184 protein-coding genes, 4 tRNA genes and 62 pseudogenes (2 of these 250 only partly in view) are annotated in these 230,686 nt (G+C 32.9%); 139 read left to right on the top strand and 111 right to left on the bottom strand.

Translation table 11 applies throughout. The features are described from left to right. Positions 1–2,771, top strand: partial view of a T9SS type A sorting domain-containing protein gene (locus ACZZ95_RS06390; RefSeq protein ID WP_463468432.1) — the 3' portion only. The gene continues 703 nt to the left of window position 1, outside the view; the window shows 2,771 of its 3,474 coding nt (coding positions 704–3,474); the start codon falls outside the window, past its left edge; the stop codon is at positions 2,769–2,771. Positions 2,772–2,844: 73 nt separating this feature from the next. Here the strand turns inward: ACZZ95_RS06390 and ACZZ95_RS06385 are convergent. Then, positions 2,845–3,703 (bottom strand): annotated as a pseudogene (locus tag ACZZ95_RS06385) (MBL fold metallo-hydrolase). A gap of 71 nt (positions 3,704–3,774) precedes the next feature. Next, positions 3,775–4,689 carry a hypothetical protein gene (locus ACZZ95_RS06380; protein WP_463468431.1) on the bottom strand — a complete coding sequence of 305 codons (915 nt, stop codon included), beginning with the start codon at positions 4,687–4,689 and terminating at the stop codon, positions 3,775–3,777. Positions 4,690–5,031: 342 nt separating this feature from the next. Here ACZZ95_RS06380 and ACZZ95_RS06375 point away from each other — a divergent pair, with 342 nt between their 5' ends. The 6 genes and pseudogenes from ACZZ95_RS06375 (at position 5,032) to sufD (ending at position 9,998) form a co-directional block, all read left to right on the top strand. After that, the gene (locus ACZZ95_RS06375) at positions 5,032–5,361 is read left to right on the top strand and encodes a HesB/IscA family protein (protein WP_055097560.1); all 330 of its coding nucleotides are present in this window, start codon (positions 5,032–5,034) and stop codon (positions 5,359–5,361) included. A gap of 87 nt (positions 5,362–5,448) precedes the next feature. Then, positions 5,449–6,898: pseudogene (gene sufB / locus ACZZ95_RS06370) on the top strand (Fe-S cluster assembly protein SufB). 7 nt (positions 6,899–6,905) lie between these two features. Further along, on the top strand, positions 6,906–7,394 hold the full coding sequence (locus ACZZ95_RS06365; RefSeq protein WP_042564755.1) for a flavodoxin family protein: 489 nt from the start codon (positions 6,906–6,908) through the stop codon (positions 7,392–7,394). Positions 7,395–7,407: 13 nt separating this feature from the next. Then, entirely contained in the window at positions 7,408–8,154 is a 747-nt protein-coding gene (gene sufC / locus ACZZ95_RS06360) for a Fe-S cluster assembly ATPase SufC (protein WP_463468430.1), read from the top strand. Positions 8,155–8,195: 41 nt separating this feature from the next. After that, positions 8,196–8,564, top strand: a complete 369-nt coding sequence (locus ACZZ95_RS06355; RefSeq protein WP_074662453.1) for a four helix bundle protein — start codon at positions 8,196–8,198, stop codon at positions 8,562–8,564. Between the two features lie 117 nt (positions 8,565–8,681). After that, the gene (sufD, locus tag ACZZ95_RS06350) at positions 8,682–9,998 is read left to right on the top strand and encodes a Fe-S cluster assembly protein SufD (RefSeq protein WP_463468429.1); all 1,317 of its coding nucleotides are present in this window, start codon (positions 8,682–8,684) and stop codon (positions 9,996–9,998) included. Between the two features lie 106 nt (positions 9,999–10,104). On the opposite strand, the gene ACZZ95_RS06345 is transcribed toward sufD, so the two are convergent. After that, positions 10,105–11,454, bottom strand: coding sequence for a serine hydrolase domain-containing protein (locus tag ACZZ95_RS06345; RefSeq protein ID WP_463468428.1), 1,350 nt, complete (start codon positions 11,452–11,454; stop codon positions 10,105–10,107). A gap of 219 nt (positions 11,455–11,673) precedes the next feature. On the opposite strand from ACZZ95_RS06345, the pseudogene ACZZ95_RS06340 reads away from it, so the two are divergent. From ACZZ95_RS06340 to ACZZ95_RS06310, 7 genes and pseudogenes are all read left to right on the top strand, one after another. Beyond that, positions 11,674–12,889: pseudogene (locus ACZZ95_RS06340) on the top strand (aminotransferase class V-fold PLP-dependent enzyme). Between the two features lie 86 nt (positions 12,890–12,975). After that, the gene (locus ACZZ95_RS06335) at positions 12,976–13,329 is read left to right on the top strand and encodes a hypothetical protein (RefSeq protein ID WP_463468427.1); all 354 of its coding nucleotides are present in this window, start codon (positions 12,976–12,978) and stop codon (positions 13,327–13,329) included. Positions 13,330–13,331: 2 nt separating this feature from the next. Beyond that, complete coding sequence (locus ACZZ95_RS06330; RefSeq protein WP_463468426.1) at positions 13,332–13,757, top strand: SufE family protein; 426 nt, start codon at positions 13,332–13,334, stop codon at positions 13,755–13,757. A gap of 124 nt (positions 13,758–13,881) precedes the next feature. Beyond that, positions 13,882–14,178 carry a GxxExxY protein gene (locus ACZZ95_RS06325; RefSeq protein WP_463468425.1) on the top strand — a complete coding sequence of 99 codons (297 nt, stop codon included), beginning with the start codon at positions 13,882–13,884 and terminating at the stop codon, positions 14,176–14,178. Between the two features lie 202 nt (positions 14,179–14,380). Continuing rightward, positions 14,381–14,704, top strand: a complete 324-nt coding sequence (locus ACZZ95_RS06320) for an SUF system Fe-S cluster assembly protein (RefSeq protein WP_025570977.1) — start codon at positions 14,381–14,383, stop codon at positions 14,702–14,704. A gap of 72 nt (positions 14,705–14,776) precedes the next feature. Then, on the top strand, positions 14,777–15,286 hold the full coding sequence (locus tag ACZZ95_RS06315; protein ID WP_463468424.1) for a DUF2480 family protein: 510 nt from the start codon (positions 14,777–14,779) through the stop codon (positions 15,284–15,286). Positions 15,287–15,363: 77 nt separating this feature from the next. Continuing rightward, positions 15,364–16,314: a DUF3078 domain-containing protein gene (locus ACZZ95_RS06310; RefSeq protein ID WP_095953736.1), complete on the top strand. Its 951-nt coding sequence runs from the start codon at positions 15,364–15,366 to the stop codon at positions 16,312–16,314. A gap of 165 nt (positions 16,315–16,479) precedes the next feature. On the opposite strand, the gene hflX is transcribed toward ACZZ95_RS06310, so the two are convergent. The 12 genes and pseudogenes from hflX to ACZZ95_RS06250 all read right to left on the bottom strand — a co-directional run bounded on the left by hflX (position 16,480) and on the right by ACZZ95_RS06250 (position 28,600). Continuing rightward, positions 16,480–17,721, bottom strand: coding sequence for a GTPase HflX (hflX, locus tag ACZZ95_RS06305; RefSeq protein WP_463468422.1), 1,242 nt, complete (start codon positions 17,719–17,721; stop codon positions 16,480–16,482). Positions 17,722–17,892: 171 nt separating this feature from the next. Continuing rightward, positions 17,893–18,753 carry a hypothetical protein gene (locus ACZZ95_RS06300; RefSeq protein WP_463468421.1) on the bottom strand — a complete coding sequence of 287 codons (861 nt, stop codon included), beginning with the start codon at positions 18,751–18,753 and terminating at the stop codon, positions 17,893–17,895. 136 nt (positions 18,754–18,889) lie between these two features. Beyond that, a complete protein-coding gene (locus tag ACZZ95_RS06295) occupies positions 18,890–20,239 on the bottom strand; it encodes a DUF5689 domain-containing protein (protein ID WP_463468420.1) in 1,350 nt (449 codons plus the stop codon). 17 nt (positions 20,240–20,256) lie between these two features. Continuing rightward, positions 20,257–20,715: a hypothetical protein gene (locus ACZZ95_RS06290; protein WP_463468419.1), complete on the bottom strand. Its 459-nt coding sequence runs from the start codon at positions 20,713–20,715 to the stop codon at positions 20,257–20,259. A 79-nt stretch (positions 20,716–20,794) separates the two neighbouring features. Beyond that, positions 20,795–21,367, bottom strand: a complete 573-nt coding sequence (locus tag ACZZ95_RS06285; protein WP_463468418.1) for a TonB-dependent receptor domain-containing protein — start codon at positions 21,365–21,367, stop codon at positions 20,795–20,797. A 73-nt stretch (positions 21,368–21,440) separates the two neighbouring features. After that, positions 21,441–22,691, bottom strand: a complete 1,251-nt coding sequence (locus ACZZ95_RS06280) for a hypothetical protein (RefSeq protein WP_463468417.1) — start codon at positions 22,689–22,691, stop codon at positions 21,441–21,443. 103 nt (positions 22,692–22,794) lie between these two features. Continuing rightward, positions 22,795–23,082, bottom strand: a complete 288-nt coding sequence (locus ACZZ95_RS06275) for a carboxypeptidase-like regulatory domain-containing protein (RefSeq protein ID WP_463468416.1) — start codon at positions 23,080–23,082, stop codon at positions 22,795–22,797. A 211-nt stretch (positions 23,083–23,293) separates the two neighbouring features. Beyond that, on the bottom strand, positions 23,294–24,514 hold the full coding sequence (locus ACZZ95_RS06270) for an MFS transporter (RefSeq protein WP_463468415.1): 1,221 nt from the start codon (positions 24,512–24,514) through the stop codon (positions 23,294–23,296). A 563-nt stretch (positions 24,515–25,077) separates the two neighbouring features. Continuing rightward, positions 25,078–26,122 (bottom strand): annotated as a pseudogene (locus ACZZ95_RS06265) (Gfo/Idh/MocA family oxidoreductase). Between the two features lie 180 nt (positions 26,123–26,302). Continuing rightward, a complete protein-coding gene (locus ACZZ95_RS06260; RefSeq protein WP_463468414.1) occupies positions 26,303–27,373 on the bottom strand; it encodes an NADH:flavin oxidoreductase/NADH oxidase in 1,071 nt (356 codons plus the stop codon). Positions 27,374–27,509: 136 nt separating this feature from the next. Continuing rightward, the gene (locus ACZZ95_RS06255; RefSeq protein WP_463468413.1) at positions 27,510–28,148 is read right to left on the bottom strand and encodes an ATP-binding cassette domain-containing protein; all 639 of its coding nucleotides are present in this window, start codon (positions 28,146–28,148) and stop codon (positions 27,510–27,512) included. Continuing rightward, complete coding sequence (locus tag ACZZ95_RS06250) at positions 28,142–28,600, bottom strand: hypothetical protein (protein ID WP_463468412.1); 459 nt, start codon at positions 28,598–28,600, stop codon at positions 28,142–28,144. The genes ACZZ95_RS06255 and ACZZ95_RS06250 overlap by 7 nt, the downstream gene beginning before the upstream one ends. A 705-nt stretch (positions 28,601–29,305) precedes the next feature. On the opposite strand from ACZZ95_RS06250, the pseudogene rseP reads away from it, so the two are divergent. The 6 genes and pseudogenes from rseP (at position 29,306) to ACZZ95_RS06220 (ending at position 32,353) form a co-directional block, all read left to right on the top strand. Next, positions 29,306–30,650 (top strand): annotated as a pseudogene (gene rseP, locus ACZZ95_RS06245) (RIP metalloprotease RseP). An 83-nt stretch (positions 30,651–30,733) separates the two neighbouring features. Then, positions 30,734–30,807, top strand: a tRNA-Asn gene (locus ACZZ95_RS06240). A 38-nt stretch (positions 30,808–30,845) separates the two neighbouring features. Then, positions 30,846–30,919: transfer RNA gene (locus tag ACZZ95_RS06235), tRNA-Asn, on the top strand. A 52-nt stretch (positions 30,920–30,971) separates the two neighbouring features. Next, positions 30,972–31,265 (top strand): GIY-YIG nuclease family protein, encoded by a 294-nt coding sequence (locus tag ACZZ95_RS06230; protein WP_463468411.1) that lies wholly within the window; start codon positions 30,972–30,974, stop codon positions 31,263–31,265. A gap of 340 nt (positions 31,266–31,605) precedes the next feature. Beyond that, positions 31,606–31,770 (top strand): hypothetical protein, encoded by a 165-nt coding sequence (locus ACZZ95_RS06225; protein ID WP_172426694.1) that lies wholly within the window; start codon positions 31,606–31,608, stop codon positions 31,768–31,770. Further along, positions 31,763–32,353 carry a zeta toxin family protein gene (locus ACZZ95_RS06220; protein ID WP_463468410.1) on the top strand — a complete coding sequence of 197 codons (591 nt, stop codon included), beginning with the start codon at positions 31,763–31,765 and terminating at the stop codon, positions 32,351–32,353. The genes ACZZ95_RS06225 and ACZZ95_RS06220 overlap by 8 nt, the downstream gene beginning before the upstream one ends. A 141-nt stretch (positions 32,354–32,494) precedes the next feature. Here the strand turns inward: ACZZ95_RS06220 and ACZZ95_RS06215 are convergent, their stop codons facing one another. Both ACZZ95_RS06215 and ACZZ95_RS06210 read right to left on the bottom strand, forming a co-directional pair. Then, complete coding sequence (locus ACZZ95_RS06215) at positions 32,495–32,977, bottom strand: hypothetical protein (RefSeq protein WP_463468409.1); 483 nt, start codon at positions 32,975–32,977, stop codon at positions 32,495–32,497. 620 nt (positions 32,978–33,597) lie between these two features. Continuing rightward, positions 33,598–34,796, bottom strand: a pseudogene (locus ACZZ95_RS06210) (C1 family peptidase). Between the two features lie 233 nt (positions 34,797–35,029). On the opposite strand from ACZZ95_RS06210, the gene ACZZ95_RS06205 reads away from it, so the two are divergent. The 4 genes from ACZZ95_RS06205 to ACZZ95_RS06190 all read left to right on the top strand — a co-directional run bounded on the left by ACZZ95_RS06205 (position 35,030) and on the right by ACZZ95_RS06190 (position 36,767). Further along, positions 35,030–35,530 carry a hypothetical protein gene (locus tag ACZZ95_RS06205; RefSeq protein ID WP_463468408.1) on the top strand — a complete coding sequence of 167 codons (501 nt, stop codon included), beginning with the start codon at positions 35,030–35,032 and terminating at the stop codon, positions 35,528–35,530. Further along, positions 35,497–35,829 carry a helix-turn-helix transcriptional regulator gene (locus tag ACZZ95_RS06200; RefSeq protein ID WP_463468407.1) on the top strand — a complete coding sequence of 111 codons (333 nt, stop codon included), beginning with the start codon at positions 35,497–35,499 and terminating at the stop codon, positions 35,827–35,829. The genes ACZZ95_RS06205 and ACZZ95_RS06200 overlap by 34 nt, the downstream gene beginning before the upstream one ends. Positions 35,830–35,905: 76 nt before the next feature. Next, positions 35,906–36,511 carry a lysostaphin resistance A-like protein gene (locus ACZZ95_RS06195; protein ID WP_463468406.1) on the top strand — a complete coding sequence of 202 codons (606 nt, stop codon included), beginning with the start codon at positions 35,906–35,908 and terminating at the stop codon, positions 36,509–36,511. Next, entirely contained in the window at positions 36,486–36,767 is a 282-nt protein-coding gene (locus tag ACZZ95_RS06190) for a hypothetical protein (protein WP_463468405.1), read from the top strand. Before ACZZ95_RS06195 ends, ACZZ95_RS06190 begins: the two co-directional genes overlap by 26 nt. Positions 36,768–36,852: 85 nt before the next feature. On the opposite strand, the gene ACZZ95_RS06185 is transcribed toward ACZZ95_RS06190, so the two are convergent. The 19 genes and pseudogenes from ACZZ95_RS06185 to ACZZ95_RS06095 all read right to left on the bottom strand — a co-directional run bounded on the left by ACZZ95_RS06185 (position 36,853) and on the right by ACZZ95_RS06095 (position 53,747). Then, complete coding sequence (locus ACZZ95_RS06185) at positions 36,853–37,392, bottom strand: alpha-ketoglutarate-dependent dioxygenase AlkB (RefSeq protein WP_463468404.1); 540 nt, start codon at positions 37,390–37,392, stop codon at positions 36,853–36,855. Positions 37,393–37,488: 96 nt separating this feature from the next. Next, on the bottom strand, positions 37,489–38,025 hold the full coding sequence (locus ACZZ95_RS06180) for a BamA/TamA family outer membrane protein (RefSeq protein ID WP_463468403.1): 537 nt from the start codon (positions 38,023–38,025) through the stop codon (positions 37,489–37,491). A 22-nt stretch (positions 38,026–38,047) separates the two neighbouring features. After that, positions 38,048–38,650, bottom strand: coding sequence for a hypothetical protein (locus ACZZ95_RS06175; protein ID WP_463468402.1), 603 nt, complete (start codon positions 38,648–38,650; stop codon positions 38,048–38,050). A gap of 55 nt (positions 38,651–38,705) precedes the next feature. After that, positions 38,706–39,680: a SphA family protein gene (locus tag ACZZ95_RS06170; RefSeq protein WP_463468401.1), complete on the bottom strand. Its 975-nt coding sequence runs from the start codon at positions 39,678–39,680 to the stop codon at positions 38,706–38,708. Between the two features lie 64 nt (positions 39,681–39,744). Beyond that, positions 39,745–40,674, bottom strand: coding sequence for a helix-turn-helix domain-containing protein (locus ACZZ95_RS06165; protein WP_463468400.1), 930 nt, complete (start codon positions 40,672–40,674; stop codon positions 39,745–39,747). 383 nt (positions 40,675–41,057) lie between these two features. Then, on the bottom strand, positions 41,058–41,636 hold the full coding sequence (locus tag ACZZ95_RS06160) for a DUF4136 domain-containing protein (protein WP_463468399.1): 579 nt from the start codon (positions 41,634–41,636) through the stop codon (positions 41,058–41,060). 245 nt (positions 41,637–41,881) lie between these two features. Next, entirely contained in the window at positions 41,882–42,202 is a 321-nt protein-coding gene (locus ACZZ95_RS06155; RefSeq protein ID WP_463468398.1) for a DUF6515 family protein, read from the bottom strand. A 22-nt stretch (positions 42,203–42,224) separates the two neighbouring features. Beyond that, on the bottom strand, positions 42,225–42,662 hold the full coding sequence (locus ACZZ95_RS06150; protein ID WP_463468397.1) for a DUF6515 family protein: 438 nt from the start codon (positions 42,660–42,662) through the stop codon (positions 42,225–42,227). 20 nt (positions 42,663–42,682) lie between these two features. Then, on the bottom strand, positions 42,683–43,423 hold the full coding sequence (locus tag ACZZ95_RS06145) for a DUF2092 domain-containing protein (RefSeq protein ID WP_463468396.1): 741 nt from the start codon (positions 43,421–43,423) through the stop codon (positions 42,683–42,685). Positions 43,424–43,449: 26 nt separating this feature from the next. After that, positions 43,450–44,400 (bottom strand): DUF2252 domain-containing protein, encoded by a 951-nt coding sequence (locus ACZZ95_RS06140; protein ID WP_463471630.1) that lies wholly within the window; start codon positions 44,398–44,400, stop codon positions 43,450–43,452. Continuing rightward, positions 44,372–44,631 (bottom strand): annotated as a pseudogene (locus ACZZ95_RS06135) (DUF2252 family protein). The gene ACZZ95_RS06140 and the pseudogene ACZZ95_RS06135 overlap by 29 nt, the downstream one beginning before the upstream one ends. 534 nt (positions 44,632–45,165) lie before the next feature. Then, complete coding sequence (locus ACZZ95_RS06130; RefSeq protein ID WP_463468395.1) at positions 45,166–45,768, bottom strand: hypothetical protein; 603 nt, start codon at positions 45,766–45,768, stop codon at positions 45,166–45,168. Between the two features lie 93 nt (positions 45,769–45,861). Next, complete coding sequence (locus ACZZ95_RS06125) at positions 45,862–46,875, bottom strand: HAD family hydrolase (RefSeq protein WP_463468394.1); 1,014 nt, start codon at positions 46,873–46,875, stop codon at positions 45,862–45,864. 107 nt (positions 46,876–46,982) lie between these two features. Then, entirely contained in the window at positions 46,983–48,620 is a 1,638-nt protein-coding gene (locus tag ACZZ95_RS06120) for an arylsulfatase (RefSeq protein ID WP_463468393.1), read from the bottom strand. A gap of 594 nt (positions 48,621–49,214) precedes the next feature. Beyond that, a pseudogene (pyk, locus tag ACZZ95_RS06115) lies at positions 49,215–50,649 on the bottom strand (pyruvate kinase). Then, positions 50,597–51,142: an IPExxxVDY family protein gene (locus ACZZ95_RS06110; RefSeq protein ID WP_463468392.1), complete on the bottom strand. Its 546-nt coding sequence runs from the start codon at positions 51,140–51,142 to the stop codon at positions 50,597–50,599. The pseudogene pyk and the gene ACZZ95_RS06110 overlap by 53 nt, the downstream one beginning before the upstream one ends. Before the next feature lie 126 nt (positions 51,143–51,268). Beyond that, positions 51,269–52,010: pseudogene (gene rnc / locus ACZZ95_RS06105) on the bottom strand (ribonuclease III). A 9-nt stretch (positions 52,011–52,019) separates the two neighbouring features. Continuing rightward, positions 52,020–53,272 (bottom strand): annotated as a pseudogene (gene fabF, locus ACZZ95_RS06100) (beta-ketoacyl-ACP synthase II). Between the two features lie 238 nt (positions 53,273–53,510). Then, positions 53,511–53,747 (bottom strand): acyl carrier protein, encoded by a 237-nt coding sequence (locus tag ACZZ95_RS06095; protein WP_007137004.1) that lies wholly within the window; start codon positions 53,745–53,747, stop codon positions 53,511–53,513. A 175-nt stretch (positions 53,748–53,922) separates the two neighbouring features. Here ACZZ95_RS06095 and purN point away from each other — a divergent pair, with 175 nt between their 5' ends. Together purN and rnhA are read left to right on the top strand one after the other, a co-directional pair. Beyond that, positions 53,923–54,501: a phosphoribosylglycinamide formyltransferase gene (purN, locus tag ACZZ95_RS06090; protein WP_463468391.1), complete on the top strand. Its 579-nt coding sequence runs from the start codon at positions 53,923–53,925 to the stop codon at positions 54,499–54,501. 62 nt (positions 54,502–54,563) lie between these two features. After that, positions 54,564–55,039: pseudogene (rnhA, locus tag ACZZ95_RS06085) on the top strand (ribonuclease HI). A gap of 52 nt (positions 55,040–55,091) precedes the next feature. Here rnhA and ACZZ95_RS06080 read toward each other — a convergent pair. Further along, positions 55,092–55,439, bottom strand: a complete 348-nt coding sequence (locus ACZZ95_RS06080) for a DUF6249 domain-containing protein (RefSeq protein ID WP_095953778.1) — start codon at positions 55,437–55,439, stop codon at positions 55,092–55,094. Positions 55,440–55,912: 473 nt separating this feature from the next. On the opposite strand from ACZZ95_RS06080, the pseudogene ACZZ95_RS06075 reads away from it, so the two are divergent. The 7 genes and pseudogenes from ACZZ95_RS06075 to ACZZ95_RS06045 all read left to right on the top strand — a co-directional run bounded on the left by ACZZ95_RS06075 (position 55,913) and on the right by ACZZ95_RS06045 (position 60,959). Next, positions 55,913–56,501, top strand: a pseudogene (locus tag ACZZ95_RS06075) (RNA polymerase sigma factor). Continuing rightward, positions 56,485–56,889, top strand: coding sequence for a hypothetical protein (locus tag ACZZ95_RS06070; protein WP_463468390.1), 405 nt, complete (start codon positions 56,485–56,487; stop codon positions 56,887–56,889). The pseudogene ACZZ95_RS06075 and the gene ACZZ95_RS06070 overlap by 17 nt, the downstream one beginning before the upstream one ends. A gap of 8 nt (positions 56,890–56,897) precedes the next feature. Further along, positions 56,898–57,155: a hypothetical protein gene (locus tag ACZZ95_RS06065; protein WP_463468389.1), complete on the top strand. Its 258-nt coding sequence runs from the start codon at positions 56,898–56,900 to the stop codon at positions 57,153–57,155. Further along, positions 57,100–57,369: an alpha/beta hydrolase family protein gene (locus ACZZ95_RS06060; protein WP_463468388.1), complete on the top strand. Its 270-nt coding sequence runs from the start codon at positions 57,100–57,102 to the stop codon at positions 57,367–57,369. Before ACZZ95_RS06065 ends, ACZZ95_RS06060 begins: the two co-directional genes overlap by 56 nt. A 13-nt stretch (positions 57,370–57,382) precedes the next feature. Next, complete coding sequence (locus tag ACZZ95_RS06055; RefSeq protein ID WP_463468387.1) at positions 57,383–57,670, top strand: hypothetical protein; 288 nt, start codon at positions 57,383–57,385, stop codon at positions 57,668–57,670. 384 nt (positions 57,671–58,054) lie between these two features. Then, a pseudogene (locus ACZZ95_RS06050) lies at positions 58,055–58,978 on the top strand (PfkB family carbohydrate kinase). Positions 58,979–59,060: 82 nt separating this feature from the next. Continuing rightward, on the top strand, positions 59,061–60,959 hold the full coding sequence (locus tag ACZZ95_RS06045) for an amidophosphoribosyltransferase (protein WP_463468386.1): 1,899 nt from the start codon (positions 59,061–59,063) through the stop codon (positions 60,957–60,959). A 909-nt stretch (positions 60,960–61,868) separates the two neighbouring features. On the opposite strand, the pseudogene ACZZ95_RS06040 reads toward ACZZ95_RS06045, so the two are convergent. The 4 genes and pseudogenes from ACZZ95_RS06040 to ACZZ95_RS06025 form a co-directional block, all read right to left on the bottom strand. Continuing rightward, a pseudogene (locus ACZZ95_RS06040) lies at positions 61,869–62,481 on the bottom strand (superoxide dismutase). A 139-nt stretch (positions 62,482–62,620) separates the two neighbouring features. Next, positions 62,621–63,295, bottom strand: coding sequence for an aminoacyl-tRNA hydrolase (pth, locus tag ACZZ95_RS06035; RefSeq protein WP_095953785.1), 675 nt, complete (start codon positions 63,293–63,295; stop codon positions 62,621–62,623). 591 nt (positions 63,296–63,886) lie between these two features. Beyond that, a pseudogene (locus ACZZ95_RS06030) lies at positions 63,887–64,500 on the bottom strand (50S ribosomal protein L25/general stress protein Ctc). Between the two features lie 127 nt (positions 64,501–64,627). After that, positions 64,628–65,570 (bottom strand): annotated as a pseudogene (locus ACZZ95_RS06025) (ribose-phosphate pyrophosphokinase). Positions 65,571–65,860: 290 nt separating this feature from the next. On the opposite strand from ACZZ95_RS06025, the gene ACZZ95_RS06020 reads away from it, so the two are divergent. Beyond that, positions 65,861–65,940: transfer RNA gene (locus tag ACZZ95_RS06020), tRNA-Leu, on the top strand. A gap of 68 nt (positions 65,941–66,008) precedes the next feature. Here the strand turns inward: ACZZ95_RS06020 and ACZZ95_RS06015 are convergent. The 7 genes and pseudogenes from ACZZ95_RS06015 to ACZZ95_RS05985 form a co-directional block, all read right to left on the bottom strand. Further along, positions 66,009–67,229 (bottom strand): acyltransferase family protein, encoded by a 1,221-nt coding sequence (locus tag ACZZ95_RS06015; protein ID WP_463468385.1) that lies wholly within the window; start codon positions 67,227–67,229, stop codon positions 66,009–66,011. 85 nt (positions 67,230–67,314) lie between these two features. After that, positions 67,315–67,782, bottom strand: coding sequence for an OsmC family protein (locus tag ACZZ95_RS06010; protein ID WP_463468384.1), 468 nt, complete (start codon positions 67,780–67,782; stop codon positions 67,315–67,317). 219 nt (positions 67,783–68,001) lie between these two features. Next, a complete protein-coding gene (locus ACZZ95_RS06005; protein WP_463468383.1) occupies positions 68,002–69,186 on the bottom strand; it encodes an aldose epimerase family protein in 1,185 nt (394 codons plus the stop codon). 107 nt (positions 69,187–69,293) lie between these two features. Further along, positions 69,294–70,802, bottom strand: a complete 1,509-nt coding sequence (gene araA / locus ACZZ95_RS06000) for an L-arabinose isomerase (RefSeq protein ID WP_463468382.1) — start codon at positions 70,800–70,802, stop codon at positions 69,294–69,296. Positions 70,803–70,939: 137 nt separating this feature from the next. Continuing rightward, a pseudogene (locus ACZZ95_RS05995) lies at positions 70,940–71,642 on the bottom strand (L-ribulose-5-phosphate 4-epimerase). Next, positions 71,626–73,319: pseudogene (locus ACZZ95_RS05990) on the bottom strand (ribulokinase). Before ACZZ95_RS05990 ends, ACZZ95_RS05995 begins: the two co-directional pseudogenes overlap by 17 nt. A gap of 230 nt (positions 73,320–73,549) precedes the next feature. Then, a pseudogene (locus ACZZ95_RS05985) lies at positions 73,550–75,095 on the bottom strand (alpha-N-arabinofuranosidase). Positions 75,096–75,641: 546 nt separating this feature from the next. Between ACZZ95_RS05985 and ACZZ95_RS05980 the strand changes: the two are divergent. After that, positions 75,642–76,334: pseudogene (locus ACZZ95_RS05980) on the top strand (NUDIX hydrolase). Between the two features lie 99 nt (positions 76,335–76,433). Here ACZZ95_RS05980 and ACZZ95_RS05975 read toward each other — a convergent pair. Beyond that, on the bottom strand, positions 76,434–77,432 hold the full coding sequence (locus ACZZ95_RS05975; protein ID WP_463468381.1) for a GntR family transcriptional regulator: 999 nt from the start codon (positions 77,430–77,432) through the stop codon (positions 76,434–76,436). 101 nt (positions 77,433–77,533) lie between these two features. Here ACZZ95_RS05975 and ACZZ95_RS05970 point away from each other — a divergent pair, with 101 nt between their 5' ends. From ACZZ95_RS05970 to ACZZ95_RS05940, 7 genes and pseudogenes are all read left to right on the top strand, one after another. Further along, the gene (locus ACZZ95_RS05970) at positions 77,534–77,986 is read left to right on the top strand and encodes an aldose epimerase family protein (RefSeq protein WP_463468380.1); all 453 of its coding nucleotides are present in this window, start codon (positions 77,534–77,536) and stop codon (positions 77,984–77,986) included. Further along, complete coding sequence (locus ACZZ95_RS05965; RefSeq protein WP_463468379.1) at positions 77,937–78,185, top strand: aldose epimerase family protein; 249 nt, start codon at positions 77,937–77,939, stop codon at positions 78,183–78,185. The genes ACZZ95_RS05970 and ACZZ95_RS05965 overlap by 50 nt, the downstream gene beginning before the upstream one ends. Position 78,186: 1 nt before the next feature. After that, on the top strand, positions 78,187–78,588 hold the full coding sequence (locus ACZZ95_RS05960; protein ID WP_463468378.1) for an aldose epimerase family protein: 402 nt from the start codon (positions 78,187–78,189) through the stop codon (positions 78,586–78,588). A 237-nt stretch (positions 78,589–78,825) separates the two neighbouring features. Next, positions 78,826–79,986, top strand: a pseudogene (gene galK, locus ACZZ95_RS05955) (galactokinase). A gap of 17 nt (positions 79,987–80,003) precedes the next feature. Then, positions 80,004–81,064, top strand: a pseudogene (locus ACZZ95_RS05950) (UDP-glucose--hexose-1-phosphate uridylyltransferase). Positions 81,065–81,317: 253 nt separating this feature from the next. Then, positions 81,318–83,005: pseudogene (locus ACZZ95_RS05945) on the top strand (sodium/sugar symporter). A gap of 202 nt (positions 83,006–83,207) precedes the next feature. Further along, entirely contained in the window at positions 83,208–83,987 is a 780-nt protein-coding gene (locus tag ACZZ95_RS05940) for an L-fucose dehydrogenase (protein WP_463468377.1), read from the top strand. 92 nt (positions 83,988–84,079) lie between these two features. On the opposite strand, the gene ACZZ95_RS05935 is transcribed toward ACZZ95_RS05940, so the two are convergent. After that, complete coding sequence (locus ACZZ95_RS05935; RefSeq protein ID WP_463468376.1) at positions 84,080–84,949, bottom strand: AraC family transcriptional regulator; 870 nt, start codon at positions 84,947–84,949, stop codon at positions 84,080–84,082. A 169-nt stretch (positions 84,950–85,118) separates the two neighbouring features. Here ACZZ95_RS05935 and ACZZ95_RS05930 point away from each other — a divergent pair. The 5 genes and pseudogenes from ACZZ95_RS05930 (at position 85,119) to ACZZ95_RS05910 (ending at position 89,632) form a co-directional block, all read left to right on the top strand. Beyond that, positions 85,119–86,776 (top strand): annotated as a pseudogene (locus ACZZ95_RS05930) (UxaA family hydrolase). 37 nt (positions 86,777–86,813) lie between these two features. Beyond that, a complete protein-coding gene (locus tag ACZZ95_RS05925) occupies positions 86,814–87,578 on the top strand; it encodes an SDR family NAD(P)-dependent oxidoreductase (protein ID WP_463468375.1) in 765 nt (254 codons plus the stop codon). A gap of 101 nt (positions 87,579–87,679) precedes the next feature. Beyond that, on the top strand, positions 87,680–88,537 hold the full coding sequence (locus ACZZ95_RS05920; RefSeq protein WP_463468374.1) for a fumarylacetoacetate hydrolase family protein: 858 nt from the start codon (positions 87,680–87,682) through the stop codon (positions 88,535–88,537). 4 nt (positions 88,538–88,541) lie between these two features. Beyond that, positions 88,542–88,877 carry an L-rhamnose mutarotase gene (locus tag ACZZ95_RS05915; RefSeq protein WP_463468373.1) on the top strand — a complete coding sequence of 112 codons (336 nt, stop codon included), beginning with the start codon at positions 88,542–88,544 and terminating at the stop codon, positions 88,875–88,877. 149 nt (positions 88,878–89,026) lie between these two features. Continuing rightward, positions 89,027–89,632, top strand: coding sequence for a hypothetical protein (locus ACZZ95_RS05910; protein ID WP_463468372.1), 606 nt, complete (start codon positions 89,027–89,029; stop codon positions 89,630–89,632). A gap of 223 nt (positions 89,633–89,855) precedes the next feature. Here ACZZ95_RS05910 and ACZZ95_RS05905 read toward each other — a convergent pair whose 3' ends face one another. Then, positions 89,856–91,109, bottom strand: a complete 1,254-nt coding sequence (locus ACZZ95_RS05905) for an NAD(P)/FAD-dependent oxidoreductase (RefSeq protein WP_463468371.1) — start codon at positions 91,107–91,109, stop codon at positions 89,856–89,858. A 101-nt stretch (positions 91,110–91,210) separates the two neighbouring features. On the opposite strand from ACZZ95_RS05905, the gene flxA reads away from it, so the two are divergent. The 37 genes and pseudogenes from flxA to dusB all read left to right on the top strand — a co-directional run bounded on the left by flxA (position 91,211) and on the right by dusB (position 125,844). Continuing rightward, complete coding sequence (gene flxA / locus ACZZ95_RS05900; RefSeq protein WP_463468370.1) at positions 91,211–92,731, top strand: flexirubin biosynthesis tyrosine ammonia-lyase FlxA; 1,521 nt, start codon at positions 91,211–91,213, stop codon at positions 92,729–92,731. 96 nt (positions 92,732–92,827) lie between these two features. Next, the gene (locus tag ACZZ95_RS05895) at positions 92,828–93,988 is read left to right on the top strand and encodes a WG repeat-containing protein (protein WP_463468369.1); all 1,161 of its coding nucleotides are present in this window, start codon (positions 92,828–92,830) and stop codon (positions 93,986–93,988) included. A 95-nt stretch (positions 93,989–94,083) separates the two neighbouring features. After that, positions 94,084–94,815, top strand: coding sequence for a flexirubin biosynthesis SDR family reductase FlxB (gene flxB / locus ACZZ95_RS05890; protein WP_463468368.1), 732 nt, complete (start codon positions 94,084–94,086; stop codon positions 94,813–94,815). Between the two features lie 239 nt (positions 94,816–95,054). After that, positions 95,055–96,290, top strand: coding sequence for a beta-ketoacyl-[acyl-carrier-protein] synthase family protein (locus ACZZ95_RS05885; RefSeq protein WP_463468367.1), 1,236 nt, complete (start codon positions 95,055–95,057; stop codon positions 96,288–96,290). Continuing rightward, a complete protein-coding gene (locus ACZZ95_RS05880) occupies positions 96,283–96,537 on the top strand; it encodes an acyl carrier protein (protein WP_095952768.1) in 255 nt (84 codons plus the stop codon). Before ACZZ95_RS05885 ends, ACZZ95_RS05880 begins: the two co-directional genes overlap by 8 nt. After that, a pseudogene (locus ACZZ95_RS05875) lies at positions 96,538–97,421 on the top strand (LpxL/LpxP family acyltransferase). A 172-nt stretch (positions 97,422–97,593) separates the two neighbouring features. After that, positions 97,594–98,498 (top strand): annotated as a pseudogene (locus ACZZ95_RS05870) (NADPH-dependent FMN reductase family protein). A gap of 17 nt (positions 98,499–98,515) precedes the next feature. After that, complete coding sequence (gene darB / locus ACZZ95_RS05865) at positions 98,516–99,649, top strand: dialkylresorcinol biosynthesis protein DarB (RefSeq protein ID WP_463468366.1); 1,134 nt, start codon at positions 98,516–98,518, stop codon at positions 99,647–99,649. Beyond that, a pseudogene (locus ACZZ95_RS05860) lies at positions 99,649–100,078 on the top strand (hypothetical protein). The gene darB and the pseudogene ACZZ95_RS05860 overlap by 1 nt, the downstream one beginning before the upstream one ends. A 1-nt stretch (position 100,079) precedes the next feature. After that, a pseudogene (locus ACZZ95_RS05855) lies at positions 100,080–100,548 on the top strand (ABC transporter permease). After that, entirely contained in the window at positions 100,541–100,861 is a 321-nt protein-coding gene (locus tag ACZZ95_RS05850) for a hypothetical protein (protein WP_463468365.1), read from the top strand. The pseudogene ACZZ95_RS05855 and the gene ACZZ95_RS05850 overlap by 8 nt, the downstream one beginning before the upstream one ends. Positions 100,862–100,870: 9 nt before the next feature. Continuing rightward, positions 100,871–101,274: pseudogene (gene DarG, locus ACZZ95_RS05845) on the top strand (flexirubin biosynthesis protein DarG). Next, positions 101,274–102,272: a BtrH-related acyltransferase DarH gene (gene darH, locus ACZZ95_RS05840; protein ID WP_463468364.1), complete on the top strand. Its 999-nt coding sequence runs from the start codon at positions 101,274–101,276 to the stop codon at positions 102,270–102,272. Before DarG ends, darH begins: the two are co-directional and overlap by 1 nt. Positions 102,273–102,278: 6 nt before the next feature. Beyond that, positions 102,279–103,031: an ABC transporter ATP-binding protein gene (locus tag ACZZ95_RS05835; RefSeq protein WP_463468363.1), complete on the top strand. Its 753-nt coding sequence runs from the start codon at positions 102,279–102,281 to the stop codon at positions 103,029–103,031. After that, a pseudogene (locus tag ACZZ95_RS05830) lies at positions 103,021–104,323 on the top strand (ABC transporter permease). The gene ACZZ95_RS05835 and the pseudogene ACZZ95_RS05830 overlap by 11 nt, the downstream one beginning before the upstream one ends. A gap of 14 nt (positions 104,324–104,337) precedes the next feature. Then, positions 104,338–104,730: an acyl-CoA thioesterase gene (locus tag ACZZ95_RS05825; protein ID WP_463471629.1), complete on the top strand. Its 393-nt coding sequence runs from the start codon at positions 104,338–104,340 to the stop codon at positions 104,728–104,730. Positions 104,731–105,020: 290 nt separating this feature from the next. Further along, a complete protein-coding gene (locus ACZZ95_RS05820; protein WP_463468362.1) occupies positions 105,021–106,160 on the top strand; it encodes a beta-ketoacyl synthase N-terminal-like domain-containing protein in 1,140 nt (379 codons plus the stop codon). Position 106,161: 1 nt separating this feature from the next. Continuing rightward, entirely contained in the window at positions 106,162–107,163 is a 1,002-nt protein-coding gene (locus ACZZ95_RS05815) for a virulence RhuM family protein (RefSeq protein WP_463468361.1), read from the top strand. Between the two features lie 26 nt (positions 107,164–107,189). Next, positions 107,190–107,729, top strand: a complete 540-nt coding sequence (locus ACZZ95_RS05810) for a hypothetical protein (RefSeq protein WP_463468360.1) — start codon at positions 107,190–107,192, stop codon at positions 107,727–107,729. A 7-nt stretch (positions 107,730–107,736) separates the two neighbouring features. Beyond that, positions 107,737–108,354, top strand: a complete 618-nt coding sequence (locus ACZZ95_RS05805) for a 3-oxoacyl-ACP synthase (protein WP_463468359.1) — start codon at positions 107,737–107,739, stop codon at positions 108,352–108,354. Positions 108,355–108,356: 2 nt separating this feature from the next. Next, entirely contained in the window at positions 108,357–108,614 is a 258-nt protein-coding gene (locus ACZZ95_RS05800; RefSeq protein WP_463468358.1) for a phosphopantetheine-binding protein, read from the top strand. Positions 108,615–108,701: 87 nt separating this feature from the next. Beyond that, positions 108,702–109,905: pseudogene (locus ACZZ95_RS05795) on the top strand (beta-ketoacyl-[acyl-carrier-protein] synthase family protein). A 1-nt stretch (position 109,906) separates the two neighbouring features. After that, positions 109,907–110,968, top strand: a pseudogene (locus tag ACZZ95_RS05790) (beta-ketoacyl synthase N-terminal-like domain-containing protein). Then, positions 110,965–111,747 carry a polysaccharide deacetylase family protein gene (locus tag ACZZ95_RS05785; protein WP_463468357.1) on the top strand — a complete coding sequence of 261 codons (783 nt, stop codon included), beginning with the start codon at positions 110,965–110,967 and terminating at the stop codon, positions 111,745–111,747. The pseudogene ACZZ95_RS05790 and the gene ACZZ95_RS05785 overlap by 4 nt, the downstream one beginning before the upstream one ends. Positions 111,748–111,825: 78 nt before the next feature. Continuing rightward, a complete protein-coding gene (gene lolA2, locus ACZZ95_RS05780; protein WP_463468356.1) occupies positions 111,826–112,452 on the top strand; it encodes a flexirubin biosynthesis/transport protein LolA2 in 627 nt (208 codons plus the stop codon). Further along, positions 112,418–113,053: a flexirubin biosynthesis protein LolB2 gene (gene lolB2 / locus ACZZ95_RS05775; protein ID WP_463468355.1), complete on the top strand. Its 636-nt coding sequence runs from the start codon at positions 112,418–112,420 to the stop codon at positions 113,051–113,053. Before lolA2 ends, lolB2 begins: the two co-directional genes overlap by 35 nt. Before the next feature lie 37 nt (positions 113,054–113,090). Further along, positions 113,091–113,691: pseudogene (locus ACZZ95_RS05770) on the top strand (porin family protein). Next, positions 113,688–114,306: pseudogene (locus ACZZ95_RS05765) on the top strand (outer membrane beta-barrel protein). Before ACZZ95_RS05770 ends, ACZZ95_RS05765 begins: the two co-directional pseudogenes overlap by 4 nt. A 5-nt stretch (positions 114,307–114,311) precedes the next feature. After that, complete coding sequence (locus tag ACZZ95_RS05760) at positions 114,312–114,683, top strand: 3-hydroxyacyl-ACP dehydratase (protein ID WP_463468354.1); 372 nt, start codon at positions 114,312–114,314, stop codon at positions 114,681–114,683. A gap of 2 nt (positions 114,684–114,685) precedes the next feature. After that, positions 114,686–115,171: a hypothetical protein gene (locus ACZZ95_RS05755; protein ID WP_463468353.1), complete on the top strand. Its 486-nt coding sequence runs from the start codon at positions 114,686–114,688 to the stop codon at positions 115,169–115,171. 4 nt (positions 115,172–115,175) lie between these two features. Continuing rightward, positions 115,176–116,348 (top strand): annotated as a pseudogene (locus tag ACZZ95_RS05750) (DUF2062 domain-containing protein). Between the two features lie 192 nt (positions 116,349–116,540). After that, positions 116,541–118,103, top strand: coding sequence for an MMPL family transporter (locus tag ACZZ95_RS05745; RefSeq protein ID WP_463468352.1), 1,563 nt, complete (start codon positions 116,541–116,543; stop codon positions 118,101–118,103). Continuing rightward, a complete protein-coding gene (locus ACZZ95_RS05740; RefSeq protein ID WP_463468351.1) occupies positions 118,012–120,222 on the top strand; it encodes a 1-acyl-sn-glycerol-3-phosphate acyltransferase in 2,211 nt (736 codons plus the stop codon). The genes ACZZ95_RS05745 and ACZZ95_RS05740 overlap by 92 nt, the downstream gene beginning before the upstream one ends. After that, positions 120,222–121,737 (top strand): annotated as a pseudogene (locus tag ACZZ95_RS05735) (phytoene desaturase family protein). Before ACZZ95_RS05740 ends, ACZZ95_RS05735 begins: the two are co-directional and overlap by 1 nt. Before the next feature lie 7 nt (positions 121,738–121,744). Next, positions 121,745–123,409 (top strand): C45 family autoproteolytic acyltransferase/hydolase, encoded by a 1,665-nt coding sequence (locus ACZZ95_RS05730; protein WP_463468350.1) that lies wholly within the window; start codon positions 121,745–121,747, stop codon positions 123,407–123,409. Continuing rightward, a pseudogene (flxY, locus tag ACZZ95_RS05725) lies at positions 123,406–124,692 on the top strand (flexirubin biosynthesis putative acyl-CoA ligase FlxY). Before ACZZ95_RS05730 ends, flxY begins: the two are co-directional and overlap by 4 nt. Positions 124,693–124,851: 159 nt before the next feature. Next, complete coding sequence (gene dusB / locus ACZZ95_RS05720) at positions 124,852–125,844, top strand: tRNA dihydrouridine synthase DusB (RefSeq protein ID WP_463468349.1); 993 nt, start codon at positions 124,852–124,854, stop codon at positions 125,842–125,844. Positions 125,845–125,935: 91 nt separating this feature from the next. Here the strand turns inward: dusB and ACZZ95_RS05715 are convergent, their stop codons facing one another. From ACZZ95_RS05715 to rbfA, 5 genes and pseudogenes are all read right to left on the bottom strand, one after another. Further along, the gene (locus tag ACZZ95_RS05715) at positions 125,936–126,538 is read right to left on the bottom strand and encodes an N-acetylmuramoyl-L-alanine amidase family protein (protein WP_095952795.1); all 603 of its coding nucleotides are present in this window, start codon (positions 126,536–126,538) and stop codon (positions 125,936–125,938) included. Positions 126,539–126,770: 232 nt separating this feature from the next. Beyond that, positions 126,771–127,637, bottom strand: coding sequence for a leucine-rich repeat domain-containing protein (locus ACZZ95_RS05710; protein WP_463468348.1), 867 nt, complete (start codon positions 127,635–127,637; stop codon positions 126,771–126,773). A gap of 108 nt (positions 127,638–127,745) precedes the next feature. Further along, positions 127,746–129,174, bottom strand: a pseudogene (locus ACZZ95_RS05705) (MATE family efflux transporter). Between the two features lie 171 nt (positions 129,175–129,345). After that, positions 129,346–130,547 (bottom strand): annotated as a pseudogene (locus ACZZ95_RS05700) (ABC transporter permease). Beyond that, a complete protein-coding gene (gene rbfA, locus ACZZ95_RS05695; RefSeq protein ID WP_095952798.1) occupies positions 130,548–130,940 on the bottom strand; it encodes a 30S ribosome-binding factor RbfA in 393 nt (130 codons plus the stop codon). 494 nt (positions 130,941–131,434) lie between these two features. On the opposite strand from rbfA, the gene ACZZ95_RS05690 reads away from it, so the two are divergent. Genes ACZZ95_RS05690 through ACZZ95_RS05670 form a run of 5 tightly spaced genes read left to right on the top strand, consistent with a single transcriptional unit; the run spans position 131,435 to position 136,027 of the window. Beyond that, the gene (locus tag ACZZ95_RS05690) at positions 131,435–131,659 is read left to right on the top strand and encodes a carboxypeptidase-like regulatory domain-containing protein (RefSeq protein ID WP_463468347.1); all 225 of its coding nucleotides are present in this window, start codon (positions 131,435–131,437) and stop codon (positions 131,657–131,659) included. After that, complete coding sequence (locus tag ACZZ95_RS05685) at positions 131,634–134,426, top strand: SusC/RagA family TonB-linked outer membrane protein (RefSeq protein ID WP_463471628.1); 2,793 nt, start codon at positions 131,634–131,636, stop codon at positions 134,424–134,426. The genes ACZZ95_RS05690 and ACZZ95_RS05685 overlap by 26 nt, the downstream gene beginning before the upstream one ends. A gap of 18 nt (positions 134,427–134,444) precedes the next feature. Continuing rightward, the gene (locus tag ACZZ95_RS05680) at positions 134,445–134,921 is read left to right on the top strand and encodes a hypothetical protein (protein ID WP_463468346.1); all 477 of its coding nucleotides are present in this window, start codon (positions 134,445–134,447) and stop codon (positions 134,919–134,921) included. Then, complete coding sequence (locus tag ACZZ95_RS05675; protein WP_463468345.1) at positions 134,896–135,099, top strand: hypothetical protein; 204 nt, start codon at positions 134,896–134,898, stop codon at positions 135,097–135,099. The genes ACZZ95_RS05680 and ACZZ95_RS05675 overlap by 26 nt, the downstream gene beginning before the upstream one ends. Continuing rightward, a complete protein-coding gene (locus ACZZ95_RS05670; RefSeq protein ID WP_463468344.1) occupies positions 135,041–136,027 on the top strand; it encodes a RagB/SusD family nutrient uptake outer membrane protein in 987 nt (328 codons plus the stop codon). The genes ACZZ95_RS05675 and ACZZ95_RS05670 overlap by 59 nt, the downstream gene beginning before the upstream one ends. A gap of 68 nt (positions 136,028–136,095) precedes the next feature. Here the strand turns inward: ACZZ95_RS05670 and ACZZ95_RS05665 are convergent. From ACZZ95_RS05665 to ACZZ95_RS05565, 21 genes and pseudogenes are all read right to left on the bottom strand, one after another. After that, a pseudogene (locus ACZZ95_RS05665) lies at positions 136,096–137,349 on the bottom strand (murein hydrolase activator EnvC family protein). Positions 137,350–137,372: 23 nt separating this feature from the next. Continuing rightward, a pseudogene (lolB1, locus tag ACZZ95_RS05660) lies at positions 137,373–138,153 on the bottom strand (lipoprotein insertase outer membrane protein LolB1). Beyond that, positions 138,150–139,517, bottom strand: coding sequence for a tetratricopeptide repeat protein (locus ACZZ95_RS05655; RefSeq protein ID WP_463468343.1), 1,368 nt, complete (start codon positions 139,515–139,517; stop codon positions 138,150–138,152). The pseudogene lolB1 and the gene ACZZ95_RS05655 overlap by 4 nt, the downstream one beginning before the upstream one ends. 47 nt (positions 139,518–139,564) lie before the next feature. Then, positions 139,565–140,581 (bottom strand): sugar phosphate nucleotidyltransferase, encoded by a 1,017-nt coding sequence (locus ACZZ95_RS05650; RefSeq protein ID WP_463468342.1) that lies wholly within the window; start codon positions 140,579–140,581, stop codon positions 139,565–139,567. A gap of 82 nt (positions 140,582–140,663) precedes the next feature. Then, a pseudogene (gene dut / locus ACZZ95_RS05645) lies at positions 140,664–141,100 on the bottom strand (dUTP diphosphatase). 28 nt (positions 141,101–141,128) lie between these two features. Beyond that, entirely contained in the window at positions 141,129–142,589 is a 1,461-nt protein-coding gene (locus tag ACZZ95_RS05640) for a lipopolysaccharide biosynthesis protein (RefSeq protein ID WP_095952806.1), read from the bottom strand. Positions 142,590–142,684: 95 nt separating this feature from the next. After that, positions 142,685–143,132, bottom strand: a pseudogene (locus tag ACZZ95_RS05635) (GNAT family N-acetyltransferase). 567 nt (positions 143,133–143,699) lie between these two features. Then, positions 143,700–144,562 (bottom strand): annotated as a pseudogene (atpG, locus tag ACZZ95_RS05630) (ATP synthase F1 subunit gamma). Positions 144,563–144,652: 90 nt separating this feature from the next. Then, positions 144,653–146,232: pseudogene (gene atpA, locus ACZZ95_RS05625) on the bottom strand (F0F1 ATP synthase subunit alpha). A 39-nt stretch (positions 146,233–146,271) separates the two neighbouring features. After that, positions 146,272–146,807: pseudogene (gene atpH / locus ACZZ95_RS05620) on the bottom strand (ATP synthase F1 subunit delta). A 4-nt stretch (positions 146,808–146,811) separates the two neighbouring features. Then, positions 146,812–147,313 (bottom strand): annotated as a pseudogene (locus ACZZ95_RS05615) (F0F1 ATP synthase subunit B). Positions 147,314–147,403: 90 nt separating this feature from the next. Further along, the gene (gene atpE, locus ACZZ95_RS05610) at positions 147,404–147,604 is read right to left on the bottom strand and encodes an ATP synthase F0 subunit C (RefSeq protein ID WP_463468341.1); all 201 of its coding nucleotides are present in this window, start codon (positions 147,602–147,604) and stop codon (positions 147,404–147,406) included. Positions 147,605–147,637: 33 nt separating this feature from the next. Next, positions 147,638–148,816, bottom strand: a pseudogene (gene atpB, locus ACZZ95_RS05605) (F0F1 ATP synthase subunit A). Positions 148,817–148,934: 118 nt separating this feature from the next. Continuing rightward, positions 148,935–149,327: a hypothetical protein gene (locus ACZZ95_RS05600; protein ID WP_463468340.1), complete on the bottom strand. Its 393-nt coding sequence runs from the start codon at positions 149,325–149,327 to the stop codon at positions 148,935–148,937. Positions 149,328–149,385: 58 nt separating this feature from the next. Continuing rightward, a complete protein-coding gene (locus ACZZ95_RS05595; protein WP_095952813.1) occupies positions 149,386–149,613 on the bottom strand; it encodes an AtpZ/AtpI family protein in 228 nt (75 codons plus the stop codon). Next, positions 149,594–149,992 carry a bactofilin family protein gene (locus ACZZ95_RS05590; protein WP_463468339.1) on the bottom strand — a complete coding sequence of 133 codons (399 nt, stop codon included), beginning with the start codon at positions 149,990–149,992 and terminating at the stop codon, positions 149,594–149,596. Before ACZZ95_RS05590 ends, ACZZ95_RS05595 begins: the two co-directional genes overlap by 20 nt. A gap of 2 nt (positions 149,993–149,994) precedes the next feature. Further along, positions 149,995–150,738: a hypothetical protein gene (locus tag ACZZ95_RS05585; RefSeq protein ID WP_463468338.1), complete on the bottom strand. Its 744-nt coding sequence runs from the start codon at positions 150,736–150,738 to the stop codon at positions 149,995–149,997. Next, positions 150,731–151,555, bottom strand: coding sequence for a hypothetical protein (locus tag ACZZ95_RS05580; protein ID WP_463468337.1), 825 nt, complete (start codon positions 151,553–151,555; stop codon positions 150,731–150,733). The genes ACZZ95_RS05585 and ACZZ95_RS05580 overlap by 8 nt, the downstream gene beginning before the upstream one ends. After that, positions 151,500–152,525, bottom strand: coding sequence for a type IX secretion system periplasmic lipoprotein PorW/SprE (gene porW, locus ACZZ95_RS05575; RefSeq protein WP_463468336.1), 1,026 nt, complete (start codon positions 152,523–152,525; stop codon positions 151,500–151,502). Before porW ends, ACZZ95_RS05580 begins: the two co-directional genes overlap by 56 nt. 173 nt (positions 152,526–152,698) lie before the next feature. Continuing rightward, positions 152,699–153,395, bottom strand: a pseudogene (locus ACZZ95_RS05570) (ABC transporter ATP-binding protein). A 114-nt stretch (positions 153,396–153,509) separates the two neighbouring features. Then, complete coding sequence (locus tag ACZZ95_RS05565) at positions 153,510–154,970, bottom strand: DUF5687 family protein (protein ID WP_463468335.1); 1,461 nt, start codon at positions 154,968–154,970, stop codon at positions 153,510–153,512. A 128-nt stretch (positions 154,971–155,098) separates the two neighbouring features. Between ACZZ95_RS05565 and ACZZ95_RS05560 the strand changes: the two are divergent. Together ACZZ95_RS05560 and ACZZ95_RS05555 are read left to right on the top strand one after the other, a co-directional pair. Beyond that, positions 155,099–156,152: pseudogene (locus ACZZ95_RS05560) on the top strand (2Fe-2S iron-sulfur cluster-binding protein). Between the two features lie 140 nt (positions 156,153–156,292). After that, complete coding sequence (locus ACZZ95_RS05555) at positions 156,293–156,604, top strand: hypothetical protein (RefSeq protein ID WP_095952819.1); 312 nt, start codon at positions 156,293–156,295, stop codon at positions 156,602–156,604. Between the two features lie 163 nt (positions 156,605–156,767). On the opposite strand, the gene ACZZ95_RS05550 is transcribed toward ACZZ95_RS05555, so the two are convergent. Both ACZZ95_RS05550 and ACZZ95_RS05545 read right to left on the bottom strand, forming a co-directional pair. Further along, on the bottom strand, positions 156,768–157,778 hold the full coding sequence (locus ACZZ95_RS05550; protein WP_463468334.1) for a glycosyltransferase family 9 protein: 1,011 nt from the start codon (positions 157,776–157,778) through the stop codon (positions 156,768–156,770). A gap of 40 nt (positions 157,779–157,818) precedes the next feature. Continuing rightward, positions 157,819–158,425, bottom strand: a pseudogene (locus tag ACZZ95_RS05545) (DUF4254 domain-containing protein). A 110-nt stretch (positions 158,426–158,535) separates the two neighbouring features. On the opposite strand from ACZZ95_RS05545, the gene upp reads away from it, so the two are divergent. Beyond that, the gene (gene upp, locus ACZZ95_RS05540) at positions 158,536–159,189 is read left to right on the top strand and encodes a uracil phosphoribosyltransferase (RefSeq protein WP_463468333.1); all 654 of its coding nucleotides are present in this window, start codon (positions 158,536–158,538) and stop codon (positions 159,187–159,189) included. On the opposite strand, the gene ACZZ95_RS05535 is transcribed toward upp, so the two are convergent. After that, positions 159,184–160,113 carry a DUF6427 family protein gene (locus ACZZ95_RS05535; RefSeq protein ID WP_463468332.1) on the bottom strand — a complete coding sequence of 310 codons (930 nt, stop codon included), beginning with the start codon at positions 160,111–160,113 and terminating at the stop codon, positions 159,184–159,186. The genes upp and ACZZ95_RS05535 overlap by 6 nt on opposite strands. A 142-nt stretch (positions 160,114–160,255) precedes the next feature. Here ACZZ95_RS05535 and ACZZ95_RS05530 point away from each other — a divergent pair, with 142 nt between their 5' ends. Beyond that, the gene (locus ACZZ95_RS05530; RefSeq protein WP_029271378.1) at positions 160,256–160,486 is read left to right on the top strand and encodes a DUF6341 family protein; all 231 of its coding nucleotides are present in this window, start codon (positions 160,256–160,258) and stop codon (positions 160,484–160,486) included. Positions 160,487–160,526: 40 nt separating this feature from the next. Here the strand turns inward: ACZZ95_RS05530 and purD are convergent, their stop codons facing one another. After that, positions 160,527–161,801 carry a phosphoribosylamine--glycine ligase gene (gene purD / locus ACZZ95_RS05525; protein ID WP_463468331.1) on the bottom strand — a complete coding sequence of 425 codons (1,275 nt, stop codon included), beginning with the start codon at positions 161,799–161,801 and terminating at the stop codon, positions 160,527–160,529. Positions 161,802–161,897: 96 nt separating this feature from the next. Between purD and ACZZ95_RS05520 the strand changes: the two genes are divergently transcribed. The 4 genes and pseudogenes from ACZZ95_RS05520 to ACZZ95_RS05505 all read left to right on the top strand — a co-directional run bounded on the left by ACZZ95_RS05520 (position 161,898) and on the right by ACZZ95_RS05505 (position 164,368). Continuing rightward, positions 161,898–162,179 carry a type II toxin-antitoxin system RelE/ParE family toxin gene (locus ACZZ95_RS05520; RefSeq protein WP_463468330.1) on the top strand — a complete coding sequence of 94 codons (282 nt, stop codon included), beginning with the start codon at positions 161,898–161,900 and terminating at the stop codon, positions 162,177–162,179. Between the two features lie 9 nt (positions 162,180–162,188). Further along, a complete protein-coding gene (locus ACZZ95_RS05515; protein ID WP_095952826.1) occupies positions 162,189–162,491 on the top strand; it encodes a HigA family addiction module antitoxin in 303 nt (100 codons plus the stop codon). Then, positions 162,491–163,802, top strand: a pseudogene (locus tag ACZZ95_RS05510) (phenylacetate--CoA ligase family protein). Before ACZZ95_RS05515 ends, ACZZ95_RS05510 begins: the two are co-directional and overlap by 1 nt. A 35-nt stretch (positions 163,803–163,837) precedes the next feature. Then, on the top strand, positions 163,838–164,368 hold the full coding sequence (locus ACZZ95_RS05505) for an ORF6N domain-containing protein (RefSeq protein WP_463468329.1): 531 nt from the start codon (positions 163,838–163,840) through the stop codon (positions 164,366–164,368). Between the two features lie 70 nt (positions 164,369–164,438). Here the strand turns inward: ACZZ95_RS05505 and ACZZ95_RS05500 are convergent, their stop codons facing one another. The 6 genes and pseudogenes from ACZZ95_RS05500 to ACZZ95_RS05475 all read right to left on the bottom strand — a co-directional run bounded on the left by ACZZ95_RS05500 (position 164,439) and on the right by ACZZ95_RS05475 (position 168,345). Then, positions 164,439–164,774 (bottom strand): hypothetical protein, encoded by a 336-nt coding sequence (locus ACZZ95_RS05500; protein ID WP_463468328.1) that lies wholly within the window; start codon positions 164,772–164,774, stop codon positions 164,439–164,441. An 11-nt stretch (positions 164,775–164,785) separates the two neighbouring features. Continuing rightward, positions 164,786–165,208: a glycosyltransferase family 2 protein gene (locus ACZZ95_RS05495; RefSeq protein WP_463468327.1), complete on the bottom strand. Its 423-nt coding sequence runs from the start codon at positions 165,206–165,208 to the stop codon at positions 164,786–164,788. Positions 165,209–165,237: 29 nt separating this feature from the next. Further along, positions 165,238–166,222: pseudogene (locus ACZZ95_RS05490) on the bottom strand (UDP-glucuronic acid decarboxylase family protein). 70 nt (positions 166,223–166,292) lie between these two features. After that, positions 166,293–167,195, bottom strand: coding sequence for a glycosyltransferase (locus ACZZ95_RS05485; RefSeq protein ID WP_463468326.1), 903 nt, complete (start codon positions 167,193–167,195; stop codon positions 166,293–166,295). Then, positions 167,171–167,407 carry a hypothetical protein gene (locus tag ACZZ95_RS05480; protein ID WP_463468325.1) on the bottom strand — a complete coding sequence of 79 codons (237 nt, stop codon included), beginning with the start codon at positions 167,405–167,407 and terminating at the stop codon, positions 167,171–167,173. Before ACZZ95_RS05480 ends, ACZZ95_RS05485 begins: the two co-directional genes overlap by 25 nt. A 2-nt stretch (positions 167,408–167,409) precedes the next feature. Next, complete coding sequence (locus tag ACZZ95_RS05475) at positions 167,410–168,345, bottom strand: glycosyltransferase (protein WP_463468324.1); 936 nt, start codon at positions 168,343–168,345, stop codon at positions 167,410–167,412. A 190-nt stretch (positions 168,346–168,535) separates the two neighbouring features. Between ACZZ95_RS05475 and ACZZ95_RS05470 the strand changes: the two genes are divergently transcribed. Together ACZZ95_RS05470 and ACZZ95_RS05465 are read left to right on the top strand one after the other, a co-directional pair. Continuing rightward, positions 168,536–169,777, top strand: coding sequence for an oligosaccharide flippase family protein (locus ACZZ95_RS05470; RefSeq protein WP_463468323.1), 1,242 nt, complete (start codon positions 168,536–168,538; stop codon positions 169,775–169,777). 229 nt (positions 169,778–170,006) lie between these two features. Next, positions 170,007–170,987, top strand: a complete 981-nt coding sequence (locus ACZZ95_RS05465) for an O-antigen ligase family protein (protein WP_463468322.1) — start codon at positions 170,007–170,009, stop codon at positions 170,985–170,987. A gap of 25 nt (positions 170,988–171,012) precedes the next feature. Here ACZZ95_RS05465 and ACZZ95_RS05460 read toward each other — a convergent pair whose 3' ends face one another. The 7 genes from ACZZ95_RS05460 to ACZZ95_RS05430 all read right to left on the bottom strand — a co-directional run bounded on the left by ACZZ95_RS05460 (position 171,013) and on the right by ACZZ95_RS05430 (position 178,158). Next, the gene (locus tag ACZZ95_RS05460) at positions 171,013–171,945 is read right to left on the bottom strand and encodes a hypothetical protein (protein ID WP_463468321.1); all 933 of its coding nucleotides are present in this window, start codon (positions 171,943–171,945) and stop codon (positions 171,013–171,015) included. Between the two features lie 205 nt (positions 171,946–172,150). Further along, on the bottom strand, positions 172,151–172,666 hold the full coding sequence (locus ACZZ95_RS05455; RefSeq protein ID WP_463468320.1) for a hypothetical protein: 516 nt from the start codon (positions 172,664–172,666) through the stop codon (positions 172,151–172,153). A gap of 201 nt (positions 172,667–172,867) precedes the next feature. Further along, entirely contained in the window at positions 172,868–173,677 is an 810-nt protein-coding gene (locus ACZZ95_RS05450; RefSeq protein ID WP_463468319.1) for a hypothetical protein, read from the bottom strand. Continuing rightward, on the bottom strand, positions 173,678–175,366 hold the full coding sequence (locus tag ACZZ95_RS05445) for a DUF6909 family protein (RefSeq protein WP_463468318.1): 1,689 nt from the start codon (positions 175,364–175,366) through the stop codon (positions 173,678–173,680). A gap of 129 nt (positions 175,367–175,495) precedes the next feature. Further along, positions 175,496–176,080 carry a transposase gene (locus ACZZ95_RS05440; protein WP_463468317.1) on the bottom strand — a complete coding sequence of 195 codons (585 nt, stop codon included), beginning with the start codon at positions 176,078–176,080 and terminating at the stop codon, positions 175,496–175,498. Between the two features lie 74 nt (positions 176,081–176,154). Further along, entirely contained in the window at positions 176,155–177,639 is a 1,485-nt protein-coding gene (locus ACZZ95_RS05435) for a GH3 auxin-responsive promoter family protein (RefSeq protein WP_463468316.1), read from the bottom strand. Positions 177,640–177,660: 21 nt separating this feature from the next. Then, positions 177,661–178,158: a peptidase gene (locus tag ACZZ95_RS05430; RefSeq protein ID WP_463468315.1), complete on the bottom strand. Its 498-nt coding sequence runs from the start codon at positions 178,156–178,158 to the stop codon at positions 177,661–177,663. 212 nt (positions 178,159–178,370) lie between these two features. Between ACZZ95_RS05430 and ACZZ95_RS05425 the strand changes: the two genes are divergently transcribed. Continuing rightward, complete coding sequence (locus ACZZ95_RS05425; protein WP_057115473.1) at positions 178,371–178,547, top strand: Sec-independent protein translocase subunit TatA/TatB; 177 nt, start codon at positions 178,371–178,373, stop codon at positions 178,545–178,547. 117 nt (positions 178,548–178,664) lie between these two features. Then, positions 178,665–180,062 (top strand): glycosyl hydrolase family 8, encoded by a 1,398-nt coding sequence (locus ACZZ95_RS05420; RefSeq protein WP_463468314.1) that lies wholly within the window; start codon positions 178,665–178,667, stop codon positions 180,060–180,062. A gap of 92 nt (positions 180,063–180,154) precedes the next feature. On the opposite strand, the pseudogene ACZZ95_RS05415 reads toward ACZZ95_RS05420, so the two are convergent. Then, positions 180,155–182,277, bottom strand: a pseudogene (locus tag ACZZ95_RS05415) (Tex family protein). Positions 182,278–182,336: 59 nt separating this feature from the next. Next, positions 182,337–183,635, bottom strand: coding sequence for a Fic family protein (locus ACZZ95_RS05410; RefSeq protein ID WP_463468313.1), 1,299 nt, complete (start codon positions 183,633–183,635; stop codon positions 182,337–182,339). 176 nt (positions 183,636–183,811) lie between these two features. Here ACZZ95_RS05410 and ACZZ95_RS05405 point away from each other — a divergent pair, with 176 nt between their 5' ends. After that, positions 183,812–184,081: a DUF1294 domain-containing protein gene (locus ACZZ95_RS05405; RefSeq protein ID WP_463468312.1), complete on the top strand. Its 270-nt coding sequence runs from the start codon at positions 183,812–183,814 to the stop codon at positions 184,079–184,081. A 145-nt stretch (positions 184,082–184,226) separates the two neighbouring features. Here the strand turns inward: ACZZ95_RS05405 and ACZZ95_RS05400 are convergent, their stop codons facing one another. Continuing rightward, positions 184,227–184,658 (bottom strand): RpiB/LacA/LacB family sugar-phosphate isomerase, encoded by a 432-nt coding sequence (locus tag ACZZ95_RS05400; protein ID WP_463468311.1) that lies wholly within the window; start codon positions 184,656–184,658, stop codon positions 184,227–184,229. Between the two features lie 792 nt (positions 184,659–185,450). Beyond that, positions 185,451–185,685: pseudogene (locus ACZZ95_RS05395) on the bottom strand (putative signal transducing protein). Between the two features lie 110 nt (positions 185,686–185,795). On the opposite strand from ACZZ95_RS05395, the gene rnr reads away from it, so the two are divergent. The 3 genes and pseudogenes from rnr (at position 185,796) to ACZZ95_RS05380 (ending at position 189,362) form a co-directional block, all read left to right on the top strand. After that, the gene (gene rnr / locus ACZZ95_RS05390) at positions 185,796–187,976 is read left to right on the top strand and encodes a ribonuclease R (protein WP_463468310.1); all 2,181 of its coding nucleotides are present in this window, start codon (positions 185,796–185,798) and stop codon (positions 187,974–187,976) included. Between the two features lie 24 nt (positions 187,977–188,000). Continuing rightward, positions 188,001–188,670 (top strand): annotated as a pseudogene (locus ACZZ95_RS05385) (head GIN domain-containing protein). 14 nt (positions 188,671–188,684) lie between these two features. Continuing rightward, positions 188,685–189,362, top strand: coding sequence for a LysE family translocator (locus ACZZ95_RS05380; protein ID WP_463468309.1), 678 nt, complete (start codon positions 188,685–188,687; stop codon positions 189,360–189,362). Positions 189,363–190,292: 930 nt separating this feature from the next. Here ACZZ95_RS05380 and ACZZ95_RS05375 read toward each other — a convergent pair. The 4 genes from ACZZ95_RS05375 to ACZZ95_RS05360 form a co-directional block, all read right to left on the bottom strand. Further along, positions 190,293–190,363, bottom strand: a tRNA-Cys gene (locus ACZZ95_RS05375). A 94-nt stretch (positions 190,364–190,457) separates the two neighbouring features. Continuing rightward, the gene (gene folB, locus ACZZ95_RS05370) at positions 190,458–190,817 is read right to left on the bottom strand and encodes a dihydroneopterin aldolase (RefSeq protein ID WP_463468308.1); all 360 of its coding nucleotides are present in this window, start codon (positions 190,815–190,817) and stop codon (positions 190,458–190,460) included. Between the two features lie 101 nt (positions 190,818–190,918). Continuing rightward, positions 190,919–191,074, bottom strand: a complete 156-nt coding sequence (locus ACZZ95_RS05365; RefSeq protein ID WP_463468307.1) for a hypothetical protein — start codon at positions 191,072–191,074, stop codon at positions 190,919–190,921. 45 nt (positions 191,075–191,119) lie between these two features. Next, on the bottom strand, positions 191,120–191,335 hold the full coding sequence (locus ACZZ95_RS05360) for a hypothetical protein (protein WP_463468306.1): 216 nt from the start codon (positions 191,333–191,335) through the stop codon (positions 191,120–191,122). 133 nt (positions 191,336–191,468) lie between these two features. Here ACZZ95_RS05360 and ACZZ95_RS05355 point away from each other — a divergent pair, with 133 nt between their 5' ends. From ACZZ95_RS05355 to ACZZ95_RS05335, 5 genes and pseudogenes are all read left to right on the top strand, one after another. Beyond that, positions 191,469–193,586: a glutamine--tRNA ligase/YqeY domain fusion protein gene (locus ACZZ95_RS05355; protein ID WP_463468305.1), complete on the top strand. Its 2,118-nt coding sequence runs from the start codon at positions 191,469–191,471 to the stop codon at positions 193,584–193,586. A 1,069-nt stretch (positions 193,587–194,655) separates the two neighbouring features. Next, entirely contained in the window at positions 194,656–194,973 is a 318-nt protein-coding gene (locus ACZZ95_RS05350) for a hypothetical protein (RefSeq protein ID WP_463468304.1), read from the top strand. A 241-nt stretch (positions 194,974–195,214) separates the two neighbouring features. Further along, the gene (locus ACZZ95_RS05345; protein WP_463468303.1) at positions 195,215–195,541 is read left to right on the top strand and encodes a YtxH domain-containing protein; all 327 of its coding nucleotides are present in this window, start codon (positions 195,215–195,217) and stop codon (positions 195,539–195,541) included. 85 nt (positions 195,542–195,626) lie between these two features. Continuing rightward, positions 195,627–195,979: pseudogene (locus ACZZ95_RS05340) on the top strand (competence protein). 5 nt (positions 195,980–195,984) lie between these two features. Next, positions 195,985–196,239: a DUF6327 family protein gene (locus ACZZ95_RS05335; RefSeq protein ID WP_463468302.1), complete on the top strand. Its 255-nt coding sequence runs from the start codon at positions 195,985–195,987 to the stop codon at positions 196,237–196,239. A 16-nt stretch (positions 196,240–196,255) separates the two neighbouring features. Here the strand turns inward: ACZZ95_RS05335 and ACZZ95_RS05330 are convergent. Beyond that, positions 196,256–197,240 (bottom strand): annotated as a pseudogene (locus ACZZ95_RS05330) (SPFH domain-containing protein). A 165-nt stretch (positions 197,241–197,405) separates the two neighbouring features. Further along, the gene (gene gltX / locus ACZZ95_RS05325) at positions 197,406–198,911 is read right to left on the bottom strand and encodes a glutamate--tRNA ligase (RefSeq protein WP_463468301.1); all 1,506 of its coding nucleotides are present in this window, start codon (positions 198,909–198,911) and stop codon (positions 197,406–197,408) included. Positions 198,912–199,076: 165 nt separating this feature from the next. Here gltX and ACZZ95_RS05320 point away from each other — a divergent pair, with 165 nt between their 5' ends. From ACZZ95_RS05320 to ACZZ95_RS05285, 8 genes and pseudogenes are all read left to right on the top strand, one after another. Next, a complete protein-coding gene (locus tag ACZZ95_RS05320; protein ID WP_463468300.1) occupies positions 199,077–202,475 on the top strand; it encodes a coiled-coil domain-containing protein in 3,399 nt (1,132 codons plus the stop codon). Beyond that, positions 202,472–202,891: an rRNA maturation RNase YbeY gene (gene ybeY, locus ACZZ95_RS05315; RefSeq protein ID WP_463468299.1), complete on the top strand. Its 420-nt coding sequence runs from the start codon at positions 202,472–202,474 to the stop codon at positions 202,889–202,891. Before ACZZ95_RS05320 ends, ybeY begins: the two co-directional genes overlap by 4 nt. A gap of 490 nt (positions 202,892–203,381) precedes the next feature. Beyond that, a pseudogene (gene mnmG / locus ACZZ95_RS05310) lies at positions 203,382–205,254 on the top strand (tRNA uridine-5-carboxymethylaminomethyl(34) synthesis enzyme MnmG). A gap of 708 nt (positions 205,255–205,962) precedes the next feature. After that, the gene (locus ACZZ95_RS05305; RefSeq protein WP_463468298.1) at positions 205,963–206,811 is read left to right on the top strand and encodes a class I SAM-dependent methyltransferase; all 849 of its coding nucleotides are present in this window, start codon (positions 205,963–205,965) and stop codon (positions 206,809–206,811) included. A gap of 234 nt (positions 206,812–207,045) precedes the next feature. Beyond that, a pseudogene (locus ACZZ95_RS05300) lies at positions 207,046–207,631 on the top strand (OmpH/Skp family outer membrane protein). Positions 207,632–207,742: 111 nt separating this feature from the next. Next, positions 207,743–210,021 (top strand): annotated as a pseudogene (locus tag ACZZ95_RS05295) (helix-turn-helix domain-containing protein). A 127-nt stretch (positions 210,022–210,148) separates the two neighbouring features. Then, positions 210,149–210,523 carry a hypothetical protein gene (locus tag ACZZ95_RS05290; protein WP_463468297.1) on the top strand — a complete coding sequence of 125 codons (375 nt, stop codon included), beginning with the start codon at positions 210,149–210,151 and terminating at the stop codon, positions 210,521–210,523. 74 nt (positions 210,524–210,597) lie between these two features. Continuing rightward, positions 210,598–210,858, top strand: a complete 261-nt coding sequence (locus tag ACZZ95_RS05285) for a hypothetical protein (protein WP_463468296.1) — start codon at positions 210,598–210,600, stop codon at positions 210,856–210,858. Positions 210,859–210,902: 44 nt separating this feature from the next. Here ACZZ95_RS05285 and ACZZ95_RS05280 read toward each other — a convergent pair whose 3' ends face one another. Then, positions 210,903–211,343: a hypothetical protein gene (locus tag ACZZ95_RS05280; protein WP_463468295.1), complete on the bottom strand. Its 441-nt coding sequence runs from the start codon at positions 211,341–211,343 to the stop codon at positions 210,903–210,905. Between the two features lie 122 nt (positions 211,344–211,465). Next, positions 211,466–212,437 carry an HU domain-containing protein gene (locus ACZZ95_RS05275; protein WP_463468294.1) on the bottom strand — a complete coding sequence of 324 codons (972 nt, stop codon included), beginning with the start codon at positions 212,435–212,437 and terminating at the stop codon, positions 211,466–211,468. Between the two features lie 237 nt (positions 212,438–212,674). Here ACZZ95_RS05275 and dprA point away from each other — a divergent pair, with 237 nt between their 5' ends. Further along, positions 212,675–213,775 (top strand): DNA-processing protein DprA, encoded by a 1,101-nt coding sequence (dprA, locus tag ACZZ95_RS05270; protein ID WP_463468293.1) that lies wholly within the window; start codon positions 212,675–212,677, stop codon positions 213,773–213,775. A gap of 264 nt (positions 213,776–214,039) precedes the next feature. Here the strand turns inward: dprA and trpS are convergent. After that, positions 214,040–215,017, bottom strand: a pseudogene (trpS, locus tag ACZZ95_RS05265) (tryptophan--tRNA ligase). A gap of 260 nt (positions 215,018–215,277) precedes the next feature. Here trpS and ACZZ95_RS05260 point away from each other — a divergent pair. Together ACZZ95_RS05260 and ACZZ95_RS05255 are read left to right on the top strand one after the other, a co-directional pair. Then, the gene (locus tag ACZZ95_RS05260) at positions 215,278–215,571 is read left to right on the top strand and encodes a GxxExxY protein (RefSeq protein ID WP_463468292.1); all 294 of its coding nucleotides are present in this window, start codon (positions 215,278–215,280) and stop codon (positions 215,569–215,571) included. A gap of 240 nt (positions 215,572–215,811) precedes the next feature. Then, positions 215,812–216,561, top strand: coding sequence for a lysophospholipid acyltransferase family protein (locus tag ACZZ95_RS05255; RefSeq protein ID WP_463468291.1), 750 nt, complete (start codon positions 215,812–215,814; stop codon positions 216,559–216,561). Positions 216,562–217,106: 545 nt separating this feature from the next. Here ACZZ95_RS05255 and recA read toward each other — a convergent pair. The 4 genes from recA to ACZZ95_RS05235 all read right to left on the bottom strand — a co-directional run bounded on the left by recA (position 217,107) and on the right by ACZZ95_RS05235 (position 220,425). Then, a complete protein-coding gene (recA, locus tag ACZZ95_RS05250) occupies positions 217,107–218,114 on the bottom strand; it encodes a recombinase RecA (RefSeq protein ID WP_463468290.1) in 1,008 nt (335 codons plus the stop codon). A gap of 160 nt (positions 218,115–218,274) precedes the next feature. Continuing rightward, positions 218,275–218,784 carry an acyl-CoA thioesterase gene (locus ACZZ95_RS05245; protein ID WP_095952872.1) on the bottom strand — a complete coding sequence of 170 codons (510 nt, stop codon included), beginning with the start codon at positions 218,782–218,784 and terminating at the stop codon, positions 218,275–218,277. 101 nt (positions 218,785–218,885) lie between these two features. Further along, on the bottom strand, positions 218,886–219,269 hold the full coding sequence (locus tag ACZZ95_RS05240; protein ID WP_463468289.1) for a DoxX family protein: 384 nt from the start codon (positions 219,267–219,269) through the stop codon (positions 218,886–218,888). A gap of 7 nt (positions 219,270–219,276) precedes the next feature. Beyond that, positions 219,277–220,425: a DNA polymerase III subunit gene (locus ACZZ95_RS05235; RefSeq protein ID WP_463468288.1), complete on the bottom strand. Its 1,149-nt coding sequence runs from the start codon at positions 220,423–220,425 to the stop codon at positions 219,277–219,279. A gap of 435 nt (positions 220,426–220,860) precedes the next feature. Here ACZZ95_RS05235 and ACZZ95_RS05230 point away from each other — a divergent pair, with 435 nt between their 5' ends. The 18 genes from ACZZ95_RS05230 to ACZZ95_RS05145 form a co-directional block, all read left to right on the top strand. After that, a complete protein-coding gene (locus ACZZ95_RS05230; protein WP_463468287.1) occupies positions 220,861–221,313 on the top strand; it encodes a hypothetical protein in 453 nt (150 codons plus the stop codon). Between the two features lie 191 nt (positions 221,314–221,504). Continuing rightward, positions 221,505–222,797, top strand: a complete 1,293-nt coding sequence (locus tag ACZZ95_RS05225) for a hypothetical protein (RefSeq protein WP_463468286.1) — start codon at positions 221,505–221,507, stop codon at positions 222,795–222,797. Between the two features lie 101 nt (positions 222,798–222,898). Beyond that, on the top strand, positions 222,899–223,066 hold the full coding sequence (locus ACZZ95_RS05220) for a hypothetical protein (RefSeq protein WP_463468285.1): 168 nt from the start codon (positions 222,899–222,901) through the stop codon (positions 223,064–223,066). Continuing rightward, entirely contained in the window at positions 223,053–223,295 is a 243-nt protein-coding gene (locus tag ACZZ95_RS05215) for a hypothetical protein (protein ID WP_463468284.1), read from the top strand. Before ACZZ95_RS05220 ends, ACZZ95_RS05215 begins: the two co-directional genes overlap by 14 nt. After that, positions 223,292–223,489 carry a hypothetical protein gene (locus ACZZ95_RS05210; RefSeq protein WP_463468283.1) on the top strand — a complete coding sequence of 66 codons (198 nt, stop codon included), beginning with the start codon at positions 223,292–223,294 and terminating at the stop codon, positions 223,487–223,489. Before ACZZ95_RS05215 ends, ACZZ95_RS05210 begins: the two co-directional genes overlap by 4 nt. Then, on the top strand, positions 223,467–224,750 hold the full coding sequence (locus tag ACZZ95_RS05205; RefSeq protein WP_463468282.1) for a gliding motility protein SprC: 1,284 nt from the start codon (positions 223,467–223,469) through the stop codon (positions 224,748–224,750). The genes ACZZ95_RS05210 and ACZZ95_RS05205 overlap by 23 nt, the downstream gene beginning before the upstream one ends. Position 224,751: 1 nt before the next feature. After that, positions 224,752–225,771 carry a PorP/SprF family type IX secretion system membrane protein gene (locus tag ACZZ95_RS05200; RefSeq protein WP_463468281.1) on the top strand — a complete coding sequence of 340 codons (1,020 nt, stop codon included), beginning with the start codon at positions 224,752–224,754 and terminating at the stop codon, positions 225,769–225,771. A 98-nt stretch (positions 225,772–225,869) separates the two neighbouring features. Continuing rightward, positions 225,870–226,220 carry a hypothetical protein gene (locus ACZZ95_RS05195; protein WP_463468280.1) on the top strand — a complete coding sequence of 117 codons (351 nt, stop codon included), beginning with the start codon at positions 225,870–225,872 and terminating at the stop codon, positions 226,218–226,220. Further along, positions 226,132–226,398: a hypothetical protein gene (locus ACZZ95_RS05190; protein ID WP_463468279.1), complete on the top strand. Its 267-nt coding sequence runs from the start codon at positions 226,132–226,134 to the stop codon at positions 226,396–226,398. Before ACZZ95_RS05195 ends, ACZZ95_RS05190 begins: the two co-directional genes overlap by 89 nt. A 36-nt stretch (positions 226,399–226,434) precedes the next feature. Beyond that, a complete protein-coding gene (locus ACZZ95_RS05185) occupies positions 226,435–226,632 on the top strand; it encodes a hypothetical protein (protein ID WP_463468278.1) in 198 nt (65 codons plus the stop codon). A gap of 31 nt (positions 226,633–226,663) precedes the next feature. Further along, a complete protein-coding gene (locus ACZZ95_RS05180; protein ID WP_463468277.1) occupies positions 226,664–226,852 on the top strand; it encodes a hypothetical protein in 189 nt (62 codons plus the stop codon). 343 nt (positions 226,853–227,195) lie between these two features. Beyond that, entirely contained in the window at positions 227,196–227,561 is a 366-nt protein-coding gene (locus ACZZ95_RS05175) for a hypothetical protein (RefSeq protein ID WP_463468276.1), read from the top strand. 92 nt (positions 227,562–227,653) lie between these two features. Further along, positions 227,654–227,830, top strand: coding sequence for a hypothetical protein (locus ACZZ95_RS05170; RefSeq protein WP_463468275.1), 177 nt, complete (start codon positions 227,654–227,656; stop codon positions 227,828–227,830). Positions 227,831–228,076: 246 nt separating this feature from the next. Next, positions 228,077–228,844: a hypothetical protein gene (locus tag ACZZ95_RS05165; RefSeq protein ID WP_463468274.1), complete on the top strand. Its 768-nt coding sequence runs from the start codon at positions 228,077–228,079 to the stop codon at positions 228,842–228,844. A gap of 38 nt (positions 228,845–228,882) precedes the next feature. Beyond that, positions 228,883–229,194, top strand: a complete 312-nt coding sequence (locus tag ACZZ95_RS05160) for a hypothetical protein (protein WP_463468273.1) — start codon at positions 228,883–228,885, stop codon at positions 229,192–229,194. Positions 229,195–229,324: 130 nt separating this feature from the next. Next, on the top strand, positions 229,325–229,696 hold the full coding sequence (locus ACZZ95_RS05155; RefSeq protein ID WP_463468272.1) for a hypothetical protein: 372 nt from the start codon (positions 229,325–229,327) through the stop codon (positions 229,694–229,696). Between the two features lies 1 nt (position 229,697). Next, a complete protein-coding gene (locus ACZZ95_RS05150; RefSeq protein ID WP_463468271.1) occupies positions 229,698–230,141 on the top strand; it encodes a hypothetical protein in 444 nt (147 codons plus the stop codon). Continuing rightward, on the top strand, positions 230,119–230,686 hold the beginning of the coding sequence (locus ACZZ95_RS05145) for a hypothetical protein (RefSeq protein ID WP_463468270.1). Its footprint extends 1,568 nt past the window's final position; 568 of the gene's 2,136 nt are visible here — the first part of the coding sequence; it begins with the start codon at positions 230,119–230,121; its stop codon lies off the right edge, out of view. Before ACZZ95_RS05150 ends, ACZZ95_RS05145 begins: the two co-directional genes overlap by 23 nt.

Genomic DNA, 230,686 nt, shown 5'->3' with positions numbered 1-230,686 from the left:
CTATAAATATTGATAAAAATACAGAATTAGATGATTTTCGTTGTGGAAACAATCAGTTAACAAGTTTAAATGTCAAAAACAATAAAAAACTACTCAATCTAAATTTTCAAATAAACAAGATTACTAGCTTAGATATTTCAACCAATACTTTACTAGATCAATTAATCTGCTACGAAAATGAACTAACTAGTTTGGATATTTCTCACAATTTAGATTTAAGTCTGTTAGCTTGCCAAGACAATAAGATTACAAGTATTGATATATCTAAACATCCTAAAATTTACGAAGTAGTTTGTAATAATAACAATCTGACATATCTGAATTTAAAAAATGGAAACAATATCAAATTTGAAACATTCTACACCACCTTTACAGGCAACCCAAACCTTAAGTGTATAATTGTAGACGATGCCGCATACTCTAACAATAATTGGGCAAACAAAAAAGACGCTGTCGCTTCTTATTCTAATGAACCTTGTCTAAGTTATACTTTAATTCCAGATATTAATTTCGAAAATACACTTATTGTCGCTGGTATCGATTCTGGAGTTGCAGATGGAAAAGTATTAACATCCAAAATCAACACCATAACTTCATTATTTATATACTCAAAAAATATTTCTGATCTTACTGGAATACAAGATTTCAAAGCTCTTCAACAACTTGATTGTGCTTCTAATAAACTAACAACAATTGATGTTTCAAATAATGTTAATCTTACATATTTAAGAGTTGAAAACAATCTCCTTACAACACTAGATATTTCCAAAAACATTAAATTAACCCAGTTAGGCTGTTATACTAATAAACTTACTTCTTTAGATTTAAGTTTTACTCCCTTGATAACAGAGCTTACAGTTAATAACAACCTTTTTACTTCTTTGGATGTAAGCAACTTAAAACTATTACGTTACCTGAACATTTCAAACTGTGAGCTACCGTCAATAGACTTAACCAATAATAAAGATTTAATTTCCTTTCAAGCCTCATCAAATAGATTCACTACACTAAATCTTTCTCAAAATAAAGAATTAATTTACTTAGGATTTAGTTTTAACCTACAGCTTCCATCTATAGATTTAAGTGCAAATACTAAATTAGAGTATTTAATTTCATCTTATACACTAGTTACTAAATTAGACTTAAGCACAAATGTCAATTTAAAAGCATTGACAATTAACAGCAGTCAAATAAGCGAACTGGATCTTAGAAGTAATAAACTTTTAATTGGTTTGTACCTTCAAAATAATTCGCAATTAAAAAAATTAGATTTAAGAAATGGAAAAAACAGTAACTTACTTGCTAATTATACCTTTATGTCTGGCACTAATGGTTCTCCTTCAACCACAACTTTTAAGGGTAATACGAAATTAACTTGTATAATGGTTGACGATGTTGCTTATTCTGATGCAAATTGGAGCACTTATAAAGATGCAAAAACTAACTTTAGCCTAGACTGTGTAGTATACACTTTAATACCTGACTCCAATTTTGAAGATAAATTAATTGCTCTACAAATTGATAAAGATGGTAAAAATGGAAAAGTAGCCACAGAAAGTATTGCATCAATTACATCACTAGATGTATCATCAAGTTCTATTAAAGATCTTACCGGAATACAGGATTTTACTTCTTTAAAAGTATTAAACTGCGCTGCAAACCAATTGACATCTTTAACTCCAGCAAACAATCCTTTATTAACAGATTTGAACTGTTCTTATAATTTACTAACAGTTCTGGATCTTAGCAAAAATCCTTCATTGACAGCATTAAATGTTTCAACCAATACTTTAAACACTCTTAATGTAAAAAATGGATTCAATACAAATATGGATTGGTTTAGTGTTAATTTTACTCGAAACGCCTCTTTAACTTGTATTCAGGTTGATAATGCAAAATACTCTAACGATACTTGGAACGGAAAATTAGACAAAACTTCATATTTTACAGAAGATTGTAACACTTTCACACTAATTCCTGACAGCAATTTTGAAGATGAATTAATTGCATTAAAAATTGATATTGATGGTAAAAATGGAAAAGTTTTAACTTCCACAATTGCAACTGTAAAAGATTTAAATGTACAGCTTAGCGACATTAAAGACTTAACTGGAATTCAAGACTTTACAGCTCTTGAGTTTTTAAACTGTCAATTCAATCTTTTAACTACATTAAATGTATCGAAAAATTTAAAGTTAATCGAATTGTACACCCATGGAAATGACCTGACAACTTTGAATTTATCAGCAAATACAGCTCTAACAACTTTGCAGGCCAACAAAAACAAACTGACTGATTTGGACTTGACTAAAAACAGCAAGTTGACTTATGTAAATGTGATGGAAAATTCTCTAAAAACTTTAAACCTTAAAAATGGTAACAACATCAACTTTACAGGGGCATTGCTAACTAAAAACAGTACTTTAACTTGTATTTTGGTTGATAATCCTTCATTAGCCGCTTCAAGCGACGTGTTTTTTAAAGATGCAACAGCGTCTTATTCTTCAACATGTTCTTTAGGCCTTGAAGATTCTATTTTCAATAAAGTTGCAATGTATCCAAATCCAACAAAAGGTGAAGTTTACATTAGTAATGTTTCATTAGACAAAGCAACAGTTTACAATTCATTAGGACAACTGGTAAAATCGTTTATTTTGGATGCATCAAATACAGATAATACAATTAATTTATCTGGTCTTCCAAGAGGAATTTATTATGTGTACTTAATTAATGGAGACGTCGCTTCTGCTAAAAAAATAATTGTAGAATAATTATAATTTGTTAAACTAAAAATCCCGTTTTCAGAAATGTTGAAAACGGGATTTTTTATTTTGAATTATTTGATTAAAAAATTTCTTCGCAGGTAAAAATATCTTTTAAACGAACACCTTTTTCGGTATGTTCTACCGTTATAATTTGATTGTGTGCATCGTGTTCCAAAAACAAATAATGATTATGATCTCGTCGCTGTATTCAAAAATTTTGACTTTTCCGGCATTGTCAGCAAAGGTCGCGTGTCGTAACCCATAACATACGGCGACGGAATATGCCCAGCTGTAGCCAATAAATCGGCACAAAAAACAATTGTTTTATCTTGGTATTTTATGTACGGAATCATTTGTTTTTCGGTGTGGCCGTCAACGTAGTAAATGTCAAAATTCAATTCTTTTGAGAAACCAAAATCAGTTTCGGGTCTTTCAATAAAATTTAATTGTCCGCTTTCCTGCATTGGCAAAATATTTTCAGACAAAAAAGACGCTTTTTCACGTGCGTTGGGTTGAGTTGCCCATTTCCAATGATTTTCATTTGTCCAAAATTTGGCATTTTTAAAAGCAGGCTCGTAACCTGTTTTATCCGAATTCCATTGAACACTTCCGCCGCAATGATCAAAATGAAGATGCGTCATAAAAACATCCGTAATATCATCTCTATTAAAACCATATTTCGCAAGAGATTTATCGATAGAATGCGATCCCCAAAGCGAATAATAACCAAAGAATTTTTCTGATTGTTTATCACCCATTCCGGTATCAATTAAAATAAGACGATTTCCATCTTCAATTAATAAACAGCGCGCGACAATATCAATTAAATTATTAGAATCGGCAGGATTTGTTTTGTTCCAAATTGTTTTCGGAACAACACCAAACATAGCACCACCGTCTAATTTAAAATTTCCAGATTCGATTGGATAAAGTTTCATGAGTTTGATTTTCTAAAAGAACAAAGCTAGCAAATACAAATTCCTTTGCTTGCAATTTATTTTAAAAAAAGCTATTCCAGTGTTATCGAAGTACTTCCCATTATTTCCTGTTTGTCGAAGAAATTCACAAAATAGGTTCCTTTTTTAAATTGATCATTTAGAATTCCGTACACATTTGCCGACTTACCTTGAAAATCTGTGCTCACAATAAAACTGTAAACCAGAGCTTTGTCATTTCCAAATTCAATCAATTTATTATCACCCAAAACATTATTTTTTTGATCTAATACTTGAATATAAAAGATTCTTTTTCCTGTTTTTGCAACAGCATTTCCGTTAACAGTAAAAATAGCTTTAAGCTTTTTAGTGTTTTTTGCTTTTGTCGTTTCTAATTCTGCTCCAGAGTTTTTTTCACGAAGTGCAATTACCTTAAAATTGCTCAGAGAAAGTTTTGATGCATCTTTTAAAGTAGTTTCTAATTGCTTTTGTTTCGAAATAAGAGTATCATTTTGTGCCTTTTGCTGATACATTACAACATTCTGACTTTCAATTTCTGTCAATAAATTTTTATTCTGAGATTTCAGTTTCTTAATTTCGGACACTTTACCTTCCAATGAAGAATTCAAATCTGAAAGTTGGTTTCTAAAAATTTTAATCTGCGGCGCAGATGGATTTTGAGAAGCCTTTATAATTTCCATCAAATTCTCAACATTCTTACGTTCCAGTTCCAGTTCTTGAGAGAGTGTCGTTTTTTCTAAAATAGCAATATCGTAAGCCACTTTTAGTGTACTTAAAGAGTCTAAAATATTTTTCTGCTCGCTGTTTTCCTTATTAACAAACGGAATTTTAGACACATTATCTTTTTTGACTTCATTTTCGTGTGTATCAGATTCATTGCTAAAAACCAAGAACGCGACACCTACTCCAAAAACAAAGAATATTGCAAAAAAGATTTTCAGCCAATTATTATTATGTTGTTTCTTCATAATTACTCACAATTTTTTGCAAAAATACCAATTAAACAGCAGTTAGGATTAAGTATAAATACTTGTTTTTGAACATAACTAAATGATATATTCAATTTAAAATCAAAAAAATGATTTATTCGGATTTTATCTTGCTTTTTTCAAGTTCATTTTATCAAAATAACTAATATCTATTTTAACATTTGTTATAATAATGTGAAGCGTTATGGAAAAAGGTTTTTAAGTCGTATCTTTGCAGACAATTTCATTTGAACATTGAAAGACAGCACTTTAAAATGTAATAATTTCATTACTATTTTAATTGTCAATTATTAATGTAAGAAGAATAAATACCATAAAACAATGATAAAAGTTTCTGATACAGCCAAAAAGAAAATCATCGACTTGATGAAAGATGATGGTTTTGATGCCGCTAGCGACTACGTACGTGTGGGCGTAAAAAGCGGTGGATGCTCTGGTTTGTCATATGATTTAAAATTTGATAAAACCAAAGGCGACGACGATAAAATATTTGTAGACAACGACATAACGATTGCAGTTGAAAAAAAATCATTCCTATATTTAGCCGGAACAATTCTGGAATTTTCAGGCGGATTAAACGGAAAAGGATTTGTATTCAATAATCCTAACGCAAGCAGAACTTGTGGTTGCGGAGAATCATTCTCTTTATAGTCAAAAGCCAAAAGTCATAAAGTCTTTAAAGACTTGCAATTGACTTTCAAACTTTAGACTTTAATACTTTAAGACAACATTAAAATAATGAGTAAATACACCGAAGACGATTTAAAAATCGAACTGGAAACAAAAGAATATGAGTACGGATTTTATACCAATATAGAATCTGAGACTTTCCCTATTGGCTTAAACGAAGATATCGTAAGAGCTATTTCTCTTAAAAAGGAAGAACCAGAATGGATGACCGATTGGCGTATTGAGGCTTTTCGTGCGTGGAAAGAAATGATCGAACCGGAATGGGCAAATGTTCATTACGAAAAACCGGACTTTCAAGCTATATCCTATTATTCTGCTCCAAAACAAGTGGATCCTACTAAAACTTTGGACGATGTTGATCCAGAACTTTTAGAGATGTACAAAAAGCTTGGAATTTCTGTTGACGAACAAAAAATGATGAACAATGTCGCTATGGATATTGTGGTCGATTCTGTTTCTGTAGCAACGACTTTCAAAAAAACATTGGGAGAAAAAGGAATTATTTTCTGTCCAATTTCAGAAGCAATTAAAGAACATCCTGAATTAGTAAAGAAATATTTAGGAACTGTTGTACCTCAAAAAGACAACTTCTACGCAAGCATTAAACTCAGCCGTTTTCTCTGACGGAAGTTTTTGTTATATTCCAAAAGGCGTTCGTTGCCCAATGGAACTTTCAACTTATTTCAGAATCAATCAGGCAGGAACAGGACAATTCGAAAGAACTTTGGTTATTGCAGATGCGGGAAGTTACGTTTCTTACCTTGAAGGTTGTACTGCTCCAAGTCGTGACGAAAACCAATTGCACGTCGCTGTAGTTGAACTAATCGCATTGGATGATGCTGAAATTAAATATTCTACTGTTCAAAACTGGTTCCCAGGAAACAAAGAAGGAAAAGGCGGGGTTTATAACTTCGTTACCAAAAGAGGTTTATGCGAAACAAACGCTAAAATTTCATGGACACAAGTAGAAACAGGTTCTGCTGTAACCTGGAAATATCCTTCTTGTGTATTAAAAGGAGATAATTCGGTAGGAGAATTTTATTCAATTGCCGTTACCAATAATTACCAACAAGCAGATACTGGAACTAAAATGATCCATTTAGGAAAAAATACTAAATCGACTATTATTTCTAAAGGTATTTCGGCTGGTAAATCACAAAACAGTTACCGTGGATTAGTGCAGATTAGCCCTAGAGCTGAGAATGCAAGAAACTTTTCGCAATGTGATTCTCTTTTAATGGGGAATAATTGCGGCGCTCATACTTTCCCTTATATCGAAAGTAAAAATCCATCGGCAAAAATTGAGCACGAAGCAACAACAAGTAAAATTGGAGAAGATCAGGTTTTTTATTGCAACCAAAGAGGTATTCCGACTGAAAAAGCGATTGCCTTAATTGTAAATGGTTTCAGTAAAGATGTCTTGAACAAATTACCAATGGAATTTGCTGTTGAAGCTCAAAAATTATTAGAGATTTCTTTAGAAGGATCTGTTGGATAATTGCAAGATGGGAAATAAAACAGTCATCATTTTAGGTTCTTCCCGAAAAAACGGAAATACAACAAAAATTGTAGACGAAATTTCTAAAGAACACGGAATAGAGGTAATTAATTTAAGTGATTTTAATATTTCCTATTACGATTACGAAAGCAAAAACAGAGAAGATGATTTTTTCCCTTTAATAAAAGGTATCATCGAAAATTATGACACTTTAATTTTTGCAACGCCAATATATTGGTACAATATGAGTGGAATTATGAAGGTTTTCTTTGATCGTTTTTCGGATTTAATCCGAATTGAAAAAGAAACCGGACGAAAGCTTAGAGGAAAGAAAATTGGCGTGATCTCAAATTCGCACGACGATGAAATTGAAGAAAGCTTTTACATTCCGTTCAAAAAATCAGCCGATTATTTAGGCATGGAATATTTAGGACATGCGCATTTTAATGCCAACATCCTAAACCAAACAACAAAAATAGAATTGACATTTATATAAAATAAAAAAAACAATGTTATCAATAAAAAACCTTCACGCCTCAATTGGTGATAAAGAAATCCTGAAAGGAATTAATATAGAAATTAAAGCGGGCGAAGTACACGCTATCATGGGACCAAACGGTTCTGGAAAAAGTACACTTTCTGCAGTTATCGCAGGAAATGAAAATTATGAAGTTACAGATGGTGAAGTTATCCTTGACGGAGAAGACCTTGCTGATCTTGCTCCAGAAGAAAGAGCACATAAAGGAGTTTTCCTTTCGTTTCAATATCCTGTAGAAATTCCTGGAGTAAGCGTAACTAACTTCATGAAAACGGCTATCAACGAAACTCGTAAAGCAAACGGTCAGGAAGAAATGCCGGCGAACGAAATGCTAAAAGTAATTCGTGAGAAATCTGAATTATTAGAAATCGATCGTAAATTTTTATCTCGTTCATTAAACGAAGGTTTTTCTGGAGGAGAGAAAAAAAGAAACGAGATTTTTCAAATGGCAATGTTAGAACCAAAATTAGCTATCCTTGATGAAACCGATTCTGGTCTTGATATCGATGCTTTAAGAATTGTGGCTAACGGAGTTAACAAATTAAAAAGCGACAAAAACGCTATTATCGTAATTACTCACTACCAACGTTTGTTAGATTATATCGTTCCGGATTTCGTTCACGTTCTTTACAACGGAAGAATCGTAAAATCTGGTGGAAAAGAATTGGCTTACGAATTGGAAGAAAAAGGATACGACTGGATTAAAGCGGAGAATTAATACAGTCTGAAAGTCTAAAGTCATAAAGTCAAAAGTTGGACATGAGCAAATTTAGATCTTTTGAGGAAATAAATTCGTGGCAGAAATCCAGAATCTTCAATAAGAAAATATATTTAGTTACTGAAAATTCTAATTTCAAAAAAGACTTTGATTTCGTTAGACAAATAAGACGCGCATCACTTTCTATATCATCAAATATAGCAGAAGGTTTTGAGAGAAATACAGATAAAGAGTTTGTTTATTTTTTATATGTGGCCAAAGCATCGGCAGGAGAAGTAAGATCTCAATTATATTTAGCGTTTGATTTAGAATATATAATTAAAGAAGAATTTGAAATGCTTTTAGAATCGATAACTGAAATATCGAAATTATTAAGCGGTTTCATTAAATATTTGAGTCAAAAGTCATAAAGTCAAAAGTTGTAAAGTCTGTTTAGACTCAACTAAGTTTATGATTTTTTCACAAAAATAGTCGACAATCTAAAGTCTTTTGACTTTCGACTTTCGACTTTAAGACTAACAAGAACAATGGATTTAAAAGAAAAATTAGTATCGTCTTTTATGGCTTTTGAAGAGCGTGTCGATGTACATTCAGATTTGCATGACATTCGCACAAATGCCTTAAAAAACTTCGAAAATAAAGGTTTCCCAACCAAAAAAGAAGAAGCTTGGAAATATACATCGTTAAACGCCATCTTAAAAAATGACTTTACGGTTTTTCCAAAAGAAGAAAATGCAATCGAATTTAATCAGGTAAAAAAATACTTTTTACACGAAATAGATACTTATAAATTAGTATTTATTGATGGTGTTTTCAGTTCGCATTTGTCTTCTACAACACACGACGGAATCGATGTTTGTTTGATGTCATCGGCATTGACCAAACCAAAATATAAAATGGTTATTGATAACTACTTCAATCAAATTGCAAGTAAAGATGACAGCTTGACTTCATTAAATACTGCTTTTGCAAGTGAAGGTGCTTTTATCAATATTCCGCAAAAGAAAGTTGCTGACAAACCAATTGAGATTATGTATTTCTCTACAGGAAATGAAGTCGCTTTAATGGTTCAGCCAAGAAATTTGGTTATTGTGGGCGAAAATTCACATGTTCAAATTATCGAGCGTCACCAAAGTTTGAATGAAAATCCGGTTTTAACCAATTCGGTTACTGAAATTTTTGCTCAAAAACGTGCGATTGTTGATTATTACAAAATTCAAAATGATAATAGCGAAGCTAATTTAGTTGACAATACTTATGTTTCGCGACAACAAGAAAGTCACGCTGCTGTACATACTTTTTCATTTGGAGGAAATCTTACGCGTAACAACTTAAACTTTTATCACTTTGGTGAAAGACTGACAAGTACGCTTAACGGAATCACAATCCTTAGCGATAAACAACACGTTGATCATTATACTTTGGTAAACCACGCAACGCCAAATTGTGAAAGTTTCCAGGATTATAAAGGAATTTTCTCTGATCGCTCGACAGGCGTTTTCAACGGAAAAGTTTTGGTAGAAAAAGAAGCTCAAAAAACAAATGCTTTCCAAAAAAGCAACAACATTTTATTGAGTGATAAAGCAACTATCAACGCAAAGCCACAATTAGAGATTTTCGCAGATGACGTAAAATGTTCTCACGGTTGTACCGTTGGACAATTAGACGAAACTGCCATGTTCTACATGCAATCTCGTGGTATTCCTAAAAAAGAAGCTAAAGCATTATTGATGTACGCATTCTCAAATGCCGTTATCGAAAGCATTAAAATACCAGAATTAAAACAAAGAATTACTAAAATCATTGCCATGAAATTGGGTGTGAATTTAGGATTTGATTTATAGAAAGCTTAACCGCAAGGTTCGCTAAGATTTACGCAAAGTTCGCAAGGTTTTAATATAAAGCTTTGCGAACTTTGCGCTTTTTACTTGGCGTCTTTGCGGTAAAATTTCATTTTTTTACAGAAGAAATGACATCTTTCAAAAACCCATTAAAATCAAACCCTTTATCACCTTCTCTAACTCCCATTCTCACAATAACCATATCCATTGATGGAATAATCGCTACCATTTGACCTTGATATCCACTGCAATAAAACATATCACGAGGCACATCTGGAAACTTTCCTCCAGCGTTTAGCCAGAACTGCGCGCCATATTTCCCTTCGGATGTATTTGTTGGAGTTGAAGTATATTTTACCCAGCTTTCATCTAGGATTTGTTCGCCATTCCAATTTCCTTTTCTCAGATATAATAATCCAAATTTTGACCAATCTCTTGGCGTTGCCCATCCGTACGACGAACCTACAAAAGTTCCTGACATATCCTGTTCTACAATCATCGAGTTCATTCCGATTTTATCGATAATAGCGCTGTACCAAAAATCAAGATATTCTTGCTGTGTTTTAAATTGTCTTCTTAAAATAAGAGACAATAAATTGGTTGTTCCAGAAGAATAATTCCAATGTGTGTTTGGTTTAAATTGGGCCGGTTTATCCATTTGTACTTTTCCCATATCTTCGGCCTGAAAAAGCATTTTTGTAGCATCGCAAATCGTACTGTAATTCTCTTCCCATTCTAAACCCGAATTCATGTGAAGCAAATCATTTATCGTGATTATTTTACGCTCATCATTTTGCCATTCTGCAATTGGAGCTGGTTTATAAATATCAATTTTTCCTTGTTTCGCCAGAACGCCAAATGCCGAACTTGTGATACTTTTTGTCATCGACCAACCTAAAATTTTACTGTCTTTATTAAATCCTTTATCGTATTTTTCGCCTATCAATTTATCTTTATATAAAACCACAACGGCGCGAGTACGTTTTGCTTTTCCATCGTTTTTATCGAAAGCATTTTCAACCGCATTCTTAAGTTTCGAATAATCTACATTGGCAAATAAAGTATCTTTTGGTTCATTATTCCCGTAAGGAAAAGGAAGGTTATTTTCCAACTTTGTTCTCTTTGGAAGTAAATAAGGTTTTGACACATCAAAATCATCATTAATCAAAGTTGCTCCCAAACCTTCTCTATAAATCGCTTTTCTTTCCTTTAAACCGTAAACTGTTGCAGTCGCAAATTTTCCAGCTTCGTCAATGGAGTTTGTAGCTAAATCTATCATTTTGATATCATTGTCTGTTTTCTGAATTAAATCCAAAGGACGGTTATCTATAAAATGTCCAGAAGCAACACTTTTAGCCGAGAATCCAGAAATTAAATCAAGCTTGGGATAAGTTGTAAATCCGAAATATAAAAAAGCAAGAACCACTACAAGCAAAAGTACTTTGAAAAATTTTTTCATGATGATATCAGTATTTTTAATGCAATATAAATAATTTATGTTCACGATTTTAGACTCAAATTATAAATCTGATTGGGATTATTCAGAAAATCGAATTGATTTTTACGGAATCAGCATTTACACCTTGTAACAATGATGCCATAAAAGGAAATTATAGAATTGCTGTATAAACAAATTTAGTTTTAGTACTTTTGTAAATAGATTTTTTCTAAATAAGACATGCTAGATATTCAAAAAATAAGAGCTGATTTTCCGATACTTTCACAAACTGTAAACGGAAAACCATTAGTATATTTCGACAACGGAGCTACTTCGCAAAAACCACAAATTGTGATTGATGCTGAAGTGAAATATTATCAGGAAATCAACGCCAACATTCACCGCGGCGTTCACACTTTAAGCCAGTTAGCCACTGACGCTTACGAGGTTTCTCGTGGAAAAGTCAAAGAACATATAAATGCCAAACATGCTCACGAAGTACTTTTTACTTCTGGAACAACATTCGGAATCAACTTAGTAACCAATGGTTTTGCTTCTATTTTAAAACCAGGCGATGAAGTAATTGTTTCGTCATTGGAACATCACAGTAACATTGTGCCTTGGCAGATGTTATGCGAAAGAACTGGTCGTCGCTTTAAAAGTTATTCCAATCAATGAAAATGGAGAATTGATCATCGAAGAATTTGATGCTCTTCTTTCAGAAAAAACAAAAGTGGTTACGGTTAATCATATTTCAAATGCACTTGGAATTATTAATCCTATAAAATATATTATTGATAAAGCTCATGCTGTTGGCGCCGCAGTTTTAATTGACGGTGCGCAGGCAGTTCCGCATTTAAAACCAGATGTTCAGGAATTAGATTGTGATTTTTATGCTTTTTCAGGACATAAAATGTGTGGCCCAACTGGAACTGGGATTTTATACGGAAAAGAAGAATGGTTAAATAAATTGCCTCCTTACCAAGGCGGAGGGGAAATGATCAAGGAAGTTACTTTCGAAAAAACTACTTACGCAGATCTTCCTCATAAATTTGAAGCAGGAACGCCAAACATTGCCGGCGGAATTGTTTTAGGAACTGCAATTGATTATTTAAACAGCGTTGGTTTCGAAAATATTAAAGAATACGAAAACGAACTTTTAGATTATGCTACAAAACGTTTATTAGAAATCGAAGGTTTAAGAATCTATGGAACAGGAAAAAATAAAGCTTCTGTGGTTTCGTTTAATATTGATGGAATTCATCCATACGATATTGGTTCGATTATAGATAAATTAGGAATTGCAGTAAGAACAGGACATCATTGTGCACAGCCAATTATGAGTTTCTTCTGTATTCCGGGAACAATTCGTGCCTCTTTCTCTTTTTATAATACTAAAGAGGAAATTGATTTAATGGTCGATGCCGTCAAAAAAGCACAAACAATGCTAAGCTAAAAAAGAAAAACATATGAGAATACTATCATTATTGCTCTTAACCCTTTTTATTGCAACAGGATGCTGCAGACCAAAAAAAAGTAGATATGACATCAACACAAATTGAATATTCTGCACATTCACGAGGCTATTTCAAAAGCATTCTAGTAGAGAATAAATCGGTTTCTGTTACTAACAAACGTGATGCTTCACCTGTAAAAAGTAATATTGACGATGCAAAATGGAATAAAATTGTTGATGCGTTTTCAAAAGTTAATTTAGACAGCCTTTCTACTTTAAAAGCACCAACAGACAAGCGTACTTATGATGGTGCCGCAATTGGAAATTTAAAAATAATACAAAATCAAAAAACATACGAAACTCAAGGTTTCGATAATGGCTTCCCTCCAAAGGAAATAGAAAAACTAGTAAATTTATTAGTTGATTTTGCTAAAGAATAATTATGACAATAAAAGAAATACAAAACGAAATAATAGATGAATTCTCAATGTTCGACGACTGGATGCGCCGTTATGAATACATCATCGAATTAGGAAAAACTCTTCCTTTAATTAAAGAGGAATATAAAACCGACGAGAATTTAATCAAAGGATGCCAGTCAAAAGTTTGGTTGCAAGGCGAACAGCAAGACGATAAAATTGTTTTCACAGCAGACAGCGATGCTATTTTGACTAAAGGTATAATCGCAATTTTAATTCGTGCTTTCTCGAATCAAAAAGCAAAAGATATTCTAGAAGCTGATGTAGATTTTATTGATGAAATAGGTTTAAAAGAGCATTTATCAGCAACAAGAGCAAATGGCTTGGTTTCGATGATAAAAAATATCAAAATGTACGCTTTGGCATTTGACGCAAAGAACAAAAATTAAAAAAAATTAAACCATATAAGTGATATAAGAAAATTTAAGCTTTTCTTTTTATAGTTATATTTTAAACATAGAATAATAAGTTTTTTCTTTCTTTTTTAATTGTTGTTATTGCGAAAAAAGCAATATGATAACAAAGAAATATTTGACTGATTTAATTTATCAGGTTAACGGGGCGACAATTGAAGTTCATAAAAGTATTGGAACGGGACTTTTAGAAAGTATCTATCATCAATGTATGATTAAGGAATTATCTTTAAGAGGAATTAATTTCAAATCTGAATTAATAATTCCTGTAGAATATAAAGGTTTGATATTAGAGTCCGATTTAAGATGTGATTTATTTATTGAAAACTGTCTAGTTTTGGAGCTAAAATCAGTTGATCAAATTATACCAATCCATATTGCAAAACTCATGTCTTAATGAAACTTTTAAAGTCACCGATAGGACTAATGATAAACTTTAATGTAACAAATATTTATCACGAAGGTCAAAAAACATATGTCAACGATCTGTATCGTTGGCTAGAAGATTAAAAACATAAAAACAAAAACATCTATATTATATAAGCGCTCTATTTTAAATGAACTTACATAACTTATATGGTGGAAAAATAAAAATAAAAATGGAACAAGAAATAGACACAAACGAATTAGGAGAATCAATCGTAAGAATTTTAAAAGGTATTTACGATCCTGAGATTCCTGTTGATATTTATGAGTTAGGATTAATTTATGACGTAATGGTAAATACTGATTACGAAGTAAAAATCTTAATGACATTAACATCTCCAAACTGTCCAGTTGCGGAAAGTTTACCAAGAGAAGTTGAAGAGAAAGTAAAAACAATCGAACACATCAAAGATGTTGAAGTAGAAATTACTTTCGATCCGCCTTGGAGTAAAGATTTAATGAGCGAAGAAGCAAAATTAGAATTAGGAATGCTTTAATAAGTATACAGTTTGCAGTCTCAGTTTACAGTTTTCACTGTGACTGAGAACTGCTACTGAAAACTAAAGAAAATGGAAGAAATTATCAATAAAGTTGCCAATAGTGCTTTAGAAGTTTTTGATTTAGAGGATTATTATCCAAAAGGAATACGAGTGCAGATTGACATTTCGCAGTGGCTTTTGGAAGGATTTTTATTGAAAGAAAAAGACTTTAGAGAGCACCTAAAACATCACGATTGGTCACAATACCAAGATCAATATGTGGCGGTAAATTGCAGTACAGATGCTATAGTTCCCGCTTGGGCATTAATTTTAGTAAGCGTTCATTTAGCTCCATTTGCAAAAAAAGTAGTCAACGGAACTATTGAGGATATGGATGCTAGTTTATACGAAGAAATCCTGAGTAAAATTGATTACTCTGTCTACCAGAGTAAACCTGTAATTGTAAAAGGCTGTTCTAAGAAACCAGTTCCTATGCGTGCTTATATTTTAGCCACGAATTATTTACAGCCATTTGCCCGCGACATTATGTATGGCGAAGCGTGTTCTGCAGTACCTCTATACAAGGAATCTAAGAAATAACCTGCAATTGCACGTGATTATCGTTTAGTTTCAATTGGTTTTTAGTATATTTGATAATACACTTAAACTAAACAACCATGAGAAAGCTGGCGTTATTACTATGCATTTTAGCGAACTTTGCTATTGTTCAGGCACAGAATTCAGAAAAAGAATTAATTCAGAATACCGAAAAAGCGGTAAAAAAAATAAACGATACGATTGAGGGAGAAGGCTGGAAAGCAAAGGGAACTGTATCTCTTTTACTAAACCAATCGAGCTTCAATAACTGGATCGCAGGTGGCGAAGATAGTTTCTCCGGAACTTTAGGCATCAATTATGACTTCAATTATAAAAAAGACGATGTAACGTGGGATAATAAAATCCTTGCTTCTTACGGGCTTCTACAAACTAAAAACACCGATTTCGGAAAAAAGACTGATGACCGTCTGGAGTTTAATTCAATTGTCGGAAAAAGAGCTTTTGGACAATGGTACTATTCTTATTTCCTAAATTTCAGAACACAATTTACAACAGGTTATATTTATGGTCAGGATCCCAACGGAAAAGAAATTAGAACGGAACAAACCAAATTTATGTCTCCTGGATATCTTACTACTGGACCTGGTATTTATTGGACAAAAGATGATAATCTTAAAATAAATTTTGCACCTCTTACTTCAAAATTCACTTTTGTAGACAATGCGTATACAAGCGGCATTGATAGATTTACAGGTTTACCTTATGTAGACGGCGCTTATTTTGGTGTTGACGAAGGCAAAACCATGCGTTATGAACTAGGTTTTTATGCTTCGGTTTATTATAAACTGGCAATTATGACCAATGTAACGGCAGAAAACACACTGAATTTATACTCTAATTATCTAGAAGATCCTCAAAATGTTGATATCAATTACTCTTTGAACATCATCATGAAAATAAATAAATTCTTGTCGGCAAATTTTGCTTTCCAAGCTATATATGATGACAATGCTTTTAGAGGACTTCAAACGAGACAGGTATTTGGTTTAGGAGTTAATTTTGGATTTTAATCTATAAAGCCATAATATTTTACCGCAAAGAGCGCAAAGTTTTTTAAAAGCTAAATTTTATAAAAATAAAAGTTCGCAAAGCTTGATGTTAATTTAGCTTTGCGAACTTTTTCATTTATTATAATATAATAAAAATCTTAGCGCTCTTTGCGGTAAAATTTTCTATTACTCCTCATCGTTTTCTTCTTCCTTCTCAATCGCATCTTTATAATCGGGATATAAGAATTTATTATAAGGAAAACGAGTTATATGAATTTGTCGAACAGCTTCATAAACCGTTTCTCTAAACTCTTCAAAATTCTCTTTATTTGAAGCCGAAATAAATAATGCTTTTCCCTCTCCAACATTACTCATCCAAGTTTGTTTCCATTCGTCGAGAGAATAATGTTTACGGGTTCTTTCCGTAATCAAATCATCTTCATCAATTGTAAGATGACGATAAGCATCGATTTTGTTGAAAACCATTATTGTTGGCTTGTCGTTGCTTTTAATTTCCAGAAGCGTCTTGTTTACAGATTCGATATGATCTTCAAAATCTGGATGTGAAATATCTACTACGTGCAAAAGTAAATCTGCTTCGCGAACCTCATCCAATGTACTTTTAAAAGAATCAACCAATTGAGTTGGCAGTTTTCGAATGAAACCAACTGTGTCAGAAAGCAAAAATGGCAGATTCTTGATCACCACTTTTCGAACCGTTGTATCTAGAGTTGCAAACAATTTGTTCTCTACAAAAACATCACTTTTACCAATTGCATTCATCAAAGTCGATTTTCCAACATTGGTATATCCAACCAAAGCCACACGAACCATTGCACCGCGATTGTCGCGCTGAATGCTCATTTGTTTATCAATCGTTTTGATTTTATCTTTCAATAATGAAATCCTGTCGCGTACAATACGTCTATCGGTTTCGATCTCTGTTTCTCCAGGTCCACGCATACCAATACCCCCTTTTTGACGTTCAAGGTGCGTCCATAAACCAGAAAGTCTTGGTAATAAATAAATACATTGCGCCAATTCTACCTGCGTTCTTGCATATGAAGTCTCAGCTCTTTGTGCAAAAATATCCAGAATTAAGTTTGTTCGATCCAGAATTTTGCAATCTATAATTCTTGAAATATTCTTTTGCTGAGATGGTGTTAATTCATCATCAAAAATTACTGTAGATATTTTATTTTCTTTTACATAGAGATTGATGTCATCAATTTTTCCCGTTCCTACGAAAGTCTTCGGATTTGGGCGCTCCATTTTCTGCGAAAAGCGTTTAATAACTTCACCTCCAGCGGTAAATGTCAAAAACTCCAATTCGTCTAAATATTCATTTAGTTTTTCTTCACTTTGATTTTGAGTAACAATTCCAACAATTACTGTTCTCTCAAAATTTATAACTTCTTTTTCTAACATAGTCTTGAATAAGTTGCAAATTTAATCATTTGTAAGCTACAATCAATTACACAATTTCGATTTTAAATTTATATCTAAATCTTAATTTGCATTGAAACTAAAAAAATGGAATTATGTTAAGATTTACCTCAACAAAATTCCATTTTTAAATAGTTTATAAATCTGAAATGTTTATTCGTAAATAAACGTTTTTTCTGTTTTTACAATTCCATTTTCTTCAATTTGAGAACACGAAATCGGGAAGTTTAATTTGTTGTATTTGTATTTTCTGCTTACCGCCACTAAAGCAGTAGAGGAAGGACTGAAATTCATTTCATTATTGTATGAAATAGATTCAAAAGGAAATTCGTCTTCATGATAAGAAATCATCGGTACAATTACTTTATAATTGTCTCCAAAAAGACTTTGAACAATCAATTGATCAACCGATTTTTTATCATCGTAAGTATAAGTTTTAGAGATTTTATCTCCAACCAATCCCCTATGTTTAGAAACATTATCGTTTACATAAACATATTCAAGTTTTCCAATAATCTGTTTATTTCTATCACGAGAAGTACGTCTTACAATGATTCCGTTTTCAACAAGATACTCTATATCATCTACTAAATTTTGATGATTCGTGCTCTTTTTTGTTGTTACTTTTACCCTTGCTCCTTCATAGACAAAAGAAACCACTTTGGTTATATAATTTGGTCCTTCCTGATATTTTTTTACAAATTTGGTAATGTTGTTATCAGCATCATAAGAGTAGTTTACCACTTCTTTCCAGTCGCTTCCTACTTTGTCTTTTACTGTCATATCCAGCAGTGCATTTTTATTATAGAAAAAATGCTGTACAACATCTGAAGTTGTTATACTCTGGATTTTACCATCTTTAAAAACGAATGTTTTATTGACAATTTCACCGTCTTTAGAGTTTTGGTAATTTGTCTTTACAATATTAATTTGCTTTAACTTTACAAGAGCATCCTGACTATGCATTAAACATGGAAAAACCATCATTAAGATGGCAATAAAGTAGGTTTTCATGAGGTATTTGTATTGATTTGGGATGACCAAAATACAAAATTCAATTAAACTTTAAGAATTTGAAATACAAAAACTACAAACTTTTAAACAAAGTCTTAAAAACCAACACTTTAATTTCGGTTTTAAAAATTTCGTCTTACTTTTCTCCAAATATCTTAATATCATCGACCATAAAAGCACCGTTTAAAGTTTTATCTTTTCCTGATCCTATGTACTTAAATGCAATATGAATATTTCCAGAATACGCCGAAAGATCGATTCCTCCAGAACTTACAAACTCTCGTGAAGGTGTTGAAAGCGAAGGAACTTTAGCTTCCAATTTTGTCCATTTTGCTTTAGTAATACTAGAACCGTCAAAATTAGTTGAAACATATACTTCCAAAGTATTTAATGGCGAATCCATTTTTAAATCATCTCGCGCACTTCTAAAAGAAAGTACAGCATTTTTATAACCCGTTAAATTTATTTTAGGAGAAACCAGCCATGCAATGTTTTCTGTCGCCGTTGTACTTGTTGTATTAAATTCTGCATAGCCATTTCCAGCATACACCATACTTTTCCATAATTTGGTCGCTTTTTCAACAATATTGCTCCAGCCCGGCAAGGCAAAATTGACGTTATTTTTAACCGTTTGAAAATCTTCCGCAAAAAACGGAACATTTCTTTTTCCATTCATGACAATATCACTTTCAGATCGAACCATCAATTGATAATCTGTACCAAATTTGGTTAAGATTCCTCGAACCGTTCCACTTCCTTCTGGTAAAAAATGATCTGCAAATTTTGCATAACTGCTCGTTCTAAAAATAATTTGATTGCCTGTTTTATCACGCAGATTCCAATTGGTTGACCCTCCCACATTATTTGATTCTTCAAAATAATGTCTTCCAAGAGCGGCTTCTGTAAATTCAACGTCACGAAGTTCGATGAGTGTATTTAACTTACTTTCAGCAAGTGCTTCTTCTACTGAAAGTGACTGCACCAATTGATTTTCATCAATAATAGTGCACGATGCATTTAATACATTTTTATATTCATTTTGAGAAATCCTCCCAATTGTTGGATCGCCTGCGTTACTAACGTACAGACTTCCTATTCGTAAACCGCCATAATACAAATCTGTAAATTGATTTTTAAGTTTTACATACACTTTGTTTCCTACTCGGTAATCGATGTAAGTATTTGAAGCGTCGATTGGCACACTAAAACCTATTGCAGGAATCTTTTCTGAAGCTTTGGTCTGTAAAGAAATCGTTTTAAAAAAGTTACCGCCTTCATCACTTGAAACCACATATGCTTCTATAATGTCATCATAAAGATATTGTTTGGCGACATTTCCAGATAATTCATATACTTTTTCGACCGTTTTATTTACAGTAAAATCTGGCTGGGTACATTCTAATTTTGGAGTTTCAGCTTCCGTACTGCAACTGCTTACACATAATAGTGAAATTCCAAAAATTGAATTTAAAAAAATGTTTTTCATGACAAATAAATTTTGATTTACAAACCAATTGTGAGGTTTAAAAAATAAGTTCTTCCGTAACCGTAATAATATTTTGGTCCAAATGATGGTGTTCCGCTGGAAACATCTTGATTTAAAGCTCTAAAATTGGCATTTCGAGCTTGTTCAAAACCGCCTGTTTTATACACAAGCCCCAAGGCATTATTTACGCTGGCAAAAAGTCCGACATATTTCTTTTTAATACGCCAAGATTTTCCGCCGCTAATATTCAATAAGGCGACAGGATCAAATTTTTCTTGTTTCAATAATTCATTTCCTCTTTCAGATGTTGCTTCAGGAAAAGGAAATCCATTTGCAGGATTGATGTAGAATTGTGATGTTCTTGAAATTGGCGAAACATCAATATAATTATCAGTCAAATAATTGATATTGGCGCCAATCCACCAAAATTTCGGATCTCTGTATTCTAATCCTAATGAAAAAGCATTTTGAGGCATTCCAGCTTGTTTATAATTTTTAAGATAAGCCGAACCAAAATCAAATGTAGTCTGAGCACCATCTTTTGTCGCGTTTGCATCATTTGTAATTAATACATTTGGATTGCTGTTGTAGGTGTAATTGCCGTAAGCGAGCAGAGAAAGTGGCTTTTAGTGTTTGAGAAATTTGATATTCAAAACTTAATTCTGCTCCTGTATTTTTCTTGTCTAACTGCGTTAAAGTCTGACTCACAAAAGCGTCTGTCGCATCATAACCAGCGCCATTATCAAAAATTCCTTCGGCATAAAAAAAAGACGTTTTAGAACTGTTTTTAATTAAAGTATAATAGGCTGTTAATCGCAGTTTTAGTTTAGGCGAACGGTAAACATAGTCGCCTTCGGCACTGCTTATGTTTTCACTTTCAATTCCATTTACTACAGTATTATTTAAGCGTGAATTCGAAAATGTGTTTCGTAGCGAGGGCGCTCTTGTTAAATGGGCACCATTAAAAAACAACGATTGTTTACCCGATATTTTATAGGTAAATCCGCCTTTGAAACCGAAATTTTCAAAACTTACTTTCTCACTTTTTCCTAAAGAAGTCATGGCGTAAATTCCGTTTTGATACAATCCTTCGCGTTGATAATTGGACATTGAGTACGATTGTGCCAAATAAAATTCGGTTTTACTATAAGAGAATCTAAACTGCGTAAAAGCATCAATTGTATTGGCTAGAAAATTATAATTATAACCATAAATATCTCCTTCTTTTACTTGTCGATTCGGATGCTCGCAAGTCAGACTGCGCGAGATTTCCTTTGTAAAACGGATCAATATCTTCGAAATATTTCCCTCCTAAAAGATCTAGCAAATATTGAAAATTATGTGATTTCAAATTCCGATATGTCACTCCTCCGTCAAAAAAAATGTTCGCAGTAATCTGTTTATTTAAATTTGAATTTACAGCAAAAGTTTTGTCATCTGTTCTGTCTTCATATACTACATAATGGCTTTGCGCTGGTTCATATCCATTTTGACTTATTTTTTGATTGGCCATATACATCGCGTTCCAATCTAATTGCGGATTCTCCAGTAGATTTATCCTGCTGTTTTCTGCATTTTCATAATCTGGAGTAAATTCACCTGAAAATTCACCATGATCTTTCGCAAACAGTGAACTAAAATAACTTGGCATTTTTTTGTAATAAACAGGATCTGGGCTGTCTGCATTTTGATAATCGATCGTACTGTTACCCACTTTTCCAAATTGATACATTACGCTGGAATTCAGGTTTGTTTTATCATCAATTTTAAAATAATGATTCAACATCAATAAAGGCTCTTCTACATTTTTTATTCTTGCATTTCGCTTTTTTCCATTCTGAAATCCCCAGTACGAATTGTATTTTTCGCCCATTAAACTTGTTACTTCATTTGTATTTGGAGAGTTTTTACCACGAGAATTTGGCGTGTAAAATCCGGTAAAATTGAGCGAATTTTTATTGTTTAATTTCTTTTCAACACTAATAAAAAAAGAATCTGCGTTAAAATTTGTTCCTTCAAAATAACCTTGATCTGCCCATCTTTTTCCTGCTGAAACCACATAAGCCCAGCCAGAAGCATTCATTCCAGATGCATAAGTCCCGATTCCACGCCAGGTATAGGTTGTATTACTTCCTGAAAATGTAAGTGAAGTTCCTTTTCTGTATAAAGAAGCTCGTGTAAAAATCTGCTGTGTTCCTAAAACGCCTCCAAAAGTATAATTTGAAGCGACCGTTCCAACTGAAAATTCCTGATTACGAAGTACATTATTTAATCCACCCCAATTGTTCCACTGCGGTCTTCCGTCGTAGATTTTGTTCATGGTCATTCCGTTAAGCATCATCGTTCCGTTTTCACTGTCTAAACCGCGAATCCTAAATCGGGCCTGACCCCAATTAAATGCGTACGCCTGCATAAAAGCATCTCTAGAAGATTGCAAAAGACCAGAAGTCATTTCAGATGAACTATTATCATCTGAAAAATCATTATCTGATAATGTGATTAATGCCGCAGGAACTTCATCTGAATAAGTATCTTCTAGTTGGAGTATTCCTAGATTAATATTTTCTTTTTAGAGAAGATTTGACCTTTAAAAGGTAATCTTTGTAGCCTTGGCTTCTCAGTAAAAGTAACTGCTCTTTTTGCGGAAATATATGAAGTTCAAATTTCCCTGCTTTTGATGTGAGTCGCATTACAGCTGTATTCTGTATGGTCACAACAACATTTTCCAACGGATTTTGCGTTCGAGCATCAATAACAATTCCTGAAACCGTTATTTCTTGCCGCTGTGGAAACGCAAAACCAAAAGACATTAAAATAAAAAACGTTAAGTACTTCTTTACCATTCAAATCCAATTTACTTTTTAAATTATTTCGGAAATCAATCCTTTATTCAAAAGATAAAATTGGTTTTTGGAAAAAGACAATTAAATTTTAAGCGGTTAGTCTTTAAATTCAAAAATAGACAAAATATTTAAATATAAGTAAATTCTCTCAAATTTATTTTGATTTAATGAAAAGCAGACGAAAAGTAATTATTTCTAAAATTCAGTTGAATTAAACTGTTGTTCTAATTTTAGAAACCATGAAGGCAATTAAAACACCAAAAATTCCGATGAAGGCAAAAGAAAATTGAAGTCCAAAACTCTGTGCAATGTGTCCAATTACCGGAGGCCCCATTAAGAAACCTAAGAAACTCACACTCGAAACAATCGTTAAGGCTTCTCCCGCTGGTACAGTTGGATTTTTCCCTGCAATACTATAAACGGTTGGAACGATAGTGGCAACGCCTAAACCAACGAACATAAAAGCAATGGTGCACGGAATTATATAAGGAAGAAAAACTGCTGTGAAAAGTCCCGCCGAGATCATTACTCCGCTAATTTGCATAACACGCTCGCGACCAAATTTATTGATTAATCCATCGCCAAGAAATCGTCCGCCGGCCATCATAATCATAAACGAAGTGTAGCCTAAAACCACCAATGCTCCAGGCGCTTTTACAATATCTTTAAAATATACACCGCTCCAATCGAACATAACTCCTTCGCTGGCCATACTGCAAAATCCGATTACACCCAGCCAAAGTAAAGCTGTATCTGGTTTTACAAACATTTTTTTACCTTCTGGTTTTGCTTTAACTTTTTCTTTGGCTCTGACCAAAAATTTAAAATTAAAAGCGACCATAAGCAAAACGATTCCGCCCACAATTAAAAAATGATGCAACGGATTTAATTTTAAGGCAAGCATTCCTAAACCAACTAATGCTCCTGTAAATCCGGCAAAACTCCACATTCCGTGAAATGCAGACATGATTGTTTTTTTGAACAAAACTTCCGTGTAAACGCCTTGTGTATTTACTGCAATATTGGCTAGATTTCCAAATAATCCAAACAAAAATAAACCGAGGGATAATTGTAATGCTGTTGTTGCTAAGCCTAAATTAACTAAGCAGAAAACGTACATTATTAAAGAGAAAATTAGAATACGATGACTCCCGAATTTGGTTACCATTTTCCCCGAAAAGGGCATAATAATTAACTGCCCAACTGGAAGCGCAAAAAGTATAGAACCCAAATCGCCTTCGGTTAAATGCAAAGCAGTTTTAATATCTGGAATCCTGCTCGCCCATGTGGCAAAACTTAAACCCATTCCGAAATAAAACATTCCAACGGCAAAACGAATTCGATTTAAATAAGACGCTTTTGCTTCTCTAAATACTTTCTTGATTTTACCTTTGGTCTGAAAAAGAGCTAATGGATTAAAATTTATCAGCATATTTAATTTTTAATGAATGAGATCTTTCAAAAATACTAAAAACGTGTGTTAATGTGCATATAACCTAGTGTTACACACAATTTACAACGTTATTGTTTATAAATTCGACAGTTTTCAGTTGAAATCTTCTTATTAAAATTACAACTTTTCAGCTTTAGTAAAAATATAATTCCTATTTTTTATATAAATGAATTCCATAGGGACAAAATGTTATAGACTATTCCATCTTCGGATATAAAAAAAAAACCTCACCGAGGCGAAATATAAATGCTACGAAATACAAAAAACATATCGCTCTTCTAGAGCTTTTTTACGTCTGATAATTTTATTGGCTATAAATATTTCACTCCTCTGGAGCTCTAATTTTAAATTGAAAAGAAAAGGTCGCCTCTAAACTTTTGGGTGCAGTCTACTTTTTGAGCCAGCCTTTTTTTTGTTTCTTGTTCAGTATTAATATTTTTCATCGGTAGAAAATTATCGATGTTTTATTATTTTATGTTCCTACAGAAGGTAAATGTGTCTGGAAATTATTATCTGCCAACGAAACATTCTTACCAAATATCTTATCCTATACTTATCACCTTTTGCTGTGCATTACTTGCAATTGCGACTTCTATAACCTGCATTACTTTTACACCATCATCTGCTGTAACTGGTTCTTTTTGATTGTTGGCAATCGAATCGTAAACGCCATCAAAAAAACTGAAATAATTACCTTGAAGTGTCGGGATTTTTTCTCTTACTATTTTACCATCAATTTCGGTATGTAAGATTCCCTGCAGGTTTTCATCTTCAGTTCCCCAAGTTTCCAGATTTGGCTTTTTACCAATTTTCAAATCGTCTTCCTGAACATCGCCTCGCGGTTTTAAAAAAGAGCCTTTTTTTCCGTGAATCGTATACGCTGGATTGGCTTCTCGCACAAAAAAACCTGCTTTTAATCTTACTCTGAAATTAGAATAAAACAAGGTCAAATCGATCCAGTCGTCTACAACAGAATTTTCTCTGGTTACTCGAATATCGCCAAATACAGATTTTGGACAACCAAACAAACTTACTGCCTGATCTATTAAATGCGGTCCTAAATCTTTTAGAACTCCCGCGCCGTCATTTGCCGTTTCTTTATGTGCTTTTGGACTCAACAACGGATTATATCGGTCAAAATGAAATTCTGCTTCAATCAAATCGCCCAAAACGCCATCGTCAATAACTTTCTTAATGGTTTTAAAATCGCTGTCCCATCTTCTATTTTGAAAAACGGCTAATTTTAATCCTTTTTCTTTTGCGATTGCTCGCCAATTCTTTTGCTTCGGCAACTGTTGTAGTAAAAGCTTTTTCGACAACAGCATGTTTACCTGCCAAAAGTACTTTTTTAGCATATTCGTAATGTGTTCCAACTGGTGTGTTTACAATTACGAGATCAACATCATCGCTTAATAATTCGTCTATAGACGCATAACTTTTAACGTATGGATAATCTTCCTGAATTAATTTTTTGCTTCTTTCCCAAGAACCCAATAATTCAAATCCTTGGTGAATATCTAAAAACGGAGCGTGAAAAACTTTTCCCGACATTCCGTATGATAATAGTGCTGTTTTTATTTTTTGCATGTGCTCTGTTTTTTTTTCCACAGATTAAAAGGATTAGAAAGGATTTTTTTGTTTGCCACGAATTGCACTAATTTCCACTAATTTGTTTAAGTTTTTAAACGCAGGGATTTGTGAAAATTTGTGCAATTAGCTAGCAATAGAAAATCATTTTTAATCTTTGCAATCTGTGGCTATAAATTTTTAAATCTTAGCTCTTTCGTATTGTTTTGGCCATTGAATATCGCTGTCTAATTCTTTAGCGAAATCCAAAGGTAAGTTCGGCTTTCTTAATGATTCTCTGGCGAATAAAATTAAATCGGCTTGACCTTTACTTAAAATTTCTTCAGCTTGTTTAGCTTCTGTAATTAAACCTACAGCGCCGGTTGCAATATTGGCTTCTTTTTTTACTTTTTCTGCAAAAGGAACTTGATATCCTGGACCAAGTGTAATTTTTTGATGTGAAACCAATCCGCCTGAAGAGACATCTATTAAATCTACTCCTTTTTCTTTTAGGATTTTCGAAAGCTCTACAGATTCTTCTGGATTCCATCCGTTTTCTGCCCAGTCAGTTGCTGAGATTCTAACGAATAACGGCAGATCTGACGGCCACTCGGTTTGAACTGCTTCTACAATTTCAAGTGTAAAACGAATTCGGTTTTCAAAACTTCCTCCGTATTCATCTGTTCTCACATTTGTTAATGGAGATAAAAACTGATGCGACAAATATCCGTGTGCTCCGTGAATTTCTAAAACCTGATATCCTGCTTCAACCACTCTTTTTGTTGTCGCTTTAAAATCAGAAATCACTTTTTGGATTCCGTTTTTATCCAATGCTTCTGGAAGAAATGGTTCGTCATCGTGATACGGAATCGCACTTGCAGAAACTGTCTGCCATCCGCCTTGAGCGAAATCTAACTTTTTATTTCCGAGCCAGGGAGCCGAAACACTTGCTTTTCGGCCCGCATGCGCCAATTGAATGCCAGGAATCGAATTTTGAGAAACAATAAATTTATTGATTTGTTTTAGCTTTTCGATATGTTCATCTTTCCAAATCCCAAGATCTGAAGGAGAAATTCTGGCTTCTGGAGAAACAGCAGTTGCTTCCTGAATAATCAGCCCCGCGCCTCCGCTTGCTCGGCTTCCTAAATGAACGAGATGCCAATCGTTTGCAAAACCGTCAACAGCAGAATACTGGCACATTGGAGAAATGACAATTCTATTTTTTAGAGTGATATTTTTTATAGTAAATGGAGAAAATAATTGTGAAGCCATAATGTAACTTTTAATGGTTTGTGCTGTCAATTGAAAATGACAACCGTTTAAAAAGTAAAGTTACGGCATCTTGCTAAAACGAGAAATTGAAATGTTTATTAATTAACAAACATTTAAAGTAAATGCTGTCTGGTAATTATTTATTTGAAAATAATTCTTTCTCAATTTCTGAATACTGACTTTTTTCAAACGCACTAATACTTTTATTTTTAAGCAGAAAAATTTTAGCACAGTCTCTATATAGAATTTCTAAAATATGCGAGGAAATAAAAATAATACTAGTTTTTGAAATCTCCCGAATATAATTCATCAATACATAATTGGATTCTAAATCAAGTCCGTTAAAAGGTTCGTCTAAAATATAGATTGGAAATTCTTTTTGAAAAACGGCATTGAGATAGGTCTTCTTTTTCATCCCCGTAGAAAACTCTCGTATTAATTGATTATTCGGAACATCAAACAATCGATTTGTACTTTTTTGCGTAACATCTACTAAATGAGCATAAAAATCATAAAATTCGAAAGCCGTAAGCTCATCATAAATTAGCGGATCTGTGGGAACCCAGCCAGCATTTTGCAATACAACTTTTTCTTCATTAATAGAACAGTTTCCCTCAAACTTCTCTAAACTCAAAATGCATTTAAAAAGAGTTGTTTTACCTTGACCATTTTTACCAATAATACCATAAATTCCAGCTTGATCAATAGAAATGTTGATGTTTTCTAATATCGATTTGTCTTTGTACTTTTTCTGATCAATTACAATTTTCAACATGTTTTTAAATCGTTTAAGGTTTTAATGGCTTTTTTATACATAAAAGGCGTCACTGCGAATGGAATTACAAATAAAAAAATACTTGTCGCTACAAAAATGGTAAAGAAAATCTGCTGTAAAAAACTGTTATTGAAATAAATATACTTTAGCAGAATATTAAAAAGGGGAACAATAAATATAAATATCAAGAATATCATTTTTTCCCATTGCAACAAGAAGCACAATGTTATTGCTACTGGAAATACCAAATAAGCCATATTTAAAATTGAATTTTTGAACTGAAACAACAAATATTTTTCGGCATCAAAAGGATTTTGTTTCATTTCTTCTATTGTTTCTCTTTCAAAAGACGGAATGCACGCTATAAAAGACAAACCTAAAAATACCGCATACAAAAGGTTTTCATTTTTACTATTTACCGCCATAACAATAACGGTAATCAATAACGGCAAGCATATAAATAAGCTTGTATTTTCTAAAAGCGATATGCCAGTGGATATTAAATGTATCAAAAGGATATTTAATAATTTTTAGATTCAATCTAGGCAAGTTTATTAATAGTACTTTAAACAAAATTACGCAGGTAATAAAAAAGAAATTCTTTCTTTAGTAAAAGCACTACATAAAATGGAAACGAATAAATAAGATATTCTGCAAGTATTATTGCCTTGTAATTTCTTTTCATTTTTAGAAGTTCCAGATCGGATCTTTGTAAATGATAAACTACTACCTCTAGAAAAAGAAAAGGAACGTAATTTCTAAAAGTTTCAAAATTTTTATAAATCAAAAATGCGCGCCAAAATACAGAAGTACAATAAGAAATATTGCCAGATTGTCATCTTTAGAAACTAATTTTCTAAAACGGACTAAAAACAAATAACGTAAGATTGTTCTCAATATTTTTTTTCGCAATTTAGTATTTATTATAATATCTGCTTATTTAAAATGAAATAGAAATAAGCTTATGTTACAGTAATGCCAGCTCTACATTTGTAACATTACAATCAAAAATGTTACTAATAAGTGAACAATATTTAATTTATTAAAAGTAAGCGTGATTATTAACAAACATTTAAAACCTTAAACATTATCTTGCGGTCTTAAATTAAATAAGAAAACGCTACTTTTGTGCGTTAAATACGAATTAAAAACATAAAATGGATATAGTTATCAAACTCTCTCAATTTCTATTGAGTTTATCTTTACTTATTATTCTTCATGAATTAGGGCATTTTATCCCTGCAAAATTGTTTAAAACAAGAGTCGAAAAGTTTTACTTATTTTTTGATGTTAAATATTCACTTTTCAAAAAGAAAATCGGAGAAACAGAATATGGTATCGGGTGGTTGCCGCTTGGAGGTTATGTAAAAATTTCTGGAATGATCGACGAGAGCATGGACAAAGACCAAATGGCTCTGCCTCCACAGCCTTGGGAATTTCGTACTAAACCAGCTTGGCAGCTGTTTAATTATTATGCTTGGCGGTGTTACTGTAAATTTTATTCTGGCTTTTATTATTTATATCGGAATGGCTTTTGCCTACGGAGATACATATATCGCTAACTCTGACTTGAAAGATGGTATAGCAATTGAAAATGCCGCGATGCTTAAAGCTGGGTTTAAAACTGGTGATAAAATTATTTCTATTGATGGAAAAACTGTAGAGAATTACGACAGCGACATGAATATGAATGTCATCATGGCAAAACAAGTTTTGATCGAAAGAAACGGAAAACAGCAGACTATTACAATGCCTACTGATTTTGTTGACCAGCTTTCTAAAACAGAAAAAGGACTTCTTATTGGTATTCGCAGACCATTTGCGATTGCAAAAGTGGCTGAAGAATCTCCAAACCAAAATCTAAAACCAAAAGATTTGATTCTTTCTCTTAACGGACAAAAAATTAAATATTTTGATGAAGCAAAAACAATTTTAGAAGCAAACAAAGGAAAACAGATTCCTGCTGTTGTTTTACGCGATTTAAAAGAAACATCTATTACTTTGAAAGTTTCTTCAACAGGAACTTTAGGAGTTGTTGCTGGTGGTTTAGACTTGAAATCTCTAGAGAAATTAGGTTACTATAAAATCAGTACTAAAGAATACGGTTTCTTCGAATCGATTCCGGTTGGTCTTGAAAAAGGTAAAGATCAATTAGTAGGTTATGGAAAACAATTGAAAATGATTTTTAATCCAGAAACCAAAGCTTACAAACAAGTTGGTGGTTTTGCTACCATTTTTAATATTTTTCCTACTTCTTGGAGTTGGGAAGTATTCTGGTCAATCACGGCTTTATTGTCAATTATGCTTGGAGTTATGAATTTATTGCCAATTCCGGCACTTGATGGTGGCCATGTTATGTTTTTATTATATGAAATGATTAGTGGCAAAAAACCAAGCGATAAATTCCTAGAGAATGCGCAAATGGTTGGTTTTGTTTTACTTATTTCACTATTACTATTTGCTAACGGAAACGACATTTACAAAGCAATTGTAGGCAAGTAAAAATATTTAATAAAAAGAGTGAAAATGTTTTTGAGAAACTAAAAATAGTTTTATATTTGCACTCGCTAAAAAGAGCAACAACTTCCTCCTTAGCTCAGTTGGTTAGAGCATCTGACTGTTAATCAGAGGGTCCTTGGTTCGAGCCCAAGAGGGGGAGCAACTTTTTTTAGCAAACATATTTACCTTTAAGGTGATTCCTCCTTAGCTCAGTTGGTTAGAGCATCTGACTGTTAATCAGAGGGTCCTTGGTTCGAGCCCAAGAGGGGGAGCTTAATAAATACCACTTACAGATGTAAGTGGTATTTTTTTTGTCTCAATACCATGAATAATATTGTTTATATTCTGCATTCCAAAAAACTTAATCGTTATTATATTGGCTATACGAATGATTTTGACGTAAGGTTAGAATTCCACAAGAATTCGCCTTCAAACAAATTTACAGCAAATGCAAAGGACTGGACTTTGTTCCTTAGCTTTAAATGTGATAATAAAACTCAGGCGCTTTCAATAGAGAAACATATTAAAAACATGAAGAGCAAAACATATATTGAAAATTTAATTAAGTATCCGGAAATAATCGATAAACTTCTGATAAAATACAAAGTCGAATGTTAATCAGAGCCCCGAAAGCTTTCGGGGTTGGTTCGAGCCCAAGAGGGGGAGCTTAAAAAAAAGACGATCAAATTGATCGTCTTTTTTTTTTGGAAAAATTTCAAAGTTTAAAAAATTCCAAATTCCAATATTATTTAACCGCAAAAGCCTCCAATCTTGTCATTTCGACCGAAGGGAGAAATCACACAAAAAACTCCAAAATCTAAATCACCAATCTTTGCTGACAAACAAGATCTAGAAATAATCAATAAACTTCTGAGAAAATACAAATTCGAGTGGTATTTATTTTGTTTTAATACTGGTTTATATTTTGAGTTTATATTTTTTGTAAATTTGCTTCATTATGATAGACATTTCAAACACTGCCGAAAGAATTCAGTTTGCTTTAAAGCAAATGGAAAAAGCTATGCCTGTTGTTAAAAAACAAATAGCTGTGTATGAAAAAAATGTTTCTTTAGGAAAAGATCAAAAAAAACCGCCGATAGCCCCACAGTTTAAGAATGCCTAAACCTCTTTTAGTTGTTATCGCAGGATGTAATGGATCTGGAAAGTCAACCTTTTCCAAACTCCTATCTCCTGAAAGCTTTATTCCTTTTGATTATGATATTGAATTTTTAAGATTTTACAATTCTTTAATAGATTCAGATATAAGAGACAGAATGGCTCACTCAATGGCTTTTAATGAACTGGAAAATCAGATTAAAAAAGCAATTGACAACAAGCGCAGTTTTTGTTACGAAACTAATTTCAACTCCACTCCTCTTCATTGGCCAGAATTATTTAAAAAAAATGGATATGATTTACATTTGATTTTCTTATGCCTTGATTCAGTTGAAGAAGCTAAAAAAAGAGTTGCTATTCGCGTAGAAAATGGAGGACATTTTGTTCCAGATAGTGAAATACAAAAACGTTATTTTGATGGATATAATAATTTAAATTCTTTTTTTAACTATTTTGATTACGTCGATTTATATGACACCTCTAGATATTCAGAAAAACCATCTCATATTTTGTCAATTGAGTCAGGAAAGGTTTTACACATAACACATATACCAAATTATTTAAATATTTTAATTCCAAGTGTAATTTAAAGAAAATTTTTAATCTATTTCGCAACCAAAGTCTCACTTTTAAATCTTTTCATTAAAATGTCGGCTTTTTCTATTTGATTGATTGCTTTTAAAGACTGCGCGTATCTGAAGTAATAAATAACATCTGGGTCTTTCACCAAATCAAACAATTTCTCGTAATAACCTGCGAGCAGTATTAAGGTTTCCGTCGAAGTAAAGACGGTCTGCCACTTTCTGAAGCATTTCTGGTGATTTATAGCCTTTTTCAAGCACTTTCTCATAAGTTCCTGCTATATCTACTTTGACATATTTTACAGGCTCCGCAGGATCTGGTTCTTCAACAATAACTGGTTCAGAAGAAGCTGTTATATTTTCCATAGAAAGCTCTGGCTGTGTTAAACTTACTTTTACTTTTTGTTTTCGCTTTACATATCTCGGAATTATAGTCCTGGTATTATTTGGTCCCAAATCGTTCGTGTAAACCATATCTAATTTTGTAACCTCATAAGTGGTAATTCTGCCTCCAAAAAGTTTATTGATTCTTTCTTCTACATAATATGATTTTATCACATAATCGTTGTCAGAAGAAAGTTTGTCTGTCAAAAGCACGGTAGTTCCAGATGTCGAAGCAGAAAGACTTGCCATGCGCGCGCAAAACAACCGAAAGAACATAATATTAAAAATGCACATAAAAGCGCTTTGCCGTTTTTCATAATAATTCAATAAAATTACTGGTTTATCTTAAAATTTTATTAAATATATACCATTCAGACGGTTACGGTTTAAAATCTCTGCAAACAACTGGAAAAAACGTTTAATTACCCCTTTTATCTTAAGCGTTCCTGATTACGGAAAAAGCTTCCTCAATTTCTTTGTCCGAAAATGGTTCAAGAGTTTTTACGAGCTTTTTACTAGTTTTAATTGATCAGGCAAATCAACTTTCTCAAAGCTTTTTTCTCTTGACAGTTTTACTTCTTTTTTGAATAATATTTACCAAGAACAATGTCTATTAATATTCCGTAGGAATATCTCATCGGTAAAACAAAAGCAGTATAATTAGTGTTAGTGTCCCGTAAGGACATCTGTTTTTAGCGAAATAAAACATCTGCCAATTAATCAAACGTTCCTACGGAACGTATAACCCTAATTTACTTTTACTTCTACCAAGCAGACATTCCTACGGAATGAATTGTTTTTTATAAAAAAAAAGCGCCGTAATCCCAAAGATCACGGCGCTTTCTATTTTATTTAAAAACTTAGAGTAATTAAACCCCTAATTTCTTAGCAATCTCAGTTGGAATTCCTCCCTTGTTTACTAGTAATGCTGTAGTTTTATATTTTACGAAGTTCTTAGTTACAAACAAGAAACCTTTGTAGTCGTTTGTTTCTCCCCAAGAATTTTTTACGATATAATATTCTTTTCCAGTTTGGTCTTTTGCTAAACCAATAATGTGCATTCCGTGGTCGTCTGTTGTAGCATAGTTATCAAACGCGACTTGACGCATTTCTGGAGTAATTTCTGGTTCTGCTTTTGGTCCGTTAAACATGTCTGCTTTTTCTTCTGCAGTCATATCGTCGAATTTTTTGCTTGGAACGTAAGCTACACCATTTTTTCCAGCTGAAACTTTTCTCGCTAACATCTGTTGCCCAAGCTACAGTATAACCTTTTTTCAAAGCATTGTCGATAACATCTGTCATGTCGTTTACTTTTACGTTGTAAACTTGATCCAATGACCAGTTGTCTGGCACCATCATTGTCGTTTTTTGGTAGTATGGCGTATTTGTAAAAGATGATAATTCTACATACTCATCTGGATTAATTCCTACTACTTCTTTAGCGAAAGATTGCGGTGTATAGTTTTTTCCTTTGTAAGTAAAGTTTTCTGGTGCTTTTCCTAAATAAGAATCAATAACTGCCGCGTAAGCTTTCTGCCAGTTTGGTGTTAATTCTCCGTTTGGATTTTTAACAACTGCTGTCAAAACTCCTTCAATAAGAGCTACCATTTCGCCAAATTTATTTTTATCTGTTCCGTAGTTTAGTCCTGTGTAAACTTCTCTAGGTACAGTTCCGTATTTTTTGTACATATTAATTACATCGTGCAAAGCTCCACCATCTCCAAGTGTAATTGCTCCGTGCATACGAACGTAGTTAATACCTTTCTCAACATATACATTTCTTGCAGAATAAATTTGAGATAACTCAACCGGCTGTTTTCCTAAACGAATCATTTCTGACTCTAAGAATGAATTTGTTGAGTAACTCCAGCAAGTTCCAGATGAACCTTGAGTTTTTACCGATGTTGTTCCTAAGTTAATTACTTCTGTAAATTTGAAGTTCTCTTTACTTTTGTCGCTCGCGTTTAGTTTAAGTGAATTTACTAAAACGTCTTGCGCAAAACAGCCTGCTGTTCCAGCCAAGAATACTGATGCCTGCAAACACTGATTTGAATGAAAATGTATTCATAATTGATGTTTAAGGTTTAACAAAATTAGTCTCTAGTGTTTCTAATTTGTTACAAAACAATTAAATTTTTTGTAATTTGTTGCTATTGTGCGGTTAATTTTTTCACAATCTTTTAATTAAGGTGTATAAGATTACAAATTATGCAAAACTAACAATCGGTTTAGAATCAAAATACAGTTCTAATAAAATAAGTAGTAATTTGGTTTCGGAAAATTGCGAAAACCAAACTCGAAATGTACGAACTGGAAAAAGAAAAATATCTGGGCAAGACCAAAAACATTTTCAATACCGATCAAGGAATTGCAGTTGTAGAAACCGAGTATCAAAATAAGGTTTATGAGGGCTGGCATTCGCATAATAATGCACATATTACACTTTTTCTAAAAGGAGGCACAACCGAAAAACGCAAGAATTCTACGGAAACGGTCGGCTCTGGTTCTTTGTTATTTTATCACAGCGACGAATTGCATTTGAACCAAGATACGCTTTTTCCATCCCGAAATATTAATATCGAAATTGAAGAAGGACTTTTAAAAGAACTTCAAATTAATGAAGCAATAATCGAAAAATCGATTCAGAACAGCACATTTACCAAATTTTTGATCTTGAAAATTTTTAAAGAAACGCAGACAGCTGATACTTTTTCTAACGATACTATAAAAATGCTATTCTCGCAAACTGGCGAGCAACGAATAATTATTTGGAACGATACGAAAAGAGTCCGTTTTGGGTAAAAAGTCTAAATGAATTATTAAATGACTGCTGGAACGAAAACCCGAATTTACAGGATTTGGCGCAGGTTTTAAATTTAAATCCGATTACCATCTCCAAGCATTTTCCGAAATATTTTGGCTGTACTTTGGGCGAATACATGCGGAGAATTAAAATTAACCGTTCGCTTTCGCTGATACAATCTCAAGAAAGTAATTTGACCGAAATTAGTTTCCAATGCGGTTTTGCCGACCAAAGCCACTTTATCCGAACTTTTAAAAACCAGACTGGATTTTTACCCAAACAATTTCAAAAATTATAAAGAAGGCAAATTTCATTCTATTTTTTGATTTTGATGCCAATTACTTTTGCTTCATCAAATCATATAAATCAAACCAATGGAAACGCTTACTTTAAAACAAAAAACTTTTAATTCTCCTATAACCAAAATTATTCTTGCCTTACTTACTTTTATGGCAGTTGTAATTATCGGACAGCAAATTGCCGCAAAATTACTGGCATTGACTTCGCTGGAAAAAGATTACAGAAATCTTTTAAAAGGACTTTTTGTTTCGACTGCAACTGTTTTGAGTTATATTCTTTTCTTCAAAAATTACGATAAAAGATCAGTGACAGAATTTGCTTCAAAAGGGATTTTAAAAAATCTTAGTGCTGGTATTTTGTTTGGTTTTCTTCTTCAATCACTTACCATTTTAGTAATTTACCTCAACGGAAGTTATAGTGTTGTGTCTGTAAATCCAATTTCGTTTATCTTGATTCCGCTGGCAATTATGTTTACTGTTGCCATTATTGAAGAAATATTAGTTCGCGGTATTGTATTTAGAATTATCGAAGAAAAACTGGGAAGTTATATTTCACTGCTAATTTCTGGAGTTATATTCGGAGCTTTGCATCTTGTGAATCCTCACAGTAGTTTTCTTTCCACTTTATGTATTACGCTGGCAGGATTTTTATTGGGTGTCGCTTTTTATTTACAGCCGTAATTTATGGTTTCCAATAGCTGTGCATTTTGCTTGGAATTTTACACAATCGGGTATTTTTGGAGCAATTACTTCTGGAAATGAAAAAACACCTAGTTTATTAACCGCCAAAATACAAGGTTCAGAATTAATTACCGGAGGTGAATTTGGTCCCGAAGGGAGCATTCAGGCAAGCGTAATTTGTCTTATAGGAACGATAATATTATTGTTATTGAGTCACAAAGAAAATAAGATTGTTAAACCGTATTGGAATAAATAAAAGTTTTTTTCGCCACGAATTTCACTAATTAACACAAATTATATCAAAAGTTCGCGATAGCAATTATCGGGAACTTTTGATATAATTAAACTGTAAGCTTTCTAAATGTCAAACTTATTCTTTCCGAGTTATCATTATCTTTATCTGGTAAAATGGCATGCGACCAAAATTCTTGCACTTCTTTACTCATATAAAATAAACTATTAGGATGTAACTCGATATCATGAATGATTTCTTTGTTTAGTTTATTTTTAAATCTCATTACTCGTTTATTTCCTAATGAAACAATTGCGATTCCAGTGTCTTCGAACAAAATATCTGTTTGATCAGAATGAAATCCCATTTTCGATTTTCCATCAGTATAATAATTTATAAGGCAGTTATTAGGCACAAATTTGATCGCATTTTTTATGATAGATATAACGTCATCAATATAATCAGGAAGTGGTAAAAATTGATATTCCATTTCTGAATAATTATAAGGAGTACCATAACTAACTGTTTTTCTTGCCTTTATTGAAGTGTCCCAATTTGAATCTCTTTTGACTTTTTCAAACAGAATATCATGATTATTTAAAATATTATTTTCTATTATTATTTGATCTAACAATTGATCCAGATTCATTACTTATTTATTTTAGGATGCAAATGTAAGAAAAATTACCACTATTTAATTTAAACAATGAGATCGTCAACTCAGAATTTTTAATTTAAAAAAAAACTATCTCAGCCAATTACTTCCAAAAACAATATAATAAGCCCAATCTTCTGGGCCTCTGGCAACATCGACTCCCATTCTAAGTTTGAATTTTCGAGCTAGTAAATATCTAAAACCCGTTCCGTAGCTGTAGACAACAGGTTTTGCAAAAGCTTTGTCCCAATCGTTAAAAGCGCTGGCAAGACCGCCATATCCCATAAGACTCCATCTTCTGTACACATCCCATCTTAATTCGGCTTCGGTTACAATACTTGTTTTTCCCTGATATCTTGCCGCAGGAATTCCCCTTAAATTGATTCCCGGTCTTAAATAAAAAGGCGGGTTCCCAAACGCCTGTTCCCCTTCAATCCTCAGCCCGCCAATTAATTTTTTAGTTAAGGGATAATAGCCTATTGCAGATAAATTGACGCGCCAGGCATCATAATCACTTCCCAAAATATTATCTGACCAAAAGAAATCTGATTGTAGCCTGATTCCTTTATCTGGTGTAAATATATTGTCGCGTCCGTCAAATTGTAATGCTCCTCCAAGCTGGCTCACTGTACTTTTAATATCTTTTGGCTCAACAAACGGCGCATGGGAGATTTACATCGGGCAGGTTTATTTTAGAATTTAAAAAAAGAAATTGAGGTCCCGCGCTCCATTTTGGATTGTTAAATTGTTTGAGCCATTGGGTATAAAAAATAGTAGACTTAAAATTGAGTTTGAATTCCTCATCCGCCAGATTTGGACGATTGTTGGCATAAAACGATAAATTCATATCGCCGTAACCCGCCATGACACGATATAATATTTTGGGTTTAATAAGTGTTCCCGAACGAAAAGCGCCTACCATCCAGCTTTTGTTTCCGGTATACATTCCGATTCCTCCAGTTATATCTGGATTTATAAAACGTTTTTTTCCGTTTTCATCTACAACTGGTGCGTGCTTTTTTAGGAAAACGGGCACGATTGCACCTCCAATTCCTCCCAGAGCGGGTTCTGTAATTACGGTTGGCACAACAATAAAGCCATGTGCATAAATAATGTAATCGCTTAAATCGAATGCGCCGTCGAGAGAATCTTTAACACTTATATGCGGTTTTTGTGCATTTATAACATTAAACGACAAGAGAAACCAAAGCGAGAACAAGATAATTTTTTGTGTTGTTTTTTTGTTTTTCATATAAGAATCTAAATCGTTTTACATTTAAAAATCACCTTATATTCTTCGATCTCATCTATTCCTTTTTCTTGAAGCTGAAAACATGTGCCAGAGTGATAAAGAAAGTATTTCCTTGAAATCTGTTTATGGCATTTACTTCTCCAATCCATCTAAAACCAGCCGAAGTCATACAGCCAATATGCAAGTAATTAATCTCGGCGCCAATTCCGCCAACGTGATCTTTATCTGGTTCCAGAAGCAGGGTTCCAACTGGAATTTTATCATCAGAGACTTTGTATTGCAGGTAGTAAATTAATCCTGCATTTAATATTCCTTTTGGCGCTGTTTTTTCTGCATTCATACAATAAAAAGTCTTTCCTAAACCGCCTTCAATACTTAAAATATCACCAGTTTTTATATCAGTACCTTTTTTCTTTCCGTTGATTTCATAAGTCGCTAATGCAGAAAAATGAAATGTTTTTTTGTCATTAAAGAACAAAGTGGTTCCTGCCGAAATCTCATTCATAAACATCCCTAAACCACTATTTTCACTGCCTCCAAATTCATATTTTCCTGTTGGAAGATACATTTGATAACTGAATACAAAATCGGCTCTTTTATTATGCCATCCTAACTGAATGGGCTGTACATACATATCTGTAAAAGCAAAATCGCTCTTTGAATCGACGTAACTCCCTTGAATAGTATTGGATGCTCCCGCCAATAAAATCGCCGCACCGTAATTGGCGCCTAAAATTTTAAAATCGCTTATGTAAGAAGCTCCGGCACCGGTTATAAACATGGTTAAATCTGGATTTCCCATTTTATCGCCATCACTATTTCGCAGAGAAGATGCGGTGTAAATGTAACCTGGAACATATACACTTAAAGTATTTTCTGGAGCCTGAGTTCCCGATTGAAGTCCCATAGCGCCCAAAATATGTCCGCCTTTTAACTGTGCATTGGTATAAAAAGAAACCAATAATAGCATTATTGCTAGAATTGATTTAATTGATTTAATTGATTTTGAAGTATTAATTTTTGTTTTCATGCTGAAACGTTTTAAATTAATCAAGACTTTACTACAGCTTTACAACTGATTTAGAAATAATTTTTTATTTAAAGTAGTACGCACTTGCACGATCAGGATTTATTCTAATGGTTTTAAAATATTCTGACGGCGATTTTCCGGTATGTTTTATAAATGCTCTAAAGCAGGTTGTTCTGGATTTAAAACCAGAGCCCCAAGCCATTCCTTCGAGCGATAAATCTTTCCACTCTGGATCGTTTATTTTGTCTTTGAAATATTCAATTCTTTTGAGATTGACATAATCCTGAAAATGAAGTCCAAATTCAGAATTGATTAAATTGGATAAATGATGAACAGATATTCCTGTTTCTTCAGATAGGTCTCGGATAACGAAATCTTTCTTTAAAAAGAGTTTATTAGCATTTAAAACGTAATCCAGTTTTAAGAGATAATCTTCTTTTTTCTCCATTGTGAGTTCGTGTGCGATTGGCAGAGAGGTTTTAATTTCTTTAGATTTAACTGCAATACTAATGTCACTGACAAAATCGAAAGTTTCCTCTTCGTCGTGAAAAATCTGAGGTTTGAAATAAAGCCAGCCAACCGTAAAAAACAGAACAGAAGAAATTAAGAAATAGCAGGAAAGATCTACAACACCTATTTTTCCTTGTAGAAAATGATGAACAAAAAGTGCAGAAAATAAAAACAAAATCATAAGGTTGTAAACCCTGATCCAATTGATAACTTTAATTTGATGAAATTCGTTTCCTTTAAATTTTTTCAGATCATAGTTTAAAATCAACATGGTTTGAAAAAAGACATAGGAAAGCCAAATCGTCAAGGTTAAAATAGAAAATGGACTTTTGATTTTGACAGCAATATAATCTACAATTTTTAAGTCTGTAAAACTTCCAATATATACAAAAAGTGTGAGGGTAAAATAAATAACAAAAGGCGCAAAATGAAGCCAGTCATACTTTCTAATTTTTTTTACCCTGAGATAAAATATTTCGGACATACAAAAAAGAACATGGAGCTACTAAAAAGATAAACGATTTTGTGATTGTAAATAATTCTGGAAACTCTTTGAATATGTTTGCCGATAGATAAAAATTATAAATACTCACCACAGCAAGACTCAATAAAAACAGTCCCAAAAAGAAACTTTTTGAATAATTTTTTCTGGAAAAAATAACCCTAATCGAAGTAGCAAGACCTGCAATTACGGCTATAAAAAAGAATAGCGAGAGTAAAATATCGATCATTTTTTAAGTTTAAATTTGTTTGTTGGACTTCTTAAAAAAGAATTTCGAAAGAGGGGACTTTCATTTTAGGAAACAAATGTGCTTATTGGCGGATTAGACCAAGCACATTTGCTTTTGTTTTAGATCTATTTCTAGATTATTTTTGCTCTGCTCCCGGAGGAAAACCAGCTAATATTTTTTTGATAGAAGCATTGATAAATTCCTCTGGATTATCTGGTTTACTGTCAATTTCAGCATTTCCGATACCCTGCCAAAGCAGTTTTTGCGTTTTGGTCGATACAATATCAATTACCAGCGAGCCATCTACATAATCATAAGTATTAAATGTAGTATTGGCACCACCCATCATGGCACCGCCGCCCCAATATCCGTAAGGGCGATACATTCCCCCATATCCATAGAAGTCCGTATTGGCACTAACAGAAGTTTTATTTTTTAAAATGGAAACGGCATTTACTTTTAAATCTGGATTGTCAGATTCTGTAAATCCTTTGGCAAGCATTTCATTTCGAATGGCTTTTGTCACACGATCGACATTTAACTGATTAACCTGACCCTGTCGCGCTTTCAAATCGTATACCGCAAAAGTTTTGTATTCGCCGAAATTGGCAGAATGGTCATAGTCTGATGTGACTTTTACAGTTGGAGAGCAACTGTAAATTAATCCCAAAAATAATATTGGGAGTATACGAAGATTTGTTCTTTTAATATTCATGTTGTAGTATTTAAATTGTTAATTAAATCAGTTTAACTCGAATGTATTAAAATCTTAAAAATCTTGAATTGAAAGGCGTAGAATGAATATAGAATTATTAAAATCGCACAAGTAACTATTTAGCAATTACTTAGCTCATTCTCAAAGATAAATCATTTTATTTAATTAATATTAAAAAAATAAATAAAATCTTACTATATTTTTTTTCTTCAATTTCCCTTCAATTTCCCTGCAGATTTTCAAAATTATTTACCTTGTACAACTACATAACTGTCCTGCCCATCTTTTGAAATTGGCTGATAATAGACATTATTATAGATCATATATTTTTGTCCGTCGATGGTTTTTTCTTCGGCACCTTCTGGTAAGTGCGAAACTACTGCTCCAACTGGCGGCGTTACGACCTTATATTTTGAGGTGTCTTTTATGTAATAAGTTCCTCCGTAATAATAGTATTCTGCTCCAGAAACTGTAATAGTCGTATACCCTTTAGGTAATTCAGGAATGGTTGCTCCCAACGGTGCAGGAACTACTTTGTAACCATTAGAGTCTTTTACATAATACACGCCGTCATCATAATTGTAGCTATTATTTTCTACAGAAATAACTATTGCAAGCAGTTGTTAATGTGGTTAAAAAGAACCCTACAGGATACCAAGTTGGCCCCCAGTAATAAGGTACAAATGGATGATAGATGTATGGAAACGGCACCGGATAAGGATGAAACGGAGGCGGTGGCGGCAATGGTCTCGGATACGGATATGGATGCGGCGGTATTGGGCGCGGTCCTGGAGGGATTGGTCTTGGTCCCGGCGGAATTGGCCTTGGTCCAGGTCCAGGAGGAATCGGTCTTGGCGCTGGATGAGGCATTGGTTCTGGATGAGGCATTGGCATAGGCCGAGGCATTACAGCGTGAGGTCTAAAATGCCCAAAACGTTGTGCGGTAACAGATTCTGGCATTAGCATCAGTATAAATACTACTGCAAGAATTCCTGTTTTTATATTTTTAAGTATCTCTAATTTCATGACAAAGAATTTATAAATGATTATTTTTTATCTTCTCTAGACTGTAATTTTACTTTAGCTACTTTTGGAGGTGCCGAAAATTCAAACATATATTCTGAAAAATCAGGATTGATGATCCAGTCTTTATAAACTGCTTCATACTGCGGTTTGTCTTGATCATTGGTGTAAACAATTACCATTTTCATTGGGAGATAATTATCGTCGTTTGCAATCCAGAATTGAAAACTTTTGTTTTTGTCTTTTCCTGCAATGTGAAAACATTCTTTATCGTCGATAATTGTTTTCCCTAGAAACAGTAAAGTTCCCTGCTCTGATTTTAAATCTTCTAATAATGTTTCATAAAAGAAATCTGCTGCTGGAAACTCTATTCCAAATTTTTTACTGGCTTCGTCAATAGTTTCAATAACCGATTTTGGTGCTGTTGTAACGGCATACGTATTATTATCAAAAGAATAATAGGTTAGGTTTTTACCATTGTACAATAAGCTTCGGTTTCCTTTATCTCCTGTAGAAGTAATTTTCATTTTATCGGGAAATTTAATTGAGACCTTTTCATGGACAGCATGTTTCACTAAGCCGAGGCTTTCGTTAAAAATGTCGTAGGTTAAAACTGCCTTGAAACTACATGATTTTATATATTGTAATGATTCTGTCGTTCTATTTAAAATATAAACAGCCGAAGAATCAATTCGCTGGGTTTGAGCTTTAATTATACTGGTCATCATTACAAAGCCCATTAAAAACAAAAACTTCTTATTCATACTTATAATTATTTAATTAATAAAAATTATACTTCTGCGACTATCGGTAATCTGCCTTCTTTGACAGCTTTGATCATTTTATGATAATCAGATTCGTTTTGATCTGCATACAACATCGAAAACTTTGAAATAGCATGGGCAAATTCATCGCTGTTTCCTATATATCCAGACAATATCGAAGGATCTCCAGAACGTGCGTGCGCTCTTGCAAGTGCCCATCCGCAGGCTTTGGCATAATCTGCCATATTTGTTTCTTTCATTATTTCCAGAACGGGTTTCACTTTTGCATCTCGAAGCTGACGGATGTAAAAAAATCGGCCTTTGTCATCATTTGTCCATCCTAAAAACATATCTGAAGCGGACTGCATTAATTTTTGCCCCATCACAATTCGTTCGCCTTGATGACTGTATCTGCTTTGAGTTTTTACATGCTGTTCTAATACGCTTTGCCTAGCTTCTTTAAATTGTAAAAAAATAGGTTCTCCTGTAGCCGACATTAATAAACTAATACCGCAGAGTGTTCCCACACTTCCTACACCCACCACTTTTATAGCAACGTCGTGCAAAGAATATCTGCTTAACAAAATTTGTTTATCGTGAGACAGTGATTTCATATATCGTTTATGAATGGTCTCGGCTTCTTTTAAAATTTCTTTTTCTTCACTTTCTGTGGGATGATAGATTAATGGAGGTTCATCTTTAATTTTGGCGCGAACCCCGTCTTGATACGTCATTTTTGCAAATTCTTTTTCGTGCGCCGTATATTCTGTCGCTTTTTTAATTCGTTTATGATGAAACTCTTTTAGCTCTTTATCGTGTCCGAGTTCAATAAGTTCAGCCAGATCAATATCGGCGTACCAAATCTGCGCCGCCGATAATTTACTGTATTCCAGCATGTGTCTTTTGTAACTGTCTGCAACATGCCAAGCAAATTCTTTACAGCTTTTATTAGAAAATTTTCTCCATTTTCCTGCAATGACAAAACTTGTCTGCTAAACGTTTTAAATCCCATTCCCACGGACCTTGAAAGGTTTCATCAAAATCATTTATATCAAAAACCAGTTTGCGTTCTGGTGTTGCAAAACCTCCAAAATTCATTAAATGGCAATCACCGCAAAGCTGTAAATTTATTCCTGTATTGGATGTTGATTTTAAATCTGTCGCCATAATTGTCACGCTCCTCTAAAAAATGCAAAAGGACTTTCCATCATTCTGCTGTATCGAATGGGCAGTAAACTTTCTATTCTTCCAATACTGGTTTTAATCAAAATTTCTATTGGATCTTCCCGATTTTCTGCAGGCGAATATTCCTCATGAGAAGAACGCGGCACACTTTTTCTAATGGCTGTACCTTTATCGTAACGCTCCGCTTTTGATGCTAATGGATCAAATGAAATTTCGATATTTTCCAGTTTTTCAGCCATGAAATCATTCTTTAACTTTACCCTACATCTGACAAAATCAGTAATTAAGAAATTTTTTACCTCAGAGGTATTTATTTTAATTATATAGAAATTTAAGAACCTGGAAATACAAAAGCCACAACCGCTCTCAATCCCCAATCTGGTCTTATATCTGAATGACCTACAATTGGTATTAAAGGCATAACAGCAAACTGCATCGTTTGACCACCTAATTTTGTAATGGCTCCAACATTTGGACTAAGGGTAATTAGTGTCGTATTTCCTTCCCAGTTTTGTGTAATCTCTGAAGTAATTCCTAAACTTGCACCACTTTTGTAACTATGGGTTAAAAATATCTGGGTATAAAATTGATTGAAATCGGCTCTGTTTTCGTTTCCTGCTACGGACCATATCTGATTTGCAATGAATCCTATAGAAAGTCCCTTTCCCTGATGCATGACCAAAACGCTTGGTCCGACTCCAAATTTTTTCTGTCCCGAGGAATTTTTCTGTGGCCGTTGGTACTAAAAAAGCAGGACCAACTCCTAAAATAATTCCCTTTGTTTTAGGGGCAAAAAATGCTGTAACGGTTGCATCGCTTAAACCAAACTCATGGCTGTTTTCTGCAATAACATCCTGCTGATCTACAACCGGAAGAATATATCGTGTAATTAAATTTAGATTTTCACTCAATTTAAAAGGAATTACTGGCTGAATATTTATTTGGTATTTTGATCCATTGTACGGACCAATTCCATACGTTAAATTATTCTGTAAAGGCACACTTATAAGACTTGCTACAGGATTTGCTAATTTATCTGCCAGTTCCTGTGCACTTGCTCCAGCTTTTGGCTCTTCTTGTGCAAAAATTGAAAAACCAGTAAGGAAATAAACTACACTCAAAAAGTACTTCCTGTTTTTATAAGAGCCGCTCTGTTTCATAATACTTGATTTAAAATTTGTTTTGAAAATCAAAATGAAACAATTTTTAATACTAAAAACTGTTTCATCTCAATACTAACTAATTCAAATTATTTATTTTGGAAAAATTGTTTTCCAATCGTCTTTCATACTGATTACGTGATATTTGTATTTGGCGACTGTACTTAGAGATAAATTATCTTTTTCCTGATAATTGTATTCTCTGATAGAATCGTTATGATTTACGATCATTTGAAAAGAAGGATATTTACTTCCCGAAGAATATCTTAACATGGCAAGATCACCGGCTCCGCCTTCATTTCCACAGGCAAAAACGGGTCTTTGACCAATATGCAATTGTATACCGACTGGTTTTCCTGCTTTATCATCTAAAAGATCTAAAGCTGGCAGTCTTTTTAGGCTGTTTGTTGCATCATCAAAAACATATTTAAAAGATGTTCCTACTACTTGTTCTTTTGGAATACCATAAAAATCGGATGAAATAGCACGCACCAGTTCAATCGTACCTCCAGTAACAATAAAGGTTTTGAATCCATTTGCGCGTAGGTAATTCAAAAGCTCTAATTGAGGCTGGTATCTAATTTGTTTTAATGCTGTATTTTTTCCAGGATATTTGGCACCTGTGAAGAACTCTTTTGTAGAAGCTTCAAATTCATCTTCGGTCATGCCTGTGTGTGTTGCGACAACTAATTCGATAAGAGCTTTATCGCCGCCCTTTTCAAAAAAAGTTTTGTCTTTTTCAACAACAGCTTTAAAAGGCTGTTTTTGTGCCAGAGCAGGATTTGCTTCAACCATTTTTTTTACTCTATAAAAAGCAAATAATTCCTGAACATAAGGTTTTTCAGCCCATAGGGTTCCGTCATTATCAAAAGTGGCTATTCTATTTTCTATCGGAATAAAATCGGGACTTCCTGCTTTAGTAATTTTTGTAACATAATCTATAATGTCTTTTTTTAAGGCACCATCATTCCAGCTTGGTAGAGGATCTCCAGTTGTAACTGTAGTTGCTGTACTATCTTTAGTACTTGTAGCTGTAACCGTATCTGATTTTTTGCACGAACCTAATAACAATAAAAATAGGGGTACAATATATAATTTTCTATACATGATCTTGATTTTTAAGTTATTGAAAAGCTTGAGTTATGGGGTAACTCAAGCTTTATTACTTCTATTTTTATTTTTTCTTTTTGGATTCTGTTTCGTCCTCTTTTAATTTAGGCGAAGACATTTTTTTCAATATATTTTTGTGCTTTAATATCTTTCATAGCTTCTTCCATAATAGTGTAAGCTGAGAAACTTGGCGGAATTGATCTCGGTGGATATTCTTTAAATGTTTCTGCAAATACAACTACATCTTGTATTGCTCCATACATAAGCTGTACGTGATTCATTTGCCAATCCCAAAAAGTATTTGAAGTTATATCTGCTCTTTCAAAAGGATCCTGATATAAATTGAATATTTTTTGTAAACGTAGTTTGGTAAAAGGTTCTGCCCAAACTCCCATTGTTCCGCCTAAACGTTGTTCGGCAAAAACATATTTATAATCTCCTTCTCTTAAACCTACTAAAAGACCATCGTCATCTGTATAAAAGAATTTATCTCTGGCACTTTTTGGTGATGTACCTCGCAAAAATTTACTTTGGTCAAAACCGTCTAGATGTACTTTATAGTTTTTTCCGTTTGCGCTGTACCCTTTTAAAAGTTTATTCACAAGATCTGGTTCACCTGCAATAGAAGCAAATGTTGGTATCCAGTCGTTATGGCTCATTAATTCAGTAGTAACACCTGGTTTGATAACACCTGGCCAGCGTACAATACATGGTACACGGTAAGCTCCTTCCCAGTTGGTATTTTTCTCTGAACGGAATGGTGTCATTGCACCATCTGGCCATGTATTCATGTGAGGACCATTATCTGAAGAATAAACTACAATAGTGTTATCAGCAATTCCTAATTCATCTAATGCTTTCAAAATACTTCCTATAGTTTCATCGTGTTCAATCATACCATCAATATACTCACTGTCGCCATGCGTATATCTGCCTCTGTGTTCTGCTCTTACGTGTGTGCGAAGGTGCATACGAGTCGCATTGAACCAGCAGAAAAATGGTTTTCCGGCAGCATTTTGTCTTTTAATAAAATCAATTGCCGCTGCAGAAGTTTCATCATCTACAGTTTCCATTCTTTTTTTAGTAAGTGGTCCTGTATCTTCAATTCTTTGTTTTCCAACTCTACCAAAACGAGGATCTGTAGTCGCATCATCAACATTTGTTGCTGTACATTTTAAAACGCCGCGTGGTCCAAATTTTTTCAAATATTCTGGATCTTTTGGATAATCAGGTAATTCTGGTTCTTCTTCTGCATTTAAGTGGTACAGATTTCCAAAGAATTCATCAAAACCGTTTACAGTTGGCAAACTTTCATTACGATCTCCTACGTGATTTTTTCCAAATTGACCTGTTACATAGCCCAGACTTTTCATAATTCCTCCTACAGAAGGATCTAACTGACTCATACCCATAGGTGCTCCTGGGAAACCTACTTTTGTAAGTCCGGTTCTAAGACCGTGTTGCCCTGTTAAAAAAGCAAGACGTCCAGCTGTACAGCTTTGTTCTCCATAATAATGTAAAAATCGTAAACCTTCATTTGCTAGACGGTCAAGGTTAGGAGTTGTATAGCCCATTAATCCATCACTATAGGCACTAATATTAGAAATTCCGATGTCGTCTCCCCAAAGCACCAAAATATTTGGCTTTTTATTTTGCGCTAGAACTGAAACTCCAGAAAAAAATAATAATGCAAATACCATTATGGCATTTGTAAATCTGCATTCTAATTTGATTTGTTTCATGATAAAAAAATTCGTTAATGATCTTGTTATTTATATGAGTTTTGTAAATCCAAAAAAATAATGGGAGAAAAATGCAATTTCAAAAAACACTTTTGCCAGATACGACTGTATTCTTTTAAGATTTTTCAGACTTATTTTTAAATGAAGAATCTGAAATGTTTTTTAACTTTTTTTTAAGCTTCTCAAAATTAAGTAATTAATAAGCCAAGAATCGCATTTATATGACATGAGCTTGTTTCATATTATAAAATGAAACAACAAAATTTAGGAATTTGAAACAATACGTTTCATTTTATAAAATGAAACAGAGAAAAGTGATGGGAATTTACAAGAAAATGGCTTTCTGCATAAATAAGAAAAGATTGATGTTCCTTTAAAGGAAGAGTAAAAATTATTACTACAACATAATAGTTTTCTATAAATGAAATTTTTTTTTTTCGTTTCACACTAGAAAAGTATTTTTTGAGGGAAATGAAATAAAAAATTACCCTCAAAAAACATAAAGTTTTATGAGGGACAAAAAAATAGTTAATAGTGTAAACAAAAAAAGCCGTTTACAATGTAAACGGCTTTTAGAAAATTTTATAAAAATAATTATTCGATTTCAGATACTCTCATCGTGTTAACCATTCCTTTATCTTTAATTGGCATCGCAAACAAGATTAATTAAATAATCTCCTTTTTGTGCATATCCTTTTTCAACTGCAATTTGATTTACATCTGTTACAGTATCATCTGTACTTTCGTCATTATCATAATAGAAAGATTTAACTCCCCATAATAAATTCAATTGTGTTAAGATTCTTCTGTTTGAAGTAAATACTAAAATATGAGCTGTTGATGGTCTCCAAGCCGAAATTTGGAAAGCTGTATAACCGCTGTTTGTTAAAGTACAAATTGCTTTAGCTTCAATTTCGTTCGCTAATAAAGTCGCTTGGTGGCAAACTGTTTTAGTTACAAAACGTTTTGTTTTAATTTGAGGTGTATTTTGTGGAACCTGAATAAGAGGAGAATTCTCTACTGCTTCACAAATTTGAGTCATTCTTTGAATTACTTGTACTGGATAGTTTCCTGTAGCAGTTTCTCCAGACAACATTACAGCATCTGCACCGTCCATTACTGAGTTAGCAACGTCATTTACTTCTGCTCTTGTTGGCGTTAAACTTGTAATCATTGTTTCCATCATTTGTGTAGCAACGATAACAGGAATTCTAGCCGTTTTTGCTCTGCGGATCAAATCTTTTTGAACCAACGGTACTTCGTGAGCAGGAAGTTCAACTCCAAGATCTCCACGAGCTACCATTAAACCATCGCAATATGCTACAATTTTATCCATGTTCTCAAGAGCTTCCGGCATTTCAATTTTAGCAATAATTGGAATTTTAACTTCTGAATGCTTAGCAATTAATTCTTGTAAATCTTGTAAATCGCGTGGTGTTTTTACAAACGAAAGTGCGATCCAGTCTACTTTTTGCTCAATTGCAAAAATAGCATCAGCAATATCTTTTTCAGTTAAAGCTGGTAAAGAAATCTTTGTGTTTGGAAGATTAACTCCTTTTTTAGATTTTAATTCTCCACCTTGAATAACTTTAGCAACAACTTCTGTTTTTTTATCTGTTGAAACAATATCAAAAATAAGTTTACCATCATCAAGCAAAATGCGCTCTCCTGGGTTAACATCATTTGGGAAGTTTTGATATTTCATGAACACTTTTTGAGCCGTTCCGATAACATCTTCTGCAGTTGTAAAAGTGATTTCATCACCGTCGTGTACTACAGTACCTTCTTCCATTACACCAACTCTAAGTTTTGGTCCCTGTAAATCTCCTAAGATCGCAGTAGTATAACCAAACTCTTCGTTTAAGCCTCTAATAATATTAATCTTTTCTTTTACTCCTTCGTAATCTGCATGCGAAAAATTGATTCTAAACACATTAACCCCTGCGTCGATCATATCTTTAATGATCTCTCTTGTACTACAAGCCGGGCCAAGTGTAGCAACAATTTTGGTTTTCTTGTTTGTTAACATTTTTTTTAAAAATTAGATTGTTTTTTGATTTTATTTTATCTGTATCTACAGCGTAAATAGCCGCAATACTTTCTATGGTATTTAATTTTTGTTGAATTTCTGAAAAATTAAGCGCCTCTTCGCTATTGTCTATTTTCAGGAAAAAATCGACTTTTTTAAATTCAGGAAGTAAATGAATTGTTGTAGAAACCTCACTTGTTTCATTAGAAAACAAATTCTGAAAATCATTCGTACTCACAGAAATGATTTCATTTTTATTCTGAATTAAATTCCAGGAAACAGCTTTTTCTTCATCATAATAATAGAATCTAGAAAAATTTGCTTCTCCTTCCTTAGTTTGAGCATGGATCTCGTTTTTGCTCTTACTTAAGTTTATCGGAAGGATTTTATTTATAAAATAAGCTAATCTATAATCTTCTAATGAAGTATGAATTGCCATTAAATAATAATCAATTTCGTCAAATTCGTCTAAATCCAATCTATGAATAGCCATGTCTTGAAAAATCAAGTTGTAAATATACTATTTCTAAACGGAGCTTCAACAGTTATGACATGCTTGTTTTGTTAAATTATAAACGAAAACGTTATAGCATTGTGATACTTACAACATTTTTGCAGACTATTTCTTGTCAATTTTCTCTTGAAATGCAAAGTAAGCTCTTTGAGATGCTTTCTCTTCGGCTTTCTTTTTTGAAGTTGCTCTCGCTCTTGCAACCACTTTGTCATCAATACTTAATTTAACACCAAATAAGCGCTGGCCGTCTATGCCGTTATCTTCAAAAATGTCATAATGAAAAACTCTTTTTTCTTTCTGGCACCATTCGATAACAAGACTTTTATAACTTATAACTTTTCCCTCAAGCCGTGCAATATCGACATAAGGTGTTACTACTCTTTTCTGGATAAATTTTTCGCAGAAAGGATAGCCTCTATCTAAATAAATAGCTCCAATAAGAGATTCAAAAATATTACCATGAATATTTTCTCCAAAATGCTGAATCGGCACTTTACTCTCTACAAACTGTACTAAATTTAAATCTTTGCCTAATTCATTCAAATGCTCGCGACTCACAATTTTTGAACGCATTTTGGTTAAATAACCTTCATCGCCATTTGGTGCTTTGTTAAATAAATGTGCGACGAATTACGGCACTTAACATCGCGTCTCCTAAAAATTCCAAGCGTTCGTAATTGATAGGATGCCCATTCTGATCTAGCTTATTAGAAGAGCGATGCGTAAAGGCTCTTCTATAGAAATCAATATTGGCAGGCTGAAAACCAAGAATTTTCTGAATAGTGTCAAAAAAAATCCCGTCTTCTAGAGAACGGGATTTAGAAAATATTTTTTTGATAATATTCATATACAGAAATTAGTCAGCTAGTTTTTTAAACAATACACAAGCATTGTGTCCACCAAAACCAAATGTGTTACTCATAGCAACATTTACCTCTCTTTTTTGAGGCTTGTTTAAAGTAAGATTCAATGATGGATCAATATTTTCGTCAACAACTGTATGGTTAATCGTTGGAGGAACAATACTGTGTTTCATTGCTAAGATAGAAGCAATTGCTTCAATAGCTCCGGCGACACCAAGTAAATGTCCTGTCATTGATTTTGTTGAGTTGATGTTGATGTTTTTAGCATGTTCTCCAAAAACTTTACTGATCGCTTTTAACTCAGCAACGTCTCCTAATGGAGTAGAAGTTCCGTGAGTATTAATGTGATCTACATCTTCTGGGTTCATTCCAGCGTCTCTCAAAGTATTTTCCATTACGGCAATTACTCCAATTCCTTCTGGATGTGGTGCAGTTAAGTGATAAGCATCAGACGACATTCCGCCTCCGCCAATTTCACAATAGATTTTTGCACCTCTTGCTTTAGCATGTTCGTAATCTTCGAGAACCAAAGCTCCTGCTCCTTCTCCTAAAACGAAACCATCTCTGGTTGCATCAAAAGGCCTTGAAGCTGTTTCTGGACTTTCGTTTCTTGTAGATAAAGCGTGCATAGAACTAAAACCTCCCATACCTGCAATTGTAACTGCCGCTTCAGAACCACCAGAAACAATAACATCACACATTCCTAAACGAATGTAGTTGAAAGCATCGATTAAAGCATTTGCAGAAGATGCACATGCAGAAACCGTAGTATAATTTGGTCCCATATACCCGTTACGCATAGAAATGTGCGCAGGAGCGATATCGGCAATCATTTTAGGGATAAAGAACGGATTGAACTTTGGAGTTCCATCACCTTTAGCATAATACATTACTTCGTCTTGGAAAGTTTCTAAACCTCCAATTCCTGCTCCCCAGATAACACCAACTCTTTGTTTGTTTACGTTATCATTTGTAATTCCAGCATCTTTAATAGCTTCATCACTGGCGCAATTGCATATTGTGCAAATTTATCTAATCTACGAGATTCTTTGCGGTCCATGTAATCTTCAATGTTGAAGTTTTTTACTTCGCAGGCAAATTTCGTTTTATGCTTTTCTGTATCATAATATGTTATAGGAGTCGCTCCGCTAACCCCATTCAAAAGTGCATCCCAGTATTCCTGGATATTATTCCCGATAGGAGTAAGTGCACCTAATCCTGTTACAACAACTCGCCTTAATTCCATAAATATGTATTTTGTACTTTAAACAAATAAAACCCATGCTTTCTTAACATATATGTTACTTAAGAGCCATGGGAATTACAATATAAATATATCTTTTTGATTGAAAATCAATCGAAATTTAAATTTAAAAAAATAATAACACCCGATTTTTATAAATTCCAATTTTTTAAAAAACAAATTCCAATTTTGGAATTTGGATATTCAATTTTGGAATTTTTAAAATTCGGGTGTGGTATTATTATTTTTTAGCTTCCTCGATATAAGAAATAGCTTGACCAACAGTAGCAATGTTTTCTGCTTGATCGTCTGGAATTTGAATATCAAATTCTTTTTCGAATTCCATAATAAGCTCAACAGTGTCTAATGAGTCAGCTCCTAAATCATTAGTGAAGCTTGCTTCTGTTACAACTTCGTTTTCGTCAACACCTAATTTGTCTACGATAATCGCTTTTACTCTTGATGCAATGTCTGACATAATCTTTAATTTTAGAATTTAATTTGTTGGCAAAAATAAAAAACTTTATTTTAAAACAACTATTTAGTTTATAAATGTGACACTAATTTATAAAATTAATTTCAAGAAAGGTCTTTTAAAGCTATTTATTTTCGATTTTTATTCCGTTTTTTGCATTCTCAAAATAAATTCTATTATGAAAAAAATTATCGTTTTTGCCTCAGGATCAGGAACTAACGCAGAGAACATTATAAAATATTTTTCGAACATTGAAATTGCCAAAGTGGTTTCGATTTTTACAAATAATGCTTCCGCAAAAGTTATTGACAGAGCAAAAAATCATCAAATTCCAGTCGAAATCTTCTCAAAAAACGAACTTTTAGAGAGAAACATACTACAAAAAATACAAAAAATCGACCCGGATTTAATCGTTCTTGCTGGTTTCTTATTGAAATTCCCCGAAAACATAATTGAGCAGTATCCAAACAAAATAATAAATATCCATCCAGCACTTTTACCTAAATATGGAGGCAAAGGAATGTATGGAATGCATATACACAGAGCAATAGTAAATAATAAAGAGAAAGAAACTGGAATCTCTATTCATTATGTAAACGAAAATTATGACGAAGGGGGTATTATTTTTCAAGCCAATGTAGTCTTAACAGACGAAGATACACCAGAAACTGTTGCAGAAAAGATTCATGAATTAGAGCAAACCCATTTTCCTGAGATCATTCATAAAATTCTGGAAGATTCAAATTCCAAAAATTAAATTCCAAATTCCAATTTTTAGGCCGCAGAAATCTGCAATCTAAAATCTAAAATCTAAAATAAATGGCTCACGAAGTACATATATATACCGATGGTGCCGCAAAAGGAAATCCTGGAAACGGAGGTTACGGCGTAGTAATGGAATTGGTTGGAACACCGCATAAAAAAGAATTTTACGAAGGTTTTCGTCTTACTACTAATAATAGAATGGAACTTCTGGCTGTAATTGTTGGTTTAGAAAAACTGAAAAACCCAAATATGAAAGTCTTGGTAATTTCAGATTCTAAATATGTTGTGGATTCTGTTGAAAAGAAATGGGTCTTAGGCTGGGAAAAAAAGAAATTTGCCGGCAGAAAAATCCAGATTTATGGAAACGTTTTTTAATCGTTTACCGAAAACATCAAGTTGATTTTAAATGGATAAAAGGCCACAACAATCATCCGCAAAACGAACGCTGTGATCAGCTTGCCGTTATGGCATCTCTTCAGCCTAAACTTTCTGTAGATGTTTATTACGAAACCATAGGATCTAAAGAATAAAAAAAACGCATCAATAATTGATGCGTTTTTTTGTACTAACTTAAATGCTTACTTATTCCTTATCTAAATCTTTTGCAGTTTTAAAACCTGTTAAAAGTCCTATACCGGCCATTATGAAAATAATTGAGGGGTAAACCGCTCCATCATTTAAAGAAGTGTAAGTTGTAATTAACAAGGCAATAAAAATACCTACGCCGCTTCCTATTAATAAGAAAGCCAGATTTACAACAAAGATTTTCCAGGCTGGAACACCATTTCCTTTTCCCTGCATAAAGATACTGGCATCTACACCTTTTTCTATAAGTGCCAAACGCTCTCTATTTCTCGTTGAATAAATTAAATAAACGATCCCGAAGATCATTAGAAAAAAACTGATTGGGATTAAAATTTTCTCATCCATAATATTTTGTTTTTAATTGATTGATACTTCATAAGACGAGGCTTTTTTTATTTAGGTTACAAGAATTTGGAAAAATTCTTAAAAAAGAAATTCCGAATTTCAAAAACCACTGATTATCAGCTAATTTTGAGTTTTATAATTCCTTTTAATAATAGAAATCTTTATCGAATTTTAAAACAACAAAGTTATTGCCGGCATTTTTGTTGTCGAAATAACAGTATTATGATTAAGCTTTGTCAAAGTTTGAAACTTTGACAAAGTTCGGGAAGATTGGAATTTGGAATTTGGAATTTCATTATTGGAGTTTCATTATTGGAGTTTCATTATTGGAGTTTCATTATTGGAGTTTCATTATTGGAATTTCATTATTGGAATTTCATTATTTGGAATTTCATTATTTGGAATTTTAAAAATTTAGAATTTATTTTAAAATTTCTGTAACCTAAACAAACAAACTGTCGTCCTATATAAATATGAGTACAATAAATGATCAACATTATATAGACAAAGTGTCTGCAGGGCGATACAAATGCCTTTGCTGTACTTGTTGATCGTTATAAGGACATGATCTTTAGTTTGGCGCTCAAAATGGTAAAGAACAGAGAAGAAGCAGAAGAAGTTGCGCAAGATACCTTTATCAAAATTTATAGTTCACTGAATAAATTTAAAGGCGATTCTAAATTTTCAACCTGGATTTATAAAATCGCTTATAATACTTGTCTGGACAGATTAAAGAAAAACAAAAAAGAAGACCTGAATATTTCGATAGATGAATTTTCATCTCATTTAATTAAAACAATGGACAATGCTTTAAGCGCTTTGGAAGAAAAAGAAAGAAAGCAGACGATTCAAAAATGTTTAAATTTATTACCCAGTGACGAAAATTTCCTTTTGACTTTATTTTATTTTGATGATCAGAATTTAGAGGAAATCGGAAAAATTATGAATATATCGGCTAACAATGCGAAAGTGAAATTATTTAGAAGCAGACAAAAATTAGCCGTAATTTTGAGACAGCAGTTAGAACCAGAAATAATAGATTGTTATGAAAGAGAGCGATAAAAATATAGAACAACTTATTGATAAAATGATGGCTGAAGAGAAACTACAGTCTCCATCATTTGATTTTACTTCTAAAATAATGGCTGAAGTTCATGTAATAGAAGAGAAAAAACTCAAAGCTTATAAACCTTTAATTTCGAAACCAATCTGGATTTCAATTGGAATCGCTTTGGCTTTATTGGTGATTTATGTTTCGCTTTTTTCAGTTTCTGAAAGCAATATTGAAATCGAACAAGTTGGAAAATTATATTCTGATAGAATGTCAACAGCATTTTCAGGAATTCATTTTTCTAAAAATATCTTGTATGCGATTTTGATTCTGCCAGTTATGATTTTGGTTCAGGTTGGAATTTTGAAGAATTATTTTGATAAAAAGTACCAAATATAAATTTAAAAATGAAAAATAAAACGGCTTTATATTCGCTCTTAGTGTTATTGTTGGTTGTTACTAATTATGCATCAGCAATTCCACCAAATTTTACTACTAAGGAAATAAAATTTGTTAGTGAAGGAATTTCACTAGCCGGAACTGTTTTTACACCTAAAAAAGTACAGGCAAGCAGTTGTCATAGTTCATGGATCTGGACAAGAAAAAAGAATGGCAAACTTTGCCGCAATACTCGCCAGCAATGGAATTGCCGTTTTAACGTATGATAAACGCGGCGTTGGAGAATCAGCCGGCGTATATGCCGGACCTGAAGTAGGAACTAACAACGTTGATTTCTCTAATCTAAATCTTTTGTCTTTAGATGCGAGTGTCGCCGTAAATACTTTATTTAAATACTTATCAAATAACCAAATTCCGATAGGTTTGATAGGCGGCAGTCAAGCGGGATGGATAATTCCATTGACTGCAGAAAAAAAATAAGAAAGTCAAATTTATGACAATATTTAGCGACGCTCTTATAAAGGTTAAAGAACAATTGAGATTCCAATTTTATACAAATGGAGATCAAAAGTTTTGGGATACACACTCCGAAGAAGAGGCAAGAAAACATGTATTCAATGACCCTGATAAATACGAGTTTGTTGACACCGATCCCAAAGGTATTCTTGCTAAATTATCAATTCCAGGAATCTGGATTTTTGGAGGCAAAGACATTCAAGTGCCCGTTAAGCTATCAATCGAATATCTTGATCTCTTAAAATCTAAAGGAAAAAAATTATGAATATAAATTGTTTCCAGACTTGGGGCACAACACAGCATTTTCAGACTCTGAAGAGCCTATGAAAGATGCGATCAATTGGATTAAAAGCATAAAATAATTTAAGAATTATATGCAACAAATTCTTCCCGTTTTTAATTGAAAAAGAAAAACTACTTCTTTTAAAAAACTCAGATAAAAATTTAGACAAATTTCCAAAATAAAACTTGGAATTTAAAACCAGAAAACATATTTTAAGCACTCCGCAAAACAAAATATAATTCATTCATTTACAATAGAATTAGACCCGAAATCGATATTGTTTTTTTAAGAAAATTTTGAGAACCTAAACCGTTGCAAGATTGTAACTTATGAAGTATCTTTGCACCCTAATTCGAAATTCATAAAATGAATAAACTATTGATTGTTGGAACAGTTGCTTTCGACGCGATTGAAACTCCTTTCGGAAAAACAGATAAAATATTAGGTGGTGCCGCAACGTACATTGGTTTATCAGCATCATTTTTTAACTTGCAATCGGCCATTGTTTCTGTAGTTGGCGACGATTTCCCTCAAGAACATTTAGATCTTTTAACTTCAAAAAATATTGATATCTCTGGTATCGAAATTGTAAAAGGAGGAAAGACTTTTTTCTGGAGTGGTTTATACCACAACGATTTAAACTCTAGAGACACTTTAGTTACTGAATTGAACGTTTTAGCTGATTTTCAGCCAAAAGTTCCTCAAGACTATAAAGATGCTGATGTTGTGATGTTAGGAAACTTACATCCTTTAGTACAAAGCAGTGTTTTAGATCAAATGGAGAAAAAACCAAAATTAGTAGTTTTAGATACTATGAATTTTTGGATGGACTGCGCTCTTCCAGAATTATTAGACGTTATCAAACGTGTAGATGTTATTACAATTAATGACGAAGAAGCAAGACAACTTTCTGGTGAATATTCATTAGTAAAAGCGTAGACTAAAATCCAAGATATGGGACCAAAATATGTGGTGATCAAAAAAGGAGAACACGGAGCGCTTTTATTCCACAATAGAGAAGTATTCTTTGCACCGGCTTTACCATTAGAAGAAGTTTTTGATCCAACAGGCGCTGGAGACACTTTTGCAGGTGGTTTCTCTGGATTTATTGCGCAAAGCGAAAACATTTCTTTTGGAAACATGAAAAATGCAATTATTTACGGTTCAAATTTAGCTTCGTTCTGCGTCGAGAAATTTGGAACCGAAAGGATGGAAAATTTAAGCAAAGCAGAAGTAGCGATTCGATTACAGCAATTTAAATCGTTAACTCAGTTTGACATAGAAATATAATGCCTAAGAGCCTCGATAAAACGGGGCTTTTTTATTACGTTAATACACACAACTTAGAACAACACACAAAATACAAAAAACAATGAGCGACGCTTTAAAACACGAATGTGGTATAGCCTTAGTTAGGCTACTTAAACCGCTTGAATACTATAAAGAAAAATACGGGACTGCTTTCTACGGAATTCAGAAAATGTATCTAATGATGGAAAAACAGCACAACCGCGGACAAGACGGTGCTGGTTTTGCTAGCATTAAATTGGATGTTGAACCTGGACAGCGCTACATTAGCAGAGTTCGTTCGAATCATTCACAACCTATCCAAGATGTTTTCAAACAAATCAATGAGCGCGTTAGCGAAGAACTAAAAGCACATCCTGAATTGGGAGACAACATGACAGAACTAAAAGCAAACATTCCCTATGTAGGTGAATTGTTTTTAGGTCACGTTCGCTACGGAACTTTTGGAAAAAACAGCATCGAAAGCGTTCATCCATTTTTACGTCAAAGTAACTGGATGCACCGTAATTTAATTTTGGCTGGAAACTTTAATATGACAAATGTTAAGGAACTTTTCGAAAATCTAGTTGAACTTGGACAGCATCCAAAAGAAATGGCGGATACGGTTACGGTAATGGAAAAAATTGGTCATTTCTTAGATAAAGAAGTAATGCAATTGTACCAAGATTGTAAAGCTGAAGGATATTCTAAAAGAGAAGCTTCTCCAGTAATTGCAGAGCGTTTAGATATCGCTAAAATATTAGGGCGTTCGGCTAAAAACTTAGATGGAGGTTACGCAATGGCGGGATTATTAGGTCATGGTGATGCATTTGTTTTTAGAGATCCAGCCGGAATTCGTCCTGCTTATTTTTACCAAGATGATGAAGTAGTAGTTGTAGCTTCTGAAAGACCTGTTATTCAAACAGTATTTAATGTACCTTTTGAAAGCGTTCAGGAAATTGATCCAGGTCATGCCTTAATTATCAAGAAAAGCGGCAAGGTTTCGATGCAACAAATCTTGGAACCAACAGTTAAAAAAGCTTGTTCGTTTGAAAGAATTTATTTCTCAAGAGGAAGTGACGCTGAAATCTATCAGGAACGTAAAAACTTAGGTAAATTAATTTTACCTGCAGTTCTTAAAGCCATTGATAGTGACACAGACAATACTGTTTTCTCCTACATTCCAAATACAGCAGAAACTTCATTTTATGGTTTAGTTGAAGCCGCACAGGATTTCTTAAATCAGAGAAAAAACAATTACATTTTAGAAAATAGAAATACGCTTACCGCAGAAACGCTTCAGGAACTTTTAGCTGTAAAAATACGTACAGAGAAAGTAGCTATTAAAGATGCTAAACTTAGAACCTTTATTACTGAAGACAGCGACCGTGATGATTTAGTTGCACACGTTTACGACGTTACTTACGGCGTGATTAAACCGGAAGACAACTTAGTTATCATTGACGACAGTATTGTTCGTGGTACGACTCTTAAAATGAGTATCATCAAGATGATGGATCGTTTGAATCCAAAACGTATTGTTATTGTTTCATCTGCTCCGCAAATTCGTTACCCAGATTGTTACGGAATCGATATGGCTAAACTTGAAGGTCTTGTTGCTTTTAGAGCCGCATTGACTTTATTAAAAGAAAGAAACTTATATCATATCGTTGACGAAGTTTATGCTAAATGTAAAGCTCAAGAAAATTTTGACGATAAGGATGTTGTAAATTATGTAACGGCAATTTACGATCAATTTACTCCAGAAGAGATCTCAGATAAAATTGCAGAAATGTTAAGCTCTCCGGAAATTAATGCCGAAGTAAAAATCATTTTCCAAAAAGTGGAAGATTTACATATTGCCTGTCCTAAAAATTTAGGTGACTGGTATTTTACAGGAGACTATCCTACCCCAGGAGGAAACCGAGTTGTAAATCGTGCATTCATGAATTTTTATGAAGGAAAAGACGCTCGAGCTTATTAAAAAAGTATTAACAAAAGGTTAAATAGTGCATTTCATCGGTTTTTTTTGCCGTTCATCCTGTTTGTTTGGTGAAATTGAAAAGCTACAATACTTTTGAGAAACCATAACATTAGTAGGTTAAGTTTATGGTAGATTTGGGGCAAAAAGGGTGGAAGAAATTCCACCTTTTTTATTGGAATAAACTCAAATATTTCTAAAACAACAATTTATATTCTCTTCATCGGATTTCTCTACCTTTCATCTAAAAAGTTTTTTTTACAAAAATACCTGCCATACATTTATCAAACCAGAACATTAGTAGGTTAAGTTTATGGTAGATTTGGGGCAAAAAAGGTGGAATCTCTTCCACCTTTTTTATTGCAATAAACTCACGAATTTCTAAAACAGCCGTTTTATTCCATTTATCGGATATACTTACCTTTTATCTGAAAAGTTTCTTTTACAAAAATACCTGTCATACATTTACTATACCATAACATTAGTAGGTAAGTTTATGGTAGATTTGGGGCAAAAAAGGCGGAAGAGATTCCGCCTTTTTTATTGCAATAAACTTAATGATTTATAAAACAGCTAATTATAGCCATTTATCGGATTTACTTACCTTTTATCTGAAAAGTTTTTTTCGCAAAAATACCTGTCTTACTTTTACTAAACCATAACATTAGTAGGTTAAGTTTATGGTAGATTTGGGGCAAAAAAGGCGGAAGAGATTCCGCCTTTTTTATTTTAGCTATAGAAGAAAGAAAATAGAGCAAAGAATAAAAATTATTGAACCTAGTTTTAATATTTAAATAAGAACAAAAAAAGAGCAAAGAATATAGATTACTGAATAAAGACAAAAAAAAATAGATGAACAATCTTTCGATCATTCATCTATTCTCTATATTCTTTATTCTATTCTCTCTTAGACTATTTGTCTAAAGCAAATCTTCTTGCTACTTCTGTCCAGTTAATTACACTGAAGAAAGCTTCAATATAATCTGGTCTTCTGTTTTGGTAGTTTAAGTAGTAAGCATGTTCCCAAACATCCATTCCTAAGATTGGAGTTCCACCATTACCAGCAACATCTGGCATTAATGGATTATCTTGGTTTGGAGTACCTACAACTTCTAATTTTCCTCCTTTTTGAACAGTTAACCAAGCCCATCCAGAACCGAATTGTGTAGCACCAGCTTTAGCAAATTTTGCTTTAAATTCATCAAAAGATCCGAAAGAAGACTCAATCGCCGCTAATAAATCACCTGTTGGTAATCCGCCTCCGTTTGGAGCCATTACTGTCCAGAATAAATTGTGGTTGTAGAAACCACCGCCATTATTACGAACTGCTCGCGTTTGATTTATCTAAGTTGATTAAGATATTTTCGATAGTTTTCCCCTCTAAATCTGTTCCAGCGATAGCTGCGTTAAGATTTGTAGTATATGCATTGTGATGTTTAGAATGGTGGATTTCCATTGTACGAGCATCAATATGTGGTTCTAATGCATCATATGCATATGGTAATTGTGGTAATTCAAAAGCCATGATATTAGGATTTTTATGGTTTATAATAATTTATTCCAAATTTAGACATTTAACTTTGGAATTGAAAATACTATTTCGTTATAATTCAATTTAAATAGTTGATAAATCCATTTTTTAAAGATTAAATACCTGTAAATCTTTATTTTCCGTTAAAAGTGGTCATAGTATTTTCTAATCCGGCTGTTCCAAAAGTTCTGATAATTTCTGCAGAAGTTTCCAAACGCTCGGGTAATTTTGCATCTTCATCCGCATTCCATTCTCCTAAAACGTAATCTATCTGCTGTCCTTTTTTAAATTCATCACTGATTCCGAATCTAAAACGGGTATATTGCTGTGTGTTTAAAACTAAATTTATGTTTTTAAGTCCGTTGTGACCGCCGTCGCTTCCTTTTGGCTTGATTCTGATGGTACCGAATGACAGGTTTAAATCGTCTGTAATGACCAAAATATTCTCTAATGGAATGTTTTCTTTATCCATCCAATATTTTACGGCTTTACCGCTTAAATTCATATAAGTGTTTGGTTTAAGAAGCAAAAATGTTCTTCCTTTAAACTTATATTCCGCCAAAGATCCAAGTTTTACGGTTTCGAATGAAAGCCCTTCTTTTCTGGCTAAAAAATCCAGGACTTTAAATCCGATATTATGTCTTGTATTTACGTATTCGGCTCCGATGTTTCCTAATCCTACGATTAAATATTTTTTACTCACGCTTTTTATATTGTTTTTTGGGTGTTCGTGAACCTCCAGTTTCATATTGTCTATGTTCTCTTCTTTTGGTGTTGATGAAAACAGTTTTGTTATCCATTTTATCATGATGCAAAAATAAACTTAATTAGGGAATGTGCCAATTGGTTCATTAGATAATTATTTTTAACCGCAAAGGTCACAAAGGTTTTTCGCTAAGTTCGTTAAGAAAATGCTACGTAAATTTTAAGATTTGAGCCGATTTTGGTTATCGCTTTTGTCAGACTGAGCGAAGTCGAAGTCCCGCAAAGTACTGCACTTTAGATTGTCGAGTTTTGTGAGGGGCTTCGACTTCGCTCAGCTTGACATAAAAAAACAAACTTAGCAACTTAGAACCTCAGCATCTCAGTATCTTAGAAACTTATGAAAACAAAACCTCTGGCTAGCCCTGACAGAAGCGGTATCCTTTTTCCTGCTTCTTTAGCAGGGAAAAGATATAGCGGATGGCAGGAATGTCGCGTCTTTTGAAAACGAAGACTTTCTGCTTCTAAAAAAATAATTTGATAATTAAGAGGATATGGCAATTAGATAATTGCTCGTAAAGAGCTTCGACCTCGCTCAGCCTGACAGAAGAAAACTTAGAACCTCAGCATCTTAGAACCTCAAAAAAAAAAGCCCCAATCGAAAGATTGAGGCTTTTTGTATTGAATTTGAAAAAAATTATTTTTTCTTTCCTTTTGCAGGAGCTTTTGCAGCTTTTTGCGACTTCTTGAGCAGACTTTCATAGCAAGACGAGAAATTCTTACTTGAGCAACTACTGTATTCTCTGGGTGCATAATTTTGTATTCTGGAGCACCAACTTTAGTAACGTATAATTTGTTACCCATTTCAAGTGGAGTAATGTCAGCTTCAACAAAATCAGGAAGATTTTTAGGTAAAGCTTTAACTTTTAATTTACGAGTGTTTAAACGTAAAACACCTCCAGCAAGAACACCTTTAGATGTACCAACAACTTTTACTGGAACTTCCATAGTGATTTCTTTGTCATCAAATAATTGAAAGAAATCAATGTGTAAAATTTTGTCAGATACCGGGTGAACCTGAATGTCTTGCAAAATTGCATTGAATGATTTTCCTTTTCCAAGTTCGATCACAACTGTGTGAGCGTTTGGAGTGTAAACCAAGTTTTTGAACGCGCAGCTGTCTGCTGAGAAATGTACTGCTTGATTTCCTCCGTATAACACGCAAGGAACCGCTCCAGCATTACGTAAGGCTTTAGTTGACACTTTGCCCACGCTTTCTCTTTCTGATCCTTTAATTGTAATCGATTTCATTGTAAAAAAATATAGTTATTAATAAATATTCTTATTTGCTTTAAGCTTTAGGCCGTAGGCTTTATGCTTTTTGTTTAATGTATTTTAGGAAATGCTTAAAGCTTACTGCCTAAAGCCTATTGCTAAATTACATTATGAATTTTCCACTAATGGAATTATTGTGGTGAACCATCTGCATAACTTCTGCAAATAAAGGTGCACAGCTTACCACTTTTATTTTATTAGATTCTTTCTTTAATGGGATAGAATCTGTCACGATTAACTCGGTTAATTTTGAGTTTTCGATTTTCTCATACGCACCGCCAGATAATATAGCGTGTGTACAAATTGCTCTTACACTTAGTGCTCCTTTTTCGATCATAAGGTCGGCAGACTTTTGCTAGAGTTCCTCCTGTATCGATCATGTCGTCTACTAAGATTACGTTACGTCCTTTTACTTCACCAATTAGCTCCATAGTATCTATAACGTTTGTCGCTTTTCTTTGTTTGTAACAGATTACTACATCTGATTCTAAAAACTTAGAGTAAGCATATGCTCTTTTTGAACCTCCCATATCTGGAGATGCAATTGTTAGATTTTCTAATTTTAAACTTTCTACGTATGGTAAAAAGATCGTAGATGCAAATAAATGATCTACTGGTTTTTCAAAGAATCCTTGAATTTGATCTGCATGCAGATCCATTGTCATGATTCTTGTTGCTCCTGCAACTGTTAGTAAATTAGCTACTAACTTAGCTCCAATTGGAACTCTTGGTTTGTCTTTTCTGTCTTGTCTTGCCCAACCAAAATAAGGCATAACAGCTGTAATGTGTCTTGCAGATGCACGTTTTGCCGCATCGATCATTAACAACAATTCCATCAGATTATCTGCACTTGGGAAAGTCGAACATACGATAAATACTCGTAAACCTCTTATTGACTCTTCGTAAGATGGCTGAAATTCTCCATCGCTATACGTTGACATCGTTACTTTTCCTAACGGAATTCCGTACTCTTTTGCAATTTTTTCTGCAAGATAAACACTTTGTGAACAAGCAAAAATTTTAGCTTCTGGTTCTAGGTGCGACATTATAATTGTTGTTTTTGCTCCGCCGCTTTTAGTATAATTTAGCCTTATCTTTTTAGTTAAAGCAAAACATATATAAATGCCTCGGGTGTAGTTAGTTGTGTGTGCTTCGTTTTAACGAGGTGCAAATTTATAAAATTTATTGGACACTGAAAGGAAAAATTTAAGTATTTTTAGTAGTTGATTTAATTTTATTTTTTACATTTGCACCGTGTTAAAGGAATGACGCCATTTATGACTTCATTCTATTGCGTTAAAATAAGTCGTTTAAGATTTATTTTTTCGTCTGCTAAGCCCGGATGGCGGAATTGGTAGACGCGCTGGTCTCAAACACCTGTGGGAAACCGTGCCGGTTCGACTCCGGCTCTGGGTACAAAAACCTCTTCGGAAGAAGAGGTTTTTTTGTGCCTTATCTTTTCTTGTTTAATTCCGTTTATTACTTCATTTTTTTAATGTAACTCTCTTTGAGATTTCCATAAACGGCTTTTCTATAAACCGATAACCTGCAAAGCTAATAAGTACGACTAAGGGTGTAATTGCAAAAATAACTCCGCAATATTCTAAAGCGTTTAATTTTTTTGCATTTTCAAGTCCAAATCCGAAATAAAGGACAACGAAAAGAATGATTCCATGAAGTAGATAGGTACTATAGGAAATCTCCCCCAACAACTTTAATGTTGAACTTTTCAATATACCAAATACTGTATTGCCAGATGATATTAAAACAAAAACAACAGTAATTAAAATCTTGCAAGGCATATTATTTGAGTTCTCAAATTGAAAAATCAAAACAAAACATATCAGAATTAAAACACTGAGAAGATTATTGTACTTATTTGGAATAAGTTTATATTTTACCACCACTGCCGCTACAGCCCCTCCAAAAAAGGAAAGAAAATGTTGAACATGAACTGCATGTAAATAAAAATAACCTCCGAGAAAAATAGAGCTGATTATAAGATAAATCAAAGGAGGTCTTTTCTTTAGAATTAGTATGGAAATTATAGGAAGACTAAAATAAAACAACCATTCAAAAGACAACGACCAAACTACGCCAGCATTAATCAAATAAGTTAGACTATAATTATTAATGCCTGAATCCCTTATTATTGCAAACGTTGCCCAATGAAACATCTCGTGTAAAAATTGAAATATACCTAGTTTTAATTCCCAATTACTAATAATCATTATCACTAAAAGTATTATAGCAATCGAAAAATAATACATTGGCACTAATCTAAAAAATCTTGAAATAAAAAATGACTTCCAATTAAAACCCTTTTCACTTGAATTTAAAAGTTTTGAAATAAATAAAAAACTTGAAATCATAAAAAAGAAAGCAACACTAGCTGAACCAAGTTGCGAATACAGATAAGATTTAGAAATCCACTGACCTACATGAATATATTGATACCATATACTCGCATGTGCAATAAAGACACTAATTGCTAAAAAGCCTCTAAGACCATCAACAGATTCATATCTTGAAGACAAATTATTTACCTTATATTTTAAGTTAATTACATAGGCGGTAGAATATGCAATTATGAAAAGAACAATAGCAAATAGCGGATTTAAATTATTCATTAAAATAGGTTTAATTATTTTCTCAAATCCTATTTGAAAATCAAAGATGTTTTTTACTCTTATCTTCTTATTCAAATAAAATTAGTTCGACAAAGAAACAATAATTATTAATTTTAAAATTGTCTTAAATAATTTTAATAAAGCTTGATTTTAGAAAAACCTATCTAATAATTACATCACAACTCGCTTCATGCAAAACCGGAAAATTGCAAGAGTTCGCAATAAAACACAATTGATTTGCTTTTGTATGAAGTTCTAAAGCCAATTCAATTTGATCCGGATTTGATATTTTTACTTTTGGAAATAATTTTGCCTCAACAAAACGCCCGCTCCCATCTGGACTTACTTCCAGTGTTGCTTCCGCATTGTCTGAATATTCGAGGACTTCTATTTCGTTTTGAGAGCATACGTATAAATAGGACATCATGTGGCAGGAAACCAAACTGCTCAATAATAAATGTTCGGGATTATATAATTCCGGATCACCTTTAAAAGCTTTTGCGGCAGAAACATTTAAAACTGGTTTGCCTTCGATTTTAATTTGATGGTTTTTAGTTGATCTTGAAGTTGTTTCTTCTTGACTTTTGTTGGAACTCCAATTTAACGTCGCTTGAAATAGATGTTTCATTTTAGTTTTTTTGCTATTGCTAAGTTATGATTTTTACACATACTGGTGAATTAATCTCGCAAAGTCGCAGAGTCGCAAAGTTTTTATAAGCTTGTTCATAAACTTTGCGACTCTGCGACTTTGCGAGCAATTTCTCTGCAATTTCCGCATAAAAAAACCTCAAAAGCATAACTTTCGAGGTTTTCTAGAGAATTGAACTAATTAACAAATTCTAAAAAATTATTTTTGCACTGAAAACTTAAAAGTAGTTTTAGTTTTATAATTTTCTCCCGGGTTTAAAACCGTTGTTGGGAAGTTTTTCTGGTTTGGAGAATCTGGATAATGTTCTGTTTCTAAACAAAGTCCGGTTCTGTGAGCGTATGTTTTTCCATCGCGAGTTGGCAATGTTCCGTCAAGGAAATTTCCAGAGTAAAACTGAATTCCAGGTTCGTCAGTTGTCATTTCCAAAACTCTTCCGCTGGCCGCGTGATATACTTTTGCAATAATTGTTTTTCCTTTTTCAGGATTGTTCAATACCCAGCAGTGATCGTACCCTTTTCCTCTTTCTAATTGTTCGTTTTTAGCTTCGATGTCTTTTCCAATTAATTTTGGTTTTCTGAAATCGAAAGGCGTATTGGCAACATCTTCTAATTTTCCTGTTGGAATTAAAGTAGCATCCACCGGAACTAATTTATCTGCATTTAAAGTCAATTCGTGATCTAAAATTGTTTTAGAAAAATCTCCTGATAAATTGAAATAAGAATGTCGCGTTAAATTCACAACCGTTTTCTTATCAGTCGTTGCCTCGTATAAAACTTCTAGCTGATTGTCATTAGTCAATGTATAGGTTACAAAAACCTGAAGATTTCCAGGATAACCTTCTTCCATATCTTTACTTAAATAAGATAATTTTAAAGAAGCTGTTTCACCAGATTTTACCTCATCGGCTTTCCAAACGACATTAAAATATCCTTGTGGTCCGCCATGCAAAGCATTTGGAGCATTATTGACTGCCAATTGATATTCTTTCTCGTCTAAAGTGAATTTTCCTTTAGCAATTCGATTTCCGTATCTTCCGATCAAAGCTCCAAAAAATGGATTTTCTTTTTCGTATTGTGCCAAAGAAGTAAAACCAATTACTACATTTTCAGAAACTCCTTCTTTATTAGGTACTTTCAAATCTGTAATTCTGCCGCCAAAAGTGATGATGTCAACTTCCATCCCATTTTGGTTTTTCAATTTATAACTGTCGACTTGTTCTCCTTTAGCTGTTTTTCCGTAAGATGATTTTTCAATTGTAACCGAATCTTTTTTATCTGAAGCAACTGTTTCTGTATCTGCTTTTTTATCGCTTTTACATTGAACAGAAACCGCGACCAAACTCAAAAGGCTTAGACCGAAAACACAACGTTTTAATATATTCATACGTGGTTATTTTTTAGTTAGTAAAGTCTTAAAGTCAAAAATCATAAAGTCTTTTCTTCAAAGTAACTAAAACTTTATGACTTTATGACTTTCGACTTTTGACTAATTTATAGTCCGTGTTGAAACAAATGATAATAAGCTTCATTTGCATTAATCTTATCTTTAAAGTCTCTTACGGTCGTTTTTTCATCAATTACCAATAATTCGATTCCTGCGATATCTGCAAAATCTTCCATATACTCTGTTGTCAATGACTGGCTGTAAACTGTATGATGTGCTCCACCAGCTAAAATCCAAGCCGTTGCGCCGATATCAAGATTTGGTTTACAATCCCATAAAACTCTTGCAACTGGTAATTTTGGTAATTCAGCCATTGGTTTGATAGCTTCCACTTCGTTTACAATTAAACGGAAACGAGTTCCCATATCTACCAAAGAAACATTAATTGCATCTCCGGCAGGCGAATTAAATACCAAACGAGCTGGATCCTCTTTTCCTCCAATTCCTAAAGGATGTACTTCGCAAGAAGGTTTTCCATCAGCAATAGACGGACAAATTTCTAACATATGTGATCCTAAAACGTATGATTTTTGAGGTGTAAAGTGGTAGGTATAATCTTCCATGAAAGAAGTTCCGCCTTCAAGACCAATATTCATTACTTTTAAAGCTCTTACCATTGCGGCTGTTTTCCAATCTCCTTCTCCACCAAAACCATAACCGTCGGCCATTAATCTTTGTGTTGCGATTCCTGGTAATTGTTTCCAAGCACCAAGGTTTTCAAACGTATCTGTAAAAGCGCCAAAACCTCCTTCTTCAAGAAAAGCTCTTAATCCTAATTCGATTTTTGCCGCTTCAACTAATGAACTTCTTTGTGCTCCGCCTTCTTTTAAAGAATCGGTTAAAGTGTATGATTGTTCGTAAACTGCCAATAAATCGTTTAATTCTTTTTCTGTTACTTTTTCAATATGCTTAGTAACATCTGAAGAATCGTATCCGTTTACCGAAACTCCAAAACGAATTTGAGCCTCCACTTTATCTCCTTCTGTAACGGCAACTTCACGCATATTGTCTCCAATACGAGCTACTTTTAAATTTTGAAGTTCATCCCATCCTAAAACGACTCTTGACCAGATTCCTAATTTTTTCTGAACTCTTTCATCTTCCCAATGTCCTACAACAACTTTACGTTTTTTACGCATTCTTGACATGATAAAACCAAATTCACGATCTCCGTGAGCCGATTGATTTAAGTTCATGAAATCCATATCGATAGATCCCCACGGAATTTCAGCATTGTATTGTGTATGTAAGTGACATAATGGTTTTTTCAGAATACTCAATCCGCCAATCCACATTTTTGCTGGCGAGAAAGTGTGCATCCAAGCGATAATTCCGATACAGTTTTTAGCCGAATTTGCCGCCAAACAAACATCTAAAATCTGCGAAGGAGATTTTACCACATCTTTGTAAACCACTTTTACGGGAATATTAGATGATGCATCTAATCCTTTTGCTATAATCTGAGAATGTTCTGCTACTTTTCTTAGTGTTTCTTCACCGTATAATTCCTGGCTTCCTACTACAAACCATACTTCTTTTTGAGATATATCTATCATTTTGTTTAATCGTTTATTTGTTTAATCGTCAAATCGTTTTTCTTTATCTAAAAATTCACGATTACCGAAAATCTTTTCTCTTTGTTCTTTATTCTATTTTCTATAATCTAAAATCTACATTCTAAAATCTAAAATCATTACTGTCCGTAATACGAATCTTTTCCGTGTTTGCGGTTGTAATGTTTCTTTATTAGTGAATCTTTTAATCTTGGTGCATTTGGATTTATTTGTAAAGTCAGATATGCCATTTCTGCCACTACTTCTAAAACTTTACTATTGTAAACCGCTTTTGCAAGCATTTTTTCCCCACGCAAACGGACCGTGATTTCCAATCAAAATCATCTCTACTTCTTCGTAAGAAAGATTTTTTTCTTTGAAACAATCCAAAATCTGAATTCCGGTATTGTGTTCGTAGTTCCCTTCAATCAGCGAATCTGCCATTGGCAGCGCGCACGGAATATCTGCGGTTAAATGATCTGCATGCGTAGTTCCAAAAATTGGAATATCCTGTTGCGATTGCGCCCAAGCCACAGAATAGGTTGCATGCGTATGCGCAACGCCTCCAATATTTGGCCAATTTTTATATAAATAGGCATGAGTCTTCGTGTCAGATGACGGACGCATAGTTCCTTCTATTATATTGTTATCAAAATCGACAATTACAATATCTTCTGGTTTTAAATCTTCGTAAGGAACGTCGCTTGGTTTAATGGCAAAAACGCCATTTTTTCGGTCCACAGCACTTACATTTCCAAAAGTATACACTACCAAATTCAATGCATTTAACTGCATATTCGCTTCGTAGCATTCTTGTTTTAAATCTTTATAAAGAGAGCTCATGTTGCGATATTTTAATGTTCGGATCTGCAAAAGCACTTAATTGTTCGTATGCCAAAAGCAGTTTATGGTAAGCTTCTACTTTGTCTGTTTGAGGGAAATATTCTCCGTCAAAGTCACTTCCTATTTTTTGACTTGCTTCGATCACGTTTGGATAAATTCCAGTCGCAACGGCGCTGTAAATTGCTCGCACCTAAAGCTGGAGTTTGGTCTGAAGCTGCAATTTTAATTGGCTTGTTTAAAACATTTGCCAAAGTCTGCATGATAAAAGGAGATTTACGAGCAACGCCGCCAATTCCGATTACGCTGTCGATTTTTACACCTTCTTCTTCAAAACGGTTTACAATTTTGTTCGCTCCAAAACAGATTGCATTTACTAAAGCTTTAAAAATATGAGGCGCTTTTGTTCCTAAAGAAAGGTTTGAAATCGCACTTTTTAATTCTTGGTTTGCATCTGGAGTTCTACGTCCGTTGATCCAGTCTAAAGCAATTGGAAGACTTTCAGAAACTGGAATTTTCTCTGCTTCTTTCGTTAATTCAACAATTAATTTATCGCTGAATTCTTCTTTTAATTTTTCTTTTTGTTCTTCATTTAATAAGGAAGAGGAACTTAATAAATGTTCTGTCGGCCACATTAATAATTCTTTGTACCAAGCCAATAAATCTCCAAAAGCAGATTGTCCAGCCTCTAAACCAATAAATCCTGGAATTACAGATCCATCAACTTGTCCGCAGATACCGCGAACGGTTTTTGTTCCAACTTCATCATAAGAACCTACCAAAATATCGCAGGTTGAAGTTCCCATAACGCGAACCAAAGTATTTTCTCCAATTTTTGCTCCAACCGCTCCAGAATGCGCGTCGAAAGTTCCAACAGCCACAATTGTTTCTGTTGAAAGTCCTAAACGATCTGCCCATTCTTGGCTTAAATTTCCAGCAACTAAATCTGATGTATACGTTTCATCATATAAATTTCCACGAAGTGTTGCTAAATACGGATGAAGTTTTTCTAAGAATTCAACCGGTGGAAGTCCTTTCCAGTCTTCGTGCCACATGGCTTTGTGACCCGCAGCCGCGCTGACTTCTTTTAAATGTTTTTAAATCTTTGTCTTCAATCAATAAATAAGTCATTAAATCGCAGTGCTCCATCCAAGTGTGCGCCGCATTTTGAACAGCTTCATCTTCTCTTGCGATGTGCAGGATTTTTGCCCAAAACCATTCAGAAGAATAAATTCCTCCTACGTATTTTGTAACGTCTTCTCCGCCCCAGCTTACTGCCAGTTCATTGATTTCGTTCGCTTCATTTATTGAAGTATGATCTTTCCACAAAACCATCATTGCATTTGGGTTTTCTTCAAAACCTTTTGTCAAAGCCAAAGGAATTCCATCTTTAGTAACTGGAACTGGAGAAGATCCAGTGGTATCAATACAGATACCGCGAACCAATTTTGGATCTACTTTACTTTCTTTTATAACGGTTTGAATCGTAATTTCTAATCCTTCGATATGATCCAAAGGATGCTGACGAAATTGATTTATGGAAGCATCACAATATTGTTTATTTTTCCATCTTTTGTAATGAGAAACATTCGATGCCAGCTCCTGTCCATTTTCAGTGTCAATTAGCACCGCGCGAACAGAATCTGTTCCGTAGTCCAATCCTATTACATAATTTTTCATTCTAATTTTATTTTTAAAATATTGACAAATATAGATATAATTATTTTATAAGTGTATAAAAAACACTTAATTGAAATTGCATAATTAATTTTTGCTAAAAATGCATTGAAACAGCATTTTAGCTTTCAAACAAAAAATAAATGTTAACAATACATTTATAGCGTCACGATTATTTCAACTTTAAAATAAAAACTATAACTTTTTGAAAATGCATTTATATTAATTTCCTCTTATTTCCCTTCCAAAACTAAAACTGAAAAAGGAGGAATTGTAATTTCCAGCTTTCCTTTTTTATTTTCAAAACCTTTAAAAGCAACAGGAACAATTTTATTCGGGTTTTCGAAAGAATTATAATCCTGCAGTTTTGAAGCCGTAATTATAGTTCCAGTAAAATTTTTCACGCCAAGATCTTTAACATCAATTTCGATTTTGTTCTTATTTACCGCATCAACATTTACAAGTGAAATATGCACAGCACCGCTTTGATCTTTGGAAACAGATGCAGATACAGCCGGAATTGTTTGTCCGTTATAAGTATATAAAGGAGATTTAAAATCTATTGGCAATAATTTTGCGTCTTGATGTACGTTGTACATTTTCATTACATGATACGTTGGAGTTGTAATCATTTTGGCTTTATCAGTTAGGATCACGGCTTGAAGTACATTAACACATTGTGCCAAGTTTGCCATACGAACACGGTCTGCATGATTATTAAAAATATTTAAAGTTGCTCCAGCCAAAACAGCATCTCGCATTGTATTTTGCTGATATAAAAATCCTGGATTTGTCCCTTTTTGAACCTCGTACCAACCTCCCCATTCATCAACAATCATAGCCACTTTTTTCTCTGGATCATATTTGTCCATAATTGCAAGCATGTTTAGTCACCAATTCTTCCATTTTTAAAGCAGACTGCATAGTCAGAAAATATTCTTTTTCTGTAAAATCAACATCTCCGCCTTTTTTATCCCAATTAATTACGGCATAATGATGAACACCTAATCCGCCTAACATTTTTAACGGAATATTTTTCATCAATACTTCTGTCCAATTATAATCAGAACTATTCGATCCAGAAGCAATTCTTGTTATACCGCCTGTGTTACCCCAATCTGACATAAAAGTGGCAAATTTTCGGTATTCATTGGCGTAATAATCGGCTGTCATATTACCGCCGCAACCCCAAGCTTCGTTACCAATTCCCCAATATTTTACTTTCCACGGCTGTGTTCTTCCGTTTTTCTTACGAAGATCACTCATCGGACTTTCTCCTGCAAAATTGGTATATTGAACCCAGTCTGCTAATTCTTGAACTGTTCCGCTTCCCACATTTCCAGACAAATAAGGTTCTGCTCCTAATAATTCACACATATTTAAAAAATCATGTGTCCCGAAACTATTGTCTTCTGTTACTCCTCCCCACCATTGATTTACAATTGTCGGACGCTGTTCTTTTGGACCAATTCCATCTTTCCAATGATAAGTATCTGCAAAACAACCGCCTGGCCATCTTAAATTAGGAATTTTTAAATCTTTTAATGCTTTAATAATGTCATTTCGAACTCCATTTGTGTTTGGAATTTTTGAAGTATCGCCAACAAAAAACCCACCGTAAATACAGTGGCCTAAGTGTTCAGCAAAATGACCATAAATATCTCTATTGATAGTTGGTGCAGATGCATCGTTTTTAATCGAAATAACAACAGATTCTTTTTGGGCAGAAATGGCTTGGATAAAAAATATCGCAAACAATACGAAAAATGGTTTCTTCATAAATTGTGGTTTTTTGATAATTAGAAAAATATTGTGGTTATATATTTTCTAATAATCTTGGTTATTCAGTTTAATAAGTGTTTGTTTAACATTTGTAAATTTAAACAAAAAAAGTTCGCATAAAAAAATAAAAATCGCAGAACAACTGGTTGTAAAAAACAGATTTGATAATTTAGTTCGGAAAATCGTTAGAAATAAAGGCGTAACACGAGATTTTGAAACTCAAACAAAAAGTTAATAATCTGAAAAATCGACAAAAAAACTCAAAAATTGCTTATTTTATAACAACATTCCAATTTTTTAAATTCTGATTATCAAATAATATTCTTCCTTTTAATTCCCTTTTAAAAATGTTTCTACCTTTAGATCATTATTTTGATTTAAAATTGTGAAGATTGAGATAAATAGACATCTTTATTTTCAACAATAAACATCAAGTAATTTAGCTTCTTAATTTACTATTGTTTTAACATAAGTGTAAAATCAACATTAATAAATTATGATACGTTTTAAGAAGTTTATATCTTTACAACCAAAATATTATATATGCTAAATAGTTATAGCTCTGCTGATAAAGTTTTACTGGCGGTTGACTGCATCATTTTCGGATTCGATAATGAGGGTCTGAAAATACTTTTAATTCAAAGAGATTTTGAACCCGAAAAAGGAAAATGGTCTTTGATTGGAGGATTTTTAAAGCGTGACGAAGTTTTAGATGTCAGCAACTTATTCGAATACTAAATACTTATACGGGTCTTAACGATATTTATATGGAGCAGTTATATGCTTACAGCGAAATCGATCGTGATCCTGTCGAAAGAACAATCTCAGTTTCTTATTTTGCTTTGATTAATATCGAAAACCATAATGCTGAATTGATTAAAAATTATCACGCAGAATGGTTTCCTATTAATGATGCGCCAAACTTAATTTTTGACCACAACGAAATGGTTCAAAACGCCATTAAGAGACTTCGCTACAAAACTTCTGTTAAACCAATTGGTTTTGAATTACTTCCAGAAAAAGTTCACCATGCGTCAGCTTTTAGAGTTATATGAAGCAATTTTGAGCAAAGAATTGGACAAAAGAAACTTCATTAGTAAAATCAATTCTTTGGAAATCTTAAATAAATTGGACGAAAAAGATATGCAGTCTTCTCGAAAAGGTTCTTATTTATATACCTTTAATAAAGAGAAATACGAAGAAAAATTACTTAATGATTTTGTGCTTAATTTGTAATTTAAAGAATTGAGTGAAAATTATTTCAAACACATAAAAGCATCGTTTTAGAACTTCAAAAAGGCGTTTCACTTGCTTAAATGCACATAGCAAAACATCTTACAAAGAATGCCGCAATATAAGAGCAGATTTGTTTTCAATCTGCTCTTTTGTTCCTTTTAAAACCATATCGGCCAAAATTTTTCCCATCAATTCAAAATTGGTTGAAATGGTTGTAATTCCGTTTGCCGCAATCTTCTTTAGTGCTGTTTCATTATAAGAAATAATTCCAAAATCTTCTCCTAATTTTAGGTTTCTTCCCATTGCATTTTCTATAACTAAAAGCAAATCGCGGTCATGAGGAATCACATATAAGTCTCCCAATGCGATGGATTGATTGCTGAAATCAGAAATAATTTCATAATCATAATTATATTGCTGGCAAAAAGACTCAAAACCCAATTTCATTCCCGGCGGTTCTCTAAAACCAGGGAAAATTAAAATCAGTTTTTTATATTTCTCCAATCTTTTTTTACCTTTTAGTAACCCTTCAAAAATATCTTTTTGGTGATTTTGATAAATGGCAGGAAACATTTTTAACTCTGGATTGGTCTGATCCAAAATAATCACGTCGTTTACTGGTAGGGTTTTTATAGAATTGACGATATCGTTTAAGTTCGTCGGCATGATTATATATTTTGTATAATTTCCGTTACTGTCGTTTATCAGTTTTTTGAAAACCTGAACATTAAAATGATGAAAAAAAATATCAACCTGAACATTCTTACCAATATTTTTGAGGAACGAATTATAAATATCTTCTTTAAAAATATTAAGCTCGTCAAAAAGCAGGAAAACCTTCTGAGTAATAGTGATTTCAACACTTTTGACGTAATATCCTTTTCCAAGAATAGCATAAATAATTCCTCTTTTCTTTAATTCGTCATACGCTAAAAGCACCGTATCGCGAGATAATGAAAAGCCCAAACACACTTTATTTACTGATGGAAGACGGTCGCCTTTTTTCAAATTACCCTCTTCAATAGCTTTTTCTATTGAAAGAATAATCTGCTTATATTTTGGAAGGCCAATATTATTTTGAATTGAAATAATGTTCACAATAAAGTCATTTTGACTATTAATATTAAAAACTGGTAGGTACTGGTATGCAAAGATAAAGAATGTTTCTATTTTTGGATTTCATTTTTGGTAAAAATAATATGGAAATAAAACACATATCGCATTTAAAGGAGGTTCATAATTGTAAATTATTCGGTTTAATGCCCAATAAAGAAGAAATTTATTCTTTTGAATTGTCAAATAAAAACGGAATGAAAGTCCAGATCATCAATTATGGTGCGACAGTAACTTCCATCCAAATTCCTGTAAATGGAAAATTGACAGATGTTGTTTTAGGTTTCGATAATTTAGAATCTTATTTAGAATCTTATAATTTACCAAGCGCTCCTTATTTTGGAACTACAGTTGGGCGTTATGCTGGACGTATTCATAATGGGACTTTTAGTATAGATGATAAAAAATTTCAGCTTGACGGAAATAATAATGGCAACACACTTCACGGCGGAGATATGGGATTTGGACGAAAAGTCTGGAGCGTAACCAATGCCGCAGACTGGAGAAAATCCTTCGATTACTTTTGGTCTTTTAAGTGAAGATTTAGATGAAAATTTCCCTGGCGAAATGACCGTTTATTTGACTTATATCTTAACGGAAGAAAACGAATTAAAATTAGAATACAAAGCTTCATCAACAGAAGATACGGTGATCAATTTGACACATCACAGTTATTTTAACCTTGACGGACATGATGGAAATGTTTTAGAGCAAGCAAATGTTTATCAAATCGGATAAAATGCTTGAAACCAATTCAGACAATATTCCAACTGGAAATTATACCGATTTAACGAATCATGATTTTGATTTCAGAAACACTAAAAACTGTCCGTTTCCAATTGACAATTCTTTTGTAGTGAATTCAAAAACTGAAATCGTAGCGCAGTTAATCAGCCTAAAAAATAAACTTAGAATGGATGTGTATACGGATCAGCCAAGTGTACATATATATGTAGGAGGCAGTTGTTTTGGAAAACTAAAAGGAAAAGAAAACATCGCATACAATGCACAAAGCGGTATTTGTTTTGAAACCCAAAATTTTCCAGATGCTCCAAATCATTCTCATTTTCCAAATTCAGTTTTGAAAAAAGGCGAAGAATACACGCAGAAAACACTTTATAAATTTGAAAGTTTAGATTAATATAATAACCGTTGGAAGAGATAAAATAAAATAGTTTCATCCAACAAGTAAAATCTAATTGAATCTGCTGAAATCTGTATAAATCTGCGTGAAATACTTTTACCAAGATTTTTTCACGCAGATTTATACAGATTAAAGAAGATTAACGCAGATTTAAATTTAAGTGAAAGAGTAAAATTTAAAAAAAATCACTCACAATAATAAATCTTAAAAAACCACAATACAACTAACCATATAATGAATGATATTTTAATACAAAACACCGTCGCTTTTTTTGAGAAATCTTTCGGGTCTTCTCCTCAAAAAACGGTACTTTCTCCAGGAAGAATTAATATTATTGGAGAACATATTGACTACAATGACGGTTATGTTCTGCCTGCCGCAATTGACAAAGTTATCTGTTTTGCTTTTGAAAAAAACAATACTAAAACTTCTAAAATAATTGCGATTGATTTAAATGAAGAATTTGAAATCGATTTGACGCAGGACGTAACTTTGAGCGATGTTGTTTGGACAAATTATATTAGAGGCGTAATCAAACAATTGCAGGATAACGGATTTTCTTTCGACGGTTTCAATTGTGTTTTCAGCAGTAATATTCCCGTTGGTTCAGGATTATCTTCTTCTGCGACTTTAGAATGCGGTATGATTTTCGGTATCAAAGTGCTTTTTGATTTAACAATTGAGAAAGTTGATATTTCTTTATTAGGCCAAAAAGCAGAACACTGGGTGGGTATTAACTGCAGATAATGGACCAGTTTTCAAGCGTTCATGGTGTTGAAAATAAGGTAATCAAATTAGACTGCAACACTTTAGATTTTGAATATCACAATGCCGATTTCAAAGATTATTCCTTGATTTTATTGGATTCTAATGTAAAGCACTCACTTTTTACATCAGAATATAATACGAGAAGAATTGAATGTGAAGAAGGATTGTCTATTATTAAAAGTCATTTTCCAGAAGTAAAAAGTTTTAGAGACGCTTCAGAAGAACAGGTTTTGAGTCTTAAAGATAAAATGACTGAAAAAGTTTTCAGCAGAGTTCATTTTGTAGTAAAAGAAATTAACCGCGTCATAAAAGCCTGCGAAGCTTTAGATAAAGGAAATATTGAACTTTTAGGAGAATTGCTTTTTGAAACACATTATGGCCTATCAAAAGAATATGAAGTAAGTCTGCGAAGAATTAGATTTCCTTGTAGATACTGCAAAAGAAGACAATTCTATTATCGGTTCAAGGCTTATGGGAGGCGGTTTTGGAGGTTGTACAATTAATTTAGTTAAAAAAGGTCAGGAAAATGAGGTAAAACGTAAGTTTTCAAATCTTTATTTAGATAAATTTGGAATTGAATTAAAATTCTATGATGTAAAAATCTCAAACGGAACACAACTCGTTTAATACCACAACACACTGCAATGAAAAATTTTGACATTAACGAAGATCCGCACAGACGCTTCAACCCGCTAATTAACGAATGGGTCTTGGTTTCACCTCATCGTTCAAAACGCCCTTGGCAGGGACAAAACGAAACTATTTCAACAGAAGAACTTCCAAAGTACGATCCAACTTGTTATTTGTGTCCAGGAAATGTTCGTGCTAATGGAGTAAATAATCCAGCATACGAAAGCAGTTTTGTTTTTGAAAATGATTTTGTCGCAATGAAACAGGATGAAATTATTTTTGAAGATGATATTAAACATACTTTCTTTAAAGCAAAACCAGAACAGGGAATTTCGAGAGTGGTTTGCTTTTCGCCAAGACACGATCTTACTTTACCAGAAATGGAAATTGCGGATATTGAAAATATCATCAAAACCTGGCAGAAAGAATATACCGATTTAGGAAACATAAAATATATTAACCACGTTCAGATTTTTGAAAACAAAGGAAGTGTAATGGGTCACAGAGAACCCGCATCCGCATGGGCAAATCTGGGCGCAGTCTTCGTTACCAACTCAGGTTGAAAAAACGCATCACAGCTTAAAATCCTATTACGATAAAAATAAAAGAACATTGTTGGAAGATTATGTTCAAGCCGAATTGAAAGTTGGAGAGCGAATTGTCATTGAGAACGATGACTTTGTAGCATTGGTTCCGTTTTGGGCAATCTGGCCTTACGAAACTATGATTGTAAGCAAAAGAGCCGTAAACAAAATCACAGATTTTACCGCTGAAGAAAGCACGGCATTTGCTAAAATTTTAAAGCAGTTAACGACGAAGTACGACAATTTATTTAATACTTCTTTCCCTTATTCTTCAGGAATCCATCAATCGCCAACAGACGGTTTTGATCATCCGGAATGGCATTTTCATATGCATTTTTATCCGCCTTTGTTAAGATCGGCAACTGTAAAGAAATTTATGGTAGGATATGAAATGCTGGGCGAATCGCGACTGTGATATAACACCTGAAAAAAGTGCCGAAATTTTGAGACAGCTTTCAGATGTGCATTATAAGAGTTTAGTAAAAGTGTAATAATTCTAGATAGAGTTAAGTGCAAAATGAGAAAATTTAACACAAAAACCCCATTATAAATGTAAAAAACACATTTGCTGATGGTTCATTTATAAATTTTTATTCTACATTTGACTTTGGCTTTTATTTTCATAAAAAAACTACGGAAATAAAACACATCTTGCAATTTTAACAAGATTACACAACACAAAAACTAATTTAAAACTAAATAAAATTTAACCCTGTATAATAATTATTTAAAATACTACTAACAATGAACCAAAACCTCGCTTTCGCAGATTATGCGGTTTTTATTATCTATTTTATCGTAGTCTCTGTCTACGGTTACACCGTTTATCGCAAACGTAAACAAGACGAACAAGATGCTAAAGCTTACTTTTTGGCTGAAGGAAATTTAACTTGGTGGGCAATTGGAGCTTCTTTAATTGCTTCTAATATTTCTGCAGAACAATTCATCGGAATGAGTGGTGAAGGTTTCTTTTTAGGAATCGCTGTTGTCGCTTACGAATGGCTTGCTCGCTGTTGCACTTATTATTGTGGCTGTATGGTTTATTCCGGTATATCTTAAAAACAAGATTTACACAATGCCGCAATTCTTAAAAACACGTTACAACGAATCGACTGCTTTGATTATGGCGGTTTTCTGGTTGTTTTTGTATGTTTTTGTAAACTTAACTTCTATTTTATATTTAGGAGCAGTCGCTATTAATGGTCTTGCTGGAGGAGAATATCTTCATGTAATCATGGTAGGATTGGCTGTATTTGCTTTGTTTATTTCTCTTGGAGGAATGAAAGTTGTGGCTTACACAGACGTTATTCAGGTTGCTGTATTGATTATTGGAGGTTTGGTAACTTCTTATATTGCATTGACAACTGTTGGACAAGCTTTTGGCGTAGGCGAAAATGCAATCGCAGGTTTCAAAGTTTTAATGAAAGAAGCGCCGGAGCATTTCAAAATGATTATTCCAAAACCAACTGCGACTTCATCTCAATTGGAAATCGATAAATATTTAACTTTCCCTGGTTTGATGTCTTACCTTGCTGGTATCTGGATTATCAATTTAAACTACTGGGGTTGTAACCAATACATTACGCAAAGAGCACTTGGAGCAGATTTACAAACCGCTCGTACAGGAATCTTATTTGCTGGTATGTTAAAATTATTAATGCCGCTTATCGTAATGTTACCAGGTATTGTCGCTTACGTTTTATATACAAACGGACAATTACCTCAATTAGTTGGAGGAAAAGATGGAGCTTATTCTGCTATTTTAACATTCCTTCCAACTGGATTAAAAGGACTTTCTGTTGCCGCTTTAACAGTCGCGATTGTAGCTTCTTTAGCTGGAAAAGTAAACAGTATTTCTACTATTTACACATTAGATATTCATAAAAAATACATTCAAAAAGAAGCTGGCGAAAAACAGCAGGTAAACATTGGTAGAATTGCCGTTTTTGCCGCAATGCTTTTAGCAGTATTATTTACATGGAATGATGTTTTAGGAATCGGTGGTGTTGGAGGATTTACATATATCCAAAAATACACTGGATTCATCAGCCCTGGAGTTTTTGCTATGTTCTTCTTAGGTATGTTCTGGAAAAGAACTACTGGAACTGCAGCTGATCGTGGGTGTACTTTTAGGATTCTTATTATCTGTGTTATTCAACGAATATGCTCCTGCTTTATTCGGAAACGAAACACTTTTATACACGGCTTACCCTAACGGAAAAGGAGCTTTCGAAATTCCATTTCATATTTGTATGGGATTATCATTCTTCTTTACAATGTTAGCAATGATCGGAATTAGTTTTGCAGGACCTAAAGTAAATCCTAAAGCATTTGAAATTGATTCTGAAATGTTTAAAGTTAAACCGCAGACAACAGTCTTAATCGTAATTACGTTATTGATTATTGTTGCGCTTTATGTTAAGTTCTGGTAATAAATTATCAGTTCTATTCTCTCTATTTTTACAGCTGTTGTTTGTCATGAACAACAGCTGTAAATTTTTAAAAAAAGTTCTAAAACATAGAAATAAAAGCCACGAATTACACTAATTTCCACGAATTAATTTTATCAATAAAAAATTCGAGAAAATTGGTGGAATTCGTGGAAAAAAATCACAATAAATTATAATAAAAATCATGCAGTTATCATTAACCCAAAAAATCATTATCGTTACTGGAGGCGCAAAAGGAATTGGTTTAGGAATCGTTAAAGTCCTAGCCGAAGAAAATGCCATTCCGTTTATCGTTGGACGTAACGAAAATGATAACATCAAAGCCTTAGAAGAATTAAAAGCCATTGGAAAGGAAGCCTATCAAGTTGTCGCCGATCTAACAAAACCTGAAGACTGTAAGAAAGCTGTTGAAGCAGTAATCGCAAAATTTGGCAGAATTGACGGACTTGTAAACAATGCCGGCGTTAATGACGGCGTTGGATTAGAGAACGGAAATTATGAAGATTTTGCGACTTCTCTTCACAAAAATTTAGTGCACTATTATTTAATGGCACAGCACGCTCTTCCATATTTGAAAGAATCAAAAGGAGCAATTGTAAACATTGGTTCTAAAACGGCCGAAACAGGTCAAGGCGACACCTCAGCTTATGCCGCTTCAAACGGAGGAAGAAATGCGCTAACCAGAGAATGGGCGGTTGAATTATTAAAATACAGCATTCGTGTAAACGCCGTAATTGTGGCTGAATGTTACACACCGCTTTACGAAACCTGGATCAATACTTTTGAAAACAGAGAAGAAAAATTGGTCGCCATTACAAAAAATATTCCTTTAGAAAATAGAATGACGACTGCCGAAGAAATTGCTAATATGGTTGTTTTTCTTCTTTCGGAAAAATCAAGCCATACCACCGGACAGATTATTTATGTTGATGGTGGTTATACGCATTTAGATCGATCTATTTAATTTTTTTTGCCACGAATTACACGAATTAACTCGAATTTTATTTACAAAATTAATTAGTGGAAATTAGTGTAATTCGTGGCAACTTTTAAATATTAATTCACCTTCGCATTATTCTTAAAATCTGAAGGCGTTATTCCTTTAAATTTCTTGAAGAGTTTATTAAAATTTGATGCCGTCTTATACCCGCATTCGTATGCAATCTCAGACATGCTTTTATCCGTTTCCAACAATAATTTACAGGCGTTTGAAATTCGGATTTCATGAAGATAATCGACAAAATTTTTCTTCGTTTTTACTTTGAACATTCTACAGAAAGACGTCCGAGTCATATTCGCGACAGCGACAATTTCTTCCAATGAAATATTCTTTTTGTAATTTTTATTTACATATTGAAAAACCTCCGAAAGACGATCTTCTTTCGAATCTTTCTGCATCAAAGAATAAATTTCGTCGTTAATGTAAATCTTATCCTGACTTTCAGAAAGAATAGACAAAATCTCAAAAAGTCCGACAATGACCTCAAAATCTTTTTTAGAAACTAACTTCTCCAGTTTCTTCGCAATCTGCTTATTTGTTTTTCCGATAATGGAAATTCCTTTTCCTGCCTGAAAAAAGAGTTCGTTTATTTTTTGAGTTTCTTTTAATTCATAAAAAGTAGGTCCGAAAATATCTTTATGAAAATATACGACAATCGAATTGGCTTTTAAATCTTCAATTCCCTGATAATATTTTTCGTCGTTCAGCCAGACATGCGGAATATCGGAACCTAAAAAAACCATATCACCGGGCTCAAAAGGCATTACCGAATTTCCGATAATTCTCTTTCCAAAACTCTCTTTAACATAGACCAATTCTAATTCTGGATGCGAATGAAACGGCGCCTGAAAAAAAGGTTCAATGCGATTGAGCACCGAAACTTTTGTATTGAGATAAGAGGCTATTTTAGTTTGTTCCAATTTCATTTTACAAAGGTAATTAAAGATTATACACGGATAATATCAGACTACTAACAAAGGGCTAAAAAAACTAATTTTATTTTTCGTTTACTGCCCAATTTTTAGTGAAAATAAAGTGCTTAACTTATTTACTAACAACAGCAGACGACAACACAAAAAAAAAAAAAACAAAACAATGCTAGACAATACAACTAAAAAATTAGTCGTAAAACTGCATCCGGACGATAATGTCCTGGTTGCTTTAACCGACTTACAAAAAGGAGAAACTATTCTTTTTGAAAACGAAACTTATGTTTTACAAGACCTCATCAAAGCAAAACATAAATTCTACATGCAGGACATGAAGCAGGGAGAAGAAGTAAATATGTATGGCGTTTTGGTTGGAAAAGTACAGAACGACTTGACAAAAGGAAGTTTGATGACTACCGAAAACTTAAAACATGCCGCAGATCCATATGCGTACAGAAATGCTTCGTACGAATGGAACGCGCCTGATGTTTCTAAATTTGAAAACAGAACTTTTAAAGGTTACAAAAGAAAAGACGGACGCGTTGGAACGGCAAATTACTGGCTTTTTGTTCCGACGGTTTTTTGTGAAAACAGAAATCTTGACGTTATCAAAGAGGCGTTGCACAAGCAATTGGGCTATGCTGTAACAGACAAATACAATCAATTTACGCACGAATTACTAGAGGGTTATTTGAACGGAAATGACATTAACGATATTAATATTGAATTAAATCCGACTCCAAAAAACAAACGTGTTTTTGAAAATGTGGACGGAATTAAATTCTTAAATCACCAAGGCGGTTGCGGCGGAACACGTCAGGATGCTTCGACTTTGAGTGCTTTATTGGCTTCTTACGCCAATCATCCAAACGTTGGAGGTATCACACTTTTGAGTTTAGGATGCCAGCATTTACAAGTTCAGGATTTTGTAAATGATGTAAAAAGACAAAACCCAGAGTTCGACAAACCGTTGTTTATTTTTGAACAGCGACAAACAGAAAGCGAAGAAGTTCTGATTACAAATGCCATCAAAAAAACTTTTGAAGGTTTAATTGAAATCAACAAATACGAAAGAACTGATGCGCCTTTAAGCGATTTATGTATTGGTGTAAAATGTGGTGGAAGCGACGGTTTCAGCGGTGTTTCTGCAAATCCTGCTGTTGGTTATACTTCAGACTTAGTAGTAGCTTTAGGCGGAAAAATTCTTTTGGCAGAATTTCCAGAATTATGCGGTGCTGAGCAGAATTTAATCGACAGATGCGTTACAGAAGAGAAAGCTAAAAAATTCATTAATTTAATGGAATCTTACGATGAACTTGCGCATAAAGTAGGTTCAGGTTTTCATATGAATCCGTCACCAGGAAATATAAAAGACGGTTTAATTACAGACGCGATAAAAAGTGCTGGAGCAGACTAAAAAAGGCGGTACTTCTCCTGTAATTGATGTTTTAGATTATACCGAATTGGTTACAAAACCAGGGTTAAGTTTGGTTTGTACTCCCGGAAACGATGTCGAAGCTACAACTGGAAAAGCGGCTTCTGGTGCAACTTTAATTTTATTTACAACTGGATTAGGAACACCGACCGGAAACCCAGTTTGTCCAGTAATTAAAGTAGCAACAAATTCTGTTCTGGCAACAAGAATGAAAGATATTATCGATATTGACTGCGGACCAATCATTAGCGGTGAAAAATCTATTGAAGAAATGGGCGAAGAAATTTTAGAATATTGTATCAAAGCGTGCAAGCGACGAAATTATTCCAAAAGCAGTACAATTAAACCAAGATGATTTTATTCCGTGGAAACGCGGCGTATCTTTGTAAAAGACTATTAAAAACAACTCATAAAAATTTATATCAAATGTTTTCATTACAAAATAAAAAAGCAATTATCACTGGCGGTGGAAGCGGAATTGGAAGAGCGATTTCGGTTTTATTTGCTAAACAAGGAGCTGAAGTTCATATTTTAGAACTGACTGAAGAAAGCGCAAAAGAAACAATTGAAGAAATAAAATCAAACGGCGACAATGTTTTTGCTCATGCTTGTGACGTTTCAAACCACGAACAAGTTAATTCGACTTTTGAAAAAATTGGAAATATTCACATTCTAGTAAACAATGCTGGAATTGCACACGTTGGAAAAGTTGATACAACATCTGAATCTGATTTTGACCGTATCATGAATGTAAATGTGAAAGGGGTTTACAACTGTCTTCACGCTTCGATTCCAGCGCTTAGAAGTTCTGGCGGAGGTGTAATTTTGAATTTAGCTTCTATTGCATGCTGGGTTGGTATTCCGGACCGTTTTGCTTATTCTACTGCAAAAGGTGCGGTTATGGCAATGACTTTATCTGTAGCAAAAGATTATTTAAATGATAAAATCAGATGTAATTCTATTTCTCCTGCGAGAGTTCATACGCCTTTTGTAGACGGATTTATTGCTAAAAATTATCCTGGAAAAGAAGAAGAAATCTTCGAAAAATTATCGCAGTCGCGACCAATCGGCCGTATGGGAAAACCTGAAGAAATTGCAACGCTTGCTTTGTTTTTATGCGGCGACGAATCTTCTTTCATCACAGGTTCAGACTACCCAATTGACGGTGGTTTTATCAAATTAAACAACTAAAATATTTAAACAAAATATAGCCACGAATTACACGAATTTCCGCAAATTTTTAATTCGAGAAAATTCGTGTAATTCGTGGCAAAGAAACTAAAAATTAAACTATGAAACTTATAAGATTCGGAGAAGAAGGAAAGGAAAAACCAGGTGTTTTATTAAATGATAAAAGATATGATGTTTCGTCTATCGTAACAGATTACAACGAAGCTTTTTTTGAAAATGACGGTTTAGCAAAATTAGAAGAAGCTTTAAAAAATAACACTTCTTTACCAGAAGTAAGTGATTCAGTTCGTTTGGGTTCGCCTGTTGCACGCCCTTCAAAAATTATCTGCATCGGATTAAATTATGTAGATCACTGCGAAGAAACTGGCGCCGCAATTCCAGAAGAACCAATTATTTTCTTCAAATCAACCACTTCTTTATGCGGACCAAATGACAATTTGATTATCCCAAAAAACAGTGAAAAAACAGACTGGGAAGTAGAATTGGCTTTTGTTGTAGGTAAAAAAGCAAGCTATGTTTCTGAAGAAGATGCACCAAATTATATTGCAGGATACTGCCTTTTGAATGATTACAGCGAAAGAGCATTTCAAATCGAACGCGGCGGACAATGGGCAAAAGGAAAAGGTTCTGATACCTTTGCTCCTCTTGGACCAATTATGGCAACTCCAGACGAAGTTGGCGATGTAAATAACTTAAAAATGTGGCTTACTGTAAATGGAAAAACATTCCAGAACAGTAACACTTCAAACTTGATTTTTAAAATTCCATTTTTAGTTCATTATTTAAGTCAGTTTATGACATTGCTTCCTGGCGATGTTATCAGTACAGGAACTCCTCCGGGAGTTGGATTAGGAATCAAACCAGATCCAATTTACATTAAAGCAGGAGACGTAATCGAATTAGGAATCGAAGGTTTAGGCACAAGTAAGCAAACTGCCGTAGCTTACCAACAAAAATAAAATTATGGCGACTCAAAAATTTTGTCTGGCATTAGACTTAAAAGATGATGCCAATTTAATTGCAGAATACAAACAACTGCACGAAAATATCTGGCCAGAAATTAAAAAAAGTATTCAAGATGCTGGAATTTTGGTATTAGATATTTATTGCACAGGAAATAGATTATTCATGATTATCGAAGGAGATGAAAATTTCTCTTTTGAGAAAAAAGACAAAGCCGACGCTGCCAACGAAAAAGTACAGGAATGGGAAACTTTAATGTGGAAATTCCAACAAGCTTTACCGTGGGCAAAACCTGGACAAAAATGGATTTTAATGGATAAGATATTTGAATTGTAAAATTCTATTCTTAAAAGACAAAAAGAGGATTCCAATATGGAATCCTCTTTTTGTTTGGAGCATAGTTATATTTTAAAATGAAATAAATTATTTATTTAATCCTTTTAATTACTTTTAGTCGCAAAAAATAATCTCAATTAACCAAAAAAATGAAAAAACTAATTATTGCATGCTTCTTTATTTCAGGAGCTTTGTCTGCACAGGACATGAATATTGTTCATGGAAACTTCGATTTTCTAAAAGATCAAAAAGAAATTAACACTGAATTTGATTATAGTAATTTTACTATGATGAAAGAAAACAAACCTGAATCACAATATGTTGAAGAGCATAAAGCTGATTTAGATAAAAAAGCAAAAGGAAACGGAAATCTTTGGGAGAAGAGATGGATTGTTGCCAAAGAACAAATTTGGACTCCTAAATTTTTAGAAATTGGAAACATTGTAATGACAAAAGCCCATAAAGAAGTGAATTTTCAGGAAGGCTTAAATACACCGTATACTTTGATTGTACAAACCGTTTGGATTTATCCAGGATGGGATGCAGGAATTATGAAACAGCCCGCAAAAGTTACTACAAATTTAAAGTTTGTTGAAACGGCAAATAAATCAAATGTATTACTGGAAATCACTAGTGTTGATGCTCCTGGAGATCAGTGGGGAAGCAACTTTAACAATGAAACCAGAATAGGCGAAGGATTTGCAAAAACAGCAAAATCGTTATCTAAGCTTCTATTAAAAAAAGCATTTAAATAATAATATTGAATATTCCGTAGGAATATCTCATAGGTAGAAAAAAATATTGTCGTTTTGCATTAATGTTCTGTAGGGACATCTGATTTACGGAAATAATATACCTAAATCAATTAATCAAACGTTCCTACGGAACGTTCAACCATAATTCAAATTTAATTTCTACCGACGAGACATTCCTACGGAATGAATCTAGAAAATGAACTATCTTTCTATAAAAAAAGCCCTAATTATTAGGGCTTTGTTCTTTTTGCATATTCAATAAATACGCCATATTGGCTATAACATGATCGTGCTTTTTGACAAACGGATTCTCTTCATTCCAAACATAACCTGCCAGAACAGAACAAATTTTTTCTTTTACATCTGGATTTTCAGGCTGATGGAAAAACAAAGTCTGTAGATTTCCAGTGTACCATTCTTTCACGTAAGTGGTAAAAACAGCTATACCGCTTTTCATGTATTGCGTAAATTCAACTTCCCAGTCAACAGGAATTCCCTGTGCTTCTTTTAAGTATAATTTGGTCGCCAGCATTCCAGATTCGGTTGCAAAGGCAACTCCAGAAGAAAATACTGGATCTAGAAATTCAGAGCTGTTTCCCGTAAGGGCAAAACCATCTCCGTACATTCTTTTTACGGCTCTTGAATAATTTTCTAATTTAACTGGTTCGAATAAAAACTCCGTTCCTTTAAATCGTTTAATATAATAATCAGACTTTTGAATAGCATTTTTCAAAGCCTCAGCATTATCTTTATTTTCAGAAAGTGAATTGATAAAATCTGTCGGACCCACAACTCCCAAACTCGTATTTCCATTTGAAAACGGAATTACCCAAAGCCAGACTTCCGTTTCCAGAATATCAAATGAAATTTGAGTTCCTTCTTCGCCTTCTGGTCTGTTAATATCTTTTACGTGTGTAAATATCGAAGAATGCGGATCTAATTGTGACGGCGTATCCAAATCTAAAAGTCTTGGCGAGACACGACCGTATCCACTCGAATCGATAATAAATTTAGCGTGAATTTCTTTTAGATTTCCTGTCGCATCTTTTACGATTGTTTTTGAATTTTTCCCTTCAAAAGAAACTTCCAAAACCTCAGTTTCAAATTCTAAGTCAATTCCTTTTCGCACAATTTCCTGTGCCATTGTATTATCAAAATCTGCTCGGGGAACCTGCCAAGTCCAATCCCAGCCCTCGCCAAATTTTTTACTAAAATCAAAAACACACATTTCTTCGCCTCTAATAAAACGAGCGCCTAATTTTTTTTCAAAGTTCATTGCATCAAGTGCTTCAAACAATTCTGCTTCAGCAAAATGATCCATAACCCGAGGAATAAGGCTTTCACCTACCACCAGTCTCGGAAACTTTGTTTTTTCTACAACTTTAACCTTAACATTGTTTTTATAAAGATAGGATGCCGAAACACAACCAGATGGCCCTGCACCAATCACTAAAACATCAACAAACTCCTTTGTCATATTAGAATTATTATCATTAATTAGCCTACATTTGCCTACATCAAAATAACTACATTTATTTTGATAAATAAAATTAAATTAGCACAACCAAAAACGATTTAATGAATACAATTAATGAATATTTAAGTTTAACAGAATTCGAATCCATAATCTTTGGAAATCAAAAAGTTAAAATTAGCGATGTAGTTCTAAACCGAGTTAATGAAAGTTTTAATTTCTTGAAAGAGTTCTCAGGAAATAAAGTTATATACGGCGTAAATACAGGCTTTGGTCCAATGGCTCAATATAGAATTAAAGAGTCTGATCAAATTCAACTGCAATATAATTTAATTAGAAGCCACTCTTCTGGAACAGGAAAACCTTTAAATCCAGAGTGTGCAAAAGCGACTATTTTAGCAAGATTAAATACGCTTTCTTTAGGAAACTCAGGAGTTCATCCTTCTGTAATTCATTTAATGGCAGAATTAATCAATAGAGATATTACGCCTTTAATTTTTGAGCACGGTGGTGTTGGCGCCAGCGGTGACTTGGTACAATTATCACATTTAGCTCTAGTTTTAATTGGCGAAGGCGAAGTTTTTTATAAAGGCGAAAGACGTCCGACCCCGGAAGTTTTCGAAATCGAAGGTTTAAAACCAATTCAGGTAGAAATTAGAGAAGGTCTGGCATTAATCAACGGAACTTCTGTAATGACAGGAATTGGAGTTGTGAATGTGCATTATGCTACAAAATTATTAGACTGGTCACTAAAAGCTTCTTGTGCAATTAACGAATTAGTACAGGCGTATGATGATCATTTTTCAGAAGAATTAAATCAAACCAAACGTCACAAAGGACAACAAGAAGTAGCGCAAAGAATGAGACAAAATCTTTCTGACAGTACTTTGATCCGCAAAAGAGAAGACCATTTATATTCTGGTGAAAACACCGAAGAAATCTTCAAAGAAAAAGTTCAGGAATATTATTCATTAAGATGTGTGCCTCAAATTTTGGGACCTGTTTTAGAAACAATTAATAATGTTGCTTCTATTCTGGAAGACGAATTTAACTCGGCAAACGACAACCCAATTATAGACGTAAAAAACAAACACGTTTACCACGGAGGAAATTTCCACGGAGATTATATTTCCCTTGAAATGGATAAACTAAAAATCGTTATTACCAAATTAACGATGCTGGCAGAACGTCAATTGAATTATTTATTGAATTCGAAAATCAACGAAATTCTTCCTCCATTTGTAAACTTAGGAACATTAGGATTTAATTTCGGAATGCAGGGCGTTCAGTTCGTTGCCACTTCTACAACTGCCGAAAGCCAAATGTTATCCAATCCAATGTACGTTCACAGTATTCCAAACAACAATGACAATCAAGACATTGTAAGTATGGGAACAAATGCGACCGTAATTACATCAAAAGTTATTGAGAATTCTTTTGAAGTTTTAGCTATCGAATTAATCACAATAGTTCAGGCAATTGACTATTTAGGACAAAAAGATAAAATTTCGTCTGTTACTAGAAAATGGTATGACGATGTTCGCAGTATAATTCCAGAATTTAAAGAGGATCAGGTAATGTATCCTTTTGTTCAAAAAGTAAAAGATTATTTGATAAACAGTTAAATCTGTATTTCACATTATTAATATTGAATTTTAAATCATGAAAAAATCACTTATTTTTTATTGCTGTGTCGCATTCAATTTGTTAATAGTCAAGAATTGGCATTAGTTAAAAAGAATTCTAAAATTGGATATCTTTCTAAAGACGGATCTTTTAAAATCGAGCCTCAATACAAATCTGCCAGAAGTTTTTCTGAGGGATTGGTCGCTGTAGAAAATGGAGGCAAATGGGGTTTTATCGATACAAAAGGAACTTGGATAATTCCAGCCGATTTTAAAGATGCTAAAGATTTTAACAATGGAATAGCAGTTGTACAAAAAGATAAGGATTGGGTTTATATTAATACAAAAGGTGAAATCCAGAAAGCGCCCGCTTCAGACAAAGTATTTGATTTTAATGACGGAGTTGCTTTTATCAGACAAAACAATAAAGTGGGTTTGATCAATAATAAAATGGCGGTTGTTTTAGAACCAAAATACGATCAAATCAAACCTTTTGAAAATGGTTTTGCAAGAGTGGAACTCAACAAAAGTTGGGGAATTATAAATGCTGACGGAAAAGAATTGGTAGAACCAGTCTATGCTGAAATTGGTAATTATTTTAAAAACACAACTTGGGCGAGAAAAGACAAAACTTTCGGATTGGTAAGCGGCGGGAAATTTATTCCTGTTGATGGAGCTGAAAAGATCTGGGATTTTGAAACGCAAGATTTAACTTTTGCTAAAAAGAACGGAAAAATTGGATACATCGATTTAAAAGGAAATTGGGCTATTCTTCCTATTTATGATAAAGGAAAAGCTTTCTCCAAAAATCTAGCGCCAGTTCTAGTTGGAAAAAAATGGGGATTCATTAATCCAGAAGGAAAATTTGTTATTGAACCAACTTACAGCGATGCAGAAGTTTTCAGTACAAATGGTTTGGCTCCGGTAAAAGAAAGTAATTGGGGATTCATCAACGAATCTGGAAAACTGGTAATTCCAACACAATATGGCATTACAACAAATGCAATTATTGCAATGTTTACGCAACAAGATAAAGGATTTATCGATGGTGTTGCCCGTGTAAAAAACGAAGGAAAATGGGGATTTCTAAAACCTGACGGAACAGTATTAGCGAACCAATGGTTTGAAAATGCTGAGCTGTTTTCTAAAAGTGCAGAAAAACCACAGCCAGTTGCGGCTCCTGCTGAAAAATCAAAACAAGAAACTAAGCCAGCGGCAAAATCTGCAGACAAAGCCAGCGACGAAAAAAAGAAATAATAATTATCTCCAATAAATTATAAAATTTGCATAAATAAAATTGCTCTTTAGAAAAGCGATTTCATATATGGCGAATCAAAATAAAACCTACATAAATGAAGTGTGTATTAGTAACAGGCGGTTCTAGAGGAATTGGAAGTGCGATTTGTAAAAAATTAGCCGTAGAATCCGATTATCATATTCTGATTAATTATCATTCGAATAAAACAGTTGCTGAAGAGACATTACAAGAAATACAAAAATTAGGTGCAACAGGAGAAATTTTAGGTTTCGATGTTTCTAATTTTGAACAAGTGCAAACTGTTCTTACGCAATGGCAGGAAGCAAATCCTGAAAAATTGGTTGAAGCAATTGTAAACAATGCTGGAATTACAAAAGACGGTCTTTTTATGTGGATGACTCCAGAAGACTGGAATGGTGTTTTGAATACAAGCGTGAATGGTTTTTTTAATGTTACGCAATTTTTCATTCAAAAAATGTTACGCAATAAATATGGCCGAATTGTAAATATGGTTTCGGTTTCTGGAGTAAAAGGAACTGCAGGACAAACCAATTATTCGGTCGCAAAAGGCGCAATTGTTGCGGCTACAAAAGCTTTGGCACAAGAAGTTGCAAAACGAAATATTACTGTAAATGCCGTTGCACCAGGTTTTATCAGAACAGATATGACGAGTGAATTGGACGAAAAAGAATTATTAAAACTTATTCCAGTAAATCGTTTTGGCGAAGCCGAAGAAGTTGCAGATTTGGTAAGCTTTTTGATTTCTAAAAAATCAAGTTATATTACCGGAGAAATTATCAACATCAACGGAGGAATATATTCTTAGAAATATTATATTTCTCCCATTGTTTACCAAGTTATTTTAAGTTTTTTCCTTTAACACCGAAAATTGCTCGCAAAGGCGCTAAGTCGCAAAGTTTTATTAAAAAAACTTAAATAAAGAAAACCCTTTGCGACTTAGCGTCTTTGCGAGATTAAAAAAATTAAAGAATAGATTAAAAAAAACTTTGGTGACTTTGTTTAAAAAATATACTTAAGGATTAAAAAATTACTTATAAAAAGACCATGAATAAGAGAGTTGTAATTACCGGAATGGGAATTTATTCCTGTATAGGTACTTCTTTAGATGAAGTAAAGGAGTCTTTATATAACGGAAAATCTGGTATTCAGTTTGATTCTGAAAGAAAAGAATTTGGTTTTCAGTCAGCCCTAACGGGTATGGTGCCTAAAACCGATTTAAAATCTTTATTGACCAGAAGACAACGTATGAGTATTGGTGAAGAAACCGAATATGCGTACATGGCTACCATCGAAGCACTAAAAAATGCCAATATTGATGATGCTTTTTTTGATGATCGCGAAGTGGGTATTATGTACGGAAATGATAGTGTCTCAAAAGCCATTATCGATGCTACAGATATTGTTCGTGAGAAAAAAGATACAGCCCTGATTGGTTCTGGTGCAATTTTTAAATCGATGAATTCTACGGTAACGATGAATTTATCTACGATTTTTAAACTTCGTGGTATTAATCTTACCATAAGTGCCGCTTGTGCAAGTGGTTCCCATTCTATTGGACTGGCTTATTTTTTAATAAAAAGCGGTTTTCAAGACATTGTAATTACTGGCGGTGCTCAAGAAATTAATAAATATGCCATGAGCAGTTTTGACGGATTAGGTGTTTTTTCTAACCGAGAAAGCGATCCTCAAAAAGCTTCAAGACCTTTTGACAAAGATCGCGACGGATTAATTCCAAGCGGTGGCGGTGCTACTTTAATTCTAGAAAGTTACGAATCTGCAATTGCACGCGGCGCCACAATTATTGCAGAAATTGGCGGTTATGGGTTTTCTTCAAACGGAGGACATATTTCTACTCCAAATGTCGATGGACCAGCAACAGCTATGAAACGCGCACTCGATGATGCAAAAATAAAAGCTTCGGATGTTGAATATATAAATGCCCACGCAACCTCAACTCCAGTTGGTGATGCAAACGAAGCAAAAGCTATCTTCGAAGTTTTTGGTGAAAGAAATCCGTATATAAGTTCAACAAAATCAATGACAGGCCACGAATGCTGGATGGCGGGAGCCAGCGAAATAATCTATTCTATCCTAATGATGCAGTACGATTTTATCGCTCCAAACATCAATTTGGAAAATCCAGATGAAGATGCATCAAAATTAAATTTAGTTAAAACTACGTTAAACAAAAAATTTGACATATTTTTGTCCAATTCTTTCGGTTTCGGAGGAACCAACTCTGCGTTGGTGGTTAAAAAGTTTAAATTGAACGATGAATAAAGAAGAGATTATAGCAAGAATAAATGGTTTTTTAGTTGATGAATTTGAAGTAGACAATGACGATATTGAACCAAATGCTAATTTAAAAGATACACTTGGGTTAGATAGTCTGGATTATGTAGACTTGGTTGTTTCAATTGAAGCAAACTTTGGTGTAAAACTGGTTGAAGCAGATTTTGTTGGAATTTCTGATTTTCAAAGTTTCTACGACCTTATTGAAACCAAAATAAAAGCCAAATCAGCTTAAATGAGTCAATGGGATGGTAAGTCCAAAGGAACTGTTTTAGGTTATAGGATATTCGTTTTTTTGATTCAAAAAGCGGGTGTTAAATCTGCTTATGTTTTACTTTATTTTGTCGCTTCGTATTATTTCTTATTTCTAAGAAAAAGCAACAGATCCATTTTCTATTATTTTAAAGAAAGGCTTCAATACTCCTATTTCAAATCTAAAAAATGGTTTTCAAAAGTTATTACACTTTTGGGCAGACCATTATTGATAAAATTTCTATTTCTGCTGGTCTTCGAAATAAATTCACTTATGAATTTGACGGAATCGAAACGCTTAAAAAATTACTAGCCGAGAAAAAAGGCGGTGTTTTAATAAGCGCGCACGTGGGAAATTTTGAAATCGCCGAACATTTTCTGGGCGATATCGATCTTAATTTCCAGATTAATTTAGTTACTACAGATTTAGAGCATTCTGCAATAAAAAATTATTTAGAAAGCGTTACTCAAAAACCAACCGTAAAATTTATTATTATCAAAGAAGATTTGTCTCATATTTTTGAGATCAATGCGGCGCTGGCCAATAACGAATTGGTTTGTTTTACTGGCGATCGTTATTTTGAAGGCACTAAATCTCTATCAGAAAATATATTGGGGAAAGAAGCAAACTTTCCTGCCGGACCATTTTTAATCGCTTCAAGATTAAAAGTTCCTGTCGTTTTTGTATATGTAATGAAAGAACCCAATCTTCATTATCATTTATACGCAAGAGAAGCCGAAGTAAAACACAGAGACGAAAAAGCACTTTTAAAAGAATACGTTAAAAGTGTAGAAAGCATTCTTAAAAAATACCCGCTTCAATGGTTTAATTATTTCGATTTTTGGAATGCCTTTAAGGGTTCATAGATGCAAAGGCTCAAAGGTTAAAAGGTTTTTTCGAAAAAATAGTCTGCATTAATCATTTAATCTGTGGCAAAAAAAATCTTGCAATTTCGTCGCGAAACCTAATTCGTTAAACAAGGAAATTCGTTTAAATAAATTTGCCTATTTTTGCTAACCACCAAAGCCAAAAACCTAAATGAAAAATGTTTTAATAATTTATTATTCTCAGTCGGGACAACTGGAATCTATTGCAAGAAACATTGCAAAACCATTTCTAAACTCAGAGGAAATAAATCTCACTTTTCACGAAATACAATTAGAAAAACCATTCCCTTTTCCATGGAATAAAGATTCTTTTTTTAATGCTTTTCCAGAATCTTTTTTACAGATTCCGACTGCATTAAAACCTGTTCCAGCAGAAATTTTAAATACAAAGTTTGACTTAGTTCTTTTTCATTATCAAGTTTGGTATTTGTCTCCTTCCATTCCGATTAATTCATTTTTGAAAAGTGACGATGCGAAGAAAATTTTGAATAATACGCCTGTTGTAACCATAAGCGGTTCTAGAAACATGTGGATTATGGCGCAGGAAAAAAAATTAAAGTGCTTTTGAAAGAAGCAAACGCAGATTTGGTTGGAAACGTAGCTTTGGTAGACCGCGTTGGAAATTTAATCAGCGTTATAACAATTGTAGAATGGATGTTTTCTGGTGTGAAGAAAAAATACTTAGGTATTTTTCCGCTTCCGGGAGTTTCAGAAAAAGATATACAAGAATCGAGTAAGTTTGGAGAAATCATACTGGATTCCTTTAACAAGAATAATTTAGTCGCTTTACAGCCAAAATTAGTCGAAGCTGGAGCTGTAAAAATAAGTTCGTATTTAGTAACTGTTGACAAAACGGCCAATAAAATTTTCAATAAATGGTCAAATATCATTTATAAAAATCAAAAAAACCGAAAACAGCTTCTTAAAGTATTTAATGTTTATTTATTCCTTGCGATATGGTTAATTTCACCAATAGTGTATATATTGCACCTTATTACCTACCCGCTTAAGTTTAAAAATATAAAAAAGCAAACTCAATATTATCAAGGAGTTTAGAAGACGAAATTTAGATTATGTTTGAAGTATATATTACAAAAGCCGCAAAGTATTTGCCAAATGAAGCTGTTTCTAACGATGAAATGGAAGCCTATTTAGGACTTATCAACGATACTGCCTCAAAAGCAAGACGTATTATTTTGCGCAATAATAAAATTACAAGCCGATATTACGCTGTTGACCAAACTGGAAAAAGCACGCATAGCAATGCCGAATTAACGCGAAATGCTATTTTGCCGTTATTCGACGAGAATTTTACGCCTCAGGATCTAGAAGTACTTTCATGCGGAACCTCAACTCCAGACATTTTCCTGCCTTCGCACGGCGCGATGGTTCATGGTCTGCTAAAAAACAAATCGGTAGAATTAAACTCTTCAACTGGAGTTTGCTGTGCGGGAATGAACTCTCTTAAATTTGGTTTTCTTTCCGTACGCTCTGGAAATTCAAAAAATGCAATCTGCACAGGATCAGAAAAAGTTTCGACCTGGCTGAATGCCCAAAAATACAATCACGAAGCAGACAATTTAAAGGTTCTTGAAGAACAGCCGATTATTGCTTTCAAAAAAGATTTTTTACGCTGGATGCTTTCTGACGGTGCTGGAGCTTTTTTATTAGAAAACCAGCCAAGAGGACCAATCTCTCTTAAAATAGAATGGATGGAAGCTTTTTCGTATGCGTACGAATTAGAAACCTGCATGTACGCCGGAGGTGACAAATTAGAAAACGGAGAAATAAAATCATGGAGCGATTACGCACCTGAACAATGGTTAAACGAATCTGTTTTTTCTATCAAACAAGACGTAAAATTGCTGGATGAATTTATTCTTTCAAAAGGTGCCGAAAGCATGAAAGATGCAATGGTCAAAAACAATGTTACATCAGACGATATTACCTATTTCATTCCTCACGTTTCTTCTAACTTTTTTGTGGAAGGATTGAAGAAAGGATTAACAGAAAAAGGAATCGGAATGAGCGATGATAAATGGTTCATGAATCTCTCTAGAGTAGGAAATGTTGGTTCTGCCTCTATTTATCTAGCTTTAGAGGAATTAATGAATTCAGGGAATTTGAAAAAAGGAGACAAAATTCTTTTATCAGTTCCAGAAAGCGGAAGATTCTCTTTTGCGTATGCGTATTTAACGGTTTGCTAATGGAAACAATGGCGCTTTTAGAAAAAGAAACTGTAGAAAATTTATTGCCGCAAAAGTTCCCTTTTGTAATGGTTGATGCTATGCATTCTTATACCGAAACTTCTTTGGTTTCTGGTTTAAAAATTCAGCCTGATAATATTTTTGTACAAAACAATACTTTTCTGGAAGCAGGTTTAATTGAGCACATGGCACAGTCTGTTGCGCTTCATACGGGTTATCAGTTTTTTAAAAAACGAAATTGCGCCAACTGGATACATTGGTTCAATTAAGGAAGTTGAAATAAAAAAACTGCCGGAATTAAACGACACTATTCAATCTGAAGTAACTATTCTGCAGGAATTTGCAGGAATAACTTTGGTGAATATCGTGACTACATTGAATAACGAAGAAATTGCAAACGGGCAAATGAAAACCGTTTTAGCTAAATAATATGATTTTGAAAACCGGCGTTGACATACAAAATTATTTACCGCACCGAGCACCAATGCTTATGGTCGATTTAATTTTGGATATTGATGCCAACTTCGTAGAAACCATTTTTTTGATCAAAGAAGACAATATTTTTATACAGAACAATGTTTTTATTGAAGCAGGTTTAATTGAAAATACAGCACAGACCTGTTCTTCGATTGTTGGAAAAAAATATTTTTTTGACGAAAACGGAACAGAAAATGAGAACGTAAATGTAATTGGATTTATCAGTGCCTTAAAAAATGTAAAAATTCATGCAGTCGCCAAAAGTTGGCGATACCATAATTACCAAAGCAGATTTAGTTTCAAAATTTGCCGGCGACGATTACACTTTATGCACGATGAGCTGTCAAAGTTCTGTCGAAGACCAGATACTCTTAGAATGCGAAATTAATTTGTTCATTCAAAAAACAATCTCGGTTGGATAATCCAAAAAAAATCATTTTACATCTTGTAATCCGAATCGGAATTTTGATTCTTTTACTTGCCGTGGTTTTCTTATTTTGGTATTTTACCTTTGATCCTCACAAATTTTGTGACGAAAACGGACATAAACATGTCGATGGCGGTTTAGGAATGTTTATTGTTTTATTTCTAATAACCCAAATGTTTTATTTAGCATTACTGGTAGAAATGATTTATTTATTTGTGAAGAAAAACAGAATTTTAGCTTTCGCAAATCTTGGATTTTTAATGATTAGTTTATGTTTAGTGTTAGGCTTTATGCTTCTAACAAATTAAATTAGCAATATGGAAAAAGATAAAGTACCTCAGGATAAAAGCAACTTAACAAAAAACAATGTCAAAGAACTTTTATATGCTACTGATGAAAACGGCAATTACACCACAACCTTAAGTACAGGCTGGGAACCCAAAACAATTGCATTATCGAATTCTATCGATGAAATAAACGAACGTATTGCCGATGCCAGACAACAGGTTTTAAATGGCGAAGTTAGTCCGATTGTTTATTTTATGGAAGTCAATAAAATGGATTTGACGATTTTAGCAAGTTATGTCGGACTTTGGAAATGGCGCGTAAAAAGACATTTTAAACCAGAAGTTTTTGCCAAACTAAACGACAAAATCCTAAAAAATATGCGGATACTTTTGAAATATCAATCGAAGAATTAAAAAACAGCATCACCAAATAATGGAATTATCTTTCACACATCATCAGTCTGCTCACTGTGAGAATGGAGTAGCGTCGAATCTGCTAAAAAACAGCGGACTAAACATCAGCGAACCGATGGTTTTTGGTATTGGCTCTGGTCTTTTCTTTGTCTATCTTCCTTTTATAAAAGTCAATTATGCACCAGCCATCAGCTATAGAACTTTGCCTGGGCAGATTTTTAATAAGGTTGCAACACGTTTAAATCTAAAAATAAAAAGACAAAAATTTTCATCTGCGACAAATGCAAACAAAGCTTTAGATGAAAATTTAAAAAATAATATTCCAACCGGATTACAAGTTGGGGTTTATAACTTAAGTTATTTTCCAGACGAATATCGTTTTCATTTCAATGCACATAATTTAGTCGTTTACGGAAAAACCGAAACCGACTATCTAGTAAGTGATCCTGTTATGGAAACCGTTACGACTTTAACACACGAAGAATTAGACAAAGTACGTTTTGCAAAAGGAGCTTTTGCACCACGAGGCCAAATGTACTATCCAATTCAAGTTCCGAACGACGTTGATTTAAAAAGCGCGATCATTAAAGGAATCAAAAACACCTGTCGCGATATGCTTGCACCAATGCCAATTGTAGGCGTTCGAGGTATTAAATTTGTTTCGAAGCAAATTAGAAAATGGCCTGTAAAACACGGTACCAAAAAAGCCAATCATTATTTGGCACAAATGGTTCGCATGCAGGAAGAAATTGGAACTGGAGGCGGTGGTTTCCGTTTTATTTATGCCGCATTTTTACAGGAAGCTTCGGTTATTTTGAATAATGACGAATTGAAAACACTTTCTCAGGAAATGACAAAAATTGGAGATTCATGGCGTGATTTTGCTGTTGAAGCTTCCCGAATTTATAAAAACAGAAGTGCCAAAGAAGACGCTTATAACGCTATTGCCGATGAACTTTTGGACATTGCCAATAGAGAAGAAATCTTTTTCAAAAAATTAAAAAAAGCCATCAGTTAAGATATTTTGCAGCCTATAATTAAAATAGAATCACTTTCGAAAAAGTACAAAGATGCCGACCAGTTTTCTTTGAACGACGTTTCGCTTAATATAAATGAAGGAGAAATTTTTGGTTTACTCGGTCCAAACGGTGCCGGAAAAACAACCTTAATTTCAATGCTCTGCGGATTGGTAAAACCAACTTCGGGACATTTTTCAATTGATGGTTTAGACTATCAGCATCATTCTTCAAAAATTAAAAAAATAATTGGCGTGGTTCCTCAGGAATATGCATTATATCCCACTCTTACGGCAAGAGAAAACCTGCAGTATTTCGGAAGTATGTACGGCCTGAAAGGTTCTGATCTAAAAGATAAAGTAATCGAAACTTTAGATCTTTTAGGCTTATTGAAATTTGCCGACAAACCTGTTCAGACTTTTTCTGGCGGAATGAAACGCCGTGTCAATTTAATTGCAGGAATTCTGCATAAACCAAAAGTTTTATTTTTAGATGAACCAACCGTTGGTGTTGATGTGCAGTCCAAAAATGCTATTATAGATTATCTAAAAGTGCTGAACCAAAACGGAACTTCCATTATATATACGTCTCATCATTTGGCTGAAGCCGAAGATTTCTGTACTAATATTGCCATTTTAGACCGAGGCCGAATTTACGCCAAAGGAACGCCTTCAACCTTAATTAATTCTGTTGAGGAAGCCCGAAATCTCGAAGATGTTTTTATTTCATTAACCGGTAAAGACTTGAGAGATGATATATAAAATTTGGATGTCTGTCGTAAAAGAATTTTTACTGCTTAAACGCGATTTAGGCGGTTTGATTATTCTATTTATAATGCCTTTGGTTTTGGTAATTACCGTTACTTTAATTCAGGACAGTACTTTTAAAACCGTAAGCGATTCTAAAATTCCGATTTTATTGGTGGACAACGATAAAGGTTCTGTTTCTAAAACCGTTTTTGAAAATTTAGAAAAAAGCAATTTGTTTAGCGTTGTGACGCAGGTTGACAATAAAACGATTACAGAGGATATTGCCAGAGAAAATGTTTACAAAGGGAAATTTCAATTGGCAATCGTAATTCCAGAAAATTTAAGTTCTGATTTACAGGCCAAAGTCGATCAAAATGTGGAGAAAATCGTCAGCAGTTTAGGCATGACTGATAGTACTGCGACCAGCGAACCTCAAAAAATAATAAAAGAGAAAGAAGTAAAACTTTATTTTGATCCAGCAGTTCAAATGAGTTTCAAAAATGCGGTCATGAGTTCTATCGACAAAATGATTTCGCAAATTGAAACTAAATCCATTTACACCACTTTCCAAAATCAATTAGGAGAAGGAACAACCGATTTTGAACAAAAGAGTTTCATTTCCTTTAAAGAAATAATTCCGAAGATAAATAACAAAGAAGTTCGCCCGAATTCCGTACAGCACAATGTTCCGGCGTGGACGCTTTTTGCGATATTTTTTATCGTAATTCCGTTATCTATTAATATTGTAAAAGAAAAATCGCAGGGAACTTTTGTTCGTTTAAGAACCAATCCAGTTTCAAATTTAGTAGTGATTATTGGAAAAACCATCACCTACTCAATCATTTGTATGATTCAGTTTTATATGATGGTTGCCGTTGCCGTATTTTTATTTCCATCCATCGGACTTCCGTCTTTAAACATCGAAGGACATTTAGCAATGATGAGCGTCGTGGCGTTATTTTCAGGTTTTGTCGCAATTGGATTCGGAATTTTATTAGGAACCGTTGCCAGCACACAGGAACAATCGGCTCCTTTTGGTGCAACAAGTGTGATCATTTTAGCGAGCAATTGGCGGGATCTGGGTTCCAGTTTTTGCCATGCCGAAAATCATGCGACTTATTGCCAAATCATCTCCTATGAACTGGGGATTAGATGCTTTTTACGATGTTTTACTTCGTAACGTTTCTTTCCTGGAAATCATCCCAAAAATAAGTTTGTTATTTTTGTTTTTCATTCTTACAACCGCCATTGCCTTATTTTATGACAAAAAAGAAAAGATCAGTATAACGAAGCCACAGATTTAACCGTTTCTCACGAAATCAGAATTCGTTTTAACGAAACTGATCCGCTTGGAATCGTTTGGCACGGCAATTATATTACCTATTTCGAAGACGGACGAGAAGCGTTTGGCCGTAAACACGGACTAACTTATCTGGATATTGGAAATACAGGTTATACAACACCAATTGTAAAATCAAAATGCGAACATAAATTGTCTTTACGTTACGGCGATGTTGTAACAATTGAAACAACGGTCGTGGACACGCCCGTCGCAAAAATGATTTATCGTTTTAAAATTATTGACGATAAAGGCGAAGTTGCCTGTACAGGAGAAACCGTTCAGGTTTTTCTAGATGGCGACGGAAATTTAATGTTGACGAATCCGCCTTTTTATGAGGAATGGAAACGTAACGTTGGGTTGTTGAAATAGAACGCGAATTTACTTCGTCTGTTTGCTGTCGCTCGAGTAACGAATTAGCACGAATTCATTTTCGTTTTCCTGCAAGGTTTTCGAAACCTTGTAGGTATTAATTCTAGACAAACCAATACAAACCAATAAAAACATACCTACAAGGTTTTGGAAACCTTGCAGGAAATAAAAAACAACATACAATCTGCTTAAATCTGCAAAATCTGCATGAACCCTTTTTTTCAGATAAAGCTTAAAATAAAATACCTACAAGATTTTTAAAACCTTGCAGGAGAAATCGAGATCATAAAATGTTAAGAGAAATATACATTACCGAAACAAATTGTATCACGCCATTAGGTTTTGATGTTGAATCTAATATCAGCGCCATTCTTCGCGGTGCTTCCGGCATTCAGCTTCATAATGATATTTCTTTAATGCCGAATTCATTTTATGCTTCAATTATTTCTGATGAAAAAATAAACAGTGCTTTTTCAAAAATCAGCGCTGAAACCAAATATTCCCGTTTAGAGAAAATGATGATTTTGGCTTTAGAGCCGATTATCAAAAATGCTGGAATTGAATTAAATTCAAAAACGGCATTTATCCTTTCTACTACAAAAGGAAATGTTACGGCTTTAAAAGACAATTCTGAAGAAAGTTTTAATAACGCACATTTAGATGTTTTAGCAAAAAATATTTCAGATTTCTTCGGATTCACAACACAACCAATTGTAGTTTCAAACGCCTGCGTTTCAGGAATTTTAGCCGTTTCAGTTGCCAAAAGAATGATTCAGTCTGAATTGTACGACAATGTTTTTGTGGTTGCCGGCGATGAAGTTTCAGAATTTGTTTTATCAGGTTTTAATGCTTTTCAAGCCATGAGTGATCTGCCCTGCAAACCGTATTCTAAAAACAGAACTGGAGTAAGTTTAGGCGAAGCAACAGCGGCAGTTTTAGTTTCGGCGGAAGCCAAAAACTCAAAAATAAAAATAATCGGCGACAGTTCTATAAACGATGCGAATCATATTTCGGGTCCGTCAAGAACGGGTGAAGGTTTGTTTAGAAGTATTCAAAATGCTTTAAAAGAAGCACAGATCGAAGCGGATAAATTAGATTATATTTCGGCACACGGAACTGCAACTCCATTTAATGACGAAATGGAATCCATTGCATTAAGTCGTTTAGGTTTACAAAACGTTCCTATAAATAGTTTAAAAGGATTTTACGGTCATACATTAGGCGCTTCGGGATTATTAGAAACCGTAATTGCGATTGAATCTGCCAATCAAAATATGCTTTTTGAATCGAAAGGTTTTGATGAAATTGGTGTGAGTGAAACTGTAAATGTTATTGAGAAAAATGAAGAAGCGACTATTGAATATTTCTTGAAGACGGCTTCTGGATTTGGAGGTTGTAATACGGCTGTGGTTTTTGAAAAAGTGAAATGAAATGGAAAATAACGAAACTAAATTTCTTATTTACGACAATCCAAATGGAGAAGTCAGAGTTGATGTTTTTGTGCAAGACGAAACAGTTTGGCTTACACAAAAGGCCATAGGTGAATTATTTGGCACAACTCCGCAGAATATCACTTTACATTTAAAGAATATTTTTGAATCAGGAGAATTGCAAGAAAATTCAACTTGTAAGGAAATCTTACAAGTTCAATCTGAAGGTAATCGCCAAGTTTCCAGAAACCAAAAATTTTATAATCTTGATGCTATTATTTCTGTTGGATATCGAGTAAATTCAACTAAAGCAACTCAATTTAGAATATGGGCAACTCAAACTTTAAAAGAATACATAATCAAAGGTTTTATTTTAGATGATGAACGTCTAAAACAAGGAAAAACGGTTTTTGGTAAAGATTATTTTAAAGAATTATTACGCAGAGTACGTTCTATCCGTGCAAGCGAACGTAGAATCTACCAACAAGTAAGTGATATTTTTGCAGAATGCAGTATCGATTACGATAAAAATTCAGAGGTAACAAAGAATTTCTATGCCATGATTCAAAACAAATTCCATTTTGCTATAACTGGAAATACTGTCGCAGAAATCATTCATAAAAATGCAGATAAAGAAAAAGACAATATGGGACTTAGCAGTTGGAAAAATGCTCCTGACGGAAGAATATTAAAATCCGATGTAATTGTTGCTAAAAATTATTTACAAGAAAAAGAAATAACTCTACTAGAAAGAACTGTAACAGGTTACTTTGATTACATAGAAGGATTAATCGAGAGAGAAAATACTTTTACTATGGAACAATTGGCGGCAAGTGTAAATAAATTTCTTTCATTTAACGAGTACAAAATTCTAGAAGGAAAAGGTAAAATATCGAAAATTCAAGCAGATAAAAAAGCGATTAAAGAATATGATGAGTTTAATAAAACTCAAAAGATAATTTCTGATTTTGACAGAGAGATAAGACAAATTGGGAGAAAATAACGGCTGTTATTTTTTAAAAAGATAAAATGAGAAGTTTAAAAAACTTAAATATTGAGAAAAGCATAATCAAAAGTAAACTAGTTTATTCTGAAAGCTGGTATGATATATTTGATACCATACTTCTTTTGATGCTTTTTAGTTTTTTATTTATTTGTCCTTTTTTAGTTTATTTCGATCCATATCGAGATTATTCACAAACGGGTACCGAATATTATCTGCTCTTTTTTATGAGTCTCTTTTTTGCTTATGCAATTTATCGAAAGGCAACTGAAAAAAATCTTACGAAAATTGTAAGCAAATATGGCGCTGAAAGAAATAGAGCAATTATTAATGAATGTTGTAATAAATCAGGATGCAAAAGAGCTATAAATTCACAAGAATTAATAATTTATAACAAGTTTCCAGATGCTCTGGCACTTAATTCTGTATATCTTTCAAGCAGAATATTTATTCTAGACAAGAATAACATCTATATGACAATCATTAAAAAAGGTCGTAAAACCAATTTTCCTGTTCTGTTTTCACAATTATTTTTAAAGGCGGACATTAAAAAATTATGTTCTTAAAAACAAAATGACTCAAAAAACCTACATACAATCCTACATCACCGTTCAAAACAACGAAATTGTTTTGAACGGAACTTCCGTATTCAAAATTGAACCAACAGATTTTGCTGATTTCTCGAAACAAGCTTATCGCAATTTTGAAATGCAGTATCCAAAGTTTTTCAAAATGGATGCTTTGAGCAAACTGGCTTTTTTAGGATCAGAATTGCTTTTGAGTCCGATCACTTCAAATGAAGAAGAAGAAAATAATATTGCTTTGGTTTTAGCCAATAAATCCTCCAGTTTAGATACCGATGTAAAATATCAGGAATCGATTTCAGACAAAGAAAACTATTTTCCGAGTCCGGCGGTTTTCGTTTATACGTCGCCAAATATTTGTCTGGGCGAAATAAGTATCCGCCATCAGCTTAAAAGTGAGAATTCTTTCTTTATATTTGATGCTTTCAATTCAGAGTTTTTGTGGAACTATTCGGCGATTTTGTTAAACACAAATAAAGCTGATTCTGTTTTGTGTGGCTGGGTAGAATTTTTTAATGACAATTATAAAGCTTTTCTTTGCCTTATCAACAAGGAAGAAAACGAGAAATATACAAACGAAACTATCAATACATTATATAATAAATAATCATGGAAGCATTAAAAGAAGAATTAAAAAATAAAATCATTACTACTTTAAACCTTGAAGATATCACAATCGCAGACATTGCTGATAACGATCCTTTGTTTGGAGACGGTTTAGGTTTAGACTCAATTGATGCACTTGAATTGATCGTGATTTTAGATAAAGATTACGGAATTAAATTAGTAGATCCGAAAGAAGGAAAAACAATTTTCCAGTCTATCGAAACTATGGTCGCATATATCAGCGCAAATAGAACTAAATAAATTTTAGATTTTAGACTTTAGATTTTAGATTTCTTAGACAGAAATATTTAGAATCCATAGTCTAAAATCATAAATCTAAAATCTAAAATGGCAAAAGGTGTTGCAATAACGGGAATGGGAATTATTTCTTCGATCGGAAATTCGGTTGAAGAGAATTACCATTCGTTAATCGAAAATAAAATCGGGATTTCCCGAATCACAAATATTTCGACAGTTCATGCGGATGTTATTAAAGTTGGTGAAATCAAAAAAACCAATGATGATCTTATCAATGAACTGCAATTAAACAGCGATAATAATTTTTCGAGAACCGCTATGATTGGCACTTTGGCGACAAAACAAGCTGTTGAAAATGCCGGCATTACTTCTATAAATGAGTTTAGAACCGGACTTATTTCTGCTACAAGTGTGGGCGGAATGGATATGACGGAAAAACATTATTACGATTATTTCGAACAACCAGAACTGGTTAAATATATTGCCTGTCACGACGGAGGCGATGTTGCCGAAAAAAATCGCCGAAGAACTGGGTTTAAAAGGAATGGTTTCTACAATTAGTACCGCTTGTTCATCTGCTGCAAATGCAATTATGCTGGGAGCGCGATTGATTAAAACCGGAAAATTAGACCGCGTTATTGTGGGCGGTGCTGATGCGATGTCAAAATTTACCATCAACGGATTTAAGACTTTGATGATTTTATCTGACGATTATAATCAGCCTTTTGACAATAACAGAAAAGGATTAAATCTTGGCGAAGTCTATGGCTTTTTAGTTTTAGAATCGGATGAAATTGTTGAAAAGCAAAACAAAAAAGTTTTGGCAAGAGTTTCTGGTTACGGAAATGCCAATGATGCTTTTCACCAAACTGCTTCTTCAGAAAATGGAGACGGCGCTTATTTAGCGATGAAAAAAGCTTTTGAAGTTTCGGGATTAAAACCTTCTGAAATTGATTACATTAATGTTCACGGCACAGCAACGCCAAATAACGATTTATCTGAAGGACGAGCTTTACTCCGAATTTATCAAAATGAAACGGTTCCAGATTTTAGTTCTACAAAACCATTTACAGGTCACACTTTAGGCTACTGCGCAATTGCGATTGAAGCGGTTTACAGCGTTTTGGCCATTAAGAATAATGTGGTTTATCCGAATTTGAATTTTAAAACGCCAATGGAAGAGTTTGATTTGAAACCACAAACCTCTTTAAAAAATAAAAACATCGAACACGTTCTTTCTAACTCTTTTGGTTTTGGAGGAAATTGTTCAACCCTTATATTTTCAAAAAGCTAAAATGAAAAAAACATATATAAATGGAGTAGGCTGTATTTCGACTCAAAAAACATTTGATACTGTTTTTTTGGAAGAAGCCGTTGTAAATCACGATGAAAATGTGCTGGCGATTATTCCTCCTGCGTACAAAGAGTATATTTCGCCTGCTGCAAGCCGACGCATGGCAAAAGGTGTAAAAAATGGAATCGTAGCTTCGGCTTTGGCGATGAAAGATGCGAATGTCGAAAAAGTCGATGCCATCATTACTGGGACTGGTTTAGGATGCATTGAAGATTCTGAAAAATTCCTAAAAAGTATTTTAGATAATAAGGAAGAATTTTTAACACCAACTTCTTTTATTCAGTCAACACACAATACGGTTGGGGCGCAAATTGCTCTTTTACAGCAATGTAAAGGCTATAATTTTACATATGTAAATGGTGCGGTTTCTTTCGAATCGGCACTTATTGATGCTAAAATGCAGATTGAAGAAGAGGAAGCCCAATCTATTTTAGTGGGAGGTGTTGATGAAAACGGAGATTATACTACCGCTCTTTTTAAACTTTCTGGCCGAATTAAAGAAGATAATAAAGCGCCTTATGATGTTTTGACTTCCACTACAAGCGGTGCAGTTTACGGTGAAGGTGCTAATTTTTTTGTTTTAGAAAATGAAAAAAAGACACTACGTATGCTGAACTTCTGGATATTTCGATTGTAAATACACTAAAAGAAAACGAAATTGAAGCTGAAATTACTTCCTTTTTGAAATCTAATAATTTAGAAATTTCTGATGTTGATGCTGTGGTTTTAGGTTTTGACGGAAATGCAAGTTTCGAAAATTATTATAAAAATCTGGTCGCAAATGCTTTTGCCCAAACTCCAGTTTTATACTATAAACATTTGAGCGGCGAATATGATACGGCTTCTGCTTTTGCTTTTTGGATGGTCTGCTAAAATTTTAAAAACTCAGGAAATTCCAGAAATTGTAAAAGTAAATTCGGTTACAAAACCATCTTATAAAACCATTTTATTGTACAATCAATTAAATGGAAAAAATCATAGTTTTACGTTACTGTCAAAATGATAACGCATAAAAACATCTCGATATTTTTTATCTTTTTATTGCTTTTACTGCTTCTTTTGAATCTCTATACCGCAATAAATACTTGGTGTTTTTTTGCTGTAATTTTTATTTGGATTGGCATAAATGCTTTTGGTTCTTCGAGAATTTCTTCTAATTATCATGTAAAAGCTTTTTGTAATAATCCACTAGAAAAAGATAAAAAAATTGCACTTACTTTTGATGACGGTCCGAGCCCTTATACTTTGGAAGTTTTAGAACTTCTTAAAAAATACAATGCCAAAGCCACTTTTTTCTGCATTGGAATAAATATTGAAAAGCATCCTGAAATCGTAAAACGAATTATTTCCGAAGGTCATTTGGTCGGAAATCATTCCTATTCTCATTCGAAATCTTTTGACTTTTATACTGCAAAAAAAATAACTGAGGAAATTCAAAAGACAGATGCACTTCTGGAAAAATTCACTTCAAAAAAAATAAACTTTTTTCGTCCGCCTTACGGAGTTACAACGCCGTCGATTCGGAGAGCTTTAAAAGTTACTGGACATAAAACAATTGGCTGGAATATCCGTTCGCTTGACGGCGGCACAAAAAATCAGGAATTAATTTTCAACCGAATTATAAAACGTGTTTCTCCTGGGGGAATCGTACTTTTGCACGATACGGCTTCGCACTCTGTTTTGGTATTGGAACAGTTTTTGCAATTTTTACAGCAAAACAATTTCGAAGTGATTTCAATTGAAGAGCTTTTGAATCTTAAAGCTTATGAAATTGAACGCTGAAAAAACAAGAATTCAATCGTTTAGACCTAACAGGTTTTAAAAACCTGTTAGGTCTTGCTAAACAACTTTTAACAATCTATGAAAACTAAAATAGCAATACTAATTCTTTTTATATCAGGCAGTTTGTTTGCACAAGAGCAAAAAATGACAACTGCAGAAATAGCTCAATTTAAAGAAGATGTAAATGTAGTTTCTAAAAAAATAAAAACGCTGACAACTGATTTTGTTCAATACAAACATTTGGATTTTTTATCTAAAGACATTGAAACTTCGGGAAAAATGGTTTTTAAAGAACCTGCACTTTTGCAATGGCAATACAAAAAACCATACAATTACAGTATTACTTTTAAAAACGGAAAAATCCTGATTAACGACGAAGGAAAGAAAAGCGCTGTGGATATTGGAAATAGCAAAATTTTTGCCCGAATCAATAAATTAATTATCGGAAGCGTGAGCGGGAATATGTTTGACGACAAAGAATTTGCGATTTCCTATTTTAAATTAAAAGGTCAGAATTTGGCAAAATTTGTTCCGAAAGATGCAACGCTGAAAAAATACATCAAACAAATTGAACTTACTTTTGATAAAGAAGAAGCAACCGTTGTTCAGGTAAAACTGTTGGAATCATCTGAAGATTATACCCGAATTGTACTTAAAAATAAAGTGATCAATGCAAAAATCGACGATTCAGTTTTTACTAATTAATTGCCTTTTGGCTTTGGTTTTAGTTTCTTGTGGCTCAGTCACCAAAAACTATACGCCAAAAAAATTAGACAAAACGTCTTATGAGGTTCCCTATTTTTCAGATTCAAAAACTGATTATGTTTATAAAACTAATATCTCTGTTTACGGAAATGAATTATCGGGAATTTTCATTGCCAAAAAAATAAATGACACAACACATCGAATTGTTTTTACAACGGAATTCGGCAACAAATTAATGGATTTTGAAATTTCTGAAACCGATTTTAAAGTCAACTCGATTGTATCAGAATTAGATCGGAAAATTTTAATCAATACTTTAAAAGAAGATTTTCGACTGCTCTTAAAAAAGCAATATTTGATTCAGGAACAATTTGAAAACGAATCAGCGACAATTTATAAATCGGCAGATGGGAAAAGGGATAATTATATTTTTATTTCCAAAAAGAATCAAAAATTAGAAAAGATCGTTCATTCCTCCAAAACAAAAGAAAAATTTACGCTGTTTTTCAATTCAGAAAACAATATTTTTGCTGAGAAGATTCAGATCATTCACCAAAATATTAAGCTGAAAATCGAGCTGAATTATCTTAAATCAGAATAGAAAATTAAACTAATCATAAAACTAAACTAATCCAAAGATGAAAAAAATAGCCTTAATTGCCTTCGTTTTATTTATCGGAATATCATCGCAAGCACAAGTAAAAGTTAGTCCAGGACTTCAGCGGCGGTTTAAATATATCTACTTTAACTAATATTGATGATAATAATTCTAAAACAGATTTCTATGTTGGTGGATTAGTAAACATTAAATTCAACAAGTTTTTTTCGTTACAGCCAGAGATAACGTATTCAAGACAAGGTGATGAAGGAAGAGAATATATTGGAAACGGCAATAACTATCGTTATGTAAATTATGAATTAAATTATATAACGCTTGGAGCGGTTGCTAAATTTAACTTTAATGGCGGTGGTTTTCACGTTTTAGCAGGACCGTCTTTAGATATAAAAATTGATGATAATTATATCAATACAAATCCTGAAGATTATGATCTTGCCATTGTTGGAGGCGTTGGATATACGCTACCAAACGGTTTGACTTTTGAAGCGAGAATCAAACAAGGATTGGTTGATATTTATGGTTACAACGGATTTTATAATGATAATGATTATTATTACGATGATGTAATTTTAAATCAGGTTTTCCAGATTGGGATTAGTTATACGTTCAAAATAAAATAAAAAAGCATGAAAAGAATTGTCTTTTTAACTGCTGTTTTTTTGCGGTATTACATACACAAGCCCAAGTATCTGTTAAACCAGGTTTAAGAGCTGGATTTAGTTTTTCGACAATTTCTGAAATGCACGCCAACTATAAAACAGATTTTTATGCTGGTGGTTTTGCGGCAATTAATATAACGAAGCATTATGCGCTTACGACCGGAAATTAATTACACCAGACAAGGTTCTAATGATGTTGCCAGAAAATATTTTGACGAAAATACGCAGACTAATAAAACCGAATATCTGGATCTTGAAATAAATTATTTATCACTTTCTGTAATAAATAAATTTACGTTTGGACCAGGAATTCAATTACAAGCCGGGCCAACTTTAGACCTATTGTTAAATGATAATCTTGCGGTTAGAAAAGCTCAGAATGATCTTGGGTTGGTTTTGGGTGTTGCTTATGCCCTGCCTTCTGGTTTGACATTTGAAGCACGATTTAAAAAAGGGCTTCTTGACGTTTTGAGCAGTGATTATTATCAAAATGACTCCAATAATTATTATTTATTTGGAGATTATAATACGAATATTAATCTTCAATTAGGAATTTCCTATTCATTTGGAAAATAAAAAATATGATTTTAAAAGATTTTTACAAAATACAATCAGAAGAGAAAATCTCTGATACAAAATATAGTATTACAATTTTAATCAATGAAAAACATGAGGTTTTTAAAGGGCATTTCCCTGGAAATCCTATTATGCCTGGTGTTTGCATGATTCAGATTATCAAGGAACTTACAGAATCTATTACAAAAAGTTCTTTGATGATTCAATCTTTGGCAAATGTAAAATTTATGGCGCTGATTAATCCTGAGGTAACTCCAGAATTACGATTAGAACTTGATATTACAACTACCGAAGACAATTTGGTAAAAGTGAAAAACACGACTTACTTTAACGACACGACTGCTCTAAAGCTGAGCAATGTGTATAAAAAAATATAATTATGAAACTATTATTGACATTACTTTTATGGGTAAATTTTGCGGGCACGCCAGACTTGGCTTCGATTCGCAAAATGTATACAGATGTTGCAAAATCTGAAAATAATGCTAAAGATTTTGTAGAAAAACTTTCGGGCGTTTCAAACAATGATGATAAAATTTTGGTGGCTTACAAAGCGGCTTCAATTCTATTAGATTCTAAATTTGAAAGTATATTGGGAAATAAAATTTCTCGTTTTAAAGAAGGTGCAAAACTGCTTGAATCTGTTATTGCGACTGAACCTAACAATATAGAAATTCGATTGATTCGTTTAAGCATTCAGGAAAATGTTCCTGGAATAACTGGTTATAAGAAAAACATTAAAGAGGATAAAAAATACATCACGGCACATTATGCAGAGCAAAATGTCGCTTTGAAAGAGTATGTAAAAGACTTTGTTTTGCAATCTAAAAGTTTCTCTGCCAAAGAGAAACAATTCGTGAAGTAAGCAGATGAAACTACAGCAGGAATTGCTTAATTCGACTAACTTTTGTGTTATTGTACCCACTTACAATAACCAAAAAACCTTGAAAAAAGTACTGGATTCTATTTTAGATTTCACCTCAAATCTTATCATTGTTAATGATGGCTCAACCGATTCGACCAGCGAAATTTTAAAGCAATATTCGGAGCTGACACAAATCCACCATCCTAAAAATTTAGGAAAGGGATGTGCGCTTCGAAATGGATTTAGAAAAGCACTCGAATTGAATTTTGAATATGCCATTACGATAGATTCTGACGGACAGCATTTTGTCGCAGATATTCCGATTTTTATTGAAGCAATTCAAAACGAACCCAATTCTCTTTTGATCGGAAGCCGTAATATGACGCAGGAAAATGTTCCGAAGAAAAGCGACTTTGGTAACAAATTTTCTAATTTCTGGTTTAAGTTTGAAACTGGAATTAAGCTGGACGATACACAGTCAGGTTTTAGATTATATCCGCTTCGATTATTGCCAAAGCGATTTTATACCAATAAGTTTGAATTTGAAATCGAAGTGATAGTACGCGCGACTTGGAAAGGTATTGTTGTAAAAAACATTCCGATTCAGGTTTTGTATGATCCTGCTGAAAGGGTTTCTCATTTTCGTCCGTTTAAAGATTTTACCAGAATCAGTATTCTAAATACGGTTTTGGTGACCAATGCTTTGTTGTACATCAAACCAAGAGATTTCTTTAGAAGAGCAAAAAAAAAGGATTTAAAAAGTTCTTTCTCGAAGATATTTTAGAAAGTTCCGATTCTGATTTTAAAAAATCGGTCGCCATTGCTTTGGGAATTTTTATTGGACTTTCTCCTTTTTGGGGATTTCAAACTATACTGCTATTTACTTTTGCGGCCATTTTTCGGCTGAATAAAGTGATTGCTTATTTGACTTCTAATGTGAGTTTTCCGCCTTTTATACCCCTTATTATTTATGGTTCTTTGAAAATTGGCAGTTTTTTCGTTACAAGTGATGCGCCTCTTATTTTAGATACTTCGATGACGTTTGAGGATATTCAAAAAAATGCTTGCACAATATATCGTGGGAAGTCTTATTTTAGCAACCGTTTCAGCGCTATCAGTTGGTTTTATAAGTTATTTACTTTTAACGGCTTTTAGTAAAAAGAAAACGAATATTTAAATTAAGTTTGCCAAATATTGCCCAAGATTAAAACGATCTTTTTGCCACAAATTTCACGAATTAGCACGAATTAATTTATTTAAATTTCTGAAATTCGCGACATTGCAAATCAGTGTAAATCACATTAATCTCTAGCAAAAAGAATTAGCGGAAATTCGTGAAATTCGTGGCAAAAAACTTTAAACCATAATCATGCATCAATACTTCTACGCCATTCATTTATTTGTAAATCGAAGAAAATCTCTTTCGGTTTTTTTGGCTGTTTTGATGTTGCTCATTTTTGGATTTTTTGCTTCCAAATTGAAATTTGAAGAAGATATTACCAAACTTATTCCAACAAACGATAAAACCGATGTTACCGCAAAAGTTTTAAAACAATTAAACTTTGCTGATAAAACTACCGTAATTTTCAAACTCGAAAAAAACGGATCTGCTGATGATTTAAAGGAAATGGCTTCTCAATTTTCAGACAGCGTTTCTAAATCCTGCAAACCTTTTATAACTGGAATTCAAGGAAAAATAGACGAAGAAAACATTCAGGAAACTATCGATTTTGTTTACAACAATCTGCCGTTTTTTCTGGATGATAAAGATTATCAAAACATTCAACAGAAACTGCAAAAAGACAGCATTGCGGCTACCGTTCAGGGAAATTACAAATCAATTATTTCTCCTTCAGGATTTGTTACAAAAGATTTTATCCTTCAGGATCCGTTTGGAATTTCTTTTATCGCTTTAAAAAAATTACAGCAGTTAAATATTGGCGACGATTTTACGCTCGACAATGGTTTTGTTATGACGAAAGACAAAAAGAAATTACTTCTTTTTATCACTTCAAATATTCCTTCGAGCGAAACAGACCAGAATACTATTTTTGCCGAAAAGCTCAGATCGATTCAAGAAAATTTGAATCAGAAATATAAAGGAAAAACTTCTATCAGTTATTTTGGTTCTGCTTTAATTGCGGTTGCAAATGCCAATCAAATTAAGAGCGACATTATTTTAACGACATCAATTGCGATGTTTACTTTAATGCTCATTCTGATTTTATTCTATCGTAAAATTTTAATTCCGCTTATAATCTTCCTTCCAACTGTATTTGGAGGTTTGTTTGCGGTTGCCTTTTTATATTTTGTCAGAGAACAGATTTCTGCAATTTCTTTAGGAATTGGTTCTATTTTATTGGGTATTACAATTGACTACTCCATTCATATCCTCACGCATTACAAGCACAACAGCGATGTAAAAACGTTGTACAAAGACATTACAATGCCGGTAATTATGAGCAGTTCTACAACTGCGGTTGCTTTTTTATGTCTGCTTTTTGTAAAATCTGATGCGTTGAATGATCTCGGAATTTTCGCCGCAGTAATTGTTATGGCAACTGGAGTTTTCTCGCTTTTAATTGTCCCGCATTTATACAAACCAAAAGAAAATCCGGCAGAACACAAAAAAAATGTGATTGATAAAATGGCTCATTTTTCTTTTCACAATAATAAAATCCTAATCGGATTCTGTGTCATTATTACCATTATTTGCTGTTTTACTTATAATGATGTTGGTTTTAATAACGATTTATCTCAGCTCAATTTTATTCCGAAAGACATTAAAAATGCCGAGAAAGAATTGGAAGAAAGCACCAGTTTAACTTCCAAAACGATATATGTGGCTTCATACGGAAAAAGTATGGAAGAAGCTTTACAGCACAATACGCGACTTTTTTGGAGATTTAAATGCAGACAAACAACACGATAAAATTTTAAACTTTAGTTCAATTGGCGGTATTGTACTTTCTCAAAAAGCACAGCTTCAGAAAATTGAGAAATGGAATTCATTTTGGACTTCGCAAAAAAAACAATTCGTACAATCAGAATTAATCAATGAAGGTTCCAAACTTGGCTTTAAACCCACAACATACAATCTGTTTTTTGATCATTTGAATTTTGATTTCAAACCGATTACAGCAGATGATTATTTGAAAATAAAAGCTTTACAATTACAAGAATTTATAACGGAGAAAAACGGTTTTTATACGATTTCAAGTTTGGTAAAAGTCGCGCCAGAACAGCGTGATGCATTTGTAAAATCGGCTTCTGTAAAAGAAAATGTAATTGCAATCGATCGCCAGCAGATGAACGAAACGTTTTTCAGTACTTTAAAAACCGATTTTAATTCGCTTGTAAATTATTCTTTTGTTGCCGTAATCTTGATTCTATTTTTCTTTTTCCGAAGAATTGAATTGGTCATTATCAGCTGTATTCCAATTGCTTTAACTGGAATTGTAACGGCAGGAATTATGGGAATTTTTGGCATTCAAATGAATATTTTCAGCATGATTGTCTGCACTTTGATTTTTGGTCACGGAGTTGATTTCAGTATTTTTATGACCAGCGCATTACAAAAAGAATATTCTACCGGAGTTAATGATATTGCAGTTTACAGAACATCTATTATACTGGCAGTTATTACTACCATTTTAGGAATTGGCGCCATGATATTTGCCAAACATCCCGCATTGACTTCTATTTCAGCAGTTTCTTTAATTGGGGTTTTTGCCGCTTTGATTATTACGTTTATATTTTATCCTATTCTTTTTAAATTATTTCTGTCGAATCGTCCTAAAAAAGGAAATCCTCCTTTTCAATTGCGAACATTTATTCACGGCGTAATTTCGTTTGCTTATTATGGTCTTGGCGGTATTGTAATGTCGATTTTAAGTTTTACAATCATGCCAATTTCACCAATTAACAAAAAAGCAAAAATGAAAGGCTTTCGATATGTGATTTCAAAATTCATGAAATCGGTATTGTATTCGAATCCGTTTATACGTAAAAATGTCATTAATAATTTTAATGAAACCTTCGAAAAACCAGCTGTAATTATTGCCAATCATTCTTCGTTTATAGACATTCTGACCATCGGAATGCTGAGTCCGAAAATTATTTTCCTAGTAAGCGACTGGGTTTATAATTCTCCGATTTTTGGCGGTGTAGTTAGAAAAGCTGGATTTTATCCTGTTTCTGAAGGTTTGGAAGGCGGCGTGGAACATTTGCGTAAAAAAATAGAAGAAGGCTATTCTTTAATGATTTTCCCAGAAGGAACTCGTTCAGAGAATAATGTAATCAAGCGATTCCATAAAGGTGCTTTTTTCCTTGCCGAAGAATTCAATTTAGATATAATTCCGATTGTTATCCATGGCGCATCAGAATTAATTCCGAAAGGTGATTTTGTCATTCATCACGGAAAATTAACGGTTTCTATTTTAAAAAGAATTACTCCAGATGATCATTCATTCGGAACAAATTATGCAGAAAGAACCAAACAAATAAGTTCATTTTTTAAAGCAGAATATCGAAAAATACGCGAGCAGTTTGAAGGTCCCGATTACTTCAAAAAAATGCTGATTGCCAGTTACGATTACAAAGAAATAGAAATCGGTAATAGTGTTAAAAAAGATTTACAACACAATCTAGAAACGTATTACAACTTAAATAAACACATTGAGCCAAAAGCAAAAATCCTGCATTTAGGAAACGATTATGGTCAGCTGGATGTTTTAATGGCTTTGCAGGAACCGCGACGAAAGATATTTTCTTTTATTAATGAGGAAGAAAAGTTGCTGGTTGCAAAAACAAATTACATTGTAACAAAAAGAAAAATAGTATATCTCGATCAATTCGAATTGGCGCTTGACAATCAATTTGATACTTTATTAATTTCTGATGAAAGTTATAAGAATGAGATTGAAAAAGTAATTCAAAATGTTTCTTTTGTAATTTTAGTGAATTGTTTTCTTTTAAAAAATCAGTTTCCAAATCCGGATTTTGAAATTGTTTCTGAAGAAAATAATTTAGTTGTTTTAAAGAAAAAATAATGAAAGAGCAGTACGATGTAGTCATAATTGGCGACGGTTTAGGCGGATTGGTTTCTGCCGTTATTCTGGCAAAAGAAGGCTACAGCGTTTGTGTGCTCGAAAAAAACAATCAATACGGCGACAATCTCCAGACTTTTGTTAGGGACAAAACCATTTTTGACACGGGAATTCATTATATCGGAGGTTTAGGCGAAGGCCAAAATCTAAATCAATATTTTAAGTATATTGGCATAAGGGATCATTTAAATCTGAAAAAATTAGATGAAAATGGTTTTGATATTATTTCTTTTGAAGATGATAAAATCGAATATCCGCATGCGCAGGGTGTCGAAAATTTTATTGAACAATTAGCGAATTACTTTCCCGAAGAAAGAGAAAACCTTTTCAACTACTGCCAAAAAATAAAAGAAGTCTGCAAAGCTTTTCCACTTTACAATTTACAATCTGACGGAAAATATGATACTGAAATTCTAACGCTTAACGCGAAAGAAACTATTGATTCTTTTACCCAAAATGAAAAATTGAAAGCCGTTTTGGCAGGATCCAATTTTCTCTACGCCGGGATTGCCGAAAAATCACCTTTTTATGTACACGCTCTGATTGTCAATTCGTATATAGAAAGTTCTTGGCGCTGTATAAATGGAGGCAGTCAGATAACGAAGCAACTTCTGAAACAACTTAAAAAATACGGCGCGAATTTTTTAAACATAAAGAAGTAACCAAATTTGAGGTTGAAAACCAAAAAGTGAATTCTGTAAAGATGAAAGACGGTTCTGAAGTTTCGGGAACGTATTTTATTTCTAACATCGAACCTAAAACGACTTTGAAAATGGCGGGTCAGGAAAACTTCCGAAAACCATTTTTCAATAGAATTCAAAACCTCGAAAGTGTACTTTCTGCATTTAGTCTTTATATTGTTTTTAAACCCAAAACTTTCAAATATATCAATCATAATTATTATCATTTTAAAAGTGCCAATGATGTTTGGACCGCTTATGATTATGACGAAAATTCATGGCCCAAAACTTTTATGGCTTCAATGAATCCGTCGCAAAAAGACGAAGAATGGGCAGACGGAATGACTTTTTTAACGTACATGAAATATGATGAAGTTAAAACTTGGGCAAATACTTTTAATACCACTTTTGAAGAAAACGATCGAGGTGAAAGTTACGAGGAATTCAAAGACAAAAAAGCATTGCATTTTTAGTTGAAATCGAGAAAAAATTTCCTGGAATCAAAGACTGCATAAAATCGGTACATACTTCTACCCCGCTTTCTTATCGCGATTATATTGGCGGTGACGGCGGTAATATGTACGGTTATGTTAAAGATTCTAATAATCCGATGAAAACCTTAATTCCGTCTAAAACTAAACTTGAAAATCTGTATCTTACAGGCCAAAGTATTAACATGCACGGTGTCTTGGGTGTTACGGTTGGGGCGATTGTAACTTGCTCTGAAATTGTAGGAAAAGAATATCTGCTGGAAAAAATTAAAAAAGCATCTGAATAATTGAATCATGAAAAGCCGAGTTACTTATTTCTTCCTTATCGGTTTTTTCAGTCTGTTGATTTCCTGCGGTACATCAAAATCAAAACATCATAAACCCGATATTGCGACTTATAATTCGACAAAACCTGTTGTCGAGAAATTATCTGACAGCACTTTTATCTCTGGAAAAGATTCATTTTTAAAAAATAAACAAGGCCTTTGGGAATTATATGTCGAAGGCGATCCGCTTGAAATTGGTTTGACAACGGGCGCGTTAACCGACTCGCTTTTGAAAAAACAACAGCGCATTTTTTTCTCCAAAATAACCGATTTTATTCCGTCTAAATTTCAGCAGAAAATGCTTCGTCAGTTTTTAAAATGGTACAATCGAAAATTATATTTGAATGTTCCAAATGAATATCAGACGGAAATTTACGGTGTTTCGCAATATACTTCGAACGAATTTGATAATATCGCACCGCAATATCAGCGCAGTTTATATTTGCACGCCGCACACGATATTGGCCACGCACTGCAGGATTTAGCTTTAGTTGGCTGTTCTTCGTTTGCGACTTGGAACGAAAAATCGGAAGATGGAAATTTAATTCTCGCTCGAAATTTTGATTTTTATGTGAATGACGCTTTCGCGGAAAATAAAATAGCGGCCTTTATAAAACCAAAAGAAGGTTATCCTTTTATGATGGTTACGTGGCCGGGAATGATCGGAGCGGTTTCTGGAATGAATTACGAAGGATTGACTGTAACTATAAATGCTTCAAAATCTAAAATTCCGCTGAGCGCGAAAACTCCTATTTCGATTTTGACGCGTGAAATTTTACAGCATGCCCAGAATTTGAACGAAGCCATAGCCATTGCAAAAAAGAGAAAAGTATTTGTTTCTGAATCTATTATGGTAGGAAGTGCCATTGACAACAAAGCCATTTTAATTGAAGTTTCGCCCAATAAAATGGATGTTTACGATGTTGCTAACAGCGATCAATTAATCTGTTCGAATCATTTTCAAGGAGAAGCTTTTGCGACCGATAAACGAAATCAAGAGCAAATTTTGAATAGCCATTCTGAATATCGATTGGAAAGGATGCAAGAATTGCTGTCTGAAAATCCGAAAGTAAATCCTGAAATTGCTTCAGAAATTCTTCGAAATAAAGATGGCTTACAAGACATTTCTTTAGGATACGGAAATGAAAAAGCACTCAATCAACTGCTCGCACATCACGGAATTATTTTTAAACCTAAAGAAAAATTAGTCTGGGTTTCTGCAAATCCGTATCAATTGGGCGAATTTGTATGTTATGATTTGAATTCCATTTTTGGTGAAAATAAAAATGGCGTCGCATCTTTTCAAAAAGAAAATCTGAATATTGCCAAGGATCCATTTTTGGAAACTACTGCTTTTCAGAATTTTAAAAAGTTTAAAATTGAAGATCATAAAATAGATTCGCTTCTCGAAAAGAAAGAAATTATTTCGCTAGAATTCATTCAGAATTATCAATCGTTAAACCCCGATTATTGGGTTGTATATTATAAGGCAGGATTGTACTTTTACCAAAAAAAGGAATATCTGAAGGCCAAGCTTAATTTTGAAAAAGCTTTAAGCCATGAAATTACTACAGTTCCTGAAAAAGAAAAGATTGAAAAATATTTAAAAAAAGTCAAAAGAAAATTACAATGATTCCAGCAATAGAAAAAGATTCTTTAGAAGAAATTAAAATTTTTCAAGAACAAAAATTAGTCGCACTTTTAGAATATATCAGTCAAAATTCTCCTTTTTACAAAAGACTTTTTGCGGGACAAAATATTGATATTTCAAAAGTGAAAACGCTGGAAGATTTACAATTTCTGCCTGTTACCACAAAAGAAGATTTACAGCAGTATAATGATGATTTTTTGTGTGTTCCGCGAGCATCAAATTATCGATTACGCTTCGACTTCTGGAACTTTGGGCGATCCTGTAACTTTTGGTTTAACTGATTCAGATCTAGATCGATTGGCTTATAACGAAGCGATTTCTTTTGCCTGCGCCGGAATTGCAGAAGGCGATGTGGTACAGTTAATGACCACAATTGACAGAAAATTTATGGCTGGTTTAGCTTATTTTCTCGGTCTCAGAAAACTGAAAGTTGGCGTAATTCGTGTTGGTGCGGGAATTCCAGAAATGCAGTGGGATTCTATTTTAAAATACAATCCGTCTTATTTAATTACGGTTCCTTCTTTTCTTCTAAAACTAATTGAATACGCTGAAGCACACGGAATTGATTATAATAATTCAAGTATAAAAGGCGCTGTCTGCATTGGAGAATCTTTGAGAGAACAGGATTTTTCTATGAATATTTTATCGAAAAAATTACCAATAAATGGAATATTAAGTTGTTTTCAACTTATGCTTCTACAGAAATGAGTACGGCTTTTACAGAATGTGAACACGGAAAAGGCGGGCATCATCATCCAGAATTGATTATTGTTGAAGTCTTGGATGAAGAAAATCAGCCTGTAAAAAATGGAGAAACCGGCGAACTGACTTTTACAACTTTAGGAATTGAAGCCATGCCTTTATTACGTTTTAAAACTGGCGATATTGTTCAGCTTCATAACGAACCTTGCGCGTGCGGCAGAAATACTTTCCGTGTTGGTCCAGTTGTCGGCCGTAAAAAACAAATGATCAAATATAAAGGAACAACGCTTTATCCGCCAGCAATGAATGATGTTTTGAGCAGTTTTGATAACATCGAAAATCATCTTATCGAAATCTCTACAAACGATTTGGGAACAGATGAAATCCTGATTAAAATTGCCACAAAAAATCAAACTCCAGAATTTCTGCAAGAAATTAAAGATCACTTTAGAGCCAAATTAAGAGTAACTCCCAAAATAGAATTTGCTTCAAAAGAAGTTTTAAATCCACTGGTTTTCAATCCAATGAGTCGTAAACCAATTCGGTTTTTTGATTATCGTTAAAGGTACAAAGTTGCAAAGGTTCAGAGGTTCATAGGTTTCTTAAACCTAAAAAAGCATTTCATTTGTGAAAAACCTTTGCAACTTTGTCCCTCTGAACCTTTGAACCTCAATTTGGTACAAATTGAACTAAATGTTGTAATTTTGCAAAAAATATTGAAGATGGTCAAAATTGGCAACATAGAATTACCAGAATTTCCTTTATTACTCGCTCCGATGGAAGATGTTAGTGATCCGCCGTTTCGCAGATTATGCAAAACGCACGGTGCTGACATGATGTATTCTGAATTTATTTCGTCGGAAGGATTAATTCGTGATGCTATAAAAAGCCGTATGAAACTGGATATTTTTGATTATGAACGTCCAGTGGGAATCCAGATTTTTGGTGGTGATGAGGAAGCAATGGAAATGTCTTCTAAAATTGTTTCTACAGTAAAACCAGATTTAGTAGATATCAATTTTGGATGTCCAGTAAAAAAAGTAGTTTGTAAAGGTGCTGGTGCAGGAGTTTTAAAAGATGTTGATTTGATGGTACGTTTGACACAAGCGGTTATTAAAGGAACTGATTTGCCTGTTACAGTAAAAACACGTTTAGGCTGGGATGAAAGTTCGATTAATATTGATGAAGTTGCTGAGAGACTTCAGGATATTGGCGTTCAAGCTTTGACCATTCACGCCAGAACACGTGCACAGATGTACAAAGGCCATTCTGATTGGTCGCACATTGCACGAGTAAAAAACAATCCAAGAATTACTATGCCTATTTTTGGAAACGGCGATATCGACAGTCCAGAGAAAGCATTACAATATAAAAACGAATACGGAATTGACGGAATCATGATTGGCCGTCTCGCAATTGGGTATCCGTGGATTTTTAACGAAATCAAGCATTTCTTTAAAACAGGTGAACATTTACCTGCTCCAACGGTTATTGATCGCGTTGAAGTCGCGAGAAATCATTTAATGTGGTCAATGGAATGGAAAGGCGAACGTTTGGGAATTGTGGAAATGCGTCGTCATTATACCAATTATTTCAAAGGAATTCACTCTTTTAAAGAATTCAAACAAAAATTAGTTACAACTGATGCACCTGAAGATTTATTCAATATTATGAAAGAAATTGAGCAGGTTTATGCGGGTTATGAGTTTGTTTAAAATATAAATATAATCTTTGTCAAAGTTTTGAACTTTGACAAAGAGCTGTAAACGAAAAAGACCTTCAAAATTTGAAGGTCTTTTTATGATTTTATTTTATTGATTCTAAGATTTTGTCTGCAATTTCAGACTGCCCCTTTTCACTAGTTAGATAGTCTCTATCATTTTCATTAGACAAATATCCCATTTCTAAAAGCACAACTGGGCATTCTGCATTTTTTAAAATAAAAAAAGGAGCTTCAGTTACTTTTCCTTTTTCAAGATTTCCATTAATTGCAATTTTATCAATTACCGTTTCAGCAATTTGTTTTGATTGATCATGAAATGTTTCCTTTGAAGTAATATAAGCTCGTACTCCATTCGCTTTTACATTTCTATTAGTACTAATATGCAGAGAAATTACTAAATCTGGTTTTAGGTTGTTTATTTTGGAAACTCTTTCTGCTAAATCCATATTAACATCTCCGTCACGAAGTAAAACAATTTCGACATTTGCATTCTTATTTAATTCCTTTATTTTCTTTGCGACTGCTTCAGTAATTGTTTTTTCCTCAAAACCTCGCACGTCGACGCCAGCATCTTGACCACCGTGACCTGCATCAATAACAATAGTTTTTTTGTCTAATGTTGTGAAGGCAAGAAATCCAAACACTACTGCACTTAAAACTGATAAAAATTGAATCTTTTTTTTCATAGGAATTTCGTTTTTGGTTAATTCAAATCTAACGAAAAAAAATTACGAAATATTGTACAAAATGACAACTGAATACGTTTATTCTTTTATTTGTAACAGAAAAATACAAACGATATTGCGCTGGTTATGCGTTGATTAAAATCTATTAATCTTTGTCAAAGTTTTGAACTTTGACAAAGAGCTGTAAGCGAAAAGACTTTCAAAAAATTTGAAGGTCTTTTTTTATAATTTTCTATTCTTTATTCCTTTCTAATAATATATTATTTATCTCTTCTCTTTTATGAGAATAATGTTTTTTATGAGGGTGAAACGAAACCTCTTTTAAAGTTTGACATTCTAATAAGGGTGATAAATCGCCACTTTTACAATTCCAAAAATTAATTGTTTCTAATTTCTTCATATTTCGAACAAAATCTAAAGAATCTAAATCAGAGATTATCATTTTCTTAATGCTTTGATTATTATTCAGAAAAGAATAATCGACCATTTTTTTACTACCTTCTATATCCAACCTTTCTAGATTATTTAATTCTGACAAACTATCTGCATTAGATAAATCAGAGTTATTCATTAACCAACAAGTCTTTAAATTTTTTAATTCTTCTAAACCAGCAAGTGAAATTAGATTCTTAGAGTAATCTAATCTTAAAAAAGTCAATTCTTTAAGATGTCCTATCTCTGAACAATTTTCTTTAGTATATCTAGAGATATAGAGTTCTTTTAAATTTATTAATTCCTTTAAATTTTCATAATTATTATTTTTATGTAGACCTAATTTTTGTAATTGTTTCAAATGAGAAAAATTAATAGATATTGGCAATGCCACACTAAGTTCATTCATTTTAACCATAGTGTAAAGTGCATCAATATTACTGTTACCTTTTAATTTAAACGAGTCATCGATTGATAATTTTTTAATAAACATTTTATTTTCCAATGGTGTAAGATCTAGTTGACATTTAAAATCACAATCATCAACAAACCCCCTGATACGAATTGAATCAAAAGATTTTTTCTCTGCAACACTAATACCTTCATCCAAATGTCTTGGATCAATTTCATACATGTTTATACTCTCATTGTAAGTATGTTTTTTCATAGTATTATTTATAATAAAAAACGAAAAATAAATCCACTCTTTTTCTTACAAATTTATGAATTATCTAACAAAAAATGCCTTCAATATTGAAGGCATTTTTTAGTTTAATTACACTTGAACTCTTTTCCACTTTCCTCTTTTATAAAAAAAGATTCCAGCTAAAGTAATTGCAGTTTCAGCAACTGGAATTGCAATGAAAACGCCAGTTGGTCCCATATTAAAATGTTTGGCCAGTACGTAAGCCAGTGGAATTTGAAACAGCCAAAACCCAAAGAAATTAATTCCTGTTGGTGTCCAGGTATCTCCTGCTCCATTAAAAGTATTGATTAAAACCATTCCGATTCCGTAAAAAATAAAACCGACACTCATAATTTGAAGTGCTTCGACAGCAACTGTTTTTACCAATTCGTCGTTGGTGAAAAAGGAAATAATATATTTTCCAAAAGCCAATGTAATAATCATGATTGTCGCCATAAAAATGACGTTATATCTTGCTGTGGTATAAACCGATTTTTCGGCACGTTCGATTTGTTTTGCACCTAAATTTTGTCCAACCAAAGTTGCCGCGGCATTACTTAATCCCCAAGCTGGAAGAATAAAGAACATCATAATTCTCAGTGCGGTTTGATAACCTGCAGAACCATGATCTCCGCCAGTTGTTGCTACTAATTGTGCTAAGAAAATCCAGTTGCAAGAAGCAATTACAAATTGTAAAATTCCTGGCGCGCGATTTTTACTAAAGCTTTGATTTGTTTAAAATCTGGAGCGAAGTATGAAACCTTAATTTTTAAAATTCCGTTGCCAAAGAACAAATGATAAACTTGATATAGTACTCCAATACTTCTTCCGATTGTTGTTGCCAATGCGGCGCCAACTAATCCGAAAGCAGGAATTGGCCCTAAACCATTAATTAAAATTGGACATAAAATGATATTACAAATGTTGGCTATCCAAAGACTTTTCATTGCAATTGCTTGCGTTTCCTGCTCCGCGAAAAATTCCGTTAATCAGGAACAAAAGCATAATACATAAACTGGAGCCAATCATGATCTGTGTAAATACGAAACCGTGTTCGGCGACATCAGCAGATGCGCCCATAAGCGAGCAGAATATCTTTAGCATAAATAATTCCCAAAACACTCATAACGCTGTTTACGGCAATTGCAACAATAATGGCCTGCATTCATGCTTTTGCGACGGCGACAGGATCTTTTTCTCCAATTCGTCTTGCAACGACTGCAGTTGCCGCCATACTCATTCCAATAGCTAGAGAATATATAACGGTTAATACGGATTCGGTTAAACCAACAGTTTGAATAGCAAAACTGCTGTGCTCCAAATGCCCAACGAAATATAAATCGACTAAAGCAAAAACCGATTCCATCATCATTTCTAAAACCATCGGAATGGCCAATAGAATTACGGCTTTCTTTATGCTTCCAGAAGTATAATCAAATGATTCGTCGCCTTTTAATGTCGCTTTTAAAGTGGTAAAAATTTTAGAAAATAGACTTTTCTTTATAATTGTTTCTGTCATGATATATTAGGATAAATGATAATATTGGCTCAGATGTAATGTGATCTGAACTAAAAAAATAAACTGTAGGTATCCTAATTATTGTAAAAAATAAAATAGGATTAGGCAGAAACAATCATATGCTGTAGATTTTTAAGGCGGTAAATATAAGTAATATTTTTAAAGAAGAAATTAATCCAGCAGTTTTTTGCTAACGCGTACGCTTGCAATTAATGATGCGATAAATCCCAGTGATAAAATCGTCGTCATTACAATTAGAACATTTTCTACTGAAAAAACAACAGGATAAGCTAAAGTTGGCGTAATCATTATTAGTTCATATTCGTCATTGCAAAATCACCAAGATTACTCCCAAAGCAAGTCCGATTAAACCACCAAAGAAGCTTAGTAAAGTACCTTGAAGTAAAAATATCTTTCTAAGACTATTGATTTCTGTTCCGAGATTAAAAAGCGTTTTAAGATTTCCTTTTTTCTCTAAAATCATCATAATCAATGCTCCAACTAAATTAAAAAGTGCCACAATGATTACTAAAGTAAAAATCAGATATACAACAATGTTTTCAGTGTTAAGCATTTTGTATAACGACTCGTTTAATTGTGCTCTGTTTTTTAATGTAATTTTATTTTTGAAAATAGAGTTGAGTTGCTTTTTTACTGCATTTTCATCTGCATTTTCTTTGAGTTTAAATTCAATTCCAGAGATTTGATTGGTCTTATACATTAATAATTCCTGCACTAAACCTAAATCTGCAAAGACATATTTTGAATCTAAATCTTCACTTATGGAGTAAATTCCAACAGGTAATACATCTGTTTTGTTAAAAGCTTCTTCAGGATTTTCGATTGCTCCTTTTCCGGGTTTTGGCGCGAAAACCTGCGCGGATTCTCAAAATCGAGAATTCCCATAGAAAAATTTTGAGATAAACCGTATCCAATTACAACCTGATAACTGTCTGGTTTAAGCCATTGGCACGCTGTAAAGTTTTTTCTTAATATCGTTTACAACTGCATAAGAACTGTCAACTCCTTTTAGGTAAGTAACTTGTTGTTTGTCTTTAAATAAAAACAAAACACGTTCTTCAATTATTTTGGTGTAAGAAGCAACACCGCTGATTTTCTTGATCTGACTTTCCTGATCGGGCGTAATGAGAAATGATTTTCCGTAAGTACTTCCCATTTTTAAATCGGGATCGATTTCATTTGTAAACGAAAGACTAAAAAACTTTTAAGCCGCTGAAAACAGATAAAACAACAAACAAAGCCATCGTGCCAACAATGATTCCCATGCTGGCAATGCGGTTAATAATATTAATAGCATTATTTTTACTACTGCTAAAAATATAGCGTTTGGCTATGTAAAGGGGAAATTCAATTTATGATTTTCTTCTTTTTTCTAAAAGATCACGATTTTCGATTGGGTTCTCTCTGTTTGATAAAGCGTTATCAATTTTTTCGATATAATCTAAAGAGTCATCGATAAAGAATACCAGATTTGGTACACGACGCAATTGCAAACGTACACGTTGTGACAAATCATGTTTTATTAAAGTTGTATTTGATTTAATTCCTTCTAAAGTTTCTTTTGCTTTTTCTTGAGGAAAAATGCTTAAATATACTGTTGCTACAGATAAGTCTGAAGTAACACTAACTTTGGATACCGAAATTACCAGATTAGTAACTCCGTTTTTTCGCACTTCACCTTGCAGAATATCAACCAGATCTTTCTGAATGACACCGCCTATTTTTTTCTGTCTATTTGTTTCCATAGTGCAAAAATACTATTTTTAAATTTTAATCGATACAATTTCAAATGAACAATAGGATGATTTTTGTGTTCTGATTCATTTTCTCTCTATTCTAATTATTCTTCCCAAAAATTTTCTCAATTTTTACCATTCTCTGTTTGCAAACTTTTTCTTTGTTTTGAATTTTGCAAAACAAACCAGATGTTATATATTTAAAATATTGGTAAATAAAAAACACATATTTACAAATATTAAGCTAAAAATTAAATATTAGATAAATTTATTATCACTAACATAATGTGTTTTTTTATAAAAATTTATCACTTTTTTTAGGCTAAAACTAAATTAACAACAATTAACTTAAAAACCAGTAAATCAACTAGTCACGAAAAAATATATGTAAAATATTTACAAAAAAATACCTAGAGGCTTCATATTTAACAGGATAGAACAGGATACAAAGAGGTGAGGATATAAATAAGTTTATCTCAACTTATCTAACCAAAATTATCCTTATGAAAAACAAAATTAATCATTTGATTGTTTTGATCTTTTCCATTTTGTTTCATTTTACTGGCCTTGCACAGAACAAAATGGTATCTGGATCAATTACCGATTCAAACGGAATTCCTATTCCTGGAGCTAACATCATAATTAAGGGATCTCAAATTAGTGCGATCTCCGATTTAGATGGAAAATATTCCATAAACGCAAATACAGGCAGACGTTTTAATTTTTAGTTCTACCGGCTCAGAAACAGTCGAAAAAACTGTTGCTCAATCTTCTACAATCAATATCACACTTTCCGACGAAGTTTCAGAACTTAAAGAAGTTGTGGTTGTTGGTTACGGAACGATGAAGAAGAGTGATTTAACTGGATCTATAACTCAAATTAAAGGCGATGTACTAACCACAGTAACAAGTTCAAATCCATTGGAAGCAGTTCAAGGTAGAGCTGCAGGTGTTGCAGTTTTAAACAACGATTCTTCTCCTGGTTCTTCGCCAAAAATAAGAATACGTGGAAACGGTTCTATTAGTGCTGGCAATGACCCTTTAATCGTTGTTGATGGTTTTGCTTTGGTTAACAGCAACTTGAATGACATTAGCGCAAACGATATTGAGTCTATGGAAATTCTTAAAGATGCATCATCTGTCGCGATATATGGTTCAAGAGGTGCAAATGGTGTTATTCTCATTACAACAAAAAAGGGAAAAAAAGGGCAAAACAATTTGGAAATAGTGGGCACCAGCGGTATCTCTACTCCTACGCGACTGCCTAAATTGTTAAGCAGGGATAATTTTGTTAATTTCATTAATGACGCTTATACATATTCAACTGGGAAACCAGTTTACTCTGCCACTAATCCTGCTCCAAATACAAATGTTGACTGGCAGAATGAAGTCATTCAAAACATGGCTTTGATGAAAAATTATTCTTTATCTTTTAGTGGAGGAAAAGAGAACACAACATATCTGCTATCGGGAAATATTTTTTCGCAAGACGGAATTGTAGAAGCTTCTGGTTTTAAAAAGATGACACTTAGAACAAATCTGAATCATGAATACAAACCATGGCTTACAGTGGGAACACATTTACAAGTTGGGCGTTCGCAAAGAGATATTCGCAATAATCCTACTGGGGATATTTTTCGATACGGCTGGCCAACTATTCCAGTAAAAAATGCTGATGGAAGCTGGTACTATGCAACGGAAGACCCAGCGATCAGTTCTTATTTTGAAGGAACTTGGAATCCTGTTTCAGAGGCTTCAGAAATGACAAATGAAATTTCCTCCGATCGTATCTTAGGAGATGTTTATGCTCATTTTAAGCTCGCTAAAAATTTAACTTTTAAAACCAATTTTGGTGTAGATATTTCTAATGAAAAGCAATATGAATATTATACTTCAAAATCAACAGCAGGAATTGGATCTGGAAGTACTGGTACAGGAAGCCAATACTACAGAAGACAAACTTCTCAGCTGACGGATAATATTTTAAGTTATTCTAATACTTGGAATGATAAGCATAGTTTTACTGCAACGGGAGTTTATTCTTGGCAGGAATATGTATATGAAGATTTAGGTGTAAGAGGATCTGGTTTTCTAAATGATGCTACGGGAGCAAATGATATTACGTATGCAGATAGAGGAAGTATTACCAATTCATCTACTAAATATTCAAGTAAATTAATTTCATGGACCGCACGTGCTTCATATGCATACGACGAAAAATATCTACTTACATTGACTGGCCGTTACGATGGATCATCTCGTTTTGGAAATAATAACAAATGGGGATTTTTTCCTTCTTTGGGATTAGGCTGGCGAATTGATAAGGAAAATTTCTTAAAAGAAAATAAAACAATTACGGCATTAAAACTTAGAGCAAGTTATGGTGTTACTGGTAATCAGGAAATTGGTAATTACCAATCTTTATCGAAACTTGTAAAAGCCAATTATGTTTATGAAAATAACCCAATTTTTGGATTTGTAGAAACTATTGGAAATCCTGATCTAAAATGGGAACGCAATATTCAATATAATGTGGGACTGGATCTAAGCTTATGGAACAGATTGGATCTAAACTTAGATTTTTACCAAAGACAAACTTCAGATTTGTTGTATAATGTTCCCATTCCTACAACTTCGGGTTATAACAGTATGTTACAAAATATTGGAGAAGTTAAAAACATTGGTTTTGAAGTTACTGCAAAAGTACAGATAATCGACTCCGCTTTTAAATGGGATTTAAGTACCAATTTCTCTAAAAACAAAAATGAAATCGTCAGCTTATATGGCGATGTAGATCGTATTAATGTTGGCAGTTCATCTTCAGGAATAGCTAAATATTTAATGGTCGGCCAGCCGGTAAATAGTGTTTGGGCGCGCGAATCTGCAGGTATCATTCAGACACAGGAACAACTAACGGCGTATCAGCAAATTCGCCCGACGGCTAAGCTGGGAGAAGAAATGTATGTCGATAAAAACAATGATAAAATCATCAATAATGATGATTATGTAAATATTGGAACCACTTCTCCAGATTTCTTTTATGGAATTTCAACTAACTTGAGTTACAAAAATCTGGCTTTAGATATTTATGGGCAGGGAGCAACAGGTCTGGCTTCTGATGAAGATAATAATTATATGGTTTTTGGAGAAAATCAAATTCAAAACAGAAATTATATTCCAACTCAATATGCGTATGACAGAATGTGGAGTCCGACCAATACGTCTGGAACTTTTCCTAGAGCTGGCGCACAAGAAGTTTATTTGTCAAATCGCACGAATGGAGATTGGAACTATTTTGTGATTAAGAACATAAAATTAGCTTATAATTTATCGAGTGTTATTAAAAATGTTGACTGGGTAAAACAATTAAATGTTTATGTGAACGCGCAAAACTACATCAACATTGCTAATCACAGAGGCTATAATCCGGAGAGTGGAAGCGTAAATTCACCGTATGTAAAAACTATGCTTGTTGGTTTTACTGCGAAGTTTTAATTTTAAAAAATCTATAAAATGAAAATCCTAAAATATATCTTTTCAGGTTGTGCATTAATGCTGTTTTCTCAATGTACAGATCTAACCGAAGAACCTTTCACTTTTTTATCGCCAGCAAACTATTATAAAAATGCGAGCGAACTAAACACGGCTTTAGTTGGTGTTTATGATGGCTATCAAAATGGTTTTAATGGCAATTATAAATACATTATGTACTTGGAAGTTCTAACTGAGTTTGGTTCTCCTGCATATGCAAAAGACGATGTACAGCTTTGGAATGTATGGGCAGACATGAATAATTCTGATAAAATGGTAATTACCAATTGGGATGATGCTTATAATATTATCAATAGAGCAAATTTGGTAATTGGCAGAGGAGAAAATGTTGAAATGGATGAAAATCTTAAAAAAAGGTACTTTGCTGAAGCCCGATTCCTAAGAGCTGACCACTTATTACAATTTAGTACGTATGTATGGAGGAGTTCCTATTCCTGAAACTTTTACAGAAGGACTTAAAAACTTAGCAATTCCAAGAAAGTCAACCGTTGAAACTTATGCCTATATCATTGCAGACCTTGAATATGCCGAAGAAAATCTTCCTCAAAAATCAGGGTATGAAAATGGTAATAACTGGAGAGCATCAAAAGGAGTCTGCTCAAGCTTTACTTGGTGATTTGTACTTAACACGAGGAAGTATGACGGGAGATAGAACATATTTCCAAAAATCAAAAGATTACTGTACCAAAGTGATTCAATCTGGGCAGTATAATTTACAGCCGAATTTTAAAGATTTATGGTTTTGGTGGAATACGAACAATAAAAACGGAACGGAATCTGTATTTGAAATGCAGTACGGAGCTGTTGAAAATGAGTACAATAATAACCATGTTATGTTTGGTGTAAATATAACCGAAACTACCCTTGGCTGTTATATGTACCATAGATTTGGACCTTCTATACAGCATTATCTTTCTTACAACAATGATGATACCCGAAAAGAAGGCAGTTTTTTAACAACTGTAAACGTCACAGAAAAAGGTAATCCAAGCCATATTATACAAACCATAGAATTTGTTCCAGGTGATAAAGGGTTTTTCCCAGGATCAAAAGGATGGAAAACTGCATCTCCAGGAAATCTTAAATTTTATGACAGAACAGAAAATTCAGCTTCATTAAAAAAACCTCAGGCTAATTCTTATGTAATTCGATATGCCGATGTACTCTTAGATTATGCAGAAGCAGAGAACGAAATGAATGGCCCTGCAGTTGCCTATACTTATATAAACAGAGTAAGAAATAGAGCAAATTTACCAGATCTGACACCTGGTTTAGGCAAAGAAGAGTTTGCAGATGCTGTTTATAAAGAGCGAGGATTTGAATTTGTTGGTGAAGGTGTATTATTTTTCGATGAATTACGAACTAATCGTATCGGCAAAAATGTAGCAAATCATGTAAAATGGGGAAATGATAATGGCATTAATATGTATGTTAACAATCCGCTTCAATTTATTCCTTCTAAGAATTTCTTATTTAAAATTCCTAGATATGATCTGGACTCTAATCCTGCATTAATACAAAATCCTGATAACGCAAGTAATTAAAATAACAAATCCTTTTCACCAGCTTAATCTGGTGAAAAGGATTTATATTAAATTAAAATATTTTTAAATTATCTGCTTTGCAACCATCCTTCCGGATTATTATTTGAAGTATTTTGAAGGATCAAGAATTTTATAATTGTTTTTCCTGTATCACCACTTGTTCTAACTCTTCCAATGTTTTGTTTAATTGTTACTTTGTCGCCTTGGCTAACCGAAACAGAACTTAAGTTTTGGTAAACTGTGAAAAAGTCACCATGCTGAATTACGACGGCTTTATTCACTGGAGATAAAACAATAACTTTTGAAACTTCTCCTGCAAACACTGATCTTGCGCTGGCTCCATCTTCGGTTGTAATTTCAACTCCAGAGTTGTGAACCGTAAGTGACGGATGCAGTGGATGCGGCTGATCTCCATATCCTAAAGAAATAAATCCTTTTTCTACCGGCCAAGGTAATCTTCCTCTGTTGGCTTTAAAGTCTGCCGCTAAGATTTTATCTTCTGGTGTTAATGCAATTTTAGAAGAAGAAACAGGTGCTTTTGCTTCACTCGAACCTGGGTTTGCTTTTGCTCTTTCTGCATTGCTTTTCTATTTGCTTCTGCAATCGCTTCACGAATTAAACGATCAATTTGTCTGTCAATTCGTTTTGATTCACTTTGTTTTGATCGAATATCTGCGGCAATTTTATTTTTATCTTTTTTAAGCAAATTAACCAATTTTTGTCGCTCTTTTTTCTCTTCTTCAAGAGTAACTTTTTCCTTTTGATTTTCGACAATGATCTTCTTTTTAACCTGTCTTTGTCCGTCAAGTTTCGCATTAAAATCAACTAATTGAGCAGTTTTTGACTGAATTTCAAGTCCTTGGTTTTTTCTAAAAGCAGTATATTGTTTTAGATACTGAGCTCTTTTATAAGCTTGTAAGAAACTTTCAGAAGATAATATAAACATTGCACGGCTTTGCTCGGATCGGCTTTTGTACGATTTTAAAATCATTTCGGCATAATCTTCTTTTAAAACCTTTAGCTCTTTTTTAAGTTTATTAACCTGAACCTGATTAATATACATATCGTTACTAAGCAGTTTTTCCTGCTTTGCTGTAGTATTAATTAATTTCTCTTTTAGTTTGATTTTGTTTGCCTGAATTAAATATTCATTCACAGCAGATTTCTCTTTTTTTCGAACAGACTGCAACATTTTTTCATTATCTCTAATTTCCTGTTGAATTTGAGCTTTACGCTGCTCCAGTTTTTCTTCGTTGCGAATCCTGCGCCCATACAAATGTAGTGGCACAAATTAAAACTAGACTTAGGAGAAATTTTGGCATGTTTCTATTTTTATTTTGCAAATTTACTTAATTGTAACTTTTTTATAACCGCTTGGAACGCTATATGGAAAAGAAAGTTCTTCGTTAAATGAAATATTATTATAATTCAAATTAATACTTGTTTTGCCTTTTGGCTGTACTGCATTTATTTCGATACTTGTTGGAAGTGTTCCCTGATTAAAAACTTTACTGTCTGCATAAGCAATCTGTAATGTTCTGTTTTCAGAAGGTCGCGAAATCTCTTCTTTTTGAATTAAATATTTTTCACCGTCTAAGAAAAAGGTTTTCTTCAAGTTAGCATCTTTTTCTTCATCCAGTCTAAAAAGGTTTTCTACGATTGTCTGCGTATATTTTCCTTTTCTTAAATCGTCAAAAGCTTCTCCAACCAGTAAATTCTGAACTTTACTGTAATCTAAATCTGTTCCCAGCCATTTACTTAAACTTGTAAAATCTCCTTCGTAGTAAGTACTATTTATTTTTTCGTAATAGCTTACTGCTGACGGCGTAATCAAAGCTTTAGCCATTGTTATTCCTAAAAACCTTACGCTTATCAAAATCTGTTTGTCTTTTTTCGATTCTAATTTCGGCAGTAACATTTTGACTTTGTTTTTCATCAACATATTTCGCACTTGCTTTTATGTATAAAGTAGAAAAATCTAGTTTATTATCGTAATGTTTTTCTATTACTTTTTTATCTTCTTTTGGTGCAATTGTCTGGCTTGTATTACTTTGTACTGCAACTGCTTTCGTTTTACACGAAATTACAGCAGTAGAAAGTATTAGTACTATTATATATTTTTTCATCTGAGTTCTATTTTACTTTTTTTCTTTAATAATTCATTTGCCTTCAAAAAGTATTCCTCTTTTTTCTTGGCATCTCCCAATCCATTGTATGCCTCTCCTAATTGAATATTAAAATTTGCTTCTAACTTTGTATCATCAACTACATAATCTAGACCCATTTCAAGAACGGTTTTTGCATTTTTAAATTGTTTTTGCTGATTACTTCCTAAACCTGCAAAGTAATAAAACTGCGCCTGACTTGGATAAACTTCAATCAGCATCATTGCTCTTTTTGTCATTGGCTCAAATTGTTTGGTCTGCGAATAGGCTTCCAGAAGTAACATATTGGTTTCAAGATCAGTATCTGAATGCGCACTTAAATCTTTTTCATAATATTTAACTGCATTTTCAAATTGACCTTTGCTGTGATAGAACTTCCCTATTTCTTTTGCGACATCAACATCTTTATCATTGTCAAAATAAGCAATTGCCTTTTCTAAATCTGGAGCATACTGCGGATTTTTATTTACATAAATCAAAAACTCATTTAAAGTTCTGTGTTTAATCTTCGAATCAATTTTTGAACTTGCCAAAATCACATTCATTGATTTTATAGCTTTATCTGCTTGATTGGCATCCAAATAGTTTTTAAACAAACTAACCTGCGCCCATTCTGAAGTTGGGATTTCTTTTGCTAATTGTTTTGCAACTTCAAGAGATTTCTCATTTTCATTATTCTTAGAATATAAAAAAATAAGATTCACATAATTTGATTCTTCTTTTGGGTCTTTTTTAATCTCTTGCACCAAATTATCAATTTCTGCATTTTGATATTTGCCCTGAGATAAAATCTGCGATTTATAAATTTCACGATCGGCAGATTTTCCAAACTTCTCGTTCATTTCATTTATTGCAGTCAATGCTAAGTCAGACTGATTAGTAATCATGTATAACGAAATCAAATCGTCTTTATACTCTTCGTCAAAAACAATTATTTTCTTTATGGTTTCGATTGCCAGCGCATAGTTTTTCGTCTCGTAACTTACGTCGTAAATTCCAAGCCAAAACCATTTGTTTTTAGGATCTAACTGCGTTGCTCTTTCAAAAGTATCTTGTGCATTTCGATATTCTTTAAGCGCCAGATAATTTTTTCCTAATTCAAAATAAGCCACTGCATCATTGGGTTTTAGTTTGATACATTTCTCCAATGACACAATAGCTTTATCGTAATTTTCAATTCCTTTTTGTTTCAACGATTCATAAAACGAGTCTTGATATTCGTCTGTCGCCATAGCAATATCTTCGGGTTCTGTCTGTGCAAAAACCGAAAATGATGTGCTGAAAAAAGCAAAAAACAATATTGTAAAAACTCTTTTTTTAATCATTTTAAAAAATTACATTTTTAAACCAAAACGAAACTTTAGTATTTTATTTATTCTAAAACCGAGTAATCTCCAATGCTTACATTAGTAAATTTACCATCATAGCTAACATGATTTCCTATCATTGCGTTATCTAAGTTAGCATTTTTAATTTGAGAATAGGTTTGAATTAAACTGTTTTTAATTATACTGTCAGTTACATGACATCCTTTTCCAACAGAAACATTTGGTCCAATTGTAGTGTTTTTCAAGACTACATTTTCTCCAATATAACATGGTGGAATAATTGTAGAATTCTCCAGTTTCACATCATAATCAACTAAATGCTCACCATCATTGTGAAGAAATCCTAACATTCTAGTATTGGTTTCAACAGTAACGTCTTTGTTTCCGCAATCCATCCATTCATCAACGCTCCCAGTTTTAAAAACTTTACCGTTTGCCATCATGGCTTTGATACCATCATTAATCTGATATTCTCCACCGTTTTGAATATTATTGTCAAGAACACTTTGAAGTTCATTTCTTAAAACTCCAACTTCTTTAAAATAATAAATTCCGATAACCGCTAAGTCACTTACGAATTCTTTTGGTTTTTCAACCAATTCTACAATTTCATTATTTTGATTAAGTTTTACAACACCAAAAGCCTCTGGCTGTTCAACTTGTTTTACCCAAATAACAGCATCGGCTTCTGGATCTAATTCAAAATCAGCTCTAATTAAAGTATCTGCATAAGCAATTACTGCTGGCCCAGACAAAGATTCTTTGGCACACATAATGGCGTGGCCAGTTCCTAAAGGCTGATCCTGACGATAAATTGAAGCTTTAGCTCCTAATCCTTCTGCTAAATCCTCTAAACTTTTTACAACATCATCTCCAAAAAAAGCTTCATCACCTAAAATAAATGCAACTTCTTCAATAGGTTGTTTTAATATTTTAGCGATGTCTTCAACTAAACGATGAACAATAGATTTTCCTGCAACAGGAATTAATGGTTTTGGTACTGTTAATGTATGAGGCCTCAATCTTGATCCACGGCCTGCCATTGGCACAATTATTTTCATTCTTTATTTGATTTTATGGAAGATCAAAAAAATCTTCATTGGGTTTGGTCTTTCTTTTTTAAAGTGTTTTTTTATTCAAAAACTATTTTACTCCAGTACTTCCAAAGCCTCCTTCACCTCTAGATGTTTCAGAAAGTGTTTCAACTTCAATCCATTCTGCTCTTTCATGTTTTGCAATAATCAGTTGCGCAATTCGCTCTCCGTTTTCTATTACAAAATCATCGTTTGATAAATTTACTAAAATTACTCCTATTTCTCCTCTGTAATCTGCATCAACTGTTCCTGGCGAATTTAAAACTGTTACACCTTTTTTTGTCAGCTAAACCACTTCTTGGTCTTACCTGCGCTTCATAACCAATTGGCAATTCAATAAAAAGTCCTGTTTTTACGATCGTTCTTTCTAAAGGTTTTAACGTAATTGGTTCTATAATATTGGCACGCAAATCCATTCCTGCAGAAGCAATAGTTTCGTAATTTGGTAATTCGTCTTTGCGATTTATTGATAATTTGTATTTTCATTTTTAAATATAAAATTTATAACTATGGCTTATTTTCTCTTTAATATTCCTTTTATGGTCGCTTTTTCAAAATGGTAAACCATATACATAAAAACTAAAAGAAGCGGAATTCCAACATAATATTTTTCTCTGAATCCGTAAAATGAAATTATCGAAAATAATATTGAAACACCTAAATAAGCACCGATCTTGTTCATGTCGTACGGAATTGGATAATATTTATTTCCTAAAACATAAGAAATAAGCATCATGCTTCCATAAGCCGAAATGGTTGCAATTGCCGAACCATAATAGCTGTATTTTGGAATTAAAATATAATTTAAAACCAAAGTTACAATAGCACCCACAATAGAAATGTAAGCACCAATTTTTGTTTTGTCTGTTAGTTTATACCAAACCGATAAGTTGTTGTAAATCCCCAGAAAGAAATTTGCCAAAATAATCAGAGGCACAACTTTCATCGCTTCCCAATAGGATTTATTATCTAACAATAAGTATTTTAAAACGTCTGCAAAAACGATAACTCCTAATAGAATCAGCGAACCCAAGATCACAAAATATTTGGTAATTACGGCATAAGTCTGCGGTGCATTTTCATTTTTGGCATGGCTGAAAAAGAAAGGCTCGATTCCTAATCTAAAAGCTGTTGCAAAAAGAACCATAAATAATCCTAATTTATAACAAGCAGAATAAGCGCCAACTTCAGATTTTGCTAAATTTTCAGGAAGTAAATAACCTAAAAGGATTTTATCAAAATGCTCGTTTACAGCAAAAGCCAGTCCGGCAACCAAAATTGGTAATCCGTATTTCATCATTCTTCTCCAAAGTTCTGGATCAAATTTTCGCCCAAGCGAAAGATAATTTGGCGAAAGCACTACAAATGTTGCTAAACTTGCCAAAAGATTAGCGATGAAGATATAAGCTATTTGGAAATTTTCTACATATAAGTTATCCCACACAGAACCTGGATTTACTTCAGCTAGCTTTGGCAGGTACATTAAGAAAAATATATTTAGTAATAAGTTTATTACGACATTTCCAATCTTAATAGCAGCATAAACCATTGGTCTTTGGTTGGCCCTTAATTTAGAAAATGGAATTAAAACCAAGGCATCTAATACTAAAATCCAAACTGTATAGGTAATATACTGAACATCTACTTCGGCTAAACTTGCCAGTGTATTCCTGAAAATTAAAGCAACAAACAGAAAGATAATTGATGTCCAAAAAATTGAAATTGTAGAAGTAGCAATTACATTTTTCTTGTCTTCTTCGGCACTGTAAAATCTAAAAAAAGCAGTTTCCATTCCGTATGAAAGAACTACATTAAAGAAAACCATCCAAGACAATACTATCGAAACCTCGCCATATTCGGCGGTAGGTAAAATTCCTGTATATACCCTCACTAATAAAAAACTCAGCATTCGCGGTAAAACTGTTGCCAGTCCGTAAATTGCTGTTTGCTTGAATAGATTTTTATATAATCCCAAAATATAATTGTAATAATGTTTGTAAGACAAAAATAACCATTTCTTTTGTTTAATGGCGCTTTTGTTTGATGCAATAAAGAAAAGTTCTAACTCTTTTAAACCGTCATTTTCTTTTCATCCAAAATTTTCACAAAATGAAATCCTTTTGGAGCGTAACCTTGATTGTAGTAAAAGCGATGCGCGCCAAAATTTCCAGTAAACGCATCTAAAACGATACTCGTTGCAATTTAATTCTATCGCTTTTTTCTCAATATAGTCCGTAAGCATTTTTCCAATTCCTTTAGATCGATATTCTGGATGAACTACAAAATTATCAATTTCGAGATATTTTCCCGTCCACAATTTTGTTGCCGACCAGCAACCGGAAATTCCTACACAAAGGTTATTTTCAAAAACTCCAATCTGAGTATAATTGTGTGGAATCATTTCAGAAAGAAATGATTTATATTTTTCTAAGGTAATATTTGGATACAAAAATCTGATGGTTTCAATTTCAGCCACCATCTCATCAATCGTAGTAATTTCGCGTATTTGTAGAGTCATTTTAATAGAATAGAATTCAAAATTAATTATTTTTTTTGAGCCATTTACATAATTACCAGAACACTAACATGTGAAATATATAAATTTAAGTTAAAAATTATGTAACTTTTTTTATACAGTGTTTTCTTAAATTTGCTTCACAGGGATTGAGAAAGCTAAATACAACCCTTATAAAAAAGGAAGCACTGGGACTAATAAAGCTTGTTTGTTCCCATAAAAGACAAAGCATAAGGGATTGATTCTGCTGTATTGTAACCCTAAAAAAACAGAGCATTGGGACTAATAAAGCTAGTTTGTTCCCATAAAAGACAAAGCACAAGGGATTGATTCTGCTGAAATGTAACCCTTAAAAAAACAGAGCATTGGGACTAATAAAGCTAGTTTGTTCCCATAAAAGACAAAGCACTGCAGAATTATCTGTCAATTTTTTATAAAATGGTAGTGATTCTCAATTTATCAATAATTTGAGAATCACCATTTTATAAAGTTATTTTTAAAAAAGAAAAAAAATCCATAAAAGAAAAAGCCAGCAAATGCTGGCTTTTTCTTTATATAATATCGAGTAAACTATCCATTTAAAGCTTCTGCTCCACCAACGATCTCTAAAATCTCGTTTGTAATAGCAGACCTGACGTGCTTTATTGTAAGTTAATTTCAATTGGTTTCTTAACTCAGTTGCATTATCTGTTGCTTTGTGCATAGCAGTCATACGAGCTCCATGCTCAGAAGCAAATGAATCACGGATACCTTTATACAATTGTGTTTTTAAAGACTTAGGAATTAAAGTCAAAACAATTTCTTCTTTAGAAGGTTCAAAAATATAATCTCCTGAAGAAACTGCCACATCAGATTTAATAGGCGCTAACGGTAAAAACTGTTCTGTTTGAACAATTTGAGTTCGTCGCATTTTTAAATTGATTGTAAATTAACTCAATTCTGTCGTATTCTCCAGATAAAAATTTCTCAGTCAAATTATCTGCAATTCCAGCAACATTTTCAAACGTTAAATGATCAAAAATTGCATTATGATGACCGTGAACTTTATGAGTTTTGCTTAAAGCATCATTTCCTTTTTTACCAATAGCAAAAACATCAACTTGCTTTCCAGCATAAAAATCAGTACGATTTTTAATCTCTTTAATAATATTTGAATTGAATGCACCACATAAACCTCTGTTTGAAGTTATAGCTACAAGCAATACTTTCTTTACTTCACGCTGAGTCGTGTAATCTCCTCCTACTTCACCTTCAAGTGTAGCAGAAAGATCTTGCAGTAACTCCGTTAATTTCTCGGCATAAGGACGCATTGCAGTGATTGCATCTTGTGCTTTCTTCAGCTTTGCGGCAGAAACCATTTTCATAGCCGATGTAATCTGCATCGTCGATGAAACGGAAGTAATTCTATTACGGATTTCCTTTAAATTTGCCATCTATTAATTAGAAAATTTGACAATTTGAAAATTAGATAATTAGAAAAGGTTAAAGCCATTTTCTAATTATCTAATTGACTTATTATCTTATTAGTTATATTTTGCTGAGATTTCTTTTTCTGCTTTTTCGATAACATCAGTAATGCTGTCATCTAATTTACCAGCTTTCAACGCGTTAAGCGTATCTTTATGTTTACTATTTAAGTAAGCTAAGAAATCAGCTTCAAATTCTTTTACTTTTTCTACAGGAACGTTTCTTAGTAAGTTTTTAGAACCAGCGTAGATAATAGCTACTTGGTTTTCAACAGTATAAGGATCATTTAAACCTTGTTTCAAGATCTCAACGTTTCTTTTTCCTTTTTCAATTACGTTTAAAGTAACAGAATCTAAGTCAGAACCAAATTTAGCGAAAGCTTCTAATTCACGGAATTGAGCTTGGTCTAATTTTAAAGTTCCAGAAACTTTCTTCATAGATTTAATTTGAGCATTACCTCCAACACGAGATACAGAGATACCTACGTTAATCGCAGGACGAACCCCAGAGTTGAACAAATCTCCATCAAGGAAAATCTGACCATCTGTAATCGAAATTACGTTTGTTGGGATATATGCAGAAACGTCACCAGCTTGAGTTTCGATAATTGGTAAAGCAGTTAATGAACCACCACCTTTTACGATAGATTTGATAGAATCTGGTAAATCGTTCATGTTTTTAGCGATACCATCATCAGCGATTACTTTACAAGCACGCTCTAATAAACGAGAGTGTAAGTAGAAAACGTCTCCAGGGTAAGCCTCACGTCCCGGTGGTCTTCTTAATAAAAAGAGAAACCTCACGGTAAGCAACAGCTTGTTTAGATAAATCATCATAAACGATAAGAGCTGGACGACCAGAATCTCTAAAGTATTCTCCAATTGCGGCACCAGCGAATGGAGCATAAACTTGCATTGGAGCTGGATCAGAAGCATTAGCGAGCAACGATAACTGTATAAGCCATTGCTCCTTTTTCTTCTAACATTTTAGCGATTCCTGCTACAGTTGAAGCTTTTTGTCCAATTGCAACATATATACAGAATACAGGTTTTCCTGCATCGTAAAATTCTTTTTGATTTAAGATTGTATCGATACAAACAGTTGATTTACCTGTTTGACGGTCACCAATAACAAGCTCACGTTGTCCACGACCAACTGGGATCATAGCATCAACCGCTTTAACTCCTGTTTGTAATGGTTCAGTTACTGGCTGACGGAAGATAACACCAGGTGCTTTTCTTTCCAAAGGCATTTCGTATAAATCTCCACCAATTGGTCCTTTTCCATCAATTGGAAAACCAAGAGTGTTAACAACACGTCCTACCATTTGCTCACCTACTTTAAGAGAAGCAATACGTTGAGTTCTTTTTGCAGTAGATCCTTCTTTAAGTCCAGTTGATGCTCCTAAAAGTACAACCCCAACATTATCCTCTTCAAGATTCAATACGATACCTTCCATACCATTATCAAATTCTACTAACTCTCCATATTGTACATTAGACAGCCCGTAAACACGAGCAATACCGTCTCCAACTTGAAGTACTGTTCCTACTTCCTCTAGCGTAGCACCAGATTCAAAACCTTCTACTTGCTTTCTTAATATTGCTGAAATTTCAGCAGGTTTGATTTCCGCCATCTTAATTTATAATTTAGACACTTTTTTGTGTTATAAAAACTAATTACTTAACTCTCTTTTTAATACTTGTAATCTATTTGCAACAGAAGCGTTGTATTGATTATCTCCTATTCTCAAAATAAATCCACCAATAATTGAAGGATCTACTATATTTTCTATTGTAATTTTTTTATCTGATAAAGTTGCAACTTTTGCTAAAACTTTAGCTTCTAAAGCGACGTCCATCGGAATAGCTGTTGTAACCTTAGCTACTTCAACACCATTACTTTCATCAAATAATTTATTGTATCCTAATGCAATTGCATGAAGAATTTCAAATCTTTTGTTTTCAAATAATAAATGAAATAATCCTTTTGTTACTCCATTTACATCTGCAAAAACTTCTAAAAGAGCACTTTCTTTAACTTCAACTTTTGTAGTTGGGTTTTGAATAAAGGTACTCAATTCTTGGTTAGTCTCAATTGCTGCACGCAATTGATTTCATATCGTTATTGACAGCTTCGGCAACACCTTTAGAGTTTGCTAAGTCTAGAATTGCTTTTGCATAACGAATTGCTTGCTCTTGTACTTGCCATAATCTTAGTTTAACTTTACGTCACCTAACATTTTCTCTACTAATTTAGTTTGAGATTCTTTGTTAGATAATTCTTCTTTCAATAATTTCTCAGCAATACTTAATGATAGAGTTGAAACTTGAGATTTCAATTCTGCCATTGCGAGCATTCTTTTCACTTTCGATAGCGACTTTAGCCTGTTCGATCATTTTTTGACCAGCTTCTTGTGCTTCGTTTTTAGAATCAGCAATCATTTTCTCTTTCATTTCACGAGCTTCTTTTAGCATCGCGTCACGTTCTGCACGAGCTTCATTCAAAATTCTTTGATTGTCAGCTTGTAAATTTTCCATTTCTCTCTTTGCGTTTTCAGCAGAAAGCAATGCATTTTTAATACCTTCTTCTCTTGCAGTGATAGACTCCATAATTGGTTTCCATGCAAATTTCACCAAAAGTAAAATTAATACTAACAAGATTAAAGCTTGCCAAAAGAATAAACCGAATGAAAAATCGTTAATTAACTTATCCATTTTATACTATATTAAAATATTTAATTTCTTTTTTTAAAAGGTAACAACACCTTTAACCAACCGTTAAAGATGTTGTTAGTTTTTTCTTTATTAGTTTTTTCCTAAGATCAAAGCGACAAATGCTAAACCTTCTAATAAAGCCGCGATAATAATCATCGCAGTTTGAATTTTACCAGCGACTTCTGGTTGACGAGCAATAGCGTCCATAGCAGATCCACCGATTTTACCTAAACCTAAACCTGCACCGATTACTACTAAACCTGCACCTACTAAAGTTGGAATTGTTCCCATAAGTATTTATATATATAAAATTAAACTTCTAAATTAAATAATTGCTGTTTCGTCTTCGTGGTGGTGAGCATGATCATGATCTTGAACTGCCATACCAATAAATAATGATGATAACATTGTAAAGATGAAAGCTTGTAAAAATGCAACTAAAATTTCAATAACAGAGATAAACAATGTTAAACCTAATGAGATTGGCAAATCTGCTCGCTAAATTTTTACCTACGAAAATCATAGCAATCAAACTCATAATTACTACGTGACCTGCAGTAATATTTGCATACAAACGAATTAATAATGCAAATGGTTTTGTTAATGTTCCTAAAACTTCAATTGGAGCTAAAATAATTTTCATTGGAACTGGTACTCCTGGCATCCAGAAGATGTGTCCCCAATAATCTTTGTTTGCACTAAATTGTGTAATTATAAAAGTAAATGCTTGCTAAACAAACTGTAATAGCGATATTACCTGTAACGTTAATTCCTAGCGGTGTCATACCTAATAAGTTTAACAACCAAACAAAGAAAAATACAGTTAATAGGTAACCCATGTATTTACGGTATTTTTTCTCTCCAATATTAGGAACAGCGATTTCGTCTCTAATAAAGATAATAAGCGGTTCTAAAACTCTACCAAATCCAGTTGGGATTGGTCCTTTTTTATATGATCTTGCTAAACCAGTAAACATTATAAATAATAATACTGAAACGAAAAGCATTGACACTACATTTTTTGTAATAGAAAAATCTAATGGTTTTTCATTTTCTGGATGTCCGTGCTCATTAAAGTTAATTGTGCCGGCAAGCATCTGTTTTGTAAATTTTACCGTGAACTAATTTGTAGAAGTTTCCGTCAACCTCTGCAACTGTTTCACCGTGGTGTAATTTTGAAGAAGAGAAAATTTTCAATCCACCATCAATAAGGATAACCGGTAATGAAAAACCGTATTGTTTGTTTTCTTTCTCATCTGAGAAGAATACGAAGTCGTGAGAGTCTTGTAAGTGGTGATCAATAAAAGCATCCACTTTTGCCTTTGGATCAAGAGCGCCGTGCTCTCCTTCCTCAGGAGCATTATGCGAAACTACTTTCTCTTCATGAGCTGTTTCAGTTTGAACATGCGTTGAGTCATTCTCTGGATTTGCAAAACCCATAATTGGTAGAGAAGCTACAAAAGCGGCAAGAATAAAGCTGAGCGGTTTGTTTGAAATCACCATATCGTGGAAAATCTTATTTTTTTACGTTTCTAAAATTTGGTGCAAAGGTACATTTTTTATTAATATTCAAAAGGATATGAAAAATTATTTTTAAACCTTGTTTTAAAGAATTGTTATTTTAACGCTTTTCATTTAATAATCGGACAGTTAAAAGCGTTTGAAATAACAAAAACAGCACAAATGTTATAAAAAAACTAATCTTTTCAACATCGCTTTCTCCTGTTTTAATTTTTAAGATTGGTCGCAGAATTAAATATCCTAATAACATTTGCGTAAAAGTTCCAAATAAAAAGGCCATTCCGACGATTTCAAAATTCTTCTTTTTTACTATTAATAATATAAGGTATAATAAAGCCGATATTCCGAAGAAAAATAAATACAGTAATTCTAAACTATAATGAAAGTTTTGAATATTAATTTCGCAAAAAAAGAAAATTGCTTTGTGAAAAACATAAGTAGTCAAAGTAAGACAAAATAAATAAAATACCGGTTTGTAATTTTTTAAAAGCATTTGAAATAATTTTTGCGCAAAGATGCAACTTTTATCTCAAAGCTATTTTTACTCACAACTACTTTGTCTTATTAATATCATTTACCTGGCGAATTACATTATATAATGCAAGTCCAACACCAAGCATTACAAAAATGGTATTGTAATATACTTTGGGACTTGGGTGATTTTCGTCAAGCCAAGTTCCAAAGTAAGAGAACAGAAAAATAATAACTCCCATTTGAAAAGGAATATTAATAAATGCAAGCCATTTATTTCTCCTATTATTATTCGGTTCCTTTTCCATCTTCTAACATTATTACTTGATTGGAGTGAGCCAGCATGGTGCAGGTTGCAGTGAAGTCAGCGCCAGGCTCTATAGAAAGTTTTCCTACTGCTACTTCTCCATGTATTTGAGCAGTCGATTTAATATTAAGAATTTCAAGAACTTTTATTTTTCCATGAAATTCTCCTTCAATGTCTGCATTATTACAAATAATTTCTCCTTTGACTGATCCTTTGGCTCCTATTACAATTTTTCCTTGTGAAGTGAAATTTCCAATTAGTTCGCCGTCTAATCTGAAATCGGCTTTTGAGACTATGTCTCCTACTATTGATGTTCCTTCTACAATTCGATTCGTTTTTCCTAATTGCTCTGTGCTGCTTTTTTTTACTTTTTCAAACATTATTATGGGGTTTTTGGGGTCAAATAGGCTTCTAGGTTCTTTTTAATTTGAACCACTTTGTAATTATCACTGGATATAATAACTGCCGGATGTGCAATTTTATATTTTTTGTCATCTCTCAAAACTCCCGCAACATCTTTTGCGTAAGCTTCAGATTTTAAACCATGGATAATTACAAAACTTTCAGATCGATTGTATTTATCAAAAGAAGTTGTCAATCGTTCAAAATTTTCAACTAATAAAAATACTCTAATCGCTTCTTCAATTTGTTTAAGCGTTTTAGTGTCATTATTAGGAACTGCATATAAAATTTTCCAGCTTTTGTGATCTTCTGTTGTAAAGTTTAATCTTTCTAAAGCAGGGACTTGTTTCTCCAGAATTTCTCTGGCATTTTTACCCTCTTCACTATTCGGATAATTATCTGCTACATTTTCGAGACCTTTTTTATATGCCTCCAAACCATTTACTTTACCTAAAGTATTGGCTTTTAATAATTCATACTTCGAAACAATATCATCACCAGAATATTGATTTATCAAATTATCAATATTGGCTAATACCTCTTCAAATTTTTCTTCCTCAAACAGTTTATACCATTTTTGGTATTCCTTGTCTGGACTAGAATTTGGATCGTCTTCTTTGTTATTTAAAATCTGAGCATATCTCGACCCTGGATATTTAGACGAAATCTCTGCTTTTATTGCTTCGGCTTTTTGCGGATTTGTAATTTGATAAATTTTATACAAATTGTACATGGATGGCGAGCACCAGTTTTTCTTCTGGATTGTTGCGTAACAATTGTTCCAATTTATCGCTGGCCAAATTATATTCTTTAAACTTCTCCTTATATATAAGTCCTAATTGATAATATGCAAAATTACGTTCCTTACCAATACTGTCCATAGCTGGCTGTGAAGTAGGAAGTTGTTGTACATAAAATGCAACAGTATATTTTTCTGCCACAACTGTATCTTTTAAAACGTTTGCGGCGTCTTGAGTACTAATTGTATCATTCATTGCGGCACTATTCGCATCTTTTATTCCTGACAATCTCCAGTTACCTCCCAATGTTCTGGTTCCCCACATTTTTTTGAACTGCAGTTTGCCGTAAGCAACTGTTGTTGGGTTATAAAAATAAAATGTGCTTGCATTATCATTAGTCCCCATTGGCATGCCGATACCGTCTGAATCTAATTGCTTCCCTACAGATTGCGGGTTAACAGCGCCACTTCCTGAAACCTCTGCTTGCGAATTCAAATTAATATTGGCTAAACGCTCTTTTTCTTTTTCTTCTAATAGTCGTTTGGCTTCGTCTTTCTTTTTAAGCTCCGCAATATAATTTTCAAAATAAACCTTTTTTTCTGTCGGAGGCATATTGAATACCATGATAATACTATCGTTACGTTTTGCTACGGCCTCGTATTTAATTACATTATCAAGATTTTTTCTGTTTTTTTCTATGAAAGCATATTCTCTTGTTTTTGAATCGAGTTTTACCAAGGTGCTGTCATAATACTTCGCGTGCCATTGTATAGTTTGTATTTTTAAAATACATATTTCCAATGTTTCTATAGGCAGAAGCCATTAAATAAGGGTCTTTCGATTTTCTTCCTAAAGATTTATTATAAAATTTTAAAGCATTTTCCTGATCTTTTTTCTTATCATAAAACACACCCATTTCATAAAAAAGAACATCATAATACGGACGGTTCTCACGATCAGTAACTAGCTTATTAAATGTTTTTAAAAAGATGGTATCATTATCTTTTTCATAATCGAACATCTGTGCCTTTTTAGCATAAGCGTGCATCATATATTTACGATCTGCTTTTCGATTTAAGTCGATTACGGCATTATAAAAATAAATTGCACTGTCTCGTTTTTCTTGTTCCTGATACATTTGACCAAGGATAAAACGGTATCTAGCGCGTTCTTCATTCTTTTTGGTAAACTGCTCTGCAATTCGCAATTTGGCAACTGCGCTGTCTTTTTGTTCTAGATTTAAAAAAGCTTCCGCCAAAAGAGCATTCGCATCAGCAAAAGTTTGTTTGTCTAAATCTGTATTTTTAAGTAAAAGTTTAATATTTTTTAAAGCAATAGCGTCGTTTCCTAAACGCATATTGGTTTTTTCGCGCCAGATTTTAGCGGTGTAAATATTACTACTGTTTGGATATTTGTACAAAATATAATTGAATGCCTCAACCGCCGGAATAAAACGCTGATCGTAATATCTCGCTTTACCAAGCATTAAATAAGCTTCGTCAATTTGTGAGTTTCTTTCTCTCCCGCCAATATTCATGGAGTGCTTCTGAATGGCTTTAGTCGCCTTGGTTTCAGCGCGTTCAAAATCAGGATTTTTAGCTTTTTCCCCTTCAGAAAAATTTTCGTCAAACTGCATTTTTTCAATAGGCAGTAATTTCCAAAAATTATCCTGATTATTTGCCTGAATAGACTGTAATCCTTTATCCAGACCAATTCCTCCATTGTATAAAATATTATATTTTGTACCAACAGAGTGCGATGTTCTAGACAAAAAAGTATTTTTTTTGGTAGAACAAGCTATCAAAAAGAATAAAAAAACGAAAGTAAAACTATATTTAAGAGTATTCTTTTTCAATAGAAAAGAGTTTAAAACAGATAACTACTAAAAATTGATTTTAGTATATTGACTTGTAAAAATACGCTTCTTTTTGTAATATGGAATACTTATACTGCAAAAAACGATTCTAGTTCCTGAAGGGTCTCTTTTGAAGTCTGAATATCTTTAACAATTTCCCCTTTATTAAGTGCCACAATTCGGTCGCAAACTTCAACCGTATGCTCGCAAATCGTGGCTTGAAACCAAAACAGTTACATTTGGATTATCAGCCAGTTCTTTTATAATTTTTTTCAATCTGCTAACAGTTGTCGGGTCCAAATTTGCAAAAGGTTCGTCTAAAATGATTACTTCTGGATTTCCTATAAGCGTCGCAATTATACCCACTTTTTTCTGGTTTCCTTTAGATAAATCTCTTAAATATTTTTTATTGTTTAAAATTTCTCCATTGAAAAATTCTTCATGCTGTGCCAATAAAGCATCAACATCTGCTTTATTCTGATGGCGAAGATCTCCAATAAAATAAAAATATTCTTCTGGTGTTAAATATCCTATCAAAAAGCTTTCGTCAAGAAACGATCCTGTAAAAGATTTCCAGTTTTCGCTGGTATTTACCTGAATATTGTTGTTTATAACATTTCCTTTTGAAGGCTGAATCAAATCTAAAAGCAGACTGAAAAAGGTCGTTTTTCCAGCACCATTATTTCCCACTAATCCGAAACTTTGCCCTTTTGGAATTTCAAGATTTTCAATATTTAAAACTGTTGTTCCGTTATAATTTTTGATAAGTTGATTTACTTGTATCATATTAATTTTAGATTTTAGATTGTTGATTTTAAATTAAAAATCTATTGCTTATTTATAGATTTTAGTTTTCCATTTGATAAATTATCTCACTATCAAATTGGCACATTTTCTAATTTAATTCTTTTGCTTATAAGCACTTATTGTACTGTACTTCTCTATTTTATATCTTTTTTCAATTAATGAAAAAACTTTTTCTTTAAAGATAAATCCTAAAACGCCGGCTCCGGCAACAAGACTTAAAGCAACTGTTTTATCTGCAAAATGAAGTCCGAGCCAATAAAGCAAAAGCGGTAAAAATATTTTTGGCAGTGATAGAAGCATGGCACTCACATTAAAAGCTTTTTTATCTCCAAAAGCTCCTCCAGCGTTACTTAGATCAATTGGCGTTTTGGTAAATGCACCGCCTAAAAGAACTAAATGTGAATTGACTCCAATGTTATAAATCGCTCCAACAACTATAGTTAAATAAGTCTCCCAACCATATAAAAGATAAAAAGAAGCCAAAATTGTAGAGATAAAAGTCGCAATAACAATAAGCCACCATTTTGAAGTAATGTAACCGCGATACGGAACATTTTGAGTCATTAGTAATTGATAATAAGAACTATCCCAGCTTGGAACAAACTGACCAAAGACAAATAAAAATCCTCCTGAAACAAATATTCCTGCAAAAATCTGCATAGTCGCCGGCTGATGAGAGTTTCCAAAAAAGATAAATCCATAAAATAAAAAGAGAACACTCATGAAAATGGTTGTTTTGGATCTTTTATTTCTTTTGATCAATTTAATATCATTTTTAAGAAATGTTCCCAAAGTTCCAAACTGATTTAGCCAAGAAAAGTTTTCTGTAGTCGCAATATCTTGTTTTACAGAAAGTCCCGCGTCCAGATATAAATTTGCTTTAAAATACTTAAAGGTAAAAGCGTATAATCCGGCTAGAACTAAAATTGGAATTAAAAACAAACCATCGATATCATAAAAACCCTGAAAAAATGGAGTCGTAAATATTGTTACATCAAATAATTTATAATATTGAGCTCCCGCTAAAGCTATAATCAGCGCGACAAATACAACAAATAATTTATCAATGTTACTTAAAATAATATTCAGAAAATTATTGATGTAAATTATTGCCATAATTCCTAAATTCCAAAACACTATTTCGACAACATCGTAGCCATTTAAAATCAATACAACCGAGAACGGGATAAAAAATAAAGCGTGTACCCAATTAAAAAAAGACAATACTGTTTTGCCTAAAGAAAAATGAACAATTGTTGGTTTCTTAAATGGAAGAACCAATAAAGGTTTAATATTTAAAACAGGAATGGACTGCAAGAGCAATCTAACTATTAAATCAAAAAGAAAATAATATATTAGAAATCTGTTAACTGTTCTTAATGGTTCCAATTTCATATCCTTAAGGATATAAAATGCTCCTACTCCCATTCCAATAAAAATTAAGGAAAAATAAATCATCAAAAATCCTATTATAATTTTCATTGTCAGGTTTTTACCAAACGATGCCGATCTAATGAAAGCTTTCCATTCGAGGTAAATAAACTTTTTAATCATGGTTTATAGTTTTAGTTTCTTTGTAGTGAGAGATCAAATGTAGGAAAACGTTACAAAAAAAGTTAAAAAAAATAATTTAGTGTCAATCATTTAATAGTGGTTTGCTACTTTTGCATAAAAATTCTAACATGCCTTCATTCTTAAAACTTATAATTAAAGAAGTAAAACGCGAAACTGCAGATGCGGTTTCTATACTTTTTAATGTTCCCGAAGAACTAAAACCAGATTATAAATTTATCGCTGGTCAATATATAAATTTAAAACTAACTCTTGACAATCAAGAAATTAGACGTGCTTATTCTATTTGCTCTGCACCTGAAAGCGGCGAATTAAGAATTGCTGTTAAAGCGGTAAAAAGTGGTCTTTTTTCTCAGTTTGCCAATACAATATTAAAACAAGGAGATGTTCTTGAAGTGGGACAGCCAGAAGGAAAATTTACTTTTGAGCCAGATGCCGAAAGACAAAAAAACTACGCGGCTTTTGTTGCAGGAAGCGGAATTACTCCTGTTCTTTCTATAATCAAATCGGTTTTAAAAAATGAGCCAAAAAGTTCATTTGTATTGGTTTATGGAAATAAAACTCCTGAAAATACTATGTTTTATCAGGAGCTTCATGATTTACAATTGCAATATGTAGGCAGATTTTTTGTACATTATGTATTTAGTCAGGCAAAAGCTGAAAATGCTTTGTTTGGAAGAATTGAAAAATCTGCTGTGAATTTTGTTTTAAGTAATAAACACAAAGAACTTCAGTTTGATAAATTTTTCTTGTGCGGACCAGAAGAAATGATCAACACGGTTTCTGATATTTTAAAAGAAAAAAATGTAAAAGAATCGGCTATTAAGTTTGAGCTTTTTACATCTTCTTCTGAAGAACACGTAATTCAAGGTTCTCAAGAAGGACATACTAAAATTACGGTTTTAGTTGATGACGAAGAGACTACTTTCGAAATGTCTAAAAAACAAACCATTCTTGATGCTCGCTCTAAAACAAGGAGTTGATGCTCCGTATTCTTGCCAAGGCGGTATTTGCAGCGACTGTTTAGGACGCGTTACAACTGGAAGCGCAGAAATGACGAAAAATTCTATTTTGACTGACAGCGAAATTGCAGAAGGTTTGATTTTAACATGCCAGGCACATCCAACATCAGATACTATTTATGTGGATTACGACGACGTTTAATCTTTAAATTACAATATTAAAAATTCCAAATTCCAACTTTTCAATTGGAATTTGGAATTTTTTTTTGTTTAATTACCTTATTCCTTGATCTTTGTCAAGTTTGAAAATTGACAAAGATGTAAATTGAAATTTAATTGAATATGAGATCCGTAAGAGAAATTTTTAAAAGTAAGGACTATCTTTTAGAAGAACCCGAAGTCATAAAACTTGTAGAATATTGCGAGGAATTGCAGGATGAAATTGTTGAGCTTAAATTTGAGAAAACTTACAATAAGGAACTTGCAATGCTTGATATGCTGAAAGAAGTTATAAAAGGGTGTAATGACATTGAGAAGGAAAAAATGGAACACGAGCGTTTTGGTTACGAAGCACCCAATTATGAAGCTACAATTTCAAATCTTAAAAATTATATTTATAACCGATGTAAAGATGAAAAGATTTGGTTAGGATAAGAATAAACTCCAATAAAAAAATTCCAAATTCCAAATTATGATTGAATTAGGAATATGTTTTCATCTTTGTCAAAGTTTGAAACTTTGACAAAGATTATCTCAAATAAAAAATTCCAAATTCCAGTTATAAGTTTGGAATTTGGAATTTTTTTATTGAAATTTTTTAAACTAATCCCAGAATCTTTTTCACCACTTCATCTGCAGAAATACTTCTCATAGCATCTTCATATCCTTCTACCATTTTATTTCCGTAAACAGAAGTTGGCAGTTGAGGATATTGATTTCTATCTGAAGTCAGAGCATTTTCTAAATTTTGATTGAATGGCAGAAACCCTGCATAAGGATGTGTTGCACCCCAAAGTGTAACAACTTTAACTCCGAGCATTGCAAAGCAATGTGTGCATTTCCAGAATCCATAGAAAGCATTACATCGAGATTGCTTATAAGTTGTAATTCCTCGTCGCAATTTGATTTTTCCAGCCATATTAATTATGTTTTCATAAGGTCGCGAAATAGAATCCAGAATTTCGATTTCTTTTTTTCCTCCGCCAAAAAGCAAAATTTTATAGGCCGAATTCTCTGCCAATTTCGCAATCACTTCTTTCATTAAATCTAACGGATAAACCTTAGAATCATATTGTGCGAATGGAGCAATTCCTATTAACTTTGCATTTTCTTCTCCGATAATTTCTAAAATTTCACCGCTTAAAACTGCTTTTTCGGGAAATGTAGGATTAGACAAATTCAAAGGAAAACCAAGTTCTTCAAACACTTTTGCATGTCTTTCGAACATCGTTGGCAGTTGTTTAAAAATCTTATTTTCAGCTCTTGTTAATTCTTTTTTGCCTTCTCTTCCTTTGTCAACAGTCGCTCTTTTTTTGCCGCTTAAAGCGAAAAGTAAACTCACCACTTTAGAACGTAATACATTATGAAGATCTGCAAAAGCATCAATTTTGAGTTTTTTTACGTCATTATATAAACGTAAAAGTCCTGGAAATCCTTTGTGTCTTTCTTTTTCATCAAAAGCAAAAAATTCCAAATTCGGAATTCCGTCAAAAAAAGGTTTAAAAAAAGGACGAGAAATAACCGTCAATTTTACTGTTGGATATTGTTTTACAAAAGCGCGTAAAACAGGAACCGTCATGGCGACATCTCCCATTGCGGATAGTCTCATGACGGCTATATGCTTAATCTTATTAGACAATTCTGTCAAATTATTTTTTGTTTTGATATAAAACCGGGTTCAATTCATCGTCGTTGTACATTTTCATTTGTTTGTACACTTTCATGAATTTATCTCCATTTTCAATATCTGTCAATAATTCTTCAATTGCTGTAGATAAATCTGTTCTTTGTTCCAAAAGGATGTTTAATTTTTTCCTGACATTTATCTCTATGTTCTTGCGAAGCTTCTGCACGAGTAGCCTCTTCATTCATGTGATAAATTTTTAAAGCTAAAATAGATAATCTGTCAAATGCCCAAGCTGGACTTTCTGAATTGATTTTTGCTCCATCTTTTACTTTTACATCACTGTATTTTTGTAAAAAATAACCATCGATATATTCTACCATATCAGTACGTTCCTGATTTGATGCGTCAATTCTTCTTTTAAGCGTTAAAGCCGCAACAGGATCTATCTGCGGATCACGAATAATATCTTCAAAATGCCATTGAACTGTATCAATCCAATTTTTTAAATATAATAAATGTTCAAACTTATCTTTTGGATAAGGATTATTAATCGGCTGGTCAACATTATCAAATTGATGATAATCTTTAATGCTTTGCTCGAAAACAGAATATGCTAATTTTGAAAACATGTTTTTATTTTTTTATAAAACAAAGATACTTTTTATACTTTTATACTTTGAAAAAAACCACTAATTTTTCAATTCTTCTTAAAAAACAATTGATCTGCTAAAAAAATATTATGAAAATTCATTATATCTCTGAGAATAACAGCGTATTAAATCATTTTCTAGGACAAATTAGAAATGTAAATGTACAGAATGACAGTATGCGCTTTCGTAGAAATATTGAGCGTATTGGAGAAATCATGGCGTACGAATTGAGCAAAATTTTACCCTATAAAAATGTTGAAATTCAAACGCCGCTGGGCATTAAAAAAACAACTGAAATCGAAAGTGATTTGGTTTTGTGCCCTATTTTAAGAGCTGGATTACCGCTTCATAATGGCTTTTTAAATTATTTTGACCATGCAGAAAACAGCTTTGTTTCGGCTTGCAGACATCATCCAAATAACGATGATGAATTTGAAATTTTAGTTGAATATCAAGCGATTTCAGATTTAAATAACAAAACGGTTTTACTTCTTGACCCGATGCTGGCAACGGGACAATCTATTGTAGCTGTTCATAAAAAATTGGTTGAGAATGCCGCCCCAACAGAATTTCACATTGTAGTCGTTATCGGCGCGCCAGAAGGAATTGCGCATTTAGAAAAAAATCTTCCCGAAAACTGCCATTTATGGGTTGCTTCTTTAGATGAAAAACTAAATGAGAAAAACTACATTGTTCCTGGTCTTGGTGATGCCGGCGATCTTGCTTACGGAAGTAAATTATAATTGTGAAAAGAAAGTAAATAAACTACACACAATTAGTACATAAAATACAATTTCGTTGTTTAGTTTTTGCTGCATATATTCTACATGACTTGTTGCCATAATGGCCAATGGTGCAATACTGAATAATAATAGATCATTACTTTTATCTGGTGAAACGATATAAACCAAAGCCGCAATAAAAAAGCAGGCTACAATTTTCTTGTACGAAGAATGTAAAATTTGTGGTCTGTTTGATAGTGTCATTAACATCGAAGTAACAAAAAATAGAGATACTGCAGTATATATTGAAAGTGCTCCGTTTTCGTAATTGTTTTTAAAATAATCAATTCTAAAATCGATTACCGCTCTTTCTTGAAAAAATGCGACAACATCGATATTAAAAATTAAAGAGGTCATGTAAAATAATATTGCTACTGCTAAAAGTGCAATAAATGGCAAAACCCAGTTTCTATAATCTCTTGAAACGTGAAAAACGATTGATATAAAAACCAATAATAGGAAAAGCACACTCCAAAATTGAAATAAAGAAGCTACAAAAATCCAGAATGAGGCATCGAATATTTTTTCTTTTGATGCTTTTAAAGATTGCGACGAAATTAATCTTCGAAGCGCTAATAATATAAAGAAACTAGCATAAATAACATTTGTGTTGTTAAATATGGTAGGGAAAAATAAAAGAAATAATAAATAGAAAAGTATCGCGTATCCATTGTCTTTACTGAGTCCGTTCTTTTTTACGATAAAATTTACCATAAAAAAAGAAGCCAGAATAAAGCATAACAAACTCACTTTTTGGAAAGCCAAAAAATAAGAAGTAACCCAGGTTGGGTCTTTAATTTGAAACGTAAAAAAGAAAACCAGTATCAAAATTACAACCAAAGAATAATTTAATGGCGTAGATTTTTTAAAAACACTTGTTATCATAAGGATATTTTATACTTTTGTGATTGTAAAGATAATACTTGTTTAAAATGAAAAACCGAACAAGTTGAAAAAAGATTCGATTATCCGAATTTTATCTTCAAAGCATTACACAACAATAAATAACATATAATTTTAAAAAATTATGACAGCTTTTTTTGAAGGAATACAATACTTATTCGTTAACATTTTGTTTGCTCCTCTTGACTTTTTACGTCGTTTGGAATTAATTACATGGTTTGGTGCAAACACGATTAACTGGATTTTCATGATCATCTGTGCATGTGCAATCGTTTATTGGATTAAACAATTACGCATTTTTGATGATGCCGGAACAGAAAACCAAGATACAACGGCTCACTCATTTTTAAAATAAAAACTAAACCCTTAATTAAAAGGGTTAGTTCTAAATTATTTTAAATTAAATCGAAACCGATATCTTTTCTAAAATACATCTTATCAAAGCTTAGTTTATCTATGTTTTGGTAAGATTTTTTTATGGCCTCTTGAAAGTTATCTCCATAAGAGGTTACAGCAATTACACGTCCTCCATTAGTAACGACATTTTCGTTATCTAATTTTGTTCCTGCATGAAAAACAATCGAATCTTTTATATTCTCTAAACCAGAAATTACTTTCCCTTTTTCAAAATCTTCCGGATATCCGCCAGAAACAACCATAACTGTTGTCGCACTTCTTGGATCTATTTCTAAATTAAAATCTCCCAATTTTTGATCTGCAACAGACAAGAATAATTCTACCAAATCTGATTTTAATCTTGGCACAACTACTTCAGTCTCTGGATCTCCCATTCTTACATTGTATTCAATAACAATTGGTTCGTTTTTTACATTGATCAAACCAATAAATACAAATCCTTTGTATTCGATTCCGTCTTTTTGAAAACCTTCAATTGTTGGTTTTACGATACGTGTTTCAATTTTTTCCATCAAAACAGCATCAACATAAGGAACTGGAGAAACTGCTCCCATTCCGCCTGTATTCAATCCTGAATCTCCTTCTCCAATTCTTTTATAATCTTTTGCTGTTGGAAGAATTTTGTAATTTTTTCCGTCTGTTAAAACAAAACAGCTTAATTCGATTCCGTCCAAAAATTCTTCAATTACTACTTTTGAACTTGCGGTACCAAATTTTGCATGAACAAGCATATTACGTAATTCTGTTTTTGCTTCTTCAAGATCTTGAATAATCAAAACTCCTTTTCCTGTCGCTAATCCATCTGCTTTTAAAACATAAGGAGGCTGTAATGTTTCTAGAAACTCACATCCTTTTTCCACTGTTTCTGCAGTAAAACTATCGTAAGCGACAGTTGGAATATTATGTTTCATCAAGAATTCTTTTGCAAATTCTTTACTTCCTTCTAATTGAGCCCCTAATTTAGATGGTCCAATAACTGGAATATGTTTTAAACTTTCGTCATTTTTAAAATAATCGTAAATACCTTTTACCAATGGATCTTCAGGTCCTACGACTACTAAACTTATATTTTCTTTAAGTACTAAAGCTTTCACAGCTTCAAAATCTGTTGCGACTATTGCCACATTTTCAGCAATTGCGACTGTTCCTGCATTTCCAGGTACTACAAAAAGTTTTTCGCAAAGCGGACTTTGAGTCATTTTCCATGCAAATGCATGCTCTCTTCCGCCTGATCCCAATAATAAAATTGTCATGGTGTAGTTGTATTTAGTTGTGGTGCAAAAATAGTTGCTTTTAACCTTAAATAATAATTTTTTTTACTTACTTTTGACGTTAGTAATGCGAAAGGTATGATAATTTCATTTGGCTCGAAAGAAACTGAAAAAATTTGGAATGGTATTGTAGTCAAAAAACCTTCAATTGAAATACAGCAAATTGGCAGAAGAAAACTCAGAATGCTTCATAATTCTCAAAATTTAAGTGATTTACGAATTCCGCCATCTAATCGTTTAGAAAAACTAAGCGGTAACTTAAAGGATTTTTACAGCATAAGAATTAACAATCAATGGAGAATTATTTTTATCTGGGAAAATGGAAGTGCTTCTGGTGTAGAAATTGTTGATTTTCATTAAAAAATTAAAATGGAAAAATTAAAAAATATACATCCTGGAGAAATTTTGTTGGAAGAATTTTTGATTCCTCTGAGCATTACGCCATATCGTTTGTCTAAAGATTTGAAAATTCCGCAAACTAGAATTTCTGAAATCATTAAAGGAAATCGAAGAATTACAGCTGATACAGCTTTACGTCTAAGCCAGTACTTTGGAAATTCGGCCAAATTTTGGCTGGGCCTTCAAGATGATTTTGATATTGAACAAGAAGAATCTAATAAAGGCCAAGAATTGAAATCGATTAAACGTTACGATTTAAAAGAAGTAGTTTAATGATTCGTCTTTTTGATCTTTCCCTTCATTTGAATGGTTTTCCTATAAAGAAAGCTAAGGCAGAATTGGATAAAATTGTTCTGTTTTCTGAATCTGAATATGCTTCGTTTCTTGAAAATAAGAAGAAAGAAATTGTTGATTTTCATTTAAAAAATAATTCTTTCTATGCGAGCATTAGTTGGAAATACTTCTGTTCAAAATTGGGAAGATCTGCCGATTTTGAATAAACAGAATCTTCAGAAGCCATTGGAAGAAAGACTTTCCAAAGGTTTTTCAAAAAAAAACATCTACCTCAACAAAACTTCCGGATCGAGTGGAACTCCGTTTGTTTTTGCAAAAGATAAGTATTCCCATTCTTTAACCTGGGCGTCTAACATTATGCGTTTCGGATGGTTTGGAATTGATTTTAATCATTCTTACCAAGCCCGTTTTTACGGTATTCCGATGGATTTTATTGGCTATCAAAAAGAACGTTTTAAAGATTTTCTCACCCATCGTTTCCGATTTCCGGTTTTCGATTTATCTGATGAAATTCTGAGAAAGTTTCTAAAAAAATTCAAATCGAAAAAATTCGATTATATCAATGGTTATACTAGTTCGATTGTTTTATTTGCTAAATATTTAGAAAAGAAAAATATTGTATTGAAGGAAATCTGTCCGACGTTAAAAGCTTGTTTTGTTACTTCAGAAATGCTTTTTGAGTCTGATAAAAAGTTACTGGAAAAACAATTTGGTATTCCTATCATTAATGAATACGGAGCATCTGAACTTGATTTGATTGCTTTTGAAAATCCTCAGGGCGAATGGCAGATAAATTCTGAAACTCTTTTTGTCGAAATTTTAGATGAAAATAATAATGTTCTCCCTTATGGGGAAGAAGGCCGCATTGTAATTACTTCTCTGTTCAATAAAGCAAATCCTTTTATTAGATATGAAATTGGCGATATCGGAATTCTAGATGAAAAAAGTACATTACAAAAACCTATTCTAAAAAAATTAATTGGACGAACCAATGATGTTGCCGTTTTACCAAGTGGCAAAAAATCACCTGGTTTAACTTTTTATTACGTGACAAAAAGCATAATTGAAGACGATGGAAATGTAAAAGAATTTATTATTAAACAAACAAAATTAAACACTTTTGAAATTGAATATGTTGCTGAAAATGAATTAATTTCAGAACAAATTCAAAAAATAAAAGAAGCAATTGATTTATACTTAGAACCTAATTTAAACTTCACTTTTAAAAGAAAAATTGTTTTAGAAAGAACCAATCGTGGGAAATTAAAACAGTTTAAATCTTATTTATAAATAAAATCTTACATTTGTTTTTATAATTAAAACTTATGGATAATCATTCTTTACTTTCTGAAGAAACAATTTCAAATAAAATATATTTTATTCGCAGTCAAAAAGTAATGCTTGACTTTGATTTAGCTTCACTTTATGAGGTTGAAACTAAAAGATTAAACGAACAGGTAAAAAGGAATTTATCACGTTTTCCCATTGATTTTATGTTTAAACTAACTGAAAATGAATACAATTCTTTAAGGTCGCAATTTGCGACCTTAAAGAAAGGAAGAGGTGAACATCAAAAATATCTGCCTTTTGCTTTTACTGAACATGGCGTTTTAATGCTATCTAGCGTTCTAAAAAGTGACAAAGCAATTCAAACCAATATTCAAATCATGCGTATTTTCACGAAAGTGAGGCAAATGCTTTTAGATACAACAGAAATTAAAGTTGATATTCTGCATATTCAGAAGAAGTTAGAGAATCATGATAAAAATATTGAATTGATATTTTCTTATCTAGATGAATTAACGGAGAAAAAAGAAAATGAATCTGAAAGAGTGAAAATTGGTTATAAAAAATAATTATTTCTTTAAGATCAAAAATTGTGAACTTAAAAAATTGAAGTCGCAAATTGTGACTTCAAGTTCAATTTTAAATCTTCTTTATATATTTTGGTTTGATTATCAACTGAGTAAACAAAAACCTCATCATCAATAAAACAGAAAAAATGATGTTAGAATCATGAAATTCTCTGTAAACGCCAAAATTATGTTTGATCAATTTGAATTTTGATGAAGAAATAGAATCTTTTCTAATTCTGTAAAATGCCAAAGGTTCAGGAACTGGCTTGGTAACTTGAATTTGTTTTAAAATAGTAAGCCAAATCCTCCAATCTTGTCTTTTTTCCGAAGATTCTAATTTGATTTTTCCAAAATATTCGGTATCATAAATAGCAGTAAGATTGCCTACATAATTGCAGAAAAACAATTGTCTGTATGTTAAAGGTCATGCGGTGATTCAACTCTTCTGTTTAAATTATTTCCTTCTTCATCAATACAATCGTAAAAGCTAAAAGTAAACGGCAGATTATTCGTTTTTAGAAACTGAATCTGTTTCTCTAATTTTTGAGGAAACCATATATCATCGGAATCTAAATAAGCGATATACTTTCCTGAAGCCTTTTCTAAAGCTTGATTTCTAGCAAATCCGTTTCCCGAATTTTTCGATAATCTGAATAATTTTATTCTGGAATCGTTTTGAGCAAACGCTTCTATAATAGAAACTGTTTTATCTGTAGAAGCATCATCGACCAAAATCATTTCCCAGTTTTGGTACGTCTGATTTTGAACTGATTCTATCGTTGCTCTAATGAACTTTTCAGTATTATATGTTGGCGTTAAAATAGATACTAAATCGTTCATTAGATTTTAATCTTTGCAGAATTTTGTTGTTATTTTATATAACTCGAAAAATCTTTGTGTTCTTCTTTTGAAAGTTCTTCTGGAGACAATGATCTAAAATAATCGTAGGTAATTTTCATTCCTTCAGAACGGCTCACTTTTGCTTCCCAGCCTAACAATTCTTTTGCCTTTGTCGTGTCTGGCTGACGCCGCAACGGATCGTTTATTGGTAAAGGATGATAAACCACTTTCTGATTTGTTCCTGTCAGTTTTATGATTTCCTCAGCAAAATCTTTGATCGTGATTTCGTCAGGATTTCCAATGTTTACCGGATAAACATAGTCAGAATGCAATAATCTAAAAATACCTTCAACTTGATCGTCTACGTAACAAAAAGAACGTGTCTGCATTCCGTCTCCAAAAATGGTTAGATCTTCTCCGCGTAATGCTTGTCCGATAAATGCTGGAATTACACGTCCGTCATTTAATCTCATTCTTGGTCCGTAAGTATTAAAAATACGAACGATTCTGGTTTCTACACCATGAAAAGTGTGATACGCCATTGTTATCGATTCCTGAAAACGCTTTGCTTCATCATAAACACCGCGCGTACCCAATTGTATTTACGTTTCCATAATATTCTTCTGTCTGCGGATGAACCAAAGGATCTCCATAAACTTCAGAAGTCGATGCAATCAAAATTCTTGCTTTTTTAACTCTCGCTAAGCCTAATAAATTATGCGTTCCTAAAGATCCTACTTTAAGAGTCTGAATTGGAATTTTTAAATAATCTATCGGACTTGCCGGCGAAGCAAAATGAAGGATATAATCTAAATCACCTGGAATATGAACAAATTTTGTAATATCATGATGATAAAACTCAAAGTTCTCTAGTTTGAACAAATGCTCAATGTTTTTAAGGTCTCCAGTAATCAAATTATCCATCCCGATTACAAAGTAACCTTCCTTGATAAATCTGTCACATAAATGCGATCCTAAAAAACCTGTTGCTCCAGTGATAAGTATTCTTTTCATATTAATTATTTACATCACAAATGTAACTGATTTGAGATTTTTTTAAGTCAGCCTTTTTGAATTTATCTTATTATTGAAGCTCTTTATGTTCTTTAAATTTTGTTACTACGAATTTTTTCATTTCCCTTTCAAATCGTTCTTTTGAAAATGAAACGGCATGTTCGCGTATTATTTTGGGATCGAATTTTTTTGTTCCAAAATTAATTATTGCTTCTTTAATTTTTTCTGAAGATTGCTCATCAAAGAAAATCCCAGTTTGATCTTTAATAACGGTTTCCAAAGTACCTCCTTTTGATAAAGCGATAACCGGCGTTCCGCAAGCTTGTGCTTCAACGGGAATTATGCCAAAATCTTCTTCGGTCGCAAAAACAAAAGCCTTGGCTTTCTGCATTAAACCTTTTAATTTTTTATTTTCAACATAACCCACAAATTCTATGTTAGCTTTTGCAATTTTTTGAAGTTTTTCTAATTCGGGTCCTTCTCCTGCCACTACCAGTTTTAAATGTGGTAATTGATTAAATGCTTCTACAATTAACTGCGTTTTTTTGTACGCAACCATTCGAGAAGCGGTAAAATAATACTCTTCTTTTGTTTCTTCTAAAGTAAAAAAATCAACATCAACAGGCGGATAAATAACCGTTGAGTCTTTATTGTAGGTTTTCTTGATTCGCTGGGCAATATGTTTTGAATTGGCAATAAAAAAATCAACATTTTCTGAATTCGAAAGATCCCATTTTTGGATTTTATCTAAAACTGATTTCGCATACAATCCCTTCAAGCCTTTGGTTAATCCGGCGTCTTTTAAATATTGTTCCCTTAAATCCCAAGCGTAACGCATTGGCGAATGGCAGTAACAAATATGCAGTTGGTTTTTATCGACTTTAATTCCTTTTGCAACAGCTGAGGAAGAACTGATTATTAGATCGTAATCGCTTAAGTCAAATTGCTCTATTGCAATAGGAAATAGCCGCAAAAATTTGCGGTGATTTTTTTTACTGTAGGTAGTTTTTGAATAAAGCTGGTTTTTGCTTTTTTTCCATTTAAAATAAATTTGCGATCTTCATCATTCAAAAAATCAATAAGCGCGAAATGATCAAAATCATTCCAAATTGAGTTTATTGAATGAATTACTTTTTCTGCACCGCCATTTACATAATACCAATCACTAATTAGGGCTTTTTTCATTTTTATTGCATTATTTTTCTTGTGAGATAATAAACGTAATAAGCGTTTTTACCAAATGTGATATTTATAAAGTATAAGGCTTTTGGAATCCAATGGTCGAACAAATCTAATTTTTTTAATTCAGATTTTAGTTCTTTTAGTGTTTCTTTCGAAACTCCAACATTCATTTCAAAAACATGAAAGGATTGTCTCACCATTAATTCTTGTCGCAGTTCTTCTCGAATTTCAATATTATATAAATTACCAACGTCTTTTCCAATGTCCAAAACTCCTTTCCACATAGAAGCTCTTCCTTTTGCAGAATAAGATCCTGGAATATGAAGCGTTCCATCTTTTTCCGAATCTCCAAATAATGGCGGATTTCCCGCTCTTCCTCCTACCGAAGGATTTGCTAAATAACCAATTCCTGTTGTACAAAAAGCATGTGCTGCAAGATAAATTTGGTAAAACAATGTTCCATCGTATTTATCTGTGGCAAGTTTTTTTGCCCATTCTTTATTAATAACCAATCCTCCAACAAATCCGCAAATTCTGAAGATCAGTTTTGGCGAATCTTTTTTTCCAATAATAGCTTCATTTGGTAAAAATCTAGAAATGCCAAGCGGTTTATTTATGTCTTTTTCAAAACGGATAAACGGTCTTGAAACCATTGCAATAGATTGATTTCTTTTACAAAAATCGTCAATTTCACTTAAACCATTTTTCAAAAACAAATCATCGTTACCAATTAGTATGACCCATTTGTAAAGAGCCAGATCAATTAATTTTCGAATATTGGCATCATATCCTAAGTTTTTTTCGTTTTCTATATAAGAAACAACTACGTTTCTAGCATTAAAAATGACCTGATATTTTTCTGCAACAGACCTTATTTCAGCTCTTTCTTTCGAAAAATCCTCGCAAATTGTAATTTCATTTGGCAGAGATATCCATTTCATGAATAGATTTTAATAAATCTTCAAATTCATTTGGTCTGCCGTAAGCGGGAATTGCGATACTATATCCTTGTGTCATTTTTATATTAAAAAAACTTACATTTTCTGATTTAATCAAAAATATAATTTTAATTTGTATTTGCTTGAAATAAAAAATCAACTTTGTGTTTTAAATTTAACAACGAACTTTATAGTGCTTAAAAACATATCATTGAGCTTTGGAATAAATTTTATTAATTTATTATTTCCATTGTTATTAATTCCGTTTTATATCAAAACATTTGGAATTGATATTTACGGTTTGATAGCAGTATCAATGGCATTTATCAATATTGTGTCTGTTTTGTATGATTATTCTTGGTATGCATTTGCCCCTATAGAAATTCAGAAAGTAAAAAATGAATCCAATTTAATTAACCAATACATTTCAAAAATCATTAATTGCAAGATTGTAGTATTCTTGCCCTCCATACTTTTGTTGCTTGTTTTTGTTCTATGTTCTGAAATAAAATACAATCTTATATTTTCATTTTCGCTTCTGGTCTTTTTATTTTCCAGATCACAGAATAACCTCTGTTTTTTTATTGGATTAGATAAAGTTTTTCCTTATTTCATTATCAATTCAATTGTAAAAATTGGCTGTATTGCACTAATATTTATAACACTGAAACAAAAAGATGATTATCAATTTGTTTTTTATTATCTGGGAATTTCGGATATTCTTATTTTCATTTTTTCTACTATTTATCTAATCAAAAAAAATGATTTTAAGTATAGTTTTTCTTCTTTATTCGAAATACGTGAGGAACTTGTTTTTGGTCACAAATTGTTTTTAACCAATCTTACCATTTGTGCACTTATCAATTCCAGTACTATAATTCTAAGTGTATTTTTTGACAATACAGTTGTTGGAATTTATAATGTTGCAGAGAAAATTATCATGCTTTGCAAACAATCAATTAGTGTCTTATTTCAAGGCGTTTATTTTAAAGCTTGCGAAATTGGGATTTCAAAAATAAAACAGCTCAACCATTTCCTAAAATCTGTTTTTTGGTCTTATTTTTTAATGTACGGTTTTGGAGGTCTTTTATTAATTGTTTTTCCGAATTTAATTATTAGTATTTTAAGTTCAGAATATACCGTTAATTCCTCTCTTTATTTAACTTACCTTGCGCCAATTCCGATTATTAGTGCATTGAATCAATCCGCTTACATGTCATTATTACTGCACCATAAAAAAAACACATATTTTAACGCACATATTTACGGACTAATTATAAATATCCTTCTTTCATTTGCAATGTGTTATTACATAAAAGAAGTATATGGCATTATAATTTCTTTAATTTTAACCGAAATATTTATAACTGCTTATCTGAATTTTGCAATAGTTAAAAACGATGAGTTAAATTTTTTCAAGAATAAAATTGATTAAAATGAATTTTTCAAAAAAGCTTATTAAGCCCTTATTTATTCTATTTGTATTTTCTTCTCTTATATATTTTGTAGAAGCTTTTCAGTCTGTCATGATGATTGTAATAGTTTTATTATTGATAAGTTTGGCTAAGTTTAAAGACTTTAAAATTTCAAAAAAAAATGCCCCTTTTTTATTTTCTTTTGTCATTTCAGCTTTATACTATATGTTTTTTTTTAGTTCTAAAAGTTTGAAACTTACAGCAGAAAGTTTGCTCCTATTTGTTATTCCTCTTTTAAGTTTTTATTTATATCAAGTCGAAACATTTTTTAAAGACTTAAAAAAAATACAATTTGCTTATTGCATTTCTTTGAGTTTATTGTGTTTATACTTCCTGGCTTTTTACATTTATGACATTCCAAATCATCATTTTGATTGGTATATAGCACGCTATAATTTAGAATTTTACAATAAAATTCATGGTACTTATATCTGTTTGTGGATTGCCATTGCTATTTTATTTTTAGCAGATCTTTGTTCCGCTTTTAAACAGTTTTCTGTCTACAAAAGAGGTTTGTTTTTTATAATGTTTGCGATGCTATTTTCAGGATTAATCATCTACAATTCTAGAAATATTATTGTTGGACTTATTATTATTTCTGGTATTCGACTTTTATTGTTGAAAAAACAGAACAAAACCATTTCCAAAAAAGTGATTTTCGCCTTATTATTTGTCCTTACAGCCGTTGTTTTATTGTCCAGACGTTATATAGATGATATTCATTTTCTATTCGAAAATTCGTATAAAAATTCAACTCGATACGTTGCTTGGTCTTGCAGTTCACAATTAATTTACGACTCTAATTTTTTAGGAATGAATTTTAATCTGATTCAGGAAAAACTAAATGAATGTTACGTTCCTTTTCATAGTCTGGAGCTCACTAAATTTAAGATTAATTCGCATAATCAATATTTAGACTATCTGCTAAAAGGCGGAATATTTATGCTTTTGGCTTTTATTTCGACCTTGTTTGTAAAAATAAAATATGCCGTTAAAAACCATAATTACTTGTATTTGTCTCTAACTATTTTATTTATTATTTCCTTTATAACAGAAAATATTCTAGTGAGACAATACGGAATTTACAGCTACTTTTTATGTGATGTTTTGTTTCTCGGTTCTATTCTTGGAAATAAAAATCATTGTAGAAATGAAGTAGAAAAACACTAATGTAGGTATATACAACATACAGCCATCACTGCGACAGAACAAATAAATAAACCAAACAGCCAACTAAATATAAGAAATTGTTGTTTTTGGTTGTAATGGCAATATAAACCGGCATAAAAAAAGAGAGACAAAACAAAACGATTCCGACAAAACCCAGTCGCTTAAAAATAGACAGATATACAATTTCTTCAATAAACTTAAAGGTTTGTTTTCCAAAAAAACTCAAACCGCTCAATTGTCTGATCTGCTCAATTCTTCCTCCTAATTTTGAATCTAAAATGAACCCTGATAAGGAGCCATATTGAAAATAACGGTTCATGAAAAATGTTCCGATCACGATTAAAATTAATGCTAGAAAAGCGTAGATTCTAATCAGTCTGAAAATACTGTCTTTGTAAATTAGAATAAAATAAAACAGTAATCCAAGCCACACCGTTCTTGATAATGTCAGTATTAAAGCTAGAATTACGATTCCAAGTTTTATATAAGAAGTGTTTTTTTGATGAAAAATAGGAAACAGCATTAAAATACAAACCCCAAAAATGTTTCCATTATTATAAGTAGAAATCAACTTATAAAGCGAACCTCTCATATTATACTTTCCCTCTAATGTTCCCAAATCTCCTGCATTCACGGTAACGTAAGGAATTTCGATATAATGTCCTGTAACTTGCTTGAAAATAAAAAGCAAAACACCATATAAGGAAACCAAAAATACCGCCTGACCTATTTTTTCCTCTATATAAGAAAAATCTAATTTCTTTAGAAAAGGACTTAAAAAAAGATAAAAAAACAGCGGAAGGAAGGCAAAACTAACATAAAAAGCCACAAGATTTCCTAGAGAGCCCGCATACCCTCTAAAAATCAGATTTAGAGAAAAATACAATACAAATGGCAGTGTCGCCAGATAACAAATAAGATGTCTGGACTGTACTAAAAAGGTCTTTTTTTCTAGCAATATTATGATTAAAAGAAGAAAAATTAAACCTAAATACAAGTATCCCCAAGTGAAAGGTACACCCGCGAATTTGAAACCTCCTTTTGGCAGATAGACTAAAAATAAAAGTCCAATAAAAAAAGATACTCTCTAATTTTTTCGTTATTCAAAATAAGTTTAAAATTAAAATGCATCTTTTCTTTACTTGTATTTAATAGGTATATGTTTAGTATTTAAGTCTTTGCAGTTCATCCTTTAGTTCATTATTACCCATTAAAAAAGGATCATACTGATTATTGATGGTGCTTAATTTATAACCAAAATAGTTTGGATCCCAAGTAACAAACTCATTGCTATAAAAGTACTTTTTGTAATCATCAAAATCACCATTGATTACTTTTGAGTTGTGTTTTATAGAAATATTTTTAATCGTAATATTTTGCTGTGTAGTATTATATCCTAAATCTACTCGAATATTCTCAGGAAAAACTTTATCCGGAAAATTGATTGCGATTCTTTGCATTTCGTTTGATGCATAAACGGGTCTAAAAACGGAGTTTTCATCTTTCCATTCACCGCCTTCTATTAAATAAAAAACCTGCAGTTTATCATTTTTAGCAAAAACACCTTCAATAGTAACAGTAAAAATATCTTTTTTCTTGGCGGTGTTTTCTTCTTTTTTTCCGCAAGATGATAGTATTAAGGCAATTAGAAGAGAGATTGAAATGATCTTTAATTTCATCTTTAAAAAAATTATATTATTTGTTTTTTTCTTTTTCTAAAAGTAAAAGCTGTTTTCTATAAAATGCTTTAAATGAATTTAACAGCACAAAAAGCAAAATAAATAAAATTGGCAGATAGAATTTCAGCTTACTATTTAGCGATTTTTTACTTTCTACATTAATCGTGCTATTAATTTCTTTAATCGTTTTATTGTAACTGATTAATTTAAGCCGGTTTCTTCCTGCTCTTCAATTAATGCTTGTTTGGTTTTAATAAGATCGTTCAACTGTGTGTTTTCATTATAATAAACCAGTTTATCATTCTTTTGAGTTCCTTTTGTCACACTAGAAAAATTACTTAAAACGGTGTTGATCTGTTTTATAATTGAATCATTTTGAACAATACTCGTCTGCAAATTTTTGAATTCAATTTGCTGAATCATATTAAAATATTCCGAATTGTTCAAAAAATCCAAAATTGGAACAGCAAATTCTTTATTATTTCCTCCCTCGCTCGTTATGAAAGAAATAGTATGATATCTATAATTTTTGCTTGTTAACGTGTCTATCAAAATTTTATTGATATCTCCGTTTTCTGCCATAAGTTCTAGTAATTGAAAATTACGTTCTTTGTTTTCTACAAACTTATATGCTTCTACAATAGGTCTGATTTGGATTTTTTTAATCAGTTTCGGTTTTTTAATGCCAACAACCGTTTTTAGAAAAGCAGTATCATTAGAAATAACTTTTGATTGCGCGAGATCAATTTTTGAATACAAATAATCAACACTCTCAAAATTTGGTTCTACAATAATTTGATTACTGTATGATTTTCTTATTGTGTCTAAATACCAACCAATTGCAAAACCTGTAACGATCAATACTAAAACTATAATCCAGTTTCTTAGAAAAAATTGAATACTTCTAAAAATAGAACTATTAACCCTGTCCAAAAAATTACTGATCTTTTTAGAAATCTGAACTAAATCAATCTCTTGATCCTCTAAATTTTGCGGTACTTTTGTACTCATTTACACTGGTTCTTTTATGTTGAAAATCTGTTCCAAAATTTTAATTGTAATCAAATAAGTTGGTTTTACGCCAGTTGTTCCTAATCCTCCAGAAGCTAATGTACTTCCTGTTTCTAACGGATTATCTGAAGCATAATAGGCATAACGAACTTTAATATCGTGAGGCACACTTTTTCTAATTTTAGATGCCGACTGAATCGCTTTTTGGTAATATGATCCTTCCATTTCAAGACCAATTACTCCCCAGGTTGATTCGTGGAAAAATTTTAATAAATCTCTGTTTTGCAATGAAGTTCCAAGAACCGTAACCATTGCACCCTCATAAATATCAATGTCATTTCCTTCAAACATAGCGCCTGTAAGTTCATTTTCGAAGAAATAATTATCTGCCGTTCCCTCATTTATGTGTGCGGTCGGGATCATAATATCTCCTTTTCCTCCTTCTAGAATTCCAGCTTTACCCATAATCGAAACCGATTTTACATTTAGTAAAGTTTCTTTTTTAAATGGTTTTAAAAGCTCATCAATTGTTTCATAAGCCTGCTCGCCAAACGCATAATCCATTACGATTATAACGGGTTTATCTTCATCTATATTAGCGTACGAAAATGCCGTTTTTGACCAATCAATTTTGGCAGTATCAAAAATCTGAACGTCGATATTTGTTCCAGAATAATCTGGCAATGAAATCATTCCGTTTTTAAGAGCCAATTCTTCTACCTGACCTCTAATTTCTTTTGAGCCTGAACTGCTTAATTCTTCATAAATAAAGAAATCTGTTTTGCCTTTAAATTTATTTTTTAACAACGGTGTTGCAAAAATCGAATTCATTACACTGTGCATGTTTGCACTAATGACGTGAATTGGTCTTTTTAATAAATCGTTTGCTTTTAGAACTTCTTTTATATTAGTTGCCCAGATTTCTCCGTGAATATGATGTCCTAAACGCTCACGTAACACCGGACTAAAAGTAATTGTGCGTTTATTGTTTTCAACAATTTCTTCAATTGCCAGTTTTCCTAACCAATAAATTACATGCAGAAAACGGTCTGGTGCATTTTCTGAACCAAAAGCGTCGTAAATATCCAAAACTTCTTCGAAAGTTCTTGCTAAAATATTAGCAACGTGCGAAATCGCTTTTTCTTTTTCGACCAGAGAAAGCTTTTTGGTCTGCATAACAGCTTGTTCCAATTTCTGCCAGTCGCGAGAAACTTCTCCTCCATCGTCAATTAAAACTCTATTTTTAATTTTATGAGATTCAATAAAAATAAAAGTCAAATGCGTCAAGATATCATAAATATCCGAACGGTCGCGAGTGATTTCGACATTCATTTGTTCTTCGTCAATTCTGTAGCAGTTTCTTCTTCTTTTTGGAGGAACAATTGCCTGAAAATGCGATTTAGAATAACCTTCGTCTGAAGTTAAATTGATAAAACGACATTGCTCAATCCCGATAGGAAGACGTTCTATAACGTACAAAAGTCCGTTTAATTCTACTTTTTCCTCTGCAATATTTCCATAAATTTCAGGACGTAATGCCAGTAATGATTCGCGTAAGCTGTCGCCAGAAACTCCCATTGGTTTATAAAACCCACGGTTGAATAAATGACGCATGGTAATGTACATTTTTTCTATAGCCGCAGATGATTCCTGCGCTCTTGATCTTGATATATGTTTGGTTTCTTTCATGTATTTTTATTTTAAAAATCTTCTTTTTGGAAGAAGATGAAAAGTATTTCGATAAACGAAAGTAGGAAATATTAATATTATTTCAATCGAAAACTAAAAATGTGATTTAATTATAACGTTTATTTCAAATTAGGATTTACCATCTGTTTTAAATTTATCCTTTGTCCAATTTTCTGGATTTGAAACAATGTAATCAGAAATTCTTTGATATTGATTATTGTCTCTAATGATATTATCATAAAATAATTTTTGCCATTGATGTGGATATCCCAATCTATTGGCGTGTTTTGTTACCGCAGATTTATAGGATCCAACAATTGACGAAATGGTGTTTTTTCCAATGTTTTGAAAACGTTTTGAACCTGGCGATGATGATGGTACATAAAGGGCATGCCCTGTATCTACACGCCCTGTATCCGTATAAACGTTATCCAATTGTTTATCGATAATCAAAATTCCGTGAATATGATTTGGCATGACCACAAAATCACCCAATTCAACGTTATCATGATGTATGGGAATTTGATGCCATAATAAATCGGCAATAATTCCGACATGTGATAAAACCATTTCATTGTTTCGAATTTCTCCAAAATAATGCCTTCTGTCTTGTGTACAAATAGTTATAAAATAGGCTCCGTTCCAGCCATAATCCCACCATTGCGCTCTTATCGAAGAAATACGATATTTATTTTGAAATTTTCCTTGACTCATTAAATTTTGATTTAGTTATCCATCCGAATTTATGTGAATCAATAACTATTTAATAAGTAAAATAGTATATAAAATTATCTCAAATTATCTGCAATCTTTCTATCGTTCGACAATCTCGGAATTTTATTTTGTCCGCCTAATTTTCCCTGCGATTTCATGTAATCCTGAAAACCGTTTTTAGAAACTTTGGTAATCACCACTTTTCTTAAAACATTTCCAGTAATTAAATCATCATAGTAAATATTCTGTTTACGCATTGAATTATCGATTGCATCGGCGAAAGTTTCCATATTTTCCGGCTCATTTTCAAATTCAACAAACCATTCGTGATATGGCAATCCGTTTGAAGGATTAATTTGCGGCGCAACAGTAAATTCGTTGATAACAATATTGGTTGATGCCACAGCATCTTTCATTGCATTCTCTACTTCATTTGCAATTACGTGTTCTCCAAAAGCAGAAATGTAATGCTTGATACGTCCAGAAACTATAACACGATGCGGTAATAAAGAAGTGAACTGAACCGTGTCCCCAATATTATATCTCCAAAGTCCGGCATTTGTAGAAACAATTAAAACGTAATTTACACCTATTTCTACTTCACCAATTGTTAGTACTTTTGGGTTTTCTTCAAAAAATTCATCTGCTTTTATAAACTCATAAAAAATGCCAGAATTCAATAACAAAAGCATTCCCTTTTCTTTTTGAGAATCCTGATAGGCAAAAAATCCTTCAGAAGCAGGAAACAATTCTATACTGTCTACTTTTCTGCCAATCATATTTTCGAACTTCGCGCGATACGGTTCGTAATTAACACCTCCGTAAATGAACAAATTAAAATTTTTAAATATATCGCCTATTTTCTTTCCATCGCTTTTTTGCTGTAAACGCTCAAAATACATTTGAACCCATGACGGAATTCCAGAAATAACGGTCATATTTTCTTTAATTGTCTCCTCTGCAATAGCATCAACTTTGGTTTCCCAATCTTCAATACAATTGGTTTCCCAAGACGGCATTCTGTTTCTCTGTAAATATCTTGGAACAAAATGTGCCGCAATTCCAGATAATCTTCCAAATTTAATTCCGTATTTTTCAGTCAGAATCGGACTTCCTTGCAGGAAAATCATTTTTCCATATATAAAATCTGTATTTCCAGTTTCATGTACATAATGTAAAATCGCGTTTCGCGACGCTTCAATATGAGACGGCATCGATTCTTTAGTCAGCGGAATAAATTTAGCTCCAGAAGTAGTTCCAGAAGTTTTAGCAAAATAAAGTGGTTTTCCTTTCCATAAAATATCTTCCTCCCCTTTTATTACTTTTTCTATATAAGGTTTTAAATCTTCATAATCTCTTACTGGAACATTTTGTTGAAAATCTTGAAAAGTTTTAATCTGACCAAAATGATGATCTTTACCAAAACTTGTTTCTCTGGCTTCTTTTACAAGCTTTTTAAAGATTTTTTCTTGTGTTTCTACAGGTTTTTGGGCCCATGCCTGCGTTTGGTTATATATTCTACTAGCAAATAATTTTGCTGCAATTCCTTTAATTGACATTTGATGTGGTATTATTTTTTGTCACTTTTCTTTTTTTTCTTGAGATTTAGTTTTCATTTCTTTTTCAGTTTCTGCTACTTCTTCTCTTAATTTAATCTCAGCATCAGATGCTTTCATATTTAAATCTGAAGCATCCTCAACTGTTTCTGCTAAAATAGAATCTTTATTGAATTTCGAATATTCCATTTCGCCTTTTAAAACCTTTTGAACACCTTTTATATAAGCTTCATTTTGTCGTAAAGCAGTTTCCAGCGAATCTGATTTGATCGCCAATTTGGTCGCATTTCTTTTTAACTCTGTCGAAGAATATCCTGGAATAAATTCTCGAAGCGGGGTGAAGGCAATTATAAAAGTTGTAATTAAAATTAAAAAAATTCCTCCTAAAGTAAACGTTACAAACACGTTCATTAAAGTAAGCCTAAAGGAAAAGATTTCCTCAAAAGTATCTTCATTCAAAATTACCAATCGGTTTTTAATGAATAATTTTTTCCTTAAATTCTTCTTCTTTTTCTTAGCCATTGCACTTTTTTAATCAAGCAAATATAGTAATTAATCATATTGATAATGCTTGGCAAAGTGGTATGAATCTGCTTAATTTACTATTTTATAAAATATTTAACGTGGTATTATATAAATATTTTAAACCAAAAACACAACTAGTTCGTATATTTCTATATACCTTTGCGGTGAAAACTTAATAATCAATTTGCTTCGGCATTAAATATACAGTCATGGGAAGATTAGGTCTTACAGAAATCCTTGTTATAGTAGGTATTGTGATATTACTTTTTGGAGGTAAAAAAATTCCAGAATTAATGAAAGGTTTAGGAAGTGGAATTAAGGAATTTAAAAACGCCGCTAAAGACGATCAACCTGCTGCTAAGAAACAAGAAGAAGAAACGAAATAGTAACCTTCAACTTATTAACAAGTCCCAGACTGCAATTTGTAAAAATTGCAGTCTGGGATTTTTTTTATATCTAAAAAATCTTACTTTTAGAGTCCCTAAATCCATTAAACAATAATTATGAAAAACCTACTTCTAATTACTGTTGCATTTTTGTGTCTCAAAGGTAATGCACAAAAGCAACCGTTTCCTGCCAATATTGTATTCAACAATGGCTTAATGGCATCGTCTAAAAACAGTCTAGATGCTCAAAACAATTATGATACTTGGAAAATTAATTTTGTAGAATCTTGTTCTAACGGAAGATACAGAGTAAAATTTGACGATCCTTCTCAAACTGTTTCCGAAGGAATTGCTTACGGCATGCTTCTTTCTGCGTATAAAGCAGATAGAATTCTTTTTGACGGACTTTGGCTGTATTACAAAGATAATGTAAACGGCAACAAAGTTATGAACTGGAAAATTAGCGACTGTTCTGGAACTATCGGTCAAAACGGTGCTACAGATGCAGAACTTGATGTCGCTTTTGCCCTCATAGTTGCCGACTATCAATGGGGAAGCACTGGAAATATCAATTATAAAAGTGATGCAACAGCTTTAATTACTGCGATTAAAAATTACGAAGTAGAAGCTAATACGTATGTTTTAAAACCTGGAGATCAATTCGGTGGCGACCAGATTACAAATCCTTCTTACTTCTCTCCTGCTTATTACCGTGCTTTTGGTATTTTTACAAATGATACCGCTTTTTGGAATCAAGTTGTGGCGAAATCGTATACAGTTATCAACAATAATTTAACTCAAAACAATGCCGTAGGAGGTTTAGTTTCTGACTGGTGTGAAGCTTCTGGAGCCTATTCGTCGCAAGCTGGAGTATATAATAATGGCGGAAAAAGTTATACTTATGATGTTGCCAGAACGCCTTGGCGTATTGCGGTAGATTATGTATGGTACGGAAATGCTGATGCCAAAGCATATGCTAAAAAATCATCCGATTTTGTTCGTCTAAATTTGGGCGGCACATCAAACATTAAAGATGGTTATAACCAAGACGGTTCATTGCGCGGACAATGGCATAATGCTACGTTCGTTGGCTCATTTGCCTGCGCGGTGATGGCGGGCGAAAATCAACAGCATTTAAATGATTCTTATGCCGATTTAAAAAACCTCAATGAGCCAAACAGCTACTTTAATCATACTTTAAAAACATTATACTCCTTTTTACTAACGGGTAATTTTTATTTGCCTCTAAACGCCACATTGTCCAATGAAAATTTTGATATTGAAAAATCTACTGTTACGCTTTTCCCAAACCCGAGTGCAGATCGAATCACGGTTAGTGCACCTCAGCAATCGACTATTTCAGTAATTTCTCCTTCTGGAAGTGTGATTCACCAGCAGAAAACAATATCAGAATCAACCGAGATCAATTTAGGCCATTATGCCTCAGGAGTTTATTTCGTCAAAATATCAAATGATGATTTTAAAAGTGTCACTAAAAAAGTGATTTTGAAATAATCTTAAAATAGAAACTCCCAATTTACAATTTGTAACTTGGGAGTTTTTTTATTTAATAATTCCAGTTTTGGAATTTAAAAAATTGGAATTTCTTAGAGTACCATCGTCAACTGAATTCTTTTTCTATCTTCATCAACCTCAGTTACTTTTACATCGACATGCTGATGTAATTTCACAACCTCATTAACATCGCTCACAAATCCAGCTTTTAACTGAGAAATGTGAACCAAGTCGCTTTCTTTGATTCCGATGTCAACAAAACAGCCAAAGTTGGTAATGTTATTCACAATTCCCGGAAGAATCATTCCCGTTTTCACATCTTTGATCGATTTTACGTTTGCATCGAATTCAAAAACCTTAGCCGACTTTCTTGGATCTAATCCGGGCTTTTCAAGCTCTTTTATGATATCTTTTAGCGTAAGCAAACCAATTTCTGGTGTAATATAGTTTTCGGCTTTAATAAGCGCTGTTTTCTCTTTATTGGCAATTAAATCGTTTACCGAAAGTTTCAAATCTTTTGCCATCTTTTCCACAACCGAATAAGCTTCTGGATGCACTGCCGAATTATCCAGCGGATTTTTAGCATTTGTAATTCTAATAAATGCCGCACCTTGCTGATACGCTTTATCACCCAAACGAGGTACTTTTTTCAACTGTTTTCTATCTTCAAACGGGCCATTTTCTGAGCGATACTGTACGATGTTTTCTGCCAGCTTCTCTCCTATTCCACTCACATAACTCAGCAAATGTTTACTTGCTGTGTTGATATTGATTCCAACCGAGTTTACGCGCCGAATTACCGTATTATCTAATTCTTCTTTAAGTTTGGTTTGATCCACATCATGTTGATATTGGCCTACGCCGATAGCTTTTGGATCAATTTTTACCAATTCGGCTAGCGGATCTGAAAGTCGTCTTCCGATCGAAACCGAACCACGAACCGTTACATCATAATTTGGAAATTCTTCCCTTGCAATTTTTGATGCCGAATAAACCGAAGCTCCTGCTTCAGAAACAATGAAAACCTGAACCGGTTTGTCGAATGCAATTTTTTTGATGAAAAATTCGGTTTCGCGTGAAGCAGTTCCGTTTCCAATAGAAATTGCATCAATTTGATACGCATTTACCATCGAACGAATTTTTTTTATCGCCATTGCTTCCTCCTTTTGAGGAGCGTGCGGATAAATCGTTTCATTGTATAATAAATCGCCTTTTTCATCCAGACAAACTATTTTACAACCGCTTCTAAATCCAGGATCGATTGCCAAAATACGTTTTTCTCCCAAAGGCGGCGCCAATAATAACTGCCCTAAATTGTTGGCAAAAACCTGAATAGAATTGGCATCGGCTTTTGCTTTTGCTTCCTGCAAAGTTTCATTTCCAATCGCCGGATTTAATAAACGTTTGTAACTGTCTTCAATCGCTAATTGCAAATGAGCTGTTGTATTATTTTGTTTTTTAATAATGATTTCGTCAATTACATCGTAAGCTTCGTCGATATCAACATCAATTTTCATTTTTATAAACCCTTCATTCTCTGCACGAAGCATTGCCAATAATCGGTGTGCCGGCGCTTTTGTTAACTGTTCTTCCCAATCAAAATACTGACTGAATTTTTGTGCTCCCTCTTCCTCTGCTTTCTTTTTTACAACTTTGGTTCCAATGGTTGCTTTTCGCTGATATAATCTACGCGGCTGTTTACGAACATAAATATTTTCGTTGATCCATTCGGCTACAATATCTCGCGCGCCCTGCATAGCGGCTTCTTCATTAATAACATTTTCATTGATGTATTGTGTCGAAATAAAATCAACGTCAGCATCACTTTCAGACATGATAATTTTTGCCAAAGGCTCTAAACCAAATTCACGCGCAACATCTGATTTTGTTTTTTCTTCTTTTTGTACGGAAGGTAAAAATCTTCAATTTCCTGAAGATCAAAACTCTGTTCAATTTTTTGTTTCAATTCTGGCGTAAGTGCTTTTTGTTCTTCAATAGATTTTAGAACGGCTTCTTTACGTTTTACAAGTGTATCGTAGTCTTTTTGCAATTTTGCAATCTGCTCAATTACAGTTTCATCTAGATTTCCAGTCGAATCTTTTCGGTATCTGGAAATAAACGGAATAGTACAATCTTCCTCTAATAATTTTACAGTGTTTTGAATGCTGATTGGTGGTGCCTGAACAGATTTGGCAATAAATTGAATATTAGTCATTTATTTATTGTTTAAAAAAGATGTAAAAAATGCGAGATTTAACGATAACCTCGCGTTTTTTATAATTTATATGATTTTAAAATTTTATTAAACTGTTTTGATTTAATAAAATTGTGTTTTATTTTATTAACTTGTATTTTTTCTAGAAACCCTAAATTTTCGAGATTATTTAAATCAGCTCTAGCTGTAAAATTTGAAATTCCGAATCTATTTTCAATTTCCTTACTGCTTAAAACCCTATCTGAATCTTCATTTAAAATTTTTAAAATTTGTGCTTGACGCTCATTTACATTTGGTATTTTAATAAATTTTGTCGCTTGAATTACTTCTTTTTGTTTTCTGCCAATATATTCTTTCAAAGCTGTAAAAGCCTTCTCCATTGTTTTTATATGATAAGTTATAAAATAAGTAAGGTCATTTTGATCTATTTCTGAATATAAAAAAGCTTTTTCATACTGTACTTTTGTATCTTTTATAATAGTAGAAATCGTTAAATATTCTGTAAGCCAGTAACCATTTTTAAGCATATACCAATAAAATAATGCTCTAGCTGTTCGACCATTACCATCAGAAAAAGGATGTATCCAACCTATCATAAAATGAATGATAATCCCTTTAATAATTGGATGAATAAACGTTTTTTGTTCTTCATTAAAAAACAAACATAAGTCATTAATTAATTTTTGTATTTCCTCATCTTTTGGTGGTGTATGTACTACTTCACTATTTGAATGATCTACCACATAAATATCATTATTCTGTCTATATCTGCCTTCATCTTCGGTATCTTCTAATGTATGGTTAGAAATAAGCTTATGAATATACAGCAGATTTTCTGGGGTTAAATTATCATTTTTATGTTGAACAATATATTTCATTGTGAAATAATTGTTCATAATCATCTGTTCTGATTTGTTTTTTGGCTTACGCTCTTTTTGAATCATTTCTTTTGCCGCTTTTCTAGTGGTATTTGCACCTTCCATTTGACTGCTAGAAATAGCTTCTTCCATTATTGAACTGATCAGAAATTTATTTTTGTCCGTATCATTTATACCTATATTGCTTCCTAGATTTCCTCCAATATGTAAATCAAAATGATGTAAAAGTCTAAGAATGTAATCCGTAACATTAAAATTAAAAGAATATGTTCCGAATAAAATATTTTGCTTATTTAATGATCGAGATAATTTAACAACATTCCAATATTGTTCAGGTTCAATAGATTTTGTTTTATATTTTACTTTATCCCAATATAAATATTCATCATTGATTTCTTTCAACTCACCCGACAATGTAAGCTGAGTGAGTAAATTTATAGTATTATTGTCGTATTTCGATATTGGTGGATATTCTAACATATAACAGTTTTATGCTAAATTAGTAAAAAATGCGAGATTCTTGTAAAATCTCGCATTTTTTACTAATTATAAATTTTATAAGAAAATATATATAATTAAATTAAAACTTATATTAAATTTTTAAATTTTGTAGTAACTTTCGACTATATAATATCTTTGTTTTTAATTATTACCTAATGAAAGTTTTATTACTATATTTTTTATTTGTAAACGTCCTCACGTTTATTATCACTGGTTATGATAAATTTCTAGCCAGACGAAATAAGAGAAGAATCCCAGAAGTCGCCTTATTTTTTCTTGCCTTTATTGGTGGGACAATTGGTTTGTTTGCAGGAATGTTATTCTTTAGACATAAAACGAGTAAAACTACATTTATTATGAAATTCCTATACATTATTTTAGTTCAGGTTGTAATTATATATTTGAAATACACTCATAATATATAGATATTAACATTGTTGATAACCTCTAAAATCAACTATAAATAACTGTCTTTAAAATATTTAAAAAATAAAAAACCGGATGAATTTTAAAAATCCGCCCGGTGTGTTTATATCTTATTGGTGCGAAGCACCCGCTTTTTTTGACGTTTTACGAACAAGCAATTTTATTTACTCTATTCTGGTGTCTTCCACCTTCAAAAGCTGTTGTTAAAAAGGTTTCAACAATTTCAACTGCCTGAGGAATAGAAGTAAAACGCGCTGGAATACTCACAATATTAGCATCATTATGTAGACGTGTCAAATAAGCAATTTCTTTAGTCCAGCATAAACCAGCTCTTACTTTAGGGTGTTTATTAACAGTCATAGCAATTCCGTTTCCGCCGCCACAGATTACTACTCCAAAATCTGCTTTTCCTTCAGATACATCATTTGCAACTGGATGTCCAAAATCAGGATAATCAGCAGAAGCATCCGTATCAGTTCCATAATTAGTTACTTCATATCCTTTAGCTTCAAGCATTGCAACAATTGCCTTTTTATATTCTGGTCCAGCGTGGTCGTTTCCTATTGAAATTTTCATTTTTTCTATACTATTAAGTTGTGTAGTACAAATTTACTCAATTAATAAAATGTTTGCCACGAATTTACCAATTTTCACTAATTTCTTTTCTTTAACAATACCTATAACATTATTAAGAAGTAAAAATACAGCTCTAACAAATTTGTTCAATTCTATTGCAAAAACCTTTATTTTACAATTATCTTACTGTCAGAATCTTACCACTTATCAACAATTTTAATAACTCTATAACTATCTCATTATCAATAAAGAATAAACAGAATATTTGTTAAAATTTTGAAGTGTTAATAGCGAAACCTAATTCGTTGATATTCAATTAACTTTAAGTTAACATTATTTGTTAATAAGTTCAGAAAGAAAATTAGAAGTTTTTTTTGGTTGTGTCGAAAAAAAGCCTAATCCAAAACTGGAATTAGAAAACCTAATAAAGTTTCAGGAATTTTTGGAAAAGTTATCAATATCAAAAATGCCATTTTCAACAAATAGCAACGATATCAACTTATCTACAAAATGAATCTATTTTTAGTTGTCAACCGTTGTTAATTAAAATGCAAAAAGACTTATAAATTAATCTTTTAGCTCCATATAAGTATGTTGATAACTCTATATAACTAAGAGAAACTTCATTTCAATACTTTTAAAAATAAATTTATTCGACATATTAACACACTATAATAACCAACAAATTTTTTTAAATTTTTAAAAATCTTTTTTGTTGTATTTAATATATGTTGAAAACTAAAAAAGTTTAAAAAGAAAAAAATTGAATTTTAGTTTGAAAAAAGAATCTGTTTAAACGATTTTGAGAGGATTGTTTAGTCTGTCCAAAATTTCCTGAACTTGTTCAAAATCGTTTGGATGAACTTTGAGTTTGATGCCGCCCAATGCGGCTGGAGTACATTGGAACAACAGAAAGTGTCATTTCGTTTTCAAAAAAATATGGAATTTCTTCTTGTTCGAGTAAGTGTTTGAGAACCACTGTTTCGTGCTGATAATTGAATACGGCGATCGTCTTAAAGCTTTCCATATGAGGTGTTTTTGTAAATGTACGAAAAGTTATATTTTTAATAATTCTATTTGTTAAAAAGTATTATCTGATTTCTTATTTGTAATTTTAAACCTTATAAGAAAAGATATATGAGTAAGAAAATTAGAAAGCCGATAAAAAAAGAGAAAGATTTCTCTGGAAAAATAATAAAGATTTTATCGCAAAATGCTAATAAACCATTCAATTATAAACAGATAGGAGCAAAGCTTGAACTTGATGATACTAATAGTAGAAATCAAATTATTAAGGAATTAAAGATTCTAGCTTCGCAAAATAAAATTATAGAATCAGAACCTGGAAAATATCTAGTAAAAGCCGAAAGTCAGGATTACTACGAAGGAACAATAGATATGACGAGCAGAAAAACTGCTTATTTTATTTGTCCAGATTTTGCAGAAGATGTTTTTATTCCGACCAATAATTTGAATCGTGCATTAGACAAAGACAAAGTAAAAGTTTACGTTTATAACAGAAGAAAAGGAAAAAGACCTGAAGGTGAAGTAATTGAAGTTGTCGAAAGAGATAAAACAGAATTTGTTGGTGTAATTGATATGCGACCAAATTTTGCTTTTGTTTCGACTGCAAATCCTAAAATGTATACCGATATTTTTATTCCAAAAGATAAAATTGGAGAAGCAGAAAATGGTGATGTAGTTTTGGTAAAGATTGAAGACTGGCCAAAAAGAGCTGATAGTCCGTTTGGATCTGTCATTAAAGTTTTAGGAAAACCTGGCGAACACAATACCGAGATTCATGCTATTTTAGCTGAATACGGACTTCCTGCAGATTTTCCGGTAGAAGTAGAGGTTTTTGCACAAAAAATAGATACTTCAATTCAGGAATCTGAAATTGCAAAACGTCGTGATATGCGTGATACCCTTACGTTTACGATAGATCCAAAAGATGCAAAAGATTTTGATGATGCGTTGTCTTTCAAAAAATTAGAAAATGGAAACTTCGAAATCGGAATTCACATTGCCGATGTTTCGTATTATTTAGAAGAAGGAACAATCCTGGATGATGAGGCTTATCAACGCGCCACTTCGGTTTATTTGGTCGATAGAGTAGTGCCAATGCTTCCGGAAGTTTTATCTAATTTTGCGTGTTCGTTACGTCCAAATGAAGAGAAATATACCTTCTCTGCAGTATTTGAAGTTTCTCCAACTGCGCAGGTAATTAACCAATGGTTTGGAAGAACTGTAATTTATTCAGATCAGCGTTTTGCTTACGAAGAAGCACAATATATCATTGAAACAAAAGACAATACAATTCCGGTTGATGTTTCAATTACAGGTGAATCTTATGTTGTTTCAGATGAAATTACCGAAGCTACTTTAAAACTGGATGAATTAGCGAAGATTTTAAGAAAGAAAAGAATGCAGAATGGTGCTATTTCTTTTGATAAAGTCGAAGTTAAATTTAATCTGGATGCAGAAGGTGAACCAGAAGGTGTGTACTTCAAAGTTTCAAAAGATGCCAATCATTTGATTGAAGAATTCATGCTTTTGGCCAACAGAAAAGTTGCAGAATATATTGGAAAACAAAAGAAAACATTTGTTTACAGAATTCACGACGAACCAAACGAAGACAAATTAATTGCGATGCAAACCGTAATTGCTAAATTTGGCTATAAAATAGACTTTAGAAATAAAGGCGATATTTCAAAATCATTGAATGCTTTGATGGAAGAAGTAAACGGTAAAAAAGAGCAAAATTTAATTGATACTCTTGCGATTAGAAGTATGAGTAAAGCCAAGTATTCGACAGAGAATATTGGCCATTACGGATTAGCTTTTGATTATTACAGCCATTTTACATCGCCAATTCGTCGTTATCCAGACGTTATGGTACACCGTTTGTTACAGTATTACTTAGATAACGGAGCTTCTGTAGACGAAGAAACTTATGAAACAAAATGTCTGCATTGTTCAAACATGGAAAGTTTAGCAACTAATGCGGAACGTGATAGTATTAAATACATGCAGGTTAAATACATGCAGGATCACCAAGACGAAGAATTTCTTGGCGTTATTTCTGGTGTTACCGAATGGGGAATTTATGTTGAAATCGTTTCTAATAAATGCGAAGGAATGGTAAGAATCAGAGAAATAAAAGATGATTACTATACTTTTGATGAAAAACAATATGCATTGGTTGGAGCAACTTCAAACAGCATTTTGCAATTGGGAGACGAAATTTATGTTAAAGTAAAAAATGCCGATTTAGTGAAAAAACAACTTGATTTTCATTTTTTACGAAGAGCAGAATAATTATTAATTAAAAAAAATAAAAGTATGAGAAAGCTAATAATTGGAGCAACAATTTTATTTGTACAAATGTCTTTTGGCCAAGTTACCAAAGAATTAGGAGATTTTGACAGCGTTAAGGTTTACGATAAATTAAGTGTAAAATTAGTTCAGTCATCTGAAAATAAAATTGTTATAAAAGGAGCAAGAGAAGCAGAATTAGAAGCTGTTAATAAAAATGGTATTTTAAAAAATAAGAATGCCTTTTCCAAAACTTCTTTCAGGAAACGATCTTGATGTAACTTTGTATTACAAACGCATTGAATTAATCGATGTAAATGAAGGTGCAGAAGTTACAAGCAAGGAAACACTGAAAGCAACTTCATTTAAAGTAAGCGCACAAGAAGGTGGAAAAATCAACGTAGATTTGGATGTTGATAAGCTAAAAGTGAGTTCAGTTTCTGGTGGAGAAATCACTGCAACTGGTAAAGCTGATAACCTTGATGCAGGTTTAGGAGCCGGCGGTTATTTCCTTGGAAGTAAATTATTAACCTCTCAAACGAAAGTAAGCGTTTCTGCGGGCGGAAAAGCAGATGTGAATGCTTCGACCTTAGTTGATGCAAAAGTAAGCGCAGGAGGCTCTATTTACATTTATGGGAAACCAAAGCAGATAAATCAAAAAACAGTTTTTGGTGGTAAAATCGAAGAAGTAAAATAACAACTAGTATTTTGATGATAAATGATATTCTGGCTGGACTGCCATGGGGACTTTTTCTAAGCTTTATGGTAGGTCCGGTATTTTTTATACTATTAGAAACCAGCATTACAAAAGGATTCAGAGCCGCAATTGTCTTTGATTTTGGCGTAGTTCTAGGTGATATCTTTTTTATAGCAATTGCTTATTTAGGAAGTTATAGATTGATTTCCAGTTTAAAAGATAAACCCGCACTATTTATTTTTGGTGGAATTATCATGCTGGCTTATGGTATTATTTCTTTCGTAAGATTGAAAAATGACGAAAAAATTGATGAAGAAGAAATCGATCGTGATATTATAAAAAGAAATTACGGAAGTTTATTCATAAAAGGTTTTTTACTCAACGTTATTAACATCGGTGTTTTAGGATTTTGGTTAGCCGTTATTATTTCAATCGGACCAAAATTAGAAATGCAGAATTCAAGAATGATTACTTTTTTTACCGCTGTAATTATCACTTATTTATTGGTTGACTGCCTTAAAATAGTATTAGCCAAACAATTAAAATCTAAAATGACACCAACTAACATCCTAAAAATTAAGAAAGGAATTAGTATTGTTTTAATGGTTTTTGGAGTAGCTTTAATCACTCAAGGCTGGTTTCCAAAAGAAAAAGAAATGGTTCGAAATGCTTTTGAGAAGATAGAAAAGTAGTTGTTAATAACTCAAAAATATAAAATTAAGCCTCTGTATTTCAGAGGCTTTTTTGTGTTTATAACTGTTAGTTTAGAACTTTGTCAAATTTTCAAACTTTGACAAAGTTGAATCCAGTTTGTGATTCTGAAGAGGAAGCGAAAGTCTTAATCAGAATATGAGTTATAAACTCGGAGGACGAATAGTTTACTTTTGCTTCCTTTCTCAATCATAAATCTAATCAAATTTCAAAAAACAAATCTAAAGGAGGAACGAAGAATCACACTCGAAACTCGACAAATATTGGCGATTCTCTTTGCAGAATTCCTAGTGTGATTCTTCGTTCCTCAGAATGACAAGATTGTGGAAAAATTAAAAATAACAAAACTTTCAAGGCAATTTAAAGGTTTGAGTTATCGTCTGGATTCGAAGGTCATCTTTATCTAATTTTTTCTAAAAATTAAACATAAAAAAACCTTCATATTGCTTTGAAGGTTTTGAGGCATCGTCTGGATTCTAACCGATATATTTTAATTAATTTTTTCTAAAATTAGACAAAAAAAAACCTCTAAGTTTTCTTGAAGGTTTTGGGGCATCGCCTGGATTCGAACCGATATATTTTAATTAATTTTTTATAAAAAATTAAACATAAAAAAAACTGTAAGTTTCCTTGAAGTTTTGAGGCATGGTTCGGATTCGAACCGATATATTTTAATTAATTTTTTATAAAAAATTAAACATAAAAAAAACTGTAAGTTTCCTTGAAGTTTTGTGACATCGTTTGGATTCGAACCGATATATTTAATTAATTTTTTCTAAAAATTAAACATAAAAAAAACTCTAAGTTTCCTTGAAGTTTTGTGACATCGTTTGGATTCGAACCGATATATTTAATTAATTTTTTCTAAAAATTAAACATAAAAAAACCTTCAAATTGCTTTGAAGGTTTTGAGGCATCGTCCGGATTCGAACCGGAGTAGGAGCTTTTGCAGAGCCCAGCCTAGCCGCTCGGCCACGACGCCATTGCTTGAACGGATGGCAAAAGTAACTAAAATCTTTAAATTTCAAAAGTTTCAAAGTAACTATTTTAAAATTTTAAGTTTTTAATTAGAAAAATTACTTTCTAGTTTCCGTCAATTTTATGGTAACTGATTCAACATCACCGCCAATAGGAGGATTTATTTTAGAAACCCAAACTGTAGTTTTTTCTACCATTTTAATCTCTGCAAGCACTCGAATATTGATTCTTTTGGCTACATGCTCTAATAAATGCGAACGAATTGCCATTTCTTCGGTAACAATTTTGTTCAAATGAACGTAATCAACAGTGTCTAAAAGATGATCAGTTTCTGCAGATTTCTGTAAATTGGTTTTAATTTTTAGATCGACAGTGTAGTCAGATCCTATTTTTCCTTCTTCAATTAAACATCCATGGTAGGAAAAAGTGCGAATGTTTTTTAGTTTTATAACTCCCATTTTTATTATTTTATTCTTGTAGTATTTGGATCTTGGTAATTTGATGTTAAAGCTAGTATGAAAACAGTTTTCTTGTTTTCATCAACTTTAAAATGAATAGTTTAAGGAAATTTCTTTAAGGGTAAGGTTCTAACAGTATTATACTTTTCTTCAAAAAAAGGAATATTTTCTAATGTTTTACGGTAACTTTTAAATTCTAAATAGAATAATTTTCCTAATCCTTTACTTTTAGATTCATAATAATCGGCGAGCTTCATCAACTTCAAGTTTAGCTCGTGAAAGAATTTGAAGTTTAAAATTGTCTACAGCCATTTCTTATCCATTTCCTTTTCAAAATCATCCCAAGTAATATAATCTTCTGGCTTAGCGTTTTTTATACGTTCTAAAACCATTTCCTGTTGCCATTGCGGAACTTCATTCTCTATGTTTTCATTGATAGAAACATCTGGAACATGTTTAAAAAAGCTAATAAAAGTTTCGTAAAAATCGTCTGGAATTGTAACGGTTAATTGTCTCATAACTTTTAAAATTTATACAAAAATACTAATAATTTAGTTTCACGTTTAAAGTTTCACGTTTAACGCCAGTTAAGTAACTTTAAACCTGAAACCTGAAACCTTTTTTTATCTTTGCTAAAATTACTATAAAATAATGGCATCAGAAGAGAAATCACTCAATTTTATTGAACAAATCATAGAGGAAGATTTGAAATCAGGTCTTTCACAAACTAAACTTCATTTTCGTTTTCCACCAGAACCAAACGGTTATTTACACATTGGACACGCTAGTTCTATTGCTTTAAATTTTGGTTTAGGAATTGATTATCAGTCACCTGTAAATTTACGTTTTGACGATACCAATCCAGAAAAAGAAGAGCAGGAATTTGTTGATGCGATTAAAAAAGATGTAGAATGGTTGGGTTACAAATGGGCCGAAGAGCGTTATGCATCAGATTATTTTCAACAATTGTATGATTGGGCAGTTTTATTAATTAAAAAAGATAAAGCGTATGTTGATAGTCAATCTTCTGAAGATATGGCGATTCAAAAAGGGACTCCATCAACTGTAGGGACTGATAGTCCATTCAGAAACCGTTCTGTAGAAGAAAATTTAGATTTATTCGAAAGAATGAGAAACGGTGAATTTGAGGCTGGAACTCATATTCTTCGCGCAAAAATTGACATGAAATCAACCAATATGCTGATGCGTGATCCTATCATGTATAGAATTTTGCACAGGCATCATCATAGAACTGGAGATGATTGGAAAATTTATCCAATGTATGATTGGGCACACGGACAAAGTGATTATTTAGAAGAAATCTCACACTCATTTTGTACGCTAGAATTTTTGCCTCATAGAGAATTATACGATTGGTTTTTAGATCAGATTTTAGATGAAAATAGATTACGTCCAAAGCAGAGAGAATTTGCAAGACGTAACCTTTCACATACCGTTGTTAGTAAAAGAAAATTACAGCAACTAGTTAAGGAAAAGCATGTTAACGGTTGGGATGATCCAAGAATGTCAACAATTTCGGGGTTAAGAAGACGTGGTTATACAGTCGCATCTTTACGTAATTTTGCCAATACAATTGGTATTGCAAAACGTGATAATTTAATAAATGTATCGGTTTTAGAGTTTTGTATTCGTGAAGATTTGAACAAAATTGCACCTCGTGTAATGGCTGTTTTAGATCCGGTAAAATTGGTAATTACAAATTATCCTGAAGGAAAAGAGGAGTGGTTAGAAGCTGAAAATAACCAGGAAGATGAAAATGCTGGTTTCAGAAAAGTGCCATTTTCTCGTGAATTATACATCGAAAGAGAAGACTTTTTAGAAGAAGCTCCGGCTAAATTTTTCCGTTTAACTTTAGGAAAAGAAGTTCGTCTTAAAAATGCCTATATAATTAAAGGTGAAAGCGTTATAAAAGATGCTGAAGGTAATATTACAGAAATTCATGTGACTTATGATACTGATTCGTTAAGCGGAAGCGGGACAGAAGCAAGCCAAAGGAAAGTATCTGGAACCTTACATTGGGTTTCTATTTCACATGCAGTTGAAGCTGAAGTTCGTTTGTATGATCGTTTATTTACAGATGAAGCTCCAGACAGTTATAAAGACAAAAATTTCTTAGATTTTGTTAATCCAAATTCTTTAGAAATTGTAACTGGATTTGTGGAACCAAGTTTATCAACAGCTCAAAATGAAGATAAATTTCAGTTTCAACGTTTGGGTTATTTTACTGTTGATAAAGACTCAAGTGCTTCAAAATTAGTATTTAACAAAACTGTTGGATTAAAAGATGCTTGGGAAGAAAAGGGTAAAAAAGAAGAAAACAGCATTAATAATTCTTTAAAGGAAATCAACAAATATTTTAAAGTTGAAAGTAAACCAGAACGTATTGCAATTGAAAGTGCAATAGGGGAGAGCATTAAAAATGTTACTAGTTTTTCACTTTTACAGAATTCATTAAAGAAAAATATCAATAATAATAAGGCTTCATTGTTATTTGCTCAATTTATTTTGAAATATTCAACTTGGAAATCAACTGATTTTGAAGAGGAAGATGTTAAAAAATTATATTCAATGTCCTTGAAAAGTGAATCAACTTATGTTAGATCAAAAGCACTTTTAAATTTGAGAGATATTGAAGAAGTAAGTTTCAAAAATCAATATGATGATGAAATTTTGAAATTATATTCAAATCCTCCAAAAAATGCATCGGAGAGAGAAAATGAAATTCTTGCCGAAATGGTAAAGAAGTAAAATAATTAAAATCTATGGAAAAGCGCTTTTTAAAAGCGCTTTTTTATTATATCTAAAATTTATTAAAAATTAATTTTTTATAGATTTTATAAATTAAAATCAGCTTTAATAAATTAATTTTAAAGCATTTTTTTAATTCTTCCACCTCGTTAATCTTATTTGTAAAATTCGTTTAATAGAAGTCTTTATTTCAATTTTATTCCTTTTTTACTCCATTTTTAAGATTTTGATTTAGTTTTTTCTCCGACGAAATTTTTAAATAAAATTTAAGCAATAATTTCGATTAGAAAATGTTAATATAATTTTAATCTATTATAATTTTATTATTTATAGTTTATATGAATTATTTATAAAATTGATTATTTTTAATTATATATAAATTTTAACAATTAAAAATAACAGTCATAATTATTTTAAAATTCTTTCATTTCAATAATTCTGATTTAAAAAAAAGAATCGCAACTTATTTCAATTTCTTTCCTTAAAATTACCAATTTCCGTATATAAATTAATTTGATTAAAAAATCTATTATTATAAATTGTTATAATAATTAATATAATTTATAATTTATTAAATTTTAATAGTTTTTATATATTAAAAATAACTGTAATAAATTAATTTTAAAGCTGTTTTTTAATGAAGTCGATATGTAACTCATTTTTTAAATTATTGTTTATATATGATCTTTATTTTAGTTTTAGCTGTTATTTTTATCAGTTTAACGGGTTGTTAACATACAATTGTTTATAAAGTTGCTATTTTTAACTTAATAAGTAAAAGTCAGAAATGATTTTTATAAAAATTAAAATTTGCCGTTAAAGAAACTAAAATGAAATCTGGTGTTTTTAAAAACTCGTAATTTTTATAGTATCAGCTTTTCAAAATTGATTTCTTGTAAAGACAATTTTATGTTCTCATTTTTATTGTGATGTAATCTTGATAATATTTCGCGTAAAAGGTATTTTTCAAATTGTGTCATAATGTACAAAATTCCATAATGTTGAATTTGTGTGAAGCTTTAGTTTTAAAATTTCAAATCTGATCATTTTTAATTTAAATCTAATTATCATGAAAATTTTATATTTTACGCTAGCCGTGTTATTTGCAAATGTTGCAATTTCACAAACACATCAAATTACAAAACACAATGGTGAACAACTTGATGTTAATTTCATAAAAAACGAAAATGGTTTAGTTTATTATTCTTTAAACGGAAGTTCTGAAGAAGTAAAAATTAGCAAACACGCTGTTTCATCAATTACTAATAAGCAAACCAAACAAACTCAGAAAGTTTCTGATAAAATAATAGTAGATTCAAAAGACGATTACAAAATGGTTACTGTTCTGCCTCAAGAAAAGACAATAGGACTGAAGCAGGCAGACTAGTTTTACAGGTGTCTCGACAAGGACGAAAGGTGAACCGCCAATTGCTAATCAGAATCAAACTGCTATGAGAATCAAAACTAAGTCAGCTTCAAACGGTTATCCTTTTGTGAGTATCGTTGAAAAAGGTGATGGAAAGTATGAAGCGGTTTCTTATGTGTATTAAGTTTTTGTAAATAACTTTTGGTCACCAATTTATAATTCAAAAAGAAGTATCTTTATTAATCACTTAAATAAGAATATTATGTCAAATAATTCAAATACAATTGCAACAATTTTAGCTGGTGTCGCAGTAGGAGCGACAATCGGAATTTTATTTGCTCCAGACAAAGGATCAAAAACCCGAACTAAAATTAAAGAAGGAATTGATGATGCAAAACATAATTTGCAGGATTCTTTTGAAGCAAGTTCTGAAGTGCTTCGTGAAAAATTCACAAGCGCAACACATAATCTTGATGGAACGTTGAATGATTTACTTTCAAATGTAAGTCATAAAACAGAAGAAGTGATTACTTTTTTAGAATCTAAGTTGGCTGATTTAAAAGCACAAAACGCTAAACTTCAGAAATAAAATCTATTAATTTGTATAAGAAGCACATAACTTGCTTATTTTTATAAGACAGTTTTGTGCTTTTTTTATTTTAAAAAATCTAATTATGGCTTTTGAAGAATTAAAAGAGAATACTGAAAAAATCCAAGATCAAACTAAAGTTTACATAGACAGTCATTTGGCTTACTATAAACTTTGGGGTTTTAAAGTAGCAATGAAATCGACAACGTTGATTTTTAAATTTACGCTGATATTATTATGCTTTACCATGGTTTTAATTTTCGGATCTTTTGCGTGCAAGCATATGCTTTTGGAGAATTGTTCGAAAGTAATGCACTGGGATTCTTAGCAGTAGGAGGGATTTATCTTTTCTTTACAATTTTACTTTTCTTTATAAAAGATAAAATGGTTGAAGGACCAATTTTAGAGAAATTTTCAGAAATATTTTTTAACGATTAAGACTTATGGAAAAGAAAAAATACTCATCATATGCTGAAATCGACAGAGATTTGGAAATCTTAAAACTAGAAAAAGATATTAATTATCAGAGATTAGTTTTAAGTTTTCAGAGGACAAAAGAAAGCATAACACCACAAAATATTGTAAGCGGATTTGTTTCCTCGTACACAGATTACTTTAAAAATTCTTATCCGCAAATTTTACAATCTATTATACCTTTTGTTATCAATTGGTTTACAAATAAAAAAAGAGGCAATTAAGTCTCTTTTTAGTTTATTATTGTTGAACATCTGGTTGAATGTCATCTTCATATCCAGATTGAGGTTGAATTGGTTTTGGTTTTTCAACCTTTTTATTATTTTTCTTCATCATTTCTCCAACTTGGTTTGAAGCAGAGAATGAAGCAACCATATTGTTAAGCATATCACTTCCGGCTTGTGGAGAGTTTGGCGACAAAATTAAGTTAGAATTTGTATCTGCTCCAATAGCTTGTAAAGTATCATAATGTTGTGTAACTACAATTAAAGCAGAAGCTTCCTGCGAATTAATTCCAACATTGTTTAAAACTTCAACACTTTCTACAAGACCTCTTGCAATTTCACGACGTTGATCTGCAATACCTTGTCCTTGTAAACGTTTACTTTCTGCCTCAGCTTTTGCTTTTGCAACAATTCTAATTCTTGAACTTTCAGCTTCAAATTCTGCGAGCAGTTTTTTCTCTGTCGGCAGCGTTGATTCTATTCATTGCATTTTTTACCTGAATGTCTGGATCAATATCGGTAACCAAAGTATTGATGATATCGTATCCGTATGTTGACATTGCTTCGTTCAATTCACGTTTTACGGCAACTGCAATATCATCTTTTCTTTCAAAAACATCATCCAATTTTAATTTAGGAACTTCGGCACGAACTACGTCAAATACATAAGAAGTAATTTGATCATGCGGATACTCTAGTTTATAAAATGCTTCGTATACTTTTTCCTGGATCACTTTAAATTGAACTGAAACTTTCATTTTGATAAAAACGTTGTCTCTAGTTTTGGTCTCGATGATAACATCTAATTGTTGAATTTTAAGATTTACACGTCCGGCCAATCTATCAACCAACGGAATTTTAAGTTGTAATCCTGAATTTCTTACGCTATGGAATTTTCCAAATCGTTCGATAATTACAGAACTCTGCTGTTTTACAGTAAAGAAAGACGACATGAAAATGAAGAATGCCAATACTAAAAAGATAATAAATGCTGTACTCATGGTGATATAGTTTATGTTTATGAATTCGGTAAATTACGAAAATTCTTCTAAAATAAAATTTTTAAACATTAAAAAAACGCTAAGAACATTTATTAGATGTTTCTTAGCGTTTAGTTTAAATTTGAAATTATTTCTAAATTCTCTTAATATCTCAATAATCAAATATTATAATGTTGTTATTGCTTTTTGAATTCTTGCAATAGTTTCTTCTTTTCCAATAATTTCAACAATGTCAAATAGGTGAGGACCTTTAAGAGCTCCAACCAAACTTAAACGGAAAGGCCGCATTACTTTACCCATTCCAATTTCATTTTTAGTTAACCAGTCTTTTACGATTGCTTCGATATTTGCAGAATCAAAACCTTCAATATATTCAAGAGTTGAAATCAATTCCTGCATTAAAGCCGGAGTTTCTTCCTTCCAATTTTTGCTTGCTTTTTCATCATATGATGTTGGTGCCTGGAAAAAGAAATCAGTTAAATCCCAAAATTCAGAAACAAAATGAGCTCTTTCTTTAATCAAAGAAACAATTCTTGTAACGTCATATTTAGAAACATCAACACCTTTTTCTATCAAAATAGGAGAGAAGCTTTTCGCTAAATCTGCATCATTTTGTTTGATTAAGTATTGGTGATTAAACCATTTATTTTTCTCTGGATCAAATTTAGCTCCAGCTTTATGAACTCTATTTAAGTCAAAAGCTTCTGCTAATTCTTCTAATGAAAATATTTCTTTTTCGGTTCCATCGTTCCATCCTAATAAAGCAAGGAAGTTTACAACGGCTTCAGGAAAAAATCCTTTCTCTCTATATCCAGATGAAACTCCTTCTTCCGTTTTCCATTCTAAAGGAAATACCGGGAATCCCATTTTATCTCCATCTCTTTTTGATAATTTTCCATTTCCAACTGGTTTTAAAATCAAAGGTAAATGAGCAAATTCTGGAGCTTCCCAACCAAATGCTTTGTATAATAAAACGTGAAGTGGCATAGACGGTAACCATTCTTCACCACGAATAACATGTGAAGTTTCCATCAAATGATCATCTACAATATTGGCTAAATGATACGTTGGCATTCCGTCACTTTTAAATAAAACTTTATCATCAAGTAAACTTGTTTCAAATTTTACATCACCACGAATGATATCTTTTAAGTGTAAAGTTTCATCAACCGGAGTTTTAAAACGAATCACATAATGTTCTCCATTTGCAATTCTTTTAGCAACTTCATCAGCAGAAATTACTAACGAAGTATCCAATTTTTCACGAATGCTGTGATTGTAGATAAATGTTTTTCCTTCTGCTTCTTGTTCTTTTCTCAAAGCGTCCAAAGATTCTGGAGTATCAAAAGCATAATATGCCCAGCCAGAATTAATCAATTGATCTGCATATTGCTGATATAATTCTTTACGTTCGCTTTGTCTGTATGGACCAAATTTTTCGTTTTTTCCAACTGTTTCTTCAGGAGCAATTCCTAACCATTCCAAAGCTTCCATAATGTAAGCTTCTGCACCTGGAACAAAACGCGTTTGGTCTGTATCTTCAATTCGAAGATAAAAAACACCGTTATGTTTTTTGGCAAATAAATAATTAAATAGGGCAGTACGAACGCCGCCAATATGTAATGGTCCAGTTGGACTTGGTGCAAAACGCACACGAACTTGCTTTGACATTTGTTTAAAATTTTGTTGCAAAGATACGATATTAGTCAAAAAGCCGAAAGTCGAAAGTCTGAAAGGTTTTTAGCTGTGTGCTAAACTTTTGACTTTCGACTTTTGGCTTTCAGACTTATTATTATAATTACTACTTTTATAGGTTATAATTAAAACAGATTTACTTTGAAAACAACATCTGCTATATACCAGAAGCTGGAGGCTTTCATTAAGAAATATTATACCAACGAATTGATAAAAGGATTGCTTCTTTTTACTGGTTTTGGTTTATTGTATTTTTTATTTACGCTTTTTATAGAATACTTTCTTTGGTTGAAACCGCTAGGAAGAACATTTCTTTTCTGGATATTTATTGCAGTAGAAGTTTTCCTTTTAGTACGTTTAATTATTTTTCCGTTGTTTAAATTATTTAAACTTCAGAAAGGAATAGATTATACTCAGGCATCTAAAATTATTGGAAATCATTTTACAGAGGTAAGTGATAAACTGACTAACTTTTTACAATTGTCATCTGATAATAATGCTGAAAGTTCAGAATTGGTTTTGGCATCAATTGAACAAAAAGCCAATTCTTTGCGACCAATTCCTTTTGGAAATGCCATCAATTTTAAAGCCAATAAAAAGTATCTGCCTTTAGCTTTAGTTCCAATTTTACTTTTTGCAGTGTTTTATATTTCTGGAAATAGTAATATAATTTCTCAGAGTTTGAATAGAGTAGTGCATTTCAATTCCGCTTTTTTACCGCCGGCTCCATTTAAATTTGTAGTTCTGAATTCGAATTTACAAGCAGAGCAGAATAAAGATTTCGTTATCAAAATGGAATCGGTTGGGAATGTTGTTCCAGAGAATGTGATGATTCATATTGGTGACGAAAGTTATTTTATGGAATCTCCTCAAGCTGGAAAGTTTGAATTTAAAATAGAAAAACCAGTTGAAGATATTCGTTTTTCTTTCGAAGGAAATAAGGTAGTTTCTGAAGATTATGAATTGAAAGTGATCACCGTTCCATCTATTGCAAACTTCGAAATGGTTTTGAATTTTCCTTATTATCTAAAGAAAAAACAGGAAACAATTCAAGGTACAGGTAATGCAATTTTACCAGAAGGAACAACTGTAACATGGAGAATGAATACTAAATCTACTCAAGAAGTTATTTGGAAAAGAGATAATGAAGTTTTTAGATTTAATAAAGTAGAAAATGAGTTTAAATTAGCTAAAAATATTAGTCAAAATACAGAATATCAAATTCTTACGTCAAATAACAAGGTTAAAAACTACGAAAAACTAGATTATCAGCTGTCTGTTATCAAGGATCAGTTTCCAACGATCAATGTGGGTCCTGCACCAGATAGTTTGAAGCTAGATAAGAATTATATTCTAGGAAGATTGGGTGACGATTACGGACTTTCGAAACTTCAAATTGTATACTACGAACGTAACAAACCACAGTCTGCTAAACGTGGAAACATTCCTGTAAAGGCAGGAGTATTTGATCAGTTTGTTTTTAATTTTCCAAGTAATCTTCCAGTAGTGGAAGGAGTTTCATACGAATACTATTTTGAAGTTTTTGATAATGATGCTCCACATAATTTTAAAAGTACAAAGTCTTCTGTATTTTCAGATCGCGTTGCTACAACTGATGAAATTCAGGATCAGGAATTACAACAGCAAAATCAAAATATTAATAGTTTATCTAAATCTTTAAAGAACCAAAACAAGCAGATTTCAGAAATGGATAAGCTTCAAAATACAGGCAAAGAAAAAGATAATTTAGAGTTTAAAGATCAGCAGAAGATCAATGATTTTATCAAACGTCAGAAACAACAAGACGAAATGATGAAACAATTTTCTGAGAAAATGAATCAGAATTTAGATAAATTCAAGTCGGATAAAAAAGATAAAACGGCCGATGATTTACAAAAGCGTTTGGATAATGCTCAGAAAGATTTAGAAAAGAATCAAAAGTTATTAGATGAATTGAAGAACTTGAACGATAAATTAAATAGTGAAGAACTTTTTGATAAGATGGAAAAGTTCAAACAAATTAGTAAAAACCAATCTCGTAATTTAGAACAATTGGTAGAATTAACCAAGCGTTTTTACGTTTCAAAGAAAGCAGAACAAGTTGCCGAGAAACTAAATAAATTAGCAGATCAGCAAGAACAACTTTCAAACAAAGAGAAAGAAAACACAAAAGAGAAGCAGGATGAAATCAATAAATCTTTTGATAAAATTCAAGAAGATTTAAAGGATTTAAAAGAGGAAAATAAAACTTTAAAAGCACCATTAGATATTCCGTCTGATGCTTCTAAAGAAAAAGATGTTGACAATGATCTTCAAAAAGCAACTGAAGAATTGAGTAAAAAGAATACTTCTTCGGCTAAGCCAAAACAGAAAAGTGCTTCTAAGAAAATGAAAAGCATGGCTCAGGAAATGCAGAGCGAAATGGAAGGCGGAGAGCAGGAACAATTGGAAGAAGATGTAGCAATGCTTCGCCAGATTCTGGATAACCTTTTGGCATATTCTTTATCACAGGAAGATGTAATGAAACAGTTTAAATCTATGAAATTAGGTTCTTCTGCCTTTACAAAAAACATTAAAATTCAGCAGAATTTAAAACAACAGTTCAGACATGTTGATGATAGTTTGTTTGCGCTTTCACTTCGTAACCCTAAAGTAGCAGAAGATGTAACTAAGGAAATTGGAAACGTGCATTATAATATGGACAAGGCTTTAGAAACACTAACTGATGTTCAGATTCCAAGAGGTGTTTCACATCAACAATATGCTGTTTCATCTGCAAATAAGCTAGCCGATTTCTTAAGTGATTTATTGAATAATATGCAGATGTCTATGTCTAAACCGGGTACTGGAAAACCTAAACCAGGAGATGGACAAGGAATGCAATTGCCAGATATTATTCAGAAACAAAAAGGACTTGCTGATAAAATGAAAGAAGGAATGAAGTCTGGTCAAAAGCCTGGCGATAAACCTGGAGAAGGTCAAGATGGAAAATCTGGACAAGGGCAAAGTGGTCAAGGTAAAGAAGGGCAGGGAAAAGATGGACAAGGTAAAGGTGGTGATAAAGGTTCTTCTGGTAAAGATGGCAAAAGCGGAAAAGGAGAGAAGAATGGAAAAGAAGGTGAAGATGGAGAGGGAGATGCAGAAGCTATAATGGAAATATACAAAGAGCAAGTTAAGTTGCGTGAAGCTCTGCAAAAAGAATTAGCAAAGAAAGGTTTAGATTCTCAAGGTAAGTCTGTAATAGATCAGATGAAACAGTCTGAAAAACAGATTTTAAATAAGGGATTTAAAAATGAAAATTTACAACGCATCTTAAATATTCAGCAGGAGTTATGGAAATTAAACAATGCAGTTCAACAGCAAGGACAAGACACACAAAGACAATCTGAATCTAATAAAGCTGATTTCAACAACAGAACAAATGCATTGCCAAGTTCATTATTGGAATATTTAAACAGTGTAGAGATATTAAACAGACAATCACTACCTTTGCGCTCAAATTTTAATCAAAAAGTTCAAGAATACTTTAATACAAAATGATAAATTTTAATTACGAAACTGATTTTACATTAGGAGACGAGCAGGCTTTTAGCGACTGGCTTAGTGCTGTAATTGTTTCTGAAAACAAGAATGAGGGAGAGATCAATTATATATTTTGTGATGATGATTATCTTCATAAAATAAATGTGGAATATTTAGACCACGATACACTTACAGATATTATCAGTTTTGATTATACTGTTGGCAACGAGTTGAATGGCGATATTTTTGTATCTGTAGAACGTGTTGCAGATAACGCAAAAGACTTCAATGTTTCTTTTGCAGAAGAACTCAAAAGAGTTTTGTCTCATGGTATTCTTCATTACTGTGGATACAAAGATAAAACAGAAGATGATGCTCAATTAATGAGATCTAAAGAAGAAGAAAAAATGAAGATGTTTCACGTGGAACAGTAGATTAAATATCAAATTTAAAAATTTAAAATTCTTTTTGTTTCACGTGGAACACGGCTATATTTTAAATCTTTTTATAAACGTTTCACGTGGAACAATTAGATTTAAGATTTTCTGAATAGAATGTATTAAAGTGTTTCACGTGGAACATATAAAATAAGTTTTTAAGGGTTTTTAATTTTTAGCCGTTATGTATTTTTTTTATATGTTCCACGTGGAACAGATTTTTAAAAGTGAAATCAAGGTTTGAATTTGAATTTGAAATTTTTTAAATTTTTAAATTTTTAAATTTTTAAATTTTAAATATTGCGCTTTAGCGCCGTTCCACGTGGAACAAGTTTTTAAGTTGAGATCAGAATTTTAGATTTTATATTGGAATTTGAATATTGAAATTTAAGTATTGCGCGTAAGCGCCGTTCCACGTGGAACAAGAAAAATAAATTTAATTCTAAAACATCGCGTTAGCGATTTTTTTGGAGAATAATAAAACAAAATGTTTTTAGAAGAATACGATGTTATTGTGGTTGGTGCAGGCCATGCTGGTTCTGAAGTCGCGGCAGCTACCGCAAATTTAGGATCAAAAACTTTATTGGTTACAATGAGTTTGCAGAATATTGCACAAATGTCTTGTAATCCTGCCATGGGTGGAATTGCAAAAGGACAGATCGTTCGTGAAATTGATGCGCTTGGTGGATACTCTGGAATTGTTTCTGATAAAACAGCAATTCAGTTTAAGATGTTGAATAAATCGAAAGGACCTGCAATGTGGTCTCCGAGAGTTCAAAGTGACAGAATGCGTTTTGCTGAAGAATGGAGAATGATGTTGGAGGGAACTCCAAATTTGGATTTTTATCAGGAAATGGTAAAAGGTCTGATTATCGAGAACGGAAAGATAAAAGGAATTAGAACTTCACTTGGTGTGGAGATTCGTTCCAAATCTGTTGTTTTGACAAACGGAACTTTTTTGAACGGTTTAATTCATATAGGAGAAAAACAATTCGGCGGAGGAAGAGCAGGAGAAAGTGCTCGCAACCGGAATCACCGAAGATTTGATTAAAGCAGGTTTTGAAGCAGGAAGGATGAAAACGGGAACGCCGCCTCGAGTAGATGGACGTTCTTTAGATTATTCTAAAATGAACGAAGAAAAAGGAGACGCGAAGCCGTCTAAATTTTCTTATTCAGATATCACTGCTCCATTAACGCATCAACGTTCTTGCCACATGACATACACGTCTTTGGATGTTCATGATATTTTGAGAGAAGGTTTTGATCGTTCTCCAATGTTCAACGGAAGAATCAAAAGTTTAGGACCAAGATATTGTCCGTCGATTGAAGATAAAATAAATCGTTTTGCAGATAAAGAGCGTCATCAATTATTTGTAGAACCGGAAGGATGGAATACGTGTGAAGTTTATGTAAACGGATTTTCAACTTCACTTCCTGAAGATATTCAATTTAAAGCGCTTCGTTCTGTAGCAGGTTTTGAGAATGTAAAATTCTTTAGACCTGGTTATGCAATCGAATATGATTTCTTCCCACCAACACAATTGAAACATACTTTGGAAACAAAGTTGGTTGAAGGTTTATATTTTGCTGGACAAATTAATGGAACGACAGGATATGAAGAAGTGACTTCTCAAGGTTTGATGGCTGGAATAAATGCACATTTAAAAGTTCATGAAAAAGATCCTTTGATTTTAAAACGTGATGAAGCATATATTGGAGTTTTGATTGATGACTTGATTACGAAAGGAACGGAAGAACCGTATCGTATGTTTACGTCAAGAGCAGAGTATAGAACTTTGTCGCGCCAAGACAATGCCGATTTTAGATTAACGCCAATGTCGCATGAAATTGGTTTAGCTTCTGAGGATCGTCTTCGTAGAATGGAACGTAAACTAAACGAATCTGAAAAGATGGTTTCATTCTTTAAAGAAACAAGTGTCAGTATTGCGGAAACAAATCCAATTTTGGAAGCGAAAGAATCTGCACCAATAACGCAGGGAGATAAAATGTTTAAGATTTTTTCTCGTCCGCAAGTTGAATTGGAGGATATGGTGAAATTTGAAAAGGTATCATCATATATTCAAGAGAATGATTTGGATGAAGAAATTGTTGAACAGGCAGTAATCCAAGTTAAATATTCTGGTTATATCGAAAAAGAAAGAAATAATGCGGATAAACTAAATCGTTTGGAAGAAGTAAAAATCCCAGAAAATTTCGATTATAATAAAATTAAGTCAATGTCTATTGAAGCAAAACAAAAATTGAGCAAGATTCGTCCTGTTACAATTTCGCAAGCTTCTAGAATCAGCGGAGTGTCACCAAGTGATATTTCCGTTCTTTTGATTTACATGGGAAGATAAAGAGTATACAGGCGCAGTTTTAGAGGGCAGTTTTACTGCGACTGAAAATTGCGACTTTAAACTAAATTGTTCCACGTGAAACTATTTATGATTTTACAGTATTTTTAAGAAGAGAAAATCTAAATCTAAAATATTTTTTGTTCCACGTGAAACCTTTAATTAAAAAAGTGGACTGTAAACAATAAAGGTTGTGGAAGAAGATGATCTTTTGAAATAAAAACATTGTGCAAATGAGAAATAATCAATATCTAGTTCAATTTTTGATGAAACAATTCAGGAATTCGAATCGTACGTAAGTGCGATAAAAGATTAAAAGTCACTTATTGATTAATTCTGAAATGAAATTCAAGTTGGCATATGCTTTTTTCGTGAGTTGAAATTTCGATTGTAATTATGTTGAATTTTAAAATTGAAGGAAGAGGTTAGGAATTATTTTCATTAGAAGAAATTAAAAACAATTATTTCCTAAACCGATAGGTTGTAGATCACGAAATGATATCAAGAAAAAATGGAGACGAATGTAAACTCCATTGCAGTTTTATGTTTAAATGAATATCTGTTTAGAAAGATAAAAAGAATTGAAAAATTAAAAAGTTAATGCAGTTAAATAAACTGGACAAAAAACAAATAAAGATAAAATCCTAAAAATGAAAAATTTTCGTTTTTAGGATTTGCTATAAATTAAACCCAAATATCTAGAATTAAAAAATGGACGTTTTAAATAAAAAACACTTTCTTACAGTAAAAGACCATTCTGTTTCAAAAGAAATTTTTGATTTGTATTATGATGAAGAATTAGATATGCTGATTACTTCACCACAGCCAGAACTTCATAATCTGGGAAAATATTACGAAAGCGAAGATTACATTTCACATACAGACAACAAACGTTCGTTATTTGAAAAAGCCTATCATTTTGTAAAAAATATTGCGCTTCAAAATAAATTAAACCTGATTAATGCTCAACAACCTCAAAAAGGAAAAATTCTAGACATTGGTGCCGGAACTGGGGATTTTTTGTTGACAGCAAAAAATAACGGCTGGGAAACAATTGGAGTAGAACCAAGCGAAAGAGCAAAAAATATTGCACAGCAAAAAGGGATTTCTTTTGTGGAAGATACAAGCTTTTTAGAAAATAATTCCTTAGACGTGATTACCATGTGGCACGTCTTGGAACACGTTCCAAATTTAGAACTTCAGATCCAAGAATTAAAGCGATTGTTAAAGCCAACTGGAACATTAATTATTGCGGTTCCAAATTTCAAATCGTTTGATGCAAATCATTATCAAACTTTTTGGGCCGCTTATGATGTGCCGATTCACTTTTGGCATTTTTCTAAAAAATCGATTCAGTCGCTTTTTGAAAAGGTAGATATGAAATTAGAAAAAATACTTCCAATGAAATTTGATTCGTTTTATGTGAGCCTTTTATCAGAGAAATACAAAACAGGAAAAATGAATTATATCAAAGCTTTTTTCATTGGTTTAAAGTCAAATTTGAAAGCAAATAAAACAAACGAATTTTCATCGCACATTTACGTGTTGAAAAATAAATAAGATAAAAAATCTAAAATAAGCTATTTTGCCCGAAAAGGATAATATGGCTTTTTTTGGTTAAAAGCAATTCTAGAAAGATCAATTTAATTGTAATAGTGTCGGTTTATTGTTATTATTTTTTCTATAAATAAAAACAATATCATAAAATTTGCGCATTTTTTAAACTTTATGCTGATGCTATTGATTTTTTTATATTTTTGTCTTTAATACTTAAAAAAAATAGAATTAAAAAAAATGAAAAAAGCATTAGTTATTATCGCACTTTCAGTTTTCGCAGTTTCTTGTAACAAAACAGCAGAGGTAAAGGAAGTAAAAACAGCTTACGTGGATACTTCGGTTTTGATGAAAGAGTACACTGAAGCAAAAGATTTAGAGGCAAAATACAAAGCTCAAGCGGAAGAAAAAGGAAGACAATTACAAGCTGAAATTTCACGTTTTAAACAAGACGTCGCTAATTTTCAAAGTCAAGCACAGGCAAATGGTCAAGCTTGGGCGCAAGAAAGAGGAGCTGAATTGCAAAAGAGAGAGCAACAATTAGGTTATGCTCAACAACAATTAGCACAGCAATTACAACAAGAAAGTGGTGTAGAAATGGATTCTCTTGTTAGCGGTGTTAAAAAATTCATCAAAGATTACGGAAAGAAAAACGGTTACTCTTACATCTACGGAACTGGAGATGCTCGCAACAGTTTTGTATGCTGAAGATAAATATGATATCACAAAAGCGATTATCAAAGAATTAAACGATAAGTATAAAGCAGAGCCTAAAACAGATGCAAAACCAGCAACTGAAACTAAAGAAGGCGAAGCAAAAAAATAAAAAAATAAAAAACTACCAAACTAACTAAATTACTGAAAACCTAAATCCACTGCGATTTAGGTTTTTTCTTTTTATAAAAATGCGGTAATTTTCTTTTTTAATACAAGCCCAATGCAAAACGTTTCAGAAGCATGACTTACACCTTGCAATTCATTAATCAGACTCAAAAATCCATATTCCTGACGGGTAAAGCAGGAACAGGAAAAACTACGCTTTTGCGCGAAATCATAGCTACGACTCACAAAAACACAGTAGTCGTAGCGCCAACTGGAATTGCCGCTTTAAATGCTGGCGGCGTAACGATTCATTCTATGTTTCAGCTTCCTTTTTCGGCATTTATCCCGTCTTACGAAGGGAGTGCACAATTTACAGAAACAGTGAAGTTTGAAAATAAAGAATCACTTCGACGTCATTTCAAAATGAACAACGTCAAGCGAAATGTGATTCGCAATATGGAACTGCTGATTATTGATGAAGTAAGTATGCTTCGTGGGGATTTGCTGGATGCGGTCGATTTCATGATGCAGTCTGTCCGCAGAAACAGCCAGGCTTTCGGGGGCGTGCAGGTTCTGTTTATTGGAGATTTACTGCAATTGCCTCCCGTAATTCGAGATGAAGAGTGGCGTACTTTGAGAAATTACTACAAAGGGAAATTCTTTTTTCATTCTCATGTCTTGCAACTCAACCCGCCTATTTATATTGAATTGTCTAAAATCTACAGACAAACGGATGACACTTTTATTTCGGTTTTGAATAATCTGCGTAATAATCAGATCACACCACAGGACATTGCTGTTCTAAATCAATACGTTAAGCCTGATTTCGATTTCAAAGAGAATAAAGGCTACATAACGCTTACAACGCATAATGCTAAAGCGGATTCAATTAACTATCAGTCAATCAATGATTTAGACGGAAAAGAATATTTGTATACACCTTTTGTAGTTGGCGATTTCCCTGAAAAGATATTTCCTGTAGAAGAAGAATTGAAATTGAAGATTGGCGCTCAGATCATGTTCGTTAAGAATGACTTATCATTTGAGAAGAGATATTTCAACGGAAAAATGGGTGTAATCAAATCTCTTTCTGATGAAGAAATTTTTGTTCATTTTCCGGAGGAGAATATTACACTCGAAGTAGAGAAGTACGAATGGAAAAATATCCGCTACAAAGTCAATGAACAAACTAAAGAAATCGAAGAAGAGGTTTTGGGAACCTTCGCACATTATCCAATCAAATTGGCTTGGGCGATTACGGTGCATAAAAGTCAGGGTTTAACTTTTGACAAAGTCGCGCTCGATGTATCGCAAGTTTTTCTGCCTGGACAGGCGTATGTAGCACTTTCGCGTTTACGTTCGTTAAACGGTCTTATTTTGCTTTCTCCGATGCAGATGAATGGCATTTCCAACGACCAAGATGTAATGGATTATGCTTTGAATAAAGCGACTGAAGAAGTTTTAAAAAACTCTCTTCATTTTGAAACCAAGAATTTTATTCATAACTATTTGGTAAACAGTTTCAATTGGACCGAATTGGCGCAAGAATGGCGAAACCATCGTTTTAGTTATAACGAAAATGCGGCCGGTTCAGAAAAATCGAAACATTCCGCTTGGGCGCATAAACGTTTGGAAATAATCGAACAGCTTTTAGAGCCTTCGCTGAAATTTATCATTCAGCTGAATAAAATTTTCAATAAAGAAACTGTCGATTTATTTTTTGTGAAAGAAAGAGTAGAGGCGACCTACGATTATTTTTTCAAACCAATGGATAAATTGGTCGATGATTTAATTTATAAAATGGCTGAAATACAGAAATTTAAAAAAGTAAAAGAGTTTTATGAAGAGCTTAATTTTTTAGAAGATCTGCAGACAAAAGCGGTTTTGCGTTTACTAAAAGCAAAGTTACTGCTTGAAGTTGTAGTTTCTGGTGAGGCAATTTCTAAAGAAAAATTATCGTCGCCATTAATTAGAAATTATAAAACCAACAAAGCAGAAAGGATTCGAGAAGAGCTTAAAATAACAAATACAGACATTTTTAGAACAGAAGAACCCGTTGTTCGGTACAAAGCGACTAAAGCGGAGAAAAGTGAGCTTAAAACGGCTAAAAAAACCACAGTTGAAGAAACGCACGATTTATGGCTGGAGAAAAATTCTGTCGAAGATATCGCAAGAATGCGTAAATTGAATGTTCAAACTATTGAAGGACATTTGATAAGACTTATTCAAGCAAAGAAAATTGATATTAACGAAGTTTTGCCGTATGATAAAATTTTGGCTTTGCGAGAAGCATTTCAATTTTATCAGGAAGAATCTCTAAGCGGTTTGAAAGAAAAACATGGAGATGAATTTACCTGGGATGAATTAAAAATGTTCAAAGCCAGTATAAATTAATTTTTGAACGTCCCACGTGAAACATCATTTTCGTTTTTCAAAAAATTGATTCCTAACGCATTAAATTATTTTGGATATGAAAATAGTTCGATTTTTTTTAGTTTTTTTGATCTTTTGCAGTTTCAGTATGAAGGCTCAAGATCTGAAACCAGAATATCAAAAAATGATTTCGAAATTTATTTTGGAAGTAAAAAATGGCAATAAAACGGCAGTTTCAAATCGCGTAAAATTTCCGTTAAAGAGAGAGGTTCCAATTCCTGCGGTAAAAAATAAAGCAGATTTTGTAAAGAGATACAATCAAATTTTTGATGCAGTTTTAATTGAAAAAATTACCAAATCGAATCCCGCAAAAGATTGGTCAGAAATGGGCTGGCGCGGCATAATGCTCAATCAAGGCGATTTGTGGATTGATACCGATGGAAAAATTACGGCAGTAAATTACCAGTCAAAAGCAGAAGAAAAATTAAAAAATTCGCTGATAGCTTCGGAGAAAAAAGTGTAAACGGCGCAATTTCAGATTTTAAAGAACCTGTTGCGATTCTTGAAACTTCAAAGTTCAGAATTAGAATTGATGATTTGGGAAATGATAAATTTCGATATGCATCTTGGTCGATCAAAAAGAAAATGACCGATACTCCAGATTTAATAATAGAGAACGGTATTTTTTATGCCGACGGTACAGGTGGAAATCATCACTACGAATTTAAGAAAGGTGATTTTCGATATGAATGCCACTTTATCGTTTTGGGCGAAAAAAATTCGGCGCCTGCGGCGTTAATTATATATCAAGCGGGGAAAAAAATTCTTTCTCAAAATGCGAAGATTGTTTCACGATAAACACACTAAAAAAACCTAATTCAGAACGAATTAGGCTTTTTTTATTAAATAGCTGACATCACTTTTTCAAGCTCTTTTTCCTGAGTAATTTGAGTCAATTTCAGTTTCTGGATATTGACATCATTTTCCTTTGTCTTAATTTTTTGTTTTTGAATCTCTTCATCAGAAACAACAGTGGTTGTTATTTTGTTTTCGATTTTTTGGTTTGCAAGTTCAAGTTTGCTGATTTTTTCCTTGGTTGCTTTTAAATTGTTTTCAGATTTAGAAAGATTTTTCTTTTTGGTTTCCCATTCTTTCTGTTCTTTTTTCAACTGCTCAATTTTATCATCCAATATTTTATGATTTTCTTTTAGCAGTTTTTGAGTTTGAGCATCCGCATTTTTCAACTCCAATTCCTGTGCGTTATTGGTTTGAATCTGCTGTGCAAAAAAAGACTGTGAATTAAGTAATAACAAGATTACTAGTGTTTTGAAGATTTTATCCATTTTGTTTAAATTTAATGGAACGAATTTATTCGAAGTGATCCTCAAAGATTACCAGTGAAATTTTTTAAAATAACAGAATAGGACAAAAAAAATCCCGTTCGAAAGAACAGGATTTTGAAGTTTTATAAGTTTTCGACCAGAATCCAAGCTTGTGGATTTTCGCCTTTTTGGATTTCTTTTTGAGCTTGTTCAGCCTCTCTCATTGTTGAATAACTTCCGTACAAAACAGGGAATAAGCCGTGTTTGTTTTCTTTCAGCATTCTAGCATTAAAACCATCTTTGATTAATTGGTTATAAGCTTTTTTTGCATTTTGTTCACTTCTAAAAGCACCAGCCATAATATGATACGGCATTGTTGGTTCAGCAATTTCAACTTTCGCAGAATCTACAGAAAGCGTTACTGCCGGAAGAGGGCTTTTGATAAAAAACGTAGCTTCTTGAATTTTGTTTTCTACTTTTTTCTGAACTGATTTTTCTACCAAAAGTGTTTGATTATCAATTTGGTTTTGGTACAAAGGATAACCAATACTTCCTGTAATTCCAAGTCCTAAAACTAGAATTGCGGCGTATCTTAAAAACGGATTTGAAGATTTAGTTTGTTCTTCATTTTCATATAATAAAACAGCTTCTTTTTCTTTCGTCGCGATCTTTTCGATTTTTTTCTCGAAAGCTTCTTTTTTCACCATCGGAGAAACAAACGGACTTAATCCAAAAGAAGTTGACAAATAATTAGTCTGATCGTTTGGTGTGAAAATGATATTGCTTTCAGAGTTCAAGCGTAATTCTCCAATATTTTTTAAAAGGATTACTTCATTTTCTTCTAAAGTTTTTTTCCAGTTCAAAACCTCAAACGCAATAGCGCTAACAGCAAAACCATAAGATGTTTTTTCTGCCTGAGCGATATGATTTGCAAGTAAACCGTCGTTGTTTTTCAAACGGCTGTTGAATGAAATGGTTTTTTTTGGAGGAAAAAACGAATTAGTGCTTTCATTTAGTCGCGCCGAATGAATTTCTGTTAAAAATGCACCAAACCCTGGAACCGTTACACACTGATAACGATACAATAACTGCGAGATATATACTTCGATTTTCATAGTAACAAAGTTATGCATCGCTTATAGTTATCAAAATTTTATTCACAATTTTTATTAACAATTCGGAATTATTTTTAGACAATTCGTTTTCAAATATTTAGCTCAATGTTTGTGCTGATTTATAAATTCGAATTCATTTTAATTATAAATATTATTAAGAAATTACTTTGTTTTAATGATCTTTGTGCTTCAAAAAAAGTAAAATAGTTTTTTCTATTTTACATAATGTTTTATAAAATGACAGATCAAGAATTATTTTATTTGCTGGCTTTGTTAAAGGTTGATGGAGTGGGAGATATAATGGGAAAAAAACTGCTCACTTCTTTTGGAAATGCTCAGGCTATATTTACGGCAAAAAATAATCAATTGGTCGCGGTTGATGGTATTGGAACGGTCTTATTAAAAAATTTAAAAGATAAAAGCATTTTTGAAAAGGCAGAACGAGAACTAGAATTTATAAAAAAGAATGATATTCAGATTTCTTTTTTTCAGGATGAAACGTACCCGGAAAGACTTAAGCATTGTATTGATGCGCCAATTTTAATATTTACAGCTGGAAATATCGATTTTAAAAGCAAGAAAATAATTAGTATTGTGGGAACGCGTCAGATAACATCTTATGGTGCGGAATTCTGCCGTAAACTAATCGAAGATCTTGCTCCCTTAGATCCTGTAATTGTAAGCGGATTTGCCTATGGAGTTGATATAGTCGCACATCAAGCCGCGATGGATCATAACCTGCAGACTATTGGAGTTTTGGCGCATGGTTTAAATCAGATTTATCCAAGAACGCATAAAAAATATATGGCGCGGATGGAGGAGAATGGCGGTTTTATAACGGAATTTTGGAGTGATTCGAATCCAGATAAAGAGAAATTCGTGCGGCGAAACCGAATCGTGGCCGGCATGACAGAAGCAACAATTGTCATTGAATCTGCAGATAAAGGAGGTTCACTGATAACAGCCAATATGGCAAACGAATATAACCGAGATGTATTTGCAGTGCCTGGACGAATTACCGATAAATACAGTCAAGGCTGTAATAATTTGATTAAGACTCAGAAAGCAAATGTATTAACAGACGCGACCGATTTGGTTTATATGCTGAATTGGGATATTAAAGAAAAACCTAAAAGCATTCAGAAACAGCTTTTTATCGAATTGGATGTTGATGAACAAAAAATCTATGATTTTCTTCTAAAAAATGGAAAGGAATTACTGGATACAATAGCGGTTAAATGTGATTTTCCAATTTACAAAATGTCTGGAATTCTCATAAATATGGAACTCAAAGGCATTATTAGGTCACTTCCTGGAAAACTTTTTGAGGTAATTTAACGCAGAAAATCTGTCACTATTTATTTTTAAAATGTTTGTATAATTTGTACAGAATAAAAATGAGCAGTAGTCCAAAAATGATATTCAGAATCGGGAACAAGTACGGAGGAGCATCATAGTTTTCAATATATTTATTCATCTTTTTTATTGTTTTAAAAGATTAATAAACATGAAGTTACAAAAAATATGATTCATAAAAAAACGTTGAAAGGTTTTGATACCATTTCAACGTTTTTTATTTATTAAATCTTTTGGGATTTACACTTATTTACCAAATCCTAAAACTTCTCGAACTTTTGCTAAAACACCATCAGCTATAACAGAAGCTTTTGCGGCACCTTTTTTCAATAGCGCATCTACCTCTTCAAGGTTGTTGATGTAGTAATTGTATTTCTCTCTTTCAGTTTTAAATCTTTCTGTAATCAATTCAAACAAAGCTTGTTTGGCGTGGCCATAACCATAATTTCCGCCTAAATAATTTGCTCTCATTTCGGCAATCTGCGCTTCATTTCCTAGCAGAGAATAAATAGCAAATGCGTTGCAGGTATCAGGATTTTTTGGATCTTCAAGAGGTGTGCTGTCCGTTTCAATACTCATTACTTGTTTGCGTAATGCTTTGTCATCCAAGAAAATATTGATAATATTATTGGCAGATTTACTCATTTTACCTCCGTTTGTTCCAGGAATCAGCATAATGTTTTCTTGAATTTTTGCTTCAGGAATTACAAACGTTTCACCCATTTGGTGGTTGAAACGAGAAGCAACATCACGGGTAATTTCTAAATGCTTGCAGACTGATCTTTTCCAACGGGAACAAATTCAGCGTCATACAATAAAATATCTGCGACCATTAACATTGGGTAAGTAAAAAGTCCAGCGTTTACGTCGTCTAAACGATCGGCCTTATCTTTAAAAGAATGTGCTAAAGTCAATCTTTGGAACGGAAAAAAGCGACTCAAATACCAAGTCAATTCTGTAGTCTGCACCACATCCGATTGTCTGTAAAACGTTACTTTTTCAGGATTCAAACCACATGCCAGCCAAGCCGCTGACCGTGCTGTAGGTGTTTTCTCTTAAAGTTTTTCCGTCTTTAATCTGAGTAATCGAATGCAAATCAGCAATAAACAAATAAGATTCGTTCGCCGGATTATTTGATAATTCGATCGCTGGAATAATTGCTCCTAATAAATTTCCTAAATGCGGTGTTCCTGTACTTTGAACACCCGTAAGTATTTTTGCCATTCTAGATTTTTTCTTAATTGCAAATGTCGTGATGTTTTTTTTAACCGCAAAGTGTGCAAAGGTTTATCGCAATGTTTTGTTTTTTTGTGAGTCATTTTAACGCAGAGCACGCAAAGGGTTTTCGCAAAGGAAAGAAGTTTTATTTCTTTGAGGTTGCTTTGCAATAAGTTCACTAAGCTTTGTCTTCTATAAAGTAATCTTATAAAAAATCTTTCACTTGAATTATAAGAAAATATTTATAATTTTGATTTTTTTAGATTATGACAGAAAACGAAATATCAAATATTGTAATTGGATTAGCTATTGAAATTCATAAAAAACTTGGACCGGGTTTATTAGAGAATGTGTATAAAGAATGTTTATTTTATAAAATTAAACAACGCGGACTTCTTGTTGAGAAAGAGAAATCTTTGCCATTAGTTTTTGAAGAAGTTAAGCTGGATTGTGGGTACCGCATTGATTTGCTTGTGGAAAACAAATTTCTAATCGAGATAAAAAGTGTAGAATCGCTTACCGTTAATCATTTGGCACAAACATTAACCTATTTGAAATGAGGAAATTTTAAACTTGGCTTATTGATAAATTTCAATGAAAGTCTTTTAAAAAATGGTATTAGAAGAGTTGTAAATAATTTATAAATAAAGCTTTGCGAACTTATTGCCAAGCAATCTCTAAAAGAAATAAAACTTCTTTCCTTTGCGAAAATCCTTTGCGCGCTCTGCGTTAAAAAGTAATAAACTTAGGAAAATGAAAATCTTTATAAAATTCACTTCTCTTTTCTTACTTTTGAAACTATGAAAATATTTAAAATTGCTTTTTGGGTTTTATGGCGTATTTGGTTTTACATTTTAATGGCCATTCCGATTTTGATTATCTTGCCGTTTTTACTGATTTCGATTATCTCAGAGAAAGGTTATCCATATTTCTTTAAAATGGCTCGTATTTGGGCAAAATTTATTCTTTATGGAATGGGGTTTTACTACACCGTAAAACGCGAGCAGAAGCTCATTAAAGGTAAAAGTTATATGATTGTGGCCAATCACACCTCAATGACAGATATTATGCTGATGCTGGCTTTAATTAAGAATCCGTTTGTTTTTGTTGGAAAGAAAGAATTGGTGAAGATTCCACTTTTCGGATTTTTCTATAAAAGAACCTGTATTTTGGTGGACAGAAGTTCTTCAAGAAGTAAGAATGAAGTTTTCAAAAGAGCTCAAAGCCGATTAAATCAAGGTCTGAGTATTTGTATTTTTCCAGAAGGCGGTGTTCCTGATGACGAAAGTATTTTATTAGACGAATTTAAAGACGGTGCTTTTAGACTTGCAATAGATCACCAGATTCCGATTGTTCCAATAGTTTTTGCCGATAACAAACAGCGCTTTTCGTATACTTTTTTAAGCGGAAGTCCCGGCAGAATGCGCGTTCGAGTTCTGCCTTTTATAGAAACACAAAATTTGACGATTGATAACAGGAAAGAACTTAAAGATCAGGTTAGAAATGTAATTTATAACGGATTAATTGATTTTCAGAAATCAAAAAAATAAAAATAAAAGCCGATAGATCTAAAAATCTATCGGCTTTTGTTTTGAATTAAAAACCCCCATTTTTTATTCAAAAGTTATCTGTGAATTATCTTCTCTGAAATAAAACGTAATACTTTTCTAAATTTCAATTTGGTTTTTCTTCGGTTTTTATTGTACAACAATTCCATTTTTTCTTTCATGGTCAAAAATATTAATGGTTGATAATAAAGAGCTTATAATAATAACTCAAGTTAACGTCACATTATTATAGATGCGACGAAATAAAAAAGGTTGCGTCGAATCCGAAAAAAAAGTAAAAAAAGTTTGATAAAAAATCCGTTAGCATGAAAAACTAACGGATTTCTGTTCAAATAACCAACCAATGTAAATTTAAAAGCCTCAAATTGATATATGGCCTATCAATTTGGCAACCCTGCTTTTTTTAATAGATGTACTTTTGTCAAAAAGGTTGCGTGAAATTTTATTTTTATTTCGAAATAAAAAAAATCCCGATAGATTTTGTTTCTATCGGGATTTAAATAAGTCTTTTTTGACTTTATATTAGATTAAGCATTTGCCAAATCTTTAATATGTTGTTTGATTTTAACTTCCAGTTCGTCAGCAAGTTCTGGATTATCTTTAATTAAAGATTTTACAGCATCACGGCCTTGACCTAATTTTGTGTCACCATAGCTGAACCAAGATCCTGCTTTTTTAACGATATCAAATTCTACAGCTAAATCTAAAATTTCACCTGTTTTAGAAACTCCCTCTCCATACATAATGTCAAATTCTGCAGTTCTAAAAGGCGGTGCAACTTTATTTTTAACGATTTTCACTTTAGTTCTGTTACCAATTACGTTTTCTCCATCTTTAATTTGAGCAGAACGACGAATATCTAAACGTACAGAAGCATAGAATTTTAATGCGTTACCTCCAGTTGTAGTTTCAGGATTTCCGAACATTACACCAATTTTTTCACGAAGCTGGTTGATAAAGAAAACAGTACAATTTGTTTTGCTGATAGTTCCAGTAAGTTTTCTCAAAGCCTGAGACATTAAACGTGCATGAAGACCCATTTTAGAATCTCCCATTTCACCTTCAATTTCACTTTTTGGAGTTAACGCCGCAACAGAGTCAATTACCACAATATCAATTGCTCCAGAACGAATTAAGTTTTCGGCAATTTCTAAAGCTTGTTCTCCATTGTCTGGCTGAGAGATAATTAAATTCTCGATATCAACGCCTAATTTTTCAGCATAATTTCTATCAAAAGCATGTTCCGCATCGATAAAGGCGACAATACCTCCAGCTTTTTGAGCTTCTGCAATTGCGTGAAGCGTCAAAGTAGTTTTTCCAGAAGATTCTGGACCGTATATTTCAATAATTCTTCCTTTTGGATAACCATTTACTCCAAGAGCTAAATCAACGCCAAGTGAACCTGAAGAAATCGTTTCTACCTCCACAATGGCTTTGTCGCCCATTTTCATTACGGTTCCTTTTCCGTAGGTTTTATCAAGTTTGTCAAGCGTAAGCTGTAATGCTTTTAATTTGGCTTCTTTGTCTGAACTCATCTTTTTAAATGTCTAAATTGTTATTTTTTCTTTCAACAAAATCAAAAAAAAGTAAATAACTTCCTGATTTTTATTTAAGAGGCTTATAATTTTGGTAAAAATACTTCTTTTTTTTGAAGTTTCACTGCTCGCAAATTGTTCCAAATTGTCACAAATTGTACTACAAAAATAAAGCCTTTAACTCTGTAGCGTCAGATGGTTTTATTTTTCCAGCCAGTAGTAAACTCAATTGTTTACGGCGAAGTGCGGCTTCAAAACGTTGAATTTCTAGATCGGTTTCTGGTACAATAGGCGGCACTTCAACAGGTCTTCCGCTGTCGTCCACTGCAACAAAAGTATAAATAGCTTCGTTGGCTTTGGTTTTGCTTCCAGATTCACGGTCTTCTACCCAAACATCAATAAAAACTTCCATAGAACTTTTAAAAGATCTAGAAACCTTTGCTTCTATTGTTACTACGGCTCCAAGGGGAATGGCTCTGTTAAAAGCTACGTGATTTACAGAAGCGGTAACTACAATTCGGCGTGAATGTCTGCGCGCCGCAATACTTGCCGCACGGTCCATTCGGGCTAATAATTCGCCGCCAAATAAATTGTTTAAAGGATTTGTTTCGCTCGGTAAAACTAAATCAGTTAAAATAGTTAATGAGTCTGAAGGATGTTTTGGATTCATTTTTTTAATGTAAAATTTATTTTTGCCATAGATTGAACTGATTAAGGATTAAGAAAACCGGTGAAATCTGTGGCTAACGTTTTTTAAAATTGCAGGTTGTTTTAATTCAACCAGTATACAGCTATTACAGCCGGTATAAAATATATAACGATGGTTCTCGCGCCATCATAATCTTTGGCAAGTCTTTGCCCGAAAAGCATCATTAACAAACAGATGCATGAAAAAATTGCTCCGTAAAAACCAAATTCTCTTCCTTTCGATGTTAATAATTGAATTCCTCCAACAACACATAAAATTCCTGAAATTAATTCTAAAATCAGTAAGTGTAAAAGAGCAAGCGGGACTTGATTTTTTAGCGGTGTTTTAGCAAAATGTTCTTTCAGCCAAGCGACATTATCTTTCCAATAAAAAATTTTTTCGTAACCTGATTGTAAAAAAGTTAAAGCCAAAAAAGCTAAAATTAAAATTGAGGCAACATTATTCATTTGATATTTATTTTTTATGAATTAAACGAGTTAATTTAATCGATAAATCGGTTAGAATTATTTTTGCATTTCCGTTTCTTTCAATATGATACATAGCGTCTGAAAGTTCTTTGAATATTTCATGAATGTTATTTCCGTTTACAAACGGCGCAAAATTCTCCAATTTAAATTTATCCACTTTTGGTTCAATGTAAACCAAACTCGGTGCCTGATAATTTAACATTAAAGCCTGCCTGAACATTTCGATACAATACTGGATAAATTTTTTCTGGCTTTCGCGTCCGAGCGCCGCGATTTGCTCACTCCAGGAAATCAAATCCTGAATTGCGTACGCATTTCCTTTTGCCCTAAAAGCGACTCGAACCCAATTGACAAACCATTGTTCAAACGGAAGTTCATCATCATCTTGTTTTAATAAATGCAAAGCTTTGCTAAAATTTCCCTGCGCCTGATGAGCAATTTTTTTAGCGGTGTTGGGATCTATATTTTCTTGGGCAACCAAAGCTTCGGCTATTACTTTTTCTGGAAGTCCGTTAAAGTGAATTACCTGACAGCGAGAGCGTATGGTTTGAATAATATCTTCTTCATTTTCAGAAATCAGAATAAACATGGTTTTATCTGAAGGTTCTTCTAAAAGTTTTAAAAGTTTATTTGATGTCGCGATATTCATTTTATCTGCCATCCAGATAATCATGATTTTATAACCGCCTTCGTATGATTTCAGCGCAAGCGATTTTAAAACTTCCTGTGCATCCTCGACACGAATTTCTCCCTGTTTGTTTTGAACACCCAGAATTTTATACCAATCGAATAAACCGCCATATGGCATTTCCTGAATAAAACTACGCCAGTCTTGGATAAAATCTAAACTTTTGGGTTTTGTCCTAACATCTTCGGTCGTAACAGTTGGATAAATAAAATGCAGATCGGGATGCGAAATGTTGTCAAACTTCAGATTACAGGAATCGTTTCCGTTTGAGTTTTCATCGCCTGTATTACTGCATAAAATGTACTGGGCATAGGCAATGGCAGTGATTAATGTACCGCTTCCTTCTGGACCAATGAATAATTGCGCATGAGGAATTCTACCAGAAGCGACACTTTTTATCAAGTGGCTTTTGATGTAATCTTGACCTAAAATTTGAGAAAATTGCATGGAGCAAAGATAGAAGAAAATGATGTAGTCAAAAATTTTACAGATAAGATTATTTTGAGGTCTTAATTTTAAAATTGTATCGAGATTTTTTGTATTTTATTAAGGCTCACTTTCGACATAATTTTGTTAATAAATGACTCAACCTGAGCAGATATGAAGATTTTTTTGTTAATATTTTTTTTCAAAAATCGATAAACGTAAGTTTTTTTTTATTATTTAAAAGAAGGAATTTGACTGGTTTATAGCGATTATCTTACTGTTTTGGTTTTAACAATTTTAACATAAAGCGCGTTAAAACGCACATTTTCTCGACATAACACTGGTTTTTAAGGTTTTTTTAAGGTTTTTTTTTGAAAAATTATTGTATTAAAGTTGGAGTTTAAGTTAATTTATATATTTTTGTTTTTATCAACAACCAATTATAAATAAGAATATATGAAAGGGAAAATTACTCTGCTAAGTGCACTTTTTATCTTAACTACTGCGACCGTTTCGGCACAAGCTAAGAATGCGCCAAGAAGTATTATTAGTACAACTGCTCTTATTCGTAAATACCATGATCAAAAAGAATTAAGTGGTATGCAAAAAGGGGAACTTTTAGAATTATACATCGAACGTATTAAAGTTCTTGTAAAAACTCTTCCTTACATTGCTTTGGTTACAAAACCTGGAGTTACTATGGCCGACCTTGGTATTCCAGACGATTCTGAACACAAAAAAGTATTAGATAATCAGGCTACAGGTACATCAACATTTTTGGATACAACTGTTGAGTTTCAAAGAAAAATGATGCCTTACTCTGATAAAGGAAATCTAATTGTCGCAATCTTGTTTTACGAAAGTACATTGAAATCATTACACGAGTTCAACGATTTGAACGAAATGTAATAAAAGACTATTTTTTTTAAAACCTTTTTCGAAGTGTTTGCGTAGATGGATAAAATCTATATTGAACATTCTTGAGAAACAAAATAAAAAAAACTCATTCTCGAGGGTTCTGATAATTTCGGAAAACTCGAGAGGAGTTTTTTCATTTACGCATACCCAAATTTATTATTAACCGTAATACCCCCCTTATCATGAAAAAAATTACTCAATTAATCTGCGTTCTTTTGACAGTTACGAGTATGAGTGCTCAACAAGAGAAAGGAATTATGGGCTACAACAATTGGTTGAACAACTGGACCGAGTTTAAGCCTAACAAAGTGGACTATGGAGAAGCAAACCAAATTTTAGCAGGAAATATTTCTGTTAATACTAAATTGCTGAAAAGAAATATCTACGTTTTGCAAGGAAACGTATATGTTACAAACAATGCTGTTTTAACTATTGAACCAGGAACTTTAATTATTGGTGATTTCGAAACAAAAGGAACATTGGTAGTTACAAAAGGTGCACAAATTGTTGCAGACGGTTTAGAAACAGATCCAATTGTATTTACTTCAAACAGAAGCTTGAAAAAAGCTGGAGACTGGGGTGGAGTAGTAATCCTAGGAGATGCTCCAATTAATAAATTTGGAAACGTAGGTTCTTACAACCTGGATCTTGACCCAACACTTACAACTTATGGTGGTGATAATGCGGCTTCTAACTCTGGAGTTTTAAGATTCGTTAGAATCGAATTCGCTGGTAAAAAAGTAAAAGGTTTAGATACTTTCAACGGTTTAACTGTTGCTGGTGTTGGTAACAAAACAGTTATTGACAATGTAATGGTAAGCTACTCTGGAGGTGACTCATTTGCTTTCTTTGGTGGTGATGTTAATGCTTCTAAATTAGTTTCTTATAAATCTATCAACGACGACTTCAAATTTACTCAAGGTATTCAATGTCGTTTATTTAACTCATTGGCAGTAAGATCTTCTTACTTATCAAGTAACAAAGATGGATCTCGTTGTATGGAGGTGAAATCTTATGAGAAAAAGAACGAAACTGACTTTACAAAAAAACAAACTCTTGTAGTCGCTACGAACATTACAATGCTTAACGACAGTGAGAACATCAAAGCTGATATTCAGGCTGGTTTAGTAAAAGAAGCTGTATATGTTGCAGAAGGCGCTTCTCTTGAAATGAAGCGTAGTGTAATTTCTGGATTCAATCCAGCTGTTTTACTAGACAGTAAAATAGAGATCAATGATGCTAATCTTAAAAAAATCAAAATTGAAGAAATGTATTTAAACCTATGTAATGGAAACATCTTTACAGAATACAATTCTAATAATGAAGATTTAGAAAGCTGGTATGGAAACAGTGTGTTTTTCAATGTTATGTCACAAAGTGATAACAAAGAAACATTCATTGATATTTACAATCCTAAAAAACCAGATTTCAGATTACAATTAGGAAAAATCACGGCTTCAAGCGGCAATAGATAAATAGATTTCGATTTTTATTTCCACGCGTAAATTTTATTAATAAAGTCCCCAGACACAATTTATGTATCGTCTTACCGGACCCAAATAAAGATCAAAACATAATGGTATCTACGAAAAAATATTTTTTATATATAATATTTTTGGTTTCGCCTATTTCGTTAACTCTATATGCACAGAATACAGCAGAAAAACCTACAAAGGTCGCTGGTTCTGCGTGCACATTAACTTTAGGTAATGTAAACCAAAACAATACAAATGCTTGCAATTAAAAACGGCATTAATCAGTTTATAGTAGGGATGTCCAACCCCAAGGACAGCCTTACTATAGCAACTGAACCAAATACTGTATCAAACGATTGTCAAGACAATTCAACACTTACGTCAACTTCAATTCTTGCAAAAGATATTATTGAAAACTACAAGTATGATTTTTCAGAAACATTCATAGATATTTTGTTTTTTGAGCGTATAGACTTAGCCAGAACACGCACTATATGATTCAAAAAATTACTTTATCTTTTACCAAATTTTTACTTTTATTTAGCATTTTCTTTTTTGCTAAATCAAGTGGTTATGCTCAAAAAATAACACCAGAAATTCTAAATTTTGATAGAATTTGTGCTGGTGTTACGAGCCAGATCTATGATGCAACATTTCTTCATACAGGTTTTGCGAGCAGGGACGACATTTGAAGTAGAGTTATCCGATAAAGATGGAAGTTTTACGACTCCAATTAAATTAACTGGAGTTACTAAAGACGATGCACCAGACAGAAAAACAATTACTTTCACAGTACCGCAGAATATTATCGGATCGGACATTTATAAACTAAGAGTTAGAAGTTCTACAGGAGTTGTCAGTACTAATTTTTTCTCATCAACTCAAAAGAACTCTTTTCCTATTTATTATAAAATACACGACAAACAGTACACCATTAATAATTTTAACGGAAGCGCTTCTTTTTGTTCTGGAGGTAGTTTTGTGCTATCTATAGACCCAGATTCCACGACTCCACAAAATGATTCTCCTTTAAAATATTCTTCATTATCCTATAATTGGTATAGGGATAATGGAACAAGTGTACCACCTACTTTACTGGCTGGTAATTCTACATCTAGTTATACCGTTACAACACCAGGAACTTATTATGTAGAAACCAATTATGGCGACTGTACTTCGTTATCCTATTCAAATCGTGTTACTGTAACAACATCTGAATCAGGTTCGGGAGTAACAATAAATTCAAGTTTAGGAAATCCTTTTTGTGCCAGTGGTGCAGGAACTGTCTTAACAGCTACTTCAGGAAACAGTTACGTTTGGAAAAAAGATGGAACTGCAATTACAGGAGCAACTAATCGTACGTATTCTACAAACGAATCTGGAGTTTATACTGTAGAAGTTGATTTTGGAGGATGTAAAGCAACAGGAAGTATAAATCTTCAAAGCAATGGTTTCGACGCCAGTATTGATGCTGAAGATGGATATAAATTAAGTGAAGGTGAAACGATTAATGTAACCGTTACTACCGATGCATCTGCGACTTCTTACGAATGGTATTTAAATAATAATATAATTTCAGGAGAAACAGGAAATTCGTTAGTGATATCCGTAAAAGGTAATTATAAAGTAATAATTTCTCAAGCGTCTGGTCGCGTTGCAACAAAAGAATTTGCATTTAGAATCAATGGAGATTCAGGACCATCAAGTGTTATTCCAAATATTATTCGATTAAGCGGAATGAATCCATATTGGAATATTCCTGATGAATACAAAAATGCAGAGACTAAAGTAATTATCATAAGTTCAAACGGAGATAAAGTTTTGGACGTTGTGAATTATCAAGGCGATTGGCCTCAAAACAATGTAGATTTTAAAAATGTAAATCCCGTTTATTACTATGTCATTCAATCCGACACAGGTGAAAAAAAAGGATCAATAACAGTGCTAAAATAATATGAAGAAAATTTTACTATTCATCACTTTATTTTACGGTTTTTCAAATGTACTCTATTCTCAAGAAGCTTCTGAGGATGGAGTTGTTTCGTTTTCATTACCCATCAGAAATTCTTTAAAGTTTAATAGATATTTAATCAACCCAACATTCAGTTTTGTTCGAGAAACAAATCCGTATGTAAGTTTTTATAATAAAAGACAGTGGACGCAATTTGAAGATGCTCCAAACACTTACTTATTTAACTATTCTGGACGCTTTAGAGAGAATGAAGCATTTGCAGTTGGTCTATTTCAACAGAATTACGGGTTAATGACTGTTTTTGGCGGAATTGCCAATTTCGCTCATAACATTGTTCTTGAAGAAGACAGCAATTTGACTTTCGGTTTAAATGTTGGTGTTTATCAAAGTGGCTTAAATACAGGGAAAATTATTTCAGATGATCCAACTATTTTAAACGGAGACTTTCCAAAAAGCACCTTGTTAACCGTAAACCCAGGGATTAACTACGGTACTGCATTTTTAGATTTCGGATTGTCTATTAACAATTTAGTTTTATACAATTTTGGATCTGGAATGGTTAAAGAAGATCCTGAAAGAGCTATCGAACTACATGCTATGTATACTGGATATATTGATAGTTATGGTTTTTTTGATAGAAGTAAATTTTCAGGTATCATCAAAACAGAAGTTAAAAAAGACAAAACAGTTATTTCAGGACTTGGTATGCTGACACTTCAACAAGGAGTTTGGGCACAGGCAGGTTATAACACTTTATACGGAGTTTCAGCAGGACTTGGGGTTAATATTTCACCAAGTATTGCTATTGAATACAATTACGAAAGAGGAATGGGCAATTTCTCTAATTTAGGCGGTTCTCATGAATTTGCCATTGCCTACAAATTCAAAAATAGAAATTACTATTACGGAGATGATGAGGAAGGTTCATTAATTGATCCAGCAAAACCAAAACCCGTTCCTGCTAAACCAAAATCAGCGAGCAACTCAAGTTACAAGAGTTGACGGAACTGAAAAAGCAAGATTAGTCTGCTGAAGCGAAAGCAAAAGCTGATGCCGAAGCTAAACAAGCCAGACTTTAGCCGCAGAAAAAGTTAAGGCCGATGCCGAAGCTGCGAGCAAAAGCAAAATTAGAAGCCGATAATAAAGCTAAAGCAGATGCTGAAGCTATTAAAATAAAATTAGTCGCCGATGCTAAAGCCAAAGCAGATGCTTTGCAATTGCAGCGAGAGCACAAACTGCAACAGCAAATAGAGCGGTTGCTCGCAACACAAAAAACACAGGCACAATTAGGCGCTGATAAAGCAAGAGCTGATGCAGAGCAACGCAGAATTAAACTGGTCGCTGATAATAAAGCCAGAGTAGATGCCGCTAGCTGTCGCAAGAGCACAAGCCGTTGCAAACAAGCCAGGTGCCACTACAGCACAAAAAACACAAGCGCAATTAGTCGCTGATAAAGCTAAAGCAGATGCTGAAGCAATGAAGTTAAAATTAGCCGCAGATGCAAAAGCAAAAGCGGATGCAGAAGCCAGCTTGCAAAAGCAAAAGCTGCGGAAGCGAAACCAGTCGCGCCACAAAAAACGGTCGCACAACTTGCTGCTGATAAAGCTAAGGCAGATGCTGAAGCAATGAAATTAAAATTAGCCGCAGACGCAAAAGCAAAAGCGGATGCCGAAGCCAGCTGCAAAAGCAAAAGCCGCAGAAGCGAAACCAGTTGCTTGCGCCACAAAAAACGAGCCGCACAGCTTGCCGCTGATAAAGCTAGAGCTGATGCTGAAGTCTGCTGCAAAAGCTAGATTAGCGATTGCCGAAAAAGTAAAAGCAGATGCAGAAGCGACAAGACAAGCGAGACTAGTCTGCGACTGAAAAAGCAAAAGCAGATGCTGAAGCCGCTAGATTGAAACTTATTGAAGATAATAAAGCTAAAGCTGAAGCCGCAGAAACAAAACGTAAAGCAGATGCAAAAGCAAAAGCAGAAGCTGCAGATATGCAGTCAATTCTAGTCGCAGATGCAAAAGCAAAAGCAGATTCGGATGCATTACAAGCAAGATTAGTCGCTGAAGCAAAAGCAAAGGTCGCTTGCTGAAGCAAAAACTAAAACATCTATAGATGCCGCAAACAAAGCAAAACTTGCCGCAGATGCAAAAGCAAAAACTGCTGAAGAAGCCGCATTAAAAGAAAAAATTAGCCGCAGACGCAAAAGCTAAAGCCGATGCTGAAGCAAGACAAGCAATTATTGTCGCTGAAGCGAAAGCAAAAGCGGATGCAGAAGCATTAAAAATAAAACAAGCAGAAGAAGCTCGTCAAGCGCAATTAGTCGCTGAAGCAAAAGCCAAGGCAGATGCAGAAGCATTACAAGCTAAACTTGTGGCAGATGCCAAAGCAAAAGCAGATGCTGAAGGCTGCGGCCAAAGCGAAGTTAGAAGCAGATGCGAAAGCAAAAGTTGCTTGCTGAGGCAGAACAAGCAAGATTAGCGGCAGAAGCTAAGATAAAAGCAGATGCAGAAGCTGAACAAGCAAGATTGGCGGCTGACGCAAAAGCGAAAGCGGATATGGAAGCTTTACAAGCTAAACTTATTGCAGATGCTAGAGTTAAAGCGGATGCTGAAGCTACAGCAAAAGCAAAAGCGGAAGCTGAAGCAAAAAAATTACAAGAAGCAGAAGAAGCTCGTCAAGCTAAATTAGGCGCAGATGCAAAAGCGAAAGCAGATGCTGAAGCTCTACAGGCAAAACTTGCGGCTGATGCCAAAGCAAAAGCAGATGCAGAAGCATTAAAAGCACAACAAGTCTGCTGAAGCAAAAGCGAAAGTGGAAGAAGAAGCTCGTCAGGCTAAATTAGCCGCAGATGCAAAAGCGAAAGCAGACGCAGAGGCGCAACAAGCTAGACTTGCTTGCAGAAGCTAAAGCAAAAGCAGATGCGGAAGCATTAAAAGCACAACAAGTTGCTGAAGCAAAAGCAAAAGTGGAAGAAGAAGCTCGTCAGGCAAAATTAGTCGCAGATGCTAAAGCAAAAGCAGACGCTGAAGCACTAGAAGCTAAACTTGCGAGCAGATGCAAAAGCTAAAGCTGATATGGCGATGCGCAAGCAAAATTATTAGCAGACGCTAAAGTTAAAGCAGATGCTGAAGCTACAGCAAAAGCGCAAGCAGAAGCAGAAGCTAAAAAATTACAAGAAGCAGAAGAAGCTCGTCAAGCTAAATTAGCCGCAGATGCAAAAGCGAAAGCAGATGCTGAAGCATTAAAAGCGACACAGGCGGCTACGGAAAAGGCAAGATTAGAAGAGGAACGTCAGGCGAAATTAGTCGCAGATGTGAAAGCAAAAGCAGACGCTGAGGCACTTCAAGCTAAACTAGGCGCAGACGCAAAAGCAAAAGCTGATATGGAAGCTTTACAAGCAAAACTTCTTGCCGATGCCAAAGCAAAAGCAGATGCTGAAGCAACAGAGAAATTTAAAGCTGAAGAGGAAACAAGAAAGCTTAGAGAAGAAGAAGAGCGCCAAGCACAATTAGTCGCAGAAGCTAAGGCAAAAGCCGATGTCAGCGCACTTGTCGCTACAGCCAAAGATGATACAGGAAAAGCTATTGAAAGTTTGACTCAATCTGTTGAAAGTTCAAGTAAAATTGAAAGTGATTTGTTAGATCAGTTTAAAGCAAATGTTGCGAATAAGCAAAAAGACTTGAACGATTTAAAAGAAGAAAATGATTTAAGTGAAAAAGGAATTTATAGAGAGCCAAAACCATTCAAAAGTGTAGCGTCAGAGAATAGTCAAATCGAAGCGTTAAAACTTCAAATTGCTGAAGCAAATAAAAGCATGAAGAATGAGATCGATAGATTATCTGCTTTGTATAATGACAGACTTAAAAAGTTCCCAAAAAATGATCCGTTGAATAAAACGTATCTGGATAAGATAAACGAATTGAAAGCAGCTCAATTAAAAATGGAAAGAGAAGGAGCGACTTTATTAGCCGATCTAGAGCGTATTAAAACAGAGACTGAAATTGAGCGTAAACGTAGAATTAAACGTGCCGCTTATGAAAATGATCAAGGAAGATATGCGCAGGACGTTGCTCAGCTCTAAAACGTATTAAAGAGACAACAAAAGTAAGTAATACACCATTGACAGCAAATGATTTTGATTTTGGAGAAGAGCAGTCAAACATGCAGATTATTAAGAATATTAAGAATTCTGACAGCGGTTATTATTTGATTATTGCAGTTCATAACAGTGTACAGAAGCGTGATGAGTTCTTGACTAAAGCAGTTGTCGCCGGACGTACAGATGTGAATTTCTTCTACAATGTAGCAACAAGTAAATACTATATCTATTACGAGAAGTTTGAAGGTTTACAAGACGCAACTAAAGCATTAGAAGCAAAGGGTAGTAAATCATACAACGGAAAAATGGCCATCGTAAAAGTGGAGAATTAATATTAAGTAAGATTAAACAATGGTTCCTTTTAAACAGAGGAACTAGATTAATAAATATTTTAGAGTACTAATTGTATTATTCTTTAATGCCCCTTGGAGAATAATATACAGGGTAAACAAAAAAAGGACTATGGAAAAACCTACTATTTTTAAATCAGCTAAAACTGTTTTTACTTCTATCAAAAGCATTGTTTCTGATACTCAAAAACAGTTTGAAAAACTAGTGGAATCATTTGATAAAAAACAAATGCTTCAACCACTATTTGTAAAAGTAAAAGAAAACCGGAGAGCTATTTTCGGATTTCTGCTGTTTATGTGTTTCGGCTATGTAAATGCTCAGGTCGGAACTGCTTTTACACCTAGACTTTCTGGGGGTAGCATTAAAGTAAAAGGAGACATTATTTTAATTGGTAATTCGGTTATCAGTAAAACAGATACCAGACCTGTTTTTAGTCCTGCTTGCTCCTGTAAATGGTGTTCTTTATACTGGAACAGTTACTAATTTGTCAACTTTAACAACAGAGGCGAGTAGAGATTTTGATGGTAATGGGAATAACAATGATTTTTTTGTTGAGTACATAGATATCGATAATGATCCTGATACTTTTAATTCGACAATGGCTAAATTGACCATTGATAATTCTTGTAAAAATATTGTCTTTGCTGGATTATACTGGTCGGCAATTTATCCTTATGAAAGAAGTACAAATAATTCCACAAAGTATGATGGTTCTTTAAGAGAAGAAGACTGGAATACAATTAAGTTTAAACTGCCTAATAGCGACGGGCTATATAAAACTATAACAGCCAGTAAAACGGATACTAAAGAAGTAATTTTTGATGGTTATAAAAAGAATGGGAATAGAGTACAAGATTCTTTCAAAGATTCTCCATATGTATGTTTTAGTGATGTAACGAAACTGCTTGCAGGATTTGTCAGATGCTAATGGTGAGTATTATGTTGCGAATGTTAGAGTCGCTAGAGGTAAAAGAGATGGTGGTGGTGCTGGAGGCTGGACTTTGGTGGTAATTTATGAAAGCCCAAGCTTGCCAAGTAAATTTATCTCGGTTTTTGATGGTTATGTGGGAGTAGATCCTGGAAGAACACAAGATAAAACAGTTGATTATACGGTCAGCGGTTTTCAAACTTTACCTGTTGGATTTCCAGTAAATGCAAAAATTGGCGTAGGCGCTTTAGAGGGAGATAAAGAAACTAATAATGATAGTTTTTCTATTAAAGCAAATTCAAAAGCAACTTTTACTAAATTGAAAGACGATGTTAATCTAGAGAACAATTTCTTTAATGCATCGATATCTAGTAATGGATTACATATTTTGGGTACAAATAGAAAACCCAAAAGTATCAATAATATGGGATTTGATATTGATCATATCGTTCTTAAAAATGATAATAATTCTATTATTCCCAATGGAGAAACTGGAGCGACTTTAAGATTAACAACTGATGGTGATGGATATGGAGCCTTTGTAA

The organism is Flavobacterium sp. AC267 (assembly GCF_979258715.1).
Note: the sequence above shows the minus strand (reverse complement) of the source record. Positions and strands in the feature narration are given on the sequence as shown.

Bases quoted from the DNA above. Each gene is read 5' to 3' on its own strand.
- ACZZ95_RS06380 (WP_463468431.1), bottom strand. From the start codon at position 4,689: ATGAAGAAACAACATAATAATAATTGGCTGAAAATCTTTTTTGCAATA.
- ACZZ95_RS06375 (WP_055097560.1), top strand. From the start codon at position 5,032: ATGATAAAAGTTTCTGATACAGCCAAAAAGAAAATCATCGACTTGATG.
- ACZZ95_RS06365 (WP_042564755.1), top strand. From the start codon at position 6,906: ATGGGAAATAAAACAGTCATCATTTTAGGTTCTTCCCGAAAAAACGGA.
- sufC (WP_463468430.1), top strand. From the start codon at position 7,408: ATGTTATCAATAAAAAACCTTCACGCCTCAATTGGTGATAAAGAAATC.
- ACZZ95_RS06355 (WP_074662453.1), top strand. From the start codon at position 8,196: ATGAGCAAATTTAGATCTTTTGAGGAAATAAATTCGTGGCAGAAATCC.
- sufD (WP_463468429.1), top strand. From the start codon at position 8,682: ATGGATTTAAAAGAAAAATTAGTATCGTCTTTTATGGCTTTTGAAGAG.
- ACZZ95_RS06345 (WP_463468428.1), bottom strand. From the start codon at position 11,454: ATGAAAAAATTTTTCAAAGTACTTTTGCTTGTAGTGGTTCTTGCTTTT.
- ACZZ95_RS06335 (WP_463468427.1), top strand. From the start codon at position 12,976: ATGACATCAACACAAATTGAATATTCTGCACATTCACGAGGCTATTTC.
- ACZZ95_RS06330 (WP_463468426.1), top strand. From the start codon at position 13,332: ATGACAATAAAAGAAATACAAAACGAAATAATAGATGAATTCTCAATG.
- ACZZ95_RS06325 (WP_463468425.1), top strand. From the start codon at position 13,882: ATGATAACAAAGAAATATTTGACTGATTTAATTTATCAGGTTAACGGG.
- ACZZ95_RS06320 (WP_025570977.1), top strand. From the start codon at position 14,381: ATGGAACAAGAAATAGACACAAACGAATTAGGAGAATCAATCGTAAGA.
- ACZZ95_RS06315 (WP_463468424.1), top strand. From the start codon at position 14,777: ATGGAAGAAATTATCAATAAAGTTGCCAATAGTGCTTTAGAAGTTTTT.
- ACZZ95_RS06310 (WP_095953736.1), top strand. From the start codon at position 15,364: ATGAGAAAGCTGGCGTTATTACTATGCATTTTAGCGAACTTTGCTATT.
- hflX (WP_463468422.1), bottom strand. From the start codon at position 17,721: ATGTTAGAAAAAGAAGTTATAAATTTTGAGAGAACAGTAATTGTTGGA.
- ACZZ95_RS06300 (WP_463468421.1), bottom strand. From the start codon at position 18,753: ATGAAAACCTACTTTATTGCCATCTTAATGATGGTTTTTCCATGTTTA.
- ACZZ95_RS06295 (WP_463468420.1), bottom strand. From the start codon at position 20,239: ATGAAAAACATTTTTTTAAATTCAATTTTTGGAATTTCACTATTATGT.
- ACZZ95_RS06290 (WP_463468419.1), bottom strand. From the start codon at position 20,715: ATGCCTCAAAATGCTTTTTCATTAGGATTAGAATACAGAGATCCGAAA.
- ACZZ95_RS06280 (WP_463468417.1), bottom strand. From the start codon at position 22,691: ATGACTTCTGGTCTTTTGCAATCTTCTAGAGATGCTTTTATGCAGGCG.
- ACZZ95_RS06275 (WP_463468416.1), bottom strand. From the start codon at position 23,082: ATGGTAAAGAAGTACTTAACGTTTTTTATTTTAATGTCTTTTGGTTTT.
- ACZZ95_RS06270 (WP_463468415.1), bottom strand. From the start codon at position 24,514: ATGCTGATAAATTTTAATCCATTAGCTCTTTTTCAGACCAAAGGTAAA.
- ACZZ95_RS06260 (WP_463468414.1), bottom strand. From the start codon at position 27,373: ATGGCTTCACAATTATTTTCTCCATTTACTATAAAAAATATCACTCTA.
- ACZZ95_RS06255 (WP_463468413.1), bottom strand. From the start codon at position 28,148: ATGTTGAAAATTGTAATTGATCAGAAAAAGTACAAAGACAAATCGATA.
- ACZZ95_RS06230 (WP_463468411.1), top strand. From the start codon at position 30,972: ATGAATAATATTGTTTATATTCTGCATTCCAAAAAACTTAATCGTTAT.
- ACZZ95_RS06225 (WP_172426694.1), top strand. From the start codon at position 31,606: ATGATAGACATTTCAAACACTGCCGAAAGAATTCAGTTTGCTTTAAAG.
- ACZZ95_RS06220 (WP_463468410.1), top strand. From the start codon at position 31,763: ATGCCTAAACCTCTTTTAGTTGTTATCGCAGGATGTAATGGATCTGGA.
- ACZZ95_RS06215 (WP_463468409.1), bottom strand. From the start codon at position 32,977: ATGGCAAGTCTTTCTGCTTCGACATCTGGAACTACCGTGCTTTTGACA.
- ACZZ95_RS06205 (WP_463468408.1), top strand. From the start codon at position 35,030: ATGTACGAACTGGAAAAAGAAAAATATCTGGGCAAGACCAAAAACATT.
- ACZZ95_RS06195 (WP_463468406.1), top strand. From the start codon at position 35,906: ATGGAAACGCTTACTTTAAAACAAAAAACTTTTAATTCTCCTATAACC.
- ACZZ95_RS06185 (WP_463468404.1), bottom strand. From the start codon at position 37,392: ATGAATCTGGATCAATTGTTAGATCAAATAATAATAGAAAATAATATT.
- ACZZ95_RS06175 (WP_463468402.1), bottom strand. From the start codon at position 38,650: ATGAAAAACAAAAAAACAACACAAAAAATTATCTTGTTCTCGCTTTGG.
- ACZZ95_RS06170 (WP_463468401.1), bottom strand. From the start codon at position 39,680: ATGAAAACAAAAATTAATACTTCAAAATCAATTAAATCAATTAAATCA.
- ACZZ95_RS06165 (WP_463468400.1), bottom strand. From the start codon at position 40,674: ATGTCCGAAATATTTTATCTCAGGGTAAAAAAAATTAGAAAGTATGAC.
- ACZZ95_RS06160 (WP_463468399.1), bottom strand. From the start codon at position 41,636: ATGAATATTAAAAGAACAAATCTTCGTATACTCCCAATATTATTTTTG.
- ACZZ95_RS06150 (WP_463468397.1), bottom strand. From the start codon at position 42,662: ATGAAATTAGAGATACTTAAAAATATAAAAACAGGAATTCTTGCAGTA.
- ACZZ95_RS06145 (WP_463468396.1), bottom strand. From the start codon at position 43,423: ATGAATAAGAAGTTTTTGTTTTTAATGGGCTTTGTAATGATGACCAGT.
- ACZZ95_RS06130 (WP_463468395.1), bottom strand. From the start codon at position 45,768: ATGAAACAGAGCGGCTCTTATAAAAACAGGAAGTACTTTTTGAGTGTA.
- ACZZ95_RS06125 (WP_463468394.1), bottom strand. From the start codon at position 46,875: ATGTATAGAAAATTATATATTGTACCCCTATTTTTATTGTTATTAGGT.
- ACZZ95_RS06120 (WP_463468393.1), bottom strand. From the start codon at position 48,620: ATGAAACAAATCAAATTAGAATGCAGATTTACAAATGCCATAATGGTA.
- ACZZ95_RS06110 (WP_463468392.1), bottom strand. From the start codon at position 51,142: ATGGCTATTCATAGATTGGATTTAGACGAATTTGACGAAATTGATTAT.
- ACZZ95_RS06095 (WP_007137004.1), bottom strand. From the start codon at position 53,747: ATGTCAGACATTGCATCAAGAGTAAAAGCGATTATCGTAGACAAATTA.
- purN (WP_463468391.1), top strand. From the start codon at position 53,923: ATGAAAAAAATTATCGTTTTTGCCTCAGGATCAGGAACTAACGCAGAG.
- ACZZ95_RS06080 (WP_095953778.1), bottom strand. From the start codon at position 55,439: ATGGATGAGAAAATTTTAATCCCAATCAGTTTTTTTCTAATGATCTTC.
- ACZZ95_RS06070 (WP_463468390.1), top strand. From the start codon at position 56,485: ATGAAAGAGAGCGATAAAAATATAGAACAACTTATTGATAAAATGATG.
- ACZZ95_RS06065 (WP_463468389.1), top strand. From the start codon at position 56,898: ATGAAAAATAAAACGGCTTTATATTCGCTCTTAGTGTTATTGTTGGTT.
- ACZZ95_RS06060 (WP_463468388.1), top strand. From the start codon at position 57,100: ATGGCAAACTTTGCCGCAATACTCGCCAGCAATGGAATTGCCGTTTTA.
- ACZZ95_RS06055 (WP_463468387.1), top strand. From the start codon at position 57,383: ATGACAATATTTAGCGACGCTCTTATAAAGGTTAAAGAACAATTGAGA.
- ACZZ95_RS06045 (WP_463468386.1), top strand. From the start codon at position 59,061: ATGAGCGACGCTTTAAAACACGAATGTGGTATAGCCTTAGTTAGGCTA.
- pth (WP_095953785.1), bottom strand. From the start codon at position 63,295: ATGATAAAATGGATAACAAAACTGTTTTCATCAACACCAAAAGAAGAG.
- ACZZ95_RS06010 (WP_463468384.1), bottom strand. From the start codon at position 67,782: ATGAAACATCTATTTCAAGCGACGTTAAATTGGAGTTCCAACAAAAGT.
- ACZZ95_RS06005 (WP_463468383.1), bottom strand. From the start codon at position 69,186: ATGAATATATTAAAACGTTGTGTTTTCGGTCTAAGCCTTTTGAGTTTG.
- araA (WP_463468382.1), bottom strand. From the start codon at position 70,802: ATGATAGATATATCTCAAAAAGAAGTATGGTTTGTAGTAGGAAGCCAG.
- ACZZ95_RS05970 (WP_463468380.1), top strand. From the start codon at position 77,534: ATGGAAATAAAACACATATCGCATTTAAAGGAGGTTCATAATTGTAAA.
- ACZZ95_RS05965 (WP_463468379.1), top strand. From the start codon at position 77,937: ATGCCGCAGACTGGAGAAAATCCTTCGATTACTTTTGGTCTTTTAAGT.
- ACZZ95_RS05960 (WP_463468378.1), top strand. From the start codon at position 78,187: ATGCTTGAAACCAATTCAGACAATATTCCAACTGGAAATTATACCGAT.
- ACZZ95_RS05940 (WP_463468377.1), top strand. From the start codon at position 83,208: ATGCAGTTATCATTAACCCAAAAAATCATTATCGTTACTGGAGGCGCA.
- ACZZ95_RS05935 (WP_463468376.1), bottom strand. From the start codon at position 84,949: ATGAAATTGGAACAAACTAAAATAGCCTCTTATCTCAATACAAAAGTT.
- ACZZ95_RS05925 (WP_463468375.1), top strand. From the start codon at position 86,814: ATGTTTTCATTACAAAATAAAAAAGCAATTATCACTGGCGGTGGAAGC.
- ACZZ95_RS05920 (WP_463468374.1), top strand. From the start codon at position 87,680: ATGAAACTTATAAGATTCGGAGAAGAAGGAAAGGAAAAACCAGGTGTT.
- ACZZ95_RS05915 (WP_463468373.1), top strand. From the start codon at position 88,542: ATGGCGACTCAAAAATTTTGTCTGGCATTAGACTTAAAAGATGATGCC.
- ACZZ95_RS05910 (WP_463468372.1), top strand. From the start codon at position 89,027: ATGAAAAAACTAATTATTGCATGCTTCTTTATTTCAGGAGCTTTGTCT.
- ACZZ95_RS05905 (WP_463468371.1), bottom strand. From the start codon at position 91,109: ATGACAAAGGAGTTTGTTGATGTTTTAGTGATTGGTGCAGGGCCATCT.
- flxA (WP_463468370.1), top strand. From the start codon at position 91,211: ATGAATACAATTAATGAATATTTAAGTTTAACAGAATTCGAATCCATA.
- flxB (WP_463468368.1), top strand. From the start codon at position 94,084: ATGAAGTGTGTATTAGTAACAGGCGGTTCTAGAGGAATTGGAAGTGCG.
- ACZZ95_RS05885 (WP_463468367.1), top strand. From the start codon at position 95,055: ATGAATAAGAGAGTTGTAATTACCGGAATGGGAATTTATTCCTGTATA.
- ACZZ95_RS05880 (WP_095952768.1), top strand. From the start codon at position 96,283: ATGAATAAAGAAGAGATTATAGCAAGAATAAATGGTTTTTTAGTTGAT.
- darB (WP_463468366.1), top strand. From the start codon at position 98,516: ATGTTTGAAGTATATATTACAAAAGCCGCAAAGTATTTGCCAAATGAA.
- darH (WP_463468364.1), top strand. From the start codon at position 101,274: ATGGAATTATCTTTCACACATCATCAGTCTGCTCACTGTGAGAATGGA.
- ACZZ95_RS05820 (WP_463468362.1), top strand. From the start codon at position 105,021: ATGTTAAGAGAAATATACATTACCGAAACAAATTGTATCACGCCATTA.
- ACZZ95_RS05815 (WP_463468361.1), top strand. From the start codon at position 106,162: ATGGAAAATAACGAAACTAAATTTCTTATTTACGACAATCCAAATGGA.
- ACZZ95_RS05810 (WP_463468360.1), top strand. From the start codon at position 107,190: ATGAGAAGTTTAAAAAACTTAAATATTGAGAAAAGCATAATCAAAAGT.
- ACZZ95_RS05805 (WP_463468359.1), top strand. From the start codon at position 107,737: ATGACTCAAAAAACCTACATACAATCCTACATCACCGTTCAAAACAAC.
- ACZZ95_RS05800 (WP_463468358.1), top strand. From the start codon at position 108,357: ATGGAAGCATTAAAAGAAGAATTAAAAAATAAAATCATTACTACTTTA.
- ACZZ95_RS05785 (WP_463468357.1), top strand. From the start codon at position 110,965: ATGATAACGCATAAAAACATCTCGATATTTTTTATCTTTTTATTGCTT.
- lolA2 (WP_463468356.1), top strand. From the start codon at position 111,826: ATGAAAACTAAAATAGCAATACTAATTCTTTTTATATCAGGCAGTTTG.
- lolB2 (WP_463468355.1), top strand. From the start codon at position 112,418: ATGCAAAAATCGACGATTCAGTTTTTACTAATTAATTGCCTTTTGGCT.
- ACZZ95_RS05760 (WP_463468354.1), top strand. From the start codon at position 114,312: ATGATTTTAAAAGATTTTTACAAAATACAATCAGAAGAGAAAATCTCT.
- ACZZ95_RS05755 (WP_463468353.1), top strand. From the start codon at position 114,686: ATGAAACTATTATTGACATTACTTTTATGGGTAAATTTTGCGGGCACG.
- ACZZ95_RS05745 (WP_463468352.1), top strand. From the start codon at position 116,541: ATGCATCAATACTTCTACGCCATTCATTTATTTGTAAATCGAAGAAAA.
- ACZZ95_RS05740 (WP_463468351.1), top strand. From the start codon at position 118,012: ATGTGGCTTCATACGGAAAAAGTATGGAAGAAGCTTTACAGCACAATA.
- ACZZ95_RS05730 (WP_463468350.1), top strand. From the start codon at position 121,745: ATGAAAAGCCGAGTTACTTATTTCTTCCTTATCGGTTTTTTCAGTCTG.
- dusB (WP_463468349.1), top strand. From the start codon at position 124,852: ATGGTCAAAATTGGCAACATAGAATTACCAGAATTTCCTTTATTACTC.
- ACZZ95_RS05715 (WP_095952795.1), bottom strand. From the start codon at position 126,538: ATGAAAAAAAAGATTCAATTTTTATCAGTTTTAAGTGCAGTAGTGTTT.
- ACZZ95_RS05710 (WP_463468348.1), bottom strand. From the start codon at position 127,637: ATGAAAAAACATACTTACAATGAGAGTATAAACATGTATGAAATTGAT.
- rbfA (WP_095952798.1), bottom strand. From the start codon at position 130,940: ATGGAAACAAATAGACAGAAAAAAATAGGCGGTGTCATTCAGAAAGAT.
- ACZZ95_RS05690 (WP_463468347.1), top strand. From the start codon at position 131,435: ATGAAAAACAAAATTAATCATTTGATTGTTTTGATCTTTTCCATTTTG.
- ACZZ95_RS05680 (WP_463468346.1), top strand. From the start codon at position 134,445: ATGAAAATCCTAAAATATATCTTTTCAGGTTGTGCATTAATGCTGTTT.
- ACZZ95_RS05675 (WP_463468345.1), top strand. From the start codon at position 134,896: ATGTATGGAGGAGTTCCTATTCCTGAAACTTTTACAGAAGGACTTAAA.
- ACZZ95_RS05670 (WP_463468344.1), top strand. From the start codon at position 135,041: ATGAAAATGGTAATAACTGGAGAGCATCAAAAGGAGTCTGCTCAAGCT.
- ACZZ95_RS05655 (WP_463468343.1), bottom strand. From the start codon at position 139,517: ATGATTAAAAAAAGAGTTTTTACAATATTGTTTTTTGCTTTTTTCAGC.
- ACZZ95_RS05650 (WP_463468342.1), bottom strand. From the start codon at position 140,581: ATGAAAATAATTGTGCCAATGGCAGGCCGTGGATCAAGATTGAGGCCT.
- atpE (WP_463468341.1), bottom strand. From the start codon at position 147,604: ATGGGAACAATTCCAACTTTAGTAGGTGCAGGTTTAGTAGTAATCGGT.
- ACZZ95_RS05600 (WP_463468340.1), bottom strand. From the start codon at position 149,327: ATGCTTTTAAAAAATTACAAACCGGTATTTTATTTATTTTGTCTTACT.
- ACZZ95_RS05595 (WP_095952813.1), bottom strand. From the start codon at position 149,613: ATGGAAAAGGAACCGAATAATAATAGGAGAAATAAATGGCTTGCATTT.
- ACZZ95_RS05590 (WP_463468339.1), bottom strand. From the start codon at position 149,992: ATGTTTGAAAAAGTAAAAAAAAGCAGCACAGAGCAATTAGGAAAAACG.
- ACZZ95_RS05565 (WP_463468335.1), bottom strand. From the start codon at position 154,970: ATGATTAAAAAGTTTATTTACCTCGAATGGAAAGCTTTCATTAGATCG.
- ACZZ95_RS05555 (WP_095952819.1), top strand. From the start codon at position 156,293: ATGAGATCCGTAAGAGAAATTTTTAAAAGTAAGGACTATCTTTTAGAA.
- ACZZ95_RS05550 (WP_463468334.1), bottom strand. From the start codon at position 157,778: ATGAGACTATCCGCAATGGGAGATGTCGCCATGACGGTTCCTGTTTTA.
- upp (WP_463468333.1), top strand. From the start codon at position 158,536: ATGAAAATTCATTATATCTCTGAGAATAACAGCGTATTAAATCATTTT.
- ACZZ95_RS05535 (WP_463468332.1), bottom strand. From the start codon at position 160,113: ATGATAACAAGTGTTTTTAAAAAATCTACGCCATTAAATTATTCTTTG.
- ACZZ95_RS05530 (WP_029271378.1), top strand. From the start codon at position 160,256: ATGACAGCTTTTTTTGAAGGAATACAATACTTATTCGTTAACATTTTG.
- purD (WP_463468331.1), bottom strand. From the start codon at position 161,801: ATGACAATTTTATTATTGGGATCAGGCGGAAGAGAGCATGCATTTGCA.
- ACZZ95_RS05520 (WP_463468330.1), top strand. From the start codon at position 161,898: ATGATAATTTCATTTGGCTCGAAAGAAACTGAAAAAATTTGGAATGGT.
- ACZZ95_RS05515 (WP_095952826.1), top strand. From the start codon at position 162,189: ATGGAAAAATTAAAAAATATACATCCTGGAGAAATTTTGTTGGAAGAA.
- ACZZ95_RS05505 (WP_463468329.1), top strand. From the start codon at position 163,838: ATGGATAATCATTCTTTACTTTCTGAAGAAACAATTTCAAATAAAATA.
- ACZZ95_RS05495 (WP_463468327.1), bottom strand. From the start codon at position 165,208: ATGAACGATTTAGTATCTATTTTAACGCCAACATATAATACTGAAAAG.
- ACZZ95_RS05480 (WP_463468325.1), bottom strand. From the start codon at position 167,407: ATGAAAAAAGCCCTAATTAGTGATTGGTATTATGTAAATGGCGGTGCA.
- ACZZ95_RS05475 (WP_463468324.1), bottom strand. From the start codon at position 168,345: ATGAAATGGATATCTCTGCCAAATGAAATTACAATTTGCGAGGATTTT.
- ACZZ95_RS05455 (WP_463468320.1), bottom strand. From the start codon at position 172,666: ATGAAATTAAAGATCATTTCAATCTCTCTTCTAATTGCCTTAATACTA.
- ACZZ95_RS05450 (WP_463468319.1), bottom strand. From the start codon at position 173,677: ATGAGTACAAAAGTACCGCAAAATTTAGAGGATCAAGAGATTGATTTA.
- ACZZ95_RS05445 (WP_463468318.1), bottom strand. From the start codon at position 175,366: ATGAAAGAAACCAAACATATATCAAGATCAAGAGCGCAGGAATCATCT.
- ACZZ95_RS05440 (WP_463468317.1), bottom strand. From the start codon at position 176,080: ATGAGTCAAGGAAAATTTCAAAATAAATATCGTATTTCTTCGATAAGA.
- ACZZ95_RS05435 (WP_463468316.1), bottom strand. From the start codon at position 177,639: ATGTCAATTAAAGGAATTGCAGCAAAATTATTTGCTAGTAGAATATAT.
- ACZZ95_RS05430 (WP_463468315.1), bottom strand. From the start codon at position 178,158: ATGGCTAAGAAAAAGAAGAAGAATTTAAGGAAAAAATTATTCATTAAA.
- ACZZ95_RS05425 (WP_057115473.1), top strand. From the start codon at position 178,371: ATGGGAAGATTAGGTCTTACAGAAATCCTTGTTATAGTAGGTATTGTG.
- ACZZ95_RS05420 (WP_463468314.1), top strand. From the start codon at position 178,665: ATGAAAAACCTACTTCTAATTACTGTTGCATTTTTGTGTCTCAAAGGT.
- ACZZ95_RS05410 (WP_463468313.1), bottom strand. From the start codon at position 183,635: ATGTTAGAATATCCACCAATATCGAAATACGACAATAATACTATAAAT.
- ACZZ95_RS05405 (WP_463468312.1), top strand. From the start codon at position 183,812: ATGAAAGTTTTATTACTATATTTTTTATTTGTAAACGTCCTCACGTTT.
- ACZZ95_RS05400 (WP_463468311.1), bottom strand. From the start codon at position 184,658: ATGAAAATTTCAATAGGAAACGACCACGCTGGACCAGAATATAAAAAG.
- rnr (WP_463468310.1), top strand. From the start codon at position 185,796: ATGAGTAAGAAAATTAGAAAGCCGATAAAAAAAGAGAAAGATTTCTCT.
- ACZZ95_RS05380 (WP_463468309.1), top strand. From the start codon at position 188,685: ATGATAAATGATATTCTGGCTGGACTGCCATGGGGACTTTTTCTAAGC.
- folB (WP_463468308.1), bottom strand. From the start codon at position 190,817: ATGGGAGTTATAAAACTAAAAAACATTCGCACTTTTTCCTACCATGGA.
- ACZZ95_RS05365 (WP_463468307.1), bottom strand. From the start codon at position 191,074: ATGAAGCTCGCCGATTATTATGAATCTAAAAGTAAAGGATTAGGAAAA.
- ACZZ95_RS05360 (WP_463468306.1), bottom strand. From the start codon at position 191,335: ATGAGACAATTAACCGTTACAATTCCAGACGATTTTTACGAAACTTTT.
- ACZZ95_RS05355 (WP_463468305.1), top strand. From the start codon at position 191,469: ATGGCATCAGAAGAGAAATCACTCAATTTTATTGAACAAATCATAGAG.
- ACZZ95_RS05350 (WP_463468304.1), top strand. From the start codon at position 194,656: ATGAAAATTTTATATTTTACGCTAGCCGTGTTATTTGCAAATGTTGCA.
- ACZZ95_RS05345 (WP_463468303.1), top strand. From the start codon at position 195,215: ATGTCAAATAATTCAAATACAATTGCAACAATTTTAGCTGGTGTCGCA.
- ACZZ95_RS05335 (WP_463468302.1), top strand. From the start codon at position 195,985: ATGGAAAAGAAAAAATACTCATCATATGCTGAAATCGACAGAGATTTG.
- gltX (WP_463468301.1), bottom strand. From the start codon at position 198,911: ATGTCAAAGCAAGTTCGTGTGCGTTTTGCACCAAGTCCAACTGGACCA.
- ybeY (WP_463468299.1), top strand. From the start codon at position 202,472: ATGATAAATTTTAATTACGAAACTGATTTTACATTAGGAGACGAGCAG.
- ACZZ95_RS05305 (WP_463468298.1), top strand. From the start codon at position 205,963: ATGGACGTTTTAAATAAAAAACACTTTCTTACAGTAAAAGACCATTCT.
- ACZZ95_RS05290 (WP_463468297.1), top strand. From the start codon at position 210,149: ATGAAGGCTCAAGATCTGAAACCAGAATATCAAAAAATGATTTCGAAA.
- ACZZ95_RS05280 (WP_463468295.1), bottom strand. From the start codon at position 211,343: ATGGATAAAATCTTCAAAACACTAGTAATCTTGTTATTACTTAATTCA.
- ACZZ95_RS05275 (WP_463468294.1), bottom strand. From the start codon at position 212,437: ATGAAAATCGAAGTATATATCTCGCAGTTATTGTATCGTTATCAGTGT.
- dprA (WP_463468293.1), top strand. From the start codon at position 212,675: ATGACAGATCAAGAATTATTTTATTTGCTGGCTTTGTTAAAGGTTGAT.
- ACZZ95_RS05260 (WP_463468292.1), top strand. From the start codon at position 215,278: ATGACAGAAAACGAAATATCAAATATTGTAATTGGATTAGCTATTGAA.
- ACZZ95_RS05255 (WP_463468291.1), top strand. From the start codon at position 215,812: ATGAAAATATTTAAAATTGCTTTTTGGGTTTTATGGCGTATTTGGTTT.
- recA (WP_463468290.1), bottom strand. From the start codon at position 218,114: ATGAGTTCAGACAAAGAAGCCAAATTAAAAGCATTACAGCTTACGCTT.
- ACZZ95_RS05245 (WP_095952872.1), bottom strand. From the start codon at position 218,784: ATGAATCCAAAACATCCTTCAGACTCATTAACTATTTTAACTGATTTA.
- ACZZ95_RS05240 (WP_463468289.1), bottom strand. From the start codon at position 219,269: ATGAATAATGTTGCCTCAATTTTAATTTTAGCTTTTTTGGCTTTAACT.
- ACZZ95_RS05235 (WP_463468288.1), bottom strand. From the start codon at position 220,425: ATGCAATTTTCTCAAATTTTAGGTCAAGATTACATCAAAAGCCACTTG.
- ACZZ95_RS05230 (WP_463468287.1), top strand. From the start codon at position 220,861: ATGAAAGGGAAAATTACTCTGCTAAGTGCACTTTTTATCTTAACTACT.
- ACZZ95_RS05225 (WP_463468286.1), top strand. From the start codon at position 221,505: ATGAAAAAAATTACTCAATTAATCTGCGTTCTTTTGACAGTTACGAGT.
- ACZZ95_RS05220 (WP_463468285.1), top strand. From the start codon at position 222,899: ATGGTATCTACGAAAAAATATTTTTTATATATAATATTTTTGGTTTCG.
- ACZZ95_RS05215 (WP_463468284.1), top strand. From the start codon at position 223,053: ATGCTTGCAATTAAAAACGGCATTAATCAGTTTATAGTAGGGATGTCC.
- ACZZ95_RS05210 (WP_463468283.1), top strand. From the start codon at position 223,292: ATGATTCAAAAAATTACTTTATCTTTTACCAAATTTTTACTTTTATTT.
- ACZZ95_RS05200 (WP_463468281.1), top strand. From the start codon at position 224,752: ATGAAGAAAATTTTACTATTCATCACTTTATTTTACGGTTTTTCAAAT.
- ACZZ95_RS05195 (WP_463468280.1), top strand. From the start codon at position 225,870: ATGCCGAAGCTGCGAGCAAAAGCAAAATTAGAAGCCGATAATAAAGCT.
- ACZZ95_RS05190 (WP_463468279.1), top strand. From the start codon at position 226,132: ATGCCGCTAGCTGTCGCAAGAGCACAAGCCGTTGCAAACAAGCCAGGT.
- ACZZ95_RS05185 (WP_463468278.1), top strand. From the start codon at position 226,435: ATGCCGAAGCCAGCTGCAAAAGCAAAAGCCGCAGAAGCGAAACCAGTT.
- ACZZ95_RS05175 (WP_463468276.1), top strand. From the start codon at position 227,196: ATGCGAAAGCAAAAGTTGCTTGCTGAGGCAGAACAAGCAAGATTAGCG.
- ACZZ95_RS05155 (WP_463468272.1), top strand. From the start codon at position 229,325: ATGGAAAAACCTACTATTTTTAAATCAGCTAAAACTGTTTTTACTTCT.